General features: G+C 65.9%; 203 protein-coding genes, 8 tRNA genes and 1 riboswitch (2 of these 212 only partly in view). Of the genes, 82 read left to right on the plus strand and 129 right to left on the minus strand.

Features of this window, described 5'->3' with window-relative positions; all coding sequences use genetic code 11:
• Both JQN66_RS09855 and JQN66_RS09860 read left to right on the plus strand, forming a co-directional pair.
• Positions 1–29 carry the 3' end of an ABC transporter permease gene (locus tag JQN66_RS09855; RefSeq protein WP_188946844.1) on the plus strand. The gene continues 733 nt to the left of window position 1, outside the view, so only the last 29 of its 762 coding nucleotides appear in the window; its start codon lies beyond the left edge, outside the window; it ends in the stop codon at positions 27–29.
• A 31-nt stretch (positions 30–60) separates the two neighbouring features.
• Positions 61–1,002 carry a COX15/CtaA family protein gene (locus JQN66_RS09860; RefSeq protein WP_204674654.1) on the plus strand — a complete coding sequence of 314 codons (942 nt, stop codon included), beginning with the start codon at positions 61–63 and terminating at the stop codon, positions 1,000–1,002.
• Positions 1,003–1,076: 74 nt separating this feature from the next.
• On the opposite strand, the gene JQN66_RS09865 is transcribed toward JQN66_RS09860, so the two are convergent.
• From JQN66_RS09865 to JQN66_RS09875, 3 genes are all read right to left on the minus strand, one after another.
• Positions 1,077–2,015, minus strand: a complete 939-nt coding sequence (locus JQN66_RS09865) for an HAAS signaling domain-containing protein (protein WP_204674656.1) — start codon at positions 2,013–2,015, stop codon at positions 1,077–1,079.
• Positions 2,002–2,349 (minus strand): PadR family transcriptional regulator, encoded by a 348-nt coding sequence (locus JQN66_RS09870; protein ID WP_188946841.1) that lies wholly within the window; start codon positions 2,347–2,349, stop codon positions 2,002–2,004. Before JQN66_RS09870 ends, JQN66_RS09865 begins: the two co-directional genes overlap by 14 nt.
• Positions 2,350–2,482: 133 nt before the next feature.
• Positions 2,483–3,436: a heme o synthase gene (locus JQN66_RS09875; RefSeq protein WP_374189838.1), complete on the minus strand. Its 954-nt coding sequence runs from the start codon at positions 3,434–3,436 to the stop codon at positions 2,483–2,485.
• A gap of 839 nt (positions 3,437–4,275) precedes the next feature.
• On the opposite strand from JQN66_RS09875, the gene tkt reads away from it, so the two are divergent.
• From tkt to JQN66_RS09910, 7 genes are all read left to right on the plus strand, one after another.
• Positions 4,276–6,390 (plus strand): transketolase, encoded by a 2,115-nt coding sequence (gene tkt / locus JQN66_RS09880; RefSeq protein ID WP_204674658.1) that lies wholly within the window; start codon positions 4,276–4,278, stop codon positions 6,388–6,390.
• A gap of 18 nt (positions 6,391–6,408) precedes the next feature.
• Positions 6,409–7,512: a transaldolase gene (tal, locus tag JQN66_RS09885; RefSeq protein ID WP_188946839.1), complete on the plus strand. Its 1,104-nt coding sequence runs from the start codon at positions 6,409–6,411 to the stop codon at positions 7,510–7,512.
• Entirely contained in the window at positions 7,513–9,087 is a 1,575-nt protein-coding gene (locus JQN66_RS09890; protein WP_188946838.1) for a glucose-6-phosphate isomerase, read from the plus strand. It abuts the gene before it with no gap.
• Positions 9,088–9,093: 6 nt separating this feature from the next.
• Positions 9,094–10,614 carry a glucose-6-phosphate dehydrogenase gene (gene zwf, locus JQN66_RS09895; protein ID WP_188946837.1) on the plus strand — a complete coding sequence of 507 codons (1,521 nt, stop codon included), beginning with the start codon at positions 9,094–9,096 and terminating at the stop codon, positions 10,612–10,614.
• Complete coding sequence (locus JQN66_RS09900) at positions 10,611–11,552, plus strand: glucose-6-phosphate dehydrogenase assembly protein OpcA (protein ID WP_204674660.1); 942 nt, start codon at positions 10,611–10,613, stop codon at positions 11,550–11,552. The genes zwf and JQN66_RS09900 overlap by 4 nt, the downstream gene beginning before the upstream one ends.
• Complete coding sequence (gene pgl / locus JQN66_RS09905; RefSeq protein ID WP_204674662.1) at positions 11,542–12,282, plus strand: 6-phosphogluconolactonase; 741 nt, start codon at positions 11,542–11,544, stop codon at positions 12,280–12,282. The genes JQN66_RS09900 and pgl overlap by 11 nt, the downstream gene beginning before the upstream one ends.
• A 76-nt stretch (positions 12,283–12,358) precedes the next feature.
• Positions 12,359–13,339, plus strand: a complete 981-nt coding sequence (locus tag JQN66_RS09910; RefSeq protein ID WP_204674664.1) for an FAD-dependent oxidoreductase — start codon at positions 12,359–12,361, stop codon at positions 13,337–13,339.
• Here the strand turns inward: JQN66_RS09910 and JQN66_RS09915 are convergent.
• From JQN66_RS09915 to JQN66_RS09995, 17 genes are all read right to left on the minus strand, one after another.
• On the minus strand, positions 13,336–13,707 hold the full coding sequence (locus tag JQN66_RS09915) for an SdpI family protein (protein WP_204674666.1): 372 nt from the start codon (positions 13,705–13,707) through the stop codon (positions 13,336–13,338). The genes JQN66_RS09910 and JQN66_RS09915 overlap by 4 nt on opposite strands.
• A gap of 8 nt (positions 13,708–13,715) precedes the next feature.
• Positions 13,716–14,003, minus strand: coding sequence for a hypothetical protein (locus JQN66_RS09920; protein ID WP_204674668.1), 288 nt, complete (start codon positions 14,001–14,003; stop codon positions 13,716–13,718).
• A 95-nt stretch (positions 14,004–14,098) separates the two neighbouring features.
• Entirely contained in the window at positions 14,099–14,350 is a 252-nt protein-coding gene (gene secG, locus JQN66_RS09925) for a preprotein translocase subunit SecG (RefSeq protein ID WP_188946831.1), read from the minus strand.
• Between the two features lie 22 nt (positions 14,351–14,372).
• Positions 14,373–15,188 carry a triose-phosphate isomerase gene (gene tpiA / locus JQN66_RS09930; protein WP_204674670.1) on the minus strand — a complete coding sequence of 272 codons (816 nt, stop codon included), beginning with the start codon at positions 15,186–15,188 and terminating at the stop codon, positions 14,373–14,375.
• A 3-nt stretch (positions 15,189–15,191) separates the two neighbouring features.
• Complete coding sequence (locus JQN66_RS09935) at positions 15,192–16,421, minus strand: phosphoglycerate kinase (protein WP_204674672.1); 1,230 nt, start codon at positions 16,419–16,421, stop codon at positions 15,192–15,194.
• Positions 16,422–16,437: 16 nt separating this feature from the next.
• Positions 16,438–17,445, minus strand: coding sequence for a type I glyceraldehyde-3-phosphate dehydrogenase (gene gap / locus JQN66_RS09940; protein ID WP_204674674.1), 1,008 nt, complete (start codon positions 17,443–17,445; stop codon positions 16,438–16,440).
• Between the two features lie 186 nt (positions 17,446–17,631).
• Entirely contained in the window at positions 17,632–18,261 is a 630-nt protein-coding gene (locus JQN66_RS09945) for a superoxide dismutase (protein WP_188946827.1), read from the minus strand.
• Between the two features lie 61 nt (positions 18,262–18,322).
• Positions 18,323–19,303 carry a DNA-binding protein WhiA gene (gene whiA, locus JQN66_RS09950; RefSeq protein ID WP_047119348.1) on the minus strand — a complete coding sequence of 327 codons (981 nt, stop codon included), beginning with the start codon at positions 19,301–19,303 and terminating at the stop codon, positions 18,323–18,325.
• Between the two features lie 28 nt (positions 19,304–19,331).
• Positions 19,332–20,357: a gluconeogenesis factor YvcK family protein gene (locus tag JQN66_RS09955; protein WP_188946826.1), complete on the minus strand. Its 1,026-nt coding sequence runs from the start codon at positions 20,355–20,357 to the stop codon at positions 19,332–19,334.
• A gap of 5 nt (positions 20,358–20,362) precedes the next feature.
• Positions 20,363–21,256 carry an RNase adapter RapZ gene (rapZ, locus tag JQN66_RS09960; protein WP_204674677.1) on the minus strand — a complete coding sequence of 298 codons (894 nt, stop codon included), beginning with the start codon at positions 21,254–21,256 and terminating at the stop codon, positions 20,363–20,365.
• Between the two features lie 9 nt (positions 21,257–21,265).
• Positions 21,266–23,203: an excinuclease ABC subunit UvrC gene (gene uvrC, locus JQN66_RS09965; RefSeq protein WP_204674679.1), complete on the minus strand. Its 1,938-nt coding sequence runs from the start codon at positions 23,201–23,203 to the stop codon at positions 21,266–21,268.
• A 3-nt stretch (positions 23,204–23,206) separates the two neighbouring features.
• On the minus strand, positions 23,207–23,878 hold the full coding sequence (locus JQN66_RS09970; RefSeq protein ID WP_188946823.1) for a lysophospholipid acyltransferase family protein: 672 nt from the start codon (positions 23,876–23,878) through the stop codon (positions 23,207–23,209).
• Complete coding sequence (locus tag JQN66_RS09975; RefSeq protein ID WP_239464207.1) at positions 23,879–24,580, minus strand: HAD hydrolase-like protein; 702 nt, start codon at positions 24,578–24,580, stop codon at positions 23,879–23,881.
• A 108-nt stretch (positions 24,581–24,688) separates the two neighbouring features.
• Complete coding sequence (gene uvrA, locus JQN66_RS09980) at positions 24,689–27,559, minus strand: excinuclease ABC subunit UvrA (protein WP_204674681.1); 2,871 nt, start codon at positions 27,557–27,559, stop codon at positions 24,689–24,691.
• Positions 27,523–28,179, minus strand: coding sequence for a phosphatase PAP2 family protein (locus JQN66_RS09985; protein ID WP_239464208.1), 657 nt, complete (start codon positions 28,177–28,179; stop codon positions 27,523–27,525). The genes uvrA and JQN66_RS09985 overlap by 37 nt, the downstream gene beginning before the upstream one ends.
• Positions 28,180–28,439: 260 nt before the next feature.
• A complete protein-coding gene (locus JQN66_RS09990; RefSeq protein WP_204674685.1) occupies positions 28,440–29,948 on the minus strand; it encodes an outer membrane protein assembly factor BamB family protein in 1,509 nt (502 codons plus the stop codon).
• Positions 29,949–30,058: 110 nt separating this feature from the next.
• Positions 30,059–30,436, minus strand: a complete 378-nt coding sequence (locus tag JQN66_RS09995) for a GntR family transcriptional regulator (RefSeq protein WP_188946819.1) — start codon at positions 30,434–30,436, stop codon at positions 30,059–30,061.
• A gap of 78 nt (positions 30,437–30,514) precedes the next feature.
• Between JQN66_RS09995 and JQN66_RS10000 the strand changes: the two genes are divergently transcribed.
• Positions 30,515–31,168: an MBL fold metallo-hydrolase gene (locus JQN66_RS10000; protein WP_204674687.1), complete on the plus strand. Its 654-nt coding sequence runs from the start codon at positions 30,515–30,517 to the stop codon at positions 31,166–31,168.
• A gap of 18 nt (positions 31,169–31,186) precedes the next feature.
• Here JQN66_RS10000 and JQN66_RS10005 read toward each other — a convergent pair whose 3' ends face one another.
• The 3 genes from JQN66_RS10005 to JQN66_RS18670 all read right to left on the minus strand — a co-directional run bounded on the left by JQN66_RS10005 (position 31,187) and on the right by JQN66_RS18670 (position 32,529).
• Entirely contained in the window at positions 31,187–31,666 is a 480-nt protein-coding gene (locus JQN66_RS10005; protein ID WP_204674689.1) for a GNAT family N-acetyltransferase, read from the minus strand.
• Between the two features lie 71 nt (positions 31,667–31,737).
• On the minus strand, positions 31,738–32,334 hold the full coding sequence (locus JQN66_RS10010) for a class I SAM-dependent methyltransferase (RefSeq protein WP_338029204.1): 597 nt from the start codon (positions 32,332–32,334) through the stop codon (positions 31,738–31,740).
• 33 nt (positions 32,335–32,367) lie between these two features.
• A complete protein-coding gene (locus tag JQN66_RS18670) occupies positions 32,368–32,529 on the minus strand; it encodes a hypothetical protein (protein WP_338029205.1) in 162 nt (53 codons plus the stop codon).
• Between the two features lie 76 nt (positions 32,530–32,605).
• On the opposite strand from JQN66_RS18670, the gene JQN66_RS10015 reads away from it, so the two are divergent.
• The 5 genes from JQN66_RS10015 (at position 32,606) to JQN66_RS10035 (ending at position 38,710) form a co-directional block, all read left to right on the plus strand.
• Entirely contained in the window at positions 32,606–35,140 is a 2,535-nt protein-coding gene (locus JQN66_RS10015) for a DEAD/DEAH box helicase (protein WP_204674691.1), read from the plus strand.
• 84 nt (positions 35,141–35,224) lie between these two features.
• Positions 35,225–35,416, plus strand: a complete 192-nt coding sequence (locus JQN66_RS10020; RefSeq protein ID WP_188946814.1) for a hypothetical protein — start codon at positions 35,225–35,227, stop codon at positions 35,414–35,416.
• Between the two features lie 85 nt (positions 35,417–35,501).
• Positions 35,502–36,584, plus strand: a complete 1,083-nt coding sequence (locus JQN66_RS10025) for a hypothetical protein (RefSeq protein ID WP_204674693.1) — start codon at positions 35,502–35,504, stop codon at positions 36,582–36,584.
• A gap of 149 nt (positions 36,585–36,733) precedes the next feature.
• The gene (locus tag JQN66_RS10030) at positions 36,734–37,606 is read left to right on the plus strand and encodes a hypothetical protein (protein WP_204674695.1); all 873 of its coding nucleotides are present in this window, start codon (positions 36,734–36,736) and stop codon (positions 37,604–37,606) included.
• A 78-nt stretch (positions 37,607–37,684) separates the two neighbouring features.
• A complete protein-coding gene (locus tag JQN66_RS10035) occupies positions 37,685–38,710 on the plus strand; it encodes a M12 family metallopeptidase (protein WP_204674697.1) in 1,026 nt (341 codons plus the stop codon).
• Positions 38,711–38,771: 61 nt separating this feature from the next.
• Here JQN66_RS10035 and JQN66_RS10040 read toward each other — a convergent pair whose 3' ends face one another.
• The 3 genes from JQN66_RS10040 to JQN66_RS10050 all read right to left on the minus strand — a co-directional run bounded on the left by JQN66_RS10040 (position 38,772) and on the right by JQN66_RS10050 (position 41,605).
• Positions 38,772–39,431: a DUF2278 family protein gene (locus tag JQN66_RS10040; RefSeq protein WP_204674699.1), complete on the minus strand. Its 660-nt coding sequence runs from the start codon at positions 39,429–39,431 to the stop codon at positions 38,772–38,774.
• Positions 39,432–39,456: 25 nt separating this feature from the next.
• Positions 39,457–40,611, minus strand: coding sequence for a hypothetical protein (locus JQN66_RS10045; RefSeq protein WP_204674701.1), 1,155 nt, complete (start codon positions 40,609–40,611; stop codon positions 39,457–39,459).
• Between the two features lie 241 nt (positions 40,612–40,852).
• Positions 40,853–41,605: a metal-dependent hydrolase gene (locus JQN66_RS10050; RefSeq protein WP_204674703.1), complete on the minus strand. Its 753-nt coding sequence runs from the start codon at positions 41,603–41,605 to the stop codon at positions 40,853–40,855.
• Positions 41,606–41,667: 62 nt separating this feature from the next.
• Between JQN66_RS10050 and JQN66_RS10055 the strand changes: the two genes are divergently transcribed.
• Positions 41,668–42,159: a GNAT family N-acetyltransferase gene (locus JQN66_RS10055; protein WP_204674705.1), complete on the plus strand. Its 492-nt coding sequence runs from the start codon at positions 41,668–41,670 to the stop codon at positions 42,157–42,159.
• On the plus strand, positions 42,156–43,451 hold the full coding sequence (locus tag JQN66_RS10060; RefSeq protein ID WP_204674707.1) for an alpha/beta fold hydrolase: 1,296 nt from the start codon (positions 42,156–42,158) through the stop codon (positions 43,449–43,451). Before JQN66_RS10055 ends, JQN66_RS10060 begins: the two co-directional genes overlap by 4 nt.
• A gap of 24 nt (positions 43,452–43,475) precedes the next feature.
• Here JQN66_RS10060 and JQN66_RS10065 read toward each other — a convergent pair whose 3' ends face one another.
• The 3 genes from JQN66_RS10065 to uvrB all read right to left on the minus strand — a co-directional run bounded on the left by JQN66_RS10065 (position 43,476) and on the right by uvrB (position 47,475).
• Positions 43,476–43,928 carry a MarR family winged helix-turn-helix transcriptional regulator gene (locus JQN66_RS10065; protein ID WP_204674709.1) on the minus strand — a complete coding sequence of 151 codons (453 nt, stop codon included), beginning with the start codon at positions 43,926–43,928 and terminating at the stop codon, positions 43,476–43,478.
• Positions 43,929–44,034: 106 nt separating this feature from the next.
• The gene (locus JQN66_RS10070) at positions 44,035–45,105 is read right to left on the minus strand and encodes a TerC/Alx family metal homeostasis membrane protein (RefSeq protein ID WP_204674711.1); all 1,071 of its coding nucleotides are present in this window, start codon (positions 45,103–45,105) and stop codon (positions 44,035–44,037) included.
• Between the two features lie 282 nt (positions 45,106–45,387).
• Positions 45,388–47,475 carry an excinuclease ABC subunit UvrB gene (uvrB, locus tag JQN66_RS10075; RefSeq protein WP_204674713.1) on the minus strand — a complete coding sequence of 696 codons (2,088 nt, stop codon included), beginning with the start codon at positions 47,473–47,475 and terminating at the stop codon, positions 45,388–45,390.
• Between the two features lie 159 nt (positions 47,476–47,634).
• Between uvrB and JQN66_RS10080 the strand changes: the two genes are divergently transcribed.
• The 4 genes from JQN66_RS10080 (at position 47,635) to JQN66_RS10095 (ending at position 50,690) form a co-directional block, all read left to right on the plus strand.
• Positions 47,635–48,189, plus strand: coding sequence for a Pvc16 family protein (locus tag JQN66_RS10080; protein ID WP_204674715.1), 555 nt, complete (start codon positions 47,635–47,637; stop codon positions 48,187–48,189).
• Between the two features lie 262 nt (positions 48,190–48,451).
• Positions 48,452–50,167, plus strand: a complete 1,716-nt coding sequence (locus JQN66_RS10085) for a M6 family metalloprotease domain-containing protein (protein ID WP_204674717.1) — start codon at positions 48,452–48,454, stop codon at positions 50,165–50,167.
• A gap of 35 nt (positions 50,168–50,202) precedes the next feature.
• The gene (locus JQN66_RS10090) at positions 50,203–50,415 is read left to right on the plus strand and encodes a hypothetical protein (protein ID WP_188946800.1); all 213 of its coding nucleotides are present in this window, start codon (positions 50,203–50,205) and stop codon (positions 50,413–50,415) included.
• Positions 50,416–50,447: 32 nt separating this feature from the next.
• Positions 50,448–50,690: a hypothetical protein gene (locus JQN66_RS10095; protein WP_204674719.1), complete on the plus strand. Its 243-nt coding sequence runs from the start codon at positions 50,448–50,450 to the stop codon at positions 50,688–50,690.
• 85 nt (positions 50,691–50,775) lie between these two features.
• Here JQN66_RS10095 and JQN66_RS10100 read toward each other — a convergent pair whose 3' ends face one another.
• From JQN66_RS10100 to JQN66_RS10110, 3 genes are all read right to left on the minus strand, one after another.
• Positions 50,776–51,027, minus strand: coding sequence for a hypothetical protein (locus tag JQN66_RS10100; RefSeq protein ID WP_204674721.1), 252 nt, complete (start codon positions 51,025–51,027; stop codon positions 50,776–50,778).
• Complete coding sequence (gene coaE, locus JQN66_RS10105; RefSeq protein ID WP_204674723.1) at positions 51,027–51,617, minus strand: dephospho-CoA kinase; 591 nt, start codon at positions 51,615–51,617, stop codon at positions 51,027–51,029. The genes JQN66_RS10100 and coaE overlap by 1 nt, the downstream gene beginning before the upstream one ends.
• 99 nt (positions 51,618–51,716) lie before the next feature.
• Complete coding sequence (locus tag JQN66_RS10110; RefSeq protein ID WP_204674725.1) at positions 51,717–52,415, minus strand: AfsR/SARP family transcriptional regulator; 699 nt, start codon at positions 52,413–52,415, stop codon at positions 51,717–51,719.
• A gap of 217 nt (positions 52,416–52,632) precedes the next feature.
• Between JQN66_RS10110 and JQN66_RS10115 the strand changes: the two genes are divergently transcribed.
• The 3 genes from JQN66_RS10115 to JQN66_RS10125 all read left to right on the plus strand — a co-directional run bounded on the left by JQN66_RS10115 (position 52,633) and on the right by JQN66_RS10125 (position 56,220).
• Positions 52,633–53,307 (plus strand): IMPACT family protein, encoded by a 675-nt coding sequence (locus tag JQN66_RS10115; protein WP_204674727.1) that lies wholly within the window; start codon positions 52,633–52,635, stop codon positions 53,305–53,307.
• Positions 53,304–54,509 carry a class I SAM-dependent methyltransferase gene (locus JQN66_RS10120; protein ID WP_239463979.1) on the plus strand — a complete coding sequence of 402 codons (1,206 nt, stop codon included), beginning with the start codon at positions 53,304–53,306 and terminating at the stop codon, positions 54,507–54,509. Before JQN66_RS10115 ends, JQN66_RS10120 begins: the two co-directional genes overlap by 4 nt.
• A 70-nt stretch (positions 54,510–54,579) precedes the next feature.
• Positions 54,580–56,220 (plus strand): HNH endonuclease signature motif containing protein, encoded by a 1,641-nt coding sequence (locus JQN66_RS10125; protein WP_204674729.1) that lies wholly within the window; start codon positions 54,580–54,582, stop codon positions 56,218–56,220.
• Positions 56,221–56,305: 85 nt separating this feature from the next.
• Here the strand turns inward: JQN66_RS10125 and JQN66_RS10130 are convergent, their stop codons facing one another.
• The 6 genes from JQN66_RS10130 to polA form a co-directional block, all read right to left on the minus strand.
• Positions 56,306–57,013 (minus strand): PIG-L deacetylase family protein, encoded by a 708-nt coding sequence (locus JQN66_RS10130; protein WP_204674731.1) that lies wholly within the window; start codon positions 57,011–57,013, stop codon positions 56,306–56,308.
• A 33-nt stretch (positions 57,014–57,046) separates the two neighbouring features.
• Complete coding sequence (locus JQN66_RS10135; protein WP_204674733.1) at positions 57,047–58,381, minus strand: hypothetical protein; 1,335 nt, start codon at positions 58,379–58,381, stop codon at positions 57,047–57,049.
• A gap of 269 nt (positions 58,382–58,650) precedes the next feature.
• Positions 58,651–60,120: a 30S ribosomal protein S1 gene (gene rpsA / locus JQN66_RS10140; protein ID WP_047119382.1), complete on the minus strand. Its 1,470-nt coding sequence runs from the start codon at positions 60,118–60,120 to the stop codon at positions 58,651–58,653.
• Between the two features lie 222 nt (positions 60,121–60,342).
• On the minus strand, positions 60,343–61,269 hold the full coding sequence (locus JQN66_RS10145; protein ID WP_204674735.1) for a polysaccharide deacetylase family protein: 927 nt from the start codon (positions 61,267–61,269) through the stop codon (positions 60,343–60,345).
• A gap of 5 nt (positions 61,270–61,274) precedes the next feature.
• On the minus strand, positions 61,275–62,573 hold the full coding sequence (locus tag JQN66_RS10150; RefSeq protein ID WP_204674737.1) for a GNAT family N-acetyltransferase: 1,299 nt from the start codon (positions 62,571–62,573) through the stop codon (positions 61,275–61,277).
• 84 nt (positions 62,574–62,657) lie between these two features.
• Positions 62,658–65,270 (minus strand): DNA polymerase I, encoded by a 2,613-nt coding sequence (gene polA / locus JQN66_RS10155; RefSeq protein WP_239464209.1) that lies wholly within the window; start codon positions 65,268–65,270, stop codon positions 62,658–62,660.
• An 85-nt stretch (positions 65,271–65,355) separates the two neighbouring features.
• On the opposite strand from polA, the gene JQN66_RS10160 reads away from it, so the two are divergent.
• Complete coding sequence (locus JQN66_RS10160; RefSeq protein ID WP_188946788.1) at positions 65,356–65,841, plus strand: hotdog fold thioesterase; 486 nt, start codon at positions 65,356–65,358, stop codon at positions 65,839–65,841.
• A gap of 92 nt (positions 65,842–65,933) precedes the next feature.
• Here the strand turns inward: JQN66_RS10160 and JQN66_RS10165 are convergent, their stop codons facing one another.
• The 4 genes from JQN66_RS10165 to JQN66_RS10180 all read right to left on the minus strand — a co-directional run bounded on the left by JQN66_RS10165 (position 65,934) and on the right by JQN66_RS10180 (position 68,971).
• Entirely contained in the window at positions 65,934–66,479 is a 546-nt protein-coding gene (locus tag JQN66_RS10165) for a dihydrofolate reductase family protein (RefSeq protein ID WP_204674741.1), read from the minus strand.
• Between the two features lie 77 nt (positions 66,480–66,556).
• On the minus strand, positions 66,557–66,796 hold the full coding sequence (locus JQN66_RS10170) for a hypothetical protein (RefSeq protein ID WP_188946786.1): 240 nt from the start codon (positions 66,794–66,796) through the stop codon (positions 66,557–66,559).
• Positions 66,793–68,052 carry an inorganic phosphate transporter gene (locus tag JQN66_RS10175; protein WP_204674743.1) on the minus strand — a complete coding sequence of 420 codons (1,260 nt, stop codon included), beginning with the start codon at positions 68,050–68,052 and terminating at the stop codon, positions 66,793–66,795. Before JQN66_RS10175 ends, JQN66_RS10170 begins: the two co-directional genes overlap by 4 nt.
• A 301-nt stretch (positions 68,053–68,353) precedes the next feature.
• The gene (locus JQN66_RS10180; RefSeq protein WP_204674745.1) at positions 68,354–68,971 is read right to left on the minus strand and encodes an ANTAR domain-containing response regulator; all 618 of its coding nucleotides are present in this window, start codon (positions 68,969–68,971) and stop codon (positions 68,354–68,356) included.
• Between the two features lie 190 nt (positions 68,972–69,161).
• Here JQN66_RS10180 and JQN66_RS10185 point away from each other — a divergent pair.
• A tRNA-Leu gene (locus tag JQN66_RS10185) sits at positions 69,162–69,246 on the plus strand.
• Between the two features lie 166 nt (positions 69,247–69,412).
• Here the strand turns inward: JQN66_RS10185 and pyk are convergent.
• From pyk to hisI, 11 genes are all read right to left on the minus strand, one after another.
• Positions 69,413–70,924: a pyruvate kinase gene (gene pyk, locus JQN66_RS10190; protein WP_204674747.1), complete on the minus strand. Its 1,512-nt coding sequence runs from the start codon at positions 70,922–70,924 to the stop codon at positions 69,413–69,415.
• An 86-nt stretch (positions 70,925–71,010) separates the two neighbouring features.
• Positions 71,011–72,480: a glutamate synthase subunit beta gene (locus JQN66_RS10195; protein WP_204674749.1), complete on the minus strand. Its 1,470-nt coding sequence runs from the start codon at positions 72,478–72,480 to the stop codon at positions 71,011–71,013.
• A complete protein-coding gene (gene gltB, locus JQN66_RS10200; RefSeq protein ID WP_204674751.1) occupies positions 72,473–77,083 on the minus strand; it encodes a glutamate synthase large subunit in 4,611 nt (1,536 codons plus the stop codon). The genes JQN66_RS10195 and gltB overlap by 8 nt, the downstream gene beginning before the upstream one ends.
• A gap of 563 nt (positions 77,084–77,646) precedes the next feature.
• The gene (gene lgt / locus JQN66_RS10205; RefSeq protein WP_204674754.1) at positions 77,647–78,690 is read right to left on the minus strand and encodes a prolipoprotein diacylglyceryl transferase; all 1,044 of its coding nucleotides are present in this window, start codon (positions 78,688–78,690) and stop codon (positions 77,647–77,649) included.
• A gap of 1 nt (position 78,691) precedes the next feature.
• On the minus strand, positions 78,692–79,489 hold the full coding sequence (trpA, locus tag JQN66_RS10210) for a tryptophan synthase subunit alpha (protein ID WP_204674756.1): 798 nt from the start codon (positions 79,487–79,489) through the stop codon (positions 78,692–78,694).
• A complete protein-coding gene (gene trpB / locus JQN66_RS10215; protein ID WP_188946778.1) occupies positions 79,490–80,824 on the minus strand; it encodes a tryptophan synthase subunit beta in 1,335 nt (444 codons plus the stop codon).
• Between the two features lie 114 nt (positions 80,825–80,938).
• Positions 80,939–81,763, minus strand: coding sequence for an indole-3-glycerol phosphate synthase TrpC (trpC, locus tag JQN66_RS10220; RefSeq protein WP_204674758.1), 825 nt, complete (start codon positions 81,761–81,763; stop codon positions 80,939–80,941).
• A 1-nt stretch (position 81,764) separates the two neighbouring features.
• Positions 81,765–82,013 (minus strand): HGxxPAAW family protein, encoded by a 249-nt coding sequence (locus JQN66_RS10225; RefSeq protein WP_188946776.1) that lies wholly within the window; start codon positions 82,011–82,013, stop codon positions 81,765–81,767.
• Positions 82,014–82,160: 147 nt separating this feature from the next.
• Positions 82,161–82,751, minus strand: a complete 591-nt coding sequence (locus JQN66_RS10230; RefSeq protein ID WP_204674760.1) for a Trp biosynthesis-associated membrane protein — start codon at positions 82,749–82,751, stop codon at positions 82,161–82,163.
• A complete protein-coding gene (locus JQN66_RS10235) occupies positions 82,748–84,316 on the minus strand; it encodes an anthranilate synthase component I (protein WP_204674762.1) in 1,569 nt (522 codons plus the stop codon). The genes JQN66_RS10230 and JQN66_RS10235 overlap by 4 nt, the downstream gene beginning before the upstream one ends.
• A 102-nt stretch (positions 84,317–84,418) precedes the next feature.
• A complete protein-coding gene (gene hisI / locus JQN66_RS10240) occupies positions 84,419–84,820 on the minus strand; it encodes a phosphoribosyl-AMP cyclohydrolase (protein ID WP_204674764.1) in 402 nt (133 codons plus the stop codon).
• Between the two features lie 133 nt (positions 84,821–84,953).
• Here hisI and JQN66_RS10245 point away from each other — a divergent pair, with 133 nt between their 5' ends.
• Positions 84,954–85,595, plus strand: coding sequence for a TIGR03085 family metal-binding protein (locus JQN66_RS10245; RefSeq protein WP_239464210.1), 642 nt, complete (start codon positions 84,954–84,956; stop codon positions 85,593–85,595).
• 88 nt (positions 85,596–85,683) lie between these two features.
• Here the strand turns inward: JQN66_RS10245 and hisF are convergent, their stop codons facing one another.
• The 13 genes from hisF to JQN66_RS10310 form a co-directional block, all read right to left on the minus strand.
• On the minus strand, positions 85,684–86,454 hold the full coding sequence (gene hisF / locus JQN66_RS10250) for an imidazole glycerol phosphate synthase subunit HisF (protein ID WP_188946771.1): 771 nt from the start codon (positions 86,452–86,454) through the stop codon (positions 85,684–85,686).
• 27 nt (positions 86,455–86,481) lie between these two features.
• Positions 86,482–87,330 (minus strand): ATP phosphoribosyltransferase, encoded by an 849-nt coding sequence (gene hisG, locus JQN66_RS10255; protein WP_188946770.1) that lies wholly within the window; start codon positions 87,328–87,330, stop codon positions 86,482–86,484.
• A 147-nt stretch (positions 87,331–87,477) separates the two neighbouring features.
• On the minus strand, positions 87,478–87,741 hold the full coding sequence (locus tag JQN66_RS10260; protein ID WP_188946769.1) for a phosphoribosyl-ATP diphosphatase: 264 nt from the start codon (positions 87,739–87,741) through the stop codon (positions 87,478–87,480).
• 109 nt (positions 87,742–87,850) lie between these two features.
• Positions 87,851–88,342 (minus strand): 6,7-dimethyl-8-ribityllumazine synthase, encoded by a 492-nt coding sequence (gene ribH / locus JQN66_RS10265; protein ID WP_204674766.1) that lies wholly within the window; start codon positions 88,340–88,342, stop codon positions 87,851–87,853.
• A gap of 35 nt (positions 88,343–88,377) precedes the next feature.
• Positions 88,378–89,631, minus strand: coding sequence for a 3,4-dihydroxy-2-butanone-4-phosphate synthase (gene ribB / locus JQN66_RS10270; RefSeq protein WP_204674768.1), 1,254 nt, complete (start codon positions 89,629–89,631; stop codon positions 88,378–88,380).
• Entirely contained in the window at positions 89,631–90,257 is a 627-nt protein-coding gene (locus JQN66_RS10275; protein WP_188946766.1) for a riboflavin synthase, read from the minus strand. Before JQN66_RS10275 ends, ribB begins: the two co-directional genes overlap by 1 nt.
• A gap of 93 nt (positions 90,258–90,350) precedes the next feature.
• Complete coding sequence (gene ribD / locus JQN66_RS10280) at positions 90,351–91,391, minus strand: bifunctional diaminohydroxyphosphoribosylaminopyrimidine deaminase/5-amino-6-(5-phosphoribosylamino)uracil reductase RibD (protein WP_204674770.1); 1,041 nt, start codon at positions 91,389–91,391, stop codon at positions 90,351–90,353.
• A gap of 5 nt (positions 91,392–91,396) precedes the next feature.
• A complete protein-coding gene (gene pnuC / locus JQN66_RS10285; protein WP_188946764.1) occupies positions 91,397–92,098 on the minus strand; it encodes a nicotinamide riboside transporter PnuC in 702 nt (233 codons plus the stop codon).
• A gap of 118 nt (positions 92,099–92,216) precedes the next feature.
• Positions 92,217–92,354, minus strand: a riboswitch (FMN riboswitch).
• Positions 92,355–92,395: 41 nt separating this feature from the next.
• A complete protein-coding gene (rpe, locus tag JQN66_RS10290) occupies positions 92,396–93,058 on the minus strand; it encodes a ribulose-phosphate 3-epimerase (protein ID WP_204674772.1) in 663 nt (220 codons plus the stop codon).
• Positions 93,059–93,154: 96 nt separating this feature from the next.
• Positions 93,155–94,717, minus strand: a complete 1,563-nt coding sequence (locus JQN66_RS10295) for an RsmB/NOP family class I SAM-dependent RNA methyltransferase (RefSeq protein ID WP_204674774.1) — start codon at positions 94,715–94,717, stop codon at positions 93,155–93,157.
• Positions 94,714–95,646, minus strand: coding sequence for a methionyl-tRNA formyltransferase (fmt, locus tag JQN66_RS10300; RefSeq protein ID WP_204674776.1), 933 nt, complete (start codon positions 95,644–95,646; stop codon positions 94,714–94,716). Before fmt ends, JQN66_RS10295 begins: the two co-directional genes overlap by 4 nt.
• Positions 95,647–95,649: 3 nt before the next feature.
• Positions 95,650–96,213, minus strand: coding sequence for a peptide deformylase (def, locus tag JQN66_RS10305; protein ID WP_204674778.1), 564 nt, complete (start codon positions 96,211–96,213; stop codon positions 95,650–95,652).
• Positions 96,214–96,315: 102 nt separating this feature from the next.
• Positions 96,316–97,161, minus strand: coding sequence for a cytochrome (locus JQN66_RS10310; RefSeq protein ID WP_204674780.1), 846 nt, complete (start codon positions 97,159–97,161; stop codon positions 96,316–96,318).
• Positions 97,162–97,353: 192 nt separating this feature from the next.
• Between JQN66_RS10310 and JQN66_RS10315 the strand changes: the two genes are divergently transcribed.
• The 8 genes from JQN66_RS10315 to JQN66_RS10350 all read left to right on the plus strand — a co-directional run bounded on the left by JQN66_RS10315 (position 97,354) and on the right by JQN66_RS10350 (position 98,520).
• Positions 97,354–97,426, plus strand: a tRNA-Gly gene (locus JQN66_RS10315).
• Between the two features lie 55 nt (positions 97,427–97,481).
• Positions 97,482–97,552, plus strand: a tRNA-Cys gene (locus JQN66_RS10320).
• A 26-nt stretch (positions 97,553–97,578) separates the two neighbouring features.
• A tRNA-Val gene (locus JQN66_RS10325) sits at positions 97,579–97,650 on the plus strand.
• 46 nt (positions 97,651–97,696) lie between these two features.
• Positions 97,697–97,772: transfer RNA gene (locus tag JQN66_RS10330), tRNA-Gly, on the plus strand.
• A 52-nt stretch (positions 97,773–97,824) separates the two neighbouring features.
• A tRNA-Val gene (locus JQN66_RS10335) sits at positions 97,825–97,896 on the plus strand.
• A gap of 22 nt (positions 97,897–97,918) precedes the next feature.
• Positions 97,919–97,994 (plus strand) — tRNA-Gly (locus JQN66_RS10340).
• 18 nt (positions 97,995–98,012) lie between these two features.
• Positions 98,013–98,088: transfer RNA gene (locus tag JQN66_RS10345), tRNA-Gly, on the plus strand.
• A 213-nt stretch (positions 98,089–98,301) separates the two neighbouring features.
• Complete coding sequence (locus tag JQN66_RS10350; protein ID WP_188946759.1) at positions 98,302–98,520, plus strand: antitoxin; 219 nt, start codon at positions 98,302–98,304, stop codon at positions 98,518–98,520.
• Between the two features lie 161 nt (positions 98,521–98,681).
• Here JQN66_RS10350 and JQN66_RS10355 read toward each other — a convergent pair whose 3' ends face one another.
• Complete coding sequence (locus tag JQN66_RS10355; RefSeq protein ID WP_204674782.1) at positions 98,682–100,034, minus strand: integrase core domain-containing protein; 1,353 nt, start codon at positions 100,032–100,034, stop codon at positions 98,682–98,684.
• A gap of 776 nt (positions 100,035–100,810) precedes the next feature.
• Between JQN66_RS10355 and JQN66_RS10360 the strand changes: the two genes are divergently transcribed.
• The 5 genes from JQN66_RS10360 to JQN66_RS10380 all read left to right on the plus strand — a co-directional run bounded on the left by JQN66_RS10360 (position 100,811) and on the right by JQN66_RS10380 (position 108,014).
• Complete coding sequence (locus JQN66_RS10360; protein WP_204674784.1) at positions 100,811–101,497, plus strand: hypothetical protein; 687 nt, start codon at positions 100,811–100,813, stop codon at positions 101,495–101,497.
• A 644-nt stretch (positions 101,498–102,141) separates the two neighbouring features.
• Entirely contained in the window at positions 102,142–104,649 is a 2,508-nt protein-coding gene (locus tag JQN66_RS10365) for a hypothetical protein (protein WP_204674786.1), read from the plus strand.
• Between the two features lie 112 nt (positions 104,650–104,761).
• Positions 104,762–105,601 (plus strand): DUF5819 family protein, encoded by an 840-nt coding sequence (locus JQN66_RS10370; RefSeq protein ID WP_239463980.1) that lies wholly within the window; start codon positions 104,762–104,764, stop codon positions 105,599–105,601.
• Positions 105,598–106,686 carry an HTTM domain-containing protein gene (locus tag JQN66_RS10375; RefSeq protein WP_204674788.1) on the plus strand — a complete coding sequence of 363 codons (1,089 nt, stop codon included), beginning with the start codon at positions 105,598–105,600 and terminating at the stop codon, positions 106,684–106,686. Before JQN66_RS10370 ends, JQN66_RS10375 begins: the two co-directional genes overlap by 4 nt.
• 137 nt (positions 106,687–106,823) lie before the next feature.
• Positions 106,824–108,014, plus strand: coding sequence for a benzoate/H(+) symporter BenE family transporter (locus JQN66_RS10380; protein WP_204674790.1), 1,191 nt, complete (start codon positions 106,824–106,826; stop codon positions 108,012–108,014).
• Positions 108,015–108,035: 21 nt separating this feature from the next.
• Here JQN66_RS10380 and zapE read toward each other — a convergent pair whose 3' ends face one another.
• A complete protein-coding gene (gene zapE / locus JQN66_RS10385) occupies positions 108,036–109,076 on the minus strand; it encodes a cell division protein ZapE (RefSeq protein ID WP_188946757.1) in 1,041 nt (346 codons plus the stop codon).
• Between the two features lie 209 nt (positions 109,077–109,285).
• Here zapE and JQN66_RS10390 point away from each other — a divergent pair, with 209 nt between their 5' ends.
• From JQN66_RS10390 to ybaK, 3 genes are read left to right on the plus strand one after another with little or no spacing between them, the layout of a single operon-like run.
• Positions 109,286–110,200: a sulfurtransferase gene (locus JQN66_RS10390; RefSeq protein ID WP_204674792.1), complete on the plus strand. Its 915-nt coding sequence runs from the start codon at positions 109,286–109,288 to the stop codon at positions 110,198–110,200.
• Positions 110,197–110,637 carry a SufE family protein gene (locus JQN66_RS10395; protein WP_188946755.1) on the plus strand — a complete coding sequence of 147 codons (441 nt, stop codon included), beginning with the start codon at positions 110,197–110,199 and terminating at the stop codon, positions 110,635–110,637. Before JQN66_RS10390 ends, JQN66_RS10395 begins: the two co-directional genes overlap by 4 nt.
• A 41-nt stretch (positions 110,638–110,678) precedes the next feature.
• Positions 110,679–111,182: a Cys-tRNA(Pro) deacylase gene (gene ybaK, locus JQN66_RS10400; RefSeq protein ID WP_204674794.1), complete on the plus strand. Its 504-nt coding sequence runs from the start codon at positions 110,679–110,681 to the stop codon at positions 111,180–111,182.
• A 21-nt stretch (positions 111,183–111,203) separates the two neighbouring features.
• On the opposite strand, the gene JQN66_RS10405 is transcribed toward ybaK, so the two are convergent.
• The gene (locus JQN66_RS10405; RefSeq protein WP_204674796.1) at positions 111,204–112,427 is read right to left on the minus strand and encodes an alpha/beta hydrolase family protein; all 1,224 of its coding nucleotides are present in this window, start codon (positions 112,425–112,427) and stop codon (positions 111,204–111,206) included.
• 61 nt (positions 112,428–112,488) lie between these two features.
• Between JQN66_RS10405 and msrB the strand changes: the two genes are divergently transcribed.
• From msrB to JQN66_RS10445, 8 genes are all read left to right on the plus strand, one after another.
• Positions 112,489–112,911, plus strand: coding sequence for a peptide-methionine (R)-S-oxide reductase MsrB (msrB, locus tag JQN66_RS10410; RefSeq protein ID WP_047119417.1), 423 nt, complete (start codon positions 112,489–112,491; stop codon positions 112,909–112,911).
• Between the two features lie 148 nt (positions 112,912–113,059).
• Entirely contained in the window at positions 113,060–114,445 is a 1,386-nt protein-coding gene (locus tag JQN66_RS10415; RefSeq protein WP_204674798.1) for a DUF6421 family protein, read from the plus strand.
• A gap of 38 nt (positions 114,446–114,483) precedes the next feature.
• On the plus strand, positions 114,484–115,233 hold the full coding sequence (locus JQN66_RS10420; RefSeq protein WP_239463981.1) for an SDR family NAD(P)-dependent oxidoreductase: 750 nt from the start codon (positions 114,484–114,486) through the stop codon (positions 115,231–115,233).
• A gap of 93 nt (positions 115,234–115,326) precedes the next feature.
• The gene (locus JQN66_RS10425; RefSeq protein WP_204674800.1) at positions 115,327–116,388 is read left to right on the plus strand and encodes a threonine aldolase family protein; all 1,062 of its coding nucleotides are present in this window, start codon (positions 115,327–115,329) and stop codon (positions 116,386–116,388) included.
• A 78-nt stretch (positions 116,389–116,466) separates the two neighbouring features.
• Positions 116,467–117,105: a DUF3000 domain-containing protein gene (locus JQN66_RS10430; protein ID WP_204674802.1), complete on the plus strand. Its 639-nt coding sequence runs from the start codon at positions 116,467–116,469 to the stop codon at positions 117,103–117,105.
• A 38-nt stretch (positions 117,106–117,143) separates the two neighbouring features.
• Positions 117,144–118,391: an HRDC domain-containing protein gene (locus tag JQN66_RS10435; protein WP_204674804.1), complete on the plus strand. Its 1,248-nt coding sequence runs from the start codon at positions 117,144–117,146 to the stop codon at positions 118,389–118,391.
• Positions 118,392–118,681: 290 nt separating this feature from the next.
• Complete coding sequence (locus JQN66_RS10440; protein WP_204677554.1) at positions 118,682–119,890, plus strand: thiolase family protein; 1,209 nt, start codon at positions 118,682–118,684, stop codon at positions 119,888–119,890.
• Positions 119,891–119,902: 12 nt separating this feature from the next.
• On the plus strand, positions 119,903–122,029 hold the full coding sequence (locus JQN66_RS10445) for a 3-hydroxyacyl-CoA dehydrogenase NAD-binding domain-containing protein (RefSeq protein ID WP_204674806.1): 2,127 nt from the start codon (positions 119,903–119,905) through the stop codon (positions 122,027–122,029).
• Positions 122,030–122,146: 117 nt separating this feature from the next.
• Here JQN66_RS10445 and JQN66_RS10450 read toward each other — a convergent pair whose 3' ends face one another.
• Positions 122,147–122,497, minus strand: a complete 351-nt coding sequence (locus tag JQN66_RS10450) for a hypothetical protein (protein WP_204674809.1) — start codon at positions 122,495–122,497, stop codon at positions 122,147–122,149.
• A 113-nt stretch (positions 122,498–122,610) separates the two neighbouring features.
• Here JQN66_RS10450 and JQN66_RS10455 point away from each other — a divergent pair, with 113 nt between their 5' ends.
• A complete protein-coding gene (locus JQN66_RS10455; RefSeq protein ID WP_204674811.1) occupies positions 122,611–123,084 on the plus strand; it encodes a Rieske (2Fe-2S) protein in 474 nt (157 codons plus the stop codon).
• 82 nt (positions 123,085–123,166) lie between these two features.
• On the opposite strand, the gene JQN66_RS10460 is transcribed toward JQN66_RS10455, so the two are convergent.
• Positions 123,167–124,141 carry an aldo/keto reductase gene (locus tag JQN66_RS10460; protein ID WP_204674813.1) on the minus strand — a complete coding sequence of 325 codons (975 nt, stop codon included), beginning with the start codon at positions 124,139–124,141 and terminating at the stop codon, positions 123,167–123,169.
• Between the two features lie 134 nt (positions 124,142–124,275).
• Here JQN66_RS10460 and argG point away from each other — a divergent pair, with 134 nt between their 5' ends.
• Positions 124,276–125,703 carry an argininosuccinate synthase gene (argG, locus tag JQN66_RS10465; protein ID WP_188946743.1) on the plus strand — a complete coding sequence of 476 codons (1,428 nt, stop codon included), beginning with the start codon at positions 124,276–124,278 and terminating at the stop codon, positions 125,701–125,703.
• Between the two features lie 103 nt (positions 125,704–125,806).
• On the opposite strand, the gene JQN66_RS10470 is transcribed toward argG, so the two are convergent.
• From JQN66_RS10470 to dxs, 6 genes are read right to left on the minus strand one after another with little or no spacing between them, the layout of a single operon-like run.
• Positions 125,807–126,112 (minus strand): hypothetical protein, encoded by a 306-nt coding sequence (locus JQN66_RS10470; protein ID WP_204674814.1) that lies wholly within the window; start codon positions 126,110–126,112, stop codon positions 125,807–125,809.
• Positions 126,113–126,114: 2 nt separating this feature from the next.
• The gene (locus JQN66_RS10475; protein WP_188946741.1) at positions 126,115–126,450 is read right to left on the minus strand and encodes a hypothetical protein; all 336 of its coding nucleotides are present in this window, start codon (positions 126,448–126,450) and stop codon (positions 126,115–126,117) included.
• A gap of 6 nt (positions 126,451–126,456) precedes the next feature.
• Complete coding sequence (locus JQN66_RS10480; RefSeq protein WP_204674816.1) at positions 126,457–126,960, minus strand: GNAT family N-acetyltransferase; 504 nt, start codon at positions 126,958–126,960, stop codon at positions 126,457–126,459.
• 12 nt (positions 126,961–126,972) lie between these two features.
• Positions 126,973–127,542, minus strand: a complete 570-nt coding sequence (locus tag JQN66_RS10485; RefSeq protein ID WP_188946739.1) for a hypothetical protein — start codon at positions 127,540–127,542, stop codon at positions 126,973–126,975.
• A 60-nt stretch (positions 127,543–127,602) separates the two neighbouring features.
• Positions 127,603–128,196 carry a DUF402 domain-containing protein gene (locus JQN66_RS10490; protein WP_204674818.1) on the minus strand — a complete coding sequence of 198 codons (594 nt, stop codon included), beginning with the start codon at positions 128,194–128,196 and terminating at the stop codon, positions 127,603–127,605.
• A complete protein-coding gene (gene dxs / locus JQN66_RS10495) occupies positions 128,193–130,160 on the minus strand; it encodes a 1-deoxy-D-xylulose-5-phosphate synthase (RefSeq protein WP_188946737.1) in 1,968 nt (655 codons plus the stop codon). The genes JQN66_RS10490 and dxs overlap by 4 nt, the downstream gene beginning before the upstream one ends.
• Positions 130,161–130,451: 291 nt before the next feature.
• Between dxs and JQN66_RS10500 the strand changes: the two genes are divergently transcribed.
• Genes JQN66_RS10500 through JQN66_RS10530 form a run of 7 tightly spaced genes read left to right on the plus strand, consistent with a single transcriptional unit; the run spans position 130,452 to position 138,991 of the window.
• Positions 130,452–132,914 carry a GMC oxidoreductase gene (locus JQN66_RS10500; RefSeq protein ID WP_204674820.1) on the plus strand — a complete coding sequence of 821 codons (2,463 nt, stop codon included), beginning with the start codon at positions 130,452–130,454 and terminating at the stop codon, positions 132,912–132,914.
• Entirely contained in the window at positions 132,901–134,802 is a 1,902-nt protein-coding gene (locus tag JQN66_RS10505; protein WP_204674822.1) for a hypothetical protein, read from the plus strand. The genes JQN66_RS10500 and JQN66_RS10505 overlap by 14 nt, the downstream gene beginning before the upstream one ends.
• The gene (locus tag JQN66_RS10510; RefSeq protein WP_204674824.1) at positions 134,799–135,851 is read left to right on the plus strand and encodes an alpha/beta hydrolase; all 1,053 of its coding nucleotides are present in this window, start codon (positions 134,799–134,801) and stop codon (positions 135,849–135,851) included. Before JQN66_RS10505 ends, JQN66_RS10510 begins: the two co-directional genes overlap by 4 nt.
• Positions 135,848–136,774: an acetoacetate decarboxylase family protein gene (locus JQN66_RS10515; protein ID WP_204674826.1), complete on the plus strand. Its 927-nt coding sequence runs from the start codon at positions 135,848–135,850 to the stop codon at positions 136,772–136,774. The genes JQN66_RS10510 and JQN66_RS10515 overlap by 4 nt, the downstream gene beginning before the upstream one ends.
• The gene (locus tag JQN66_RS10520) at positions 136,771–137,268 is read left to right on the plus strand and encodes a hypothetical protein (RefSeq protein ID WP_204674828.1); all 498 of its coding nucleotides are present in this window, start codon (positions 136,771–136,773) and stop codon (positions 137,266–137,268) included. Before JQN66_RS10515 ends, JQN66_RS10520 begins: the two co-directional genes overlap by 4 nt.
• Positions 137,265–137,690: a hypothetical protein gene (locus JQN66_RS10525; RefSeq protein WP_204674830.1), complete on the plus strand. Its 426-nt coding sequence runs from the start codon at positions 137,265–137,267 to the stop codon at positions 137,688–137,690. Before JQN66_RS10520 ends, JQN66_RS10525 begins: the two co-directional genes overlap by 4 nt.
• Positions 137,687–138,991, plus strand: a complete 1,305-nt coding sequence (locus tag JQN66_RS10530; protein WP_239463982.1) for a patatin-like phospholipase family protein — start codon at positions 137,687–137,689, stop codon at positions 138,989–138,991. The genes JQN66_RS10525 and JQN66_RS10530 overlap by 4 nt, the downstream gene beginning before the upstream one ends.
• A 53-nt stretch (positions 138,992–139,044) precedes the next feature.
• On the opposite strand, the gene JQN66_RS10535 is transcribed toward JQN66_RS10530, so the two are convergent.
• The 4 genes from JQN66_RS10535 to JQN66_RS10550 form a co-directional block, all read right to left on the minus strand.
• Positions 139,045–139,878 (minus strand): phosphotransferase, encoded by an 834-nt coding sequence (locus tag JQN66_RS10535; RefSeq protein ID WP_204674832.1) that lies wholly within the window; start codon positions 139,876–139,878, stop codon positions 139,045–139,047.
• Between the two features lie 223 nt (positions 139,879–140,101).
• Positions 140,102–142,810 (minus strand): aconitate hydratase AcnA, encoded by a 2,709-nt coding sequence (acnA, locus tag JQN66_RS10540; protein ID WP_239463983.1) that lies wholly within the window; start codon positions 142,808–142,810, stop codon positions 140,102–140,104.
• A gap of 191 nt (positions 142,811–143,001) precedes the next feature.
• Complete coding sequence (locus JQN66_RS10545) at positions 143,002–144,324, minus strand: class I SAM-dependent RNA methyltransferase (protein ID WP_204674836.1); 1,323 nt, start codon at positions 144,322–144,324, stop codon at positions 143,002–143,004.
• A gap of 5 nt (positions 144,325–144,329) precedes the next feature.
• On the minus strand, positions 144,330–146,348 hold the full coding sequence (locus JQN66_RS10550) for an APC family permease (protein WP_204674838.1): 2,019 nt from the start codon (positions 146,346–146,348) through the stop codon (positions 144,330–144,332).
• 145 nt (positions 146,349–146,493) lie between these two features.
• Here JQN66_RS10550 and JQN66_RS10555 point away from each other — a divergent pair, with 145 nt between their 5' ends.
• Positions 146,494–147,171, plus strand: a complete 678-nt coding sequence (locus JQN66_RS10555; protein ID WP_275439007.1) for a potassium channel family protein — start codon at positions 146,494–146,496, stop codon at positions 147,169–147,171.
• Between the two features lie 15 nt (positions 147,172–147,186).
• Entirely contained in the window at positions 147,187–147,852 is a 666-nt protein-coding gene (locus JQN66_RS10560) for a potassium channel family protein (RefSeq protein WP_188946725.1), read from the plus strand.
• 101 nt (positions 147,853–147,953) lie between these two features.
• Here the strand turns inward: JQN66_RS10560 and JQN66_RS10565 are convergent, their stop codons facing one another.
• The 4 genes from JQN66_RS10565 to dut all read right to left on the minus strand — a co-directional run bounded on the left by JQN66_RS10565 (position 147,954) and on the right by dut (position 150,353).
• The gene (locus tag JQN66_RS10565; protein WP_204674840.1) at positions 147,954–148,679 is read right to left on the minus strand and encodes a DUF3159 domain-containing protein; all 726 of its coding nucleotides are present in this window, start codon (positions 148,677–148,679) and stop codon (positions 147,954–147,956) included.
• A 64-nt stretch (positions 148,680–148,743) separates the two neighbouring features.
• On the minus strand, positions 148,744–149,118 hold the full coding sequence (locus tag JQN66_RS10570; RefSeq protein ID WP_204674842.1) for a hypothetical protein: 375 nt from the start codon (positions 149,116–149,118) through the stop codon (positions 148,744–148,746).
• Positions 149,119–149,122: 4 nt separating this feature from the next.
• Positions 149,123–149,857 (minus strand): DUF3710 domain-containing protein, encoded by a 735-nt coding sequence (locus JQN66_RS10575; protein ID WP_204674844.1) that lies wholly within the window; start codon positions 149,855–149,857, stop codon positions 149,123–149,125.
• Positions 149,858–149,894: 37 nt separating this feature from the next.
• Positions 149,895–150,353: a dUTP diphosphatase gene (gene dut, locus JQN66_RS10580; protein ID WP_204674846.1), complete on the minus strand. Its 459-nt coding sequence runs from the start codon at positions 150,351–150,353 to the stop codon at positions 149,895–149,897.
• Positions 150,354–150,492: 139 nt separating this feature from the next.
• Here dut and JQN66_RS10585 point away from each other — a divergent pair, with 139 nt between their 5' ends.
• Positions 150,493–151,023, plus strand: a complete 531-nt coding sequence (locus JQN66_RS10585; RefSeq protein ID WP_204674848.1) for a DUF3093 domain-containing protein — start codon at positions 150,493–150,495, stop codon at positions 151,021–151,023.
• A gap of 112 nt (positions 151,024–151,135) precedes the next feature.
• Complete coding sequence (locus tag JQN66_RS10590) at positions 151,136–152,095, plus strand: IS481 family transposase (RefSeq protein WP_204674850.1); 960 nt, start codon at positions 151,136–151,138, stop codon at positions 152,093–152,095.
• A 112-nt stretch (positions 152,096–152,207) separates the two neighbouring features.
• Here the strand turns inward: JQN66_RS10590 and JQN66_RS10595 are convergent, their stop codons facing one another.
• A complete protein-coding gene (locus JQN66_RS10595; RefSeq protein ID WP_204674852.1) occupies positions 152,208–152,510 on the minus strand; it encodes a DUF4193 family protein in 303 nt (100 codons plus the stop codon).
• Between the two features lie 261 nt (positions 152,511–152,771).
• On the opposite strand from JQN66_RS10595, the gene sepH reads away from it, so the two are divergent.
• Positions 152,772–153,824, plus strand: a complete 1,053-nt coding sequence (sepH, locus tag JQN66_RS10600) for a septation protein SepH (protein WP_204674854.1) — start codon at positions 152,772–152,774, stop codon at positions 153,822–153,824.
• Positions 153,825–153,912: 88 nt separating this feature from the next.
• On the opposite strand, the gene JQN66_RS10605 is transcribed toward sepH, so the two are convergent.
• From JQN66_RS10605 to JQN66_RS10615, 3 genes are read right to left on the minus strand one after another with little or no spacing between them, the layout of a single operon-like run.
• Complete coding sequence (locus JQN66_RS10605) at positions 153,913–155,085, minus strand: alkaline phosphatase family protein (RefSeq protein WP_204674856.1); 1,173 nt, start codon at positions 155,083–155,085, stop codon at positions 153,913–153,915.
• 15 nt (positions 155,086–155,100) lie between these two features.
• Positions 155,101–155,688 (minus strand): DUF5998 family protein, encoded by a 588-nt coding sequence (locus JQN66_RS10610; protein WP_188946716.1) that lies wholly within the window; start codon positions 155,686–155,688, stop codon positions 155,101–155,103.
• Between the two features lie 52 nt (positions 155,689–155,740).
• Positions 155,741–158,401: a bifunctional acetate--CoA ligase family protein/GNAT family N-acetyltransferase gene (locus JQN66_RS10615; RefSeq protein ID WP_188946715.1), complete on the minus strand. Its 2,661-nt coding sequence runs from the start codon at positions 158,399–158,401 to the stop codon at positions 155,741–155,743.
• 99 nt (positions 158,402–158,500) lie between these two features.
• Here JQN66_RS10615 and JQN66_RS10620 point away from each other — a divergent pair, with 99 nt between their 5' ends.
• Positions 158,501–161,095 carry a DNA gyrase/topoisomerase IV subunit A gene (locus tag JQN66_RS10620; RefSeq protein WP_188946714.1) on the plus strand — a complete coding sequence of 865 codons (2,595 nt, stop codon included), beginning with the start codon at positions 158,501–158,503 and terminating at the stop codon, positions 161,093–161,095.
• 160 nt (positions 161,096–161,255) lie between these two features.
• On the opposite strand, the gene cydC is transcribed toward JQN66_RS10620, so the two are convergent.
• Genes cydC through JQN66_RS10635 form a run of 3 tightly spaced genes read right to left on the minus strand, consistent with a single transcriptional unit; the run spans position 161,256 to position 167,284 of the window.
• On the minus strand, positions 161,256–164,594 hold the full coding sequence (gene cydC, locus JQN66_RS10625; protein WP_204674858.1) for a thiol reductant ABC exporter subunit CydC: 3,339 nt from the start codon (positions 164,592–164,594) through the stop codon (positions 161,256–161,258).
• A 36-nt stretch (positions 164,595–164,630) separates the two neighbouring features.
• Complete coding sequence (cydB, locus tag JQN66_RS10630; protein WP_204674860.1) at positions 164,631–165,656, minus strand: cytochrome d ubiquinol oxidase subunit II; 1,026 nt, start codon at positions 165,654–165,656, stop codon at positions 164,631–164,633.
• Between the two features lie 26 nt (positions 165,657–165,682).
• Positions 165,683–167,284, minus strand: coding sequence for a cytochrome ubiquinol oxidase subunit I (locus JQN66_RS10635; RefSeq protein ID WP_204674862.1), 1,602 nt, complete (start codon positions 167,282–167,284; stop codon positions 165,683–165,685).
• 420 nt (positions 167,285–167,704) lie between these two features.
• Here JQN66_RS10635 and JQN66_RS10640 point away from each other — a divergent pair, with 420 nt between their 5' ends.
• On the plus strand, positions 167,705–168,076 hold the full coding sequence (locus JQN66_RS10640) for a BlaI/MecI/CopY family transcriptional regulator (RefSeq protein ID WP_188946710.1): 372 nt from the start codon (positions 167,705–167,707) through the stop codon (positions 168,074–168,076).
• A 23-nt stretch (positions 168,077–168,099) separates the two neighbouring features.
• Positions 168,100–169,065 carry a M56 family metallopeptidase gene (locus JQN66_RS10645; protein WP_204674864.1) on the plus strand — a complete coding sequence of 322 codons (966 nt, stop codon included), beginning with the start codon at positions 168,100–168,102 and terminating at the stop codon, positions 169,063–169,065.
• A gap of 85 nt (positions 169,066–169,150) precedes the next feature.
• Here the strand turns inward: JQN66_RS10645 and JQN66_RS10650 are convergent, their stop codons facing one another.
• A complete protein-coding gene (locus JQN66_RS10650; protein ID WP_204674866.1) occupies positions 169,151–171,259 on the minus strand; it encodes a DNA gyrase/topoisomerase IV subunit B in 2,109 nt (702 codons plus the stop codon).
• A gap of 223 nt (positions 171,260–171,482) precedes the next feature.
• Here JQN66_RS10650 and JQN66_RS10655 point away from each other — a divergent pair, with 223 nt between their 5' ends.
• A complete protein-coding gene (locus tag JQN66_RS10655) occupies positions 171,483–171,707 on the plus strand; it encodes a DUF7455 domain-containing protein (RefSeq protein WP_188946707.1) in 225 nt (74 codons plus the stop codon).
• A gap of 172 nt (positions 171,708–171,879) precedes the next feature.
• Here JQN66_RS10655 and JQN66_RS10660 read toward each other — a convergent pair whose 3' ends face one another.
• From JQN66_RS10660 to JQN66_RS10675, 4 genes are all read right to left on the minus strand, one after another.
• Positions 171,880–173,076 carry an RNA polymerase sigma factor gene (locus JQN66_RS10660; protein ID WP_204674868.1) on the minus strand — a complete coding sequence of 399 codons (1,197 nt, stop codon included), beginning with the start codon at positions 173,074–173,076 and terminating at the stop codon, positions 171,880–171,882.
• Between the two features lie 254 nt (positions 173,077–173,330).
• Positions 173,331–174,434: a DUF4192 domain-containing protein gene (locus tag JQN66_RS10665; protein ID WP_204674870.1), complete on the minus strand. Its 1,104-nt coding sequence runs from the start codon at positions 174,432–174,434 to the stop codon at positions 173,331–173,333.
• A 91-nt stretch (positions 174,435–174,525) separates the two neighbouring features.
• Complete coding sequence (locus tag JQN66_RS10670; RefSeq protein WP_204674872.1) at positions 174,526–175,794, minus strand: MFS transporter; 1,269 nt, start codon at positions 175,792–175,794, stop codon at positions 174,526–174,528.
• Positions 175,791–176,735 (minus strand): proteasome assembly chaperone family protein, encoded by a 945-nt coding sequence (locus JQN66_RS10675; RefSeq protein WP_239463984.1) that lies wholly within the window; start codon positions 176,733–176,735, stop codon positions 175,791–175,793. The genes JQN66_RS10670 and JQN66_RS10675 overlap by 4 nt, the downstream gene beginning before the upstream one ends.
• A gap of 277 nt (positions 176,736–177,012) precedes the next feature.
• On the opposite strand from JQN66_RS10675, the gene JQN66_RS10680 reads away from it, so the two are divergent.
• From JQN66_RS10680 to JQN66_RS10695, 4 genes are all read left to right on the plus strand, one after another.
• The gene (locus JQN66_RS10680; RefSeq protein WP_204674875.1) at positions 177,013–178,527 is read left to right on the plus strand and encodes a leucyl aminopeptidase; all 1,515 of its coding nucleotides are present in this window, start codon (positions 177,013–177,015) and stop codon (positions 178,525–178,527) included.
• Between the two features lie 243 nt (positions 178,528–178,770).
• A complete protein-coding gene (lpdA, locus tag JQN66_RS10685) occupies positions 178,771–180,150 on the plus strand; it encodes a dihydrolipoyl dehydrogenase (RefSeq protein ID WP_204674877.1) in 1,380 nt (459 codons plus the stop codon).
• A 116-nt stretch (positions 180,151–180,266) separates the two neighbouring features.
• Positions 180,267–181,985, plus strand: a complete 1,719-nt coding sequence (gene sucB / locus JQN66_RS10690; RefSeq protein WP_204674879.1) for a 2-oxoglutarate dehydrogenase, E2 component, dihydrolipoamide succinyltransferase — start codon at positions 180,267–180,269, stop codon at positions 181,983–181,985.
• A 114-nt stretch (positions 181,986–182,099) separates the two neighbouring features.
• The gene (locus JQN66_RS10695) at positions 182,100–182,450 is read left to right on the plus strand and encodes a hypothetical protein (protein ID WP_204674881.1); all 351 of its coding nucleotides are present in this window, start codon (positions 182,100–182,102) and stop codon (positions 182,448–182,450) included.
• An 87-nt stretch (positions 182,451–182,537) separates the two neighbouring features.
• On the opposite strand, the gene JQN66_RS10700 is transcribed toward JQN66_RS10695, so the two are convergent.
• Complete coding sequence (locus tag JQN66_RS10700) at positions 182,538–183,911, minus strand: serine/threonine-protein kinase (protein ID WP_204674883.1); 1,374 nt, start codon at positions 183,909–183,911, stop codon at positions 182,538–182,540.
• A 252-nt stretch (positions 183,912–184,163) separates the two neighbouring features.
• On the opposite strand from JQN66_RS10700, the gene lipB reads away from it, so the two are divergent.
• The 3 genes from lipB to JQN66_RS10715 all read left to right on the plus strand — a co-directional run bounded on the left by lipB (position 184,164) and on the right by JQN66_RS10715 (position 186,752).
• The gene (gene lipB, locus JQN66_RS10705) at positions 184,164–184,811 is read left to right on the plus strand and encodes a lipoyl(octanoyl) transferase LipB (RefSeq protein WP_188946698.1); all 648 of its coding nucleotides are present in this window, start codon (positions 184,164–184,166) and stop codon (positions 184,809–184,811) included.
• Positions 184,812–184,844: 33 nt separating this feature from the next.
• Positions 184,845–185,846 carry a lipoyl synthase gene (gene lipA / locus JQN66_RS10710; RefSeq protein WP_188946697.1) on the plus strand — a complete coding sequence of 334 codons (1,002 nt, stop codon included), beginning with the start codon at positions 184,845–184,847 and terminating at the stop codon, positions 185,844–185,846.
• Positions 185,847–186,002: 156 nt separating this feature from the next.
• Entirely contained in the window at positions 186,003–186,752 is a 750-nt protein-coding gene (locus JQN66_RS10715) for a DUF4191 domain-containing protein (RefSeq protein ID WP_053798380.1), read from the plus strand.
• Positions 186,753–186,836: 84 nt separating this feature from the next.
• On the opposite strand, the gene JQN66_RS10720 is transcribed toward JQN66_RS10715, so the two are convergent.
• On the minus strand, positions 186,837–187,199 hold the full coding sequence (locus JQN66_RS10720; protein WP_188946696.1) for an RDD family protein: 363 nt from the start codon (positions 187,197–187,199) through the stop codon (positions 186,837–186,839).
• A 338-nt stretch (positions 187,200–187,537) separates the two neighbouring features.
• On the opposite strand from JQN66_RS10720, the gene glnA (JQN66_RS10725) reads away from it, so the two are divergent.
• Both glnA (JQN66_RS10725) and JQN66_RS10730 read left to right on the plus strand, forming a co-directional pair.
• Positions 187,538–188,962: a type I glutamate--ammonia ligase gene (gene glnA / locus JQN66_RS10725; RefSeq protein WP_188946695.1), complete on the plus strand. Its 1,425-nt coding sequence runs from the start codon at positions 187,538–187,540 to the stop codon at positions 188,960–188,962.
• Between the two features lie 87 nt (positions 188,963–189,049).
• The gene (locus JQN66_RS10730) at positions 189,050–189,415 is read left to right on the plus strand and encodes a hypothetical protein (protein ID WP_204674885.1); all 366 of its coding nucleotides are present in this window, start codon (positions 189,050–189,052) and stop codon (positions 189,413–189,415) included.
• Between the two features lie 11 nt (positions 189,416–189,426).
• Here JQN66_RS10730 and JQN66_RS10735 read toward each other — a convergent pair whose 3' ends face one another.
• From JQN66_RS10735 to glnA (JQN66_RS10750), 4 genes are all read right to left on the minus strand, one after another.
• The gene (locus tag JQN66_RS10735) at positions 189,427–189,894 is read right to left on the minus strand and encodes a nucleoside deaminase (protein WP_204674887.1); all 468 of its coding nucleotides are present in this window, start codon (positions 189,892–189,894) and stop codon (positions 189,427–189,429) included.
• A gap of 160 nt (positions 189,895–190,054) precedes the next feature.
• Positions 190,055–190,549, minus strand: a complete 495-nt coding sequence (locus JQN66_RS10740; RefSeq protein ID WP_239463985.1) for a DUF1990 family protein — start codon at positions 190,547–190,549, stop codon at positions 190,055–190,057.
• 2 nt (positions 190,550–190,551) lie between these two features.
• Positions 190,552–193,578 carry a bifunctional [glutamine synthetase] adenylyltransferase/[glutamine synthetase]-adenylyl-L-tyrosine phosphorylase gene (locus tag JQN66_RS10745; RefSeq protein ID WP_204674889.1) on the minus strand — a complete coding sequence of 1,009 codons (3,027 nt, stop codon included), beginning with the start codon at positions 193,576–193,578 and terminating at the stop codon, positions 190,552–190,554.
• 54 nt (positions 193,579–193,632) lie between these two features.
• Complete coding sequence (gene glnA, locus JQN66_RS10750; protein WP_204674891.1) at positions 193,633–194,973, minus strand: type I glutamate--ammonia ligase; 1,341 nt, start codon at positions 194,971–194,973, stop codon at positions 193,633–193,635.
• Positions 194,974–195,108: 135 nt separating this feature from the next.
• On the opposite strand from glnA (JQN66_RS10750), the gene panB reads away from it, so the two are divergent.
• Positions 195,109–195,945, plus strand: a complete 837-nt coding sequence (gene panB / locus JQN66_RS10755) for a 3-methyl-2-oxobutanoate hydroxymethyltransferase (RefSeq protein WP_204674893.1) — start codon at positions 195,109–195,111, stop codon at positions 195,943–195,945.
• Positions 195,946–196,041: 96 nt separating this feature from the next.
• Here panB and JQN66_RS10760 read toward each other — a convergent pair whose 3' ends face one another.
• On the minus strand, positions 196,042–196,236 hold the full coding sequence (locus JQN66_RS10760) for an SPOR domain-containing protein (RefSeq protein ID WP_188946688.1): 195 nt from the start codon (positions 196,234–196,236) through the stop codon (positions 196,042–196,044).
• Between the two features lie 132 nt (positions 196,237–196,368).
• On the opposite strand from JQN66_RS10760, the gene map reads away from it, so the two are divergent.
• On the plus strand, positions 196,369–197,244 hold the full coding sequence (gene map / locus JQN66_RS10765) for a type I methionyl aminopeptidase (RefSeq protein ID WP_204674895.1): 876 nt from the start codon (positions 196,369–196,371) through the stop codon (positions 197,242–197,244).
• 89 nt (positions 197,245–197,333) lie between these two features.
• Here the strand turns inward: map and nrdR are convergent, their stop codons facing one another.
• From nrdR to dinB, 24 genes are all read right to left on the minus strand, one after another.
• On the minus strand, positions 197,334–197,822 hold the full coding sequence (nrdR, locus tag JQN66_RS10770; RefSeq protein ID WP_047119477.1) for a transcriptional regulator NrdR: 489 nt from the start codon (positions 197,820–197,822) through the stop codon (positions 197,334–197,336).
• 70 nt (positions 197,823–197,892) lie between these two features.
• On the minus strand, positions 197,893–199,257 hold the full coding sequence (gene hisD, locus JQN66_RS10775; protein WP_204674897.1) for a histidinol dehydrogenase: 1,365 nt from the start codon (positions 199,255–199,257) through the stop codon (positions 197,893–197,895).
• 88 nt (positions 199,258–199,345) lie between these two features.
• Positions 199,346–202,855, minus strand: coding sequence for a DNA polymerase III subunit alpha (gene dnaE / locus JQN66_RS10780; protein ID WP_239464213.1), 3,510 nt, complete (start codon positions 202,853–202,855; stop codon positions 199,346–199,348).
• A gap of 181 nt (positions 202,856–203,036) precedes the next feature.
• Entirely contained in the window at positions 203,037–203,984 is a 948-nt protein-coding gene (locus tag JQN66_RS10785; protein ID WP_204674901.1) for an RluA family pseudouridine synthase, read from the minus strand.
• Positions 203,981–204,559 carry a signal peptidase II gene (gene lspA / locus JQN66_RS10790; protein WP_239463986.1) on the minus strand — a complete coding sequence of 193 codons (579 nt, stop codon included), beginning with the start codon at positions 204,557–204,559 and terminating at the stop codon, positions 203,981–203,983. The genes JQN66_RS10785 and lspA overlap by 4 nt, the downstream gene beginning before the upstream one ends.
• Before the next feature lie 108 nt (positions 204,560–204,667).
• Positions 204,668–205,393, minus strand: coding sequence for a DivIVA domain-containing protein (locus JQN66_RS10795; protein WP_188946682.1), 726 nt, complete (start codon positions 205,391–205,393; stop codon positions 204,668–204,670).
• A gap of 228 nt (positions 205,394–205,621) precedes the next feature.
• Positions 205,622–205,918: a YggT family protein gene (locus JQN66_RS10800; RefSeq protein ID WP_204674905.1), complete on the minus strand. Its 297-nt coding sequence runs from the start codon at positions 205,916–205,918 to the stop codon at positions 205,622–205,624.
• Positions 205,919–205,942: 24 nt separating this feature from the next.
• Entirely contained in the window at positions 205,943–206,494 is a 552-nt protein-coding gene (locus JQN66_RS10805; protein WP_188946680.1) for a cell division protein SepF, read from the minus strand.
• Positions 206,495–206,620: 126 nt separating this feature from the next.
• A complete protein-coding gene (locus JQN66_RS10810; protein WP_204674908.1) occupies positions 206,621–207,340 on the minus strand; it encodes a purine nucleoside phosphorylase YfiH/LACC1 family protein in 720 nt (239 codons plus the stop codon).
• Positions 207,341–207,360: 20 nt separating this feature from the next.
• A complete protein-coding gene (ftsZ, locus tag JQN66_RS10815; protein WP_188946678.1) occupies positions 207,361–208,542 on the minus strand; it encodes a cell division protein FtsZ in 1,182 nt (393 codons plus the stop codon).
• 217 nt (positions 208,543–208,759) lie between these two features.
• A complete protein-coding gene (locus JQN66_RS10820) occupies positions 208,760–209,494 on the minus strand; it encodes a cell division protein FtsQ/DivIB (protein WP_204674910.1) in 735 nt (244 codons plus the stop codon).
• 32 nt (positions 209,495–209,526) lie between these two features.
• Positions 209,527–210,924, minus strand: a complete 1,398-nt coding sequence (murC, locus tag JQN66_RS10825; protein WP_204674912.1) for a UDP-N-acetylmuramate--L-alanine ligase — start codon at positions 210,922–210,924, stop codon at positions 209,527–209,529.
• Positions 210,925–210,928: 4 nt separating this feature from the next.
• Complete coding sequence (gene murG / locus JQN66_RS10830; protein ID WP_188946675.1) at positions 210,929–212,050, minus strand: undecaprenyldiphospho-muramoylpentapeptide beta-N-acetylglucosaminyltransferase; 1,122 nt, start codon at positions 212,048–212,050, stop codon at positions 210,929–210,931.
• Between the two features lie 91 nt (positions 212,051–212,141).
• Complete coding sequence (locus tag JQN66_RS10835; protein WP_239463987.1) at positions 212,142–213,428, minus strand: FtsW/RodA/SpoVE family cell cycle protein; 1,287 nt, start codon at positions 213,426–213,428, stop codon at positions 212,142–212,144.
• Positions 213,429–213,483: 55 nt separating this feature from the next.
• Positions 213,484–215,040 carry a UDP-N-acetylmuramoyl-L-alanine--D-glutamate ligase gene (gene murD, locus JQN66_RS10840; RefSeq protein ID WP_204674914.1) on the minus strand — a complete coding sequence of 519 codons (1,557 nt, stop codon included), beginning with the start codon at positions 215,038–215,040 and terminating at the stop codon, positions 213,484–213,486.
• A complete protein-coding gene (mraY, locus tag JQN66_RS10845; protein ID WP_188946673.1) occupies positions 215,022–216,125 on the minus strand; it encodes a phospho-N-acetylmuramoyl-pentapeptide-transferase in 1,104 nt (367 codons plus the stop codon). Before mraY ends, murD begins: the two co-directional genes overlap by 19 nt.
• Positions 216,122–217,579 carry a UDP-N-acetylmuramoyl-tripeptide--D-alanyl-D-alanine ligase gene (locus JQN66_RS10850; RefSeq protein WP_204674916.1) on the minus strand — a complete coding sequence of 486 codons (1,458 nt, stop codon included), beginning with the start codon at positions 217,577–217,579 and terminating at the stop codon, positions 216,122–216,124. Before JQN66_RS10850 ends, mraY begins: the two co-directional genes overlap by 4 nt.
• A 50-nt stretch (positions 217,580–217,629) precedes the next feature.
• Positions 217,630–219,222, minus strand: a complete 1,593-nt coding sequence (locus tag JQN66_RS10855) for a UDP-N-acetylmuramoyl-L-alanyl-D-glutamate--2,6-diaminopimelate ligase (RefSeq protein WP_204674918.1) — start codon at positions 219,220–219,222, stop codon at positions 217,630–217,632.
• On the minus strand, positions 219,216–221,030 hold the full coding sequence (locus tag JQN66_RS10860; RefSeq protein ID WP_229777209.1) for a peptidoglycan D,D-transpeptidase FtsI family protein: 1,815 nt from the start codon (positions 221,028–221,030) through the stop codon (positions 219,216–219,218). The genes JQN66_RS10855 and JQN66_RS10860 overlap by 7 nt, the downstream gene beginning before the upstream one ends.
• 76 nt (positions 221,031–221,106) lie before the next feature.
• Positions 221,107–221,826: a cell division protein FtsL gene (gene ftsL, locus JQN66_RS10865; protein ID WP_204674920.1), complete on the minus strand. Its 720-nt coding sequence runs from the start codon at positions 221,824–221,826 to the stop codon at positions 221,107–221,109.
• Positions 221,827–221,869: 43 nt separating this feature from the next.
• Entirely contained in the window at positions 221,870–222,862 is a 993-nt protein-coding gene (gene rsmH / locus JQN66_RS10870) for a 16S rRNA (cytosine(1402)-N(4))-methyltransferase RsmH (RefSeq protein ID WP_204674922.1), read from the minus strand.
• A gap of 172 nt (positions 222,863–223,034) precedes the next feature.
• Positions 223,035–223,448 (minus strand): division/cell wall cluster transcriptional repressor MraZ, encoded by a 414-nt coding sequence (gene mraZ / locus JQN66_RS10875; protein WP_047119495.1) that lies wholly within the window; start codon positions 223,446–223,448, stop codon positions 223,035–223,037.
• A gap of 490 nt (positions 223,449–223,938) precedes the next feature.
• Positions 223,939–224,322, minus strand: coding sequence for a DUF3040 domain-containing protein (locus JQN66_RS10880; RefSeq protein ID WP_188946668.1), 384 nt, complete (start codon positions 224,320–224,322; stop codon positions 223,939–223,941).
• A gap of 182 nt (positions 224,323–224,504) precedes the next feature.
• Complete coding sequence (dinB, locus tag JQN66_RS10885; RefSeq protein WP_204674924.1) at positions 224,505–225,680, minus strand: DNA polymerase IV; 1,176 nt, start codon at positions 225,678–225,680, stop codon at positions 224,505–224,507.
• Between the two features lie 159 nt (positions 225,681–225,839).
• Here dinB and JQN66_RS10890 point away from each other — a divergent pair, with 159 nt between their 5' ends.
• Positions 225,840–226,946: a polyprenyl synthetase family protein gene (locus JQN66_RS10890; protein WP_204674926.1), complete on the plus strand. Its 1,107-nt coding sequence runs from the start codon at positions 225,840–225,842 to the stop codon at positions 226,944–226,946.
• Positions 226,947–227,042: 96 nt separating this feature from the next.
• Here JQN66_RS10890 and JQN66_RS10895 read toward each other — a convergent pair whose 3' ends face one another.
• Positions 227,043–227,396: an Rv2175c family DNA-binding protein gene (locus JQN66_RS10895; RefSeq protein ID WP_204674928.1), complete on the minus strand. Its 354-nt coding sequence runs from the start codon at positions 227,394–227,396 to the stop codon at positions 227,043–227,045.
• 205 nt (positions 227,397–227,601) lie between these two features.
• On the opposite strand from JQN66_RS10895, the gene JQN66_RS10900 reads away from it, so the two are divergent.
• On the plus strand, positions 227,602–228,921 hold the 5' portion of the coding sequence (locus JQN66_RS10900) for a lytic transglycosylase domain-containing protein (protein ID WP_204674930.1). It continues 417 nt past the right edge of the window; only the first 1,320 of its 1,737 coding nucleotides appear in the window; the start codon lies at positions 227,602–227,604; its stop codon lies beyond the right edge, outside the window.

Here is a 228,921-nt window from a genome sequence, read left to right on the forward strand (position 1 = left end):
CGGCCATCAAGAAGTTCAAATGGAACTAACCACCACACCAAGCCAAAAGGGATGATTTTCATGTCTTCAGACCTAGCCTCCAAGAGCTGGGCCGACAAGCTGCCAACGAAGGTAACCCGCCTCGTTCACGGTCTGGCGATCGCATCATTGATCTCCCAGATTGGCATCATTGTCACCGGTGGCGCAGTACGCCTGACCAAATCCGGCCTGGGCTGCTCGCAGTGGCCGAACTGCGTGCCCGGCTCCATGACCCCGGTTCCCGAGATGGGAATCCACGGCCTGATCGAATTCGGCAACCGCCTGCTGACCTTCGTCCTGCTGGTCATCGCCATCGCTTTTCTGGTTTCGATCTGGAACATGCGCAAGTCCCACACCACCTTGTGCAAGCTGGGTCTGGTGCTGCTGATCGGCATCCCCGGCCAGGGCGTCATCGGCGGCATTACCGTCCTCACCAGCTTGAACCCCTGGGTTGTCTCGCTCCACTTCCTGCTTTCCGCGTCGCTGGTCGCTTTGGCCACCATCCTGGTCAACCGCACCCGCCGCGAACTCAAGCACGACGAGGCACCGGCCACCAGCAAGGCCATTGCGCAGGTCGGCACCCTGGTGCTGCTCCTGGCGAGCATCGCCATCATCATGGGCACCATTGTCACCGGCACCGGGCCTCATGCAGGCGATGCCGATGCACCTCGCCACATGTTCGATCCACGTATCGTCACCCCGTTGCACACCGGCCCGGTGTACCTGCTGATTCTCGCGACTATTGCGTTCATGGTTCTCGCCTACCGCACGACCGGCAACCCGAAGCTCCGCACCGCAGGCTGGTGGATGGTCGTTGCCATCCTGATCCAGGGAGCCATTGGATACATCCAGCACTTGAACGGCCTGCCGGTCGCCTTAGTGCTGCTGCACATGCTCGGGGCGAGCATGCTCATGGTTGCGGCGACGAACGTGTGGGATCGTGCGAGCCTCATGCCGAAGTCTGTGCGCGTCGAACAGGATTAGTTCCGCTCCACACAACGACGGGCGGCCCCCAACTTCTTGTTGGGGGCCGCCCGTCGTTGTGTGGCAGGTATTTCCTACCCCTTTGGCGCAGGCCGCAGCAGCCCTGCAAGCCCTACGAAGAAATAGATCGTCCCGGCGACCCACAGGCCCAGCACCAGCATGCCCATGTCGAAGACCGCAGTCACCAGCAGCAGCGCACCGCAGGCCGTCAAGACCCAGTAGGCGGCGCGCAGGCCCATCATCGCTCCTGCGGCCGCCAGACCAAGGACCACCATGACTGTCACGCCCAGCACCCCGGTCCCCACGGTGCCCGTCACCAAACCAGCGAACAACGCGGCGGCAGGGGCGCCCGCAACCAGCCCGGCCACGATCCGCTGGGCCAAGAACTTGCGGCCCAGGGCCGGCTCCTGCCGGCGGTGGGATATCCCCGCAATCATCCATGCGGCGACGATCAGCGGCAGGAAAAAGATGCCGAGGTTGAAGCCGATGACGAAAGGCAAGGCCGTCACGATCAGGGCAGCAGCCGTGCAGTAAATGCGAGCGGCCCCGGATTTCACGAGCGATCCCGCCGCCACCATGATGCCGGGGAGCAGGAAGACCAGCATCAGTCCGGCACCCCAACGCGTGTTTACGTCGTAGTTGATCGAGCTCGAAAGCAGCCAATCCGGCCAGAACTCATCGATATTCGACGACGGGTAGATCCACGTGTCGACAACTGCGGCCAGCACTCCGGCAGCAAGCGCTACAAGACCCAGAACCCTGAGCTTCGAGCGGCGTTCTACTTCCGCCGCGCCGTCAGCGAAGTCCAACTGGACATCTGCGGCGATGGCTTCAACCGGCCCGAGAGAAGCAATGATCTGCGCATGACTGCGGCCGCGTTCTCTGGCTTCGTCAATATGCTCCGCAAGATCTGCAACCACGGCTTCACGCCGTGCTTGGGGAACGTTTCGCAGCTCCCGGTCAAGTGCCCGAAGATACTTGGCTGCCGCATCCTGGTTTTCAGTCGTGTTCATGTTGTCTCCCGAGTAGTTCGCCTACTTGCCCTGATATTTCATTCCACACCGCATCAAATTGCCGCAGGTGCGACATTCCACGTTCGGTGATTGCGTAGTACTTCCGCCGCCGTCCAGTACTACTTCCCTCCCAACGGGTGGTCACGAGGTCGGCTGACTTCATCCTCGCCAGCAAGGGATACAAGCTTCCCTCGCTGGCCGTCAGGTTGCGATCCACCAGCTCATCAGCCAGTTGAAGACCGTACTTGTCCCCCTGTGCCAGCAGAGCCAGCACACAGTATTCAAGGACGCCCTTGCGGATGTTCGTCGCAATCTTCTCGCCTTGATCTTCCATGGATGGAACTTTACCTTGCATAACAAGACTTGCATAGCAGGATAAGGAGTATTCCGCTGCGACAAGGGTTAAAAGAAACATCCGGCACCGAATCAAGTGATTCAGTGCCGGATGCCAAGATGCGGGAGAAGCCCTAGCCCAGAAGCGGGCTTCCGACGAACGGATCAATGGCCAAGGCCAGGAACACAATCGAAAGGTAGGTGATGGAGATATGGAAGACCTTCATGGCCTTGCGGTTGACCTCGGCAGGCTTGTGGTCGCGCTGAGCCTCGCGGTAGAGCACGTGGCACTCGTAGACGAACCATGCGCCGGCGCCGCCAGCGATCGCCGTATAGACGATCCCTGCGCCGCCCAGTGGCACGAGCAGCAGCGAGCAGACCACAGTGGCCCATGCGTAGAGCACCACCTGGACGGAAACGCGGCGTGCGTTCGCGATGGCGCCCAGCATAGGAACCGAGGCTGCATTGTAGTCGTCGGCGTACTTCATGGAGAGCGGCCAGTAGTGCGGCGGGGTCCACAGGAAGATGACGAGGAACAGGATGACCGCTGGCCATTCAATGGTTTCCTTGACTGCGGCCCACGCAATCAATACCGGCATGCAGCCCGCAATGCCGCCCCAGACAATGTTCTGGGCGGTGCGTCGCTTGAGGATCATGGTGTAGAGAACTACGTACAGCAGGATCGCCGCGAGTCCCAAAGCGGTGGTCAGCGGGTTGGTTCCCACCCAGAGCACCACCAGTGAGGCAATGGCCATGGTCCACGAGAAGATCAGCGCTTCCTTGGGCGTCAGGTCGCCGGTGACCAGCGGACGGCCCTTGGTACGCTTCATGAGCTTGTCCATGTCGCGGTCGATGTAGCAATTGAATGCGCCCGAGGCGCCGGCGGCCATGGCGCCGCCAACAATGGTGGAAACCATGAGCCAGACCGGCGGGAAGCCGCGCTGGGCAAAGATCATGGTTGGAAGCGTGCTCACCAACAGCAACTCGATCACGCGAGGCTTGGTCAGTGCGAGATAGGCACTGGCCTTGCGCTTCAGAAAGTCGCCAGCGGATTCACCAGGCTGGCGCGATGCGCGTGGCACTGACAAGTCGGCGACACTTTGAGTCTTCAATTAAACGCACTCAGTTCTTCAAAGGATACAAGGACAGACACAACCATTCTACGTCGTATAGAAATTGAATGAAACTCCCCCCTATCAGGGATTCGGCCGAAACATGGTGATTTGAGTCAACTTGAGACCTTTGCGCAGGCCGTCAACGCACACGAGCAGCCAGCCGGCAAGTAATGATCGACGAGCACACAGCCCACATGACGGCAACCCAGGTCGGGCGCCGGCGACGCAGCGGATGGAACCGGTCCGCGTCGGCACCCCGTCGTCGCGCGGCGGGAAACCGGCGGCAATCACCCGCGCGCCAGTGCTATTCACGGTGCATGGGCCGCGGCACAAACACTTAGAGATCAACGAACATCCGAGCAGCCCAATCGCAGGAGAACAATACTCAAAATTGGTTGGATCCGTAGCCACAAATTCGAACTTTTGTAGATTGTGAGTTCACACTGCTTGCGCAAAAGACACCATCCACTGCACCGCCCACTCCTGCTGGTCACTGGCCGGGGTTCCGGCCATGTCCCCTCGGATGCGATCCACCCAGTCCGCGCGGCCCGGAGAACCACTCACGAACTATCGGCAACAGGTGCAAAACGGGCCGGCAAACGCAGTGAGTTGCCCGCGGACGCAAATCTTTGGGTGTCATCTTGCTTAACCCGCGCATCAAATGGGTGTTTCGCGATAGAGTTGAACCTGATTGCGCCGTCGCGACCAATGACCCCTTTTAAGCTCGAATACCGGGTACATAGGACCGACGGCGTATTGCGTGTCAGCGGGAGTTATTCTCCCGTCCAAGCCTGAATGGAAGGAACGCCGCAGTGGCGACTGAATCCTTAGTAGAAGAGTTCTCCCTCACCGAGTTGGACCGTAAAGCCATTGACACCACCCGTGTCCTGGCAGCCGATGCTGTTGAAAAAGTTGGCAACGGCCACCCCGGCACCGCCATCAGCTTGGCCCCGGCTGCATATCTGATCTTCCAGAAGCACCTGCGCCACGATCCGAAGGATCCGAACTGGATCGGCCGCGACCGCTTCATCCTTTCCCCCGGCCACACTTCGCTGACCCTGTACCTGCAGCTGTTCCTCTCCGGCTACGGCCTGGAAATGGAAGACATCGCAGCCCTGCGCACCTGGGGCGCCAAGACCCCGGGCCACCCGGAGTTCGGCCACACCGCCGGCGTTGAGATCACCACCGGTCCGCTGGGCCAGGGACTGGCCTCCGCCGTGGGCTTCGCCTACTCGCAGCGCCGCATGCGCGGCCTGCTGGATCCGGAAGCACCAGCCGGAACCAGCCCGTTCGACCACACCATCTACGTCATCGCCTCGGACGGCGACCTGCAGGAAGGCGTCACCTCCGAAGCCTCCTCGCTGGCCGGCCACCAGGAACTGGGCAACCTCGTGGTGATCTACGACGACAACAAGATCTCCATCGAGGACGACACCGACATCGCCTTCACCGAAGACGTCCTGGGCCGCTACGCCGCCTACGGCTGGCACACCCAGCGCGTGGACTGGACCGAGACCGGCGAATACGTTGAAGACGTCGCAGCGCTGGATGCGGCCATCCGCGCCGCCAAGGCCGAGACCGGCCGCCCGTCGATCATCTCGCTGCGCACCATCATCGGCTGGCCATCGCCGACCAAGCAGAACACCGGCGGCATCCACGGTTCCAAGCTCGGCGGCGAAGAAGTCGCCGGCCTGAAGAAGGCGCTGGGCTTCGACACCGAGAAGAACTTCGCCATCGAGGACGAGGTGCTGGCCCACGCGCGCCAGACCCTGTCCCGCGGCGCCGCCGTCCACGAAGCCTGGAACAAGGACTTCGACGCGTGGAAGGCCGCCAACCCGGACAGCGCCGCACTGCTGGAACGCCTGGAGTCGGGCAAGCTGCCCGAGGGCTGGACCGAGAAGCTGCCGGTCTTCGAACCGGGCTCCACCATGGCCACCCGCGCCGCCTCCGGCAAGGTCATCAACGCGATCGCCGACGAGCTGCCCGAACTGTGGGGCGGCTCCGCCGACCTGGCCGGCTCGAACAACACCACCATCGACACCGCCAAGTCCTTCGCCCCCGAGCGCCGCTCGACCGATTCCTGGTCGGCCAGCCCGTACGGACGCGTGCTGCACTTCGGCATCCGCGAGCACGCCGCCGCCTCGATCGTCAACGGCATCGTGCTCTCGTCCCCGACCCGCGCGTTCTCCGGCACCTTCCTGATCTTCTCCGACTACCAGCGCCCGGCCATCCGGCTGGCGGCGCTGATGGGCGTGCCGTCGATCTTCGTGTGGACCCACGACTCCATCGGCCTGGGCGAAGACGGACCGACCCACCAGCCGGTGGAGCAGCTCGCCAGCCTGCGCGCCATCCCGAACTTCGACGTGATCCGCCCGGCGGACGCCAACGAGGTCGCCTACGCCTGGCGCGGCATGCTGGAACTGACCGGCACCCCTTCGGGCATCGTGCTCTCGCGCCAGAACCTGCCGATCTACGACCGTTCGGCTGCCGGCTTCCGTCCGGCCGAAGGCGCCCTGAAGGGCGGCTACATCCTGGCCGAGGCAGTGCGCGACGGCGCAGAGGTAACCCCCGACGTCATCCTGATCGCCACCGGCTCCGAGGTCGAGCTGGCCGTCGAGGCCCGCGAGGAACTCGCTGCCAAGGGCCTTGCCGCGCGTGTCGTCTCGCTGCCGAGCCATGAGTGGTTCGCCAAGCAGGACGCCGCCTACCGCGAAGAGGTGCTGCCCGCCGCGGTCGCCGCCCGCGTCTCGGTCGAGGCCGGCGTAGCCCAGGGCTGGCGCGAACTGGTCGGCGCCCACGGCGAAATCGTCTCGCTGGACCACTTCGGCGCCTCCGCCGACTACAAGAAGCTCTACTCGGAGTTCGGCATCACCACCGCGGCCGTGGTGGCCGCCGCCGAAACCTCCGTCCAGAACGCCTCCAACTAAGGAACTCAAGAACACATCATGAGCAACCCCAACACCCAGGCACTCACCGACGCCGGAGTATCCATTTGGCTCGATGACCTGTCCCGCGAACGGCTCACCAGCGGATCGCTGGCCGCGCTGATCGAAGAGAAGAACGTCGTCGGCGTCACCACCAACCCCGCGATCTTCGCCGCCGCATTGTCCAACGCCGAGGTCTACGGCGACGCCATCGCCGCGCAGCGCCACCGCTCCGTGGAAGACGCGATCACCGAGATCACCAGCGACGACGTCGCCTCCGCCTGCGACCTGTTCAAGGGCATCTACGAGGCCAGCAACGGCTTCGACGGCCGCGTGTCCATCGAGGTGGACCCGCGACTGGCCCACGAGACCGCCCCGACCATCGCGCAGGCCAAGGCGCTGTACGAGCGTGTGGACCGCGAGAACGTGCTGATCAAGATCCCCGCCACCGTGGAAGGCCTGGAAGCCATCAGCGAGACCATCGCCGAGGGCATCAGCGTGAACGTCACCCTGATCTTCTCGCTGGAACGCTACCGCGAGGTCATCAACGCCTACCTGATCGGACTGGAGAAGGCCCACGCCAAGGGGCTGGACCTGTCCAAGATCCATTCCGTCGCCTCCTTCTTCGTCTCCCGCGTGGACACCGAGATCGACAAGCGCCTGGACGCCCTGGGCACCGAGGCCGCCGCCGCGGTCCGCGGCCAGGCCGGCGTGGCCAATGCGCGCCTGGCCTACCAGGTCTTCGAGGAATCCTTCACCTCGGCCCGCTACGAGGTGCTGGCCAACGCCGGCGCCAACGTGCAGCGCCCCCTGTGGGCCTCCACCGGCGTGAAGGACCCGGCCTACCCGTCCACCCTGTACGTCACCGAGCTGGCGGCCCCGCAGACCGTGAACACCATGCCGGAGAAGACCCTGGACGCCACCGCGGCCGAAGCGCAGGTGCGCGGCAACGCGATCGCAGGCAACTACGACGCCGCGAACCGCGTGCTGGACAAGCTCGCGGCCCTGGGCATCGACTACAACGAGGTCGTTGACCTGCTGGAGGTCGAGGGCGTGAAGAAGTTCGAGGACGCCTGGAACGAACTGCTCCAGGATATGTCGGTGGCCCTGAAGGGAGCCAAGTAGATGGAACTGGGTCTGGTCACTTCCGGCGACGCACTGAAGTCGGTCGATGAGCTGCTTCCGCAGCTGATCGAGGCCCGCATCGGCAGCCGCATCGCGGCGCAGGATGCCACCATCTGGGGACCTGCCGCGGAGGCCGAATCGGCCATCCGCCTGGGCTGGGTCAACCCCTTCGACGCCGCGCAGCAGCTGGTCCCTGCCATCCTGGAATTGCGCGGGCAGCTGCAGGCCGAGGGCCTGACCCGCATCGTGCTGTGCGGCATGGGCGGCTCCTCGCTGGCCCCAGAGGTCATCGCCGCGCATGACGAGGTCGACCTGGTCATCTGCGACACCACCGACCCGGCCATGCTGCGCCCAATCCTCGCAACGGACCTGGAGCGCACCGTGGTGGTCGTGGCCTCCAAGTCCGGCTCCACCGTGGAGACCGACTCGCAGCGCCGCGCCTTCACCGCCGCCTTCCAGGCCGCCGGCATCGACCCGGCCACGCGCCTGGTGCTGGTCACCGACCCGGGCTCCCCGATGGACAACCCCGACGGCGTGCGCGCGGTCTTCAACGCCGACCCGAACGTGGGCGGACGCTACTCCGCGCTGACCGCCTTCGGCCTGGTGCCCACCGGCCTGGCCGGTGCGGACATCGAGGCGCTGATCGAGGAGGCCGGCCTGCTGCACGACGTGCTGGCCACCGACGACGAGGACAACCTGGCCTTCCACCTGGGCGCGGCCATGGCCACCGCCGGGCGCGACAAGCTGGTCATCGCCGGCGTGGGCGACGCCCTGCCGGGCTTCGGGGACTGGGCCGAACAGCTCATCGCCGAATCCACCGGCAAGGACTCCAAGGGCGTGCTGCCGGTGGTGGCGCACCCCGGGGCCCCGGAACTGCGTGATCCGGCCGCCGACGTGCTGCCGCTCTACGTCTACGACGAGCTGCCCGAGGAGATCGACGAGGAAGCCACCGCGGTGCATTTCAGCGCCCCGCTGGGCACCAGCTTCATGATCTTCGAGTACGCCACCGCCGTGGCCGGCTACCTGCTGGGCATCAGCCCCTTCGACCAGCCGGACGTGGAGGCCGCCAAGGTCGCCGCCCGTTCGCTGCTCGACGCCCCGGCCGCCTCCGCCCCGGATGCGGTGGACGGCCCGGTCGAGCTGTTCGGCACCTCCGCCGCCACCCTGGCCGGAGCGCTGGACGAGCTGGCCGCCGCGCTGCCGGACAACGGCTACCTGGCGGTGCAGGCCTACCTGGACCGCATCGGGGACTCGGAACTCGAAGGGCTGCGCGACGCGCTGGCCGCCAAGACCGGCCGCCCGGTGACCTTCGGCTGGGGGCCGCGCTTCCTGCACTCCACCGGCCAGTACCACAAGGGCGGACCGGCCCAGGGCGTGTTCCTGCAGCTCACCGCCGACCACCGCGAGGACCTGGAAATTCCCGGCCGCCCCTACAGCTTCGGCGGCCTGATCACCGCCCAGGCCAGCGGCGACGCCGGGGTGCTCTCCGATGAGAAGCACCACCGCCCGGTGTTGCGCGTGAACCTCACCGACCGCGCGGCCGGCATTGCGGCCCTGCTCGAGGCGGCGAAGTAACCGCAAATGAGCAATCCACTACGCGACGCCCGCGACCGGCGGCTTAACCGCATCGCCGGTCCGGGCGCGCTGGTGTTCTTCGGAATCACCGGCGACCTTGCCCGCAAGAAGCTGATGCCGGCGGTCTACGACCTGGCCAGCCGCGGCCTGCTGCCCCCGAACTTCGCCATCGTCGGCTTCGGCCGCCGCGACTGGTCCGAGCAGGACTTCGCGGCCCAGGCCCGCGAATGGATCCTGGCCAGCGCTCGCACCCCGTTCAACGAGACGGTGTTCGCGCAGCTGGCCTCCGGCATGCGCTTCATCTCCGGCGCCTTCGACGACGACGAAGCCTACGAGCAGCTCTCCGCCACCCTGGACGAGCTGGCCGAAACCCGCTCCACCGGGCGCAACCACGCCTTCTACCTCTCCATCCCGCCGAGCTGGTTCGACGTGGTCTGCGAAAAGCTCTCCGAGCACAAGCTGGCCAATGACGCCAACGAAGGCTGGGAACGCGTGGTCATCGAGAAGCCCTTCGGCCACGACCTGGCCAGCGCGCGCGAGCTGAACGAGATCGTCGAATCGGTCTTCCCGCCGGATGCCGTCTTCCGCATCGACCACTACCTGGGCAAGGAGACGGTGCAGAACCTGCTGGCGCTGCGCTTCGGCAACCAGATGTTCGAGCCGCTGTGGAACAACAAGTACGTGGACCACGTGCAGATCACCATGGCCGAGGACATCGGCATCGGCGGCCGCGCGAGCTACTACGACGGGGTGGGCGCGGCCCGCGACGTCATCCAGAACCACCTGCTGCAGCTGCTGGCGCTGACCGCCATGGAGGAGCCCATCAGCTTCGACGCGGACCACCTGCGCAGCGAAAAGGAAAAGGTGCTCGCCGCGGTCAAGCTGCCGCAGGACCTGGGCGCCGCATCCGCGCGCGGCCAGTACACCTCCGGCTGGCAGGGCGGCGAAGAGGTCGTCGGCTTCCTGGACGAGGAGGGCTTCAACCCCAAGTCCAAAACCGAGACCTACGCGGCGATCCGGCTGAACATCAACACCCGCCGCTGGGACGGGGTGCCGTTCTACCTGCGTGCCGGCAAGCGCCTGGGACGCCGCGTCACCGAGATCGCGGTGGTGTTCAAGAAGGCCCCGAACCTGCTGTTCACCGACCACAAGGACGACGAGTTCGGGCAGAACGCGTTCGTGATCCGGGTGCAGCCCGACGAAGGCGCGACCATCCGCTTCTCCTCCAAGGTGCCCGGCACCCAGATGGAGATCCGCGACGTCACCATGGACTTCGGCTACGGCAACGCGTTCACCGAGTCCTCCCCGGAGGCCTACGAGCGGTTGATCCTCGACGTGCTGCTGGGCGAGCCGCCGCTGTTCCCGCGCCACGAAGAAGTCGAGCAGTCCTGGCGCATCCTGGATCCCTTCGAGGAATACTGGGCCGCGCAGCCCGAGCAGCCCGACCCCTACGCCCCGGGATCCTGGGGCCCGGCCAGCAGCGACGAGCTGATGGCCAAGGACGGAAGGACGTGGCGACGCCCATGATGATCGAACTTCCCAACACGACCACCAACAAGGTCGCCAAGAAGCTGCTCTCCTCGCGCCGCACCCACGGCGTGGTGGCCCTCTCCCGGGTGCTGACCCTGGTGGTCATCACCCGCGAGGGTTTCGCGGAGAATGCCATCGAGGCCGCCAACCTGGCCAGCCGCGAGCACCCCTGCCGCATCATCGTGGTGGTGCGCGGCTCCGCGCAGGGCGAGAACCGGCTGGACGTGCAGATCCGCGTGGGCGGCGACGCCGGCGCCTCCGAGGTCATCGTGATGCGCACGCACGGCCCGGACATGGTGGCCGACGAGGCGCTGATCTCCGCGCTGCTGCTGCCCGACGCGCCGATCGTGGCCTGGTGGCCGCACGGCGTGCCGGTCGACCCCGCCGCCACCGCGCTGGGCAAGATCGCGCACCGCCGCATCACCGACTCCGGAGAGATGGAGGACCCCACCGCGGCGCTGTTCAGCCGCGTGGAGACCTACCGCGCCGGCGACACCGACCTGGCCTGGACCCGGCTGACCCTCTGGCGCGCCCAGCTGGCCAGCATCATCGACCTGGTCGGCACCGAGGGCCTGACCGGCATCACGGTGAAGGGTTCGGAGAACTCCCCCTCCACCACGCTGCTGGCCGCCTGGCTGACCATGTGCCTGGACGTGCCGGTGACCATCGCGGCGGACAAATCCACCGCGGGCCTGTCCTCGGTGCGCCTGTCCCGCGAGGGCGGCGACGTGGAGCTGTCCCGCCCCTCCGGACCGGTGGCCCACCTATACCTGCCGGGTTCCGCCCCGCAGCGCATCTCGCTGCCGCGCCGCTCGGTGGCCGAATGCCTGGCCGAGGAGATGCGCCGCCTTGACGCGGACGACGTCTTCGGCGAGGTCATCACCCGCGGCCTGGCCCTGACCAACCTGAGGAGCATCCGTTCCAGTGATCGCTAGACAGATCGTCATCCATGAGGACCTTTCCGCGACCGCGCACGGCATCTCCGCCCGGCTGATCACCTCGATCGCCGACGCGCTGGCCGCCCGCGGCGTGGCGCACGTGGTGCTGACCGGCGGCTCGCTGGGCATCGCCGCGCTGGCCGCCGTGGCCGAAAACCCGGCCCGCGCCAGCGTGGACTGGTCGAAGGTGCACTTCTGGTGGGGCGACGAGCGCTTCGTCGCCGCCGACTCCGCCGACCGCAACGCCGGCCAGGCCGAGGTCCTCTTCGAGGCCCTCGACGCGCTGGGGCTGGACCGCGAGACCGTGCACGCCATGGGCTCCACCGACCAGTACGACTGCGCCGAGGACGCCGCGGCGGCCTACACGCGGCTGCTGGCCGACGAGGCTCCTGAAGGCGCCGCCAACCCGGCGTTCGACGTGCTGATGCTGGGCATGGGCCCGGATTCGCATGTGGCCTCCCTGTTCCCGAACCACACCCGGTCCGATGAACTGGGGGCCATCGCGATCCACGACTCCCCCAAGCCGCCGCCGCACCGCGTGTCGCTGACCATGGGCACCATCAACTCAGCCCGCGAAGTCTGGCTGCTGGTCGCCGGGGCGGAAAAGGCCCCGGCCCTGGCCGCCGCGCAGCACGAGGTCAATGAGGCCTCCGTGCCCGCCAGCGCGGTGCAGGGAACCCAGGCCACCCGCTGGCTCGTGGACCGCGCCGCCGCCACGCTGCTCTGAGCTGCACTGCCCGCCGATGCCGCCAACACCAGATGTTGGCGGCATCGGCCTTTGTTTTTCCCGAAAGGACTCCCCCATGCCCACAGCACCGTTGAGAATCACCGTGATCGGTTCCGGCGTCATCGGCCTGTCAGCGGCCCACGAGCTGGCCGCCGCCGGGCACCAGGTCACCGTCGCCTACGACCAGGATCTCGCCGAGTGCGCCTCCTCGGTCGCGGCCGCCATCTGGTTCCCGTACCACTCGGAGAACTCCCCGGCCGCCGACAAGCTGCTGGCGGATTCGCTGGCCCGCTTCGAGCAGCTGTCCGAGCACCCCGAGACCGGCATCGACCTGCGCCGCGGCTTGAATGTGGACCACCTGCCGGGCGCGGACCGCAGCTGGACCCGCATCGTCGCCGGTACCGCGGAAGCCTCCCGGGAGGATCTGCCGGACGGTGCCCACGCGGGCGTGTGGGCGACGGTGCCGATCATTACCATGAGCACCTACCTGGGTTGGCTGCGCGGCCGGGTCGAGGAGCTGGGCGTGGACTTCGCCAAGGGCACGGTCACGGATCTAGCGCAGCTCAAGGGCGGCGCGGATCTTGTGGTGCTGGCAGCGGGCCTGCGCGGCGGCGAGCTGCTGGGCGACGACGATACCGTCTACCCGATCCGCGGTCAGGTGGTGCGCCTGGCCAACACGAAGAACCTGACGCAGTGGCTGTGCGACGACAACTACCCGGATGGCGTCAGCTACATCATCCCCCGCCGCGAGGACATCATCGTCGGAGGCACCGACACCGCGAACGACTGGAACCGCAAGGTCGAACCGCAGACCTCCATCGACATCCTGGAACGCGCTGCCACGCTGGTGCCGGAGCTGGAAGGACTGGAGGTCCTGGAGCACAAGGTGGGCCTGCGCCCGGCGCGCGAGACCATCCGGTTGGAGCACGTCGCGGGCCACGCGCTGCCGGTGATCGCCGCCTATGGGCACGGCGGTGCCGGCGTCACGCTCTCCTGGGGCACCGCACAGCGGGTCGCAGAGCTGGCTGCACAACTGGCTGGCGAGCCGGCCAGCTAGCGGGCCGGGCCGCCGGCTTCACGGCTGGCGGCGTTGGCCCTGCGTGTCGAGACCAGGATCAGGCAGATGAAGGCCGCATAGCCGACCGCAGTGACGGCAAAGGCCCACCCGGCCAGTTGAAACATGCACAGGGCTGCCGCCGCCGGCAACACGACCCAGCCGATCCTGCCAGCGGCCTTCAGCCAGGGCGCGGCGGCCACGTGGCCGCGGTGCCAGGCGGCATCGCTGCTCATCGTGTGCCTCGTCCTCAGGCCAATCACCCCGTTTCGAGGCAGCCGTCCGTCGGCCATCGCCGGTGCAAGCACCGCCGCAGCCGTCGCCATGATGAGCAGCCCGAACATGAACGGGAGCACGCTGATTAGCTCCATGGGGCTCCCTAGGACTCGCGCGGGCTCCTGCGCCCGAGGATCCAGGCGCCCAGGATCATCGCCATTCCGCCGAAAACCAGCAGGGCGGAGACCGAATTTGCCAGCAGCTGGCCCAGTGCCTGGGCCTGCGACCGGTCCGCCGCGGCGTACGCGGTGCCGGAGGCCGGTGTCCCGCCGTCGACGAACAGCATGGCGAACGCGATGCCGAGCGTCAGCGCGGCGGTGCCGGTGCAGGCCATCAAGCCGAAACTCCGCGAACCTGCCTGCGTTGCCTCGCAGTTTGGTGTGCAGTACATGATGTCCCCCGAGGTTGGTGGTGTTAAAAACCGATGGGCACCTTCCACAAGTCTGCGGATGATGCCCACCGTTTGCACGTCTGGCGCTAGGAGTCCTAGGCCTCGATGTTGAATCTCATCACCAGGGCCAAGCCAATAATGACTGCACCCCAGATCAGGCCAAGGACGATGGTAATGCGGTTCAGGTTTCGCTCAGCGACCCCCGAAGACCCCATCGAGCTGGTCATGCCGCCGCCGAACATGTCGGACATACCGCCACCCTTCCCCTTGTGCAGGAGAATCAGGAGGGTAAGCAAGACACTGGTAATGCCCAGCAGTACCTGCAAAATGATCTTGATAATATCCAAGACGACGGTTCCTTAGTTAGATTCAGTCGGTAACGAGATGATGCTCGAACCGTACAATATTAGCAAATTCTTCGGCGTCGAGGCTGGCTCCGCCAACCAACACGCCGTCGACATCGCGTTCACGCATGATTGCCGCCGCATTCGAGGCCTTGACGCTGCCGCCGTAGAGCAACCGGGTCTTCTGGGCGATGTCCTCGCCGAAGCGCTCGGCCAGTGCCCCGCGGATCGCTGCGCACAGTTCCTGCGCGTCGGCCGGTCCCGCGACCTCGCCGGTGCCGATGGCCCAGACAGGTTCGTAGGCAATGACCAGGTTTTCGGCCTGTTCAGCGCTCACTCCCGCCAGGGACTCATTCAGCTGCGCCAGCGTAAAGGCCACCTGCTCGCCGGCCTTGCGGACTTCCAAGCCCTCTCCCACGCACAACACCGGGGTCAGCTCATGGCGGTAGGCCGCCGCAAGCTTCGAGGCGATGACCTCGTTGGTTTCGTTGTGGTATTCGCGGCGCTCGGAGTGGCCCACCAGCACATAGCTGCAGCCGAGCTTCTTCAGGAACTGGCCGGAGATCTCACCGGTATAGGCCCCCGAATCCTGGGCGGACAAGTCCTGGGCGCCGTACACGACGTCCAGCTTGTCACCCAGGGTCAGGGTCTGCACGCCGCGGATGTCAGTGAATGGCGGGAAGACCGCCACCTCGGCGCGATCGTAATCGTGCTGGTGGTCCTTCAGCGTCCACGCCAGCTTCTGCACCAGAGTGATGCCCTGGACGTGGTCCATGTTCATCTTCCAGTTGCCGGCGATCAGCGGCTGGCGCACAAAGGCGCCGTTTTGCGAAATGGTCATAAATTAGCCTTCCAGTGCGGCAACACCCGGGAGGGTCTTGCCTTCAAGGTACTCCAGGGAGGCGCCGCCGCCGGTGGAGATGTGTCCGAAGTCGTCCTCGGAGAAGCCCAGCGCGCGCACGGCCGCGGCCGAGTCGCCGCCGCCTACCACGCTGAACGCCTCCGAACCGGCCAGTGCCTGCGCGACGGTACGGGTACCCTCCGCGAAGGCAGGGATCTCGAAGACACCCATCGGGCCGTTCCAGAACACGGTATTGGCGCCGGTGATGTAGCTGGCGAACTTCTCCGCGGACTTCGGACCGATGTCCAGGCCCAGGCCGTTGGAGCCGAAGCTAGCTTCCTCGATCTTGTCCGCATCAAGCACCTCGTAGGCCGCGTCGGCGCCGAACTTGTCGGCTACCACGACGTCTACGGGGAGGATGATGTCGCAGACGAGCTTCTCGGCGCGCTGCAGGTACTCCTGGCACACGGCGATCTGGTCTTCCTCAAGCAGCGAGCCGCCGATGTTGTGGCCCTGGGCCTTGAGGAAGGTGAACGCCATGCCGCCGCCGATGAGCAGCTGGTCGGCCTTGCCGATCAGGTTGTCGATGACCGCCAGCTTGTCCGAGACCTTCGAACCGCCCAGCACGACCACGTAGGGGCGCTTGGGTGCTTCGGTCAGGGTCTTGAGGACCTGGACCTCGGTGGCGACCAGGTCGCCCTGGTAGCTCGGCAGCAGCGCGGCGATGTCGTACACCGAAGCGTGCTTGCGGTGCACTGCACCGAAGGCGTCGTTGACGTAGGCTCCGTTTTCGCCGGTCAGCGAGGCCAGTTCCTTGGCCAGCTCGACACGCTCCGCGTCGACCTTGGAGGTCTCGCGGGCGTCGAAGCGGACGTTTTCCAGGACCAGGACCGAACCTTCGGCCAGGCCGGCGGCCGCTTCGCGGGCCGAGGGGCCCACGACGTCGGATGCCACGGTGACGTCGAAGTCGGCCAGTTCGTCCAGGCGGTTGGCTGCCGGGGCGATGGAGTACTTCGGGTCGAACTGGCCCTTCGGACGGCCCAGGTGGGCCATCACGATGACCTTGGCGCCGGCATCGGCCAGCTTGGAAATGACCGGCAGCGAAGCGCGTACACGGCCGTCATCGGTCACGGTGGCTCCGTCGAGCGGTACGTTCAGGTCGCTGCGGACCAGTACGTAGCGTCCGCGGACACCGTTGTCAGCGAGCAAATCGTCGAGAGTGTGTGAAGTCATGTCTCTAGGTTATCGACTAGAGGCTTGAACCCACGAATTCGACAAGGTCGACGAGGCGTGAGGTGTATCCCCACTCGTTGTCGTACCATGCCACAACCTTGACGCTGTTGCCGATCACGGTGGTCAGCCCGGAGTCGAAAATCGCCGAATGCGGGTTCGTCACAATGTCGGTGGACACCAGCGGATCGGTCGAGTACTCGAGGTACTTGGACAGCTTGCCCTCGCTGGCGGCCTTCTCGAAGGCCGCGTTGACCTCTTCCACGGTGGCGGTGCGCGCCAGGTTGACGGTCAGGTCCGTGGCCGAGCCGGTCGGGACCGGGACACGCATGGCGTAGCCGTTGAGCTTGCCCTTCAGCTCCGGAAGCACGACGCCGATGGCCTTGGCGGCACCGGTGGAGGTAGGGATCATGTTCAGCGCTGCGGCGCGGGCACGGCGCGGGTCGCGGTGCGGCGCGTCCTGCAGCCGCTGGTCGGCGGTGTAGGCGTGGATGGTGGTCATCAGGCCGTCGACAATGCCGAATTCATCGTTGAGCACCTTAGCCACCGGGGCCAGGCAGTTGGTGGTGCACGAAGCGTTCGAGATGATGGCGTGGCTGGCCGGATCGTACTTGTCATGGTTGACGCCCATCACGATGGTGATGTCTTCATGCTTGGCGGGGGCCGAAATGATGACCTTCTTGGCGCCGGCTTCGATGTGGTGGCGTGCTTCGTCGGCCTTGGTGAACAGGCCGGTGGACTCGATGACGACGTCCACTTCCAGCTCGCGCCAGGGCAGGTTGCCCGGCTTGCGTTCGGACAGGACCTTGATGCGGCGTTCTCCGACGATGATCTCGTCGCCGTAGACGGATACCGGCTCGCCCAGCGGGCCGAGCACGGAATCGAACTTCACCAGGTGAGCAAGCGAATCGATTGAACCAAGGTCGTTGACGGCGACGATATCGATGTCCGCCTCGTGGGCCAGGACTGCACGCAGGAAGTTGCGTCCGATACGACCGAAACCATTGATTCCAACACGGGTTGTCACGTGACTATCTCCTCTAAATGGGAAAATGATGCCACGACCGCAATCTTACGGAAGTGGCCTACTTTAAAGAGGACACTCCGTTGTGCCGTGCATGCGGATCCCGGCTGCTGCCGGGATCCACCACACACTTGAACATCCTACGCTATTTCAGCGAAGAATGTGAGCTAACTTACCGAATAAGTCAGTTTACTTGCCTGGAACGATCAGCGCAGCGGCGCCGTTGCGGGCAGCCTCGAAGCGAGCCTGGACGTCGGCCCAGTTCACGATGTTCCAGAAGGCCTTGACGTAGTCGGCCTTGACGTTGACGTAGTCCAGGTAGAAGGCGTGCTCCCACATGTCCAGCATCAGCAGCGGGATGGTTGCCACTGGAACGTTGCCCTGCTGATCGTAGAGCTGCTCGATGACCAGCTGGCCGCCGATTGCATCGTATGCCAAGACTGCCCAGCCGGAGCCCTGCAGGCTCATGGCCGATGCGGTGAAGTGACCGCGGAATGCATCGAAGGAGCCGAAGAAGTCGTCGATCGCCGCAGCCAGCTCGCCCTCAGGCTTGTCGCCGCCTTCTGGGGACAGGTTGTTCCAGAAGATCGAGTGGTTGGTGTGGCCGCCGAGGTGGAAGGCCAGATCCTTGGAGAGCTTCGGGATGTTGCCGAACTCGCCCTTTTCGCGAGCCTCAGCCAGCTGCTCCAGTGCCGAGTTGGCACCGGCAACGTAGGTTGCGTGGTGCTTCGAGTGGTGCAGCTCCATGATGCGAGCCGAGATGTTCGGCTCAAGGGCAGCGTAGTCGTACTGCAGTTCTGGCAGCGAATAGACAGCCATGATTCTCCTCAATCTGTTCAATTGGATGAATCTCCGCGGAAAGGATTACCGCGGGGACACTTTACTGTTCCAGTTCGTCTACTGGAACGCTGGACTCGGTGCCGGGTATTCCCAGATCACTGGCTTTTTTATCGGCCATCGCCAAGAGGCGGCGGATCCGGCCGGCAATCGCGTCCTTGGTCATGGGTGGTTCAGCCATGCGGCCGAGCTCATCCAGCGACGCCTGCTTGTGCTCCAGGCGAAGCAGTCCGGCGTAACGCAGGTGCTCGGGCACCTCGTCACCCAGAATCTCGATGGCGCGCTCCACGCGCGCACCGGCGGCCACCGCGGCCTGCGCGCTGCGGCGCAGGTTGGCGTCGTCGAAGTTCGCCAGGCGGTTGGCCGTGGCGCGCACTTCCTTGCGCATCCGGCGCTCTTCCCAGACCATCAGCGCGTCGTGCGCGCCCATGCGGGTCAGCAGCTGCGCAATGGCGTCGCCGTCGCGGATCACAACGCGGTCCACGCCGCGCACCTCGCGGGCCTTGACGGTCAGTCCCAGGCGGCGGGCCGCGCCCACCAAGGCCAGCGCTGCTTCGGGGCCGGGGCAGGTGATTTCCAAAGCGGAGCTGCGTCCTGGTTCGGTCAGCGAACCGTGGGACAGGAACGCCCCGCGCCAGACGGCCTCGGCGTCGGCGGTCGAACCGTTGACGATCACCGACGGCAGCCCGCGCACCGGGCGGCCGCGCTGGTCGAGCAAGCCGGTCTGGCGGGCCAGAACCTCGCCGTCCTTGGAGACGCGAACAATGTACCGGCTGCCCTTGCGGATCCCCGATCCCGACACCATGACGATCTCGGCATCGTGGCCGTACAGCTCGCCAATGGCAATCTTCAAGCGGCGGGCGGTCGCGGCCAGGTCCACTTCAGCTTCGATGACGATTCGCCCGGAGACGATATGCAATCCTCCGCTGAAGCGCAGCATGGTAGAGACTTCGGCCTTGCGGACCGAAGGCTTGCGAATTTCCACCCGCGACAGCTCGTCTTTGACGGAAGCCGTCAATGCCATGAATCAAACTCCCTTACATGGATCCTTTCTAGGACCCGATTGCGGTAAACACCTCGTGATAGGCCGCCGCTAGACGCAACGGGTCGTGCACCGCACGACCGTCAGATACCCCTACTCTACTAAAAAAGGTCCGGGCACCGAGTTTTTGCGCTGCCAGCTCAAATCGTTCCTTGTTGTTCACCAGCGACTCGTCGGCCAGAATGGCGTCGAATTTCACCTCGGGCGCGTAGCGGCTGAGCACTTCCAGATGCGCCGCGGCGTCCAGGCCGGAAGTTTCTGCGGTTTCCAGATCCAGATTCATGGTCAGCAGCCGCTTGGCCGTGGTGCTGGCAATGGCTTGGCGCATGTCGGGAAGCAGCAGGTGCGGCAGCACCGAGGTGTACCAGGAGCCGGGGCCCAGGACCACCCAGTCGGCCAGCTCGATGGCCTCCAGGGCTTCGGCGCAGGCCGGCGCGTCGGGGGGATCAAGGCTCACGTTGGTGACCAATCCCCCATGCCCCGCCTTGGCGATCTTCGCCTGGCCTTCGATGCGGCGGCGCACCAGCGTATCGGTGGCCGGGTCGGCTTCCAGCACCTCCCCGTGGATGGACAGCGGAACCGTGCTCATGGGCAGCACCTGGCCGCGGGCGCCGAGCAGCGCGCCGGCCCAGCGAAGTCCGGCCACCGGGCTCTCCAGCAGCTCCCAGAGCGCCAGGATCAGCAGGTTGCCCACGGCGTGGCCGTTGAGCGGCTCCTCCGCGTTCTCCAGCGACTCGAAGCGGTGCTGCATGACATCGCGCCAGGTGCGTCCCCAGTCATTGTCATCGCACAGGGCGGCCAGCGCCATGCGCAGGTCCCCCGGAGGCAGCACGTCGAAGGAGTTGCGCAGGCGTCCGGAGCTGCCGCCGTCGTCCGCGACGGTGACCACCGCGGTCAGGTCGGTGGACAGCCGGCGCAGCGCGGACAACGACGCGGAGAGCCCGTGGCCGCCGCCCAGGGCGACCACCGACGGGTTGCGGTAGTCGTCGCTGCGGTTCAGGCCCTGGATCGGTATGGGGCCGGTAGCGAATGCCATAACCCCTACTCGCGTCCCAGGTCTCGGTGGCTGACGTTGACGCGGACGTTGGGCAGCTGGGCCAGCCGGCGGCCCAGCTCGATGCTGGTGGCCACCGAGCGGTGCTTGCCGCCGGTGCAGCCCACGGCGATCGTCGCGTAGTGCTTGTTCTCGCGGCGGTAGCCCTCGAACACTGGTTCCAGCGCCTTGAGGTAGTTCTCGATGAACTCCCCCGTTCCGGTCTGCGACAGCACGTAGTCGGAGACTTCCTTGTCGCGGCCGGTTTGCGGGCGCAGTTCAGGCACCCAGTGCGGGTTCGGGATGAAGCGCACGTCCGCCACGTAGTTGGCGTCGGTGGGCAGGCCGTACTTGAAGCCGAAGCTCATCACGTTGATGCGCAGGATGATCGGGCCGGACTCGCTGAACAGCTCGTTGACCGAGCGGGCCAGGTCGTGCACCGACATGGACGAGGAGTCCAGGATGATCTCCGCGGCTTCGCGCAGCTCGCGGGTGATCTCGCGTTCGCGCTGGATGCCGTCGACGATGCGCCCGTCGCCCTGCAGCGGATGCGGGCGCCGGCCCTGCTCGAAGCGGCGCACCAGCACCTCGTCGCTGGCGTCGAGGTAGACCAGGCGGTATTTCACGCCGCTGGAGGTCAGGTTGGCCAGCGCATCGCGGATCTCCGGGAACATGTCCTTGGAGCGCACGTCCATCACCACGGCCATCTTCGGGATGGAGCCCTGGGAACGGCTCATCAGCTCGGTCAACGGCCCCAGCATGGCAGGCGGCAGGTTCTCCACCACATACCAGTCCTGGTCTTCCAGGGCATGGGCGACGGTCGTGCGACCGGCGCCCGACATGCCGGTCACGATCACCAGCTCGGACTCCGGGGGCTTTACGGCTTCATACTCAGCGCTCATACTTCAAGGCTAGTCCAGAATTTCTCCGGTAGTCATGTTTACCGCGCCCGGTGACGTGCCTTGAAGCGAATCGCTGATGGTTTGCGCCAGCTTCGGGCCGACGCCCGGCACTTCGAGCAGCTCTTCCACGCTGGCGGCGCGGATCTTCTTCATGGAGCCGAAGTGCTTGCGCAGCGCCTCCTGCTTGGCCTTGCCCAGCCCCGGCACGGCGTCCAGCTCGGATTCGAGCATCGACTTGCCGCGCTTGGCCCGGTGGAAGGTGATCGCGAAGCGGTGCGCCTCGTCGCGCAGCCGCTGCACCAGGTACAGTGCGGCGGAGGCGCGCGGCAGGATCAGCGGGAACGGGTCGTCCGGGAGCCACAGCTCCTCCAGGCGCTTGGCCAGGCCCACCACGGGGATGTCGTCGATGCCCAGGTCGTCCAGGGCCTTCTGGGCGGCGGCGACCTGCGGCGGGCCGCCGTCGACGATCACCAGCGAGGGCGGGTAGGCGAACTTCTTCACCTCGGCGGCGCCGGGTTCGACCTCGCCGCCGGCGAGCACCAGCGGGTCCACCTTCTCCTTCAGGTAGCGGCTGAAGCGGCGGTGGATCACGTCGTACATGCTGGCGGTATCGTCGCGTGCGGCCTCCCCGGTGATGGAGAACTTGCGGTATTCGCTCTTCTTGGGCAGGCCGTCCTCGAAGACCACCATCGAGGCGACCACGTTGGTGCCCTGGGTGTGCGAGGCGTCGTAGCATTCGATGCGCAGCAGCGCCTGCTCGGCGCCCAGCGCGTCCTGCAGCTCCTGCATGGCCAGCGAACGGGTGGTGATGTCCCCTGCGCGCTTGGACTTGTGCAGGCGCAGCGCCTGTTCGGCGTTTTCCACCACGGTGCCGGCCAGCGCGGCCTTGTCCCCGCGCTGGGCCACGCGCAGCGAGACCCGGGAACCGCGCAGCTCCGAAAGCCAGGTGGAGACCTCCTCGTCGTCCTCGGGCAGGTGCGGGACCAGGATCTCGCGCGGGATGCGGTCGGCGTGGTCGGCGTAGACCTGGGTGAGCAGCTGCTCGACGAATTCGCCCTCGGTGGTGTCGGCGACCTTCTCCACGACCCAGCCGCGCTGGGAGCGGATGCGTCCGTCGCGCACGTGGAACACCTGCACCGCGGCTTCCAGCTCGTCGCCGTGGATGCCGAAGATGTCCGCGTCGGTGTTGTCCGCCAGCACCACGGCGTTGCGCTCGAAGACCTTGTTCAGCGCCGCGATGTCGTCGCGGTAGCGGGCGGCCTGCTCGTATTCGAGCTGGGCTACCGCTTCCTGCATCTTCACGGTCAGCGCCTTGGTGAAGCGGGTGGCCTCCCCGCCCATGAAGGTGCACAGGTCCTCGGCCAGCGCCCGGTGGTCCTCCTCGCTGATCCGCCCCACGCAGGGGGCCGCGCACTTGTCGATGTAGCCCAGCAGGCAGGGCCGGCCCGAGGCCTGCGCACGCTTGAACACCCCGGGGGCGCAGCTGCGCACCGGGAACACGCGCAGCAGCGTGTCAAGGGTTTCGCGGATGGCCTTGGCCGGGTAGAACGGGCCGAAGTACTTCACGCCCTTGCGCTTGTCTCCGCGCATGACCAGGGCGCGCGGGTACTTCTCGTCCATGGTCACGGCCAGGTACGGATAGGTCTTGTCGTCGCGGAAGACGATGTTGAAGCGCGGGTTGTACTCCTTGATCCAGGTGTACTCCAGCTGCAGGGCTTCGAGCTCCGACCCGACCACCGTCCATTCGACGCTCGCGGCGGTGAACACCATCGCGCGGGTCTTGGGCGTGAGCCGCTCGGGCTTCGCGAAATAGGACAGCAGCCGGCTGCGCAGCACCTTGGCCTTGCCCACGTAGACGACCCGGCCGTGCTCGTCGCGGAAGCGGTAGACGCCGGGCCGGGTCGGGATGTCCGAGGTTTTCGGGCGATAGCTGGCGGGATCGGCCATGGCTTACTTCGCGTCCGGCGGCAGCTGGTTGTAGGAGTCCACGCGCTCCTGCCCGGAGAGCTCGGCGATCGCGTCGACGATCCGGTCGGTGGCCAGCCGGCGCTGCGGCAGCGGGTGCTTGCGTCCGAGCTTGTCGAAGTACAGCGGCTGACCGTAGTGGATGTGGAACTTGGCCGGGCGGAAGCCCTTGGTTCCGGCCGGCTGCAGCTTCTCGGTGCCGATCAGCCCGACCGGGACCACCGGCACGCCGGTGGTCAGCGCCAGCCAGCCCACGCCGGTGCGGCCGCGGTACAGCTTGCCGTCGCGCGAGCGGGTGCCTTCGGGGTAGATGCCGATGCCGGAGCCGCCCTCGATGATCTCCACCAGCGAATCCAGGGCCGCCACGGAGGCGGCCTGCTCGCCGCGCTGCACCGGGATGGATCCCACGGACTCGAAGAAGGACTTCATCAGCTTGCCCTTGACGCCGGGGGTGGTGAAGTACTCGGCCTTCGCGAAGAACGCGACATCGCGCGGCGTCAGCGCCTGGATGATCAGCGAGTCGAAGAAGGACAGGTGGTTGGAGGCGACGATGAAGCCGCCCTGTCTGGGCACGTTTTCCAAGCCGGTGACCTCGGCGCGGCAGATGCCGTGGATGATGCCGCGGATCGAGGATCGCGTCATGGTGTAGATGCTCATCTACTGTGCACCTTCCTGCATCGGTTTTTCAAAGTTCAATTCGGCCGCGGCTCGTTCTCCCAGCAGCAGCTGGGCCAGCTCGGCCGCGGTGGCAACGCGGTAGTCGGCGGCGTCGAGCTCGTCGCCCTGGGCGAATCCCCAGCGCACGCCGATGGATGTGACACCATTCGCGCGTGCCGCGTCCAGGTCGTAGTGCCGGTCCCCCACCACCACGCTGCGCGCGGGATCGAGACCAGCATGCTCCAGCGCGGCGGCCACGATGTGCGCCTTGCTCGAACCGTGGGATCCACCCTCGCCGGTGTTCCCGTGCACGGCGTCCAGGCTGCCGTCCAGGTCTTGCGCCGCGATCAGTTCGCGGGCGATCGGCAGAGGCTTGGCCGTGGTCACCGCGGTGTGGATGCCGGCGGCCTGCAAGGCACCCAGCAGCGTCCGCAGACCCGGATAGACCTTGGACTGCCGCATGCCGACCTCGGCGTAGCGGGCCCGGTAGGCGGCGATGATCGAGTCGATGTTCTGCTCGGTGACCCCGTCGAGGGTGCGCAATCCGACCTGCAGCGGCGGGCCGACCAGCGCTTCGATTTTTTCCTCTCCGGGATCCGTCAGTCCATGGGCCACGAGGGCATGGCGGATCCCCGAAGTTATGGAGCCTGCAGGGTCCACAAGGGTCCCGTCCAGATCAAAGAGCACGCTGGCAACCGACATATTCACTAGGACATCATCCCATGAAGCGGACGCGGGTAAACAATCCATAACTGAAATCGAATATACGCGCGCCCGCCGGCCGTATGCGCCGGGCCCGGCGCGATCCGGCTAGAGGATTTCGGCCAGGAACCGACCGGTGTGCGATTCGGCGACCTTCGCGACCTTCTCCGGGGTGCCGGTGGCCATGATGGTGCCGCCGCCGGAGCCGCCCTCCGGGCCCAGGTCGATGACCCAGTCCGCGGACTTGATGACGTCCAGGTTGTGCTCGATGGTCAGCACGGTGTTGCCCTTGTCGACGAGTCCCTGCAGCACCAGCAGCAGCTTGCGGATGTCCTCGAAGTGCAGGCCCGTGGTCGGCTCGTCCAGCACGTAGATGGAGCGGCCGTTGGAGCGCTTCTGCAGCTCCGCGGCCAGCTTCACGCGCTGCGCCTCGCCGCCGGAGAGCGTGGTGGCCGGCTGGCCCAGCCGGACGTAGCCCAGGCCGACGTCCACCAGGGTTTTCAGGTGGCGCGCGATCGGGGTGAAGGCGCTGAAAAATTCGGCCCCCTCGGCGATCGGCATGTCCAGCACGTCGGCGATGTTCTTGCCCTTGTAGAGCACCTGCAGGGTTTCGCGGTTGTAGCGCGCCCCGTGGCAGACCTCGCAGGGCACGTAGACGTCCGGCAGGAAGTTCATCTCGATCTTCAGCGTACCGTCGCCCGAGCAGGCCTCGCAGCGTCCGCCCTTGACGTTGAAGGAGAAGCGGCCCGGCTGGTAGCCGCGCAGCTTGGCCTCGTTGGTCTCCGCGAACAGCTTGCGGATGTTGTCGAAGACGCCGGTGTAGGTGGCCGGGTTGGAGCGCGGGGTGCGGCCGATCGGCGACTGGTCCACGTGGACCACCTTGTCCAGGTGCTCCAGGCCCTGCACGCGGGTGTGCCGGCCGGGGACCTGCTTGGCTCCGTTGAGCTTGTTCGCCAGCACCTTGTAGAGGATGTCGTTGACCAGGGTGGACTTGCCCGAGCCGGACACGCCGGTCACCGCGGTCAGCACGCCCAGCGGGAACTCGACGCTGACGTTTTGCAGGTTGTTCTCGCTCGCGCCCACGACCTTGAGCTTGCGGTCCTTGTCCACCTTGCGGCGCTTGGCAGGGATCTCGATCTGCCGGCGCCCGGAGAGGTAGTCGCCGGTCAGCGAACGGGTGTTTTCCTTCAGCCCCTCCGCTGAGCCGGAGTGCACCACTTCGCCGCCGTGCTCGCCGGCGCCCGGGCCGATGTCAACGATCCAGTCAGCCTCGGCAATGGTGTCCTCGTCGTGCTCCACCACGATCAGGGTGTTGCCCAGCGAGCGCAGATGCAGCAGGGTCTCGATCAGCCGGCGGTTGTCGCGCTGGTGCAGGCCGATGGACGGCTCGTCGAGCACGTAGAGCACACCCACCAGGCCGGAGCCGATCTGGGTGGCCAGGCGGATGCGCTGGGCCTCGCCGCCGGACAGCGTGCCGGCCGCGCGTTCAAGTGTCAGGTATTCCAGGCCCACATCCAGCAGGAACTTCATGCGGGCGCCGATTTCCTTCAGCACCTGCACAGCGATCTTCGCCTCGCGGTTGCTCAGTTCCAGGGTGGTCAGGAACTCGGCGGCGCTGCGCAGGTCCATGGCGGAGACCTCGGCGATGGACTTGCCGCCCACCAGCACCGACAGCGATGCCGCGTTCAGCCGGGCGCCGCCGCAGGTCGGGCACGGGATCTGGCGCATGTACTGCTCGTAGCGGTCGCGCGCATGGTCTGATTCGGTCTCCTGGTGCTTGCGGTGCACGTAGGAGATCACGCCCTCGAAGCCGGTGGAGTACTTGCGCTCGCGGCCGAAGCGGTTCTTGTACTGCACCACGACCTTGTGGTCCTTGCCGTGCAGGATGGACTGGCGGGCGGCGGAGGGCAGGTCCTTCCAGCGGGTGTCCATGGTGAAGCCCAGGTCGTTGCCCAGGCCCTCGATCAGCCGGTTCCAGTACTCGGTGGTGGCCTTGCCCAGCGACCACGGGGCGATCGCGCCGTCGCTCAGCGTCACCTCGTCGTCCGGGACGATCAGGTGCTCGTCGACCTCCAGCTTGGTGCCGATGCCGGAACAGGCGGCGCAGGCGCCGAAGGGGTTGTTGAAGGAGAAGGTGCGCGGCTCGATCTCGTCGATGGCCAGCGGATGCTCGTTCGGGCAGGCGAGGTTCTCGGAGAAGGAGCGGATGCGCTTCGGGTCGTCCTCGTCAAGGTCCACGAAGTCGGCCAGCACGCGGCCGTCGGCGATGCCCAGTGCGGTCTCGATGGAGTCGGTCAGCCGCTGGCGGACCTCCTCCTTCATCGCCAGACGGTCGACGACCACCTCGATGGTGTGCTTGACCTGCTTGGCAAGCTTCGGCGGATCGGTCAGCTGGATGGTCTGCCCGTCCACGCGGGCGCGGGAGAAGCCCTTGGACGAGAGCTCGGCGAACAGGTCCACGAATTCGCCCTTGCGGGCGCGGACCACCGGGGCGAGGATCTGGAATCGGGTGCGTTCGGGCAGCTCCATGAGCTGGTCCACGATCTGCTGCGGGGTCTGCTTGGAGATCGGCTCGCCGCATTCCGGGCAGTGCGGCCGGCCGACGCGCGCCCAGAGCAGGCGCATGTAGTCGTAGACCTCGGTAATGGTGCCGACGGTGGAGCGCGGGTTGCGGCTGGTGGACTTCTGGTCGATGGACACCGCCGGGGACAGGCCCTCGATGAAGTCCACGTCAGGCTTGTCGACCTGGCCCAGAAACATGCGCGCATAGGCAGAGAGCGACTCGACGTAGCGTCGCTGGCCCTCGGCGAAGATGGTGTCGAACGCGAGGGAGGACTTGCCGGAGCCGGACAGGCCGGTGAAGACGATCATCGCGTCGCGCGGCAGATCGATGTCCACGTTCTTCAGGTTGTGCTCACGCGCGCCCTTCACGACCAGGCGCGTCAGATCGGTTTTTTTGCTCTCTGCAGTAATAGCCACGAAGCAATACTAATCGAAAATTGCTTCGAATGAGTGTGAACTCTGACGCAACTCACATGCAATTCGCCGAAGACCCGAAGTTCGACCGGCCGGCGCCGCGCGGTCTCCCCCGCCGGGCGGGCACAGCGCCGGCCTGCCTGTCGCACCCACGGCACCGACGAGGGCAGGACGCGGCGCAGGCGCGGGAGCAGATGGACCGTTGCCAGCACCACCAGCAGGCCCAGGCCCAGGCCGAACAGCACGTCGTGCAGGTAGTGGGCGCCGACGCCCACCCGAGCCGCGGCAATGAGCAGGGCCACGGCGGCCAGGTACCAGCGCAGCCGCACGACGGCCAGGGCGCAGGCGGCCGCGAAAGCCGCCGCAAGCACCGAATGGTTCGAGGGCCAGGACCAGTCACCGGGCGGTGGGCAGGTTTCGGCGAGCGCCACGTGGATGCTCTGGCAGGGCCGCGCCTCGGTGAAGACCAGCTTGAGCGTGCTGCTTGCCGCGTAGGCGAGGAGCACCCCCACTCCGCCCAGCACCAGCCTTGTCAACGCCGCCCGGTCCTTGAACCAGGACCACACGGCCAGCCCGGCCGTGAACAGGACCAGCAGCAGCAACGCCGTATCGGCGAAGAACACCGCCAGCAAGGTGAGGCCGGGGAGGAATCGGCCGCCGCGGTGATCGCGGTGTACAGCTGTTTGCGGACCACGAAGGCCGGCAGGGACGGCGTCATGAGACCCAGTGCGATGAGTACCGGGAGAACAGGCCGCATCGAGGCGGCCCGTACGGATTCTGGAGTCATGAAACGCGATTCTAGGCCCGCTTTCTGGGAGGGCATGCCAGCAAATTTTCGGCCCGCTCCCAGAAAAACCTCCTGTCGCTTTGGCTTCCCGAGGCGCTACTGGCCGGGCATGCGGTACGCGACCATGCCGGTGCGCCCCGGGAGCACCGTGGTCTGCTGCTGGTCCTTGCCGGTGCGCTGGAACTCGGCGAACAGCGGCATCGTCTTCGTGTCCTTTTGCGTGTCGCGTGTACACGGTTGCACACTCTGTTGCACACTCAGGTAGGCCTTCGCCGTGTAGCCGTCAATGCGCCTGACTTCCACCGGTTCGCGATAGCTAGTGCACAATACCGTTTCGCCCAGAATCTGGGACAGTTCGAATTTTTCTCCGGTCGCACTGTCCACGGCGGCGTACCCGGAGGCGAACGGGGCGATGACGTATTTCCGGTCACCGAGGATCGTGTTGTTGGCTTCGGCCAGTTCCAGGGCCTTCTCGTAGTCGGGCAGCTCATGCGCCCAAAGCTCCCTGCCGGTGGCCGCCTCGATTCCGGCGACGTCCCATTCAAGGCCCGTGAGTGCTCCGCGCACGCCCGTGGACGGATGCACCGTGGCCAACGCCTGATGGAATCTGCAGGTGACGAAGGTGCTGCGTGTCTGGGCCGGGCGGGTCTCGATGATTCCGGAGCAGTTCTGGTCCGCGCCGGGCAACGCCCACCGGCGGTGTCCGGTGGCCGGGTCGATCCCGACCATCATGGCGTCCTTGTTCCAGTCCTGCACATAGGCATCGCCCTCGGAGTGGTACTGGTAGTCCATCCGGGAGCCATGGCCGACGAAGATCTGCTGCGGTTCCTCGAACGTGGTCCACTCCCAGCCGTTGTCCGTGGAGTAGTACGAATCGAAGACCTGTTCGTAGGGCACGCTCCACAGGATCTTGCCGTCCCGCGCGTAGCTGAGCATTTCCTCCCCCGGCCCGCGCTGCGACGTCGACGAGAGGCCCTCGCCGACGAATCGGTCGTCCGGATTCTTTTTCGGTGTGGCACGGTCCTCCCCGGTGATCTGCTTCCAGCGGCCCTGCCCCGCGTCGTAGCGCAAATTCACCGGTTCACCGGACTTCGTATCGCCGTCGACGCACCAGGACCCGTCGCATTCACCAGGCCGGGTGGTTCTGAAGTCAATGGCAGCGCTTGCCGAGGCATCCTTCCCGGTGGCAAGGTCGATGACCGCCAGCCGTTCGGTTGTTCCCTTCACTGCTTCGATGAATGCCGCCGTTCGGATTCCGTTAAGCTCTATGACCGGCAGCGTCATCTTCATGCCTCCGGGGTTGTGCCCCATTGATGCCTCGCGCTTCCAGCGCAGCGATCCGTCCGAGAGTTCGCGGGCCACCAGGGTCAGCCCGCCCCCGCGTTCCACATAGGCGATGGCCAAACCGAGCTGCTCCTCAACCTGGATTTCCGAGACCAGGTTCTCCTTGCTGGTCCAGGCAGTGGAGACCGGTTGCGTACCGCGGTCGGGCTCCGGTTGCTCGGGCTGCGCCGGCGGTGCGGTGCATCCGGCCAGCAGGCCGAGCAGCACGCAGGCCGCGACGGCGGCTGGCAGTTTCAAGCGGTTTTCGGTTCGGTGGTTCATGGTGTGCTCCCGAATCTTCCGTTGGGTCGATTCGCACAGCCTATGAGCTGCTGAAAATTTCGTGGACGGTTTTCCACAGGTCTGGCTGCAGTTCTTTGCGCGCCCGGGAATTATTTGGGAAGCGAGCTGAAGGCGGCGCGCAGGTACTTCACCGCGGTCTCTTCGTCCACGGACCACATCTGCGCGATCCGCGCCAGATCCGCGGCGGCGTCGCTGACTTCCTGCTCCCCGCGGTCCTCCGCGGCCTGGACCACCGTTCCGTGCCGGCCTCGGGTCGCCACCGCGCCCTGGAGCTCAAGTTCCTTGTAGACCTTGGCGACCGTGTTCACCGCAAGGCCCAGTGTTCCGGCGAGCGCGCGCACGGACGGCAGCTTGGTTCCCGGGGCGAGCCTGCCTTCGGAGATGGCCGTCAATATCTGCTCGCGGACCTGCTGATAGGGAGCTACCGTCGATTTCGCATCGAGGCTGACAAAATCCAGGTCGGTCATGCAACGCTCCGTTTCATAGATTGGATATCTATTCCGAGCCTATCGTGCGCGCACCGGGTTTCCCCGTAGTCTGGGGATATGAATGAACTTCTTCTCGACGATGTAAGCATCCGCTGGATCTCCGTATCCGAGATGGCCAACAACGTGTACCTGATCACCGAGAAGGCCAGCGGCAAGCAGCTGCTGGTTGACGCGGCCGATGATTTCCCCGCCATTGAAGAGTTGATCTCGGCGGCATCGGACGACGGCCCGAACCCGGAGATCGTTGCCATCGCGACAACCCACCAGCATTGGGACCATGTGCGGGCCTTGGCCGCGGCAGTCGAGAAGTACCCGGTCACCACCTACGCGGGTGCCGACGACATGCAGGGCATCGCGGACGAGTCGGGGGTGAAGATCAGCCATCCGCTCTCCCACGGCGACAAGATCCAGCTGGGCGACGTGGTGATCGAGGCGATCCACCTACGCGGGCACACTCCGGGATCCATCGCCTATGCGCTGGTCGATTCCTCCGGCCAGCCGGTCATCCTCAGCGGCGACAGCCTGTTCCCCGGCGGGGTGGGCAACACGTGGAAGGATCCGCAGCGTTTCAGCTCGCTGATCACCGATGTCGCCGAACGCATCTTCGGCCGCTTCCCCGACCAGACCAAGGTCTTCCCCGGCCATGGCGGCACCACGGATCTGGGCACCGAGCGTCCGCACCTTGATGAGTGGCGCGCACGCGGCTGGTAGCAGCCCAGCGCCGGGCGGCTATCGGGCCGGAGGCAGCTCCTGGTAGTACAGCAGCATGCGCCATGAGCTGTCCGGCTCGCGGTTGGCGAAGCCATGGCGTTCGTAGAAGCGTCGAGCGCCGGTATCGTCCTCGTCCACGTTGATGTGCAGCTCCAGGCTGCCGCGCCGTTGCAGTTCCAGCAGCAGGCAGCGCATGATGGCCGAGCCGAGGCCGCACCCGCGCAATGCTGGTTGCACGTATAGCTCGTCGAGCGCGGCCAGCGGCCCGTCGAAATAGATGGTGGGCCGCAAGGTGACCAGCGCGTGCCCCACGAGGCCGCGCCCGGCGCCGGCGGCAACGGCAAAACACCGATCTCCGGCCAGCATGGCCTCCAAACGCCGTGCGAGCACCGGAACCGGCGGGCACGGCGCATCGAATTCCCGGTTGAAGTCGGCCTGCAGCCGGGCCAGCTCCAGGCTGTGCTCCGGTGCCGCAACGAAGGCGTCGTGCTCGTCCATGCATGCAGTATGCCCCGTCCGGGCCGGCCGGGCCAGAGCCAAAAGCCCCGGGGACGGCAAGGACTCGCATGTCAGCCGAGCTTGCGCCCGATCATGAAGATCCGGCGGAACGGGAAGTTGGTGACCTTGGTGCCGTCCGGGCCGGTGAACGAGGGATAGTGCGCGGAAATCTGCACGCGGTAGTCGTCCTCGAACCTCCGGTAGTCCTCGGCGTCCAGGGCGGCTTTCACCGGCAGCAGCGCGGTGCCGCGCACCCAGTCGAGGATCGGATCCTCGCCGACCATCACCTGGTGGTAGGTCGTTTCCCAGACGTTCGCCTGATACCCGGCCTGCAGCAGCAGGCGCTGGTACTCCTCGGGCTCCCCGACCACGTCGTCATGGCGCAGCACCCCGGACAGCTTCTGCGCCCACGCGGCGCCGTCAGCAACCTGGCGCATCACCGCGTGGGACGGCGAGCCGAAGTTCCCGGGAACCTGGATGGCGACATGGGCCCCGGGCTTCAGCTCATCCAGCCAGCCGGCCAGCAGCTCCCGATGACCGGGCAGCCACTGCAGCATGGCGTTGGAGAACAGCAGGTCCGTGTCCGGCTCCGGATGCCAGTGCAGCGCATCGGCCAGCTCGAATCCCAGATTCGGCTCGTGCTCGCTGCGCGAGGCCTGCCGGATCATTTCGGGAGAGGAGTCCAGCCCGGTGACCTGCGCCTACGGCCAGCGCCGCGCCAGCAGCCGGGTCATGTTCCCCGGGCCGCAGCCCAGGTCCACCACCTTCGAAGGCTCCAGCTGGCCCAGCTGGCCGAGCAGGTCCGTGTAGGGGCGGCCGCGGTAGTCGGCGAATTCGGTGTACTTTCTCGGATCCCACTTCATAATCCAGAGCATATTCGCGCGGCGCGTGATCGCCTAGCGTGTGGTCACAGTTCGCAAAGGATAGGCTTGGAACATCATGTTGCTCACCGATTACCTGCCCGCAGACCCAAACAACGTATCCGACGACGAAATCTACGAGGCCTTCGGCCGCTGGGTGTCCACCCGCGGCATCGATTTGTACCCGGCCCAGGACGAGGCCTCCATGGCCCTGGCCGGCGGCAGCAATGTCATCCTGGCCACCCCGACGGGATCGGGCAAGTCCCTGGTGGCGATCGCAGCGCACTTCTACGCCATGGCCCGCGACCAGATCAGCTTCTACACCGCGCCGATCAAGGCGCTGGTTTCGGAGAAGTTCTTCGATTTGTGCAAGATCTTCGGCGCGGAAAACGTCGGCATGGTCACCGGCGACTCCTCGGTGAACGCCGACGCCCCGATCATCTGCTGCACCGCGGAAATCCTGGCGAACATCGCCCTGCGCGAGGGCTCGCGGGCCGACGTGGGCTGCGTGATCATGGACGAATTCCACTTCTACGCCGACCTGCAGCGCGGCTGGGCCTGGCAGGTGCCGCTGATCGAGCTGCCGCAGGCGCAGTTCCTGCTCATGAGCGCCACCCTGGGCGACGTGAGCCGCTTCGAGAAGGAGCTGGAAGAGCGCACCGGCAAGACCACCGTCACCGTGGCACACACCCAGCGCCCGATCCCGCTGCACTTCTACTACTCCATGGACCCGGTGCAGGAAGCCGTGGAGGAACTGATCAAGACCCAGCAGGTGCCGATCTACATCGTGCACTTCTCCCAGCTGGACGCGATCGACCGGGCCACCGGGCTGATGAGCATCAACGTGGCCACCCGCGAGGAAAAGGACCGCATCTCCGAGCTGATCGCCGGGTTCCGCTTCGCGGCCGGCTTCGGCAAGACGCTGAACCGGCTGGTGCGCCACGGCATCGGCGTGCACCACGCCGGCATGCTGCCCAAGTACCGGCGCCTGGTCGAGCAGCTGGCGCAGGCCGGGCTGCTGAAGGTCATCTGCGGCACCGACACCCTGGGCGTGGGCATCAACGTGCCGATCCGCACCGTGGTGATCACCGCGCTGTCCAAGTTCGACGGCACCCGCACCCGCACCCTGAATGCCCGCGAGTTCCACCAGATCGCCGGGCGCGCCGGACGTGCTGGCTTCGACACCGCCGGCACCGTGCTGGTGCAGGCCCCGGAGCACGCGATCGAGAACCACAAGGCCATGGAAAAGGCCATGAGGAAGCACGGCGAGGGCTCGGCCAAGCTCAAGCAGATCCCCAAGAAGAAGCCGCCGCAGGGCTTCGTGACCTGGGGCGAGAAGACCTTCGAGAAGATCGTGGACGCGCCCCCGGAGACGCTGAAGTCCTCGTTCCAGGTCTCGCACTCGATGCTGCTGAACCTGCTGGAGCGCGAGGACAACGCGTTCGAGGCCGCCGTGCGCCTGCTCACCGAGAACCACGAGACCCCGGCCGCGCAGCGCAAGCTGAAACTGCGCGCCATCGGCATCCTGCGCGAGCTGATCGCCACCGGCGTGGTGGTTCGCCGGCAGGAGCCTGACCAGTACGGCAACTACTACGAGCTGACCGTGCACCTGCAGCAGAACTTCGCGCTGAACCAGCCGCTGTCCCCGTTCGCGCTGGCCGCCCTGGAGCTGCTGGACCCGGATTCGGGAAGCTACGCGCTGGACGTGGTCTCCACCATCGAGGCGACCCTGGAAAAGCCGCGCCAGGTGCTCTCCGGGCAGGAGAAGAAGGCGCGCGGCGAGGCGATCGCCGCGATGAAGGCCGAGGGGATGGACTACGACGCGCGCATGACCGCGCTGGAGGACGTCACCTACCCGATGCCGCTGGCCGACAAGCTGGAAGCCGCGTTCGAGCAGTACCGCGCCGGCGCCCCGTGGCTGGCGGACTTCGAGCTGCAGCCCAAATCCGTGGTGCGCGACATGTACGAGCGCGCCATGGGCTTCTCCGACTTCGTGCAGTACTACCAGCTGGCCCGCTCCGAGGGCGTGCTGCTGCGCTACCTCACCGACGCCTACAAGGCGCTGCGCCAGAGTGTGCCGCAGGATGCGCTGCGCGAGGACCTGGAGGACCTGATCGAGTGGCTGGGCGAGATGATCCGCCAGATCGACTCCTCGCTGCTGGACGAGTGGGAGGAGCTCTCCCGCGGCGAGCTGCACGACGAGTCGCAGGAGATCACCCCGCCGGCCCCGGAAAAGCTCACCGGCAACGTGCGCGCCTTCCGCGTGATGGTCCGCAACGAGATGTTCCGCCGCGTGAAGCTCTTCGCCGACGAGCAGGACAAGGCGCTGGGCGAGCTCGACGAGCACAACGGCTTCGACGCGGACACCTGGGCCGACGCCATGGACGACTACTTCGAGGAGCACGAGGACATCGACGACGGCCCGACCGGGCGCAGCTCCAAGCTGTTCATCGTCAAGGAGCGGCCCGGACGCATCTGGGAGGTCCGGCAGATCTTCGCGGACCCGCAGGAGAACCACGACTGGGGCATCAACGCCACGATCTCGCTGGACGACTCGGACGAGGCCGGCGAGCCGGTGGTCACGGTGACCGCGGTGGGGCGCCTGGACTCCTGACCCCTTCGCACCTGCGTGCCCTCCCGGCCCGCGGCGGCGCCAGCAGCTCTGGCCTTGCCGCGGGCCGTGCCATAGGATGTGGCCATGAACGGTCCGCGGCTGCGCCTGTGCGGCGCCCTGATCCTGTTGCCGACCCTGGTGCTGCTGCTCAGCGGCTGGTCGGTGCTCTTCTCCGCCGAAGGCGCAGTGGCCACCATCGTGCAGTTCTCCCTGCTGGCCGCGGGCCTGGCCCTGGTGTACCGCGGCGAGAATCCCCCGGCCCCAGCCGGCGGGTAATGCTCCGGTAACGCCCCGGCGTCCATCCTTTGTCTGAGCACCGTGCCGAGCCTGCACGGTGCGCGGCACCGCAAAGGAGCACCCCATGGCATTGCTGAGCCTGCAGCCGGCCGAGCAGGCCACGCTGCATTCGCTGCCTCCCACCCTCGACCTGGAGGCCCTGCGCCCGCACCTGGTCAACCTCTCCAACGGGCAGTTCTCCGACGACGGCGCCCTGGTCACCAGCGCCGAGGACGTGGACGCGATCTTCGCCGAGCACCTGCCGCGCTACATGGACCAGCACCAGGGCCCGCTGCGGCTGCTCTTCTGGGCCCACGGCGGGCTGGTCAGCGAGGCGCGCGGCATCATCGGCGCCGCCCGCATGCTGCCGCACTGGCTGGAACACGGCATCTACCCGCTGTTCTTCATCTGGGAGACCGGGCTGCTCGACGCCCTGTGCTCGCTGCTGCCGCGCAGCGGCGCCCGCGAGCTGCAGGAACAACAGCAGGCCCGGGCCCGCAACCTCGTCGAGGACCTCTGGGCCGCCGGGGTCGAGCGGGCCGTGCGCCCGCTGGGCCAGAAGGTCTGGGCGCAGATGAAGGTCGGCGCCGACCAGGCGGTGGCCGTGGACGGCGGGGCCGCCTACGTGGCGCAGCGGCTGGCCGAATTCACCGCCCGGAATCCCGGCGCCGTGCAGGTGCACGCGGCCGGGCATTCGGCCGGCGCGATCTTCCATTCCAGGTTCCTGCCGCTGTACCTGCAGCACGGCTCGGGCACCGGCGTCAGCTCGCTGAACCTGCTGGCCGCGGCCCTGAGCATCGCTGACTTCAACCGGCTGCTGCGACCGCTGGTCGGCACCCCGCAGGGCATCGAGCACCTGCACCTGTTCGGCCTGCACCGGCAGCTGGAAGAAGAAGACAGCGTGCTGTGGCTCTACCCGCGATCGCTGCTCTGCCTGATCAGCGCCGCGCTGGAACCAGAACGCGGCATCGGGCTGCTCGGGCTGGAGCGCTCGGTCGCCGCGGACGCGGACCTGGCCGGTTTCCTGGGCGCCCCAGCGGCGGACGCCACCTGGTCCAAGACCGAGGTCGGCGCCCCCGGGCGCCGCTGCCTGGCCTCCGCCCACGGCACCTTCGACGAGGACCCCGCCACCTTGAACAGCGTCGTCTACCGGGTCGCCTCCGGATGATCCGGACGCGTAACGCAGGGGTAATAACCGGGTAACGACGCCCCGGCTACGCTGGAGCCTCCACGCGGCCGACGTGCCCGAACCCGGGCGGCCGACCCGGTATCCACCGGCGACGGCATGGGCGTTGGCCTCAGCATGAGGGGGAAATCATGGCGGACATCAATGAGGGGACCGATCTGGTCTTCGACCGGCTGCTTGCGGCCCGGCGCGAAGAGGTCGTCGCCCTGCAGAAGGCGCAGGCCGAGCGGCTGGCCGACGTCGAGACGCGCGGGCAGCGCAGCCTGGCCGCGCTGCAGGACTCGCTGCCGGAGTCGCTGGCCTCCTACCTGGGCGGCGATTCCTCCGCGGAGGAGGCGGCGGCGAAGGACATGAAGTCCTGCGCGGCAACGCTGGCCGGGCAGGCGCCGCGCGAATCCACGGCGCTCTCCGCGGTCATGGGCAACGGGCCTTCCGCTGCGGCGGTGGGCTGGCTGACCCCGTACTACGGCACGCTGCACGGGTCCAACGGGGCCATCTCCTGGCAGGGCTACAACCCCGGCAACATCGACGCGTCCTGCTGGGCCAGCGGTGCCGGCTCGGGGCTGTTCGGCACCGGCGCCGGGTCGTTCACGCTGTACATGGACTGGTGGTTCAGCTTCCGCGCCCCGGAGAACCGCAATTACGCGCAGACCATCTACGTCCCGTTCAACGGCTTCTACATCGTGCGGGCGGACGACGGATGGTTCGACTCCAAGGAGGCGAAGGTCAACATCTCGATGACGGCCCGCGGCTACCAGTACAACTACAAGCCGGCCGGCAGCGTGAACGTGCTGTCGACCGGGGATGACAACATCAATGTCAACGACCGTTTCGACGGCTGGCGTACGATGTACTACTCGGACCTGCTCGGTGCGGACCAGGCCTACCTGCTGCTGTCCGTCGCGCTCTACGTCTACGCGCGCGGCGGAGGCTCGAACGCCCAGCTGAACTTCGCCGACGGCAACGCCAACTACCTCGGCGTTCCGCTCGTCTACGTCAGCTAGGCAGACCGCGCGCCGCACCGCCTCCGGCGCGGCGCGCCCCCTCGATACTCCGTGAAACCTGAATCCAGGGAGCAGGATATGAGCAATGAAAACCGGCCGCTGTGCCTGACCAAGCCGATCGTCCAACGCGAGCTTCCTCCCGGCCTGCCGGACCTGCGGATGCGCCTCATACGGGTGCTGTCCAAGGTCTGGGTCAACGAGACCGAGCTGCACTATTTCTTCATCGACGGGCCCGAGGCGCAGCGCGAAGCCGTGCGCAAGGCGTTCGCCGAGTGGAAAGCCCTGCCGCTGGGACTGAAGTTCACCGAGACCACCGACCGCGGCTCCTCGGAAATCCGCATCGCCTTCGACCAGGCCGATGGCTCCTGGTCCTATGTGGGCCGCGACCTGCTGGGCATTCCCGCCACCGAAACCACCATGAATTTCGGCTGGGACCTGACCGACGACTACGGCCACACCACCGCCCTGCACGAGATCGGGCACAGCCTGGGCCTGCCGCACGAGCACCAGAACCCGTTCTCCGGCATCGTGTGGGACGAGGACGCGGTCTACAAGTTCTTCACCGGGTCCCCGAACTTCTGGACCCGGGCGCAGACCGAGCAGAATGTGCTGCACAAGTTCAGCCAGCAGGAGGTGGACGGCTCCCCGTGGGACCCGAACTCCGTCATGGAGTACTGGTTCCCCGCGGGCCTGATCGTGCAGCCTGCCCAGTATTCCGGCGGCCTGGAACCCGCCGGAGGGCTGTCGGACCAGGACAAGGAGTGGGCCAAGAAGTTCTACCCGGCCACCACCGCCGCCGTCACCGAGCTGAAGGCCTTCGAATCCAAGGTGCTGCAGCTGGCGGCCGGGCAGCAGGCGGACTTCGCCATCGTCCCGGAAGCCTCGCAGGACTACACGATCGCCACCTTCGGCAAGTCGGACATGGTGATGGTGCTCTTCGAGGACGACGGCGGCTCGCTGCGCTACCTGGGCGGCGACGACGACAGCGGCACCGGGCTGAACGCCCAGCTGACCACCCGGCTGCTGGCCGGGCGCCGCTACGTGGTGCGGCTGCGTTTGTACTGGGCCGGGGGCAACGGCACCTCCAGCATCATGTACTGGTAGCCGCTCGCGGCCGCGTGCCCCGGACCGCCGGATCCCGGACGGTCCGGGGCATCTTCCTGCCCTAGGCCGGGCGGCCCTGCCCATCGGTCTTAAACGACTGGGTCTGGAACTTGTTCAGGAAGCCCAGCAGCCGCCCGTCGGGCTTGAGCACGATGGTGCCGCCGTCCTGCCAGATCCAGTTCTCCGCGTCGTGCCCGCCGCCTACCGGGTCGCCCTGGTTCTGGTGCACATTGTGCACTCCCAGACCGCTGGAGAAGGGTTCGCCGAACACGAAGAACCGGGCGCCGGCATCGATCACGTTTTCCAGTTCGGTCAGCGCCTGGAACCCGGTGCCGCTCTTCCACGGAGGATTCCAGCGCAGCCAAGCCAGCAGCCGGTTCAGGCAGCTCGAGTAGCGCAGCAGGTGGATGAGGACCGGCGGGTGCAGCACCGCGGCGCGGATGTAGTCCAGCGCCCCGGTGGACGGGTCGGAGGCCAGCGGGTGCCAGCCGTCGGGCAGGGAGGACATCGCCGCGAAGTCCAGCGTGCGCAGCGACACGGTGCGCCACTGGACGCCGTCGGGCATGTTCTTCGGATCCACGTCGATGGCGCACTTGTAGTTGCCTGCCGGCGCGTGGATCACCAGGTTGCCGTGGTAGTAGCGTCCGAAGTCATCGGGCGGGTCGCGGTAGTAGTCGTGCAGGGTCCCGATCAGCACCCCGTACCCGTTGGCCAGTGGCATGTCCTTGTCCTTTCCCCGACGCCGCTCATTCGTTCGGCGCTTCCACCACTTCGCCGACCTGGTCCTGCACGCGCTTGGCCTGCTGGTCGACCATCACGGTGAACAGCTGCTGGGCGGCGCCGAAGATCACCGCCCAGGCCAGGATCTGCGGGGCGCTGTCCAGGTCGGAAAGCCCCGGGAAGAATCCGCCGCGGATCAGCAGCAGCCCGAACACCGCGATCAGCGCCCCGAGCGGCAGCTTCAGCAGGGCCATGGCGATGGCCAGGTTGAACGGTGTCGCGGTGCCGCCGACGCTGCGGAAGGACCCGGCGGCCGTCACCGCCGCCCCGGCCATGCCCACCAGGAGCAGCAGGGAGATGTCGGTGGGACGCACGGTGCCGGCGATGACCTCGTCGCGCCGCTGTTGGCCGGAGGACACCTGGGCGGAGCTCTCGGTGTTCTCCGCGGCGCCGGCCGGCGCCGCGGATTGGCCCGCGGCGTAGGGGCTTTCCCTGGTGGGGCAGACCACGGTGCCCTGGCCCTGCGGGGTGAAGCAGATCGCCAGGTCCGTGGGACGCACCGCGCCCCAGACGGCCAGGCCGGCGGCCAGCACCAGCAGGATCACTGTCCATGCCGTCAACCCGCGGTGGAAGCTGAGCATCCGCGCGTACTCGCGCCGGTAGGACATGTTCGCCGCGGTGCCGGCGTTGATGATCTCCTCGCGCACGTGGCCGGAGGAAACCAGGTCGCGTTTGGCCTGCCCGTTGGAGCCGAGCTTGTCCATGTCGCGCATGAGCTGTTCGAAGCCGATGCGCTGGGGGTCCTTGAGCCGCAGGTGGTTGCGCACGTCGGACTGGATCTTGGGCAGCTTGCCCAGCAGGTAGTCGGTGTCGCCGCGGCGCAGCATCAGGGATTCGGCGGCGTGCACGTGGGCCATGACGCTGCCGATCAGCGTGGTGCCCAGCATCATCTTGAACCTCGGCCGGGTCAGCCGCGCCTGCGCCGCGTCCAGGTGGTGCTTGATGGCCTGGTCCAGCTCGGCCGCGGTCTGCGGCGTGCCGGCGGGGTTCGCCGCGGTTGCCGGCAGCTGGGCGAGATACCGCGCCTCGTCCTGCCACGCGGTGAGGTCCGACACGGCGATCGGGAAACGGCGCTGGGCCATGTTGGCGATGAATTGCGGATGCGCGCCGGTGTTCGGCATGGCCGGTCCCTCGATTGCTGCCCGTGGTTCCACGGAAGGCGAAGCGGTACGAGCCGCCGGCGGCCCCGAACCGCGGGTCACCGGCGGGAAACAAGGAGCCTGCCGGACACGATCGCTGCAGGCCCACGGCGCCCGGGCTGCCGGGGCGATGCGCCGGTTCCCGGGTAGACCCAGTGTCCGCCGGGCCGCATTACACGGGCATTACCGGAATCGATCACCGGCCCGCAGCCGATGCCATGGGTCAGGCGACGATCAGCGCGACACCCACGTAGACGGTGAGCAGGGAGGCCAGGGCCCATTCGGCCGCGGATCCGGTTTCGGCAAGGATCGGTAGCGCGACCCGCCCGTTGGCCTTCCACACGCCGCCGATGACCGGCAGGCGCCGGAACCAGCGCGGGGAACGGATCTTGATCGGCCAGATCAGGTTGCATCCGCCGATGGTCAGCATGTCCCCCAGCACGTGCACCACGACGCCGACGGCGACCGCCACCAGGAACCACTGGTTTTCCGTCGGCGCGTTCATGCCGACGAACGCGCCGGCGGCCAGCGCGATGACCCAGCACAGGGCCGGGGGCATGAATTTCACCGACTTCACGGCGAAGGAGATCAGCAGCACCGCGAACAGCGCCGCGGCCGGGTACACGGTGCCCAGCGCCGCGGTCTGCACCGCCCAGCCGTTGGCCAGCCAGGCCAGCAGGATGAAGAACGCCATGCCGAGGATCGAGTGCGTGCCGTTGCGGTGCCCGCCGGAGACCTTGCCGATGATGCGGGTGAAGATGCTGGAGATGGGCGGCAGCGAACGGGCGATGGTGGCCCCGTGGTGGTCCGCGTCGGGCAGCAGCGCGGCGCCCGCGCACACGATCGCCCCGGCCAGCGTTTCCCACCGGTCCATCTGCAGGGCCCCGAAGCCGAGGTCTACGGAGCCAATGCTCACCGGAGTCGTAATTGCTAGCCATGCGGCTGCGCCGCTCATGGCGTGGTGTCCACCCATCATGGGTTCAACCTTAAGACTGGTCACCGACGAATTGGCGGCACGACGGCGGTAAGCTTGAGCACATGAGCAATGTGCGCGAAGCAACCCCTGCCGACTGCCCGCAGATTCTGGAGCTGATCCACGAACTGGCAGTTTACGAGAAGGAGCCGGACGCGGTCCGCAACACCGTGCAGGACCTGGAAAACCACCTGTTCGGCGCGGACCCCAAGGTCTTCGCCCATGTCGCCGAGGACGACGCCGGCACCGTGATCGGCGTGGCCGTCTGGTACCTGACCTATTCCACCTGGGAGGGCCGCCACGGCATCCACCTGGAGGACCTGTATGTGCGCTCCGCCCGGCGCGGTTCGGGCACCGGCACCGCGCTGCTGCGCACCCTCGCGCAGATTTGCGTGCAACGCGGCTACAAGCGTCTTGAATGGGCGGTGCTGGACTGGAACGAGCCGGCCATCAAGTTCTACGATTCCATCGGCGCCTCCTCCATGGACGGCTGGACCACCCGCCGGCTGGACGGCGCCGAATTAACCGCCCTGGGCACCGAAGGAGCAGCACGATGAGCCACTACCGCGGCATGGACGTCACCGAGCACCGCGTCGAGGTCCCGCTGGACCATATGCGCCCGGCCGGCGAGAAGATCAGCGTGTTCGCCCGCGAGATCAGCACCGATTCCTCGCTGCCGTGGCTGCTGTTCCTGCAGGGCGGGCCGGGCGGAAAATCCCCGCGGCCTGGGTCCCTCTCCGGGTGGCTGGCCGAGGCGGTCAAGCACTTCCGCGTGCTGCTGCTGGACCAGCGCGGCACCGGGCTGTCCACCCCGGCCAACCGCCAGTCCCTGGCCTTGCGCGGCGACTTCGCCGCCCAGGCCCGCTACCTTGAGCATTTCCGCGCGGACTCGATCGTGCGCGATGCCGAGGCGCTGCGCGAGCAGCTGGGCATCGAAAAGTGGAGCACCCTGGGACAGAGCTACGGCGGGTTCTGCACGTTGACCTACCTGTCGCTGTTCCCGCAGTCCCTCGACCGCTGCCTGGTCACCGGCGGGCTGGCTTCGCTGGACGCCGAACCGCGCGAGGTCTACCGGGCGACCTACCAGCGCATGGCAGAGCGCAATGCCGAGTATTTCTCCTGGTACCCGCAGGATTTCGAGGTCCTGGGCAGGATCTACGAGCATGTGCGCCACGGCGGCGACGAAGTGCTGCCCAACGGGCAGCGCGTCACCGTCCCGCTGGTGCAGATGCTGGGCATGTACCTGGGCGGCAACAGCCGGGTGCACCTGCTGCACCACGTGTTCGAGGAAGCGTTCATCGACACCCCCGGCGGCCAGCGGCTGTCCGACACCTTCCTGGATGCGCTGTACACGCAGTCCTCCTTCGCCGCGAACCCCTTGTATGCGCTGATGCACGAAAGCATCTACGCCCAGGGCGCGGCCACGAACTTCGCGGCCGAAGCCGTGCTGCCGGAATTCCCGCAGTTCACCGCGCACGCCAAGACCCCGCTGCTGACCGGGGAGATGATCTTCCGCTGGCACTTCGCCGAGGACCCGGCGCTGCGCCCGCTGGAGGACGTGGCCCGGATCCTGGCCGAGCACGAGCACTTCGGGCCGCTCTACGACGTCGAGGCGCTGGCCTCCAATACCGTGCCGGTGGCCGCGGCGGTCTACCATGACGACGTCTACGTTGATCGCGAGCTGTCGCTGGAAACCGCCTCGCGAGTCAAGGGCCTGCAGGCTTGGGTGACCGAGGACTTCCACCACGATGGGCTGGGCGACGAGGGTCCGGCGATCTTCCGCCGGCTGCTGGCTATGACCAACGGCGAGGACCCGGAAGCCGCCGCGAAGGGCGATTCCGGGTCCTAGGCCTGGCCGGCGCGCCGGGGCCGTTCAGCGATCCAGCTGGGCGGCCAGTTCCTCGCACAGCTTCGCCAGCAGCGGCGCGGCCGTAGCCAGGACCTGCTGGTCGGCATCGGGCAGCGCCTGGATGCCTCCGGCGAGCGCGGTGTAGGCCCGCAGCCGGTAGGCTTCGACCTCTTCCCTGCCCTGCGCGGTCAGTTCGACCAGGCTCGCACGCCCGTCGTTGGGGTCGGGCCGGCGGGACACCATGTGGTCCTGCTCCAGCCGGATGACCAGTCCGGTCATCGTCGGCTGCGCGACACGCTGCTGGAGCGCAAGGTCCCCCACGCGTTGCGCCCCGTCGCGGTCCAAGCCGGAGAGCACTCTCCATGCGGTGACCGATCGCCCCTGCCCTGCGGCATGCCCCAGCAGGCGGGAAAGCGTCCCGGAGGACACCGCGATCCCGGAGGCGGTTTCGGTGGCGGAGGAGGGTGTGGTGCTCATGATGTGTACCCTAGCAGAATGCGTTAATGGTGGATTTCGGACAGCGAAAAGCCCGCCGCCGCGGCCCTTGGCAGGCCGTCGGCGGCGGGCAGTTCACGTGATGAGGCTACTTGCTGCCGTTGGCCTCTGCCGCGGCCTTGGCCGCCGCGGCGATGGCCTCGGCTTCCTCGGCCTTCTCGGCGGCCCGGCGGCCCATCGGGGTCCACAGCGAGAGCACGGTGGCCACGACAATGGCACCAAGGATCACCAGCAGGGAGATGCCCACCGGAATATCCAGCCAGGCGAACTGGTGCAGCGGTTCGCCGCCGTTGATGAACGGCACCTGGTTCTCATACAGGGCGTGGAAGACCAGCTTGACGCCGATGAAGGCCAGGATGAAGCTCAGTGCGTGCTTCAGGAAGACCAGTCGGTTCATCAAGCCGCCGAGCAGGAAGTACAGCTGGCGCAGGCCCATCAGGGCGAAGATGTTGGCGGTGAACACGATGAACGCTGACTGGGTCAGGCCGAAGATCGCGGGAATCGAGTCGAAGGCGAACAGCAGGTCGGTCATGCCGATGGTGATGAACACCAGCACCATCGGGGTGAACAGCTTGTTGCCGTCGACCACGGTGCGCATCTTGTTGCCGTCGAAGTTCTCGGAGATCGGCAGCTTGCTGGTCAGCTTCTTGACCAGGCCGCTTTCCTCGTCCTCGTCGCCCTCGTCCTTGAGCTGGTTCCATGCGGTCCACAGCAGGAAGGCGCCGAAGATGTAGAAGACCCACGACCACTGCTCGATGATGGCCGCGCCGGCCACGATGAAGATCGCGCGCAGGATCAGCGCGATGATGATGCCGAACATCAGCACTTCCTGCTGGTACTTACGCGGTACCGAGAAGCGGGCCATGATGATGATGAACACAAACAGGTTGTCAATGGACAACGCGTATTCGGTGACCCAGCCGGCGTAGAATTCCTGGCCGAGCTGCGGGCCGGCCTGCCACCAGAGCACGCCGCCGAAGACCAGGGCGAGGGCGACGTAGATGCCGACGAAAATGCCCGCTTCCTTCATGGAAGGAATGTGGGGGCGCTTGGTCACATAAAGTAGATCGGCGACGAGCACCGCGCACAGCACGATCAGTGCGATGATTTCAAATTGAAGTGTTAACCCGGAAATGCCCACGGAAGAGCGACCTTTCATTGCAGGGTATGGCTGATAATCGCAAGTCTCTCCGCCGGCCCCACCGCATGATGGCGGTGCGAAATTCGGCTGCTGCGCCCGGCGAATCACCGTTGATTCGCGTGCTGACGTTCACAGCATTTGGGATACTCCCCTACGTCCAATCAACCATTGTAGCCCACAGCAAAATCACAGCCCCAGGCGGAGCATCCTGCACCCGGTCCGATGGCCGGGCGCGTGAAACCCCGTCCCGGCGGGGATTACCGCGGGGACGGGGTGGCATTTCCGCGTACGCCGTGCCGGTCAGGCGTGCCCGGCGGCCTTCATCTGGCGCAATTCCTTCTTCAGCTCGGACACTTCATCGCGCAGCCTCGCGGCCAGCTCGAACTGCAGCTCCGCGGCGGCGGCATGCATCTGCCCGGTCATCTCCTCGATCTGGCCCAGCAGGTCCTCGGCCGGCGCAGCGGCCAGCCCGTCCTTGCGCACGGTCGACGATGCGGAGGTGCGCTTGCCGCCCTTGGCCAGGCGGTTGTTGTTCAGCAGCTCCTGGGTGTCGGCGTCTTCCCGGGCCAGCTGGTCGGTGATGTCAGCGATCTTCTTGCGCAGCGGCGTCGGATCGATGCCGTGCTTCTCGTTGTGCGCCCGCTGGATCTCGCGGCGGCGGTTGGTCTCCTCGATCGCCTGGCCCATCGCGTCGGTGATCTTGTCCGCGTACATGATGACCTGGCCCGACACGTTGCGGGCTGCGCGGCCGATGGTCTGGATCAGCGAGGTCGCCGAACGCAGGAAGCCCTGCTTGTCGGCATCCAGGATCGTCACCAGCGACACCTCGGGCAGGTCCAGGCCCTCGCGCAGCAGGTTGATGCCCACCAGCACGTCGAAGGATCCCATGCGCAATTCGCGCAGCAGCTCGACGCGGCGGATGGTGTCCACGTCAGAGTGCAGGTACTGCACCCGAACCTGGTGCTCGGTGAGGTAGTCGGTGAGGTCTTCGGCCATGCGCTTGGTCAGGGTGGTGACCAGCACGCGTTCGTCGCGGTCCACCCGGGTGCGGATCTCGTCCAGCAGGTCGTCGATCTGCCCCTTGGTGGGCTTGATGATGATTTCCGGGTCGATCAGGCCGGTCGGGCGGATGATCTGCTCCACGAAGCCGTCGGACTTGCCCAGCTCGTACTTGCCCGGGGTCGCGGACAGGTACACCGTCTGGCCGATGCGTTCAAGGAATTCGTCCCACTTCAGCGGGCGGTTGTCCATGGCGGAGGGCAGGCGGAAGCCGTGCTCCACCAGAGTGCGCTTGCGCGACATGTCGCCCTCGTACATGGCACCAATCTGCGGCACAGTCACATGGGACTCGTCGATGACCAGCAGGAAGTCATCCGGGAAGTAGTCCAGCAGGCAGTGCGGGGCGGAGCCGGCCTCGCGGCCGTCGATGTGCCGCGAGTAGTTCTCGATGCCGTTGCAGAAGCCCATCTGCTCCATCATTTCCAGGTCGTAGGTCGTGCGCATGCGCAGCCGCTGGGCCTCGACGAGCTTGTTCTGGCTCTCCAGCTCCTTCAGCCGCGCCGCCAGCTCGTCCTCGATGGTCTTGATCGCCTTGTGCATCCGCTCGGCGCCGGCCACATAGTGGCTGGCCGGGAAGATGTACATCTCGGTTTCCTCGCGGATCACCTCGCCGGTGACCGGGTGCAGCGTGAAGATCGCCTCCACCTCGTCGCCGAAGAACTCGATGCGCACCGCCTGCTCCTCATACATCGGGATGATCTCCACGGTGTCTCCGCGCACCCGGAAGGTGCCGCGGTGGAAGTCCATGTCGTTGCGGGTGTACTGCATGGCGACGAACTGGCGCAGCATCGCGTCGCGGTTCAGTTCCTCGCCCTGGCGCACGGTCACCATCCCGGCCACGTATTCCTCCGGGGTGCCCAGGCCGTAGATGCAGGACACCGTGGCGACCACGATCGTGTCGCGGCGGGTGAGCAGCGAGTTGGTGGCCGAGTGGCGCAGCCGCTCGACCTCCTCGTTGATCGAGGAGTCCTTCTCGATGAAGGTATCGGTCTGCGGCACGTAGGCCTCGGGCTGGTAGTAGTCGTAGTAGGACACGAAGTACTCGACCGCGTTGTTCGGCATCAGCTCGCGGAACTCGTTGGCCAGCTGGGCCGCAAGGGTCTTGTTCTGCACCAGCACCAGTGTGGGGCGCTGCACCTGCTCGACCAGCCAGGCGGTCGTCGCGGACTTGCCGGTGCCGGTCGCGCCGAGCAGCACGATGTCCTTCTCACCGGCCTGGATCCGCTGCGTCAGCTCCGCGATGGCCTGCGGCTGGTCGCCGGCCGGCTCGTATTCGCTGATGACCTCGAAGGGGGCGACAACTCGTTTGATGGGCTGTGCAAGACTCATGACTCTAGCGTACGCCCTCGACCCCGACGCTCACCCCGGCTTCGCTACCCGTGAATTCCCCGACGAGGCACTCCGATCATGCCGCGGTAACGCGCTGGTAATGCTCCACAACGCACCATGGGTGGCCGTACCCTCGGCAGCGAATCCCAGGAGGTCGCCGTGTCGGAGTTCAGCATCATCCACGACGCTTCGTTGCGGCTGCGCCGTTCACTCTTCGACGCGCTGCAGGCAACCGACGGCACCGGTTTCGGGCTCGACGGGGACATCGAACGCATCACGCTGCGCTCCCCCGCAGCCGCGGTGGAACACCCGGCGGTGGCCAGCCTGTATCTCTATCGGTTCGGCATCAATCCCTCGCGACGCCTGCAGGCCAATCCCCCCGAACGCGGGGACTCGCGGCATTTCCGCACTCCGGCGGTCTCACTGAGGCTGCACCTGCTCTTCGCTCCGTTGCTGGATGACGAATCCGCCAACCTGCTGCTCCTGGGCCGCGTGCTGCAGCAGGTGCATGACGAACCGGTCATCACCATGCTCAACGGCCAGCCGGTCGACGACAGCCACCCGGCGGCGGACCTGATGCTGCGCTGCACCCCCGAGGAACTCGAACCGCTGATCCTCACCGGCCTCTGGTCCGCACTGGGCGCCCCGTTGCGGCTCGCCGCCTTTTTCAAGCTTGAAACCATCGCCGTAGCCAACGGACTGCCGTCGCGGTAATGCCGCAGTAACACAGCGGTAATTACCCAACGGCATAGTAGTGACAGCTCGTCCGCCGCCGGAATTTCCGGGGCGGCGCGCCACGGGGTGAACCGGCGCAGTTCTTGCCGACTGCTCCCCCGGACAACGTTGCGCATACCGGGCGCTGGCTTTTCGAAGCTGCCTCCCGCTGTGCCTTGGCGAATCCCGCCTGCCGCCGCTACGCCGCGGACGACGAGGAATCAATCCCACATCACGCCACCCAAGGGAGGAAGGCACCCGAATGCCAGTCCCATTCCAAGGCGAACTATTCACCTTTCAGAACCCCGACGGCTCCGAGTTGACGCTCAAGGGCTGGGGAAACCAGTTCCATGCGGTCTTCGAAACCCTGGACGGCTACACCGTCGTCAAGGGCGAGGACGGCTACTACGAATACGCGCAGCTCGCCGAGAACGGCGAATCGCTGCAGCCCACCGGCGAACGCGTCGACACCGCCGATCCGCAAACCCTTGCCCTGCCGCAGCACCTGCGGGTCACCCGCGAATCCAGCGCCATGCAGGCCCGCGAGGCGCGCGAATCCCTGGGGCCGGTGCCGCGCTGGATGCAACGCCGCATGGGAGCCCAGGCCCAGGCCAAGTCGGCTTCCCCGGAGGCTGCGCCGCCGTCGAATCCGACCACCGGAAATTTCCGGGGGCTGGTGCTGCTCATTGATTTCAGCGACTTCCCGGCCACGATCAGCCGGCAGGAGGTCGACGACTTCTGCAACAAGGCGGGCTACACCGGCTTCGGCAACAACGGATCGGCATTCGACTACTTCCGCGACGTCTCGGACGGCAAGTTGAGCTACAAGAACCTCGTGGCCGCCTACTACCGGGCGGCCCATCCGCGCACCTACTACACGGATCCGGCCATCAGCTACGGCACCCGGGCCCAGGAACTGATCCGCGAGGCGCTGAACTCCCTGGTGGCGTCGGGCTTCGACTTCTCGTCGCTGACCGCAGATGCCGGCGGCTACATCAAGGCGCTGAGCGTCTTCTACGCCGGGGTCCGCTCGAACGCGTGGAGCGAAGGGCTGTGGCCGCACAGCTGGGCGCTGGCCACCCCGTACGTGCTCAGCGCGACGCGCCGCTTCTCCGACTACCAGATCACGGATTTGGGCAACCAGCTCACGCTGCGCACGTTCTGCCACGAGAACGGTCACATGGTGTGCGACTTCCCGGACCTGTACGACTACGACAGCGTCGGGGTCGGCCTGGGCGTCGGGCACTATTCGCTGATGTGCTACGGCGGCAACGACAAGAATCCGACCCAGGTCGACGCCTACCTGAAGCATGCGGCGGGCTGGTCCTCGGCGGCCACTACCATGGCATCCGGGCAGAGCTACACCATCGCGGCCGGACGCAACGAGTTCCTGCTGCATCCGCGCAGCGCCACGGAATACTTCATCGTGGAAAACCGCGAGCAGGCCGGACGGGACGCCTCGCTGCCTGATTCCGGCGTCGCGATCTGGCACGTGGACACCACCGGCAACAACAGCAACCAGGAGATGACCCCGGCCAAGCACTACGAGCTGTCCCTGGAGCAGGCGGACAACCGCTTCGACCTTGAACGGCGGGTGAACTACGGCGACGCCACCGACCTCTACGGGGGTTCGGGCTCCAGCTTCGGCCCTTCCTCGGCGCCGAACAGCAACTGGTGGGACGGTAGCGGCTCGGGACTGGACATCGAGTCCGTCTCCGCCGTCGCCCATTCGATGACGGTGGCCACCAGGAACACCGGCCCGGCCACCCACTACAACATCGCGGTCAACCAGGTCTTCGCCACCGTCAATGCGCAGAACGCGTGGGCGCATGTGGGAACCCTGGGCTGGCGCAAGATCACCACCGGCGCCCCGGACGGCATTACCAACATGCTGGCCCTGCTCGCGCTGGCTCAGGCCAAGGGGCTGAAAGTCACCGTCGTCGCCGACGCCTCGACCATCTCGCAGTGCTACCTGTGAATCCGTCCACGAGCGACACGAAAGAAGGAAGAACCATGTGGACCACCATCAACCAGATCTTCACCTCCAACCATTCGCAGAACGCCTGGGCCCATTTGGCCTCGGACAACGCCTGGCACAAGGTGCTGACCGGAGCAGCCGACGGCGTGACCAACGTCCATCTGCTGCTCTCGGTGGCCAAGGCCACCGGCAAGCAGGTCTATGTCGTCCTGGACGCGGCGAAGAACATCACGCAGGTCTACCTCTAGCCCGACGGACAGAGAAAGGGGTGCAGTCGCACATGAGCAAGGACTACAAGATCAAGATCAGCGTTGCGGGTACCGGCGAGGCGGGGTCCCAGGACGCAGCTGACTCCTCGTCTCCGTCGCCGATGGCGCTGGAGCAGCTGGCAGGCGCTGCCGGAGCGGGAACAACGGGGGCGGCTCCCGAGCCGATGGCCATGGGCCAGATGGCCGCCGGAGGACCGGACGCGGCGCCCGAACCCATGGCGCTGGATGAATTGCCCGATCCGGACGGCTCCTGACCCGGCGCGGTCCTGCCGAAGCGCGGCATCGCGTGGTGCGCGGCCGATCCCAGCGGTCGGCCGCGCAGTGCTGCGCCCGGTTACGCTAGCGCCCGCGCTTCATGCCGTAGCGGATCGAGTTGCGCGCCACGGTGCGGCGGATCATCCCGCCGAACACGCCGACGGTCAGCCAGGTCGCGGCCGCCAGCCCTGCCAGGGCCAGCCAGCCGCTGATGTGCACCACCGGCGGGTAGGGCCCGTCGGAGGCGACGAATTCGCTGCGCCCGCCGAAGCCCAGCCACAGCACCAGCGCGGCGGCGAAGCAGGCAAGCATCGTCCACTTGGCGGTTTTCAGCATCAGCGGCCCAGCTCCTGGCGGTAGAGCTCTTCGACCCGGGCGAGCAGCTGCTCGCGGGTGCCGTCGTTGACGAGCAGGTAGTCGGCGATGTCTGCGCGCTGCTCGTCGGTGGCCTGCGCGGCCATGCGCGCCTCGGCGTCCTGCCGGGTCCAGCCGCGGTCCTCCACCATCCGGCGGATGCGCTCCTCGCGCGGCGCCTGCACGACGATGACCACGTCGTAGGCCGGGGCCTGCCCGGATTCGGCCAGCAGCGGCACGTCCTCTACCACCAGCGCACCGGAGGGCGCGGCTTGGCGCAGACGCGCGGATTCCTCGCGGATCAGCGGGTGCACGATCGCGTTGAGCTTTTCGCGGGCTGCCTCGTCGGAGAACACCAGGGCGCCGAGCGCGGCGCGGTCCAGCGTCCCGTCCTCCTGCAGCATCCGCTCGCCGAAGGTTTCGCGGATCGCCGCCAGCCCGGGGGTGCCCGGTTCGACGACCACCCGCGCCAGCGCGTCGGCGTCGATCAGCACCGCCCCGAGCTGCGCCAATTTCGCCGCCACTACTGATTTACCGGATGCCACCCCACCGGTCAGGCCCACATGCATCATGGGTAACAGCCTAGTATGGCCCCGGCCCGGAGCAGGTTTCCGGCGCACCGCAACCTGCCGTGAGCTCGGGACCGGGCCGGGTGGCTGGGCGCGGTACAGCTAGGCTCCGCGCAGCTGGGTGAGCGTGTGCAGCAGCTCGGGGCTCGGCTCCACCCCGAGCTCGGTCTTCAGCCGCCCGATGAACTGCAGCAGCCCCGCGGTGGCCGAGGCGTTGTTGCCCTGCCCTGATTCGGCGCGGGCACTGAGGCTCGCGGCCGATTCGCGCATCGGGTCGATCCGCAACGCGCTCTGGGCCAGCTGCCAGGCCCGATGCTGCAGCCCCGAATTCAGCAGCTGCGCCGATGCGGCCTCCAACGCGCGCAGCTGCAGCTGGCGCAGCGCCTCCTGTTCCTCGAACAGCCAGGGCTCGTCCCAGTCCGGCAACAGCGCGCGGGTGTTCAGGAAGTTGTCCTCCTGCAGGCTTTCGGCGTCGGGGGACAGCAGCGAGCGCTGCAGCCGATGGCGCAGGGTGTGCAGGTCCACTGACACCGCAGGGTCGATTTCCACCCAGCCGTCGTCGCAGCGGATCACCCCGGGGCACTGATGGTGGATGTGGCACAGGCTCACGCGCAGGCTGTCGGCCGCGCGCATCTCGGTGGTCTCCGGCCAGAGCATCCCGGCCATCCGGCGCCGCGAGACCGGCCCCTGGACCGCCAGCAGGGTCAGCACCCGCTGCTCGCGCAAACGCAATTTGACCGGTTGGCCGTCGGCGATCAGACGCCATCGGTCAAGCAGTTCAATTTCATATGATGCAGCCATCGGCAACTCCCCCAGCAAAGCACAACCAGCCCCAGTAGATGCCCCATGAGGAGAATTTTCCCACTCCCCCGGCACCGGAGTCAATGCCCGGAGTATGGATAAATCAACCTGAATGACCGTAGCGAGGTGCAAACATCGGGTTAAATCGTGCAGTGCGGACTATTGCGGCGGCCGCCCCTCCGGATGCCTTCACGCGCGTCGCGATAAACTGGTGGCAATGAACTCCACCGATTCCCGGGCGTCGGCCTACACCACCCTGAGCCGCGACAGCGTCCACGAGGTCGAGATCAAGCGTTCCCGCTTCATCACCTACCTCTTCAGGGTCGACTCCGAGGCGGCAGCCCGCGACCACATCGCCGCGCTGCGCAAAACGCACTTCGACGCCCGCCACCACTGCAGCGCCTTCATCCTGGGCCCGGACAGGATGGTCCAACGCTCGAACGACGACGGCGAGCCCTCGGGCACCGCCGGCATCCCGATGCTCGAAGCCCTGGCCAAGCGCGACACCGGACGCGGCACCGACCTGTCCGACGTGCTGGCCGTGTGCGTGCGCTACTTCGGCGGCATCAAGCTCGGCGCCGGCGGCCTGGTCCGCGCCTACTCGGATTCCGTCTCCCAGGCCCTGGAGCATTCGACCCTGCACGTGCGCCAGCGCATGCGCATCTTTACGCTCCCAGCCCCGCACGCGCTGGCCGCCCGCTGGGAGAACGAGCTGCGCGCCGCCGGCTACCAGCTCGAACCCAGCGTCTGGGAAGCGGACAACGCGGTGCTGCACATCGGGATCGACGACACCGCGCAGGACGCGGACCAGCTGGCCGCCTTCACCGCCGCCCTGACTTCCGGCGAAGGCCGGCTGCTTCCCTACGACACCAAATGGGTGGACCTTCCATGAGCACCATGAGCGAACCGGCCGGCGCAGGAGCCGGCGCCGAAAACCCCGCCGCCGATCCAGCCGAGGCACTGCTGGCGCAGCTGAGCCGCTGGCCCGACGTGCAGGCGCAGAACCTGTTCGCCGTCGACGCCGCCGACCGGCTGGTGCTGGACACCTGCGCCGGCGCACTGGCCGAACACGGCGCGCCCTGGCCCGAATCCGTCGCCGTGATCGGCGACCACTACGGCGCCCTGGCCCTCGGCGCGCTGGCGCGCGGAGCCGGGCGGGTGCGCGTGTTCACCGATGCGCTGACCTCCCGCCGCGCCATCGAGAACAACCTGGCCGCCCTGGCCCCGCAGTGGTCCGGCCGGGTCGAGTTCGCCGCGCTGGCCGAAGTCGCCCGGGGCGCGGGCCACGTGCTGATGAACCTGCCGCGCGGGCTGGATGTGCTGGCGGAGCAGGCCGACGCGATCGCCGCCGCGGCCGGCCCCGCGGTGCAGGTGTTCGCCGGCGGACGCATCAAGCACATGAACCGCTCGATGAACCAGGTGCTCGCCGAACGCTTCGCCCAGCTCGACGTCTCCCTGGCCCGGCAGAAATCGCGCGTGCTCACCGCCTCCGGGGTGCTGGACAACCGGCCCGCCAGCCGCTATCCGCAGCGCGCCTCCCACCGGGTCAACGGCACCTCCTTCACGCTCGCCGCGGGGGCCGCGACCTTCGGCGCCGCCCGGCTGGATCCGGGCACCCGGCTGCTGCTGGAGCACCTGCCCGACCTCTCCGGCCACCGCACCCTGGTGGACCTGGCCTGCGGCAACGGCTCGATCGGCATCTACGCTGCGCTCACCCACCCGCAGCTGCGCATCGCCGCCTGCGACCATTCCGCCTCCGCCGTCGCCTCCACGCTGGCCGCCGCCCGGGCCAACCACGTCGAGGACCGGATCGACGCGGTGCAGGACTACGCCCTGTCCCGCCTGCCCGAGGCCAGCGCCACGCTGATCACGCTGAACCCGCCGTTCCACATCGGCAACACCGTCACCGCGGACATCGCGTACAAGCTGATCGACGACGCCGCCCGCGTGCTGGCCGACGGCGGCGAGCTGGTCTGCGTGTTCAACTCGCATCTGCGCTACCGCGGCGAACTGGCCCGGCGCATCGGCCCCACCCGCCAGCTGGCCCGCGACAAGACCTTCACCGTCACCGCCTCGACGCGCCGACGGGGCTGATCCCGAAAAAGTTATCCACATTTTCGCCGGCGCTGCACCACCTCCGGCGGCACGCGGGCATGCTGGACCTATGAGCACACCACTGACGCAGGTCCTCGAGGACCTGTCCCGCAGGATGGACCAGCCGGGCCTGGACGCCGGCGACGCGCTGGCCGTCGCCGCGCTCATCCCCACGCTCCTGCGGCGGCTGCGCACCGCGGGCGGGCAGTCCTCCTTTGCCGATCCGCGCTTCGCGCTGGCCCTGGCCGCCTCCGCGGAAGAAACCGCCGACGAGTCAGTGCGCGCCCAGGTCCACGCCGCCCACCTGATCGAAGCGAGCGCCGCCCACGGCCTGTCGGTGCTGGAGCTCGACGCCCTGCGCGAGACCGACCCCGATCTGGCGCTGCCGCCGCAGCTGTGCCAAGGCCGCCCCAGCTTCAACTCCCCGGAGGAGCTCACCGCCGCCTGGCTGGACCTGGACTTCTTCGAGGCACGGCGCCGGCTGGCCGACGCCCACCACGTGATCGCGCAGTTCGACTACCAGCACCAGCAGTACCCGCCGCAATTCACCCGGCTGGCCGCACGGTTCGCGGATCCTGGCCAGCATCCGCGCGAGGTGCTCTCCGCCGCGCGACGGCTGGAAAAGTTCGAGGAACCTGTCCCCGAATTCGCCGCCCCAGCGGCCTGCAGCGCCCAGGACCCCTCCGGGGCGCTGCTGGAGCAGCTGGTTGACGACGCGCTGGACGAGCCGCAATCGACCACGCGCCAGCGGCGGGTGAACAAGATCTTCAAGCAGGCCCGCACCCAGGCCGAAGAGGAAGACCCGGCCGCGCTGGCGGGCCTGTTCCGCCGCGGCACCCGCCGCGGACTGACCCGCATCGAGCTGCTGCTGGACCCGCTGGGAGCCGAGCTGTTCGACTCGATCGTCGCGCAGGCGGACAATCCGCGCACCCAAGCCGGCCAATGCGCGCGCGAAGGACAGGCGAACGTCGTCTTCGGCAGCTTCGGGCGCCAGGAATCCGCCTCCCCCATCCCCGACCACCCTGATTTCGTCACCGACGAGGAAGCCGCAGCCCACACCGAGCCCGACCCGGCCCCCGAGCCGTCCGTGGCGCTGCGCCGGCTCAATGCCCTGCTCGGGTTCCTGCGCATCAATTCGCAACGGCTGCGCAAGCTGGCCGGAACCGATGGACAACTCCCGCCGCCCGAGGCGCAGGCCGCCGACGCGGCATCCGGTGTGGCCACCGTGGCGCCGCAGGTCGTCGTCACCCTGACGCTGGCCGAACTGGAGGAACGCGCCGCAACCCACGGGATCACCCTGCACGGGCACGAGCTGTCCGCCGCGCAGCTGCGCCGGACCTTGGCCGAGGCAAAAATCATCCCGCTGGTGCTCGGCGGCAAGAGCCAGGTCCTGGACATGGGCCGGGCCGTCCGCTTCCACACCGCACCGATGCGCCTGGCGATCACGGTGCGCGATGGCGGCTGCATCGTTCCCGGCTGCACTCGGGACCCCGAGTCCTGCAACATCCACCACATCTGGCTCTGGTCCGAAGGAGGCGTGACCTCCGTGTACTGGGGCGCCATGCTGTGCGAGAAGCACCACCACGACGTGCACGCGGGACTGATCAAGGTGATTGCCGACGGCGGGGTGCCCAAGGTCATCATGCCGCGTTTCATGGATCCCGCGCAGCGTCCGGTGCGCAACACCGTCAACCAGCACCGCGCCGCTTAACCGCGGCCCCGGAGCCGGCGCACCGCCGGTCTCACAGTCCTTCGAACAGGTCGGTCAGCAGCGGTGCGCCGTCCGGGCGCGGCGGTCAGGCGAGCACCGCGGGTTCCCGCCCCACGATCCGCTGCCAGTCGGCGTCCCCGCCGGGATAGGTCAGCACCGGGCGCTGGCTGCGGTGTTCACGCAGTCCGGCGAGGATCCGCTCGGCCACCTGCGTGGTATCCGCTTCGATGTCGATCTTCTCGTCCGGCACCGGCCGCAGCTGGTATTCGACCGCCGGATTGAAACGCGGCAGCCCGCGGCGCATCCGCGAAGCGTTCCAGCGGTGGAAGGTCGATTCCCGCAGCGCCCCGTGGACCAGCCGGCGCAACCCCGGCCCGGGCACCGCCCTGGCCTGGTGGAACGCCGCGTCGACCGCGCGCCCGATAGCGATGTGGTCGCGGTGCCCGGTGATGCCGTCGGGGCCGAAAGTCGCTACGACCTGCGGCCTTTCCTCCAGCAGGATCCGGCGCACCCGCTGCTCCAGTTCCCCGGCATCAACCAGGTGCAGCCGGCCATCGGCATAGTCCAGCCATTCGTGGCGGTCCGGCACCCGGCCGTGGGCCTGCCAGGCGCCCAGGGTGGCCGCCGTGGCCGGGATGCCGTCGGCGATCATCCCCGCGCCCCCGTCGGTCGCGATCACCAGGATGAACCTAAATCCTGGATCGGCTTCGTGCAGGGCGATCGATCCTGCGCACGCATAGGCGTCGTCGTCCGGATGGGCGACGATCACTGCGATCGAATGCGGTTCGTTCATGCAAGCATGATAAATCCGCGCGGGATCTGACCGCTAGGACCTTGCGGCATCCCGTGCAGCCGGCACCCGGGCCACGGAGTCCTCGAAACGCACCCGTTGCCCCGCCACGCGTACCGCATGCCCGCGCAGGCCCACGGACGCCAGATTCAGCCGGTCGATGACCCGGTCCGAGCCGGCATCGGCCGCTTCCGGGAGCAGGGCGTTGCCCTGGGGATCCAACCACCTGATGCTGCGATCGGCACGGCGCAGCGGTTCGCGTGCCGTGGCGGGAAGCAGCTGCGCCCCGGTCTGGAGTCCCCCGCTGAAGAAGCCGCGAACTCCCAGCCGCACCGGCTTGGCACCCCAGCCGTAGAGGCCGGCAATCACCATGCGACCGGTGGCCGAGGATTGCAGCGCCGCGGCGTTCGCGCCGTACACCCATGGTTCCCGGGCGATTTTCAGGAACTGCTCTGGAGCGAGCTCGTTGACGGCGCGGATACCGTGGACCGCGCACTGCTCGGAGGCCAGGATCCAGCCGGGGTACTTGAAATCCTCGGCCTTGCTGTTGGCTTCCGCTGCCGCACAGCTGCACTGAACGGGCTGCAGCTGTGCCGCCGGCAGCGCATTGCCCAGGCCGATGAAGCCCAGCGGCCCGATGTCGGGCGCCACAGGGATCTCCAGCGCCATCAGCGGAACGCTGCGGGATTCGAGCCACTTGAAGAGCCCGACCAGCTGGACCAGGGCCGTCACCCCGAGCCCGACGCCCAGCTCGTAGTAGAGTTCTGCGTCGATCGCGGCGAAGTCCATGTCGGCGCCGGTGAAGAATTGCCAGCCCGCCTTGAGCAGCGGCCACGCCACTATGGCACTAGTCAGGCCCCACATCCAGGGTGGAAGCAGCTGGGTGTAGCGCAGCGGCTGGAGCGCTTCCACGGGTACCTTCACTCTCTCCTGCGCCTGCCGGCGCCAGCTATTGAGCAGCGACGCAAATCTCAGCTGGCCGATCAGGCCGGCGATCGCCAGCAGCCCGAAGTAGCCCATGGCCGCCTGCAGCACCTGTTGCTCGGTTCCCGTCGGTTCCAGCAGCGCATCGAACCAGATGGCGGCCGCCAGTCCGATCCACGCAGCATGCCGGCCGGCGCCGCCAAGCAGCACGATCACGCCGATGAAAAATGAGTAGGTCAGCAGGACCGGGGCCCAGCTGCCGAAGACCAGGGGCTGCGGCGCGAAGCGGATGAGGTAGAACAGCAGTGTTCCCAGCGGGACCCAGGCCCCCACGCTCAGCCAGAGGTCCGGGATGCCGCGTGGCACCTGCGCCCATTGATCCTCGTGCAGCGAACGGAAGGGGATTTCCTTCTGCGCCGGCGACGCGGGCGCGGGCTGATTCTCCATCTGCACTCCAGTACTCCTCGGGACCAGCGAATCGGCCGATGCCGAAGCCGGAAACGTCTTCTGGGTTTAGACTACCGAACTGATCTATTGGAGTGAGTCCACCGCGGGAGCGATCTGTTATCCCCGGATCAGCACTAATGATGACGCGGCACCCGCGCGCCGGAGAAAGACCGCCGGTTAAAAGGCGCAAGGCCCAACCCGATGTGGGTTGGGCCTTGCCGCGCTCGACAAACGCTCTCGTTCATCCCACCGCAGCGGGAGAAGCGAAATTAGTTGCCGGTCAGCTTCTCGCGCAGAGCAGCCAGTGCTTCGTCGGAAGCCAGGGTGCCTGCATCGGTGGCTGGAGCCTCCGACGAGTACGATGCCGGGGCAGCCTCGCCGGCAGCAGCAGGCTCTGCTTCTGCGTCGGCGGTGATTGCGGCAGCAACCTGCTTCTTGTGAGCTTCCCAACGCTCCTGGGCAGCAGCGTACTGTGCTTCCCATGCAGCGCGCTGGGTCTCGAAGCCTTCGAGCCATTCGTTCGACTCTGGGTCGAAGCCCTCTGGGTACTTGTAGTTGCCGGCCTCGTCGTACTCTGCAGCCATGCCGTAGAGTGCTGGGTCGAACTCGGTGCCCTCTGGGTCCACGCCTTCGTTGGCCTGCTTGAGCGACAGCGAGATGCGGCGACGCTCCAGATCGATGTCGATGACCTTGACGAACAGCTCGTCGCCCACGGAGACAACCTGCTCGGCCAGCTCAACGTGGCGTACTGCCAGCTCGGAGATGTGAACCAGGCCTTCGATGCCGTCTTCGACGCGAACGAACGCACCGAATGGAACCAGCTTGGTGACCTTGCCCGGTACAACCTGACCCAGTGCGTGGGTGCGGGCGAAGGTCTGCCATGGATCTTCCTGGGTAGCCTTCAGCGACAGGGAAACGCGCTCGCGGTCCAGATCGACTTCCAGAACCTCGACGGTGACTTCCTGGCCAACCTCGACAACCTCGGATGGGTGGTCGATGTGCTTCCAGGACAGCTCGGAAACGTGTACCAGGCCGTCTACGCCGCCCAGGTCCACGAATGCACCGAAGTTGACGATGGAGGAAACAACGCCCGGACGAACCTGGCCCTTTTCCAGCTTGTTGAGGAAGGTCGAGCGGACCTCGGACTGGGTCTGCTCGAGCCATGCACGGCGGGACAGCACAACGTTGTTGCGGTTCTTGTCCAGCTCGATGATCTTGGCTTCGATTTCCTGGCCGATGTATGGAGCCAGGTCGCGAACGCGACGCATCTCGACCAGCGACGCAGGCAGGAAGCCGCGCAGGCCGATGTCCAGGATGAGGCCACCCTTGACAACCTCGATGACGGTACCGGTAACGACGCCGTCCTCTTCCTTGATCTTTTCGATGTCGCCCCAAGCGCGCTCGTACTGCGCACGCTTCTTGGACAGGATCAGGCGGCCTTCCTTGTCTTCCTTGGTCAGAACCAAGGCCTCGACGTTGTCGCCAACGGTGACAACGTCACCCGGGTCAACGTCGTGCTTGATGGAAAGCTCGCGGGAAGGGATGACACCTTCGGTCTTGTAACCGATGTCGAGCAGAACTTCGTCGTGGTCAACCTTGACGACGGTGCCTTCGACGAGGTCACCATCGTTGAAGTACTTGATGGTGGCGTCGACTGCGGCCAAGAAGTCCTCAGCAGATCCAATGTCGTTGATTGCGACGACTGGTGCGCTGTTGTTCTCGTTCGAGGTGATGGTCATGTAGTAGGGACTCCGATGTGGATAGATTTGATCAGTCGAAACCCCGGAAGTCCCGGAATTTCGAGCGGGTAAAACAATTTGCGGACATGGCATGGCCACGGTGCGCTGTTCAAGTCTACGCTCTGCGCTGAGCCGAGGCAAAGCAGATCGCCCCAACATCGACGGCGCCGCTTTGTGAGGTTCGCTACATTTGCGGTCCTGAACCACGCGGTCGGAGGCCGATCACCAAGCTTGGGACAGCCGCACAAGCTCGACTCCAGCGTCCTGCAGCGTCTTCAACCCCTTGCGCACTCCGGCGGCGGTGCCGGAATCCGGGCGGTTGAAATGGCCGATTCCCACGTCCCCGGCGCGCAGGCCGCCGACCTGCGCAGCGACGACAGAGGCGGCGAAGGTGGCCCCGGCGTCCAAGTTGACGGTGAAGTTCATCGGCACCAGCCCCAGGTCGCGGCACAACTCGGCGCCGATCTGGTCCATGTGAGCGGTGCCGGAGCGGAAGAAGCGCGCATCGAGGCCGAATTCCCCCGCCAGATAGCGCTGGTTGCCCATGATCTCGTCATAGGCCTGGCCCACCGATGCCGTCCCGGGGATCCCGTAGGCCTCCTGACCGGCCACGCCCAACGGGGCATGACTGGTTCCGTGGTTGGCGATCTCGAACAACGGATCGGCGGAGAGGTCCGCGAGCAGGCCCCGGTTGGCCCGAGCCCAGCGCTGGTTGACGAAGAGCGTGGCCGGGGCGTCGGCGTCGCGCAGGGCCTTGATCAGGGCCCGGTCGAACGATGTTCCTCCCGGTCCCCCGCATGCGTCGAAGGACAGCGCCGCGGCCTTGCTCCCGCGGGGCAGCCCGAGCTGGATCCCCGGGACGTCCAGGCCGAACTGGCCCGGCTTCCGGCCTCGGTACTTCGCGACCGCCTCGGCGCGCGTCATAACCGCCGCGGCAGCCGGCGGCGGCGTTGCGGACGGGCTGGCCGCGGGATTCGGCGGCGGCGGGGCGGCAGGCGTCGGGCTCGCCTGGGGTCCGGACGGGGCCTCGGGAGGCGTCGCGCACCCGGTAAGCGCGGCGAAGCCAAGTGTTCCCAGTCCCAGCGCGCCCCGCAGCAGCCCGCGCCGGGTCGGCTCGGCTTGCGCGGCAGGTCGTATCGATGGCGGCATCGGGTCTAGAAATCCGCTTGGCAGTAGGGGGTCCGCGGGCCGGTGAACAGCCGGTCCAGTTCGCCAAGTGCTCCGGTCCGGTGCTCGGCGAGCAGCCCTGCACCCGCCAAATGCGTGGCGCTGCGGGTGCCCAGATAGAGGGTGGCAAGATCCCGGGCGTCGAGGGAAGCCTCGGCCTCGGCCGAATCCGCGCGGCGCACCGTCATCCCTCCGTCGGCGGTTTCCAGCGCCCAGGTGCCTGCGGCGTAGCCCAGCTCGTCGCCCACCTGCAGGACAACACGCGTATCGTGCAGGTAGCGCCGGGCGCCCAACGCGGCGGGCACGTCGAGGATGCGGACCCACAGGTGGTCGCCGCGGTCGGTGAGCTTGTAGTCCCGCGCATTGTTCAGGGCGGTGGGCAGCACGTCGTCCACCGGGGCGCGCCCGCTGACGCGTTCAATCAGGTCGTGGTCGCATAAGTAGGCGAGCAGCTCGCGGCGCGCGGCATCGTTTGCGGTGCACAGTGTTCCGATGGACATCGTGGCCGGGTCCTGCTTCCATCCCTCGAAGGTGTAGGTGAGGAATCCGTCCAGGGTGCCGTCGGCGTCGTAGTGCAGTGCGCCGCGCAGGTTCTCCGGGGGCTTGAGGTTGTTGTAGCTTTCCCAGCGGCCGGTGGCCCGGCCCAGGTCGAAGGCGCTGTGGCTCACCGAGCCGAGGGTGGCGAGGTGGTGCGCGCGGTAGAGCTGTTCCACCTGTTCGGCCATGGCGGCCGGGTCCACTGCCTGCACGGTGCCGGCCGCGGGGGCGCGGAACTGCGCGCCCTGCCCGGCGGCCAGCTCGAAGCGGCAGCGTTCGGCGGCCACCCCGAAGCCGAAGCGGCCGTAGATGGTGGCCTCGGAGGCGGTCAGCACCGCCACCGGGATGCCTTCGGCCGCGGCGCGGTCCAGATGCGTGGTGATCATGGAACGCAGGATGCCGCGGCGGCGGTGGGTCGGGCTGACGGTGACCGAGGTGATCTCGTGCACGTCCACCGGTTCCGGGCCGCCGACGTTCAGCGTGCCGGCGAAATACGAGTAGGTGCCCACGGGGTCCGTTGCGTGCAGGCTCGGCGCCATGGCGGTGCGGTCGAACGCGACGATCGACTGCAGCCCGTCCTGCACATCGAGCTCCGCCAGGATCTTGCGCCCCTCGGCATCCGCGCTGGCCTCGTGGAAGCCGCGGGTGATGGCGCGTTCCAGCCTCAGCCAGGATTCCGTGGGCTGCCCGTCCACGAGTCCCGGCGCGATGAATTCAAGTCTGATCCCCTGCGGGGTGGGCGAGTTCATGGGTCGGGCCTTTCATCGATGGGCGGTGGGAGGAAGTGCTGCGCCGCCGGGCCGCACCGGCGAGGGTACGGCCCGGCGGGGCGGCTAGTGCGCCGCCTCGTGCCAGGTGGCGCCGACGCCCGGCTGGACGTCCAGCGGAACGAGCAGGTCCGCGGCGCGGCCCATTTCCAGGGTCACCAGCTCGCGCACCGCGTCCAGCTCGCCGGGGGCGATCTCCAGCACGAGTTCATCGTGCACCTGCAGCAGCATCCGCGAAGCGTATCCGCCGGCGGCCAGCCCGTCGGCGATCTTGAGCATCGCGACCTTGACCAGGTCCGCGGCCGAGCCCTGGATCGGGGCGTTCAGCGCGGCGCGCTCGGCGATGTCGCGCAGGCGCCGGTCGGAGCTGTTCAGCTCCGGCAGGTAGCGGCGGCGGCCGAAGATCGTCTCGGTGTAACCGTCCTTTCGGGCCTGCTCGACGACCGAGCGCAGGTAGGTGCGCACGGCGCCGAAGCGGTCGAAGTAGTCCTTCATGAGCTTGCGCGCCTCGTCCACGCCGATCTTCAGCTGCTTGGACAGCCCGAAGCTGCTCAGCCCGTAGGCCAGGCCGTAGCTCATCGCCTTCACCTTGGAGCGCATCTCGGAGGTGACCTCGGCCGGCTCCACGTTGAACACGCGCGAGCCGACATAGCGGTGCAGGTCCTCGCCGTTGCGATAGGCCTCGATCAGGCCCTCGTCGCCCGACAGGTGCGCCATGATACGCATTTCGATCTGCGAGTAGTCCACGGTCAGCAGGGTTTCGTAGCCCTTTCCGACCACGAACACGTCGCGGATCCGCCGGCCCTCCTCCGAACGCACCGGGATGTTCTGCAGGTTCGGGTTCAGGCTGGACAGGCGGCCGGTGGCCGCAACGGTCTGCGCGTAGGTGGTGTGGATGCGCCCGTCAGGGTGCACCGCCTTGAGCAGCCCGTCCACGGTCTGGCGCAGCTTGATCGCGTCGCGGTAGGCCATTAGCGCGATGAGGAACGGATGCCCGGTCTTGACCAGCAGGTCCGACAGCGACTCGGCGTCGGTGGTGTAGCCGGTCTTGATCTTCTTGGTGCGCGGCAGGTCCAGCTCCTCGAACAGCACCACCTGCAGCTGCTTGGGGCTGGAGAGGTTGACCTCGTGGCCGATGGCGGCGAACGCCTCGTTGGTCGACTGGTCCACCTGGGCGGTGAAATGCGCGCGCAGCTCATCGAGGCGTTCGCGGTTCACTGCGACGCCGGCGCGTTCCATGGCGAAGAGCACCGGAATCAGCGGCAGCTCCATGTCACGGGCCAGCTTGTCCGCGTGCTTCTCCACCAGCTTGGCGTCCAGGAAGGCGGACAAATCGAAGATTGCCTGCGCCTGGGCCAGGGTCGGTTCGGCCAGCTCCCCGGCCAGCCCCAGATCGAGTTCGCCCTTCTTCGCCTGGTAAACCGGCACCTGGTATTTCATGTGGTACTGCACCAGGTCGACCAGTTCGTGGCTGCGCCGGTCCGGCTGGATCAGGTACGCGCTGATCAGGGTGTCGTCGGCGATCCCCGCGACTTCCAGCCCGCGATCGGCCAGCAGATGCATGGCGGCCTTCGCATCGTGGAAAACCTTCGGAGCATCGGCGTCCGCCAAGAAGTCCGCCAGCACTGCTTCGGTCGCCTGGTCCAGGGCCGAAAGCTCCACCCAGGCGGCCTCGTTGCCGCGGAACAGCCCCAGGCCGACGGCCTCGCCGTTCGCGACGCCGGGCTGGATGGCGATCGGGGCGCCGTCGCCGGCGGCCAGGAAGGCCGCCAGGGACTGCTCGTCGTCGGTGATGACGCGGGCGAATTCGGCGACCTCCGGGGCGGTCTCCTCCTCCTGCGCCGCGAACAGGTCGAACAGGCGCTTGCGCAGGGTGTTGAATTCCAGCGCGTCGAACAGGTTCTCGATCTCTTCGCGGTTCGGCGCCACCAGCTCCATCTCGTCCAGGGTCACCGGCAGGTCCAGGTCGTGGCGCAGCTGGTTCAGGCGGCGGTTGCGGGTCACGTTGTCCACGTGGGCGCGCAGCGACTCGCCGACCTTGCCCTTGATCTCTTCGGCGTGTTCGAGAATGCCTGCCAGGTCGCCGTACTGGTTGATCCACTTGGCAGCGGTCTTCGGGCCCACGCCGGGCACCCCGGGAAGGTTGTCGGCCGATTCGCCGACCAGTGCCGCCAGATCGGAGTAGCGTTCGGGGCGCACGAAGTACTTGGCCTCGACAGCATCGGCATCCATCAGCGGAATATCGCTGATGCCCTTTTTCGGGTACAAGACCAAGGTCTTGTCGGTGATCAGCTGGAAGGCGTCGCGGTCGCCGGAAACCACCAGCACCCTGAAGCCGGCCTTCTCGCCGCGGGTGGACAGGGTGGCCAGGATGTCGTCGGCCTCGAACGGGTCCAGGCTGATGCTCGGAATGTTCATCGCCTGCATGACCTGCTGGATCAGCTCGATCTGCCCGTAGAACTCTTCCGGCGTCTTGTTGCGTCCGCCCTTGTACTCGCTGTATTCCTGCACGCGGAAGGTCGGGGTGTCCAGGTCGAAGGCCACCGCGACGTGGGTCGGCTTCTGCTGGCGGATCATTGTCAGCAGCATCGAGACGAAGCCGTGCACGGCGTTGGTGTGCTGACCGGTGCTCGTGGCGAAGTTCTCCGCCGGCAGCGCATAGAACGCGCGGAATGCCATGGAGTGTCCGTCGATGATCAGCAGTCTGTTGTCCGACGTGGGCGTCGGTTTGGTAGTTTCGCTCACACCTGAAAGCCTAGTTGGCATGAGCGACAATTTCACTTCCCAACCCGCGCAATCTTCAGCACACCCATTTGCGGAGCAGCTTTCCTCCCACGGCGTCCCCGAGGGCATGTGGCCCTTCCTGTCGGACCACGGGGTGGGCACCTTGGTCCAGAAGCTGGGCATCGTCTTCACCGACTTCGCGGTCGACCGGCTCTGCGCCACCATGCCGGTGCAGGGCAATACCCAGGTGAGGGGCATCCTGCACGGCGGCGCCTCGGCCGCGCTGGCCGAAACCCTGGGTTCCTTCGCCGCCGCGCTGCACGGGGCCGGCAAGGCCAACCCGGTGGGCGTGGACTTGAACATCACGCACCACCGCGCCGGGCGCGCCGGACTGGTCAGCGCCGTCTGCACGCCGCTGCACCTGGGCCGGCGCAGCACCACCCACGAAATCGTGATCAGCGACGAAGACGGCAAGCGCGTGGCTACCGCCCGCATCACCAACATGCTGCTGCCAGTCGAGCCCTAGCTCCCGCCCCTGCATGAAGTCGAAGCGCCCGTCCCGGCTGGAGCCGGGACGGGCGCTTTCTTGCAGTGAGCCGTCGGCTGGCGGGCGGTCAATCAGCCGATCGCGTAGCGCGAGGCGAAGACGTTGCCGCCCAGCTCCTTGAGCTCCAGCCCATCCAGTTCCATGCTCACGCCGCGGCCGAAGATGTTCGCTCCGTCCCCCAGCAGCACCGGCACGGTGATCAGCAGCAGCTCGTCGAGCATGCCGGCCTCCACGAAGCCGCCGGCCAGATCCGCGCCTCCGACCACCCAGACGTCGCCCACCGAGGCGCTGCGCGCAATATCGCGGCTCCAGAAGCCGAGCTCGCCGCGGATGAAGGTCAAATCGGCCCCGGGCACGGTCGGCAGCTCGTGGTGCGTGAAGACCCACACCGGCTTGTCCCCGTAGATCCATTCCAGCTTGCCCTCGGCCACGTCGCGGGCGATGTTCTCGTAGGTTTTGCCGCCGATCACCACCGCGCCGATGCCGGCGAAGAATTCGTCGAAGTGCTCCCGAACCCCGGCCAGCTTGGTGAACGGTTGGAGCCAATGCGCATCCCCTGCGCGATCTGCGATGAAACCGTCGATGGAGGCACCCACGTAGTACTTGAAGCTTGTCATGGCTCTAGTCTATGGGTGCCTCCATCGAAGGCAATATTCAGTTGTCCGCCGGTTCCCGGCAGGTCAGGCCGGTGGGCCTAGGAGACCCCCAGGATTGCCTCGCTCAGCTGCGGCACGATCAGCACAACGCCGAAAGCGACGATCAGCCCGCACAGCGTGAAGCAGGCGTAGGCACCGGACTTATGCAGGCCCGACTTGGCGCCCTCGTCCTTGGCCACGGCCAGCAGGCGCACGCCCAGGGAATACGCGCCCACGATCAGCAGGGCCGCAGCCCACGTAACGACGGCAACGATCAGAAATGCTGTCCAGTCGATCATGCGTTGTCAACCTTTTCTTCTTCGGCTTCCTCGCGTTCAGCCTTGGCGCGCAGGGCCTGCTGCTTGGCTTTGGCTTCCGCCTTGGCCTTCGCGCGGCGTTCCTTCTTGCTCAGGATGTTCACCGCTGCACCGGAGTTGTCGATATCCGACAGCGCGGTTTCATGGGTGTGCGGGTTCTTGCGGGACAGCACCCAGATGGCCAGCATTGCGGCCAGCCCGGCTGCTGCGACGATAACCACGCCGATGGTCCCCGCATGCGTGATCCACGCCGCCAGACCGCCGACGATGGCGGCGGCCGGCAGGGTGAACAGCCAGCCCAGGGCGATGCGCCCGGCGGTGCCCCAGCGGACTTCCGCACCCTTGCGGCCCAGACCCGAACCGATCACCCATCCGGAGGCGACCTGGGTGGTCGACAGCGCGAAGCCCAGGTGCGAGGAGGTCAGGATCGCCGATGCGGTGGACATCTCGGCGGCGAAGCCCTGTGCAGGCTTCACGTCGGTCAGGCCGGAACCCATGGTCTGGATGATGCGCCAGCCGCCGGTGTAGGTACCCAGCGCGATCGCAAACGCACAGGCCGCGACAACCCAGAAATGCACCGGCGAGCCGGCGTCCTGCAGGCCCGAGGCGACCAGCGTCAGGGTGATAACACCCATGGTCTTCTGCGCATCGTTGGTACCGTGCGACAGTGCCACCAGCGAGGAGGAGAAGAGCTGTCCGTAGCGGAAACCTCCGCGCTTGGGCGAGGTCCCCGACTGGCGCTTGGTGATCGCGTAGGCCAGCTTGGTGCACAGGTATGCGGAGATACCGGCGATCAGCGGGGCCACGATGGCCGGCAGCAGCACCTTGGAGAGCAGCACGCCGTAGTTCACGGCGCCGAATCCGGCACCGACGATCGCCGCGCCCACCAGGCCGCCGAACAACGCGTGGGAGGAGCTGGATGGCAGTCCCAGCAGCCACGTCAGCAGGTTCCAGATCACCGCACCCATCAGGCCGGCGAAAATCATGGCCGGGCCGATGGCGACGCCCGTGGTGGGGTCCTCGTTGATGATGCCGCCGGAGATCGTCTTGGCGACTTCCGTGGAAAGGAACGCGCCGACGAGGTTCAAAACTGCGGCGAGGGCAACTGCTTTTTTGGGCGAGATTGCCCCGGTTGCGATTGGGGTGGCCATCGCATTGGCCGTGTCATGGAAACCATTGGTGAAGTCGAAAAACAACGCCAAGGCAATGACCAGGACGACGATAAGCGTCAAATCCATTGAATACCAGCCTGAGGGGTCGAACGGCAAGGAAAATTACGTGGACCGCGGACGATCCGTGTTGCGAGTTGGAGGGCGCGCCAAACCAAGGGTCAGCGCGTAATTTCAATCTTATGCCCATGAAATGGTTCGTCAACATGTCCACCATGGCAACACAAGGTTAACGGAAGGTGAACAACCTGCAACTTCCTGCGCAAACACCGGCAACGCAGATTCCGCGCACCGCGGCTGAAATAAAAAATGTGCGTCAAACCACAGGTGGTCTGACGCACATTTCAGCGCAATAGCGGCACTACGCCGGTTACTTCACCTGATCGATGACGGTTTCGGCGACCTGTCGCATGCTCAAACGACGGTCCATCGAGGTCTTCTGGATCCAGCGGAAGGCCTCGGGCTCACTCAAGCCCATCTTGGTGATCAGCAAGCTCTTGGCCCGGTCCACCAGCTTGCGGGTCTCGAACTGCTCGGCCAAGCTGGAGACTTCGTCCTCCAGCGCACGCAGTTCGTCGTTGCGGGAGATCGCGATTTCAATCGCCGGGGTCAGGTCGGCCGGGGTGAACGGCTTGACCACGTACGCCATGGCGCCGGCTTCGCGGGCACGCTCCACGAGCTCTTTCTGGCTGAATGCGGTCAGCAGGACCACCGGGGCGATACGTTCCTTCACAATGGCCTCGGCAGCGGTAATGCCGTCCATGACCGGCATCTTCACATCCATCAACACCAGATCCGGCTTCAGCTCGCGGGCCTGCTCCAGTGCGCTTTGGCCGTTGTCGACCTCGGCGACGACGTCGTAGCCTTCGGAACGCAGAATTTCGACGATATCCAGGCGAATCAGCGTCTCGTCTTCGGCCACGATCACGCGGCGCGGCGAGTTGCTCGGCTCGGAGGGGATTCGGGTAATTTCTGGTAGCTCGCTCATTCGGCGCCGTCCTTCGTCTTAAGAATTCCTGCCATCATGATCGGCAGATTTCGGTGGTTCCAGTACTTGAAGCCCCGTTGCCTCAGTGTCACTTCCAAGCCTACTGGCTTGCACTGAAATCACGGCGGAAATCGCCCATGAACTCAATTAGGAAATCACTGAACCCTCAAGTAGGATATTCTTTGTGCTCGCCCAAGTGGCGGAATCGGTAGACGCGCCGCACTCAAAATGCGGTATCGAAAGATGTGTGGGTTCGAGTCCCACCTTGGGCACCAATACAAACCGCTGGCCGCAGTTATCCAACTGCGGCCAGCGGTTTTTTCACGTTTCGCGCCGCCCCGCACGACCTCCCCGGCGGCACCCGGCCGAGCACGGCAAAGGACCCGCCCGCACCACGATAAACGTGGCGCAAACGGGTCCTGCGGGCCGGCGTCCGCCTGGTTACAGCGACTTGGGCACGGAAACGTTTTCCGGATCCCACGGGCCGACCGTTTCGCGGGCGGGCATCGGCTTGCCGTTGACCAGCTGGCCTGCGTCGGCCAGGTCACCGACCTTGTGCACGCGCAGCGAGTTGGTCGATCCGGCCTGTCCCGGAGGGGAACCGGCGGCGATGCAGACGATGTCGTTCGGCTCGGCCAGCCCCTCGGAGAGCAGTGCCTCGTCGACCTGCGCGGTCATCTTGTCGGTGTGGTCCGCGTAGGCGACCAGTCGCGCCTGGACACCCCACATCAGGGTCATGATGTTGTAGGTCTGCTGCAGCGGGGTGAACGCCAGCACCGGCTTCTTCGGGCGCAGGCGCGACAGGCGCCGGGCCGAGTCGCCGGACTGGGTGAACGCCACGATGTACTTCGCATCGAGCTGGTCGGCGATCTCCACCGCAGCGCGGGTGATCGCCCCTCCACGGGTCTTGGGCTTGGAGCCCAGGCGCGGGATGCGGTCCAGGCCGTGCTCCTCGGTGGAGGCGATGATGCGGGACATGGTCTCCACGGTCTCCACCGGGTAGGCGCCCACCGAGGTCTCCCCCGAGAGCATGACCGCGTCGGCGCCGTCGAGCACCGCGTTGGCGCAGTCCGAGGCCTCGGCGCGCGTCGGGGTAGGCGACTCGATCATGGATTCGAGCACCTGGGTGGCGACGATGACCGGCTTCGCCCAGCGGCGGGCCAGCTCCACGGCGCGCTTCTGCACCACCGGCACGTCCTCCAGCGGCAGTTCCACGCCCAGATCGCCGCGGGCGACCATGATGGCGTCGAAGGAATTGACGATCTCCTCCAGCGCGGCAACGGCCTGCGGCTTCTCGATCTTGGCGATGACCGGCACGCGGCGGCCTTCTTCGTCCATGATCTCGTGCACGCGCTCGATGTCGCTGGCGTTGCGCACGAAGGACAACGCGACCATGTCGATGCCGGCGCGCAGCGCCCAACGCAGGTCGTCCTCGTCCTTCTCGCTCAGCGCCGGCACGTTGACCGCCACCCCTGGCAGGTTGATGCCCTTGTTGTTGGACACCTCGCCGCCGACAACCACCTCGGAGCGCACCTCGGTGTCGGTGACCTCGATGGCCCTGAGCTTCACCTTGCCGTCGTTGACCAGCAGGAAATCGCCCACCTGGACATCGGTGGGCAGGCCCTTGAAGGTGGTGCCGCACAGGTTGCGGGTGCCTTCGACCTCCTCGATGGTGATGGTGAATTCCTCGCCCGGTTCCAGGATGTACTTCGCGTTGTCCTTGAAGCGGCCCAGCCGGATCTTCGGGCCCTGCAGGTCGGCGAAGACGCCGACCGCGCGGCCGACCTCAGCGGCCGCATTGCGCACGTTCGCCAGGGACTGCGCGTGCATGGAGTGGTCCCCGTGGCTCATGTTCAAGCGGGCCACGTCGACGCCCGCCTTCAGTACCGCTACGGTGTTTTCATAGCTCGCCAGGGAAGGGCCCCAGGTAGCAACAATCTTTGCGCGTCTCATTCCGTCAGCCATATGCCTTTCATGTAAACCGTAGGCAAAATGCGGCCCACCCCGGGTGGGGTGTGCCGCATTCAAGCCTGTGACTCTCAAATGATGCTGATGGCCCTATCGGTTGGAGCTACGGGCGCGGGAAGCGTGGTCGAGCCCATGAGGTACTTGTCCACCGAGGCTGCGCAGGCGCGCCCCTCGGCGATTGCCCACACGATCAGCGACTGTCCCCGTCCGGAGTCCCCGGCGGCGAACACCCCATCGGTGTTCGTCATGTAGTAGCCATCTCGGGCGACGTTGCCCCGGTTGTCGAATTCGGTACTGACCTGTTCGACCAACCCGGAATCTTCCGGACCGGTGAACCCGAGGGCAAGCAAAACCAGATCCGCCTTGATGACGCGTTCGGTTCCGGGCTTCGGGAGGCGCTTGCCAGCAACAAATTCTGTCTCTGCCACTGTAACACCGATCACGGCGTTCTGCTTGCTGCCCTCGCCGGCCACGAAGTCCACGGTCGAGGCCAGGTAGCTGCGCGTCCCGCCTTCCTCATGCGAGGACTGCACCTCGAAGAGCACCGGCATCATAGGCCACGGGTGGTTCTCGCTGCGTTCGGTGCCGGGCTGCTTGCCGATCGCCAGCGTGGTGACGCTGGCCGCCCCCTGGCGCAGCGCGGTGCCGATGCAGTCCGACCCGGTGTCTCCGCCGCCCAGCACGACCACGTGCTTGCCCTTGGCATCGATGCTGCGCTCGGGCTTCAGGCCTGCCACCACGCGGTTGTTCTCGACGAGGAATTCCATCGCGTGGTGCACCCCGTCCAGCTCGCGGCCGGGCACGGGCAGTTCGCGCGGAACGGTGGCACCGGTGGCGACGATGACGGCGTCGTAGTCGCGGCGCAGCTGCTGCCAGGTGATGTCCCTGCCGATCTCGATGCCGGTGCGGAAAATCGTGCCTTCCGCGCGCATCTGCTCCAGGCGGCGGTCGACGACGTGCTTCTCCAGCTTGAAGTCCGGGATGCCGAAGCGCAGCAGCCCGCCGATCGCCTCGTCGCGCTCGTAGACCGCCACGGTGTGCCCGGCGCGGGTCAGCTGCTGGGCGGCGGCCAGGCCGGCCGGGCCGGAGCCGACGATCGCCACGCGGAACTCGGTGTGGCGCGCCGGCGGGGCCGGGGTGAACTCCCCCGCGTCCATCAGGTGCTCGGCCAGCTCGGCCTCGACCTGCTTGATGGTCACCGCCGGCTGGTTGATGCCCAGCACGCAGGAAGCCTCGCAGGGGGCCGGGCACAGCTTCCCGGTGAGCTCCGGGAAGTTGTTGGTGCTCAGCAGCCGGGCGGCGGCGTCGTCCATCCGGTCCTTGTAGACCAGGTCGTTGAACTCCGGGATCAGGTTGCCCAGCGGGCAGCCGTTGTGGCAGAACGGCACGCCGCAGTCCATGCAGCGCCCGGCCTGGGACTTCAGGGTGCCGGCCGCCTGGCGTTCGGTCACCTCCCGGTAGTCCATGAGCCGGATCGGCACCGGCCGCTTGGGCTGGGTGACGCGTTCGGTCACCGTCAAGAATCCGCGTGGATCAGCCACGGGTCACCTCCAGGATTTTGGTCCAGACGTCCGGCGAGTCCGGGTTGTCCCCGGCCGCGAGGGCGTCGCTTCGCAGTTGCTGCACGGCGGCGAAGCCGCGCGGGATGATGCTGGTAAAGCGGGTGCGGGTGCGTTCCCAGTCCAGCACCAGGCGCTGGGCCAGCGGCGAGGCGGTCAGCGCGATGTGCTCGGTGAGCAGCGCGTAGACCGCCTCCGCTTCCGCGTCGTCCAGCGGCCGGATCAGCAGGTCGCCATCGGCGGCGGCCAGCGGATTCAAGGTGGCCGCATCGAAGTCCAGCACCCAGGCGGTGCCTCCGGAGAAGCCGGCGCCGAAGTTGCGCCCGGTCTCCCCCAGCACCAGCACGGTGCCGCCGGTCATGTACTCGCAGCCGTGCTCGCCGATGCCCTCCACGACCAGGGTGGCCCCGGAGTTGCGCACCGCGAAGCGTTCGCCCACGCAGCCGTTGATGAACAGCTGCCCGCTGGTGGCGCCGTAGCCCACCACGTTGCCGGCGATGACCTGCTCCTCAGGGGCGGATTCGGTGCGCTGCGGCGGATGGATCGCGATCCGCCCGCCCGACAGGCCCTTGCCGACGTAGTCGTTCGCGTCGCCGGAGAGGGACAGGGTGATGCCGGCGGGCAGGAACGCGCCCAGCGACTGGCCGGCGCGGCCGGCGAGGTTCACCTTGATGGTGTCCGCATCCAGCTCGTCCAGCCCGAAGGTCTTGGTCACGTGGTGGCCCAGCAGGGTGCCCACCGAGCGGTCGGTGTTCGCGATCTGCGCCTCGATGGCCACCGGCAGCCGGTCCGCCAGCGCCGGCTGGGCGGCGGCCAGCAGCTGCTGGTCCAGGTGCGACTGGAGCCCGTGGTCCTGGAAGGTCCGGCGGCTGCGGGCAGCCAGCGGCACGTCGGGCACGTGGGTGATCGCATCCAGCGCCAGGCCGGCGACCTTCCGGTGCGCATCCAGCTGGTCCCGGTCGACCTTCAGCAGCTCGACGCGGCCGACGACCTCGGCCAGTGTGCGGGCCCCGAGGCTGGCGAGCAGTTCGCGCACCTCCTGGGCCAGGAACTCGAAGAAGTTCACCACGAACTCGGCCTTGCCGGAGAAGCGCTCGCGCAGCACCGGGTTCTGCGTGGCCACGCCCACCGGACAGGTGTCCAGGTGGCACACGCGCATCATGATGCAGCCCGAGACCACCAGCGGGGCGGTGGCGAAACCGAACTCCTCGGCCCCCAGCAGGGCGCCGACGAGCACGTCGCGCCCGGTCTTCAGCTGGCCGTCGACCTGCACTGTCACGCGGTCGCGCAGCCCGTTGAGGATCAGCGTCTGCTGCGCCTCGGCCAGGCCCAGCTCCCACGGGGTGCCGGCGTGCTTGAGCGAGTTGATCGGCGAGGCGCCGGTGCCGCCGTCGTGCCCGGAGACCAGCACCACGTCGGCCTTGGCCTTGGCCACGCCGGCCGCGACGGTGCCGATGCCGGACTCGGAGACCAGCTTCACGTGCACGCGCGCGGAGGGGTTGGCGCACTTGGCGTCGTGGATCAGCTGGGCCAGGTCCTCGATCGAGTAGATGTCGTGGTGCGGCGGCGGGGAGATCAGCCCGACGCCCGGGGTGGAATGCCGGGTCTTGGCGATCCACGGGTACAGCTTCTGGCTCATCAGCTGGCCGCCCTCGCCGGGCTTGGCGCCCTGGGCCATCTTGATCTGGATGTCGTCCGCGTTGGTCAGGTACAGGCTGGTCACGCCGAAGCGTCCGGAGGCGATCTGCTTGACCGCGCTGCGGCGCTGCGGGTCCAGCAGCCGCTCGGGGTCCTCGCCGCCCTCGCCGGTGTTGGACTTCGCGCCCAGCCGGTTCATCGCGATGGCCAGGGTCTCGTGCGCCTCGGCGGAGATCGAGCCGTAGCTCATCGCGCCGGTGGCGAACCGCTTGACGATCTCGGAGACCGGCTCGACCTCGTCGATGTCGATCGGGGTGATGCCGGCGGTGTCGAATTGAAGCAGCCCGCGCAGGGTCTTCAGCTCCGCGGCCTGGTCGTCGACGGCCTTGGTGTACTCCTTGAACACGTCGTAGCGGCGGGTCCGGGTGGAGTGCTGCAGCCGGAAGACGGTTTCCGGGTTGAACAGGTGCGGCGGGCCTTCGCGGCGCCACTGGTATTCACCCCCGGTTTCCAGCTCGGCAGGCTGCGCGCCGCCGGCGATCTGCGGGTAGGCGCGGGCGTGCCGGGCGGCGGCCTCGGCGGCCACCACGTCCAGCTCGATGCCCGAGAGCTTGGTGGCGGTGCCGGTGAAGTACTGGTCCACCACGCGCTGGGACAGGCCGAGGGCCTCGAAGGTCTGCGCCCCGCAATAGGAGGAGACCGTGGAGATGCCCATCTTGCTCATGATCTTCAGCAGCCCCTTGCCCAGGGCCTTGATCAGGTTGGCGCCGGCCTTGGCCGGGCCCACGCCGGGCAGCTCGCCGTTGTCGGCCATCTGCTCCACGGACTCCAGGGCCAGGTAGGGGTTGATGGCGCTGGCGCCGTAGCCGACCAGCGCCGCGATGTGGTGCACCTCGCGGGCGTCGCCTGACTCGATGATCAGCGACACGCGGGTGCGCATCGAGCTCTTGAGCAGGTGGTGGTGCACCGCGGAAGTGAGCAGCAGCGACGGGATCGGCGCCCAGGCGGCCGAGGAGTCGCGGTCCGAGAGCACGATGTAGCGCACCCCGCGGTTCACCGCGGCCGAAACCTTCTCGCAGATTTCCTGCAGCCGGGCGCGCAGCTCGGATTCGCCGCCGGTGGGGCGGTAGAGCCCGCGCACCTTCAGCGAGTACTTGGCACCGGCTTCATCGCGCAGGTTCACGATCTTGGCCAGCTGGTCGTTGGAGAGCACCGGGTAGTCCAGCGCCAGGTGGGTCTGCGGGACGCGGTCCAGCGCCAGCAGGTTGCCGTCGGGCCCGATCGAGGTGCCCAGGGAGGTGACCAGCTCCTCGCGGATGGCGTCCAGCGGCGGGTTCGTGACCTGCGCGAAGGACTGGGTGAAGTAGTCGAACAGCAGGCGCGGGCGGTCCGCCAGCGCGGCGATCGGGGTGTCGGTGCCCATGGCGGCCAGCGGCTCGGCGCCGTTGGCGGCCATCGGGGCCAGGATGACGCGCAGTTCCTCGGTGGTGTAGCCGAAGGTCAGCTGGCGCAGCAGCACGGAGGCCGAATTGTGGCGCACGTGCTCCAGGTCCGGGAAGTCGTCCAGCGACTTCAGGTTCTGCGCCACCCACTCGCGCCACGGCTTGGCGGCGGCGACCTGCGCCTTGATCTCGGCGTCCTGCACGATGCGCCCGGCGTCCAGGTCGATGGCGAACATCTTGCCCGGTGCGACGCGGCCCTTGGCCAGGATGTGTTCCTCGGCGACGTCGATCACGCCGACCTCGCTGGCCAGCACCACCAGGTCGTCGTCGGTGACCCACCAGCGGGCCGGGCGCAGCCCGTTGCGGTCGAGCACCGCGCCGGCCATCGTGCCGTCGGTGAAGCACACGGCGGCCGGGCCGTCCCACGGCTCGATCAGCATCGAGTGGTACTGGTAGAAGGCGCGCAGGTCCGCGTCCATGGCTGCGTCGTTCTCCCACGGCTGCGGGATCATCATCATGATCGCCTCGGCGACATTGCGCCCGGAGAGCATGAGCATCTCGGCGACCTCGTCGAAGGAGGCGGAGTCCGAGGCGCCGGCGGTGCAGATCGGGAACAGTTCCTCGGGCACTTCGCCGAGCAGCTCGGAGGACAGCGTGGCCTGGCGGGCGCGCATCCAGTTGCGGTTGCCCTTGACCGTGTTGATCTCGCCGTTGTGCGCGATGGTGCGGAAGGGCTGGGCCAGCGGCCAGGAGGGGAAGGTGTTGGTGGAGAAGCGCGAATGCACGATCGCGCAGCGGCTGGCGAACCCGGGATCGGACAGGTCCGGGTAGAACGGCTCCAGCTGAGCGGTGGAGACCATGCCCTTGTAGACGATGCTCTGCGAGGAGAACGAGGCGAAGTAGACGCCTGACTTGTTGTGCGCGCGGCGGCGGATGCGCCAGGCGGCGGCGTCGAGCTCGCGCGCGGCGGCGCCGCTGCGGGCGGCGACGAAGAATTGGGTGATGTGCGGCATCACGGCGCGGGCCGAGGCGCCCAGCACGGAGGCGTCCACCGGCACGTCGCGCCAGCCGAGCACGGTGAGGTTTTCCTCGTCGGCGAGGGCTTCGAGCTCCTCGCGGGCCAGCTGCAGTTCGGCGGCCTCGGCGGGCAGGAAGCCCATGCCGACGGCGTAGGACCCGGGGGCCGGGAGGGCGAAGTCGGCGACGCTGCGCAGGAAGGCGTCGGGCAGGTGGAGCAGGATGCCGGCGCCGTCGCCGGTGCCTTCGTCGGCGCCGATCGCGCCGCGGTGCTCCAGGCGGCGCAGGGCGGTCAGCGCGTGGGAGACGATTTCGTGGGACGCGGAGTTCTTCAGCGATGCGATCATCGCCAGGCCGCAGGCGTCCTTCTCTGCGGCGGGGTCGTACAGGCCTTGCGCGGGGGGCACGGCGGAGAATCGGGTGTAGGGCGAGGGGCGTCCCCCGCCAAAATCTGGCGAGGCGTTCAACTGGACTCCGGTCATGCTCATGAGCGTGCCTTTCTATGGTTCAAGCAGGAAAGGCGGTCCGGCTGGCGACAATTCGCTGCGCGGCATCAATGCTCGGTGCTGTGCTCCATCGGCTGCCGGCCACCTGTGTTTCGTCATCGTGCCCAAACACATCGAACTGGTAGCGCCGGTGGGCTCTACGGTCGAGGTTTCGAGGGACGAACGGTTCCCACCTCGTTGTGGTTCACGCACCGCCGGGTCTCCGCGGGGTGGGGAGGCTTCCGGTGCGGCGCGTGGAATTCAGACTACGCACCGTTTGTTTCTTTCGAGCGCACGGTTGTGTTTCCGAAATGTTAAAAGCGCCTAGGACTTTCCGCAATGCCGGAGGGCGACGGCAGGCGGGCGCGCAGCCCGCACCGCTGATTGCGCCGGTTCCAGGGGGCCGGAATGTTTCAGGCATGTTGCGGGCGAGACCCGGCAGTGATCTCCGGCGCGGCAAATATGTCGTTCGGAATCGGTTTTTTGACGTCCCCCTGCGGCGCGGCCGGGCTGGGACGGAACAGGGGACCATCCTGGTGGATGGTCCCCTGTGCGGCGTCGTGCGGCTAGTCCTCCGACCCGCCCTCGGAGCTGGCCGTGCCGGATGGCTCCGTGCCGGAAGCTTCGGTGCCGGATGGTTCGGTGCCGGAAGGCTTCGCGAGGCCCTCGGCCCCGTCGGCCTTCGCCTCGCGCCCCGCTGGCGCAAGCTCCGGTTCGCGGCCCGGAAGGAAGATCGAGTCCTGGTGCTGCGGGCGCAGTTTGGCCAGCACGTAGACCAGCGCGACGGTGCCCAGCACGATCAAGCCGATGGCCAGCCACTGGTGGATGCGCAGGGACAGCGGGCCGATGGTGATGATTTCGGCCGGATCCAGGCGCAGCGACTCGGTGAAGGTGCGGCCGATGCCGTACCAGATCACGTAGCACCAGAACAGTGCGCCGCGGCGCAGCTGAAACTTGCGGTCCAGCCCGATCAGCACGAAGAAGCCCAGCAGGTTCCAGACCGATTCATACAGGAACGTCGGGTGGAACAGCGTGTCCGCCGGCAGCCCGGCCGGGAAGTTGTGGTTGCCCGGGTCGATCTCCAGGCCCCAGGGAAGGGTGGTCGGGGCGCCGAAGAGCTCCTGGTTGAACCAGTTGCCCCAGCGTCCGGCCATCTGCGCGAGCAGCACGCCCGGGGCGGCGGCGTCGGCGAAGGCAGAGAGCCTGACCCCGGCCCGCCGGCAGCCGATCAGCGCGCCGACCGCGCCGAGCGAGATCGCTCCCATGATGCCCAGCCCGCCCAGCCACAGCTGGGGTATTTCAGCCCAGTGGGCTTGCTGCCCGCCCAGGCCGAAGTAGTACCCCGGGTCGGTGATCAACACGTGGTAAAGCCGCCCGCCGACGATGCCGAAGGGGATCGCCCAGATGACGATGTCCCAAAGCATGTCCGAGTTGCCGCCGCGCGCGGTCAGCCGGCGGTTGGTCACCCACAGGGCCAGCAGGATGCCCGCCAGGATGCACAGCGCGTAGGCGTGGATGGTCAGCGGGCCGATGGAGAACTTGGAGAACTCCGCCGGCGGCGACGGGATGGAGGCCGGCAGGGCCAGGGCAAGCTGTGCGGGCAGGTTCATCCTAGGCGTGCTCCTTGGCGGCGGCGCCGCTCAGCTCGGCGGCCAGGGCTCCCACCGCGGCCACTCCCCCGTCGCGCAGCGCGGCGACCAGGGCGGTGCCCACGATGACCCCGTCCGCGTAGGCGCCGATCTCCTGCACGTGCTCGCGCTTGGAGACACCCAGTCCCACGCAGGCGTTTTCCGCTCCGGCTTCATGGGCGGCGTCCACCACCGCCTGCGCGGCGGAGGACACCTCCGAGCGGGCCCCGGTCACGCCCATCAGCGAAACGCAGTAGATGAAGCCCGAGGAGGCGTCGACGGTGCGCTGCACACGCTGTTCGGTGGAGGACGGGGCGATCAGGAACACGCGTTCCAGATCGTGCTTCTCGCTGGCCTCGATCCACTCGCCGGCTTCCTCCGGCACCAGGTCGGGGGTGATCAGCCCGGAGCCGCCGGCCTGCGCGAAGCGGCGGGCGAACTCGTCCACGCCCATGCGCAGCACCGGGTTCCAGTAGGTCATGACCATCACGGCGGCGTCGGTGCGCGAGGTGATGCCACGCACGATCTCGAACACGTCGGCCACGCGGAAGCCGTTCGCCAGGGCCTGCACGGTGGCGGCCTGGATGACCTCGCCGTCCATCACGGGGTCGGAGTACGGAATGCCGATCTCGATGATGTCCACGCCGTTCTCGGCCAGCGCGACGGCCGCCTCGATGCTGGTGGGCACGTCCGGGAAGCCCGCAGGCAGGTAGCCGATCAGTGCCGGGCGGCCCTCGGCGCGGGCCGCGGCGATCTTCTGGGCGCTGGTTACCCGGGTCATCTACTTCTCCTCGCTGTCCGCTGCGGAGCGCTCGGCGGCCGCCGCGGCGCCGCTGATCTCCGCGTCTGCGTCTTTTTCGTCGATCATGTTGAACCAGGCGGCGGCGGTGCCCACGTCCTTGTCCCCGCGGCCGGAGAGGTTCACGATGATGATGGTCTCTTCCGGGGCGGCGCCGTCGGCGATCATCCTCTGCGCCAGCCGGATGGTGCCGGCCAGCGCGTGGGAGGACTCGATCGCCGGCAGGATGCCCTCGGTGCGGCACAGCGCCTTGAACGCGTCCATCGCCTCGGTGTCGGTGACCGGTTCGTAGTTCACGCGGCCGATGTCGGCCAGGAACGCGTGCTCGGGGCCGACGCCCGGGTAGTCCAGGCCGGCGGAGATCGAGTGCGACTCGATGGTCTGCCCGTCGTCGTCCTGCATCAGGTAGCTCTTCGCGCCGTGTAGCACGCCGGGGCGGCCCAGGGTGATGGTCGCGGCGTGGCGGTCGGTGTCCACGCCGTCGCCCCCGGCCTCGAAGCCGTACAACGCCACGTCCTTGTCATCCAGGAAACCGTGGAAGATGCCGATGGCGTTCGAGCCGCCGCCGATGCACGCGGTGACCGCGTCGGGCAGGCGTCCGGCCTGCGCGAGGATCTGCTCGCGGGCCTCCTCGCCGATGACCTCGTGGAAATAGCGGACCATCGCCGGGAACGGCGCCCCGCCGGCGGCGGTGCCCAGCAGGTAGTGCGTGGTTTCCACGTTGGCGACCCAGTCGCGCAGCGCTTCGTTGATCGCGTCCTTCAGCGTCTGGGAGCCGACGGTCACCGGGATGACGGTGGCGCCCAGCAGGCGCATCCGGGCGACGTTCAGCGCCTGCCGGCGGCAGTCCTCCGCGCCCATGTAGACCACGCATTCCAGGCCCATCAGGGCGGCGGCGGTCGCCGAGGCGACGCCGTGCTGGCCAGCCCCGGTCTCCGCGATGATGCGGGTCTTGCCCATGCGCTTGGCCAGCAGCGCCTGGCCCAGCACGTTGTTGATCTTGTGGCTTCCGGTGTGGTTCAAGTCCTCGCGCTTGAGGAAGATGCGCACCCCGCCGCAGAACTGCTCCGAGAAGCGCTTGGCCTCGGTCAGCAGCGAGGGGCGCCCGGAGTAGTTGGTGTTCAGGTCGCGCACCTGGGCGACGAACTCGGGGTCGTTCTTGGCCGCTTCGAAGGTCTCGTTCAGCTCGTCCATCGCGGCCATGAGGGATTCTGGCATCCATCGTCCGCCGTAGGCACCGAAGTACGGGCCGCTGGCGTGCTTTAGCGACTGCTGGTCGATCGAGTCGGCGTGCTCGGAGTGCTCCGGTGTGCTCATCGATTCCCTCTTTCCTTCAACGAAACGTCAATCGTGGTAGATTTCGTGCCCCGCCGGAAGCTTCCTGCGGGGCACGATCAGTTTGGTGGGCTGCACCTAGGCGGGTCAACCGCCTCAGCGCTGCGGCTTGGCCGCGGTTCCTGCCTGGATGAACTCCCGCACCGAGGTGCGCGGGTCGGCGTGCTTGACCAGCGCCTCGCCGACCAGGATCGCGTCGGCGCCGTCCGCGGCGTATTGGCGCACCTGCACGGTGGACTCCACGCCGGATTCGGCGACGATGACCGCGCCGACCGGCAGCAGGTGGGCGAGCTTGCCGAAGTTCGCCGGATCCACATCCAGCGTCTTCAGGTTGCGCACGTTCACGCCGATGATCTTCGCGCCGACGGCGACCGCACGTGCGATCTCCTCCTCGGTGTGGGTCTCCACCAGGGCGTTCATTCCCAAGTCATGGGTCAATTCTAGAAAAGTTCGCAGCGTCTGGTCATCCAGCGCCGCAACAATGAGCAACACGAGGTCGGCGCCGTGGGCGCGGGCCTCGTAGATCTGGTACTCGTCGACCGTGAAGTCCTTGCGCAGCACCGGGATGCGCACCGCGGAGCGCACGGCGTCCAGGTCCTCCAGCGAGCCGCCGAAGCGACGGGCTTCGGTCAGCACGGAGATCACCGAGGCGCCGCCGGCCTCGTACTCGGCGGCCAGCACTGCCGGCTCCGGGATCTCGGCCAGCGCGCCCTTGGACGGGGACTTGCGCTTGACCTCGGCGATCACCCGCAGCGTGGTGTCGCGCTGCGCGGGGTCGGCATGGCCGCCCAGCGCGGCGTAGGCGTCGAGCGCGGCAGGCGCCTGCGCCGCGCGGCGCTTGACAGCCTCAAGGCTCTGAAGCGCGCGACGGGCGCCCAGGTCTTCCTGGACGCCCGCGATGATGTCATCAAGAACAGTCAATTTAGTGAGCTGCTCCGCTGCGCGAACCGCCCACTCCGAAGCCGGCGGCCTTCAGCACGCCGCCGAGGACCAGGCCTAGGACGACGACGCCCATGGAAACCCAGAAGAAGGTCCAGTTCAGGTTTGCGAAGGCGATGCCGCCGGCAATGGCGCCGACCATCATGGTCAGGACGCAAGCCCAGGCAGCGACGGAGTTGCCGTGGCCGATCTGCTCGGTGTATACCGGATCGATGTCGGTTTTCTGCGACATTGCTCGATGTCTCCTTGGTAGTTGTGGTGCGTGTGCGCGCCCGGTTCCGGGACCCGCACGGTGATCTGCTGGTTCCATTCTGCCATCTGAATTCGCTTCAGGCCTATTCCTGCCGCGAACGTGTCGGGCAGGTGGCCGGAATCACGCTCAGCGGCGATCCGCGGTGGGGTCCTCGCCGTCCGAAAGCTGTTCCCAGCTGGAGATGTTCCGCGAGGAAGCATCCTTGGGTTCGACCGCGGTTTTCCCGGCCGAACGGGAGTACTTGTCCGCCTTGACCGCCCAGCTTCGGGCGAAGACCAGCACGAGCACCGCCTGCACGGCGATCAGCGCGCCGCCGGCGACGGCCACTGCCGGCCAGGCGCTCACCGAATACTGCGCGGCGTTCTGCGCCAGCCCGGTCGCGGTGGACACCGCGGTGAAGGCCGCGGCCTGCGGGTCGGCCAGCGTAGCCGCGCCGGCGGCGATGATCGCGATGCCGGCCAGCAGGCAGATGGCCGCGATGATGTAGCGGGAGATCTTGCCGGCGATCAGCAGCGCCAGCGATCCGGCCAGCACCGCGATGGACAGCGCGGTGGTGGCGGCCGCCGCGGAGGCTCCGTCGACCACGATCTGCGGGATCTGCACGGTGCCGGAGGCCACGTCGACGGTGATCCAGGTGCGGGTGGCGGACCACAGCACGATCACGGCGCCCAGCGCGCCGAGGAAGGCCAGGTTGCGGGCGGTCAGTGTCTGCTTCACTTGCTCTCATCCGATTCGGTGGTGGTGTGCGCGGCGCGCATGGACTGCGCGGCCCACACGGCTCGCAGCGGCGCGGCCGCCTTGTTCACGGTTTCCAGGGCCTCGTCGGCGAACTTGGAGTCGTTCACGATGCCGCCGCCGGCCTGCACGTAGGCGCGGCCGTTCTTGAGCAGCGCGGAGCGGATGGCGATGGCCATGTCCATGTCCCCGGCGAAGTCCAGGTAGCCCACCACGCCGCCGTAGATGCCGCGGCGGTAGGGCTCGTACTGGTCGAGCAGCTGCAGGGCGCGCGGCTTCGGCGCCCCGGAAAGGGTGCCGGCGGGGAAGGTCGCGGCGAGCACGTCGTACGCGTCCACGTCCTCACGCGCCTTGCCCACGACGTTGGAGACCAAGTGCATGATGTGGCTGAAGCGCTCGACCTCCATGAACTGGGTGACCTCCACGCTGCCGGCCTGGCAGACCCGCGAAAGGTCGTTGCGCGAGAGGTCCACCAGCATCAGGTGCTCGGCGCGTTCCTTCTGGTCGTTGACCAGCGACTTCTCATGCAGCTGGTCTTCCTCGTAGTTCGCCCCGCGCGGCCGGGAGCCGGCGATCGGGTGGGTGACGACGTGGCCGTCGTTGACGGTGACCAGCGCTTCCGGGGAAGAGCCGACGATCTGGAACGGCTCGCCGTGCTCGTTGACGAAGTTGAACAGGTACATGTAGGGGCTGGGGTTGGTGGCGCGCAGCACCCGGTAGACATCCAGCGCGTCGGCCCGGGTCTCCAGCTCGAAGCGGCGGGAGACCACGATCTGGAAGACCTCCCCGTCCACGATGGCCGTCTTGGACTTGGCCAGCGCCTGCAGGTACTCGTTTTCAGCCCAGGAATGCGTGACCGAATCCATCAGCTGCTCGCGGGGCACGTCGGTGCCGGTCAGCACGGCGGCCGCGCCCTGCACCGGGACGGCCAGCTGGTCGAGCATGGCCTGCAGGCGCGCGACGGCGGCGTCGTAGGCCGCCTCGGCGCGCTCATCGCTGTCATCGAAGTTGATGGCGTTGGCGATCAGCGTCACGGTGCCCTCGGTGGCGTCGTGCACCGCCATGTCCCCGACCAGGTTCATGCTCAGCTCGGGCAGGTCCAGGTCGTCCGCCGGCGGGTTGGGCAGCTTCTCCCAGTGGCGCACGCAGTCCCAGCCGATGAAGCCGACCATGCCGCCGGTCAGCGGTGGCATGCCGGGGATCGGCGCGGTGTGCAGGGCACGCACGGTGTCGCGCAGTACCTCGACGCCGACGCCGCCGGAGGGCAGGCCGGCCGGGGCGGTGCCCTGCCAGTAGGCCTCGCCGCTGCGGGTGCTCAGGGTGGCCGGCGAGTTCACGCCGATGAAGGAGTAGCGGCTCCAGACGCCGCCGGCGGCGGCCGACTCCATCAGGAACGTGCCCGGGCGGCCGCCGGCCAGGGTGCGGTACAGGCCGATCGGGGTCAGCGAGTCGGCCAGCACCGACAGGGTGACCGGGATGACGCGGCGGGTGGCCGCCATGGCGAGGAATGCCTCGCGGGTGGGTGAAATGGTGCCGAGGGTTTTCATCTGTTTCTTCTTCTAGGCGCTGGTCGATGCTCTGGTCGTCCGGCCCGTGCGCGGGCCTTGGTGCGGGCGATGCCTGGTCAGTGCGGACGGTTCCGGGGCGGCCTAGGCCGGGCGGTGGCCGACGACTGCCGGCAGCTCGCGTCCCGTGAAGCAGGATTCGGTGCCGGTGTGGCAGGCCGCGCCCACCTGGTCGACCTGCAGCAGCAGCGCATCGCCGTCGCAGTCCAGCGCCGCGGACTTCAGGAACTGGAAGTGTCCGGAGGTATCGCCCTTGCGCCAGTACTCCTGGCGGGAGCGGGAGAAGAAGGTCACCCGGCCGGTGGACAGCGTGCGGCGCAGGGCCTCGTCGTCCATCCAGCCGAGCATGAGCACCCTGCCGGTGTCGTGCTGCTGCACGATCGCGGCGAACAGGCCGTTGGCATCGCGCTTGAGACGCCGCGCAATCGCAGGGTCGAGTTCCGGGAATTCGGGGTCCGGCCGCGGACCCCCATGAGAAGTAGCCATCCCCTACAGCATACTGGGTGCACGCCCGATTGCGCGCCCCGTGACCTGCGGCCGACGGCCTCCTGGCCCCGGGTCCCGACACCCGAGTCGTGTTGCGCGCACGGCGCGGCGAAGCGTGCTAGTTTCAGAGGTGATGCACTTAGTTCACGCTTCCCGATTGGCATTGGCCGAGACGCTGCTGGCAGCAGGTCCCACCGCCGAAACCCTGTGCGCCGGCTGGCAGACCCGCCACCTGGCCGCGCACCTCGTCCTGCGCGAGAATTCGCTGCTCTCCGCCGGCACGCTCTTCAAGCCGCTGTCCGGGAAACTGGAGGAGAAGCTGCGGCAGACCGCCGACGAGGCGCAGTCCCCCGAACGCTACGCCGCGCTGGTGCGCCGCTTCCGCTCGGGACCGGCGAAGTACTCGCCGTTCTCCATCGACAAGGTGGACCAGGCCGCGAACCTGAGCGAATACTTCGTCCATACCGAGGACGTGCGCCGCGCCCGCGGGCAGTGGGCGCCGCGCGTGCTGGACAAGGAGTACACCGAGCTGCTCTGGCAGTCGCTGACCCGGATGTCCCGGCTGCTGTTCCGCAAGGCCCCGGTCGGCATCATCCTCACCCGCCCGGACGGCCAGCGCCACGTGGCCAAGAAGGCCCGCAACGCGGTGTCGATCAGCGGCCCGGTCGCCGAGCTCATGCTCTACGCCTTCGGGCGCACCGACCACTGCCTGGTGACCTTCGAGGGCGGGGACACCGCGCTGGACATCATCAAAAGCTACAGGCCATCGCTCTAGCGTCCGGGGCCGACGCGATCCCGCGGACCTGATACCAACGCAAAAGGTGCCGGCCCCCGAGGGGGCCGGCACCTTTGCGTGGACGCCGCTAGCGGACCGGGTAGCCGGCCTCGCGGATCTGCTGCTTGACGCGGGCGATCATGTCGGTCGGGCCGAAGTGGAAGATCGAGGCCGCGAGCACCGCGTCGGCCCCGGCCTCGATGGCCGGCGGGAAGTCCTCCGGGCGCCCGGCGCCGCCGGAGGCGATCAGCGGGACGCTGACCTCCTTGCGCACGGCGCGGATCATCTCCAGGTCGAACCCGTCCTTGGTGCCGTCGGCGTCGATGGAGTTCAGCAGGATCTCACCCACGCCGCGCTCGGCGGCTTCCTTGGCCCAGGCCACCGCGCACATCCCGGTGCCCTGGCGGCCGCCGTGGGTGGTCACCTCGAACCCGGAGGCGATCGCCGGGTCGGTGGTGCGGCGCGCATCCAGCGACAGCACCAGCACCTGCGAGCCGAAGCGCTCGGTGATCTCGTTGATGACCTCGGGCCGGGAAACCGCGGCGGTGTTGATCGACGCCTTGTCCGCGCCGTTGCGCAGCAGCCGGTCGACGTCTTCCACGGCGCGCACGCCGCCGCCGACGGTCAGCGGGATGAAGACCTCCTCGGCGGTCTGGCGGACCACCTCGTAGGTGGTCTCGCGGTCCGAGCTGGAGGCGGTGACGTCCAGGAAGGTCAGTTCGTCGGCGCCGGCCAGGTTGTAGCGGCGGGCGAGCTCCACCGGGTCCCCGGCGTCGCGCAGGCCTTCGAAGTTCACGCCCTTGACCACGCGCCCGGCATCGACGTCGAGGCAGGGAATCACTCGAATTGCAACACTCATCGCGTTGTGCTCCTTGGGTGGGGCCGGCTAGATGCGGCAGGCGTGGATCTGGCTGACCAGGATGGCGCGGGCGCCCACGTCGTACAGCTCGTCCATGATGTTGTTGGTCTGCGACTTCTTGACCATGGCGCGCACCGCGCACCAGTCGGAGTTCGCCAGGTCGGAAACGGTCGGCGATTCCAGGCCGGGGGTCAGCGCGCAGGCCTGTTCCACCAGGTCGCGGCGCACGTCGTAGTCCAGCATCACGTACTGGCGGGCGACGAGCACGCCGCTCAGGCGGCGGGTGAGCACGTCCAGCCCGGCGGGCTGGTGGCCGATGCGGCCGATCAGCACGGCCTCGGAGGCCAGCAGGGTCTCGCCGAAGATCTCCATGCCGGCGGCCTTGATGGTGTTGCCGGTTTCCACGACATCGGCGATCGCGTCGGCCACGCCCAGGCGGACCGAGGATTCCACGGCGCCGTCCAGGCGGACGACGGAGGCCTGGATGCCCGACTTTTCCAGATAGTGGCGCAGCAGCACGTCGTAGCTGGTGGCGATGCGCTTGCCGTTCAGCTGGCTGGCCTCGGTATAGGCGCCGACCGGAGCGGCGAAGCGGAAGGCCGATTTGCCGATGCCCAGCGGGATCAGCTCTTCGACGTCGTCGTCGACATCCGCGTCCAGGTACAGGTCGCGGCCGGTGATGCCGACGTCCAGGATGCCGCGGCCGACGTAGACGGCGATGTCGCGGGGACGCAGGTAGAAGAATTCAACGTTATTGTCCTCGTCGACCATGACCAGTTCGCGGGAATCGCGGCGCTGGAGGTAGCCGGCCTCCTTGAACATGGTGGAGGCGATGTCGGACAGGGCACCCTTGTTGGGCAGGGCTACGCGGAGCATGGAGTGACTCTTTTCGGGAGTGTGGCGCTGCGGCGTGGTGCCAAAAACAAGCGCCAAGGAGTGGTTTCGTTGGCCGTTGTTACTGCCGCCGTGCGTTGGCGCGGCGCGGATCGCTGAAAAAGGATCCGCGCCGCGGCCGCGCGACGGCTAGAGATGCTTGTAAACGTCGGCCAGGGACAGTCCCTTGGCGATCATGAGAACCTGCACATGGTAGAGCAGCTGCGAAATTTCCTCGGCGGTTTCCTGGTCCGATTCGTACTCTGCGGCCATCCAGACTTCGGCGGCCTCCTCGACGATTTTCTTGCCGATGCCGTGGACACCGGAGTCGAGTTCGGTGACGGTACGAGAGCCTTCCGGGCGGGTTTGGGCCTTGAGCGACAGTTCGCTGAAGAGCTCGTCAAAAGTTTTCACATCCACCAGTCTAGCGTTTCCCGCCTGCCGGGCCGAACTCGGGGCATGCTTTGTGACGGCATGGGACCGGGTCCGGCGCCGGCAGCGCGGCGGTGCGCTGGAGGCCTGCTCAGGCCAGCGCGGCGACGGTCATGACCGCCGCGCTGTAGGCCTCGTAGCCCTTGTCTTCGCTGGAGTTCTCCAGTCCCGCGCGGTCCAGCCCCTGCTGCTCGGTGTCGCAGGTCAGCACGCCGAAACCGATCGGCGTCTTGGTGTCCACGCTCACATTGGTTAAGCCGTTGGTCGCGGCAAGGCAGACGTAGTCGAAGTGCGGGGTGCCGCCGCGGATGACCACGCCCAGCGCGATCACCGCGTCGTAGTCCCGGGCCAGTGTGGCGGCGGCGACCGGCAGCTCGAAGGTGCCCGGGACGCGGATCAGCGTGGTGGCCTCCGCCAGCCCGGCGTCCTTGGCGGCGCGTTGGGCGCCGTCGATCAGCCCGTTCATGATGACCTCGTGCCAGCTGGCCGCGACAATGGCGACCTTCAGCTGGGAGAAGGCGTCGCCGGCGGCCAGCGTCTTCAGTTCCTCGGCGACGTTGGTCGGCGCTCCGTGTTTGCTCATGGTGATGTGTCCTTTGCTTGTGTCGGTGGCGGCGCTCAGGCGCCGTGGTAGGCCTGGGCCTGGGCTTCGTCCTGCGCAGAGTCCTGCGGCAGGCCCAGCTGGTGGCCGAAGCGGGCCTGTTTGGTCCGCAGGTAGGCCTCGTTCTCGCGGCGCGGCGGCACCAGGCTAGGCACCAGCTCGGTGACCTGGATGCCGGCCTCGATGAGCTTGTCCCGCTTGTCCGGGTTGTTGCTCAGCAGCCGGATGGAATGCAGGCCCAGCTTGGCCAGGATCGCGGCGACCGCGAAGTACTCGCGCGCGTCGGCCGGGAAGCCCAGGTGCAGGTTCGCATCCAGCGTGTCCAGCCCGTGCTCCTGCAGCGCGTAGGCGCGCAGCTTGTTGACCAGGCCGATGCCGCGGCCCTCGTGGCCGCGGATGTAGACCACGTGCCCGCCCTCGGCGGCGATGCGGGCCATGGCGGCGTGCAGCTGCTCGCCGCAGTCGCAGCGGTAGGAACCCAGCACGTCGCCGGTGAGGCATTCGGAGTGGATGCGCACCAGGTTGCCGGGGTCGGACCCCTCGGGGCCCGGATGGCTGAGCACCAGGTGCTCGTGCCCCTCGACGAGCGCGGCGCGGGCGGTGAAGTCGCCGAAGGCCGTGGGCAGCGCGACCGGGTCGGTCAGCTCGATCCGGTCGTTGATGCGGCGCCAGCGGGCCAGGTCGTCGATGGTGATCAGCGGCAGGCTGTGTTCCGCGGCGAAGACGCGCAGCGCGTCAAGCCGCATCATCTCGCCGTTGTCGTGGGTGATTTCACCGATCACTCCGACCGGGGACAGTCCGGCGGCGCGGCACAGGTCCACCGCGGCTTCGGTGTGGCCGCGGCGTTCGAGCACTCCCCCCGCGGCGGCGCGCAGCGGGAAGATGTGCCCGGGGCGGACCAGCTGCTCCGCGGTGGTCTCCGGGTCGGCCAGCAGCCGGCTGGTCAGCGCGCGGTCCGCTGCCGAGATGCCGGTGCTGATGCCGCTGGCCGCGTCGCAGCTGACGGTGAAGGCAGTGCCCTTGGAGTCCTGGTTGATGCCGACCATCGGGGCCAGGCGCAGCGCGTCGGCGCGGGCGGCGTCCAGCGGCACGCAGATCACCCCGGAGGTGTACCGGACGGTAAAGGCCATGAGCTGCGCGGTGGCGTGCTCGGCGGCAAAGATGATGTCGCCCTCGTTCTCGCGGTCTTCGTCGTCGACGACCACCACGGCGCGGCCGGCGGCCAGCGCGGCCAGGGCGGCGGGAATTGAGTCAAAGGATGCGGCAGCCATTAGTTTCGACCTCCAAAGGCGTTCAGGCGGGCGACGTACTTGGCCAGGACGTCGACCTCGATGTTGATGCGGTCCCCGACCCGGCGGGATCCCATGGTGGTTTCGGCCAGGGTGATGGGGATGATGCCCACCTCCACCCAGTGCCCGCCGGCCGGGGCGTCGGCCGGGGAAACGGCGGTGAGCGTCAGCGAGATGCCATCCAGCGCGATCGAGCCCTTTTCCGCGGTCAGCGGGGCGTACGCGTCGGGCACCGAGATGCGGAAGGTGGTCCACTGGCCGTGGTCCTCGCGGGCCAGCACGGAGCCGACGGCATCGACGTGGCCCTGCACGACGTGCCCGTCCAGCCGGGCCCCGGCCGGGGTGCAGCGTTCCAGGTTGACGGTGGAGCCTTCGGCCAGCTGGCCGGTGGTGGTGCGCTCCAGCGTTTCGCCCATGACGTCGACGCTGAGCGTGTCCCCGTCCAGCGCGGTGGCGGTCAGGCAGACGCCGTTCACGGCCAGCGAGCCGCCCAGGCCCAGGTCCTGCGTATGGCCCGGGGCCTTCAGGGTAAGGACCGCGAGGCCCTTGCCTGGGTCGGTGGTGATGCCGGTGACGGTGCCGGTTCCGGTGACGATTCCGGTGAACATGGTGGGTGGTTTCCTTCTCAGAAGTTGGCGGATCCGCGGGTTTTCGGGTACGGCGAGGCCGCCGCCGGTGCGCGGAAGGTGAGGCGGGGGTGTTTAGTGCTGCGGCAGCGGTTCCAGGTGCAGCATGATGTCGGGGCCGAGCCGGGCGAGCGTTTCGCCGCTGTAGGCGTCGATCCGGTAGGCTCGCGCGTCACCCAGGGTGCGGGTGCCGGAGAGGTTCACCGAGCAGTCCCCGGCGCCGATGATGATCGGCGCCTGGTAGCAGTAGATCTCGTCCGCCAGGTCGGCGGCGATGAAGGCCGAGGCGATGGTTGCCCCGCCCTCGACCAGCAGGTGCCCGTAGCCCAGTTCGCCGGCGCGGGCGATCAGTTCGCGCACGTCGCGCGTGCGCACCTGTTCCCAGTGCTCGTCGAAGGCCAGGGCCAGGGTGCCGGGCAGTTCGCGGGTGCCCATGACCAGCCGGTGCGGCTGGCGCGGCAGCGCGGTGCCGTCGGCGGCGCGGGCGTTCAGCCGGGGATCGTCGTGCACCACGGTGTTGGTGCCGACCACGATCGCGTCCACCCGGGCGCGCAGCGAGTGCGCGTGCGCCCGGGACTGTGCGGAGGTGATCCACTGGCTGGTGCCGTCCGGGGCGTTGATGCGCCCGTCCAGCGACTGCGCGGTCTTCACGGTGATGAACGGGCGGCCCTGCTCCTTGGCGCGGATCCAGCGGTGGTTCAGCTCGCGGATCGCGGAGATTTCGCGCGCCCGGCTGACCGCGACGCCGGCGGCGGCCAGGTAGCGCGCTCCCCCGCTGGCGTCGGTGTCGTCGCCCAGCGCGTAGTGCACCGCGCCGATGCCGGCCTCGGCGATGGCCGCCGCGCAGGGACCGGTGCGCCCGGTGTGGTTGCACGGTTCAAGGGTGACGACCATGGTCAGCCGTGCGGCGCGCTCGCGGGAGATCCTGCCCAGCCGGCGCAGCGCGTCGATTTCAGCGTGCGGGGTGCCGGCGCCCTGGTGGTAGCCGGTGGCGATCAGCGAACCGTGCTCGTCGAGGATGCACGCGCCGACCAGCGGGTTGGCGCCGCGGTGGCCCCGGCGGGCGGTTTCCAGCGCGGTTTCCAGCGCCGCATCCAGCTGCTGTTCGGTGGCCATCGCGGTTACCGCTTGCCCTGGAGGGTCGGGTCGGGCAGCTCGGTTTCCACCGCTGGCTTGTCGCCCTTCTTGGCCCGGGCCCAGACGAAGAAGCCGATCAGCGTGAACGCGCCGTAGAACAGGTACATGAATGCGCTGGCGTAGTAGCCGGCGGAGAACAGCAGCGGCACGCCGACCGCGTCGACCGCGACCCAGATCAGCCAGAACTCAACCCAGCCCTTGGCCATGCCGAAGGTCGCCAGCAGGGAGCCGACGAAGGTCCATGCATCGGCCCACACCGGCTCGTAGGAGCCCAGGATGCGGAACAGCGGGGTCAGCGCGATGGTGCCCAGCACCAGCGTGACGGCCAAGCCCAGGCGGACCTTGTTCGAGGCCCATGCGGGGGTGACTGCGCTGCCGCTGCCGTCGCGGGCCTGCTTCCAGCGGTACCAGCCGAAGACGGAGACCGCGATGAACATGATCTGGCGCCCTGCCTGGCCCCAGAGGTTCGCGGCGTAGTCGGTGTCGAACAGGCTGCCCAGGAACACGGTCAGCAGCAGCAGGTTGCCGACGATGCCGACCGGCCAGGCCCAGACCTTGCGGCGCATGCCGCCCACGGCGCTGGCCAGCCCGAAGATGTTGCCGACGACCTCGCGCACCAGCAGCGCCGAGGAACCAACCGCAATTTGTGAATTAAAAGCTTCAATGAGCCACCGCAGGAAATCCATCTTTCCACCCTTCTCGAAGCGGCGGCTCCGGGGGTGTGCATTTGATGGACCTGCGGCGTAGGCCGGAGAATACGGCTCCGCTCAGGGAGCCGCCGGCAATACCGCAAGGCAAATCAAATTCGTGCTTCTCCCATCCAGACTTTAACTGTCGGTACCGGAATTCCACCGGCTCAACCGCTTCCTCGGCTTGTGGCTTTGGATGCGGGTCGCGGACTATCACCGCCGGTTCGGACTTTCACCGACCCCGGAGCACGTATTTACGTTTACATTCGTTATTGTTGCATACTTTGTGGCGCTTCAGTGCGCGCCGAGGGCAAGATTGCGTAATACGTCGATTTCCACCGACGGCTCGGGCGAGGCGTACACCGCGGAGCCGGCGACGAACACGTCGGCCCCCGCTTCCGCGGCGCGCAGGATGGTGTCGCGCGAGACCCCTCCGTCGACCTGCAGGGCGATGGGCCGGCCCGAGCCGTCGATGGCGGCGCGGGCGCGGCGGATCTTGGGCAGCACCAGGTCCAGGAACTTCTGGCCGCCGAAGCCCGGTTCGACCGTCATCAGCAGCAGCATGTCCAGCTCGCCGAGCATGTCCAGGTAGGGCTCGATGCCGGTGGCCGGGCGCAGCGCCATGGCGGCCTTGGATCCGGCGGCGCGCAGCTCGCGGGCCAGCCGGATCGGCGCGGCGGCGGCTTCCGCGTGGAAGGTCACCGAGTCCACGCCCAGCTGCGCGTATTCCGGAGCCCAGCGGTCGGCATCCTCGATCATCAGGTGCACGTCGATGGGCAGCTCGCTGACCTTGTGCAGCGCCTCGACCACGGGCTTTCCCAGGGTCAGGTTGGGCACGAAGTGGTTGTCCATGACGTCCACGTGCACGCCGTCTGCGGTGTGGATGCGCGTCAGTTCGCGCTGCAGGTTGGCGAAGTCGGCGGAGAGGATCGAGGGGTGGATGCGCGCGGTGCTCAACGGGGGCTCCTTGGGTTCTGGCAGGGGCGGAAAGGTTCTTGATGCAATACTGCCAGCGTCCGGGCGGACGCTGGCAGTTGGTGACGCGGCGCGGTGCTATTCGGTCGGGGCGACCTTGGTCAGCAGCGCCATGAACATCGCGTCGGTGCCGTGCAGGTGCGGCCAGAGCTGGGCGGTGGAGCCCTCGCCCAGCGGGTGTCCGGCGGCCGGCGCGTCCTCGTACATCACCTTGGCGACCTCGGCGCCGGTGTCCAGCAGCTTGGCCTGTCCGGTGCGCTTGAGGAAGTCCTCCACCACCAGGCGGGTTTCGGCCTGGTGCGGCGAGCAGGTGACGAAGCCGACGACCCCGCCCACGCGCACGGCGTTGAAGGCGGCGTCCAGCAGTTCGCCCTGCAGGGCGGTGAGCTCCGGGATGTCGCGGGGGGCCTTGCGCCACCGCGATTCCGGGCGGCGGCGCAGCGCGCCCAGGCCGGAGCAGGGGGCGTCGACCATGATGCGGTCGTAGTCGCCGGCGTAGTCTTCCCCGCCATAGGCGCGGCCGTCCAGCTCGGTGACCATCCAGTAGTCGCGGGGCACCGCGTCCATGGAGTTCTCCACCAGCCGGGCGCGGTGCGCGGTGGGCTCGTTGGCGGTCAGCCGGGCGTCGCGCTGCACGGCCAGCGCGCCGAGCAGCGCCGCCTTGCCGCCGGGCCCCGCGCACAGATCCAGCCAGTAGCGGTCATCGCCATCGGCCGGGAGCTGCACGTTGGCCAGGGCACGGGCCATGACCTGGCTTCCGGCGTCCTGTACGCGCACGGTGCCTTCACGCACCCCGGGGACCCGGGCCACGTCGCCGTGCTTGTAGGTGGCGGAGCCCTCCAGCAGGGTTCCCGGCTCCGCGCCGTTCTCCATCGCGCCGGCCAGGCCCCCGAGGCCCGGCAGGGCCACCAGGTTGACCACCGGGGCGGCGTTGTCGGCCTGCAGCAACGCGGACAGTTCCCCGGGGTCGCGGCCGTGGGCGATCAGCGCGCCACGCAGCGCCCGAACAATCCACTCCGGGTGCGAATGCTCGATGGCCAGCTTCGCGGAGTCGTTCTCCGCGCCGGCCGTCAGCTGGGCGACCCACGCCGCGGGCTCCTGTTCGCTCACGCGGCGCAGCACCGCGTTGATCAGCCCCGACGGGCCCGCGCCGATCTGCGCGCGGGCCAGCGAGACGGTCTCGTCCAGCGCAGCGTGCTTGGGCACGCGCATGGCCATCAGCTGGTGGGCGCCCAAGCGCAGCGCATCAAGAACCGCCGGGTCCAGCTCGGACAGCGGCCGGTCGACCAGCGTGGTCAGGATCGCGTCGTACAACCCCTGTCCGCGCAACGCGCCGTAGGCCAGTTCGGTGGCGAAGCCGGCGTCGCGGCGGTCCAGCTGGTATTCGCGGATCAGCTTGGGCAGCACCAGGTTGGCATAGGCGTCGGCGCCTGAAACCTCGCGCAGGGTCTTGAAGGCGACCAAGCGGGCCGGGTCCGCGTTGCGCTTGCGCTGGCCGGGGGCGGCCTGCGAGTACTGGCGCGGGCGTCCGCCCTGGCCGCGGTTGCGGGTGCGGCCGGACTCGCTGCGGCGCTGGCCGTCGCCCTGGTCCATGCTCCGGCGATCCCCGCGGGAATCCCCGCGCTGTTCATTGGCGCTCATGCGAAGCTCACTTCCGTTCCCTGGGCCAGCATGCCGCGGGCCCAGTCTGAGGCGTTCATCATCTTCTTGCCCGGGGGCTGGATTTGAGTTGGTTCAAGGGCCCACGTGGCGGTGCCGATGAGCACGGTGGGCTGTTTGCCCGGTACGATGCGCAGTTCGCCGGAGGCCAAGTCGGTGACGTCGCGGCGTTCGCGCAACGGACCGAACTTGTAGCGCTGCTCCCCCACGGCGCTCCAGGCGCCGGGGAACGGGGTGGTGCCGTGGGCTCTGCGGCGGATTTCGGTGGCCGGACGGCTGAAGTCCAGCTGGGCATCCACGTCGGTGATCTTCGGTGCGTAGGTGTGCGATCCGGCCTGGGGAACCGCGACGGCCCGGCCGGCATCCAGCGCCTGCAAGGTCTGCACCAGCAGCATCGAGCCCGACTCGCTGAGCCGTTCGAGCATGACGCCTGCGGTATCCAGCTCGTTGACCACCTCGGTCACCTGGCCGAAGACCGGGCCGGTGTCCAGCCCGGTTTCCAGCTGGAAGGTCACCGCGCCGGTGATGTCGTCGCCGTGGATAATCGAGTGCTGCACCGGCGCGGCGCCGCGCCAGTTCGGCAACAGTGAAAAGTGCAGGTTGATCCACCCGTGGCGCGGGACGGACAGTGCCGCTTCCGGAACCAGCCCGCCGAAGGCAACGATCGCTGCGGCGTCCAGGTTCAGCGCCTGCAACTGCTCGGTAACGTCTTCGGTGATCTTGGAGGCCTTGATGAGCGGCAGGCCCAGTTCCTCGGCGCGGGCGGCGACCGGCGAAGGGGTGAGCACGCGTTTGCGGCCCAGCGGCGCATCGGGACGGGTGAGCACGGCGGCGATATCGAATCCGGCCGCATGCAGATGATTCAGCGAGGCGACCGCGACCTGCGGGGTTCCGGCGAAAAGTATGCGCATGGACTACTTCCCCAATCCCGCGCCGAAGCTGGAGCCCAGCGACCCGGAGCGCTTGGCGACGGTCCGGCTGGCGGTCTGCGAGTAATCGGTGGCGCGAAGCTTGCGCCACGCCGCCTTTTTCTCCTCCGCCGGCAGCCGGTCCAGGAAGAGGATCCCGTCCAAGTGGTCAGTTTCGTGCTGCACGCAGCGCGAGAGCATGCCTTCGCCCTCGAGCACCAGCGGGTTGCCGTGCTTGTCGAAGCCGGTGGCACGTACATGGCGGCGGCGCGGAACGGGGGCGGCGATGCCGGGGATGGACAGGCAGCCCTCAACCTGGTCATCCTGGTAGTCCTCGCTCAGCTCGAGCACGGGGTTGATGATGTGCCCACGCTCTTCGCCGATCTGGTAGGTGAACACGCGCAGCGATACACCCACCTGCGGCGCGGCCAGGCCGGCACCGTCGACGTTTTCCATGGTCTGGTCCATGTCCTCGACCAGCTTTTGGATTTCCGGGCCGAACTCGGTCACCTCCTGCGCTGGGGTGCGAAGGACTGGATCACCGATGATCCGAATTCCCAAAATTGCCATAGTGCTTCCGACTACCTTCTGTTGATTTCAGCGGATCGCCCGGTCCGGCCGCAGTTCTACCGCGGGAACCCAAGCCCATCCAGTCTACGCGGTCGGCACCGGCTACTGCTGAGGTGGTGGAGTGATTTCCACCAGCGTGGCCCGGGACCGGGCGATCTTGAAGGCGGCTTCCCAGTTGCGCCGCAGTGCATAGAACTTGGCCCAATAGTTGGGCATGGCCTCGGGAGGAGCCATAAAGGTCCGACTCCCGGTGGGGCCGAGCGCCACCGCGAGCAGCATGGTGTCCGAACCGTAGGGCCAGGGCTCCCATTGACCGGACTCCGCGTCGGCAACCTGCTCCTCTGCCTTGCAGGCTGCGGCGAGCTGCATGATCACCTTGTCATCGGGCCGTTTCACGAAGCCATCGCGGTCGCTGGTCTTGGTCTTGTAGTCAACCAGGCACTCCCTTCCTCCGATCCTCGCGACCAGGTCGATGGTGCCGGCGTAACCGATGCTTTGGTTCCATACGGTCACCTCCGCCGCCACAGGCTCTACCCGGTAGTCCCGCCACCAGTATTCGAAGTGCTCGGCGTAGTCCTGTTCACCGTGCGACTGCAGCAGCTGGCGCGCTGAGTCCACTTCATGGGGCTGGCCAAGCTCCGCCAGCGCCCACTGCTCTGCGTAATTGTGCACGCGGTCTCCCCGGGCGGCTGCCGCATCGCGGTATATCTCTGCCGCGGAGGCGGAATCGCGCACGAGCGATCTCATCCGGCCAGGTTCGGAGATCGACGAGGCAAGCCGTGCATCCTCGGACAAAGACTTGGCGGCCATATAGCCCGCCCAACCGGTGAGGTCGACATGGTCCATACCAATGATTGTCGTAATCGATGGAACCGTTGCCTCGCCGCCGACTCGTCGGCTGTACATGCGGCCGAGATCGGTCTGAATCGCTAATTTCGGTGACGTCATATACACGATGATTGCACCGCAGGTGGACACTTCACCCCTAGTCGCTGCACGTTTAGGAATTATTCCGCGTATTTCCGGGGGTTTTGAGCTTTGTGAACCAGATCTCAGCACTTCGATTTGGAAGCTTGGGAAAACTCGTATAGAGTTTTTACTCGTTGGAAAGAACGAAAACGTTCCGAAAACAACCCTTTTGCGGACATAGCTCAGCTGGTAGAGCGCAACCTTGCCAAGGTTGAGGTCGCGAGTTCGAACCTCGTTGTCCGCTCGCAAAAAGATGCACCGACTACGTAAAAAATAGTCACCTGGCTTCGGCCGGATTTGGTGGGGTGGCCGAGAGGCGAGGCAGCGGCCTGCAAAGCCGTATACGCGGGTTCGAATCCCGTCCCCACCTCGCAATGAAGATTGCACATCTTTTTTGCGCGATTGGCGCAGCGGTAGCGCGCTTCCCTGACACGGAAGAGGTCACTGGTTCGATCCCAGTATCGCGCACGGAACTCGTAGTCCACCAGGCTACGAATTTCATAACTAAATATATGCGGTCATAGCTCAGCTGGTAGAGCGCAACCTTGCCAAGGTTGAGGTCGCGAGTTCGAACCTCGTTGACCGCTCCAAGAATTCATCGGTAAAATGATGATTCTGTCGGGATTCTTAACCGAATCTTCGGCGCGATTGGCGCAGCGGTAGCGCGCTTCCCTGACACGGAAGAGGTCACTGGTTCGATCCCAGTATCGCGCACTGGATACATGTATGTATCCATGCGGTCATAGCTCAGCTGGTAGAGCGCAACCTTGCCAAGGTTGAGGTCGCGAGTTCGAACCTCGTTGACCGCTCCATAACTTCATACAAATCCTGCGGTCATAGCTCAGCTGGTAGAGCGCAACCTTGCCAAGGTTGAGGTCGCGAGTTCGAACCTCGTTGACCGCTCCAAATAACTCGGGACCCACACTTCGGTGTGGGTCCCAAGTTTCTTTATCAGCGAAAACTGCTATTAGTTTACTACTCAGCCGTGACTTTCGCCGCTCCTTCGCAACTCGGAAACATACATGTTCATTGTGCGCGCTACCCAACATGGATGTTGCATCCTATGATGGACCCAAGAGTTGAGGGCAAGAGGCCCTCCGTGTTGAAGGGAGGTGTCCATTGGCAGGTTTTAACGAGCTAAAGGGCAAGGTCGAAGGACTGGCACACAAAGCCGGAGAATTCGCGAGCCAGAACTCTGACAAGATTTCAGACGGCATCGACAAGGCCGGGGACTTCATCGACAGCAAAACCGGCGGCAAGTATGCCGACAAGGTCGATGGCGTCCAGGATGGAGCTAAGAACTTCCTGGGCAACCTCGGAAACAAGGATCAGGCTTAACGTCCAGTCGATAGATCTTTGGCCTTCCCCTAGGCACGTAGGAAAGCGCCACCCCAAGCGGGTGGCGCTTTTCTATTTAATCCTGTGATGTCTCGACACATGGGTAACAGTTCTGTATCACCACATCGGTAACACTTGATGTATCGAGACATCGGTAACAGTCACTCCACGTCAGGCATGTTCTGGAACTTCGCCTTCGCGTGCTGCAGGCTCAAATACGTCACCCCCTCGGGGAAGGGGAAACCGTATTTCGCGATCAGCTCGCCATCCATCGAGACCACCATCAACTCCGCCTGCTTCCAGAGGACCTCCACCTTCGTTGAGCGCAGCAGCTTGCCCAGATAGAGCTGGACGCCGGCCACCCGCAAGCACCGGTTCTTGTTCACCCTCATCAGCTGGCTACCGGCAGGTTCCATGCGCTCGGCCCGTAGCGTGGCGCTGAGCTTCACTGGTTCCGGGCTCGCCGCCGCGTCCTTGCCCGCGTCCGGGCCCGCGCCCTCCGGCAGGGCGGCGAAGGCAGCTGCTGCACTGGTGGGGGCAGGTGTGGTGCTCAGCTTCACCCACTCACCCGGCGCCAACGGCTCGGCCACCGCAGTGGCATCCCACGCCTCCTGCGGCGTGCACCGGTCCTCCAAGGACTGATGCCCGCGTTGGGTGTTGTACGCCTGGTCAAAGACATCGATCTGCGCTTGCAGCTCGGCCAGATTCTTGGCGAATGGCTGCTTCTTCAGCCACGTGAACAAGGTCGAATGGAACCGCTCGTTCTTCCCCTGCGTCGTGGGCTTGAACGGTTTACCGGTGATCGTGGCAACGCCCAGACTGTTGGCGTAGGCGACCAGCTCACTGGTCATGCCCCGACGAATCGGATTCAGCGCATCCCCGTTGTCGCTGAGCAACCGCTGCGGCATACCGCGGGCGGCGACGCCCGCCCGGAAGACCTTCACCGCGTCCGCGCCGTTCTCCGTCTTGGCGACCAAGGACGCCACGGCCAGGGGGGAGTGGTCGTCAATAAGCTGGAAGATCACGCATTTGCGTCCGCCTTCCAACACATACTCGGTGGCGTCCAACTGCCAGCAGGCGTTGGGCATCGGATAGCGGAACGACCGAAACGAGGACCGGGGGCGTTTCTGCGGGGCCGGGGTGATCAGACCGCGCTCGCGGAAGATCCTAGCCAACACGGCGACCGACGGGGCTTGCATGCCGAGCTTGAGCATCTTGTCGTGCACGCTGATCGGCCCGTGATCCCACCCGGAATCCTCCAAGGTCTTACGCATGGCCACGGCCTGATCCTTGAGTGTTTCACTAGTGGTATTCGGTGAGGATTTCGGCCGGCGGGAGCGCGGTTCCAACGCGGCGGCTTGCCCTTCGGTGCGGGCCCGTTTCAGGATGTGGTAGAAGGTTTTGCGGCTGATGTCGTGTTCGGTGCAGAACGCGGTGACAGCGCCTCTGGGTGCGTCCTCTGGCCATCGGGCGATGGCAAGGCGTATTGTCGGGTCGACTGGATCATTTTTCACGAATACCAGTCCACCAGCCCGCCCCTTTGGCCTTGTGCCGTGGGGCGGGCTGTGTGGTTTTGCCGGGGTTAAAGATCCGGGTGAAGTGTTACCACTTTAATCGTGGAAGTGTCACCGATGTCCTGATACAGAACTGTCACCGAAGTCCCGATAGAAAACATTTTCTATTTAATCCATCCCACAAACAGTGAAGCCAGATGAATACACAAAGCGGCGGGTCTCAACCCGAGCGCCACTATGAATAGAAGCTCAAATACGTGTGCACAAGAATATGCATACGACGTCGATTTTTGACCGCCTCCCTCCCCCATCCGCTCTAGACGAGTCAGGCAGGAGCCGGACAAACCCACGGGTTCGGGCACCCTTTGCCACAATCAATCTATGATGTATTAGGCGCCGAGCTAGTAAGGTAAAGATGCACCCGGCTTTCCGCATCCAGACCACAAAAGGCCCAAATTCCTCCAAAACGGGCCATAGCTCCTGATTATTACGCCCGCCCGACAGGAGCATCAGATTTCGCGACAAGCGACCAATAACGTGAATGGCATCACACACCAGACCCGCACGAGTTCAAATATCGATCACGGATGGCCGTTTGTAAACAAATTTACACAATGGGAACTGTAAAAAAATCCCCTGTGAAACCCGGAGTTTACCTTTGGTTCATTTAGATCAGTAGAATTGCTAGGCGTGTCCGAAAATCGAATCTTGGATTCGTTGATCACGGCCAGCGGCAGGAAACGTCATCCTGCCGTCCCCTTATTCTCAGGAAGATAATGACCTTCGAGGATCAAAAAGCTTCAAGGGCAGCTGTCGCTCCCAAAGCTCGCAAATCAATTAGCAAAAATGTTTCAATCGGAGCGGCGATTGCCGTGGCCACGATTCTGGGTACCACCCCAGTTCATGCATCACCGCTAGCGCCAGCCGTCACCGCATCCGCACTGAGCACGGAGGTAAGCACTTCGGCTGTAAAGCCGGAAGTAATCCCCGCGGATGGAATCGCTTCCGGCGAAATCAAGACGTCTGGCGACCTGCAAAGCGTAAAGACTGGAAAGTACACAATTTCCGGTCACGCTTGGCTCAGCACCACAGGCTCGCCGAGTACCACTCAGAACGGCCTCGAAGCTGTGCCAAGCGGTACCAAGGTCTATGCGCAGTGGAAGGATTCCGACGGATCTATTTCTCCGATTTACTCTGCTGCAACGCATGACACAGTTACGGGTGAGCAAGGCGGACCGGGAACCTATGCGTTCAAATTCCCCAGCTGGACCGATTCAACTGGGAAGCATCACTATTTCACAGCATCCAGAAAACAGGAATACAAGCTATGGGTCGAGCCTCTTAAGAATCCCGACACCGGTGGTGAGCTCACCATGCTCCGGATTGCCGATGGTTTCTTCCCCGGACGATTCGTAGATACGGGTACTCGGGATGGCAGTCTGGGCGCAGTAACCGTCCAGTGAACGAATGTTCAGCGGACCGGAATCTACCTGTACGAAACGCCTCAAGAGCACATGCGGGCAGGGCAGATCACCGTTGATGAAAACGGACCGCTAAAGTATCCAGCGACCACTCTCGAAGAGAAATACTCGGTCTCAGGGACTGTTTGGTTGGAAACCGGTGCCGGCGACCGAAGCAACTCAGCGTCCGGACCGAACCTCAACACGGTCTTGGGCGATGTGCCTGCCGCTGGCTATAACGTGTACGTCTCCATGTTGACGCGAGAAGGTGCAGCGGCCAACGAGAAGATTCTGAAACTTCCCGAGACGGAGCAAGCGGCAGCCAGCAAGGACATGTTGGAAAAAAACCCGCACTATATTGCCAAGACCGTCCAAGCCAAGACCGACGCAAACGGCGATTACACTGCTCGAATTGGCGAAGGCTTCTTCGACTATGAGCATATGTACACTGGATCGAGTCTCCTGAGGGCGAAATCCTCTCCAGCTATAGTTCGTCCGTATATCCGGTATTCACCAAGTACAACTCGAATACTTTATGGACCCCGCAAGCTGCTCCCGCGATCAACCTTGCCTCGTACAACATTTTCAACCGGAACCACGCTGTCATCGACTACAGCAACGCGAAGCTCAACATCGTCAATTACGACATGTCTACCAACATCGCGAGCCCAGGAAGTACTGCGAAACTCGCGCTCAGCGGTGATCTGACTGCGTTGCAGAACAAGATCGTATGGACCAATTCGGCAGGTAAAACAGTCCACGAATGCCTCGGAATTAGTGGTGTCGAGGATATTGCGTCCTGTACATTCACCGTTCCCAATGAGCTGGACAAGTACGAAATATACACAGCTACACTTTGGGCAGCTGACAACCCAGTTGCTTCAGACTCGTTTGCCGCCGATCCGACATGGAATGGAAACGCCTCGGCGTCCGCCGGAGCCAGCGTCAACGCCGACAGCAAATCCAACGCAGCAGCCCAGGTCGCAGCCCAAGCCGCCGCACTCAGCGATGCCACCAGCAACGCCAGCGCAGCCGCCGACGCCACGGCCAACGCCGCAGCCCAGGCCGCCGCCACCGCCGAAGCTTCCAAGGACGCGTCCACCGACGCCACCACCGAAGCCAACGCCGCAGCCAGCGCAGCAGCAACCGCCGCCGCGAACTCGGACGCAGACAGCAACACCGCAGCCAACGCCTCGGCCGCGAAGGACGCCAACGCCGCCGCAGCCTCCCAGGCCGCAGCCACCGCCGACGCATCCTCCAACGCCTCGGCCAACGCAGCAGCAGACGCCACCAAGGACGCCAACGCCAACGCCTCGGCGACCGCCGGAGCCAACGCAGCAGCAGAAGCTAACGCAGCAGCAGACGCCACCAAGGACGCCAACGCCAACGCCTCGGCGTCCGCCGGAGCCAGCGTCAACGCCGACAGCAAATCCAACGCAGCAGCCCAGGTCGCAGCCCAAGCCGCCGCACTCAGCGATGCCACCAGCAACGCCAGCGCAGCCGCCGACGCCACGGCCAACGCCGCAGCCCAGGCCGCCGCCACCGCCGAAGCTTCCAAGGACGCGTCCACCGACGCCACCACCGAAGCCAACGCCGCAGCCAGCGCAGCAGCAACCGCCGCCGCGAACTCGGACGCAGACAGCAACACCGCAGCCAACGCCTCGGCCGCGAAGGACGCCAACGCCGCCGCAGCCTCCCAGGCCGCAGCCACCGCCGACGCATCCTCCAACGCCTCGGCCAACGCAGCAGCAGACGCCACCAAGGACGCCAACGCCAACGCCTCGGCGACCGCCGGAGCCAACGCAGCAGCAGAAGCTAACGCAGCAGCAGACGCCAAGGACGCCAACGCCAACGCCTCGGCGTCCGCCGGAGCCAGCGTCAACGCCGACAGCAAATCCAACGCAGCAGCCCAGGTCGCAGCCCAAGCCGCCGCACTCAGCGATGCCACCAGCAACGCCAGCGCAGCCGCCGACGCCACGGCCAACGCCGCAGCCCAGGCCGCCGCCACCGCCGAAGCTTCCAAGGACGCGTCCACCGACGCCACCACCGAAGCCAACGCCGCAGCCAGCGCAGCAGCAACCGCCGCCGCGAACTCGGACGCAGACAGCAACACCGCAGCCAACGCCTCGGCCGCGAAGGACGCCAACGCCGCCGCAGCCTCCCAGGCCGCAGCCACCGCCGACGCATCCTCCAACGCCTCGGCCAACGCAGCAGCAGACGCCACCAAGGACGCCAACGCCAACGCCTCGGCGTCCGCCGGAGCCAGCGTCAACGCCGACAGCAAATCCAACGCAGCAGCCCAGGTCGCAGCCCAAGCCGCCGCACTCAGCGATGCCACCAGCAACGCCAGCGCAGCCGCCGACGCCACGGCCAACGCCGCAGCCCAGGCCGCCGCCACCGCCGAAGCTTCCAAGGACGCGTCCACCGACGCCACCACCGAAGCCAACGCCGCAGCCAGCGCAGCAGCAACCGCCGCCGCGAACTCGGACGCAGACAGCAACACCGCAGCCAACGCCTCGGCCGCGAAGGACACCAACGCCGCCGCAGCCTCCCAGGCCGCAGCCACCGCCGACGCATCCTCCAACGCCTCGGCCAACGCAGCAGCAGACGCCACCAAGGACGCCAACGCCAACGCAGCAGCAGAAGCTAACGCAGAAGCAGAAGCCGATGCCAACGCCTCGGCGACCGCCGGAGCCAACGCAGCAGCAGAAGCTAACGCAGACGACAAGTCCAACCCCAACGCAGCAGCAGAAGCTAACGCAGCAGCCGAAGCCGATGCCAACGCCTCGGCGACCGCCGGAGCCAACGCAGAAGCCGAAGCGGATACCAACGCAGACGACAAGTCCAACGCCAACGCAGAAGCAGAAGCTAACGCAGAAGCAGAAGCGGATGCCAACGCCTCGTCGGCAGCCGGAGCCAACGCAGAAGCTGAAGCCAACACTGATGCCGAAGCAGATGCCAGCGCTGATGCCGAAGCAGAAGCAACAGGTGATTCGAAAGCCGCTGACAACGGAAGCAATGATTCGCAGTCTGATAGCGATGCACTAGCAGATACCGGTCTGACGACTGAAGTTCTGTTGGCCGCTGTCGCAGGCGTCGCATTGATTGCCGGAGGAATCATCGCACTCGTAGTTTCCCGCCGTCGCCGCGCATAGGAATCGCGAGTAAAACCACCCGTTGACTATTAAGTCAGCACTGTCTTAGCGGTCTGGTCATTCATGGCTGGACCGCTAAGGCAATCCCTGCATTTATTTAGGAGTCGGCTCAATGAGTCAACAGACCGCGGGCGATCTCATGAAAGACAATTTCCCGGGTGAAGCCGAGAACTCAGCCCCAACCGTCGATCAAGAACCTCGGAAACGTTCCAAACTAGTACTTCGCCTCGTGACTGTGACGGCAGTATTGTTCACCGCATGGCATGTATTCGCGTCGTTTCTTTGGATCTCCCCACCATCAGAATTACGCAAGGTCGTGCCTGGCAACGCCTTGTCGGAATATATGCTGCCGATGTTTGGTCAGTCGTGGAGCGTATTCGCACCGGAACCCATCAATGGCGACAATCGGATGCTAGTGCGCGCGGTCGTTCTCGAAGGCGGCGAAGAGCGTATGACGGAATGGGTAAACGTAACAGACGTCGAATCCCAACTCATCTCACGAAAGGTTTTCCCTGCAAGGGCCGGAAACCAAAGCATAGACTTGGCTTCTGCATATAGAGCAAGTTATGCGAATCTCACTCCTGAGCAACAAGACCTCGTGAACCTGAACTTCTTCGAAGGCGAGAATTGGCATGTAAGGGTTACCGAATCCTTATATGAACTTTCGGACAATGAGCCAGCCATCATTGACTACATCAACAGCGAGTTCCGTTCGGTACGTTATTCGACGCAAGTCGCCAAAGCTATGTGGGGAGACAATGTCTTGCGCGTTCAGTTTCAAATGGAACGGCAAAACGTTATCCCATTTGCAGAACGCAATAACCCCGATGCTGTTCGTCCACCAGTTCAGCTAACACCGACAGGGTGGCGTGGGCTTCAATCCTCCACCGGGCAATCCGAGGAAGACTTTGCCAACACCTTTATGCGCCTCTACGAGAATCTGCAGCCATGAAAATAGTTGATTTTATCCCCCGTGCTGTTCGTTTCGCGTTCCTTGTTGCCAAAAAGGGGTTGACACTTTTCCAAAACACCGCCGGGCGACTGCTGGCCTACGGTGAAAACTGGCTTCTTGATTCGAAGAAGGCCATTCACGGTCTAGCGGTTACACGCATTGCTTTCGGAATCGTCGGAATCGGCATCTTACTTAGCAACTGGTCAACGCGGCTCTACGGCATGGGACCCGGCTCGATGTGGAACGGGGAATGGGCAGCCCCCGGCAGCGAATTCCCCTCGATGTGGATCTTCAGCATGTTCCGTACCGTCATGCCGAACGCTGGACTGTATACGCTGATGTACATCGTCTTGTTCATTCTGGCTGTGCTGGTGACGCTGGGGTGGCGATTCAAGCTCGTCTTGCCTGTCTACTTCGTCTTGTGGGTCAGCTTCATCGAGTCGCAAGACCAGCTCGGAGACCAAGGCGACAATATGTATCGCATCGCACTGTTCTTCCTCCTCTTCGCCGACGCCACCCAGGTGTGGTCCCTCGACTCTCGTCGACGAACGAAACTAGCTGGAACTTATACTGGTCCAGTTCTATGGCAGTTGTGGAAAGGGCGCACTCTTTTTGCAAGTGCGCCAGCATACTCAAACCTGTTCCACAACTTGGTACTGGTTGCATTGACCGCGCAGGTTTGCTTCGTCTACGCATCCGGGGCCCTCTATAAGGCTGGAGGTACCCCGTGGCAAGACGGCACCGCCGTCTACGCCCCATTGCAAACGGTTCAGTTCGGCACCTGGCCGGAACTCTCAACCCTGATCACGAGCGCAGGCTGGATGGTCGCCGTTGCGACGCTTGGTTCCGTGATCCTGCAGATGCTATTCCCGATGATGCTGCTGACCCATCCAACCCGGGTGGTCGCCCTGATCGGAATTCTCGCATTCCACCTTGGCATTGCTGTTGCCATGGGACTTCCCTGGTTCTCGCTCACCCTGGTTGCCATCGACTTCATATTCATTACGGAAAAGTCGTGGGCCAAAGTCATAAACACCGCCAAATCATTGTGGTCTTCGGCTTCACCCAGCATGCAACGCTTGTGACGACATATTTCTAGCCCACTATTGCCGAGACTATTCAGGGTACTGCCGCTTGCGCGGCGGTACCCTGCCTGTTTAATCCCACGTCATTGTTGCGGTCCTATTTACCCTGTTTCCCGCAGACGGGCTAGAAATAGCATATGCCTTCCAATACCGCACCCTCGCGTGAGTCGTTCAAAGTCCCGATCATCGCGGGATTCATCACCACCATGGTCGGTTTCACTTCGTCCTTTGCCGTCGTCATCACGGGGTTGCTGCAGGCGGGCGCGAGTCCCGCGCAGGCTTCCTCCGGCCTGCTCGCGCTGACCTTCCTGGTAGGCGCTGCTTCCCTGGTATTGTCCCTGAAGCACCGCCTGCCATTGACGATTGCGTGGTCCACACCGGGGGCGGCCCTGCTGGCAAGCCTGGCTCCGGGCAGTTTCACTTTCGCCGAATCCGTCGGCGCATTCATCGTCAGCGGAGTGCTGATCATGCTCACCGGGCTCGTCCCGGCGCTGCACCGGCTGCTGACCTCGATCCCGGTGCCTATCGCGCAGGGAATGCTGGCTGGGGTGCTGATTCCGCTGTGTCTGAAGCCGTTCACTGCGTTGGGCAGCATCCCGGTGGCGGCGGTGCTGATCCTGGCGGTGTTCCTGGCGGGGCTGCGTTTCCTGCCGCGCTACGCGGTGGCCTTGAGCATGCTCAGCGCCGTGGGCTACGGCCTCTTCTCGATCGGCCGTTCGCAGGCCTGGTCGCAAATCCAGGTGTTGCCGACGCTTGAATTCGTGGCTCCGGAATTTTCGTGGCAGGCGGTGGCGAGCATCAGCCTGCCGCTGTTCATCGTGACCATGGCTTCGCAAAACATCCCGGGTGTTGCCGTGATGTCATCCTTCGGGTTTGCCACCCCATGGCGTTCGAGCATGCTGTCCACCGGCTTCGGCAGCGCGGCGGGCGCATTCTTCGGCGGCCATGCGATCAACCTGGCAGCGATTTCCGCAGCCCTGTCGGCGGGCGAGGCCGGCGGCAAGGATCCCGGGCAGCGATGGAAGGCCTCGGCCTCCTCCGGGGTGTTCTACCTGCTGTTCGCGCTGGGGTCGGCGCTGGTCGCCTCCCTGGCAACGCTCTCCCCCGCCGGGCTGTTCGAAGCCGCCGCGGGACTGGCCCTGCTGGCGACCCTGGCGAACGCAATGCTCGGGGCCATGAAGGAACCGCGCTGGCAGCTCAGCGCCTTGGCCACGATGCTCGTCGCCGCGGCGAATGTGACGCTGTTCGGTATCGGCGGGGCCTTCTGGGCGCTGGTAATCGGGCTGTTAACGCACATCATCGCCGAGCAGGTCGCTGCCCGGCGATGATCTGGAAGTGGATGGCGCGGCTTAGAGCGCCGACTCGCCGATCTGGCCTTCGCGGGCCAGCGCGGTCAGGCGGGAGACGGCGCGGAAGTACTTCTTCTGGTATCCGCCGGCCATCATTTCCGGGGTGAACAGCTCGCTGAACGGCTTGCCCGAGGCAACGATCGGCACATCCTTGTCGTAGAGGCGGTCGGCGAGCACCACGAAGCGCAGGGCGATGGCCTGGTCGGTGATGGTGTCGACGTTGTGCAGCACCAGCGCGTCGGTTTCCGAGAGCAGCTGGCGGTAGCGCGAGGGGTGGACCTTTGACAGGTGGGCGACGAGGTCGGCGAAGTTGTCCACGGCCAGCGTCTTGTCCGGGTAGCGCTGTGCGGCGAAGGCTTCGATGTCGGCATCGTCCAGCGGCTGCGGCGCCTCGGGCAGGCCGCGGTGGCGGAAGTCCTCGCCCTCGACGCGGTGCACGTCGAACTGCTCGGAAAGGGTCTTGATTTCGCGCTGGAAGTCCACGGCGGCGAAGCGGCCCTCGCCCAGCGCGCCGGGCAGGGTGTTGGAGGTCGCGGCCAGCTTCACGCCGGCATCGGACAGCTCGCGCATCAGTCGGGACATCAGCACGGTGTCCCCCGGATCGTCCAGCTCGAATTCGTCGATGCAGACCAGCGAGTACTGGCTGAGCACGTCGACGGTCTGGCGGAAGGACAGCGCGCCGACCAGGTTGGTGTATTCGACGAAAGTGCCGAAGGCCTTGCGCCCCGGGGCCGCGTGCCACAAGGAGGCGAGCAGGTGGGTCTTGCCCACGCCGAAGCCGCCATCGAGGTAGATGCCGTTCTTGCTCTCCTTCTTCTTGCCGAACAGCTTGCCGAAGAAGGACCCCGAGGAGGACTTGCCTACCGACTCGGCGAAGGAGGTGAGCTTGTGGACGGCCTCGGTCTGCGAAGGCTGGTTGGGGTCCGGGCGGTAGGTATTGAAGGACACCTCACCGAAGCGGTATGACGGATGGAATCCGGCGAGCAGCTCGTCGATCGACAGCTGCGGGATGGTTTCGCTCAGGTGGGTGATCGTCGCCATGGGCTTCGTGGATCCTTCGGTTGAATGCGGTGATGTGCGGGCGCTCCGTGCGCAGCCCATCGGCCAGTTTACCTTGAATGACCCGGATAAACGGTGAAATGCCGCACCCCGCACGGTGCCATTGCGCTCGGAGCACTAGGCTAGGAGCAGAGCAAGCGATCGGCGGGGGCCTCCCGCCGCCCCGATACCGTCAAGGAACGTGATAGAAAATGCCTTTGCCCGTTGAGTCCAACGAGAAGTATGCAGCGTATGCCCATCCGGAACGGCTGGTCTCCACGCAGTGGGTCGCGGACAACCTGGGCGCCGAGAACCTGGTGGTGCTGGAGTCCGACGAGGACATCCTGCTGTACTCCACCGGGCATGTTCCGGGCGCGCTGAAAATCGACTGGCATACCGAGCTGAACGACGAGGTCACCCGCGACTACGTCGACGGCGAGGGTTTCGCCGCGCTGATGCAGGCCAAGGGCATCAGCCGCGAGAGCACCGTGGTGATCTACGGCGACAAGTCGAACTGGTGGGCGGCCTACGCGCTGTGGGTCTTCACCCTGTTCGGACACGAGGACGTGCGCCTGATGGATGGCGGACGCGACAAGTGGATCGCCGAGGGCCGCGAGCTGAGCACGCAGAAGCCGGCGGTCGCGCCGTCGCAGTACCCGGTGATCGAGCGTTCGGACGAGGCCATCCGCGCCTTCCTGCCGCAGGTGCTGGAGCACCTGGGCAACCCGCTGATCGACGTGCGCTCCGCCGAGGAGTACACCGGTGAGCGCACCCACATGCCGAACTACCCGGAAGAGGGCGCGCTGCGCGGCGGCCACATCCCGAGCGCCGCCTCGGTGCCGTGGGCCCGCGCCGCCGCCGAGGACGGAACCTTCCGCTCCCGCGAAGAGCTCGAAGCGATCTACCTGGACGAGGCCGGGCTGAAGCCAGGCGACGACGTGGTGGCCTACTGCCGCATCGGCGAACGCTCCAGCCACACCTGGTTCGTGCTCAAGCACCTTTTGGGCTTCGAGTCCGTGCGCAACTACGACGGCTCGTGGACCGAGTGGGGCAACGCCGTGGGCGTGCCGATCGTCCGCGGCGCCGAGCAGGGCGAGGTTCCAGCGAAGCGCGGGGTGCGCGCATGAGCACGATTCCCGCAGAACTGACCGAAATCATCGAGGAGTTCACCGAGGTGCCCGAGGCCGACCGCCTGGAGCTGCTGCTGGAATACTCCCGCGAGCTGCCCGAGCTGCCCGCGCGCCTGGCCGAGCACCCGGAGCTGTTCGAGCAGGTCGTCGAATGCCAGTCGCCGCTGTTCCTGGTGGTGGAGGTGTCCGACGCGGACGCGCATCCGGTGAGCCTGTTCTTCTCCGCTCCGCCGGAAGCGCCGACCACCCGCGGGTTCGCCTCGGTGCTGGCCGCCGGGCTGGACGGAAAGGACGCCGCCGCGATCCTGGCGGTGCCCGACGACATGCCGCAGCAGCTGGGCCTGACCCGCGCGCTCTCGCCGCTGCGCATGCGCGGCATGACCGCCATGCTGGGCCGCATCAAGCGCCAGATCGCAGAACAGCTCGCCGCCTAGGCGCGGCGCGCGCCACACCGCGAAGGAAGGTTCAAACGCCCGTGGGCAAGAAGAAACATGCGGCCTCCACCCCGGCCACCGCGGCCCTGGATGCCGCCGGGATCAGCTATGTGGCGCACAGCTACACGCACAGCGACGCGGCGGAGAGCTACGGCGGCGAGGCGGCCGAGCAGCTGGGGGTGCCCGGCGCCCGGGTGTTCAAGACGCTCATGGTCGCCGCCGGCGCCACCGCGGCCCAGGACCTGGCCGTCGCGGTGGTGCCGGTGGACAGCATGCTGGATTTGAAGGCGGTCGGCGCGGCGCTGGGCACCAAGAAGGTGCAGATGGCCGACAAGGCCGCCGCCCAGCGGCGCAGCGGCTACGTGCTGGGCGGAATCTCGCCCTTCGGGCAGCGCCAGCACTCGAGCACCGTGATCGATCAGAGCGCCCTGGAATTCGACACGGTGTTCATCTCCGGCGGGCGCCGCGGCTTCAGCCTGGAGATCGCTCCGCGCGATGCCGCGCGAGCCACCGGAGCCATCTGGGCGCCGATCGCCGCCAGCTAGGTGATCAGCCGCGGCGGTCGGCTACCTCTTCGTATTCGCGTCAATGCGCGCGGCGAGGAAGTCGCTGACCGTTTGCGCGAACCCCTGTGGATCCACGTTCGGCTCCCTGGTGTGGCCGGCAAGGGTGAAGGTCTTCAGGCTGACCAGGTCCGGGCGCAGCGCCGCCAGCTTCAGGCTCGGCCCGTTGGGCACGAACTGGTCGTCCCTGCTGTGCATGAGCAGGATCGGGTGGGACAGCTCGTCGGCGCGGTCCACCCAGTTCAGCCGCTTCAGGTTCACCGGTGCGGCCTGCCCGGTGATCCAGCGCCCGGCCTCGTTGGACAGCAGCCACTGGCCGAACCGCCCGACCGACTGCGGGATCTTGTTCGCCCGCGCCTGGTGGGAGAGCACGTCGACCCAGTTGATCACCGGCCCCACCAGCATCAGCGAATCCACCCGGTCGGCCAGGTCCGAGCGGTCGGCCATCTGCAGGCTGATCGCCCCGCCCATGGACCAGCCCAGCAGGATAACCTGCCGGGCGCCGCGCGAGGTCGCGAAGTGGACCGCGGCTTCGACATCCAGCCATTCGGTGTCGCCCAGCCCGTAGCGCCCGTCGGGGGCGGTCGGCGCCAGCCCGTCGTTGCGGTAGCTCATCAAGAGGGTGCTCACCCCGGCCTGGGCCAGGGCCGGCAGCGCGCGGATCGATTCGGTGCGGCGCGCGCCGCGGCCATGCACCCCGATCACCCAGACGTCCTTGTTGCTGGTCCCGGGCACCAGCCAGGCTGGCCCGTCGCCCACGTCGAGGCTGACTGCCACGTCTTCGGCCTCGAAGCCCAGGTCCGAGGGGTGCTCGTACATCGCCCCGGAGAGGTAGCCGCGTTTGACCCCGTCCAGGCTGCCTCGGTAAATCTGCTCGATCTGCCGGGCCACGATCCGCGGCTTGCCTGCGACATCCTGCGGTGCCGACAGCCGCACCGCGCAGGCGTCGAATTCGGACAGGAAGGTGCAGCCGCCAGGCTCGGCGGTTTCCGCGTCGCGGGCCAGATGCATCCACAGCCTGCCCTGAGCGTCGGTGGTGATTTCGCGGATGACCGCGTTCGAGGCGCGCCGCTCCTCCGGGGTGACCACCCGCCGGGCGAAGTATCCGGCCAACGCGGACACGCTGGCGGCCACCAGCGAACCGGCCGCGATGCCCAGCCCCGCACCGATCAGGGTCGCGGGAACTGTCTTGCGTGGTTCGAGCTTGTCGACGATTTTCCGAGCCATGTTTTCATCTTTGCAGATGGCGTGTTGGGAATCATCACGCCCCGGAGGTAGTTTCCTAAGTATGAACGAAAACCAGAACACCGAAGACCGGAACCCCGCCGAGATCGATTGGCGCCAGGTTCTCTCCCCCGAAGAATTCCACGTCCTGCGACAGGCCGGCACCGAACGCCCGTTCACCGGCGAATACTGGGACACGACGACCGAGGGCGTGTATTCCTGCCGTGCCTGCGGCTCCGAACTGTTCGCCAGCACCACCAAGTTCGACGCCGGCTGCGGCTGGCCCTCGTTCTTCGCACCGCTGGCCGAAGACCGCGTCCGCTACATCACCGACGAGTCGATGGGGATGAAGCGCGTGGAGGTGCGCTGCGCCAACTGTGATTCGCACATGGGCCACGTGTTCGAGGGCGAGGGCTTCGGAACCCCGACCGACCTGCGGTACTGCATGAATTCGCTGAGCTTGAAGCTGCGCGAAACGCAGGGCTAAACAGTGCTCAGCGTGAAGCGACGCAAGTCACCCCAAGAATAAGCATTGCTTATTCACCGAGGAGTCAGGATTACTTTTCCTTTCGATGGGCGTAGCGTTCTAGTTAAGCAACTGAACGCTGCCCTACCGAAGAAGAAGGTGTATCTCAATGACCCAGATTTCCGCAGAACCACGGCCAACCAGCCCCTCCGACGCCCGCCGCATCGCCGAGTCCGACGCATGGCTTGGACTCAAGGCCGCCGCCACTGAATTCCAGGGTCTGCAGCTCAAGGACGGCTCCGTGGCCGAGCCCGAGCAGCGCGTCCGCGCCGGCGAGCTGGTCGACACGATCGTCGACTCCATCCAGACTCTGCGCGGCTTCTTCGCGCACGAGGCCGACTACCTGGACAAGCTCGTCGCAGACCTGAGGCGCTGGGCCGAGCAGGGCTTCGGCGTGCCGGACTTCCTCGATTCGCTTATGGAATTCCAGCCGCAGACCCAGCGCGTGGACGGGCTGATGCACCTGGTGCTCTTCCCGATGTACACCCAGAACGGATCCACCAACCGCCACCTCGAAGCGGTGCTGGTCCAGGTGATCTGGCCCGAGTTCATTTCGCAGCTCGAGGCCGGCGAGTACTCGAACAAGCTGTTCGTGCCGCTGCGCTTCATCGACTTCACCGCCGGCTACGACACCAACTCCGCGGTGCTCTTCCCGGAGTCGGTCGCGATCCGCGAGACCCCGTCGTTCACCTGGGGCGCGATCTTCCAGGACCGCGAGGCCGCGCGCTTCCGCAAGGTGCTCAAGGCCGCCGCGCAGATCACCAACCTCGAACTGCCGGACGACGCCGCGGCGCTGCTCGAAGACCAGCAGCTGGCCGAAGAGGCGTTCATCATGTGGGACCTGATCCACGACCGCACCCACATGCGCGGGGACCTGCCCTTCGACCCGTTCATGATCAAGCAGCGCATGCCATTCTTCTTGTACTCGCTCGAGGAGCTGCGCTGCGACTTGACCGCGTTCCGCGAATGCATGAAGATCGCCGCCGATCCGAAGGCGGACGACAAGACCGCGAAGATGGCCAAGCTGGTGCAATACGCGGTGATCTTCGACCGGATCTTCCGCTTCGCGATTACCGGTTCGCGCGTGCGCAACTACGACGGCCTGGGCGGCCAGCTGCTGTTCGCCTGGATGCACCAGCACCACGTGCTGCACTGGACCGACACCAAGCTGCGCATCGACTGGGCCGAGGTGCCCGCGGTGGTCGCCGCGCTGGGCGACTCGATCGACGAGCTGTACTGGAAGTCCATCGACCGCCCGAAGCTGGCCCACTGGCTTGCCGCCTACGAGCTGGTGTCCGCCACCGTCACCCCGCACCCGGCCTCGGTCTGGGCCAAGGGCCCTCAGGCGCTGCCGCTGAACGCGCCGCTGCGCGAGATCACCGACCAGGTGATGGACGACGAGTTCCCGCTGTCCATGTTCTACGAGGCGCTGTCCAAGAAGATGACCGCGGTCATCGAGTCCACTCGCGGCATGACCGGCGCTGACCGCATCTAGTCGGCCCTTTTCAGGCCCGCTTGATTTAGGCTAGGTACGTGAGCGAACAAACATTGGACCAGAAGCAGCAAGGCCGCAAGGCCCCGGTGGTTCTCATCGCCGGGGCCACCTCGGCATCCGGCATCGCCTGCGCGAAAGCGCTGATGGAGGCGGGAGCCAAGGTGCTGGCCATCGGCAGCGATGCGGATCGGCTGGTGGAGCGCATGCCGCGCGGCGTGCTGCGCTACCAGTGCGATCTTGCCTACCACCCGGCGGTCGAGCACCTGCGCGACACCATCCACAACCAGCACGGCCCGATCGACGTGCTGCTGCACCTGGTCGGCGGCTGGCGCGGCGGCAAGTCGATCGCCGGGCAGAGCGACGAGGACTGGGACTTCCTGCACGAGTCCGTCATGACCACGCTGCGCAATACCAGCCGCGTGTTCGTCGAGGACCTGGTGGCCTCCGAGGCCGGGCGGCTGGCGATCGTCAGCTCCGAATCGGTGGTCAACCCGACCCCGTCCAACGCGAACTACGGCGCCGTCAAGGCCGCCGCGGAGCACTGGGTCAACGCCGTGGCACGGCTGTTCAGCAAGCAGGCGCCGCAGGCCTCGGCCTTCAGCTGGGTGGTCAAGGCGCTCAGCGACAAGCCGGCGGACCAGGCGCCCGAGGGGCACACCCCGGTCGAGTTCCTGGCCAAGGCCGCGGTGGACGCGTTGCGGCCCGAGGCCGCGAAGCTCAACGGCACCCGCGTCGCGCTGCCCAAGGCCGGCGCGAAGGACCGGCCCGCGGCGGCGCCCAAGGCCTAGCCGGCACGCGGCCCGGCGCACCCCGCCGTCCGCCGCATCCACAGTTTTCCCGGCCCACCGGCCGGCCCCGACATGCAAAGGACCTCCCCCACCATGACCTTCAGCCACGACACGGCACTGCGCGGATTCGCCTCGGACAACTACTCCGGGGTGCACCCGCGGATCCTGGCGGCCATCGAACGTGCCAACGGCGGGCACCAGATCTCCTACGGCGAGGACCAGTACACCGAACAGCTCGATGTCCTGGCCCGGCGGCTGTTCGGCGAGCAGGCAGCGATCTTCCCGGTGTTCAACGGCACCGGCGCCAACGTGACGGCGCTGCAGTCGCTGCTGCCGCGCTGGGGTGCTGTCATCTGCGCCTCCAGCGCGCACATCAACGTGGACGAGAACGGCGCCCCGGAACGCGTGGGCGGCTTCAAGCTGCTGCAGGTGGACACCGAGGACGGCAAGCTGACCCCGGAGCTGATCGACCAGCAAGCCTGGGGCTGGGGCGACGAGCATCGCGCGCAGCCGCTGGCCGTGTCGATCACCCAGGCCACCGAGCTGGGCACCCTGTACACCCCCGACGAGATCAAGGCCATCACCGCGCACGCGCACCAGCTGGGCATGAAGGTGCATCTGGACGGCTCGCGGCTGTCCAACGCCGCCGCCTCGCTGGGCGTCGAGCTGCGCGAACTGACCACCGACGCCGGGGTGGACATCGTCTCCCTGGGCGGCACCAAAAACGGCATGCTGCTGGGCGAGGGCATCCTGACCCTGCGCAGCGAGCTGGCCGCGGACATGAAGTACCTGCGCAAGATGAACATGCAGCTGGGCAGCAAGATGCGTTTCATCTCCGCGCAGCTGATCGAGCTCTACGGCACCGGGCTGTGGCGCGAGCTGGCCGGGCATTCGAACGCGATGGCCGCGAAGCTGGCCGCCGCGGTGCAGCGCATCGACGGCGTGGACCTGGTCTACCCGACCCAGGCCAACGGCGTGTTCGCGCAGCTGCCCACCGAGGTCAGCGACGAGCTGCGCCAGCACTTCCGCTTCTACGACTGGGACCGCGCCGCCGGCCAGGTGCGCTGGATGTGCTCCTTCGACACCACCGAGGCCGACGTTGACGCCTTCACCGCGAAGCTCGGGCAGCTGATGGGCCAGTTCGCCGCCGCCTAGCCGCGAACCCCCAGTTGGCCCCAGGCCGCCCGGCGCGCCGTACCGCACCAGCGGTGCGGCGCGTTTTAGACTCTGACTGTGACCAATGAACGCACTGCCGCCGCCGTCTCGTCGGCCTTCGCCAAGGCCTTGGACGAGTTGTCCCGCGCCACGGTGCGCAAGGAGCTTCAGTTCACCGAGATCCCGGCCCCCGGACGCCTCGCGCCCTTCGCCCTGGCCCTGAGCGGCGACGTGCTGGAGCACGCCGGCCCCAGCCACGGCCGCCTCGGCAAGGAAATGGGCCGGACCCCGTTCCTGCAGCCGGCCGAGCAGCTGGCCACCGGGCGCTTCATCCTGCTCTACGACCCGGCCGGGCAGCAGTTGTGGAACGGGAAGTTCCGCATCGTCACCTACATCCGCGCACGGCTCGAAAACGACATGGGGCAGGACTCCATGCTCGCCTCGGTCGCGTGGAGCTGGCTGGAGGACGCCTTGTGCGAACGCGGCGCGGCCTACCATTCGGCCGGCGGCACCGCCACGCGCGTCATCTCCGAATCCTTCGGCAACATGGCCGGGGAGCAGGACCACATCGACATCGAGCTGCGTGCCTCGTGGTCCCCGGAGTCCGAGGACCTGGGGGTGCACCTGAGCGCCTGGGCGGACATGGTGTGCACCTTCGCGGGACTGCCCCCGCTGCCCGAAGGCGTGCAGCAGCTGCCGCGCCGCCGCCTGAGCTAGGCACGAACTTCCCGCCGCGGTCTTAGAATGGAATAACCATGAGCAATTCCCAGCCGACCGCACCATTACCCGCTTCCGACGAATCGCAGCCCCCTGCGCCGCCGCTGATCCCGCTCACCGCGCCGCGCGACGGCGTCCCCGAGGTCATCAATACCCCGCCCGCGCTGCGCCGGGCAGTGCGCGCCCTGCGCGAGGGCACCGGGGACCTGGCGGTGGACACCGAACGCGCCAGCGGCTTCCGCTACGGCCAGCGCGCGTTCCTGGTGCAGATCCGCCGCGAGGGCGCCGGCACCTGGCTGATCGACCCGGAAACCCTGGACAACCTGGCGCCGCTGGTGGAATTCGCCAACGAGCTGCCCTGGATCCTGCACGCCGCCACCCAGGACCTGCCCTGCCTGAACGAGCTGGGCATGGCGCCAACCTCGCTGTTCGACACCGAACTGGCCGGCCGGCTGGCCGGCTTCCCGCGCGTTTCGCTGGGCACCATGGTCGCCGAGCTGCTGGGCCTGCAGCTGGCCAAGGAGCACTCGGCCGTGGACTGGTCCACCCGCCCGCTGCCCGAGTCCTGGCTGACCTACGCGGCGCTGGACGTCGAGGTGCTCGAAGAACTGCGCCAGGAGATCACCGGGGTGCTCGAGGAGCAGGGCAAGCTGGAGTTCGCGCGCCAGGAGTTCGACTTCGAGCTGATCCCGCCGCAGCCCACCGAGGTGGCCGAACCGTGGCGCAAGCTCTCGGGCATCCACAAGATCAAGAGCAAGCGGAACCTGGCCGTGGCCCGCGAGCTGTGGCTCTCGCGCGAATCGCTGGCCAAGAGCCGCGACGTCGCCCCGGGCAGACTGCTGCCCGACCGGGCCATCATGGCCGCGATCGAACACCGCGCCAACTCGGTGCCGGCGCTGCTGCAGATCCCCGGTTTCCACGGGCGCAGCGTCAAGCGCGACGCCCCGCGCTGGCTGGATGCGGTGCAGCGCGGGCGCAGCACCCGCGACCTGCCCGAGCTGCGCACGGACAAGGCAGGGCTGCCCAACCCGCGCGCCTGGACCGAGAAAAATCCGAAGGCGGCCGACCGGCTCGCCAGCGCCAAGCTGGTGATGACCGAGGTCAGCGAGGCATGGGACATCCCCGCCGAGAACCTGCTGACCCCCAAGTACCTGCGCGAGCTGTGCTGGACTCCCCCGGCGGTCATTTCCGAGGGATCGGTCGACGAATCCCTGGGCGCCATGGGCGCCCGCCCGTGGCAGCGCGAGCTGCTGGCCGACAAGCTGGCCGCCGCACTGAAGGCCTAGCCCCACCCGGCCTGCTGGCCAACCACCGGACCCGCTGCCGCATGCAGCACCTGCCGCCGAGCCGTCGGCGCGGGTGCCGCATGCGGCTTTTGCGTGCCTTCCGCCCCCCCCCCAGCGGGGCCCACTGAGCGGGAACGCCACTTGCGCTAAAAGTTACTCATGAGTAACGTATGGTGCAGGTCACTGTGACGGTGGCCACTGCCGGATCCCCTCCGGCAGGCAGAAGCTACCCCGCAAGGAGCCCGCCGGTGAGTGCCAACACCACGACCGAGCACGAGAACGTGCACAGAATGCTCGCAGACCGCGATGTCGTCTTCGTCGACGGGGTCCGCACCCCGTTCGGCCGCGCCGGCGAGAAGGGCATCTACCACGGCACCCGCGCCGACGACCTGGCAGTGAAGGCCGTGCGCGGCCTGCTGGAGCGCAACCCGCAGGTGCCGGCGGAGAAGATCGACGAGGTCGCGCTGGCCGCCACCACGCAGACCGGCGACCAGGGCCTGACCATCGGGCGCACCGTGGCGCTGCTCTCCGGCATCCCGCAGTCGGTGCCCGGCTACGCGATCGACCGCATGTGCGCCGGCGCGATGACCGCGGTGACCTCCACCGCCGGCGGCATCAGCCTCGGCGCCTATGACCTGGTCATCGCCGGCGGCGTCGAGCACATGGGCAACCACCCGATGGGCGCCGGAGCCGACCCGAACCCGCGGTTCGTGTCCGAGCGCATCGTGGACCCGCAGGCGCTGAACATGGGCAACACCGCCGAGAACCTGCACGACCGCTTCCCCGCGATCACCAGGGAACGCGCCGACCGCTACGCCGTGGCCTCGCAGGCCAAGCTCGCCGCCGCCTATGAGAATCGGCAGATCCAGCCGGATCTGGTGTCCGTGGCCGCCAAGCGGCCGGGCGAAGGCTGGGCAGTGCACAGCGTGGACGAGCCGCCGCGCCCGGGAACCACCATGGAATCGCTGAGCGGGCTGCGCACCCCCTTCCGCGCCCACGGCCGGGTCACCGCCGGCAACGCGGCAGGCCTGAACGACGGCGCCACCGCCGCGCTGCTGGCCAGCGGCCAGGCCGTGCGCGAGCTGGGACTGACCCCGAAGATGCGCCTGGTCTCCTTCGCCTTCGCCGGCGTCGCCCCGGACGTGATGGGCTACGGCCCGGTCCCGGCCACCGAGAAGGCGCTGGCCAAGGCTGGCCTGGGCATCGAGGACATCGGGCTGTTCGAGATCAACGAGGCCTTCGCCGTGCAGGTGCTCTCCTTCCTGGACTACTACGGCATCGACCAGGACGACCCACGGGTGAACCGCTACGGCGGCGCCATCGCCGTCGGCCACCCGCTGGCCTCCTCCGGCGTGCGGCTGATGACCCAGCTGGCCCGCCAGTTCGCCGAGGACCACTCGGTGCGCTACGGGATCACGACCATGTGCATCGGCCTGGGCATGGGCGGCACAGTGATCTGGGAGAACCCGAACCACCCCGACTTCGGCAGCAAGGCTTAAAGGAGCAGAACCATGACCGCCACAACTTCGCAGGACTTCTCGGCCATCGCCGAGCTCATGCACGATGAAACCGTAACCCACTCGCTGGTCTCCGACGTCGCCCTGCCCAGCGGCAAGGTGCTGGCCCTGCTGACCCTGGACAACGGGCTGGACCACCGCAAGCCGACCACGCTGGGCCCCAACGGGCTGATCGAGCTGCGCGCCGCGCTGGAAACCCAGGCCGAGCGCGCCAAGGCCGGGGAGATCCACGCGCTGGCCATCACCGGCAAGCCGCACTTCCTGATCGCCGGCGCGGACTTGTCCGCGGTCACCCGGCTTTCCTCGCCGGGACAAGGCAGCGCCATGGCCGCCCTGGGGCACCACGCCTACGACCTGCTCGCCGACCTGGGCGTGCCGACCTTCGCCTTCGTCAACGGCCTGGCCCTGGGCGGCGGCATGGAGATCGCGCTGGCCTGCACCTACCGCACCGTCAGCACCGCCGCCGGCGCGCTGGGCCTGCCCGAGGCGTTCCTCGGGCTGATCCCGGGCTGGGCCGGCGTCTACCGCCTGCCGCGACTGGTGGGGCCGGAGAACGCGCTGAAGGTCATGATCGAGAACCCGCTGAGCAACAACAAGACGCTCTCCGGCCCGGCCGCCTACAAGATGGGTGTGGCCGACGCCCTGTTCGAGCCGGCGGACTTCATCGAGCATTCGGTCGCGTTCGTCGACGGCGTGCTCAGCGGAGGGATCGAGGTGCAGCGCCCCAACGCGGTGGACCCGCGCGATCCCGAGGTGGCCCGCCGCTGGCTGGAAGCCGCCGACGCCGCGCAGGCATTCGTCGACGCGAAGCTGCACGGCGCGGCCCCGGCGCCGTCCAAGGTGCTGGAGGTCTTCCGCCGCGGAATGACCCTGACCCAGCCCGAATCGGCGCAGCTGGAAATCCAGGCGCTGACCGAGCTGATGGGCAGCGCGCAGTTCCAGAACACCGTCTACGCCTTCTTCGACCTGGTGCAGAAGCGCGGCAAGCGCCCGGCCGGCGCACCAGATCCCAAGCTGGCGCGCCCGGTGACCAAGGTCGGCATCGTCGGGGCCGGCCTGATGGCCAGCCAGCTGGCGCTGCTGTTCGTGCGCCGGCTGAACGTGCCGGTGGTCATCACCGACCTGGACCAGTCGCGCATCGACAAGGGCCTGGGCTACATCCACGGCGAGATCGACAAGCTGCACGCCAAGGGCCGGATGAGCCAGGACGCGGTCAACCGCGCCAAGGCGCTGGTCTCCGGATCGGTCTCCAAGGAGGCGTTCGCCGACGCGGACTTCGTCATCGAGGCAGTCTTCGAAGAGCTGGCCGTGAAGAAGCAGGTCTTCGCCGAGGTCGAGGCCGTGGTCTCCCCCGAGTGCGTGATGGCCACCAACACCTCCTCGCTCTCGGTCACCGAGATGGGCCGGGACCTGTTGCATCCCGAACGCCTGGTGGGCTTCCACTTCTTCAACCCGGTCGCCCTCATGCCGCTGCTGGAGATCGCCGCCACCGAGTGGACCAGCGACAGCGCGCTGTCCACCGCGTTCGTGCTGGGCAAGGAGCTGAAGAAGACCACCGTACTCACCCAGGATGCGGCGGCCTTCGTGGTCAACCGCGTGCTGCTGCGCCTGCTCAGCGAGGTCCAGGCAGCCTTCGACGAAGGCACCGACGCCGCGACCGCTGACAACGCCCTGTCCGGAATGGGCTTGCCGATGACCCCGTTCACCTTGCTATCGATGGTCGGCCTGCCGGTGGCGCAGCATGTCACCGAATCGCTGCACGCTGCCTTCGGCGACCGCTTCGCGGTGTCGCAGAACCTGCAGAAGCTGATCGACGCGAAAGTCACCTCACTGTGGGTCACCGACGAGCACGGCAGCCAGGTGCTGAACCCGGCCGCCGCGCAGGTCATCACGCAGGGCAGCGCCCCGTCGACCGGGCAGCAGATCCTCACCCGCGTCCAGGACGCGCTGGCCCAGGAGATCGGCCTGCTGCTCTCCGAGGGCGTGGTGGCGCAGGCCGCGGACGTGGATCTGTGCATGATCACCGGCGCGGGGTGGCCGATGCACCTGGGCGGCATCACCCCGTACCTCGATCAGGTTGGCGCCTCCGAACGCGTCAACGGCAAGAAGTTCAACAACTAGTCGGCAGCGGTTCTCGGGCTCCGCACAGGGTGGCCCGAGAACCTTAGAGCGGCACCTGCATCGTGCTGGTGCCGCTCGAAAATTCAACCGCGGTGGTTCACCGCCGCCAGGCCGGCGTCATGAATCCGATGGTTTGCGCTGTTCCACCGGCAGTTCGGTCAGCGGCGTCATCGCAGAAAGACTGCTGTCGGTAAAAGCCGTGGACGCGCCCTGATCCGCCGAGCCCGTCATGAGGCTCTGGTAAGTTTGCCCTGCCGAAGCCACAGGACCGAACGCGTCATGGGCCCGATGAAACGCCTTGGAAAATATGCGCACCATGAGCGCGATGGCGAATAGTCCAATGCATCCCCAGTAGACCCAAGCTCCAAGTCCGGCACAAGGCGAGTCTTCAGGCTGGACGATGATGAAGATCAATCCGGACAGCACCGCAAGAACAGCTACCGACCAAAAAATCTTTGTGATGCGCATGACGGCGCCTCCTTCCCCGGTTCTTGAAGCATAGCCCGGCAAAGCGCGCCAAAGGCAAGGATCGCCGTTTTGATCTCCACGGTGGCACAGATTGATCTGGGATAATGTAGCCCATGACTGACTTTGCCAAACCAGCCCGCCGCACGTTCATGTGCGCCTCTGCCGCCATTGGTTCGGCAGCCCTGCTGACCGCCTGCGGCAACGGAGAATCAGCCGTTGAAACCCCGGAGGCCAAATCCATCCCGGAGCCGAGCGGTGAAGGCCAGGTGCTGATGCCTGTCTCGGATCTGCCGGTCGGCTCGCGCGCCTCGGCGCCGGCCCAGTACCCCGACGGCACCGCGACCGCGGTCATGGTGTTCCGCCCGGATGAAAAGACCGTGCTGGCCTACTCGAACAAGTGCACCCACCAGGGCTGCGCGCTGACGCCGAAGTCGCAGGACGAGAACTTCTACTGCGCCTGCCACGGGTCGAAGTTCAAACCGGAAGACGGCACCGTGGTGGCCGGCCCGGCCAAGGCGGCCCTGCCGCGCTACGCCGCGGAGATCAAGGACAAGAACATCGTCGTCTACGTCACCGCCGACGCCTAGGACTACGCTGCCTGCGGCTTGAGGCACCATGCGGCGCAACCCCCGCTACGGGGTTTGCGCCGCATGCCGCGTTAAGCGCCGTCTAGAACGGGGCAATCGGCTCCGGGGCCGGGAAGATCTCGTCCAGCTCCGCGCGCTCGGCCGGCGTCGGGACCCAGCTGACAGCCTGCGCGTTGGCCGCGATCTGCTCGGGACGGGTGGCTCCGGCGATGACCGAGGCGACCGGCTGCTGCGCGGCCAGCCAGGAGAAGGCGAGCTGGATCTCGGTGAGCCCGCGCGCGGCGGCGAAGTCAGCGAACTTCTGCAGCTGCTCGAAGTTGCTGGATTCCACCAGGTGCTGCCGCGAATGCGTCAAGCGGCTGCCCTCGGGTGCATGGCCCTTGGAGTACTTGCCGGTGAGCAGCCCGTTGGCCAGCGGGAAGTAGGGCAGCACGCCGAGCCCGAATTCCCTTGCGGCCGGAAGCACTTCCAGTTCCGCACGGCGGTCGATCATGTTGTAGTGGTTCTGCGCGGAGATGAAACGTTCGGTCCCCAATTCCCGGGCGACGTACTCGGCCTGCGCGATCTGCCATCCGGAACGGTTGGAGTGCCCGATGTAGCGGACCTTGCCGCCGGCCACCAGGTCGTCCAACGCCCGCAGGGTTTCCTCGATCGGGGTGTTCGGATCCGGGGTATGGAACTGGAGCAGGTCAATGTAGTCGGTGCCCAGGCGCTTCAGCGAGGCCTCGACGGCTTTGACGACATAGCGGCGCGACCCTCGCGCCGAGAAGTCCGGACCGTTGACCCCGCGCATGTCCATGCCGAACTTGGTGGCGAGGATGATGTCCTCGCGGGCGCCGCCCAGCGCAGCACCAAGCCGGATTTCGGACAGGCCCGGCTCGCGGCCGTAGGTGTCGGCCACGTCGAACAGCGTAATGCCGGCCTCCAGCGCGGCATGGACGACCGCATCGGTCCCCTGCTGGGACTCGGTGGCGGTGCCGGAGCGCCCCAGGTTGTTGCAGCCCAGACCGACGACCGAAACGCTCAGGCCACTGCGGCCAAGTTGGCGGAATTCCATGGACACCTCTTCACTTCATAGTTGTGTTCCGCTTCACTGCAGCGGCTTATACCCATAGGCTATCTGGTAGGTTCCCGCGCGCGGCATTCAGTCTCAATTCACTACAATGCATATTTATCCATTAGGATGGAAACATGTCTAAAGTTCTTACCAATCTCCCCGTAGGCGAGCGCGTCGGTATCGCGTTCTCCGGTGGCCTCGACACCTCCGTTGCCGTCGCCTGGATGCGCCACAACGGCGCCATCCCGTACACCTACACCGGCGATCTCGGCCAGTACGACGAGCCGGACATCGACGCAGTTCCGGGCCGCGCCCTGGAGTACGGCGCCGAAGCCTCGCGCCTGGTCGACTGCAAGCCGGGTCTGGTCGAGGAGGGCTTCGCGGCCCTCGCCTGCGGCGCGTTCCACATCCGCTCGGGCGGAAAGTCGTACTTCAACACGACCCCGCTGGGCCGCGTGGTCACCGGCACCCTGCTGGTGCGCGCCATGCGCGAGGACGGCGTGGACGTCTGGGGCGATGGTTCGACCTACAAGGGCAACGACATCGAGCGCTTCTACCGCTACGGCCTGATGGCCAACCCGAAGCTGCGCATCTACAAGCCGTGGCTCGACCCGCAGTTCGTCGCCGAACTGGGCGGCCGCCAGGAGATGAGCGAGTGGATGGTCGCCCACGGCTTCCCGTACCGCGACTCGGCCGAGAAGGCCTACTCCACCGATGCCAACATCTGGGGCGCCACCCACGAGGCGAAGACCCTGGAGCTGCTGAACAGCTCGATCGAGAACGTCGAGCCGATCATGGGCGTCAAGTACTGGGACGAAAGCGTCGAGATCGCTTCGGAAGATGTTTCCGTGACCTTCTCCGCCGGCCGCCCGGTCGCCATCAACGGCAAGGAATTCGTCGACCCGGTCGCCCTGGTCAACGAGGCGAACATCATCGGCGGACGCCACGGCCTAGGCATGAGCGACCAGATCGAGAACCGCATCATCGAAGCCAAGTCCCGCGGCATCTACGAGGCTCCGGGCATGGCGCTGCTGTTCATCGCCTACGAGCGCCTGGTCAACGCGATCCACAACGAAGACACCGTGGCCAGCTACCACAACGAAGGCCGCCGCCTGGGCCGCCTGATGTACGAAGGCCGCTGGCTTGACCCGCAGGCCCTGATGCTGCGCGAGTCGCTGCAGCGCTGGGTCGGCTCGGCCATCACCGGCACCGTCACCATCCGTCTGCGCCGCGGCGACGACTACACCATCGTCGACACCACCGGCGAGAACCTGAGCTACCACCCGGACAAGCTGTCCATGGAGCGCGTGGGCGACGCCGCCTTCGGTCCGGTGGACCGCATCGGCCAGCTGACCATGCGCAACCTGGACATCGCCGATTCCCGCGGCCGCCTGGAACAGTACGCAGCCATGGGCCTGGTCGGCGGCACCACCGCCAAGCTCGTGGGCTCGCTGGAGGCCGGCGGAGCCGACGCCATCGTGGACGCCACCCCGGCGGACAGCGACGAGCTGGCCACCGACCGCGTGAACGAGCTGGCTGCCTTTGATTCCGGCACCGACTAGGCTCCTGCGCTGAGTCATTAGACGACGAAGGCCCGGGCGGATGCTTCCTTGACTGGAAGCAACCGCCCGGGCCTTTTTGCCGCCTGGGTCTGCGGGCGCCGGCCTAGGCGACAAGCCCGTTGAGCGTAGCCAGGGACTGCAGCGCCATGATGAAGCCGACCAGCGACAGGAACCTGAGGGATCCATGCAGCACCGCTCCGAGCCGGGTTTGCTTCGACGGGAGCTTCACCGCCTCGTCCGTCAGCCAGGTCACCAGTGTGATCACGGTGCCGATCAGGGCGATCTGCTCCTCGGGCAGCGACATCGTCTTGGCCAGCACGAGCCCCGCGGCGAAACCGATCAGCACCTGGGCGGCCGGCCACAGCAGGGATTTCAGCGTGCGCCTGCGCCTGTCCTGTTCGACGGGCACGGCTACGCCTCGATCAGCTGCAGCAGCGGGCTGACCGCAATGGTGAAGCCGACCAGCGAGACGATGCGCAGGATCAGCCGGATCCGGGCGCCGGTCCTGGTGTTCGGTTCGGGCAGATGGAAGCCCTGTTCGACGATCCAGGCGGCGATCACCACAATCACGCCGGCCAGCGCCAGCTGGGCATGGCCGATGCCGGAGAACAGCGAGGTGATGCCGATGCCGATGATGACGCCCACGCAGGCCTGGAACACCAGGTGCAGCGGCACCCGCGTGGCACCCATGTGCACCGGCTTGCGCTTGGCGCCGGGGTTCTCGTCCCGGTCTTCTTGAGGAATCATGTGTCCTTACTTCTGCTCGTCGTTGTCCGCGCCGTCGCGGGGCGCGAATTCTTCCAGTGGCCGGCACAGCAGCAGGCCCGCTCCCCCGGTGAACTCCACCGTGCCGAAGCTTGCGGCCCGCGCCCGGACGGTGAACCCCAGGCGGCGCTGCAACGCCAGCGAGGCGCTATTTCGCGTGTTCACCACGCACCAGGCGGCATCCGCCCGCTGCGCCACCCAGCGCAGCCGGGCCAGGCCCAACGCCGTGGCCACGCCGCGGCGCCGCCAGCGGCGGTCGACCTCGACCCCGCCCAGGTAGTAGCCCGCCGGGGCCACCGGATCCTGCGGATCCCACCACTGCGCCTTGGCCCAGCCGACCAGGCGCCCGTTCTCCGACGTGGCGCCCAGCAGGCAGCCGCCGGGCGCGAAGCGCTCCGGTGCACTGCGCCGCCCCAGGCTTCGGGACAGTTCGCGCACGGTCGGGTAATCTGCCGGTTCCAGTGGCTGGATGCTGAACGCCGGCGTCGGCATGGGTTGCGGCGCCTAGTCGAGGCTGAACGGCTTGGGCGGCATCGGGTAGGCCATGCGCGCCTTGTCCAGGCCGTCGTACGGCGCGGTGGCGATGACCATCTTGGTGAAGTCCAGCTTCGCTTCGCGGATGCAGACCTTGACGGCGTTGACCGCGAGCTTCGGGGCCGGGGTGAGGATGCGGATGTTCAGCTTGCGGTTGCCGAAGTCGCTGGATTCCACGGTGCCCAGTCCGCGCCAGGCCAGGTGGCCGGTCAGCGCTTCGGTGGCCTTGTTCTGCAGGTACTTGTCGCGCGCGGTGCCCTCGGCGGTCTTCAGCGCGTACTGCACGATGACCCAGGACTGCTCCTCGTCGGCGAGCTCCTTGTAGTCCTCGGCGGCGCAGGCCGCGACGAAGCCGGCGAACAGCTCGTCGGCGCGGTCGGCGGTGACGTCCTGCACCTGGCTGGTCTGCGACATGTGGCCTACCGGTCCGTGGTTGATCACGAACTGGCCCAGCTCGTCGTCCTCGAACTGCTGGAACCACGCTTCGCGGAACTGCAGTTCGTTCTTCTCGTTCATCCGGTATGTGCGAATGATTGCCATCGGTCTCCCCCAGGGGTTGGTGTCTCGGTGTCTTGCATGGTTTCGGTGCGTCGGGCCGGCTCAGCCGACGCGCTGCAGGGTGCGGGCCCGCTCCAGCCAGTGCCGCCGGTGCTCCGCGGTGAACGGCGCCGCATCCGCGCGCACGGCGTCAAGCAGCCTGCGGCTTTCAGCGCGGATCGAGCGTTGCAATGCCTCGGGATAGCCCATTTCCAGCCGGTGCTGCTCGAACTCGTCCTCGTCGTCCAGGAAGGTGCCGCGGCTGTGCGAGCGGATCACGTCCAGGTCCAGGTCGATGGAGTTCACTTCCCAGGCGCCGCGCTTCATCTGCTGCCAGCCAATGCCGCCGGCCAGGTCGATGTAGACGTCGAAATCCTCATCCGGGTCGTCGTACAGCGTGGCGATCCACTGTCCCTCGGACGGGAAAAGGCACAGCGCGTCGCAGGCGGCCAGGTGCGCGGTGCCCGGCCGGGAGACCAGCGAGCCGGCGGGCTGGTGGACCCAGTGGCCGTAGTCGTCGCTCCCCAGGTAGAAACCGGGCACCACCCAATGCGGGCTGGCGTCGTACTTCCAGGCGCGCGCCACCACCAGTGCTCCGACGGCAACGGCCTGGGGGTTGCGCGGCAGGTGCTCGGGGCAACCGGGCTTGGCGCTCACAGCTTGGGGATCTGTCCGGTGGGCAGGTCCTGGCCGGGCAGCGGTCGGGCGAAAGGGACCTTGGTGCCCAGCACCTGGGCCAGCGTATCGCGGGCGACCTGCTGGGCGGTCAGCCCCACGCGCTCCAGCACTTCGGCGCGGGTGCCGTGGGCCAGGAACTTGGTGGGCAGGCCGACCTCGTTCAGCGCGGTGTCCACCCCGGCGGCGCGCATTTCGGTGCGCAGGCGCGAGCCCACGCCGCCAGCGCGCACCCCGTCCTCGATGCAGACCACGATGCGGTGGCGGGCGGCCAGCGAAATCACGGAGGACGGCATGGGCAGCACCCAGCGCGGGTCGACCACCGTCACCGAGACGCCCTGGCTGTTCAGCCGCGCGGCCACGTCCAGGGACAGCTCGCTCATCGCGCCCACGGAGATGATCAGCACGTCGGGCGCGGCGCGGTCGCCCAGCCGGGCCAGCACGTCCACGCCGTCGGGCAGCCGGTCGATGGCCTCGACTTCCTCGCCCACCGAGCCCTTGGAAAAGCGGACCACGCTCGGGGCGTCGTTGATGTCCATGGCTTCGCGCAGTTCCTCGCGCAGGCGGGTGGCGTCGCGCGGTGCGGCCAGATGCAGGTTCGGGATGATCTGGGTCAGCGCCATGTCCCACATGCCGTGGTGGCTGGCTCCGTCCGGGCCGGTGACGCCGGCGCGGTCCAGCACGATGGTGACCCCGGCCTTGTGCAGCGCGACGTCCATCAGCAGCTGGTCGAAGGCGCGGTTCAGGAAGGTGGCGTAGACGCACACCACCGGGTGCAACCCGCCGAAGGCCAGGCCGGCGGCGGTGGTCATGGCATGCTGCTCGGCGATGCCGACGTCCAGCACGCGGTCCGGGTGGGCGTCGGACATCTTCTTCAGCCCCACCGGCAGCAGCATGGCCCCGGTGATCGCCACGACGTCCTCGCGCTCGTCGGCGATCTTGGCGATCTCGTCGCCGAAGACGCTGGTCCAGCTCTGCGCGCTGGGCTTGGCGACCGGGGCGCCGGTGGCCGGGTCGATGACGCCCACGGCATGGAACTGGTCCGCCTCGTCGGCCAGGGCCGGCGCGTAGCCGTGGCCCTTTTCGGTGAGCGCATGCACCAGCACGGGGCCGCCGTACTGCTTGGCCTGCTGGAGTGCTTCCTCCACGGCGGCGAGGTTGTGGCCGTCGATCGGGCCGATGTACTTCAGGCCCAGGTCCTCGAAGAGTCCCTGCGGGGCCCACCAGTCCTTGATGCCCTTCTTGGTGGCGTGCAGCGACTTGTAGGTGAAGTTGCCGACCGGGCCGGAATCCTTCAGCCTGCCCTTGAGCTTGTCCATGGCGGTTTCATACGCCGGGTGGGTACGGACCTTGTCCAGCTGCTGGCGCAGGCCCGCGAGCTGGTCGGCCAGACCGCCGATGGTCGGGGCGTAGGAGCGTCCGTTGTCGTTGACCACGATCACGGCCTTGCGCTCCTTGTCCGCGGCGATGTTGTTCACCGCTTCCCAGACCATGCCGCCGGTCAGCGCGCCGTCGCCCACCAGGCCCACCGCGTAGCTTTCGGTGCGGCCGGTCAGCTTGTTGGCCCGGGAGATGCCGTCGATCCAGGACAGCGAGGACGAGGCGTGGGAGGACTCGACGATGTCGTGCTCGGATTCGCCGCGGTCGGGGTATCCGGACAGGCCTCCCTGCTGGCGCAGCGTTTGGAAATTCTGGCGTCCGGTCAGCAGCTTGTGCACGTAGGACTGGTGGCCGGTGTCGAACACGATGGAGTCGGTCGGGGAATCGAACACGCGGTGCATGGCGATGGTCAGTTCCACCACACCGAGGTTCGGGCCCAGGTGGCCGCCGGTGCGGGCGACGTTGTCGATGAGGAAGGCGCGGATCTCCTGCGCCAGCTGGGTGAGCTGATCCAGGGTAAGCGCCCGCAGGTCGCTTGGTTTCTTTATGGTCTCGAGTAAAGACACAGTCATCCCCTTCACATTTCTGCCCGTGCGGGCACCGCAAGTCCGTGCGAAACAACTAGTCTATCGCGCACTTGACTGCTCCCATTATCCGCCACCTTTTGGGCTGAAACCAATTTTTCGATGATGATGTTGGCTACGCCCAGTTCGACCGCGGTCACGACGACGGAAAAGAAACTAGAAGCTGTCGAGTTTCCCTCTTTCCACACTCGTCCGGCGTAGGTAAGATGAGCCTAATTCTGGACACGAGGCTATCCACCTCGCGAATCTGCTAGGTCTTCCCAGGAGGGGGACATGGGGGAAATTCGTGCCGGCCGGGTGCCGACGGAATATGTAGATGCAGTTGTGGTCGGTTCGGGGTTCGGCGGTTCGGTGGCGACCTACCGCCTGGCCGAGGCCGGCAAGCAAGTGGTCCTGATGGAACGCGGCCGATCCTACGGGCCCGGCGATTTCGCCCGCTCCCCGGCGGAATTGGCCACCGCCTTTTGGGATCCGAGCGAAAAACTCTACGGGCTGTTCGACGCCTGGACACTGCGCGGCCTGGAGGGGCTGGTCTCCAGCGGCCTGGGCGGCGGCTCGCTGATCTACGCGAACGTGCTGCTGCGCAAGGACGAGAAGTGGTTCGTCAACGAATCCCCGCTGCCCGGCGGCGGCTATGAATCCTGGCCCATCGGGTACCGGGACCTGGAGCAGCACTACCAGCGCGTCGAGGACATGATCGGCGTGAACCGCTACCCCTACCCTGACACCGCCAAGACCAACGCCTTCGAGCAGGCCGCCCGGGCCGGCGGCCACACGGTGTTCCGTCCGCCGCTGGCGGTGAGCTTCTCCACCGATGCAAGCTCCCCCGCCCAGCCGGGCAGGATGCTGCCGCTGGCGGATTACGGCAACATCCACGGCAAGCCCCGCACCACCTGCACGCTGTGCGGCGAATGCGATCTGGGCTGCAACTCGGGGGCCAAGAACACCCTGGACCACAACTACCTTTCCGCGGCGGCGGCAACCGGCAACGCCGATCTCCGCACGCTGCACGAGGTGCGCGGCTTCTCCCGCGAGACCGACGGCAGCTGGCTGGTGCGCTACGTCGTCCACGACCCGCAGCACCCCGCCGCCACCGGAGACCTGCCCGAACGGCTGATCCGCTGCGCCAAGCTGCTGCTGGCCGCCGGCACCTTTGGCACCAGCTACCTGCTGCTGCGCAACCGGATGACCCTGCCCGGGATCAGCCCGGCGCTGGGCACCCGATTCAGCAGCAACGGAGACCTGCTGGGGCTGCTGTTCAACGCCAGCGAACAGGTGGAGGGCCGCACGATCCCGCGCCGGCTCTACGGCAACCACGGCCCGGTCATCACCAGCACCGTGCGGGTCGCGGACGCAGCGGACGGCAACGGGGCCACCGGACGCGGCTACTACCTGCAGGACGCCGGCTACCCGGCATTCTTCAACTGGCTCATGGAGCTCTCGCAGTTCCGCCAGGCCCTGCCGCGCGCCGGCAAGGTGGCAGCGAAGATCATCGAGAACCGGCTGTTCCAGCAGAACCGCAGCAGCATCTCCGCCGACCTGGCCATGGCGCTGGGCCCGGGGAGCTTCTCCAGCACCGCGCTGCCGCTGCTGGGCATGGGCCGGGATGTGCCCGACGGGCGCATATACCTGCGCGAGGGCCGCCTGGCCGCGGACTGGACGCTGTCCACATCACAGGAGTACTTCGAATCCGTGCGCGGCACCATGCGCGGCATCGGCGACCAGCTGGGCGCCGCCTTCAAGGACAACCCGCTGTGGAAGGCCCAGCGCGTGGTCACGGTGCATCCGCTGGGCGGGGCGCCGATCGGCGCGAACGACAGGGTCGGGGTCTGCGACCCGTGGTCCGCGGTGTACGGCCAGCCGGGCCTGTACGTGGTGGACGGCGCCGCCATGCCGGGTCCGGTCGGCCCGAATCCGTCGCTGACCATCGCCGCGATGGCGGACCGGGCCTGCGAGCACCTGCTCGACCAGCAGTGGGCCTCCCCTGGCGCCGCGGCCGGGGCATCCCCCGCCGACGCAGCTGCCGAGGACACCGCCACGGACGCGCAGGATCCGGCCGGGCTCTTGAATCCCCGGGCCACCTCGGTGGCGTTCACGGAGACCATGCGCGGGCACGTCACCCTGGGTGTGGGCGAACCGAAATCCGGCCTGGAGCAGGCGTCGCTGCGCCATGAGCGGATGATGTTCACCCTGACCATCACCGCCAAGGACATCGAGCGCTTCACCGACGACCCACGCCACCCGGCGAGCGCCGAGGGCTTCCTCGACGCGGACGTGCTGGGCGGGCATTGCCCGGTGCTGCGCGGCTGGTTCAACCTGTTTGTGCCCGACGGGCAACAGCGCCGGCTGATGCTGTACCGGCTGCACATCCAGTCCCCCGGCGGGCGGAAGCTGACCATGGTGGGGTTCAAGGACATCCAGGACGGGCCGGGCCTCGACCTCTGGCCGGACACCACGACGCTGTTCGTGCAGCTGCTGGACGGACACGTCTTCCCGCCGCCTCCGGAACTGCCCGCGGCCTCCGGGTTGCTGGCCTCCGAGGACCCGGCGGTGCTGGGATCCGGCGTCCTGTACATCGAGCCGTTGGACTTCGCACGCCAGCTCACGACCTTCAGGGCGCAGGGGCCGCGCAAACTCCAGGCGCTGTCGGCCTTCGGAGGGCTATTCCTCGGGTCGCTGTACCGCAGCTACCTTGCACCGCGCCGCTCCGGGAAGCCTGATCATGAACCAGCATGAGTTGGCGCAGTTCGAGCATGAACTGGGGTTCCGCCCCCGGCCGGCGGTGCGCTGGCTGTCCCCGCCCGAGCTGCTGCGCACCGGCATCCAGTCATTGGCCGCCCACGTCTTCCTGGGGTTCATGGACAACCGGGAAACGCAGAGCATCTTTCCGCAGCGGGCCCTGGACTTGGGCGGCTTCCCGCCGCAGGAGCAGGGCCGCTGGATCGACTTCATCGCTGACCTGGGCGACGGCTTCGACGCGACCTACACCATGGCCTGGGCGCTGGCCCAGCCCGAGCTGCAGGTCCAGGCCGCGGATCCCGGCCGGCCGCAGGTGGCGTTGCCCAAGTCGCAGCTGCTGGTCATGGGCGGTGACGAGGTCTACCCCGCGGCGTCCGAACGCGCCTACGAGGACCGGCTGGTGCGCCCCTACCGGGCCGCGTCGCTCCCGGGGCCGCCGGCCGCGCTGCTGGCGCTGCCCGGAAACCACGACTGGTACGACGGGCTGACGGCCTTCGAACGCATCTTCTGCCAGCAGGCGAAGATCGGCGGGTGGCAGACCCTGCAGTCCCGCGGCTACTTCGCCGCGCGGCTGACGAACCTGGAAGCCAACACCGTGCAGAAGACCTGGTGGCTGGTGGCGCTGGACAGCGAACTGGGCAGCTACATCGACCGGCCGCAGCTGCAGTACTTCGAGGCGGAGGTGACGCGGCACCTGAAGCCGGGCGACGCGATCATCCTGTGCGCTTCCTCCCCCACCTGGGAGGCCACCGGGACGCTGCCGGACGGCGACCCGAACGCGAACAACGCGCTGCGCTACTTCGAGAACCACTACCTGTTGCGGCGGACGGATCCGGCGACCGGGGAATCGACGCCCACCGGGGCGCAGATCCGGGTGCGGCTGACTGGGGACAAGCACCACTACGCGCGCTACGCCCAGCTGCATGAGCAGGCAGGGCCGGAAGACCCGCGGCGCGAGCAGCTGCTGACCTGCGGGCTGGGCGGGGCCTACCTTTCGGGGGCCCGGCACCTGTCGCCCGAGCTGCTACTGCCGCCCACCGGTTCGCGGGAGATGGTGAATCCGGCCGAGCGCCAGCGCTATGCGCTGGCCGACACCGTATACCCGACGCCCGCGCAGGAGCGGGCGCTGCACTGGCAGCTGGCCAACCCGTTCAGCCAATTTTTCCTGCCCTGGCGCAACCCGTGGTTCAGCACCGGGCTGGGTGTGGTGCATCTGGGCTGCTTCATGTTTTTGTGCACCATTTTCTCCGGGATCACCGGCGATTCGTATCCCGAGGCGCTGGGTTCGGGCGACTGGGTCCACGCCGTGGGCATTGTGGTGTTCCTGTTCGTGGTGCCGCTGCTGGTGGCCCTGCTGCTGTGGCTGGCGCGCAACGCCCGGGGACTGGTCAAGGCCGGGCCCGGGGACTCCGGGAGATCCAGCCCGCTGGTGCAGCCGCTGCTCCTTGTCGGGGTGCAGCTGCTGCTGGCGTCGGGCATCTTCACGGGGCTCATCGCCCTGCCCTGGCAGCGGAGCTGGAGCGCCGGGTGGATCACCGTGCTGCTGGCCGCGGTCTACGCCACGGTGCTGGGCGCGGCCGCCGGCACGATGGCCTTCGCCCTGCATTTGATGTTCGCCCCGCCCGGGGCGGTGGGCCGGCTGAAGATGACGGCGCTGGCCTATGAGGAAGGCAAGGGGTTCTTGCGGATGCACCTGCGCGAGGACGGCACCCTGGTGATCTATCCGGTGATTGCCGACACCGTCGTCCACGACTGGGAGACCGGGCCCAGCACCCGGAACCAGATGCGCCCGGTGCCCGCCGGCGGGCTGCCGCAGCTGCGCCTGCTGGAGGATCCGATCATTGTGAGCATCAACGGCTTCAGCACCCCGGGAGGTGTCCAATGACCACAGTGCAGACAACCCGCGCCGATCATGCGACCGAGGTGGTGCAGTTTTCGGCCGACGACGGGCTGCCGCTGACACTCATCCACGTATCCTCGCGCCGTTGCCCGGACGCCCCGCGCGGGCCGGTGCTGCTGGTGCACGGGGCCGGGGTGCGCGCCGAGCTGTTCCGTCCGCCGATCGCCCGCACCCTGGTGGACGCCCTGCTGGACGAGGGCTGGGACGTGTGGATGCTGAACTGGCGCGCGTCCATCGACCTGCCGCCGGTGGCCTGGACGCTGGATGACGCGGCAGTGTTCGACCATCCGGCGGCGGTGCGCGAGGTGCTGGCGCGCACCGGGGCGGAGTCGCTGGCGGCGTTCGTGCACTGCCAGGGATCGACCTCCTTCACCATCGCGGCCGTGGCCGGGCTGCTGCCGCAGGTGAGCACCATCGTCTCCAATGCCTCCTCGCTGTTCGTGGACGTCCCGTGGGTGTCCCGCCAGAAGATCACCCACCTGCTGCCGCTGCTGGGCGGGTTCACCCCGATGCTCTCCCCGCGCTGGGGCTACAAGTCCCAGGGGTATTTCTCGCGTATCGTGCGTTCAGGGGTGAAGCTGACCCACCACGAATGCGACAACACCGTCTGCCGGCTGGTGTCCTTCACCTACGGGGCAGGGCACCCGGCCCTGTGGTCCCACGCGAACCTGGATGACGCCACCCACCGCTGGATCGTCGGGGAGTTCGCCGGTGCCCCGCTGTCCTTCTTCCGCCAGATGGCCGACAGCGTCAAGGCAGGATACCTGGTGCCCACCGGGAAGCGCAGCCAGCTTCCCGCTTCGCTGGTGGACGGGCCGCCGCGCACCGAGGCGCGGTTCTCCTTCATCGCCGGCGCGGACAACCGCTGCTTCCTGCCGCAGGGGCAGCGGCGCACCTACGAGTTCTTCGACCACTACGCCCCCGGGAAGCATTCGCTGCACGTGATTCCCGGCTACGGGCATCTGGACCTTATTTTCGGCAGGGACGCCTGGCGCGACACCTATCCTCTGATCCTTCAGGAGCTTGCATCATGAATCTGCTACCCCCGCTGCGCTCGGCGCTGCGCCTGCTGCCCTCCGCGCTGCCGGCTCGCCAGCGGCAGCTGTCCGGGCAGAAGGCCACCGTGGACGGCATCAGCTACCTGCTGCCGGTGAACTCCGAGCCCTCGCCGGTCCTGATGACCGCGTTCCCCGTCGACGCCAAAGCGGCCGCGCGGCTGATCCCCGGCGAGGAGCTGCATCCGTTCCGCCTGCCGGGAGGGAAATCGCTGCTGATGGTCACCGTGATCAACTACCTGGCCACGGATATCGGCGCCTACATCGAGTACTCGCTGGCCCTGGCGGTCACCCGCGGCATGCGTCCGGCGCCGCCGCTGCTGCCCATGCTGTTCCAGAAAACCCTGAACCTGGGGCAGTACGTGGTGGATTTGCCGGTGAGCACGGAGATCTCGGTCAAGGGCGGCAAGGGCATCTGGGGCATGCCAAAGCACCAGGCCAGCCTCGACTTCAAGGTGACGGACCAGACGGTGTCCAGCGCCTACGAGCTGGACGGGGTGAAGGGCGCGCTGGTGGAGATCGACCGCCCGGCGCCCACCGCGCTGCCGATCAAGGTCGGTGCGGTGAACTACTGCTCGTTCCGCGGCATGCTCTACAAGTCGAGCATCTATTTCCAGGGCACCGCCGACGTGTCGATCGGCCGGCAGGCCAAGGCGCGGCTGGAGTTCGGGGACCTGCCGCAGGTGGCAGGGCTGGCCGGGTTGGATTTCGACCCGCAGCCGGTGTTCACCCTGTATATTCCCGATTCGCACGGGGTGCTGGATGACCACTACGAGGCATGGTTCCAGTACGGCCGTGACCGCGCCCCCTACGGCGGGGATGGCATGGATTCGGTGGTCGGGCTGGGGCTGGGCGAAGAATGGCCCGACCCTCCGCAACGGGACCAAAGCCGAGTCCAATGAGCGCGGCACTGGCCTGGACCGCGCTGGTTTCGGCACTGGTCACCGTCTTTGGGGCATCGTTGTATCTCGGATTCATGACGGTGGCGCAGTTCTTCCTGCGTCCGGTATTTCTCGGCTTGCGGCTCGATGAGCTGTCGACGGTCTTCGCTGTGCCCATCACGGCGATCACCCGTTTCCTGGGGATCATGTTCCTCCCCTTGCTGGTCGCCCCGTTGGTCCAGATGTGGCTGGGCCGCACCCACGTGTGGGCGCTGGCCTTCGCCATCGCCACCGCCGCGGCATACATGTTCCTGGCCTTGTGGTATGCGCTGTCCATGCGTCCGGTCAACCAGCAGCTGCTGACCGGTGCGGTGACCGACGAGTCCGAACTGCGCGCAAAGATGCGCCAGTGGGTCTCGCGCAACTGGGCGAGATTCTACGCAGCATTGGTTTACTGGGCGGCCGCGGTCGGTTATCTGCTGACGGGCCATGAATTATGGGAGGCACTGCCATGAAACGCACATCAGTTAAATCCTGTTCCGGCTCGCTGCTGGATCGCGCGGCGCTTGGCATCGGTGCTGTCACCGTGGTGTCCGGGGCAAGCCAGGCAGCAGCTCCGGGGCTCGTGCTGAGACTCGTCGGGGCGGAGAATTCGCCGGCGACCCGCCAGCTGTTCGGGACGGTCGGGATGTTCATGACGGTCACCGGCGGGCTGTTGACCCACTCGATGCTCTGCCGCCAGTCGATGCGCCTGGCGCTGTTCTGGTCGGTGCTGCAGAAGGCCGGCGCGGTCGGCGCGGTCACGAGCGGGGTGCGCCGCGGTGTTTTCGCCCGCCGGGCGCTGGCCGTCGCCGCGTTCGACCTGCTCTCGGCCGCGGTGCTGGCCGCCGGCCTAGGCGCGAAGATGCTCCCGAAGTATGAACGGACGCAGCGGTGAAACGCTCGCTGGTCCTGGCCGGCGGCGGCATGCGCGTCGCCTGGCAGGCTGGCGTGCTCAAGGCCCTCGAGGAAGCGGGCCTGGAATTCACCCATGTGGACGGGACCTCCGGCGGAATCCTGAACACCGCCATGATGCTGTCCGGGCAGGATGCAGACCAGATGATGAAGCATTGGGCCTCGGTGAAGGTCTCCCATTTCTCCTCGCCGCTGCCGCTGCGCGACTACCTGCGGGGGCCGTGGAACCTGCCGGCGCTTTCCGGCCCCGAAGCCATGGTGACGAAGCTCTTCCCCTCCATGGGGGTGGATGTGGAGGCCATCCGGAAAAGCAAAATTCCCGGGACGTTCAACATCGCCAACTTCACCGAAAAGCGAAGCATCGCGGTCTCATCCAAAGACGTGGACCCGCAGCTGCTGGCGGCGGGCATGAGCTTGCCGATTTTCACCGCCCCGCTGCATCGCGACGGGGCCACCTGGACCGATGCGGCGTGGATCCGGGATGCGAATATCACCGCTACGCTGGATCATGGCGCTAGGGAAATCTGGTTGGTCTGGTGCGTGGGCAACTCCCCGTACTGGGGCAACGGCCCGCTGGAACAGTACGTGCACATGATCGAAATGAGCGCCACCGGCGGGCTGCTGGCCGATTTCGAGCAGGCCAAGGCCGCTGGACGTGAATTCGTCCTGCATGTCGTCAAACCGGAGCACCCGCTGCCGCTGGACCCTGTCTTCTATCTGGGGCGGATCAGCGCGTCCACGCTGATGTCCATGGGCTACCGGGACGCGGTCGCCTATCTTGAGCGGTCTCGGCCGGAAGGGGTTCACGCCGATTACCGATGCACCGCCATGACCGATGGGCCCGTTGGCGTCAGCTGGAACGAACAGCTGTCCGGGCATGGGTTCGGGGTGCAGCTGACCGTGTGGCTGCCGCTGGATGATATGCAGCCCGGAACCGTGACCGGGTTTATCACCGGGCGGCGCGGGAAGCCTCCGATCCCCTTGGCCGCCGGCGGCGTCGTGCGCACCGCCACCGCGTGGGAATACCGGGCACGGGCCAGGATCGATGGCAGCTGGGTTCCGCTGGTCATCCGGCGGGACGTTCCCGCAGGGCGGTCGATCTTCGAGCAGCTCCCGCGGGCTGCAGCGGAGCTCGGCACCCGGCGTGCGAAGCTGCGGATGGGACTGCTCGGACGGATCCGCATGCTCATCTCGCTGGAGCCCTTCGGCGCCCACGGACTTCGGCACCGGATCTTCGCTGTCCGGGACACCCTGAAGATGCTGCGCACCGCGCGTTCCGAATAAGGCTGCCGGCACCGTGGATCACCGGCGGGTGGCCGATGCCGGCCTGGCGGTCTTCAGCACCCGGCAAGCTGCAAGGCCCGGCCGAGCATGCGCTGGCCCTGGGCTTCGAAGTCCTCGGCGCCGAGGCGGTAGGCATAGACGACCGTGCCGATAGCCTCATGCAGGCATTCGATCGGCCAGCTGCGTGCCTGTCGCGGGTCGCCGCCGTAGCCCTGCAGGAAAGCCATTTCAAGCTCGGGGCGCCCCAGCCATTGCTGGTTGGCCAGGCGCACCAGGTCGGTGGACGGTGCACGGTAGTCGAAACGGCCGAAATCGATGACCTTCAAGTTTCCATGGTCGCTCAACCAGTTGCGCGGCTGCCAGTCGCCGTGGGTTGGAACCAGCCGGACCGGCCGCGGCCGGTAGGCCCGCAGGGCCTCGTAGGCCCGGCGTTCGTTCTCCGGTTCGATCCGGTGCCCTTGTCCCAGCCGCTTCAGGCTCACGGCCAGCAGCTTCGATTCGTATTCTGCGTCGAGCCACCCCGTGCCCTGGTGCAGGGTTCGCAGGGCGTGTCCAGCCTGGCGGTGGAATTCCGGGTCCAGTTCCCGTGCGGTGTGCTCGCTGAGGCGTCCGGGAAGATATTCGAGGATCATGAGCCTGGCCCGGGAATCGGCGAAACGCAGCGCAGCGCCGAACCCCGACTCGACCAGTGCCGCCGTCGGCCCGCTGTGGGCGACAAGTTCCCGCTCGAAATGATGGTTCACGGCTCCGGCGCTTTTGAGGATGTAGTCGCTTCCGGGGGTACGCAGGTGCAGGACCAGGGTATCGGTCTCATGCCAGGAGAGGTCCGCGACCACGGTGCAGTCAGGCAGCCAGCGTTCGACCGCATCGAGTTGCGCTGAATCCAAGAATTGATCAAGAAGGAGTTTTCGAGTCCTCATCTCGCGCATCGCTGCTTTCACCATGGCAGGGCTGGTTGGCGGACCGGGCGTATCCGGGCAGCTGCTCGCTGCCCGAACATTCTTGCACGTTTAACACCGTGAGACCCAAGGCCGGGGCCTTGGGTCTCACGGTGTTCCGGGTTGCGGAACTACCTAGGGTTCACGTCGATCAAGGATCGAAGCGGGATCCTTAGTTGGCGGCTGCGATCTGGCGCAACACGTACTGCAGGATGCCACCGTTGCGGTAGTAGTCTGCTTCACCCGGGGTGTCGATACGCAGGACTGCGTCGAACTCGACGACCTTGCCGTCTTCAGCGGTTGCGGTGACCTTCAAGGTCTTCGGGGTGACACCGTTGTTCAGTTCGGTGACGCCGGAGACTGCGAAGGTTTCGGTGCCGGTCAGACCCAGCGAGTCAGCCGACTCGCCTTCTGGGAACTGGAGCGGCAGAACGCCCATGCCGATCAGGTTCGAGCGGTGGATGCGCTCGAAGGACTCGGTGATGACAGCCTTGACGCCCAGCAGTGCGGTGCCCTTGGCGGCCCAGTCACGCGAGGAGCCCGAACCGTATTCCTTGCCGCCCAGGACGACCAGCGGAGTGCCGGCGGCCTTGTAGTTCTCTGCAGCGTCGTACACGTACGACTGCGGAGCACCTTCCTGGGTGAAGTCGCGGGTGAAGCCACCCTCGACGCCGTCCAGCAGCTGGTTCTTGATGCGGATGTTCGCGAAGGTACCGCGGATCATGACTTCGTGGTTGCCACGGCGCGAGCCGTAGGAGTTGAAGTCCTTGCGATCCACGCCGTTCTCGATCAGGTAGCGACCAGCCGGGGTCTCCGACTTGAAGGAACCTGCAGGCGAGATGTGGTCGGTGGTGACCGAATCGCCCAGCTTCAACAGCACGCGGGCGCCGTCGATGTCCTGGACAGGCTGCGGCTCGGCGGTCATGCCGTCGAAGTACGGTGCCTTGCGGGCATAGGTCGACTTCTCGTCCCATGCGAAGGTCGAACCCTCAGGGGTGTCCAGTGCCTTCCAGCGGGCGTCGCCCTCGAAGACTCCCTCGTAGCCCTTGGCGAACATCTCCTTGTCGATCGACGAGTCGATGATCTGCTGGACCTCGACCGGCGATGGCCAGATGTCCTTCAGGAAGACGTCGTTGCCCTCGGTGTCCTTGCCCAGCGAATCGGTCTCGAAGTCGAAGTCCATGGTGCCGGCCAGGGCGTAGGCGATGACCAGTGGCGGGGAAGCCAGGTAGTTCATCTTCACGTCCGGGTTGATGCGGCCTTCGAAGTTGCGGTTGCCCGATAGCACTGCGGTGGCGGCGAGGTCGTTGGCCTGGATGGCCTCGGAGATCTCGGCATCCAGCGGACCGGAGTTGCCGATGCAGGTGGCGCAGCCGTAGCCGACCACGAAGAAGCCGAGCTTCTCCAGGTATGGCAGCAGGCCGGAAGCCTCGTAGTACTCGGTGACGACCTTCGAGCCCGGGGCGACCGAAGTCTTGACCCATGGCTTGGAGGACAGGCCCTTCTCGGCGGCGTTGCGAGCCAGCACTGCTGCTGCAAGCATCACCGAAGGGTTGGAGGTGTTGGTGCACGAGGTGATCGATGCGATCGAGACCAGGCCGTGGTCCAGGGTGAACTGGGTTCCATCTTCCTTGGTGACCTCGACGGCGACCGATGGGCGGCCTGCGCCCTGGGTGTCCTCGGTGTCCGACACGTAGTTGTGCAGGTCCTTGCGGAACTGCTCCTTCGAGCTCGACAGCTCGATGCGGTCCTGCGGACGCTTCGGGCCGGCGATCGATGGAACCACGGTGGACAGGTCCAGTTCCATGTACTCCGAGAAACGGATCTCGCGGCTTGGATCGTGCCACATGCCCTGTTCCTTGGCGTAAGCCTCGACCAGTGCGATGTTCTCCTCGCTGCGGCCGGTCAGGCGCAGGTAGTCCAGGGTGACATCGTCGATCGGGAACATGGCTGCGGTCGAACCGAACTCAGGGGACATGTTGCCGATGGTTGCACGGTTGGCCAGCGGCACTGCTGCCACGCCTTCACCGTAGAACTCGACGAACTTGCCCACAACACCGTGCTTGCGCAGCATTTCGGTGATGGTCAGCACCACGTCGGTGGCGGTCGCGCCGGCCGGGATCTCGCCCGAGAGCTTGAAGCCGACAACACGCGGGATCAGCATGGAGACAGGCTGGCCGAGCATCGCTGCCTCAGCCTCGATGCCGCCAACGCCCCAGCCCAGCACGCCCAGGCCGTTGACCATGGTGGTGTGCGAGTCGGTGCCGACGCAGGTGTCCGGGTAGGCACGCAGTACGCCGTCGACCTCGCGGGTCATGATGGTGCGAGCCAGGTACTCGATGTTGACCTGGTGCACGATGCCGGTGCCCGGTGGGACGACCTTGAAGTCGTCAAACGCGGTCTGGCCCCAGCGCAGGAACTGGTAACGCTCCCCGTTGCGCTGGTACTCGATCTCCATGTTGCGCTCGACGGCGCCTTCGAAACCGAAGGTGTCGATCTGCACCGAGTGGTCGATGACCATTTCGGCAGGAGCCAGTGGGTTCACACGGGTTGGGTCGCCGCCCAGTTCCTTGACGGCCTCGCGCATGGTGGCAAGGTCGACAACACATGGAACGCCGGTGAAGTCCTGCATGATCACACGGGCCGGGGTGAACTGGATTTCGGTGTTCGGCTGCGCCGAAGCATCCCACTGTCCCAGCGCCTTGACGTGCTCGCTGGTAACGTTCGCACCATCTTCGGTGCGAAGCAGGTTCTCCAGAAGAACCTTAAGGCTGTAGGGAAGGCTTTCTGAGCCTTCGACCGTATTCAGTCGGTAAATTTCGTATTCGGTTCCATTGACGTCAAGTACGCCCTTGGCACCGAAGCTGTCCACATTGCTCACGTGGGACTCCTCTCGCCAGACACTCATTCTGTTGCACGCACACACTCGCATTCCAGTTAGGAGTTCCTAACTGAGATTCTCATGCTTGTATCGTTGCAGAGCTAAAAACAGTCTATCGCCAACTAGGACAAAAAGAATGAACAGGGATAATTTTCCGCCAAATTCGTGTCCAAACGGCAATATTCGCCGGTCTAACGGCGTACAAAGAGCCCGATCGACTCCATGTGGTGGGTGTGCGGGTACAAATCGTGAATCTCCATGTGTGCTAATTCGTAGCCACGGGAGGTCAACCGAGCGGTATCCCGGGCGAAAGATGCCGGGTCGCAGGAGACGTAACAAATGCGCGAAACACCACTGGAACCCAATTCGGCGGCCACCTGCTTGTCGATTCCGGCCCGCGGCGGGTCGAGCACGACCGCATCGAGCTGGGCGTCGCGGGCGACCTGGCGCAGCACGCGTTCCACGCGGCCGCGGATGACGCTGGCCTGGCGCAGCTCGCGCAGGTTCTTCTTGGCATCGGCGTAGGTGCCCGGCGCGCCCTCGATGGAGAACACGCGCCCCTCGGGACCCACGGCCTTCGCCAGCGGCAGCGAGAACAGGCCCGCCCCGGCGTACAGGTCCGCGATCTGCTCGCCGCGCGCCGGTTCGGTCAGTTCCAGGACCCGTTCGCTCAGCACGGTGGCCGCGGCGCGGTGCACCTGCCAGAAGCCCTCGCCGGTGATGCGGAAGCCCTCCCCCAGCACTGACTCCTGCAGCCAGCTGCGCCCGGCCAGCGCCTGCAGCTCGCCGCGGCCGTCGGCGGCCGAGCCGCCCTGCTGGCTGAAGGCCGCCACGTTCACGCCCTCGGGGAACTGGCGGGCCGCCTTGCGGGCCGCGCCGGGGCGGGACTCGGCCAGCAGGATCAGTACGTTGGCGTCGTCCGCGCTGGAGACCGCGGCCTCCACTCGCTCGATACCGCTGAAGTCCATCGCATACAGTCCGGTACGCTCGATGGCCGGGTGGGCCAGCGGCATGGAGTCGATGGCGGTGAGCGTATTGCTGCGGAAACCGCTCATGGCCAGCTTGCCGTCGGCGTCCACCGAGTAGGACATGCGGGTGCGCCAGCCCAGGCCGTCGTCCTGCCCGGCCACCGGCTGCACGGCCGGGAAGTTGTAGTCCTCGGCCTTCAGGCCGCCCAGCCGGGTCAGCTGCTCGGCGGCCACCGCGGCCTTCAGCTCGCGCTGGTGCTCCAGGGTGATGTGGCCGAATTCGGCGCCGCCCACCGGGTCGCGGCGGCGCAGCGCGTCGGCCGCGGCCCAGAAATGCGGGACGCGGTGCTCGCTGGCCTCCTGCACCTCCACGACGTCGGCACGCCAGAACTTGGCGTTCTCGCCGCTCTCGGTCAGCCGGACGGTGACCAGTTCGCCGGGGATGCCGTGGCGGACGAAGATGACCCGCCCCTCGTGGCGGGCCACGGTATGTCCGCCGTGGGCGATGGCGCCCAGGCGCAGGGTCAGGGTGGGTGATTCGGTCACGGGATTTAGTCCTTCGGCAGGGGTTTGGGTTCGCGGTGGGCCGAGGATTCCTCGGTCGGCCCGCCGCCCAGGGCGTTCTTGGCGCTCAGCAGGCGCCAGGGCACGGAGGCGATCAGCACCCCGGGCTCGTAGTGCAGCCGGTTCTTCACCCGCAGGGCGGTCTGGTTGTGCACCAGTTGCTCCCACCAGTGGCCGACCACGTATTCGGGAATGTAGACCACGATCAGATCACGCGGGGACTCGCGCTTGATCGAGCGAATGTGCTCGATCAGCGCCCCGGGGATGTCGCGGTAGGGCGATGCCAGCGCCGTGATCGGCACCGGGATGCGCAGCCGCTCCCAGTCCTGCAGGGTGCGCTCGGTCTTCTGCGGCTCCACGTCGACGATGATCGCTTCGAGCTTCGAGGGGCGGCTGGCCCGGGCGAAGGCCAGGGCGCGCAGCACCGGTTTGCGCAGCGTGGAGACCAGCACCAGGGCGTGCACGCGCGCCGGCAGCGCGGTGGCCTGGCCTCCGTCCTCGATGGACAGTTCGGCATCCACCTGCTGGTAGTGGCGGTGCAGCGAGTTCATCACGAACATCAGCAGCACGATACCCAGCACCGCGATCCAGGCGCCGTGCACGAAGCGGGTGGCCAGCACGATCAGCAGCACCAGCCCGGAGAGCACCAGGCCCACCAGGTTCAGCAGGCGCTGGCGCTTTTTCGCGGCGCGGATGCGCCGGTCCGCGACCGGGACCAGTTCGCGGTTCCAGTGCTTGAGCATGCCCAGCTGGCTCAGCGTGAAGGAGACGAACACTCCCACCACGTACAACTGGATCAGGATCGTGACATCGCCCTGGAACACCAGGACCAGCAGCACCGCGGCGACGCCCAGGGACAGGATGCCGTTGGAGAAGCCCAGCCGGTCACCGCGCGTGCGCAGCTGGCGGGGCAGGTAGCCGTCGGTGGCCAGGTGGCTGGCCAGCGACGGGAAGGAGTTGAAGGCCTGGTTGCCGGCCAGCAGCAGCACCAGGATGGTCAGCACCGAGACGACCACGGTGCCCAGCATGAAGTCGCCGAACACCGCCTGCGCCAGCTGGCCGAGCACCGGCACCTGGACATAGTCCGCGGAGACCGGCAGCCCGTCCAGCATCAGGGACTTCTGGGGGTCGGCGACGACCTTGATGCCGCTGGCCCGCGCCAGCATCAGCGTGCCCAGGGTCAGCACCCCGGAGAGCAGTCCGACCACCAGCAGGATGCGCCCGGCGTTGCGGGCGCGCGGCTTGGCCAGGTACTGGACGTTGGAGATCGGCACCTCGATGCCGGTCAGCACCGCGGAACCGGTGGAGAAGGCGCGCAGGATCAGCAGCGCGCCCACCACGCCGTGCAGCCCGTTGGAGAACTGCTCCTCGGGCACGATGGTGAACTCGGCACTGGGCGCCAGGCCCAGATTGCCGGTGGCCGCCAGCAGCCCGCCGATCGCGATCAGCGCCAGCATGCCGAAGACGAACAGGTACACCGGCACCGCCAGCGCCCAGCGGCTCTGGCCGCGCCCGCGCAGGTTCGCCACCACCAGGAAAACCACGATGCCCGCCGCGACCAGGCCGCGGTGCTCCCCCAGCACCGGGATCAGCCCGCTGAGGTACTGGGCGGCCGAGGAACTGGAGACCGCGACGGTGAGCACGAAGTCCACCAGCAGGGCCGCGGCCACGGCGGTGCCCGGCCGGGCGCCGAGGTTCGTGCGCACGATCTCGTAGTCGCCGCCGCCGGAGGGGTAGGCCTTGATGGACTGCCGGTAGGACAGCACCAGCACCACGAGCACCACCAGCACGGCCACGCCCACCGCCGGGGAGAGCATGGTCGCCGCGACGCCGGCCATGGCCAGGGTCAGCAGGATTTCGTCCGGGGCGTAGGCCAGCGAGGACAGGGCGCTGGAGGAGAAAACCGGCAGCGCAATTTTCGGTGGGAGCGGCTTCTTTTTCAGCTGTTCGGTGCTGAAGGGCCGGCCCACGAGGATCCGTTTCAGACCATCAAATAAAGCAGGCACGAGACAACGTTATCGCAGGCTCCGCGCGGCATGCCGACTTCATTGGGCTCAACGCGGCGCCGATCAGCGCTATTGTTGCATTCGTGGCACCAGCAGCGGTGCCGCGACGATGTTCATCCTGATGCTGGACCCCGAGGAGTTTTTGGTGGCGCACTTTGTGATCATGGGCTGCGGCCGAGTGGGTGTGGCGTTGGCCCATACGCTGGATTCCGCCGGGCATTCGGTGGCGGTCATCGACCAGAACCCGGAGGCCTTCCGCCGGCTCAGCGACGAGTTCTCCGGCAGCAAGGTCACCGGCCTGGGCTTCGACAAGGACACCTTGGAGCAGGCGAAGATCGACGAGGCCTACGCCTTCGCGGCGGTCTCCAGCGGTGATAATTCCAACATTCTGGCCACCCGCGTCGCCCGCGAAACCTACCACGTGCCGCATGTGGTCGCCCGCATCTACGACCCGGGCCGCGCCGAGATCTATCAGCGGCTGGGCATCCCCACGGTCGCCGCGGTGCGCTGGAGCACCGACCAGGTGCTGCGCCGCATCCTGCCGGACTACTCGATGCGCGGGGACTTCCGCGAGCCCTCGGGCCGCCTGGTGCTGACCGAGGTGGCGCTGCACCGCGAATGGTACGGCCGCCTGGTCAAGGACCTGGAGGCCGCCGCCGGGGTGCGCGTGGCCTACCTGACCCGCTTCGGCGAGGGGACCATCCCGGAAGGCCGCACCCGGCTGCAGGGCGGGGACCTGATCCACGTCATGATGCACCTGGACCGCAGCCAGGAAGTGGAAAAGATCCTGGCCAGCGCCCCCAAGCCCGCCCCTGCAGACTAAGCGAAAGGCCGAAGAATGAAGGTTATGATCGCCGGAGCCGGCTCGGTCGGGTCCTCCATCGCCCGCGAGCTGGTGGCCAACCACCACGAGGTGCTGCTCGTGGACCTCAAGGCGGAAATGCGGCAGCGCGCCGACCTCGAAGGGGTCAAATGGCTGATCGGCGACGCCTGCGAGCTCGCCGTGCTGCAGCGCCTGCAGCTGGAGGACTACGACGTGGTCGTCTCCGCCACGGGCGACGACAAGGTCAACCTGGTGGTTTCGCTGCTGGCCAAGAGCGAGTTCGGGGTGCGCCGCACCGTGGGCCGCGTGAACAATCCCAAGAACGAGTGGATGTTCGACGACGCCTGGGGCGTGGACGTCGCGGTGAGCACCCCGCGGCTGATGACCGCGCTGGTCGAGGAGGCCGTGGAGGTCGGCGACCTGGTGCGCCTGCTCACGCTGAAGGCCGGCGAGGTCTACCTGGTGGAGTTCACCGTGCCGCATGATTCGGGCATGATCGGGCGCACCATCGGGCGCGTGCCGTGGCCGGAGGAAACCACGCTCATGGCCGTGGTGCGCGACAAGACCCCGTTCCCGCCCAGCGACGACGATGTCATCGAGGGCGGCGACGAAATCTTCTTCATCACCACCCCGCAGGCCGAACCGCTGCTACGCCGCGTGCTGCAGGCGGCCACCCGGTAGCCGGCGCCGCCTCGGAAAAGGAAAACCCCGCCCATCCCGCAACGGGATGGGCGGGGTTTTCGCCGTGCGCGGCCGCTGGGAGCGGAAACACGACGGCAGTACTAGGAGGCCAGGTCCTCGGGCGTCGGGGCGTGCCCGGCGGTGGCCGGGCGCGAGACCAGCCAGGCGAACCAAAGGCCGGCCGCGTACAGCGGCACCCCCATCAGCGCGCGGGCGATGCCCAGCGAAACCACCTGGTCGGTGAAGTACATCGGCAGCTGCACGGCCAGGCGCAGCGCGAATACCGCGCAGATGATCCAGGTGGCGATGCCGTAGCGGCGCAGCCGGTCCGGCTGCTGGCGCCAGGCCACGCCCTCGTTGCGGATGAAGCCGAAGAGCAGGCCGATCAGCGGCCACTTCACGAAGATCGATACCATCAGGGCCAGCAGGTAGCCGCCGCTGATCAGGAAGCCGGGAACGTAGTAGTCCCGGGCGTCGCCCGAGGTGCGGGCCACCAGCGCGCAGATCAGGATGCCGATCAGGCCGCTGGCAGACTGCACCAGCGTCGACTTGTTCAGCAGGCGCAGCACCATGAAGACCACACCCAGCGCGATCGAGGACAGCAGCGCCCAGGACAGCTGGTTGCCCAGCGCGTAGACCAGCACGAACACGAAGCCCGGCACCACGGTTTCCAGGATGCCGCGCACCCCGCCCACGGTGGAGAGCACGTCGATGCCGCCGTCGGCGTTCTGCGCGACCTTGGCGTTCGCGCCGATCGCCTCGGCCAGGCTCGGCTTCTTCTCCGGCTCCGGCTCCGGCTGCTGGCCGGTCGGTGGGTTTTCGTTCACGGTGTTCTCGCTTCCGCCCGGTGGGGCTGGTCCGGCAGGCGCTGCGGCCGGTGGCGTTCTTCGTTCACCCTCGGGGAACGGGAACGATGACGTAGCGCGGATTGTAAATGGTGGGGATCTGGTCGACGGGCGCGACCATCCCCGCGTAGCGGACCTTCACCCCGGGTTTGATGCCCGGAACGTTCTTCTGGCCCATGAACCTCAGCCGCACGTGCGGCGCGGTTCCGCGGCGCGGCGCCCCGCTGCCCAGCCGGTCGACCACCACCGCGGTCAGCAGCGGCGCCGCGTTGGGCGCCGAATAGCTGACCGACTGGATGTAACCGGTGTGCTCCACCCTCCCCTTGGCCGGCAGCTGCTCCAGCGACTGCAGCCGGGTGAAGGTGCGGGCCGCCTGCGTGCCGTCGAGCTGCGGGGTGACCGGCTTGGATTCGAGGGGCACCAGGCTAGCCGATCTGGGTGATTTCCGGTCCGCGTTCCGGACGCTGCGCCGCCGCGTCCGGGTTTCCGGCTTCGACCTGCGCCTCGGCGTCCGGGCGGGTCTGGGCGTTGTGCGGGACGTTCAGCGGGAGCAGTTCCTGCGGAGGCAGCGGCTTGTCGCCGCGGTTCACCACGATGCTGCGCAGCAGGTCGTCGATGGCCTGGGAGGCTTCCTCGTCGCCGATGGCGGCGCCCCCGATGACGGCGCGCAGGAACCAGCGCGGCCCGTCGATGCCCACGAAGCGCAACGCGACGTGGCCTGCGCGGCCGTCGGGCAGCTGCTGCGGCACCTGAGCCAGCAGCTCCTGGCCGTATTCGCCGTCGCGCTGGTAGATCTCGCCGTTCTGGCTGGCGATGTCCTCGCGGATCTTGTCGCTGATCCCGGGCCACAGCGAAGTGGACTTGGACGCGGAGAACGCCATCAGCTGGACGCGGGACTCGGCCAGCTCCAGGGAGACCGCGATGACGCGCTGGTTGGACTGTTCGACGTCCATGCGCACCTTCAGCCCGGCAACCGGCTTGACCAGGATGGAGCCGAAGTCCAGGTAGTCGTCGGTGTTCTCGATGTCCGCGAAGTCGAACGGGCCGTTGAGCGTCGGCTTCTTGGCAGGCTGCTGCTCGGCCGGGGCCGCGCCCTCGACGGCGCCGGCCGCCTGCTCGGCTGCTGGCTCGGCTTTAGACTTCTTGCGCTTGAAAATCATGATGTCCTTAGAGAGTTTCGCTTGGCACCAAGCGTACCTAGTTGGCGCTGAATCCACCGGTCGAGCCGAAGCCGCCGGTTCCCCGGGCCGAATCCTCCAGGGAGTCGACCTGGACGAAGACCGCCTGCTCGACCTTCTGGATCACCAGCTGGGCGATGCGGTCGCCGCGGGAGATTTCAAAGGCCTGGTCCTTGTCGGTATTCAACAGGGTGACCATGATCTCACCACGATATCCGGCGTCGACGGTCCCCGGGGCGTTGACGATGGTGATGCCGTGCTTGGTGGCCAGGCCGCTGCGCGGATGCACCAGTCCGACGTATCCGTGCGGCAGCGCCAAGGCGATTCCGGTCGGCACCAGGGCGCGCTGTCCCGGTTCGAGCACCAAAGACGTGCGTGCATGCAGGTCAGCACCCGCATCCGAAGGATGGGCATAGCTTGGAACGGGTAGTTCGCTATCGAGCATCTTGATGGAGATTGAGATCGTAGGCTCGCTCATCGTGGTTTGGTCATCCCCCGGAACTCTGGAAAGTTGTAGCTGGTCTGCGTTTACCTGCACAACTCTATCGCGCCCGGCCGGACCGCGGACCACATCCGGCAGTTCGGCGTCCCCCGAAAGATTGCCTAGACTAGGACTCATGAGTAATAGCAGCCCAGAGGCTTCCAACGTCCTGTTTCGCGAAAAGATCTGGCCATCGTTCGGATCATGGATGTGGCCGCTGCTGATTGCCCTCACCGCTGGCATCGCCGTGGCACCGATCAACATCGCTGCCGGCTACGCCACCGGCATCATCGTCATGCTGGCCCTGGCTGTCATCATGCTCCTTCGCGTGCCGGTCATCGAGGTCACCGGACAGACCGTCACCGTCGGCCGCGCGACCATTGAACGCCGCTACATCGGGCAGGTCATCGGCTACCGCGGTGAAGAGGCCTTCAAGCAGCGCGGGCAGAAGCTGCACGGCCTGGCCTTCATGCTGCTGCGCGGCTACCTCGACGCGGTGGTCCGCATGGAAGTCACCGATGAACGCGACGCCACCCCCTACTGGCTGGCTTCGACCCGCCGCCCCGAAGAGCTCACCGCAGCGCTGGGCGGGATCATGTACGAATTCACCGACGAAGGCCGGCAGGCGGACGCCGCGGCGGACGAGGATCATCCCCGGGAGACCTAGGTGTAATGCCCACATAGGTTAAGAACACACGGCGTGGCACAGTGACAAAGAGAAGACCCCTGAGTGAAGTGGTGTTTGCGACAACATTCACGACAACCCAGAGGTCTTCTCCATGTCCCATCCTAACGCCACCCTCACCCCCAAAGGCCGCACCCTGCTCGCCCGCTGCATCGTCGAGGACGGCTGGTCCCTGCGCCGTGCCGCTGAACGCTTCCAAGTCTCCGTCGGCACCGCCAACCGCTGGGCCACCCGCTACCGCGAGCACGGCGCAGCAGGCATGCACGACCGCTCCAGCCAGCCACACACCAGCCCGCACCGCACCTGCACCCGCACCGAACGACGGATCATCGCCCTGCGCGTGAACCGCCGCTGGGGACCGGCCCGCATCGGCTACCACCTGGGCATCCACCCTTCCACCGTGCACAAGGTCCTCTCCCGGTACGGGTGCTCCCGCCTGTCCTTCCAGGACCGGGCTACCGGCCGGTGCATCCGCCGCTACGAGCACAAGGCGCCCGGGGACATGATCCACGTGGACATCAAGAAACTCGGGCGGATCCCCGACGGCGGCGGCCACCAGGTCCTGGGCCGGGCGGCCGGGAAGCGGAACAAAACCCGGACCGCCGCCAACAGGAGGCCTGGCTACGCTTACCTGCACAACGCGGTGGATGACCACTCGCGCCTGGCCTATACCGAGATCCTGAAAGATGAGAAGAAGGAAACCGCGGCCGGGTTCTGGGAACGGGCCAACGCCTACTTCGCCTCGCTGGGCATCACGGTGCGTCAGGTGCTCACCGATAACGGGGCGTGTTACCGGTCCCACGCGTTCAGGGACGCGCTGGGGGCAGCGGTGAAGCACCGGCGCACGCGCCCGTATCGGCCGCAGACCAACGGCAAGGTGGAGCGGTTCAACCGGACGATGCTGGAGGAATGGGCGTATGCCAGGTCGTACCGCACGGAGGCTGAGCGGGTTGCCGCGTTCCAGGGGTGGTTAGACTATTACAACTACCGTCGAGGACATACTGCACTGAAGGGTCTGGCGCCGGCTGATCGTGTTCTCAACCTCTGTGGGTAATACACCTAGGCTTCCCCGCAACGCATCGAACCCCGGAACCCGCCGCAAGGCGGGGTCCGGGGTGCTTTTGCGCGCTCCGGGATGGCGGCACGCAGGCAGGAGGCGGGGCCGCTCAGCCTTCGCATTCGGCGCAGAACTTCTGCCCGCCCGCTTCGCGCACCAGCTGGGTGCGGTGGCGCACCATGAAGCAGGATGCGCAGGTGAACTCGTCGGCCTGCTCCGGCACGATGTCGATGCTGGCCTCTTCGGACTGGGCTTCTCCCCCGGGCAGGATGAACAGCTCGGCCAGCTCGGATTCCGATTCATCGATCAAGTTCGCCATTGCCGCGGTTTTCCCGGCTTTGAGCGCGGCAATTTCCCGGGCCCGCGCCTTCTCGGCTTCGGCCAGGTGGACGGCGGCAGACTGTGTGGCCATGGTGATTGTCAGCTCTTTCCTGCAGGCGATGAAGTGGACGTCAATCCGCGGAAGGGAATTTCATTCCGGCATAGAAGTATAACGTCCGAAGGCCCCGGAAACTGCCCGCGTTCGGCGGGCTATGCCCACGGCGGAAGCCCGAACGCAACTTTCTGCGTGAACTTGTCGACTAATCTTGCGCCACGCCCCGCCCGGTGGTAGGAAAATCGGGCGACAAGTGGCAAAGTTTTACACAGTAAATGAACCGTGTGGAGGGTAGTAATGCGTCAGCTGAGACTGGTAGGAATTCATGAAAATGGTTCCAGTCTGCAGGTCAGCAGCGACGACGGGATGAGCTTCGAGCTGCCCGTTGACGATGCCCTGCGCAGTGCCATGGCCGAAATCGCTCGTTCCAGGGCGCCGCGCAACCGTGATGAATCCTCGGTGCACACCCCCAGGGAGATCCAGGCCCGCGTGCGCGCGGGTGCTTCTGCCTACGATCTGTCGCTGGAGTGGGACGTTCCCGTCGAGTCGATCGTCAAGTACGAAGGGCCGGTGCTGGCCGAGCGCGAGCACATCGCCGAGCTGGCCCGCCGCGTGGAGGTTTCCGGGCCACAGACTGATGCAGAGTACCGCGAAGTCTTCGGAGAGGAGCCCGCAGATCTGGGCTCCATGGTCGCCCACCGCTTGCACCAGCTGAATATCAATCCGCTCACGGCCCGCTGGAACTCGTGGAAGGATCCCGAGGGACAGTGGATCGTCACCGTTGAATTCGATTCGCCGCTGCAGGCCGACAATGTCGAGAAACTGGACAATGCGCTGCCGCAGCCGGACAATGTGGCCCGCTGGTCCTTCGCCCCGGCCCGCAAGACCTTGAGCAACCTGAACCGCTGGGCCCAGACCCTCAGCGAACAGGTCGCCCCGGAGTACTTCCGCCCGGTCTCGGCCATCTCGCAGGTCGAGGAACCCGCGGCTCCGGCCGCCCCGGAACCGGATGAGACCGAAGAGCTGGTATCCCTGCTCAACGCCCGCCGCGGCCAGCGTCCCAAGGACCAGGATCCGGAGCGCGAGGCCCGCTACAACGAGATCATCGAGCGGGGCATGAGCAAGTACGACGCCGAGGAGGACGAGTCGCTGCCGCACCTGCCGCAGGGCATCTCTCCGCGCACCTCGCAGCTGGTGGTCGTCACCGACGCAGACAAGTCCTCCGGTTCGGCCCCGAAGCCTGCCGAGGAGCCTTCCGAGGACGGCGCCGGACGCAAGGCCAAGCGGTCTTCCGTACCCAGCTGGGACGACATCATGTTCGGCAAGCGCAAAAAGGATACCGACTCCTAGGTCCGCACCCGCCCCGCACTGAATACCAGAAACCCGGGAGCAGCCAGCTGGCTGCTCCCGGGTTTCTTGCGTGCGGCTACCCCGCCAGCTAGGCGGTGCGGTGCACGAACAGCGGGACGAAACGCTCGGCCGCGGTGAGCGAGCCGTGCTGCCCCACCATCTCGAAGGCCATCGGCTTGACCCGGCGCCCGTCGTAGAACGCGATGGCTTCGGCGGCCAGGATCATCAGGTCACCCAGGCGCGGCAGGAATTCGGGACGGACCGGTCCGAAATACCCGAGCTCCACGGCCTCCTCGCGGCTGAGGATCCAGGCCTTGGACCCGTAGGCGCGCTGCCAGGCCTCGCGGACCTTGGCCCGCTGGGCCGCATCCGTGCCGGCGGCGAAGGTCAGCTGCACCCCGCGCGGCTCGCCGCTGGTCAGCTCCACGGCCTCGATGAGTTCGGGCTGCAGGCTGTAGTCGATGCGCTGCGATGCTGGCACGTCGACCATCCCGTGGTCGCCGGTGATCAGCACGGTGGTCTGCTCCGGCAGGCGCGAGACGAGGTTCTTGATGACGTAGTCCAGCTCTTCGAGCGTATCGCGCCACTGCGGGGAATCGACGCCGAACTTGTGCCCGGCCTTGTCCAGCTCGTTGAAGTAGGTGTAGACCAGCGCGTTGCGCTGCGCCGCGAACACCTCCGCGGTGGCGCGGGCCCGGGCCGCCGGCTGGCGCGCGGCGACGAACTTCGGGCCGCGCAGCGCCGCTCGGGTCAGCGCCGAGTTGGAGAATTGGTCGATGGACACCGTTGCGGCGTGGATGCCGTGTGCCGCGGCCTTTTCGAAGACCGTGGGCAACGGCTGCCAGGCCACGGGGTCCAGGTCGCCGGGCCACCCGCCGAGCTGGTTGACCACGCGGCGCCGGGCGGGGTCGACGACGTCGTAGCCGAGCATCCCGTGCTGGCCGGGAGCCAGTCCGATGGAGAGGCTGGACAGCGAGGTCGCGGTGGTGGAGGGAAAACCGGTGCCCAGCTTCTGCGCGCGCTCGAACAGCGGACGCAGGAACGGCGCGTGTCCGAGGTGCGATTTCAGCTGGTTCCAGCCCAGGCCGTCGACCATGATCACGGCGACGCGCTTGGTGGGTTCCAGGCCCAGCGGATTCGAGTAACCCGGGATGCCCAGTGCGTGGGCCGCCGAAGGCAGGATTTCCGACAGGGTGGCTGCGCCGTAGGCCGGCGCTGCGGGAAGTTTCTGGGCGGGGACAGGCAGGGAGGAGTCAGTCACGTTGGCTTGGCGTCCCTAGGCGATCGTCGCCAGGCGCAGGCGTACCGCGAATTCGCGGGCCTTGTCCACCGCACGCTGGCCGTCGGCCTCGGAACTCACGCGCAGCACCAGGTCCTCGGGCTGGGAAGTGCCGTTCAGGCCGTGGTCGGCTTCGCACTGCGGGTCGGCGCACTCGGCCGGAGCCAGGTCGATGCGCTTGGTGCCGTCCCAGGACATGCCGAAGGTCAGCTCGCGCACCAGATCGCCGCTGCTGTAATGCTGCGGCTGGTGGTAGACGTAGCTGGTCGCCACCGACTCGATGCGGGCCAGGCTGATCATTTCCACCGACACCTGGGCCATCACGTCGTGGCCGTGGTCGTCCAGCTGCTGGTCGTCGACGTGCACGATGAACAGCACTTTCTCGCTGCGCACCATGACGGTGATGTGGCGGTGGACCTCGGTGTGGTCGAAATGGGTCTCCAGATGCAGGAAGTGGTCCACTACCGGCAAGTCCAGCATTGCTTCGGCCAGCACGTCCTGGACCATTTGCGGGTAGAAGCCCGCGCGGACCAGGTCATGCTGGAGGTCGGCACCGGCAGTCGTCGAATAGGTTGCAGAGCTCATGATCCAATTCTACCCAGTGCGCCGCCGTGTTTCAGGTTTCGTGTCCTGCCGCTCAGCCGCGCAGCGCCCGGCGGATGCTGTCGGTGCGCCGTTCGGCATTCCCGATGCGCAGCTTGACCCCCAGCACGCTGAGCGAATCGGCGGACACGGACACCGGGGCGAACTGCGCGATGGTGACTTCCGGATGGTTGTCCTTGAACAGCGAGACGCGGGTGATGAAGTCCCGCAGCGCGTCCAGGTCCACCGCGGGCAGCCCCTGGTAGCCGAAGAGCCGGGCGCTGCTGCGCGGCCGGTGCATCAGCAGCGTCAGATCCGTGGCGGAGAACGGCGCGACGCCGTGCGCCCAGTCGTCGAGCAGGTTCACCGCGTCCCCGCTGAGCCCGAAGGAGACCACCGGGCCCAGCAGCGGGTCCTCCATGGCTTTCACGACGCAGGCCTGCCCGGCCGAGGCCATGGACTGCACCTCCAGGGAGTCGACGCCGTACTGCCGCATCAGCTCGCTCATGTGGGTGAAGTCCGCGCGCAGGGTCTCGGCGTCCGGGATGTTCAGGCGCACCCCGCCCAGGTCCAGGCGCTGGCGCAGGTCCGGGTCGTTGGCCTTGAGCGCCACCGGCCAGCCCAGCGACTTCGCTGCGTCGACGGCCTCCTGCGCGGTATGCACCACCTGGGACGGAAAGATGTTGATGCCGTAGAAGCCCAGCAGCTTCGTGGTCTGCTCGGTGCTCAGCTTGCGCAGCTCGGTGCCCGGGATCCCGGCGGAGAGCTGGTGCAGGTAGTCCGCGGCGCCTTCCACGTCCAGCCCCTCGGGTTCGACCAGCGGCTCGAAGGGGATGTCGAGCCATTGGCGGTAGCCGTAGGCCTTGCCCAGCGCCCCGACGGCGGAGGTCGGCGAGGTGTAGACCGGCACCCCGTGGTGCACTCCCCCAGCGATCTTGCGGTCGATCTGCCCGGGCAGCACAGTGATCACCGGCTTGGGCTGGGTGGAGAATTCACGGAGCACCTCCAGCACAGCTTCGGTGGAAATGCCCGAATAGGACAGGTGGGCGAGGATCACCGCGTGCACCTCGGGATTCGCGACCAACTCCGCTACCCGTTCGCGCAGCTTGGGCAGCACCCGCGACTGGCCCAGCGTGTAGTCCAGTTCCCGGTGGTCGGCGGTGGCCTTCAGCTTGCATGCTTCGGCGACGTCGCAGACCACCTCGGCCAGGGTCAGCGAGTTGGAGAGCACGGCAACGTTTGGACCGGCCGGAGCCTTGTAGACCGAAAGCAGGCCCGCCACGTCCATGAGCTCTTCCACGGACTGCACGCGGATGACCCCGGACTGGCGCAGCATCGCGTTCAGGGCGCCGGGCGGGGCCTGGCCCACGCGGACCGAATGCCCCGGCGGAAGGCGGCGGCCCAGCAGGTCGGACTTGGCGACGATGACCGGCTTGCTGCGGGCCAGGCGCCGGGCGATGCGCGCGAACTTGCGCGGGTTGCCGAAGGATTCCAGGTGCATGGCGACGAGGTCGGTGCGCGGATCGTCCTCGAAATACTGCATGGCGTCGTTGCCGGAGACGTCGGCGCGCAGCCCCGAGGAGATGGAGCTGCTCACGCCCACCCCGTGCTGCACGCTGACCCCCTGGAGGATCGCTCCCATGGAGGCGGACTGGCTGAAAAGGCCCACGTTGCCGGCGGTGGGCTGCACCGTGGTTCCGGTGACGGTCATGCGCACCTCGGGGTCCGTGTTGACCAGGCCCAGCGACGCCGGCCCGACCACGCGCATGCCGTTGGCGCGCGCCAGCGACACCAGTTCGCGCTGTGCCGCCAGCCCATCGGCGTTCTCGTAGCCCGCGGTCATCAGCACCAGTCCCTTGACCCCGTGGGCGCCGCAGTCCTCGATGACGCCGGTCACCTGGTCGCGCGGCACGCAGACCACCGCGAGGTCCACCGGGCCCGGGATCTCGGACACCTTGCCGTAGGCCAGGTGCCCGCCGACTTCCAGCGCGGCATCGTTCACCGCGTAGGTGGCTCCGGTGTAGCCGCCCTCGACCAGGCGGTCCAGGACCCGGTGCCCCAGCTTGCCCCAGGTGCGGCTGGCGCCGACCACCGCAATGGACTGCGGGGCCAGCATGGCGGCCACGGAGCTGGCCTCGGCGCGGTGCTCGCGCGCCTCGGTCACTTCACGGGAGCGTTCGGTCGGGTTGATCGGGAATTCGAGCATGACCACGCCGTCTTCGAAGTGGCGGGCCACCGCGTAGCCGGCGTCGGAGAAGACCGTGAGCATCTTGCGGTTCTCCGGCAGCACCTCGGCGGTGAAGCGGGTGATGTCGTTCTCCCGGGCCGCCGCGGCAAGGTGCTCCAGCAGGATCGAGCCGATGCCGGTGCCCTGGTAGGCGTCGGACACGTTGAATGCGACTTCCGCCTCGGTGGGGTCGTCGAGCCGGTCGTAGCGGCCCACGCCGATGATGTTGCTGCCGCGGAAAACGGTAAAGGCGACGCGATTCACATGGTCGACATTCGTGAAGCGCTCGAGCTCTTTCGCGGTCAGCGAGGACTTGTACGTAAAATAGCGTAGGTAAACCGAGGTTTCGGATTGCTTATGATGCATGTCCTGCAAACCCTGCGCGTCAGCCGGGGTTATCGGCCGAAGATGTGCTGTGGTGCCGTCTCGAAGCACCACGTCTGCTTCCCAATGGGCCGGATATGCCACCGAAAGTTTACGATCCACCATAGGCTTAGGATAGTCGCGACTTCGACATTGTGCCCAGTAGGAACACGATCAGCCGGCGACTTAAGCGAAAAGTTATGCAGATGAAGGAATTACAGGGTCATGGCTCGAAAGAAGTCTGAAGATCTCCCCGCGGATTTCGTGGAGAACATTGTCGACATCGATGTCACCAGCGAAATGGAATCTTCGTTCCTGGAGTACGCCTACTCCGTCATCTATTCGCGTGCGCTGCCCGATGCCCGCGACGGCCTGAAGCCGGTGCAGCGGCGCATCCTGTTCCAGATGGCGCAGATGGGACTGCGCCCGGAGAAGGGCCACGTGAAGTCGGCCCGCGTGGTCGGCGAGGTGATGGGCAAGCTGCACCCGCACGGCGACACCGCCATCTACGACGCGATGGTGCGCCTGTCCCAGGACTTCGCGCTGCGCCTGCCGCTGATTGACGGCCACGGCAATTTCGGTTCGCTGGACGACGGCCCGGCGGCCGCCCGCTACACCGAGGCCCGGCTGGCGGCCTCCGCGGTGGCCATGACGGCGAACCTGGACGAGGATGTGGTCAACTTCGTCCCGAACTACGACAACCAGTTCATGCAGCCAGAAGTGCTCCCGGCCGCCTTCCCGAACCTCTTGGTCAATGGCACCACCGGCATTGCCGTGGGCATGGCCACGAACATGGCCCCGCACAACCTGGGCGAGGTCGTCGCGGCGGCCCAGCACCTGCTGGTGGAGCCCGATGCCACCGTCGAGGACCTGATGAAGTTCGTGCCGGGCCCGGACCTGCCCTCCGGCGGCACGATCGTGGGGCTCGACGGCGTCCATGACGCCTACCGCACCGGCCGCGGCCTGTTCCGCACCCGCGCCACCGTGGCCCTGGAAAAGGTCTCCGCCCGCAAGTCCGCACTCGTGGTCACCGAGCTGCCCTACGGCGTGGGCCCGGAAAAGATCATCGAGAAGATCAAGGACGGGGTGAACAACAAGAAGATCTCCGGCGTCTCCGACGTCGTGGACCTGACCGACCGCCACAACGGCCTGAAGCTGGTCATCGAGCTGAAGAACGGCTTCAACCCGAACGCGGTGCTCGCCAGCCTCTACAAGCACACCCCGCTGGAGGACTCCTTCGGCATCAACAACGTGGCGCTGGTCAACGGGCAGCCGCAGACCCTGGGCCTGCGCGAACTGCTGACCGTCTACGTGGACCACCGCGTGGACGTGGTGCGCCGCCGCACCGCCTTCCGCCTGGCCAAGCGCGAGGACCGCCTGCACCTGGTCGAGGGCCTGCTGATCGCGATCGTGGACATCGACGACGTCATCGCCATCATCCGCTCCTCCGAACAGACGGCCGAGGCGCGCGAGCGGCTCATGACGGTCTTCGACCTCTCCGAGCCCCAGGCGAACCACATCCTTGAGCTGCGCCTGCGCCAGCTGACCAAGTACTCCCGGCTGGAGCTGGAGACCGAGGCCGAGCAGCTGCGCAAGGAGATCGAAGAGCTGCGCGCCATCCTGGACTCCGATGCGCTGCTGCGCGAGCTGGTCTCCAGCGAACTGGACGAGATGGCGCAGACCTTCGGCACCCCGCGCCGCACCAAGCTCTCCAAGAGCGCCCAGCTGCAGCCGCTGAAGGGCACCGCACTGCCGGAGGCCGTCGGCTCGGGCAAGAAAGCCACCTTGGCCATGGAAGTAGCCGACAGCCCCTGCTGGGTGCTGCTCTCGGCCACCGGCCAGATCGCCCGCACCCATGACCGCGCCGCACTGGACTTCTCCGCGGCCCGCATCAAGCACGACGTGCTGCTCTCCCAGGTCGCGTCCACCGCGCGCGGCGAGATCGGCGCCCTGACCTCCACCGGCCGGATGATCCGCATCTCGCTGATCGACGTGCCGGTGCTGCCGGAAATGCACGGCTTCCCGCAGCTAGCCCAGGGGGTGGCCGTGGCCGACTTCCTGAAGCTACCCAAGGGCGAGCAGGCGGTGGCGCTGCTGCCGTTGAACAAGGTCGTCGCCATCGGCACCGAGCTGGGTGTGGTCAAGCGGGTGACCCCGGACTACCCGCTGAACCGCGACGAGTTCGAGGCCATCACCCTCAAGGACGGGGACACGGTGGTGGCCGCGGCCCCGGCCGAGGACGAGGACGAGCTGGTGTTCCTGACCCGCCAGGCGCAGCTGCTGCGCTTCGGCGCTTCCGCCGTGCGCGCCCAGGGCCGCACCGGCCGCGGCATGGCCGGCATCAAGCTCGGCGCCGAGGACAAGGTCATCTACTTCGGGGTGGTCCGTGCCGGAGCCGAGGATGCGGTGGTGGCGACCATCGCCGCCGGCTCCCAGACCCTGCCGGGCACCTCCGGCCAGTCGGTGAAGCTGACCGAGTTCAGCGAGTTCCCCGCCAAGGGCCGCGCCACGGCCGGCGTGCGCGCCCACCGCTTCGTCAAGGGCGAGGACTACCTGGTCCTGGGTTATGCCGGGCACGGTCCGGCCCGCGCCAGCTCCGCGGCCGGCGTGGTGCGTGCCCTGCCGACCGAGTTCGGCAAGCGCGACGGCTCGGGCGCCCCGTTGGCGCAGAGCATCAACATCCTGGGCGGTTCACTGAACCTGGGCACCGTTGCGGCGCCGGCCTCATCCCCGCTGCCTCCGGCGGCGCCGTCGACCCGTCCGTCGGTGCAGCCGGGCGAGGACACCTTGCCCTTCGATGACGGCGGGGTCGTGCTCTAGCAGTTCCTGCCGGCCATCGGCAGATGGCAGCGGACAAGCCCGGGACCGGTTCTGCATGAACCGGTCCCGGGCTTGTCTGCGTTCGGCCTGCGGCCGGCGGTGCGCCGTGTCAGGCGGTGCGCCGTGTCAGGCGGTGCGCCGTGTCAGGCGGTGCGCCGTGTCAGGCGGCGGGGGCCAGCTTGGCCTGCAGCCGGATCCTGCCCTCGCAGTCGCCGGCCAGCTGCTCATCGTGGGTGATCAGCACGACGGTGCGTCCTTCAAGCGCAGCGCGCAGGGTCTGCATCAGTTCGACGGATTCGTCCTGGCCCAGGTGCGCGGTGGGCTCGTCCAGCAGGATCACCTGGTGCCCGCCCACCAGGGCGCGGGCGACGGCGAGCTTGCAGCGCTGGCCGCCGGAAAGCCGGTGGCCGCCGGTGCCGATGCGGGTATCCAGGCCCTCGGGCTGGGCGGCAAGCCAGCCGCCCAGTCCGACCTGCTCCAGCACGTCCCGCAGCTGCGCGTCGGATACCTGCGCCTCGTCGGCGGCGCCCAGCAGCAGGTTGCGGCGCAGCGTGGAGTCGAACAGGTGCGCCTCCTGCGGGCACCATGCCACCGAGTCCGGGTTCGCTGCGGCGAAGGGGTGCACCCGCCCATCGGCGTCCAGCGCGGCCAGGCGCCCGCCCTCCAGCGGCAGCGCCCCGAGCAACGCGGTGAGCACCGTGGATTTGCCCGAACCGGACGGTCCGGTCAGCGCGGTCCACTGGCCAGGCTCGATGCGGGCGGTCAGCTGCTCGACGACCGGGGCTTGCGGGCCGTAGCCCAGCGACACGTCCTCCAGCACGAAACCGCATACCGCCGGGGCCCCGGCCGGGGAGTTCTCGCGCAGGCCGGCCTGCGCCGCCTCCCCGCCGCCCACGCCCCGGGAACCGAGGGCCGTGGTCAGTTCCTTCAGGGCCCGGCCCTGCTGCACCGCAGCCAGCGCCGCGGTGGCGGATTCACCCAGGGCCAGGGCCAGGAGCACGGCGAGCGCCGTGAAGGAGGCCGAGCTGGTGGACAGCCCCGCGCAGGCGATGGCCAGTGCGCCGCTGAGCAGGGCGCCCAGGGCCGGTGCCAGGCCCTGGCCGAGCGCGTGGCGCCGGGCGGCCGCGGTGTTTTCCGATTCCTCGCGGGAAAGCTTTTCCAGCGCCCGGGTCAGCGACCCGTAGGCGCGCAGCGAGCCCTGGTTGCGCAGGATGCCCAGCACGCTCTGGTTCACGGACAGCCGGTGGGCCAGCTGGCGGGCCAGGTGCAGGCCCTCGACCCGGCGCACGAGCCAGCGGCCCGGGAATGCCAGCAGCAGCCCGGCGGCCAGCGCGGCGGCTCCGAAGACGGGCTGAAGGTAGAACAGCACGGCGATGCCGGCGGTCCAGACCGCGACGGCCTGGATCGGGGGAAACAGCACGCGGGCCAGCAGGTCGCGCAGTTCGTCGACCTCGGCCAGCAGGAAGCGCAGCACCACCGAGGAACGGCTGACCAGTCCCCAGCGGGCGGGGTTGGCGACCATGGAGGTCCAGATCTTCTCGCGCAGCGCCCCGGCATAGGCGAGCACCGCGTCGTGGATGGCCAGCTGTTCCAGGTAGCGGAAGGCGGCGCGGCCGATGCCCAGGGTGCGGACCATGACGAAGGCGACGGTCAGGTGCAAGATGGCCGGCTGGTAGCTGGATTCGACGATCAGCCAGCCGCTCAGCGCGGACAGGGCCACGGCGCACAGGACGCCGATGGTGCCATAGACTGCGGCCTTGCGGGCTGAGGAGTAGCCGGAGAACAGTTCGCGCAGCGGGTTGAAGCGCGGCGCGGCCCCGGCCGGGGCTGCTGCGGCGGCGGCGGCCGCCGGCGGGTCCGCGGGCTCCGGGTGCGTCGGGGCCGGGGCGGGATGGGAGGCCTGCGGCGCGCCGGATTCCAGCTTGTGCGCGGGCTCGTCCGCCAGCAGCGGGTCGTGGCTGGCCACCAGCACCGCGGTGCCCTCCGGAAGCTCGGCCAGCAGCTGGCGCACGGCGGCGGCGTTGGCTGCATCGAGGTGTGCGGTGGGTTCGTCGGCCAGCAGCAGGCGGCATTCGGGCACGCTGTGCAGGCGCAGCAGGGCGCGCAGCACCTCCAGCCGGCGCAGTTCGCCCGGCGAGTATTCTGCGATCTGCCGGGGCAGCATGGAGTCCAGCTCCAGCCGGGCGGAGAACTCGGCGGCGAGGCGCTCGTCGGCGTCCGGGACGTCCTGGGCCAGCTGGGCGGTGCCGGTGGCGGCGTTGAACTGCGGGTGCTGGCTGATGACGGCCAGCTGGCTGCCCGCGTAGACCTGTCCGCCGACCCGGTCCGCGTCGAAGCTGTTGTCGCTGGTGCAGGCCTCGGCGATCAGGCGCAGCACGGTGGTCTTGCCGGTGCCGCTGGCAGTGGACAGCAGCTTGCGCTGACCCGGCATCAGGGTGAGGTCCAGGTGCTCGTGCACCGGTTCGCCGGCGCGGTAGCCGATGGACACGTCGCGCAGTTCCAGCAGGCTGCCCGGGGTCACGGGGACCAGGGAGAGGATCTGGTGGTTGTCCTGTTCCGCGGTAATGGCCCGGTAGCGCTGGTAGGAGGCCAGCCCGTCGTCGGCGGCGTGGTAGGCGGAGCCGACCTCGCGCAGCGCGGAGAACAGCTCCGGGGCCAGGATCAGGATGACCAGGCCCGGGGCTAGTTCCATGTTGCCGCCGACCAGGCGCACGCCGATCATCACGGCCAGCACGGCCACCGAGAGGGTGGAGATCAGTTCCAGCCAGAAGCTGGAGAGGAAAACGGTTTTGAGGTTGGCCATCGTGGCCTGGCGGTATCTCTCGCTGACGGCGGCGATGGCGTTGCCGTGGCGGCGGGCGCGGCCCAGGCCCAGCAGGGCGGGCAGGCCCTGGGCCAGCTCGTACATCTGGTGGGCCAGCGCGTCGAGCTTGGACTGCGAGGCGGCCAGGGTGTCCTGGGTGTGCAGCCCGATCAGGGCCATGAAGACCGGGACCAGCGGGATGGTCAGCAGCAGCACTACCGCGCTGATCCAGTCCAGGGACAGGATGTAGATGCCCAGCAGCGCCGGGAGCACCATGGCGCCGATGAGCGCCGGAATGAATTTGGTGAAGTAGTCATCGAGCTTGTCGATGCCGTGGCTTGCAAGGGTTGCGGTGACCGGAACGGAGTGCTCGGCCGAGTCGGCCGGGACGATGCCCGGCCGGCTCGCCGCGGTGTGCACCAGCGTGGCACGCATCCGCTCCTTGGCCCCCAGCCCCATGCGCCGCGCCCCGGTGTTCAGCCCCCACACCCCTGCGGCCCGGCCCAGCACGCCGGCGGCGGCCAGGATCAGCAGCTGCGGGCTGTTGCCGAGGCCGGAAGCCATGTTCGCGATCCACTGGCCCAGCCCGTAGGCGGTGAGCACCAGTCCCAGGGTCTTGAGCACCGAGAACACGGTGAGGATCACGATCTGGCGCGGAGCGATCAGCTCACGGGGCAGGAAGCGCGGTGTGCGCATGGGGTGCGTTCCTTTCGGTCGCCGCGGTGGGGCGTGCTACTTGACGATCGGTTCCGGGTGGTGCGCCTCGGGGATGTGCTCCTCCTTGACGCGCTTGCGGAAGACCCAGTAGCTCCAGGACTGGTAGGCCAGGACCAGCGGGACGCCGAAGGCGGCGACGATGCTCATCAGCTTCAGCGTGTAGGGCGAGCTGGAAGCGTTGTAGATCGTCAGGTTGAACGCCGGGTCCAGGGTGGAGGGCAGCACGACGGGGAACACCGCGGTGAAGATCGCGGCCACGCCGGTGGCGAGCATCAGGCCCAGGGCGATGAAGGAAACCCCTTCACGCCCGGCGCGGGCGGTGGCGATGCTGACGACCAGGGCCAGCGCCGCGACGGCGAGCAGGGCCCATCCGACGGCCGAGTCGTTCTCCAGCAGCACGATCAGCACCCAGGCCACCAGCGGCAGCACGGCCAGCGGCAGCCAGCGGGTGAACAGCGTGCCGGCGCGTTCGCGGACCGGACCGTCGGTCTTCAACCGGACGAAGGCCAGCGCGTGGATCCAGCAGAAGGCCACGACGGCCACGCCGCCGAGCACCGCGTACCAGGTGAGCCACGCGAAGGGTCCGCCCACGCGGTCGCCGTTCTCGTTCAGCGGCAGCCCCAGGGTGGTCAGCGCCAGCATGGCGCCCACGCCGAAGGCCGCAACCAGCGACCCGTAGCCCAAGGCGGCATCCCACAGCTTCAGCGAGCGGGCGGTCTTGGCCTTGCCGCGGTACTCGATGGATACGGCGCGGAAGATCAGCGCCACGAGCACGAGGGTCAGCGGGATGTACAGCGCCGAGAACAGCGAGGCGTACCAGTGCGGGAAGGCGGCGAAGGTCGCGCCGCCGGCGGTGAGCAGCCAGACTTCGTTGCCGTCCCAGACCGGGCCGATGGTGTTCAGCAGGACGCGCTTGCGCTTCTCGGTGTTTCGTCCCAGGCCGATGAGCATTCCCACGCCCAGGTCGAACCCTTCAAGGAACAGGTAGCCGCACCAGAGCACAGCGATGAGGATGAACCAGAGTGCTGGTAGCCAATCCATGGTGTTTCTCCTTTGTTCGGTGCGGACTAGTAGGCGAAGGCGAGTACGTCGCCGTCGTCGTTCTTGTCATGGCCCGAACCGTCGGGATTCTTGGTATCCGGTGTCTCATTCAGCTCCGGCATGGCCGCTCCGATGCCGCCGCGGATGTACCGGGTGAGCAGCACCAGCTCGACCACCAGCAGCACGCCGTAGACCAGCGTCAGGGTGATCAGCGAGAAGAGCATCTCCCCCGCGCTGACCGTCGGCGAGACCGAGGCCGCCGTATACATGAACACCTGGTCGATTCCGCCCATCTGGGGGTTCGGCGCCACGGTGAACGGCTGGCGTCCCATCTCGGTGAAGATCCAGCCGGCGGAGTTCGCGCCGAACGGAGCCGCGATGCTCAAAAGCGCCAGGCGCGAAAGCCATTTGCTCTGCGGGACGGTGCCCTTGCGGGTCAGCCACAGGGCCAGCGCCGCGGTCACTGCGGACAGCCCGCCCAGGGTGATCATCAGTCGGAATCCCCAGTAGGTGACCTCCATGACGGGCAGGTAGTTGATCTCCTGGCCGGCGTACGGGCCGAAGTTCGGATCTTCCGGGTAGTACTTGCCGTACTTTTCCTGGTATTCCGGAATCAGCGTATTCACGCCCTTGACCTCGGTGGTGAAGTCGCCATTGGCCAGGAAGGACAGCAGGCCCGGCAGCTCGAAGGTCGCCACGATGTCATCGCAGTTGGTTGAACCCGCTGTGGTGATGTCGCCCAGGGTCAGCACCGAGAAGCCGGTGCCGTCGTGGCAGGCAGCTTCCGCGGAGGCCATCTTCATCGGCTGCTGCTCGAACATGAGCTTGGCCTGTTCGTGGCCGGTCAGCGCGACGCCGAGGAACGAGACCAAGGCGACGACGGCGCCGATACGCAGCGACTTGATCCAGACCTGGTAGTCCGTCTTGTCGCGGTTCTTGCCCTTGCTCAGGTCTTCTCCCACGACAACCCGCCCCTGGGCGTCGACGGAATCAATGCCTTCCTTGCGGCGGCGGTAGAGGTGGAACCAGGAGATGCCCAGCAGGAATCCGCCGGCAACGGCGAACGCGCCGAAGAGCGTGTGCGGGAAGGTGATCAGTGCGGTGTTGTTGGTGAAGACCGCCCAGGCGTCGGTCATCACGGCCTTGCCGTCGATGATTTCGGCACCGACTGGATGCTGCATCCATGAGTTGGCGACGAGGATGAAGTAGGCGGAGAGCAGCGAGGCGAGTGCGGCACACCAGATCGTTGCCAGGTGGGCCAGCTTGGGAAGCTTCTTCCAGCCGAAGATCCACAGGCCGAGGAAAGTTGACTCAACAAAGAACGCCAGCAGGGCTTCCATGGCCAGCGGGGCGCCGAACACGTCTCCGACGTATCGGCTGTATTCACTCCAGGCCATGCCGAATTGGAATTCCTGGACAATGCCGGTGGCGACGCCCATGATGAAGTTGATCAGGAACAGCTTGCCCCAGAACTTGGTCATGCGCAGCCACTGTTCATTGCCGGTGCGGTACCAGACTGTCTGGAGCACCGCCACGGTCATGCCCAGGCCCAGCGTCAAGGGCACCATCAAGAAGTGGTAGACGGTTGTAATGCCAAATTGCCACCGGGCAATCTCTAATGCATCCATCGGGTCCTCTGTATATATGTCGCGAGTTGACTTGGCCGCCAACTTCTACGCTTGGTAGAAATTGGCTCACACGATCACCTTAGATCAATTTCGACAACTTGTAGAAATCGCGTTGACTGCGTCACTTGCACGAGCGGCAATCCTGAGAATCAGCTCCGAAAATTGACGTTCGGGCGATTCTAAACCCGCAAACCGTTTCACGTCTACGGAAATTAAATTTCCCAAGTCAACGAAAAGGTAACCACCGGGACTGCACCCCATGCTCCACGATTCGGAAACAGTGTGCTCACGAACCTCTTTTACGACACGTAGAAATATTGGTCAATTGTCGCTACAATGAGATTTCCAAGCACCAGATTTCACGTCATTACGACGGGGACCCTGATGCGTCAGCAACTAAAGCAAGTGAGGTACTACCTAGTGGCCAGCCTTGGCGATCTGGAACGCTCCGTCATGGACCTGCTGTGGGACTCCGCAGAACCACTCACCGCAAATGATCTTCGCGATAATCTTGCGGCACTTGGTACCGATGCAAAGGAACTCGCAGTTACCACGGTGCTCACCGTGTTGGCACGACTGGAGAAGAAGGGCCTCGTGCTACGTGAACGTACCACCAGGCCTCACCGTTATACGGCGTCCTCGACCCGCGAGGACCACACTGTGGGACTGCTCAACGATGCTCTGGGGACCGCCCAGGATCGCGAAGCCGTCCTTGCCCGCTTTATCGGCGGCATTTCAGCAGATGAAGCAGCATCCCTTCGTGCTATCTTGGACACTGTAAAGTCCGCCTAATTTACACGAACTTCGGGGACTGAGTGCTTCTCACCTCATATTTTCTAGCGGCGTTGGCTATCGCATTGGCGTGGCCAACGCCGTTGGCGTTGTCCAAGGCAAAATGGACCTCCCGAGCTCCGGTGCAGGCCGTCCTGCTCTGGCAGGCCATTGCACTGGGCGGCGGCCTGTCCATGATCGGTTCCATGCTGGTCTGGGGCTTGGCGCCCCTGGGCAACGACCTGATTTCCGCACTGATTGCCGGATGGCGCCTGATCACCGGTGATCCCGATGTCGTCTACCCGGGCATCGTGCATCTATTTGCGCTGAGCACGGCCCTGCTCTTCGGCTTCCACCTGGTTCTCACGCTGGCCCGCGCCGCGTGGCGCACCACCAGGCAGCGCGCCAAGCACCGGCAGCTTCTTCGACTGCTGAGCAACCCTTCGGATACCCGTCCCAATACCCTCGTACTGGACCACGACATGCCGGTCGCCTACTGCGTGCCGGGAATCGCCCAGTCCGTCACCGTGCTGTCGCGCGGGCTGCTCACCAAGCTCTCCCCCGAGGAACAAGCCGCCGTGATCGCTCACGAAAGCTCGCATCTGGACCAACGCCACGACCTGCTGATCCTGGCGTTCACGGCCTGGAACGAGGCGCTGCCCTGGCTGCCGACCTCCCGGCTGTCCCTGGACGCGGTGCGGCAGCTGATCGAGATGCTGGCCGACGACAAGGCACTGGAGCAGGTCAGCCGCCAGACACTGCTCAAGGCCATCGTCACCGTCGCGGCGGCCGCCGCTCCCGAGGCCTCCGGAGCTGCCGGCGCAGGTTCCTCCAATGCCCAGCAGGTCGGGATGCCTGGCGGCGAAGTATCCTCCCGGCGCCTGCAGCGACTGCTCACGCCGGAGGAATCGCTGGCCAAACCGCAGCGCGGCGTGGTCTTGGCCTGCACCGTGCTTCTCATGGTGTGCCCGACCGTCCTGCTGATCGCTCCGCGCCTCCTGGCCTGGTAGCCGCCTGCACCGCCAAGAAAAGAAAGTCCGCCGCCACCGGCCCGCACGGCGCGGACTGGGGGCGGCGGACCTTTTTCCACCGGTGCTATACGTCGATGCGTTCGCGCTCCAGGTCATCGGCTCCTGCAATGATGAAGCTCTTGCGCGGGGCGACGTCCGAACCCATCAACAGGTCGAAGATCTCCTCGGCCGCCTGGGCATGCTCGATTTTCACGCGTCGCAGCATGCGGTGGCGCGGATCCATGGTGGTTTCGGCCAATTGGTCTGCGTCCATCTCGCCCAGGCCCTTGTAGCGCTGGATCGGTTCCTTGTAGCGCCGGCCCTCGGCCTCGATCTTCGCCAGCAATCGCTGCATCTCGGCTTCCGAATAGGTGTACACCACTTCGTTCTGCTTCGACCCGGGGTTGATGATCTCAATGCGGTGCAGCGGCGGCACCGCCGCGTACACGCGCCCGTGCTCGATCATCGGCCGCATGTAGCGGTAGAACAAGGTCAGCAGCAGGGTGCGGATGTGCGCGCCGTCGACGTCGGCATCGGTCATCAGGATGATCTTGCCATAGCGCGCCTGCTCGATGTCGAAGCTGCGCCCCGAGCCTGCGCCGATCACCTGGATCATCGCCGCGCATTCGGCGTTCGAGAGCATGTCGGAGACCGAGGCCTTCTGCACATTCAGGATCTTGCCGCGGATCGGCAGCAGCGCCTGGAACTCGCTGGAGCGGGCCAGCCGGGCGGTGCCCAAGGCGCTGTCACCCTCGACGATGAACAGTTCGGAACGGCCGACTTCCTTGCTGCGGCAGTCCAGCAGCTTGGTCGGCAGCGAGGAGGATTCCAGCGCGGTCTTGCGCCGCTGGGTTTCCTTGTGCATGCGGGCCGAGACGCGGGATTTCATCTCGTTGACGACCTTCTCCATCAAGGAGTTGGCCTCGGCCTTTTCATTGCGCTTGCTGGAGCCCAGGCGCTCGTCCATCGCCTTTTCCAAGACCTTGGAAACCACCTGGCGCACCTGCGGCGTGCCGAGAATTTCCTTGGTCTGCCCCTCGAACTGCGGCTCGGCCAGGCGCACGGTGAGCACCGCCGTCATGCCGGCCAGGACGTCGTCCTTCTCCAGCTTGTCCTTCTGGCCGAACTTCAGCTTGCGGGCGTTGGCTTCGACGTTCTTGCGGAACGATTTCAGCATCGCCTGCTCGAAACCGGTGGTGTGGGTTCCGCCCTTGGGGGTGGCGATGATGTTGACGAAACTGCGCAGCGTGGTGTCGTAGCCGATTCCCCAACGCAGGGCAACATCGACCTCGCACACGCGCTGTACGTCCTGGATATGGCTGCGGCCGTTCTCGTCGATCACCGGGACCTTCTCGTGGAACGAACCGCTGCCGTGGAAGCGCCAGATGTCGGTCACCGGAGAGTCGCTGCTCAGGAAGTCGACAAACTCGCTGATGCCACCGTCATGCTGGAAGATCTCTTCGTGCGGCCCCTCGGCTCCTGGCGTATCAGGCAGGCCGCGTTCGTCGCGCAGGGTGATGCGCAGGCCGGGCACCAAAAATGAGGTTTGGCGCGCCCGGTCTTGCAGGTCCGTGTAGGAGAATTTTGCGTCCGGGGTGAAGATGTAGTTGTCCGCCCAGTAGCGAATGCGCGTACCCGTGACACCGCGCTTGGCCTTGCCGATAATTTCCGGAGGGGTGGCCTTCTTGTGCGGGGTGAATTCCGCATCGAACTTCTTGCGGCCCTTGTCCGCGAAGGATCCGGGCTCGCCACGGCGGAACTGCATTGCGTAGGTCTTGCCACCGCGGTCCACCTCTACGTCAAGCCGGGAGGACAGCGCGTTGACCACCGATGCGCCCACGCCGTGCAGGCCGCCGGAAGCGCTGTAGGATCCGCCGCCGAACTTGCCGCCGGCATGCAGCTTGGTGAAGACGACCTCAAGCCCGCTCAATCCGGTTTTTGGCTCAACGTCTACCGGAATGCCTCGGCCATCGTCCTGGACCTCGACCGACCCGTCGCTGTGCAGGATCACGTTGATCGATTGGCCGAAACCACCCAGGGCCTCGTCAACCGAGTTGTCGATGATCTCCCACAGGCAGTGCATCAGGCCTCGGGAGTCGGTGGAGCCGATGTACATACCCGGTCGCTTGCGCACGGCTTCAAGTCCCTCAAGAACCGAGAGGTGGCGAGCGTTGTAATTTTCGGATGAGGCCACTGGGCTGCTGTCTCCTACTGACACGAGAAAAGAACTACTTCTCTTCCCATTCTAATCGTTACTTTGTTCGAATCCGTGGCATTTGACGGCAATCCGGGCGCTGGCGGAACTATGAGAGGTTATCCACACTCGCTACGCGGTGAGCGAAAGCGCGGCTCTTTGGGGATAAAGTCGGGGGCAAAGCTGGTTGTATAGAGTAACCATCTATTTAGGGAGGCTGGCGATGACTACTACAACTCCTAGTCGTGAACTCAACGCCCTCGACCGGTGCGACCGCTGCGGTGCACAGGCCTACGTACGGGCCGTGCTAGCTTCTACCGGCGGCGAGCTGCTTTTCTGCGCTCACCATGCACGGGACGTGGAACCAAAACTACGCCCACAGACTTCGCTGTGGCACGACGAGTCCTCGCGACTCTACGAAAAGCCGAAGGTCGACATCAACGACTGATAGTGCCCGATCCCTCAAGGGACGCACCGCAGGCGGACTCATCATCGATGGGGCCGCCTGCGGTTTTTTGCGCCGTCCGGCCATTCCATGCCGGCCGCACCTGGCTCCGTGATTATACAGGGAAGCCGGCCCAACCCTTGCGGATTGGACCGGCCCCCGGTGCAACTACGGCTTAGTCGAGGTAGTCACGAAGTACCTGCGAGCGCGACGGGTGGCGCAGCTTCGACATGGTCTTCGACTCGATCTGGCGGATACGCTCACGCGTCACGCCGTAGACCTTGCCGATTTCGTCCAGGGTCTTTGGCTGTCCATCGGTCAGCCCGAAACGCATGGCGACAACGCCGGCCTCGCGCTCCGACAAGGTGTCGAGCACCGAGTGCAGCTGTTCCTGCAGCAGGGTGAAGGACACCGCATCTGCCGGCACGACGGCCTCGGAGTCTTCGATCAGGTCGCCGAACTCGGAATCTCCGTCTTCACCCAACGGGGTGTGCAGCGAAATCGGTTCGCGGCCGTACTTCTGGACCTCGACTACCTTTTCAGGAGTCATGTCCAGTTCCTTGGCGAGCTCCTCCGGAGTGGGTTCGCGGCCCAGGTCCTGCAGCATCTGCCGCTGGACACGGGCAAGCTTGTTGATGACCTCAACCATGTGCACAGGGATACGGATGGTACGCGCCTGGTCGGCCATGGCGCGGGTAATCGCCTGGCGGATCCACCAGGTCGCGTAGGTCGAGAACTTGAAGCCCTTGGTGTAGTCGAACTTCTCGACGGCGCGAATCAGGCCCAGGTTGCCTTCCTGGATCAGGTCCAGGAACAGCATGCCGCGGCCGGTGTAACGCTTGGCCAGCGAGACGACCAGGCGGAGGTTGGCCTCCAGCAGGTGGTTCTTGGCGATCTTGCCGTCGTGGATGATCTGCTCGTAATCCCAGCGCAGTCGCTGGTCGATGGCGCCATCGTCGTGATCGAGCTTGTCCTGGGCGAACAGGCCAGCTTCGATTCGCAGAGCGAGATCGACTTCCTGTTCGGCGTTCAGCAGGGCAACCTTGCCGATCTGCTTCAGGTAATCCTTGACCGGGTCGGCGGTGGCGCCGGCAACCATGACCTGCTGCTGCGGGGCATCGTCGTCGGTAGTCGAGAGCGTAAAGCCCTTGGACTCTTCCTCCGGCTTTTCAGGGGCCTTAGCTTCGGCATCGTCGTCGAGTTCCTCGACCTCAGCGGCGGCTTCGGTCTGCTCTGCGGAGTCGGCTGCTGCCTTCTTGGTACGGGCCTTGGTAGCGCGCTTCTTCGCTACCGGCTTTGATACCGATTCCTCGGCGACCTCGACCTCAGCTTCGGTTGCCTTGCGATTAGCGTTCGTCTCAGAAGATGACACGAATAACCTTTCTAACGATGCGTTCCGGATGCACCTGCCGGTAACACCACTATGACCCTGTCAAGTCCGATAGCGATTCGTACACGACGAATCACCGTAAGTTGGCACGTACTTTACAACGCACCAGCTCCGCCGAATGTTCCCAAAATCATGGACTTTGAGGCAAAGGCGCTTTCGAACCTAACCGGGTCTGTTGAACCATTATCCATGAATTGATGCCCAGACACCACTTGAAGGGTTCAGCGTGCATCGTGTCAGGCGAAATGGGCTCTCCAAGCCCGCAGCTGGTCGGTCGCCCAATGCGGCATCATGCCCTGGTTGAGCATCTCCTTCAACAGCTTCGCCAAATTGTAGTCCGGGCATTCGCGAAGCACTTGGTCAAGCAGGGTCATGGCCAGCGATCCCCGGCCCTTGGCCCATTCGATCCAGCCGAGCACGCACATCAACGCGTAACGCTGGTTGTTCTCCGCGACGCCCAGCAGATCGCGGGCCAAGCTCCACAGCCGCTCGGTCCGCTGCCAGTCAGGGCTTCGCCATCCCTTGCCCAGCAGGAATTGCCCCAGCTCCGGCACTTCCTCCCCCTGTTCCCGCTCGGACAGCTTCAGCAGAACGCCTTTGGTTTCCGCATAGCTGGTACCGGCCAGATAGGGAAGGATGTCGCGGACAACTTTCCAATACAAGGAACCGATCAGCTCTGCCGCGCGCTTGGGGTCCTCGTGAATTTCCCGTGAGGCGATCTCCGAAGGCAGCTCCAGCAGCTTCGCCCAGCAGGCGATGCCTTCAAGAGAATTCATGCTGAACACAGCTGCCAGTTCCCGGACGATCTCCGCATTGGGCCACTGGGCCATACCGCACCCGTCCCAGGGCTTTTCCAGCGGCGCCGATCCGGCCAGCACCATCGACAAGTGGTTCTCGTTGCCGCGGGTCTCCGGTCGCGGCAACCAGACGTTGACATCAGCCGTGCTGTAGTCCCAGATGCAGCTGTCGCCCACGCACCAGGCATGGCGCAGGTCGACACCCCGGTGCCGCAGCCGGGAGTTGAGTTTCGTGTGCATCTGCCAATAAGGGATCTCCGTGTCGGCGCCGAGGCTGGATGGCGCGTAAACCACTGCGACAACACTTTGCACCTCGGGCATGCGGCGCAGGAGGTTTGCCACCTGGAGCACCCAGGCATTCAGTTCCTCTTCAGGCTGCATATTCGGCAGGTCGACACGCAGAGTTGCTTCAAGCCGGCGATCCTGGACCAGCAGGAGCACCACCGATTCAATGGGATGGAATCCCAGGGCATGCGGGATGTAGGCCAGGATGTCTTCGATATCTGCGAGGGACAGCGGTTGGCGTTCGGGTGTAGTAGTCATGAAGCCACGGTGAGGCACCGGGGCCGTATCCCTTCGCAATGCCTCGCGAACTGTGGAGAACGCCCCTGACCCGCTGGCGCGAACTGCGGAATTAGCCGTTGTCGGCCAGGAACCGCTTGGCCTTTCCCCGTTCGATCAGCATGAAGGACACTCCGATGACCACCATGACGAACTGGAAGGACAGCGCGATGCGGAACGCCGGGAGGTTGTAGAGCTCACCAGTTGAGCCACCCGCCTTGTAGGCCCAGTCCATGATGAACCCGATGACGTAGATCGTGATGAAGGCACCGATAAATCCGCCGGTGTTCACCACACCCGTTGCGGTTCCCTGCAGGTGCGGCGGGTTGAATGTTCTGGCGAAGTCGAAGCCGATCACCGAAGCCGGACCGCCGGCGGCAACGGACACCATGAGGATGATCAGCACCCATATCGGAGCCTGGCCCGGCCAGAGCAGGACGACAGCCCACATGATGACCATCCAGGCGACGATGCCCAGCGCGAAGAAGGACCGCTTGTCGGCATGCCGAGAGGTCAATGCCCCCAATAGCGGGCCGACCAGCACCGCAACCACGACGAACACCGACATCAGGCTCGAAGCCAGGGCGCTGTCGATCCCCTGGCCCTGGACAAGGAATGGATAACCCCAGGTCATCATGAACGTATTGATCATGAAAGCGGTGCTGAAATGGGTCCAGAATCCGAGCCTGGTGCCGGGCTGGCGAAGGGCCGCGGCGAGGCGCGAGCCTTGGTGCGCTCCGACGCCCTGCTTGGCGTGGGTCCAGTTGTCGCCGTTGCGAACAAAGGCGATGGTGGTGATCAGCGTCGCGAAGGCGAGGGCGGAGAGCACCGAGAATGCGGGGGTCCATCCCCGGGCCACAAGAATCATGTGGAACGGGAAAATGCTGATCAGCTGACCGAGCTGGCCGAAAGTGCCGGTCAGCTGGGTCAAGATGGGGATCCGCGACCCGGAGAACCACAGCGGCAACAGCTTCAGCACCGAGACGAAGACCATGGCATCGCCCATACCCACCATGACGCGGCCGGCAAGGCCCATGGGGACGTTGGTTGAAATGGCGAGGAAGGCCTGCCCGGCCGTCATCAGCGCCGCGCCGGTGGTAATCAGGATGCGCGGACCGAACCGGTCCAGAAGCAGTCCGACGGGGACTTGGGCACCTGCGTAGACGACCAGCTGGACCACCGAAAAGGTGGCCATGATCTGGGCATTGGCGTTGAAGCGTTCGGTGGCTTCAAGTCCGGCCACACCGAAACTGGTGCGCTGGGCAATAGCTGAAACGTAGGTGAGAATTGCAAAACCGTAGACGAGCCACGATCTTTTCGAGTTCAGGCGGGAAGTGCTCACTGTTCCGATTCACCCGGGAACGGGCCATTCTCGGAATTGTTCAGCCAATCCTGGGTGTCTTCGATATTCGCCAGGAAGTCTTCAACCCTGGTGCCCAGTTCCTCGGCATCGGGCATGTCTTCACCCTCGTCGAGCAGCAGTGAACGGCGCTCATGCTCATGGGCGTGCGCGTCGAATCGCTGCTCGAAACCGTCAACCATCTGGCGCACGTCGGTGCTGCTTTCCAGTTGTTCGGCCAGTTGCGTGTCGATCAGCCGGCCCGCTTCGCGGAGGTTATCGGTCGGCAAGGCCAATTTCAGCGCCGCGCCGACATGTTCCAAAGCGGCCACAGCCACCGCGGGGTATTCGGATTCGGCGAGGTAGTGCGGGGTGTGCAGCGAATAGCCGACCACGTCGCGACCGGCGTCGTTGAGCCGGATCTCCATCAGCGAGGTGAGCCCCGCCGGGGATTCCACGGTCGGGCTCCAGGTCGAGATGTTTTCGATCAGGTCCTTGCGGTTGCCGTGCGCGGTGACCCCGACCGGGCGGGTGTGCGGTACCGGCATCGGCAAGGACGCGGTGCTGACCACAAGATTGATATTGAAGGCCTCGATGAAGCCGAGCAGCTCGGCAACCAGACGGTCCCACTTCAGGTCGGGTTCCACTCCGGTCAGCAGCCAGAACTTGCGATCGAGCTCATCGGTCATGAGATAGATCTCCAAACGCGGGGTCTGGTAGCCGGCGAAATGGTCGCCGAGAAAGGTCACTCGCGGACGCTGGGAGGTGTAGGCCACCAGTTCATCGGCGTCGAAAGTCGCGAACAGCTCGGAGTCCAGGCGGCCGAACAGCTCGTTGGCGACCTGCGAGTGGGTATGGCCCGCGTCGGACATTCCGCGCAGCGCCACATACATGCCCAGGCCCTGAAGTCGGGCGTCGTCCACCTCGGACGCGACCAACGTCATCAACGGTTCCCTGGACATCTCCACCCCTCTACTGACCACACTGGAAAAAATCTCTGCACCGCCGCGATGCTCCTGGCACACGGCAACCGGACACAGCTCAATGATCAATCCTAGCGCGTGCCGGCTTTCGCTCGCTGTGAAGTATGGCACGCCGCTGCCGGACCTCGGATAACATCGTCTATGGGAGATACGCAGCCCACCGGCATCACCGTTTCCGGCATTGAACTCTGGGCTGTCTCGTCCTTAGACCCTACAAAGGCATAGAAGGAATGATTTTGTGATCAACTCCAGTGATCTCACACTGACTGCCATCGGCACCGACATCAAGCGCAAGAGCGCCGATACCCTGGTGCTGGGCGTGATGAAGAACGGCGACAAGGTATCCATTGCCGCGTCCCCGTTCTCCGCCGACGTCACCACCGAACTTGAGACGTCGCTGACCCTGATCGGCGTCGGCGGCAAGGCCGACGAAGTAACCTTGCTGCCAGGTGTCGAAGAGACCAAGGCGAAGGTCTTGCTGTTCATCGGCCTGGGCGTCAAGGAACTGGCCGAGCTGGACGCCGAGACCCTGCGCCGCGCCGCCGGTTCCGCCGCCCGCCAGATGTCCAACGCCAAGAGCGCGATCTTCGCGCTGCCGGCCGACACCACCGAACGCGTCGCCGCGATCGCCGAAGGCGTCGCCCTGGGCGCGTACCGCTATGAGAATCTGCGCACCGCCGCCAACGACAAGCCGGTGCTCGCCGAGGCCATGATCGCCACCGATGCCGCAACCTCAAAGGACCTGCCGGAGGCCCTCAAGCGCGCCGCGATCCTGGGCCGCGCCGTGCGCGCAACCCGCGACCTGATCAACACCCCGCCGAACCTGCTCTACCCGGAGTCCTTCGCGGCGGCCGTCAAGGAATACTCCAAGCCGCTGCCGCTGAAGGTCACGATCTTCGATGAGAAGCGCCTGACCAAGGAAGGCTTCGGCGGACTGATGGGCGTCGGCGGCGGCTCGGCCCGCCAGCCGCGCATGGTCAAGGTGGAGTACGCCCCGGCCAAGGCGGAAAAGCACCTGGCCCTGATCGGCAAGGGCATCACCTTCGACACCGGCGGCATCTCGCTGAAGCCGCCGGCAGGCATGCACGCGATGAAGTCGGACATGTCCGGCGCCGCCGCGATGTTCCAGACCGTGGCGGCCGTCGCGGAGCTGGGCCTGAACCTGAAGGTCACCGCCTGGCTGTGCCTGGCCGAGAACATGCCGGGCGGAGCTTCGACCCGCCCGGGCGATGTGATCACCATGTTCGGCGGCAAAACCGTCGAGGTGCTGAACACCGATGCCGAAGGCCGCCTGGTGATGGCCGACGGACTGGCCGCGGCCAGCGAGGAAAAGCCCGACGTGATGATCGACATGGCTACCCTGACCGGCGCGCAGATGCTGGCACTGGGCCTGCGCACCGCCGGCATCATGGGCAACGAACAGGTCCGTGACGAGCTGGTCGCCGCTTCCGACGAAGCCGGCGAGCTCGCCTGGGCCATGCCGCTGCCGGAGGAGCTGCGCCCGAGCATCGACTCGCAGGTTGCCGACCTGGCCAACATCGGCGAGCGGATGGGCGGCATGATGACCGCCGCCGTCTTCCTGGAGGAGTTCGTCGGAGAGGTTGACGGGGTCAAGATCCCATGGGCCCACATCGACTTCGCCGGCCCGGCCTTCAACGAAGGCAAGGCCTGGGGCTACACCCCGAAGAACGGCACCGGCTCCCAGGTCCGCACCCTGGTTGCCTACGCCGAGAAGCTGGCCGGCACCCGCTAGGACAATTCGTGGCGCATGGAATTTCACCGTTTCATGCGCCACGGCCCGTTCAGGGCAACGAGACATACCCTACTTTTGGGCGCGCGAAGGTGACTGCAGCGCGCCGACGGTACTAAGGTAAGTTTTGAAACATCACCGCGGATTGCTGGCGCGCGCCTAACCAGTGCAAACCATCGATCTGCTACCCGATCCCCAGGCCGACCAAAGTCGGCCTCACTTAGCTAATAACGAGGGAGCGTTCACGTGGCCGATTCGGCAGCAACGCAAGAATTTGATGTCCTCATCCTCGGCGGTGGATCCGCTGGATACTCGGCAGCCTTGCGCGCCATCCAGCTGGGCTACACCGTCGGTCTGATCGAAAAGGAGAAGCTGGGCGGCACCTGCCTGCACACCGGCTGCATCCCGACCAAGGCTTACCTGCACGCCGCAGAACTCGCCGAGAACGCACGTGAGGGCGCCAAGTACGGCATCAACTCCTCGCTGCAGTCGATCGACCTGGCCGGCGTGCGCACCTACAAGGACGGCATTGTCGCCGGCAAGCACAAGGGTTTGCAGGGCTTGCTGAAGATGAAGAAGGTCAACGTTATCACCGGTAACGGCCGCCTCGTCTCGCAGGATTCCATCGACGTCGATGGCACCGTCTACAAGGGCAAGTACATCGTTCTCGCCACCGGCTCGGAGTCCAAGACCTTCGGCCTGGAAATCGGCGGCCGCGTCCTGACCAGCACCGAAGCGCTGAACATGGAAGACCTGCCGAAGAGCGCCATCGTCCTGGGCGGCGGCGTCATCGGCGTCGAGTTCGCCTCGGTGTGGAAGTCCTTCGGCGTGGACGTCACCATCGTCGAGGGCCTGCCGTCGCTGGTCCCGAACGAGGATCCCGCCATCATCAAGAACCTGGAGCGCGCGTTCAAGAAGCGCGGCATCAAGTTCAACACCGGTGTCTTCTTCGAAAAGGTCGAGCAGGACGCCAACGGCGTCAAGGTCTCCCTGGCCGACGGCAAGACCCTGGAAGCCGAGATCGTCCTGGTGGCCGTTGGCCGCGGTCCAGTCACCGCGAACCTGGGCTACGAGGAGCAGGGCATCACCATCGATCGCGGCTTCGTGATCACCGATGAGCGGCTGCACACCGGCGTGGGCAACATCTACGCCATCGGCGACATCGTCCCGGGAGTCCAGCTGGCACACCGCGGCTACCAGCACGGCCGCTTCGTGGCAGAGGAAATCGCGGGCCAGAAGCCGACCATCATCGAGGACATCAACATCCCGAAGGTGACCTTCTGCGAGCCTGAGATCGCCTCCGTCGGCTACTCCGAGCCGGCGGCCAAGGAGAAGTTCGGCGCCGACGCGATCGAGACCACCGAGTACAACCTGGCCGGCAACGGCAAGTCCTCGATCCTGGGCACCGGCGGCATCATCAAGATGGTCCGCGTCAAGAACGGCCCAATCGTCGGCGTGCACGGCATCGGCGGCCGCATCGGCGAGCAGATCGGCGAAGCACAGCTGATCGTGAACTGGGAAGCCTACCCGGAAGACGTCGCACAGCTGATCCACGCGCACCCGACCCAGAACGAAGCCCTGGGCGAAGCTGCAATGGCTCTGGCCGGAGCTCCTCTGCACGGCTAATAGTGCATCAAGCCATGCGGGCGGCGCAGTGTTCTGCCGTGCCGCCCGCATGCACTAGGCTCGGAGGCAACGCCTCCTACAAAATTCAAGCTTTATAAACGAGGAGATACGGGAAGATGTCTGAAACCGTAAACCTGCCCGCACTGGGTGAAAGTGTTACCGAAGGTACGGTAACCCGCTGGCTGAAGCAGGTCGGCGACCGCGTAGAGGTTGACGAGCCGTTGGTGGAAGTTTCCACCGACAAGGTTGACACCGAGGTTCCTTCACCAGTGGCCGGCGTCATCGAGGAAATTTTCGTGGCCGAGGACGAGGAAGCCGAAGTCGGCGCTCCTCTGGTCCGCATCGGCGACGGTTCGGGTGCCGGCGAGTCCGCCGCCCCAGCCGCGCCAGCTGCCGAGGAAGCCCCTGCCGCCCCGGAAAAAGAGGAAGCCCCGGCACCGGCCGCCGAAGCTGCTCCTGCAGCTTCTGCAGCTCCTGCCGCTGGCGCAGCCTCCGGCACCGAGGTTACCCTGCCAGCACTGGGCGAATCGGTCACCGAAGGTACCGTCACCCGCTGGCTGAAGGAAGTCGGTGAGGAAGTCTCCGTCGACGAGCCGCTGCTGGAAGTTTCCACCGACAAGGTTGACACCGAGGTTCCGTCCCCGGTGGCCGGCACCCTGCTGGAAATCCGTGTTCCGGAAGACGAGACCGCCGAGGTCGGCGCCGTCCTGGCCGTCATCGGTTCCGCCGACGCCGCCCCGGCAGCGCCAGCCGCTCCGTCAGCGCCAGCTCCGGCTGCGAAGGAAGAAGCTCCAGCCGCGCCGGCTCCGGCCGCGAAGGAAGAAGCACCTGCTCCTGCCGCACCAGCTCCTGCCGCTACGCCGGCTCCGGCTCCAGCCGCGCCAGCAGCTCCGGCCGCCGAGTCCAATGATTCGGGTTATGTCACCCCACTGGTTCGCCGCCTGGCCAACCAGCACGGCATCGACATCGCCTCGGTCAAGGGCACCGGCGTTGGCGGACGCATCCGCAAGCAGGACGTGCTTGACGCAGTTGCCGCCAAGGAAGCTGCTGCTCCGGCCGCTGCCGCTCCTGTCGCCGCCAAGCCGGCCGCTCCGGCTGTCGAGGCTTCGAGCCTGCGCGGCACCACCGAGAAGGCCCCGCGCATCCGCCAGGTCATCGCCCGCCGCATGCGCGAATCGCTGGATGTCTCGACTCAGCTGACCCAGGTCCACGAGATCGACATGACCCGCATCGTGAAGCTGCGCGGCACGGCCAAGAGCAACTTCAAGGCAGTCAACGGCGTCAACCTGACGTACCTTCCGTTCATCGCCAAGGCTGTTGCCGAAGCGCTGAAGGCCCACCCGAAGCTGAACGCCGAGTACAACGAAGAGACTCAGCAGATCACCTACCACAATGCCGAGCACTTGGCATTCGCGGTGGACACCGACAAGGGCCTGCTGGTTCCCGTGGTAGCCAACGCAGGCGATCTGAACCTTGCTGGCCTGGCCAACAAGATCGCTGACGTCGCTGCCCGTACCCGCAGCAACAAGATCGGTCCGGATGAGCTGTCCGGCGGCACCTTCTCGATCACCAACATCGGTTCGGTTGGCGCACTGTTCGACACCCCGATCATCAACCAGCCACAGGTTGCCATCCTCGGCACCGGTGCAATCGTCAAGCGCCCAATGGTCGTCACCGACGCCGAGGGCAACGATTCGATTGCCATCCGCCACATGATGTACCTGTGCCTGACCTACGATCACCGTCTGGTTGACGGCGCCGACGCCGGTCGCTTCCTGCAGACCGTCAAGGCACGTCTTGAAGGCGGCGCATTCGAGGGCGATCTGGGTCTGTAAGACTCGAACGCTTCAGCGCTTCTAGCAAGGGGAAGTTTTCCCGTCGGTTCGCCGGCGGTGGAAGCTTCCCCTTGGCGTTTCTACAATGCGTCGAACCTCGACTAGTCTAGAGATATGACTTTTGCAATCTCTATCCTCGTTTTCCTGCACATCCTGGGTGCGGCGGCGATCTTCGGCGGCTGGCTGGCCAATTTCAAGACCCCCACCGTCAACGTCTGGCAGTGGTACGGAGCGCTGCTGCAGCTGGTCACCGGCCTGGCTCTGGTAGGCATCTACGAAGCACAGGACGCTGAACTGAACCACATCAAGATCGGCGTGAAGGTTGTTATCGCCCTGGGCATCGCCGTAGCCGCATTCATCGGCCGCAAGAAGGTCAAGGCGGGCCAGGAAGTGTCCACCGGCATTGCCCACGCAGTTGGCGGACTGGCGCTGATCAATATCGCCGTCGCCGTGCTCTGGAGCTAATTGCGCGACAGGCGGCTGCCGCCGCCTATCGGCCGTTCTCCCGGATTTCAGGGGAGGACGGCCGTTCTCATTTTAACCGGGCTCCGTTCATTCGCCGCGGCTGAGTACTGGTCCGAGAAGCCACCGGTCGTCAACGAGCACCACCTCGACCTGGATTCGTTCCGGGTCGCCTGCGGCCACCTGGTGCCGCGTCTCGCCGGCGGCATCCACGTAGGCATAGGCGCTGTGCGTCGAGCGGGCGTTGAGGATGACAGTGTCCGCGGCGCCGCGCGCCTGGACCGAGACATCCTCCAGGCTCGTGGCAAGGCCCTTGAATCTCAAGCGCAGCTTGCTCATCGCTTCCAGGGTTTCCCGGTCTCGTTCCAATTGTTCCGAGTCCTCGACGTAGATTTCTTGCAGGGCGGAGGAATCACCGGAGTTCATGGCCTGGTCCCGCGCTGCCGAGAGGGCCAGGAAACTTGCAATAACCGTATCGGCTTCAAAGGCGCAGGCCGGCAGCTCCCCGACGTCCAGGATGCGGCACCTTTCCCCCTCGCCAGCTTCCGCCGCCTGCGCCACCGGATCCGGCAAGTGGCCGGGCATCAGATGCCGCACCCCGAACAAGCTGGCAGCAATCGCGATGACGCTGAGCGCCAGCGCCGCAACAATTTTCGCACCGCCGGGTGTTCGAAGCAGGCGATGCCCCTGCCAGCTGCCGCCGCTCCCGTCCTCGACCACGGTGGACTTCCGCGCACTGCGAGGTGCAACGGCGCGACGGTGTTTCGATCGTATCCGCAGGTCCGGGTGGATCGTATCCATCAACTGGCTGGTGTCGCTGTCAATGAAGCCCTCCCAGTGGATCGGCTCGGCCGGCATGCTGGAGAACAAGGTCCTGGCGAATTGGTCGGCGGTGGGGCGTTGCTGCGGATTGCCGTCCAGCGAGTCGGCCAAGAGCTCCTGGATGATCTCGGGCACACCGGGGAATTGGACCCTCACTGGGGGCCGGAAATGCGGCTCCGCTGGCGGTTCGCCATCAAGCAGGTACCAGAGGCAGCTTCCCAGGGCGAAGACATCCTGGGCGCCAAGTTCCTCCTCCCCCTGTCCAGCGAGCACCTCGGGTGCGATGAATCCAGGTGTCCCGGCGATCTCGGCCGCATCCTGGCTCAGCGTCGATTCCTGGAAATCGATGATCTTGGGCATGCCTTGCGCGGTGAGCATGATATTCGAGGGGGAAATATCCCCGTGCCGCATTCCTGCCGCATGCAGTCCTGCGATCGTCTGGGCAATGGGGGCCAGCGCCGTGATGCATTCGGCGAGGCTGAAGGTCGAGCGCCGGGTGACCAGCGCGGCCAAGCTGCCGCCGGGGCAGTACTCCATCAGCAGCCCGTCGCCCAGCTGGGTGCTGAGCATGCCGTAAAAATCGACGACATATTTCCCCGCAGCGTTGACATTGCCCAGCCGCTGCGCAGCCACATTTTCCATAGTCAGACTAAGTTTCAGCACCATGTACTGCTGGTCAGATTCCCGCCGAATGAGCCAGACTCTGCAAGGTGACTTGGTGCTTAAGGGCTTCACCGTCATGTACCCGGGACACGTCGGCCATGCCAGCAGATTCGTTGATTCATCCATGACTCCGTTCTACCGAAAATTCCCGAATTGCAAATTCGTTATCCACATGTACAGCGGACGGTGGAGAATTAGCGACCGCCGGTTCAACGGCGTAGGGTAACCTCCATGGCGATCGAATTCGAAAGAGTCGGACTCGGCACAGAATATATTCCGTACATGCAGGCCTGGGACTACCAGATCCAGCTGCATGATGCGGTGGCCGCGGACGAACAAACCCCAAAAGTCCTCTTCCTCGAACATGCAGCCGTGTATACGGCTGGCAAACGGACTGAACCCGAAGATCTTCCCCTCGACGGCACCCCCGTTGTGGATGTGGATCGCGGCGGTAAACTCACCTGGCATGGCCCAGGCCAACTCATTGGCTATCCCATCGTTAAGCTGCGCAAGATCAGCGCGATACGGCTGTACGTGGAAACCCTCGAGCAAGCGTTGATCAACGTCGTCGACGAGTACGGCATCCCCACCGTGCAGGTGAAGGGACGCTCCGGAGTGTGGGTTCCAGGCGCGGAGGGCGAGCAGGACCGGAAGATCGCTGCCATCGGCATTCGAATCAACCACGGCGTGACCATGCACGGCTTCGCCTTGAACTGTTCGAACGACCTCAGCGCCTACGATCAAATCATCCCGTGCGGCATCACGGATGCCGGAGTCACCACGATTTCCAGGGAACTGGGCCGCGAGATCTCCCCCAGCGACGTCGTCGATCGTGTCGAGCAGGAGCTTGAGCGCCTTCTCACCCCTCAAGTTGTCTAGACAACCACTCCCTTCCTTAAGAAAGAGCAGTCAATGAGCATCGAGCCAGAAGGCCGTCGACTCCTGCGCGTCGAAAAGCGCAACGCCGCCGTTCCCGTGGAGCGCAAGCCCGAGTGGATCAAGGCAAAACTCAACATCGGCCCCGAATACGTGGGGCTGAAGAATCTGGTGCAGTCCGAGGGGCTGCACACCGTCTGCGAAGAAGCCGGCTGCCCGAACATCTTCGAGTGCTGGGAAGACCGCGAGGCCTCGTTCCTCATCGGTGGTTCCGAGTGCACCCGCCGTTGCGACTTCTGCCAGATCGACACCGGCAAGCCGGCCGCGCTCGACCGTTCCGAGCCGTTCAAGGTCGCCATGAGCGTGAAGAAGATGGACCTGCGTTACGCCACCGTCACCGGCGTAGCCCGCGACGACCTCGAAGACGAAGGTGTCTGGCTGTACGCAGAAACCGTGCGCCGCATCCACCAGTTCAACGAGAACACCGGCGTGGAGCTGTTGATCCCGGATTTCTCCGGGAAGCCGGAGAACCTGGATGCGATCTGCGACTCCGCGCCCGAGGTCTTCGCGCACAACGTGGAAACCGTTCCGCGTATTTTCAAACGCATCCGCCCGGCGTTCCGCTACGAACGTTCCCTCGGAGTCATCACCCATGGCCACCAGCGTGGCATGATCACCAAGTCGAACCTGATCCTGGGCATGGGAGAAACCCGCGAGGAGATCTCTGAAGCCATGCGCGACCTGCATGAGGCCGGTTGCGATCTGCTGACCATTACCCAGTATCTGCGCCCGACCGAGCGCCACCTGCCGGTGGACCGCTGGGTGAAACCGCAGGAATTCCTGGAGCTGCAGCAGGAAGCTGAAGAGCTCGGCTTCGCCGGAGTCATGTCCGGACCACTGGTCCGTTCTTCCTACCGGGCCGGGCGCCTATGGGCCGGGGCCATGCGCAAGAAGGGCCGAGAAATCCCCGCGGCGCTCGCACACATCGAATCCTCCGGGGACACCCGCCAGGAAGCCGCTTCGCTGATCGGCGGTTAAGCGGCACAGCCGGCTTTGTCCCGGCCCGACGCGCTCCAGCCCTGGGGCGCATCGGGCCGGGACATTGTGCGTTTGATCTCCCCGCAGCCCCTCCGGACCGGCAATTTCCCGCACCGGATTAGATCTCATAGATTCATCGCGTAGAATTGAGGCACTATGGCCAAAAACTCCGACAACGACGCTGCCTCGCAATCAAAGCGTGGGCTTTTTTCGCGTAAACCAAAAGCTGAGAAGCAGAACAAAGAGCCCGGTCGCCTAAAGCAGATCGGCCAGGTCTTCCAGATGACCCGCCGCCACGACCCCATGGTCGTCTGGTGGATGGCTCTGGCCGCCCTGGGCATCATCGCCGTGGGCCTGGTCATCGGCTTGCTGATCCGCAACTGGGTCACCATGCTGATCATCTCGATCCCGCTGGCCCTGCTTGCCGCTATGTACATCATGTCCCGCCGTGCCGAGAAGGCCGCCTTCTCGCAACTGGTCGGACGACCGGGTGCCGTCGGCGCAGCGATGAGTGTACTGCGTCGCGGTTGGATCCTTAAAGAGGAACCGGTTGCCTACAACCGCCACCAGGACCTGGTGTTCATGGCCATCGGCCGCGCCGGCGTGGTGCTGGTTTCCGAAGGCCCCAAGTCGCGCGTGCGCGAATTGGTGATCTCCGAACGCAAGCGTGTTGGCCGCGTCCTGCCGAACGTCCCAATCCACGTGATCAACGCCGGACAGGATGAAGACCAGGTTGCCTTGGAAGACATCGCCAAGAAGATGAAGAAGCTTCCGAAGTCGATCACCAAGCTGGAGGTCAGCGCAGTTGAGAAGCGCCTCAGCACCCTGACTGCGAATCGTCTGCCGATTCCAAAGGGCATCGACCCGAACCGCGTTCGACCGAACCGCCGCGCAACGCGAGGCTAGAACCGGATAAAAAAGAAACCGCATCTTCGGATGCGGTTTCTTTTTTGTTATGGATCAGTGCAGGGCCGGCGGAGCCTGCGGTAGCTAGCGGATATTGACCAAGATGCTCTTGGCCAGGCGGTCGTGCAGTCCACGCTGGTCCTTGTCGGCAATCAGCACCGGGATGAACAGGCACAGCAGCACCGATCGAATCAGCCCCTGCAGCGGTTTGACCGCGGTGCCGTCCATCGACTGGACCTGCATTCTGAAGACCCGGTGGCCGATGGTATGACCTGTGATGCCCACGCCGATAATCTGGCCCAGACCGAACAGCACCAGCGTCGCCCAGTCGTTGAGGTCGAAAAGCCACCAGCTGAGCAGCATTGACAGTCCCCAGTCGATGCAGATTGCCCCAAGCCTGCGCGGCAGGCGCCCAATCGAACCGGGGCCCTTTTCCGGACGGCCCATGTGCTCCCCCGGCCAATGCTGGGAATTAAGCTGGGGCGGGCCTTCGAGCCACGAACTAAAGTCTTTACGTTCCACCCTTCTAGTCTATCCGCGCACCCGGTGTAAACATCTTTTGCTGATTTTCCGCAGGCTTCAGATTATTAAGCTCTTGCTTTCCGCCTGATCAGAGTCCTACGACACGCCCGGACTTCCTGTTTGTAACGCGGACGAAACAATAGAGACACCAATAAGAAACGGATACTAGGTAAGGTTAACGGGTAAGCAAGAGAACAGCTCAGATCACTTCACATGATCGTTCCGTTTACCAAAACCAAATCTCACCAGGGAGTAACCTGCACATGTTTAAGAGTCCAGAAGAAGCTTTGGCCTACATCACCGAAGAGGACGTCAGGTTCGTTGACATTCGCTTCACCGATCTGCCAGGCGTCCAGCAGCACTTCAATGTGCCGGCCAAGTCCGTCGATGCAGACTTCTTCGTCAACGGCCAGCTGTTCGACGGATCCTCGATCCGCGGCTTCGCTGGAATCTCCGAATCCGACATGCAGCTGATCCCAGACGTCACCACCGCGTTCATCGATCCGTTCCGCATCGAGAAGACCCTGGCCTTCAACTTCTCGATCATCAACCCGCGCACCGGCGAGCCGTACCACCGCGACCCGCGCGGCGTGGCCGAGCGTGCCGAGGCCTACCTGGAATCGACCGGCATCGCCGACACCGCATTCTTCGCTCCCGAAGCTGAATTCTTCATCTTCGAAGACGTCCGCTACGAATCCAAGCCGCAGGGTTCCTTCTACAAGATCGACTCGGACGAAGCCCCGTGGAACACCGGTCGCAAGGAAGAAGGCGGAAACCAGGGCTACAAGACCCCGTTCAAGGGCGGCTACTTCCCTGTTTCGCCAACCGACAAGCAGGCTGACCTGCGTGACGCCATCTGCATCGAGCTGGACAATGCCGGCCTCGAAGTCGAGCGCAGCCACCACGAGGTCGGCGCAGCCGGCCAGGCCGAAATCAACTACAAGTTCAACACCATGGTGCACGCAGCCGATGAACTGATGCTGTTCAAGTACATCGTGAAGAACGTGGCCGATGCCTGGGGCAAGTCCGCAACCTTCATGCCGAAGCCGGTCTTCGGAGACAACGGCTCGGGCATGCACGTGCACCAGTCGCTGTGGAGCAACGGCGATCCGCTGTTCTACGACGAGAAGGGCTACGCCGGCCTCTCCGACACCGCCCGCTGGTACATCGGCGGCCTGCTCAAGCACGCAGACGCCGTGCTGGCCTTCACCAACCCAACGGTGAACTCCTACCGCCGCCTGGTCAAGGGCTACGAAGCTCCGGTCAACATGGTTTACTCGCAGGGCAACCGCTCGGCCGGCATCCGTATCCCGATCACCGGCTCGAACCCGAAGGCCAAGCGCATCGAGTTCCGCGCACCGGATGCTTCCTCGAACCCGTACCTGGCGTTCGCGGCACAGCTGATGGCTGGCCTGGACGGCATCAAGAACCGCATCGAACCTGCCGACCCGATCGACAAGGACCTCTACGAGCTTCCTGCCGAAGAGGCCAAGGACATCCAGCGCGCTCCTGAATCCCTCGAAGAGGCACTCAAGGCTCTGGAAGCCGACCACGAGTTCCTGCTCGAAGGCGGCGTGTTCACCGAAGACCTGATCCAGACCTGGGTCGAGTACAAGCGCGAATACGAGCTCAAGCCACTGAGCCTGCGCCCGAACCCCTACGAGTTCGAGCTGTACTACGGCTGCTAATCACCGCCCCGCGGGGTGACAGCACAACGCCGGGTTCCACCAACAGGTGGAACCCGGCGTTGTTTTGTCCCGAGGTAGGCTGGCGTCATGGACATTTCAACCTGGGTCAGCGTACAGCGCGACGACGCAGAAACCGTGGGCTATCTCGACCCTGCGGATCCCGACTACACCCTGGTGACCCCGCGCAACGTCCTGGGCCACGCTGTAGCCGACGCCTGCGGGTATCTGGACGGCGAACAGCTGCTGCTGGAGCGCGGCATCAGCGAGGTGATGACCGCCTGGGTGCTGGATTCCGGCTCCCGCGATGCCACCGAGCTGCTGACCATACTGGAGGTCTCGCCACACGGCATCGTGCTGGCCAATGCGCTGCAGACCAAGGCCCTGCAGCCCACCGAACGCATCCACGTGCCTTGGCCGGATGTGCAGCACCGACTGGCGCCAGGCCGGCCCTGAAACAACGACGGCTAGTATTCCTGCTTGTCCTCCTTGGCAGTCCATGCCTCGAACGCCGCCAGGGCCGAGGCCAGCTCGACCTTGGTGAACGGGATGCGCCGTTCGCTCATTGGCAGCTCCAGCTCGGTGTAGATGAAATCGTCGTCGAAACCGATGTTCGCCGCATCCTGCCGGTCGTTGGCATAGTAGACGTGCTTGAATCGCGCCCAGTAGATGGCGCCGAGGCACATGGGGCACGGCTCGCAGCTGGTGTAGAGCTCGCACTGGGACAGGTCGAAGGTTCCCAGCGCCTGTCCTGCTTTGCGGATCACGTTGACCTCTGCGTGGGCCGTCGGATCGGAATCATGCACCACGGTGTTGTAGCCGGCGGCAATGACCTTGCCGTCCAGTACCACGACCGCCCCGAACGGGCCGCTGTCGTTGCTCTCCAGCGCCAGCACCGATTGGTCGACCGCTGCCTGCATTAGCTGTGGATCCATGTCCTGCTCCCCCTCAAACGATCGGCGTTGCCGGGCAATCCGGGGACGCCGAACCGAAAATTTTGCACTGCGTGCCCAGCCTATCCCCTGATCAGGCGCGGGTGCGAGGGTCTGCAGTAAATTCATGGTGTTGCCGCCGTCGCGCTGGTGCAGATGGCGTTCAGGACCTGCGCTGGCGCAGCGCCCGCAGGTAGCGCCACCGGGTGAGCTTCTGCGCGCCCAGCAGCAGCCAGAAGACCGAACGCCAGACCCCACGGTCCGAGGCGGCTGTGAGCGATCGGATTTCCAGGAACACCGAGGGCCCCAGCCGGCGCAGGATGAAGGCTTCCTCCCCGGAGACCGGATGCCCGGGCAGCGTGCGATAGGCGAACCCCACCACGTCGTCGGCTTCAACGACATCCACCACCTCGACGGGTTCGTGGATCGACGCCGGTCCCACCGGGACGATGATCTGCGGCCTGGCCCCGCTGCGGACCTTATCCTGCGGGCTGATGCGGAATCCGCTGCGGGTCTTCACTTCCCAGCGCAAAAGCGCTGCCGCCGACTGCTCCCAGAATGCGTCGCCCGAGCCCAGGTAGGTTTGGCGCCGCCACGCCCGGTAGCCGCCGGGCGCCGGGTTCCAGTGCTCCTCGCGAATCCGTGTCCGGGTCGTCAAGGCTAGTCTTCGAAGCCGTAGAACAGCTGCTCGAACAGCGCCCGGGAGTGCCGGGTGGCGCGCAGGTAGTCTTCCTCGAGCTCCATGCCGGTATTCGGCTCGTAGCCGCACCAGCGGGCCACTGCTTCCATGTCCCTGGCGGAGCTGGGCAGTACGTCGCTGGAGCGCCCCGAGGTGATGATCTCGGCGGACCGGATGCGGGTAGCCAGGCGCCAGGCCATGTCCAGCACCTCCGCCTGCTCCTCGGTGATGATTTCCAGGGCGGCGAGCTGGTCCAGCGCGATGAGCGTGGACGGCGTGCGCAGCTCCTGGTGCTTCCAGGCGTAGCGCAGCTGGTAGAACTGCACCAGCCATTCGACGTCGGACAGCGAGCCCCGGCCGAGTTTCAGGTGCCGGTTCGGATCCGCCCCGCGCGGCAGCCGCTCGGCCTCCACCCGGGCCTTGATCTTGCGGATCTCCTTGATCTCCGCCTCGTCCAGGCCGCGGCCGTAGCGGATCGGCTCGATCAGCTCCATGAAGTCCTGGCCCAGCTGCTCGTCGCCGGCGAACGGGCGGGCGCGTTGCAGCGCCTGCCGCTCCCAGACTTCGACCCAGCGCTCATAGTAGGCGGCATAGGAATCGAAGGAGCGCACCAGCGCGCCCTGGCGGCCCTCGGGGCGCAGATCGGAGTCGATCTTGAGCTTGACCTCGGCAGGGATGGCCGGTTTCAGCGGCTTCGAGCTCCACGACATCAGTTCGGTGACCACGCGGGAGGCCTGTTCCTGGGCCTGCTGTTCGGTCGCGCCCTGGACCGGGCGCTGGACGTAGAGCACGTCCGCGTCGGACCCGTAGCCGATCTCCTGCCCGCCCTGGCGGCCCATGGCGATCACGGCGATGCGAGTGTGTTCCCCGTGCGCGACCTGGTCGGCGGCCAGCAGCACGCGCAGGATCCCGTCGATCATGACTCCGTCGATGTCCGACAGGGCCTGGCCCACCTGGTCCACCTTCAGCAGGCCCGCGCCATCGGCGAGTGCGACGCGCAGGATCTCGCGGCGGCGTACGAGCCGGATCTGCCGGATGGCCGCCTCGGGCGCCTTAGTGCGCTGGATGATGGAGGTGTTCTGCTGCTCAAGGCTTTCGCGGCTCAGCGGCATCAGCGAGCTGTCGGTACCCAGCCAGGCTGCTGCGGCCGGTTCGTTGGCCAGCAGGTCGGTGAGGAAGCGGGTATTGGACAGCAGGTGGCTCAGCCGCTCGGCGGCGGCGTTGGTGTCGCGCAGCATGCCCAGGAACCAATGGGTCTTGCCCAGCGACTCGCTGAGCCGGCGGAACCCGAGCAGCCCGGCATCCGGGTCGACGCCGCGGGCGAACCAGTCCAGCAGCACCGGCAGCAGCTGGCGCTGCAGGGCCGCCCGCCGGGAGACTCCCCCGGTCAGCGCCTCGATATGGCGCATCGCGGCCTTCGGATCCAGGTAGCCCAGGGCGCGCAGCCGGGCTTGCGCCGATTCCGCGGTGAGCCGGACATCGTCCGCTGAAAGGTTGGAGCTGCTGACCAGCAGCGGGCGATAGAAGATGCGCTCATGCAGCGAACGCACCAGCCGCTTGGTTTCGTTCCAGCGGCGTAGCAGCTTGTCTGGGCTGGTGGCCTGCAGGTCCCCGGCTCCGCGAATAGCCCTGGCCAGCACGCGCTGGGCGTTTTCGTTGCGCGGCATCAGATGGGTGCGGCGCAGCTGGCTGAGTTGGATACGGTGCTCCAGCAGGCGCAGGAAGCGGTAGGAGCCGTCGAAGTTGGTGGCGTCCTCGCGGCCGATGTAGCCGGTCTCGCTCATCGCGTGGATGGCCAGGGTGGTGGTGGGCACCTGGATGGAGGGTTCCACCCGGCCGTGGACCAGCTGCAGCAGCTGCACGGTGAATTCAACGTCGCGCAGCCCGCCCGGGCCCAGCTTGATCTGCCAGGGCACGTCGTCCTTGGAGATGTTGTCGCTGACCCTCCGGCGCATGGCCTGCACGGATTCAACGAAGCCGTCGCGTTCGGAACTGGACCAGACCATGGGCGAGACCATGCGTTCGTAGGCCGCGCCCAGGTCCTTGTCTCCGGCGATGGCGCGGGCCTTGAGCAGCGCCTGGAACTCCCAGGAGTGTGCCCAGCGGCGGTAGTACGCTTCGTGCGAGGACAGCGTGCGGGTCAGCGCCCCGTCCTTGCCTTCGGGGCGCAGGTTGGCGTCCACTTCCCACAGCATCGGTTCGGGGCCCGGTACCATCAGCGCGCGGGCGGCATTGCCGCACAGCACCGTGGCGATGGCGCCGGCCAGGTCTTCTTCGATGCCCGGAAGCGAGCCATGCACGTAGATCACGTCCACGTCGGAGATGTAGTTCAGTTCGCGCGCGCCGCATTTGCCCATGCCGATGACCGACAGCTTCACCTGGTCGACCTGCTCCGGGGTGTACTGCTCCCCCGCTTCGGCGCGGGCAATGGCCAGCGCCCCTTCCAGGGCGGCCGCGGCCATGTCGGCCAGTTCGGCGGCGACCTGCGGCATGACCCACTGCGGCTGGGCCGAGCCCAGGTCGCGATAGGCCAGCGAGAGCAGCGCCAGCCGGTAGCTGACGCGCAGCTTCTGCCGTGCCTCGGCCCCGGTGCAGGAGGCGACCCAGTGGCCGTTCGGCGTCTGCATGGCGCCCACCGAGTCGAGCATGTCGCTGCGCAGCTGGTCGGCGGGTACGCCGGTGAACCCGGTGGACGGCGCCTGCGCCACGATCTGCAGCGCGTCCTCGCAGCGGATCAGGAATTCGCCCAGTGCCGAGGAACTGCCCAGCAGCCGGATCAGCGCCTGGCAGCTTTCGGCCTGCAGGAAGATCTTCGCCGCCTGCGGGTGGCGGTCCACCAGCCGCAAGGCCAGCAGCAGGGCCTGGTCGGGGTCCGGCGCATGCGCCATCATCTTCACGATCAGCTCCGGGTCCAAGGCGGACAGCTCCTTGGAATCAAGGAACTTCTTGGCCCGTTCAATGTCGGAGAACCCGGCGTTGATCAGGGATCGCGAGGAAATTTCTGTCATGGCGTGAACGTCGGCTCCTGACTGTGTGACGCGCGGCTGCGCGCCGGGATCCGCTTAGAGGATCCCCAGATATTTATCCAGCTCGTACGGGGTGATGATCTGTCGGTACTCTTCCCATTCGGCGCGCTTGTTGGCCAGGAACGAGTTGAACACCTGCTCGCCGAGGATCTCCGGCATGAGCTCGGATTCCTCCATGGCGCGCAGCGCGTCATGCAAGCTGCCCGGCAGCGGCACGTGGCCCGAGGCCCGGCGCTCGGCGGTGGACAGGCTCCAGACGTCGTCCTCGGTCGGATCCTCCAGCTCGTAGCCATCGCGGATGCCCTTCAGGCCGGCGCCCAGCAGGCAGGCGTAGGCAAGGTACGGGTTGGCGGCCGAGTCGATGCCCCGGTACTCCACGCGGGCGCTCTGGCCCTTGCCCGGCTTGTACAGCGGCACGCGCACCAGGGCGGAGCGGTTGTTGTGCCCCCACGAGCGGTGGCTCGGGGCTTCTCCCCCGCCCCACAGCCGCTTGTAGGAGTTGACGAACTGGTTGGTGATCGCCGTCATTTCCGGCGCATGGTGCAGGATGCCGGCGATAAACGACCGGGCGACATCGGAAAGCTGGTACTCGCGGCCGGCTTCGAAGAACGCGTTGACGTCGCCTTCGAACAGCGAGAAGTGGGTGTGCATCCCGCTGCCCGGATGCTCGGCGAACGGCTTGGGCATGAAGGTGGCGTGGATGCCCTTCTGCATGGCCATTTCCTTGATGACGGTGCGGAAGGTCATGATGTTGTCCGCGGTCTGCAGGGCGTCAGCGTAACGGAGGTCGATTTCGTTCTGGCCGGGGCCGGTCTCATGGTGGGAGAACTCCACCGAAATGCCCAAGGCTTCCAGCGTGGTGACCGAGGCGCGGCGGAAGTCCTGTCCGACGCCGTCCGGCACGTGGTCGAAGTACCCGCCGTTGTCGATCGGCTGCGGACGGCCTTCGGCGTCCAGCTCGGAGTTCTTCAGCAGGTAGAACTCGATCTCCGGGTGGGTGTAGCAGGTGAAGCCCATGTTCGCCGCTTCATTGAGCTGGCGCTTGAGCACCTGGCGGGGGTCGGCGTTCGACGGCTGGCCTTCGGGGGTGAGAATGTCGCAGAACATGCGCGAGGTCGGCTCGACCTCTCCGCGCCAGGGAAGCAGCTGGAAGGTTGCCGGATCAGGTTGCAGCAGCATGTCGGATTCGGAGATCCGGGACAGCCCGTCGATTGACGATCCGTCGAAGCCGAGACCCTCTTCAAAGGCGTCTTCGACTTCTGCGGGTGCCAGCGCAACAGACTTCAGTGAACCAACCACATCGGTAAACCACATGCGCACAAATCGAACGTCACGTTCTTCAATGGTGCGCAGCACGAATTCCTGCTGACGATCCATATTCCACCGCCTTGTAAATGCTAGAGTCCGGTGCCCATCAGGCCCGTAGTTATGTTGACCTGTTGCAAGACTATAACGTTTCGACCTCGTTAGCTGTGCAAGCACCGCCTGCGCCAAGTGCGATAAAGTCGTTTCATGCCTCAACCATACGTAGCGAACCCTGAAAAAGGCCCGTCCCGCATCCGGGTTCATCATCTGCAGCAAGCCAAGGAACAGGGCGAAAAATTCGCCATGTTAACCGCATATGACGTCATGATGGCCGAGATTTTCGATGAAGCGGGAATCGAGATCCTGCTTGTGGGTGATTCCGCCGCCAATACCGTCATCGGATACGAATCCACGCTGCCCATCAGCATTGACGAAATGATCATCTTCACCAAGGCCGTCGCCAACGGAAGCAAGCGCGCCATGGTTGTCGCCGACCTCCCGTTCGGCAGCTACGAGCAGTCCCCGGCCCAGGCCGTGGAAACCGCCGTCCGGTTGATGAAGGAGGGACATGCGCACGCAGTGAAGATGGAAGGCACCGCCGCCTACGCCGACCACGTGCGCGCCATGGTCTTGGCCGGGGTCCCGGTCATCGGGCATGTGGGATTCACCCCGCAGTCCGAGCACGCCCTGGGCGGCTACCGCATCCAGGGCCGCGGCGACGCCGTGGAGAGCATGAAACTCGATGCACTGGCCCTGCAGGATGCCGGAGCCTTCTGCATCCTGATGGAAATGGTCCCGAGTCCTGCCGCCAAGCTGATCGACGAGGCGTTGGCGGTGCCGACGATCGGCATCGGCGCCGGGGCATCGACGACCGGGCAGGTGCTGGTCTGGCAGGACATGCTGGGATTGGGCGGCCGCCGCACCCCGAAGTTCGTCAAGAAGTACGCGGACCTGCGCACGATCGTCTCCGGTGCGGTCAGCGCCTACCACCAGGACGTGCTGGCCGGGACCTTCCCGTCGGCCGAGTACGAGTTCGACAAATAGCAGCCGGCTGGCAGCAGCCATGGCAACAAACAAACCGGTGCGCGCACCCCTGCAGGGGTGCACGCACCGGTTTTTTCATGCGCGGAGGCGGGCCGCCTATTCGTCGTCTTCGTCTGCCGCGTCCCAGGCCTCATTGCGCGCCTGCACTTTTTCCAGTGCAGTGCGGGCTTCGGCCTCGCTGTCGTAGGGGCCGAGCAGCTGGGACCAGTCCGACTGCGCGCCCTTCTCGATGGTCTTCGTGTTCACGTTGTACCAGTACTGCCCCTCGCCAGGGGTGCCTTCTGAGCTCATCGCCCGCTCCTTCAGGTGGATTGAAGTCTGCCTACCTCAACGCTAGCGCACCGCGAGGGATTTCAGTGTGAAATGCGTTGTGCCCTGAGCTCATCCACGAAACCGGGGCCAGCCGGGCGATAGAATATGTGCATGGCTACTGTTGCAACTGCACCAATCGGAAATCTCACCGCGGGCGTGGTCTCCCCACAGCTCCCGGTACCCAAGCACATTGAACGTCCGGAGTACGTGGGCAAGCTCGAACCTGCCAAGAACACCGCTTCCGAGGTCAAGAGCCCCGAGGTCATCGAGCGCATCCGGATTGCCTCGCGCATTGCAGCCCAGGCGCTGGCCGAGGTCGGCAAGGCCTGCCAGCCAGGCACCACCACCGATGAACTGGACCGCATCGGCCACGAGTTCCTCCTGGACCACAACGCCTACCCCTCCACCCTGGGCTACCGCGGCTTCCCGAAATCCCTGTGCACCTCGCTGAATGAAGTGATCTGCCACGGCATCCCGGACTCCACCGTCCTGCAGGACGGGGACATCATCAACATCGACATCACCGCCTTCATCGGCGGGGTGCATGGTGACAACAATGCGACCTTCCTGGTGGGCGACGTGGACGAGGAATCCCGCCTGCTGGTCGAACGCACCGAGAACTCGCTCAAGCGCGCCATCAAGGCGGTCATGCCGGGCCGCGAGATCAACGTCATCGGGCGCACCATCGAAAGCTACGCCAAGCGCTTCGGCTACGGCGTGGTCCGCGACTTCACCGGCCACGGCGTGGGAGAGGCCTTCCACTCGGGTTTGATCATCCCCCACTACGATGCCGCCCCCGGATACAACACGCTGATCGAGGCGGGCATGGTCTTCACCATCGAGCCGATGCTCACCCTGGGCACCGTGGAATGGGACATGTGGAGCGACGACTGGACCGTCACCACCCGCGACAAGAAGCGCACCGCCCAGTTCGAGCACACCCTGCTGGTCACCGACTCGGGCGCAGAGATCCTGACCCTGCCCTAAGGCCCGCGCCGCAGCGGCGCCAAAAACAGCGAAGGCGTTGGCCGGCCCCGGAAGGGGCCGGCCAACGCCTTCTGGCGTATCCCGAAGGATCAGTCTGCAGTCAGCGGACGCTGGGTCCCCTGCGGGGCCTTGCCTCGCTGTTCGCGCAGCTTCTCCATGGCCGCCTCGAAATCCTGCAGCGACTGGAAATTGTGGTAGACGCTGGCAAAACGCAGGTAAGCCACCTCGTCCAGGCGCGAGAGCGGGTCCAGGATTGCCAGGCCCACTTGGTGGGCCGGGATCTCCGCGGCGCCGGAGGTGCGCACGGCCTCCTCGACTTCCTGGGCCAGGATCGCCAGATCGTGATCCGTGACCGGCCGGCCCTGGCAGGCCTTGCGCACGCCGTTGATCACCTTGTTGCGGGAGAACGGCTCGACCGCTCCGGATTGCTTCAAGACGCTCAGGCTCGCGGTCTCGATCGTGGTGAAACGCCGCGAGCACGCGGTGCACTGGCGGCGCCGACGGATGGAGACGCCATCATCGGCAACTCGGCTATCGACCACACGCGAATCGGGGTTGCGGCAATAAGGGCAGTTCATGGCACCTCCAACTCATTGCTAAATCGGGATTCCAGACGGCATAACGCCCGGAATCCTCACATGTCATGTATTAGTTTAGCGCTTTGTGCGCATTTCGCACCGCGACCGCGTCGCCGTGGGCCGGAAGATCCTCCGCATTGGCCAAATTGATGACGTGCGCGGCGACGTCGCCCAGCGCCGACTTGTCATAGCTGATGACCTGGACGGCCTTCAGGAAGGTGTTCACGTTGAGCCCCGAGGCATGCAGCGCGGTGCCGCTGGTCGGCAGCACGTGGTTGGATCCAGCGCAGTAGTCGCCCAGCGATACCGGGGCGTAGTCGCCCACGAAAATCGCTCCGGCGGCGGTGATGCGGGCGGCGTCCTGCGCGGCGTTGGCGGTCATGATTTCCAGGTGCTCGGCCGCGTAGGCGTTGCAGACCTCAACCCCCTGGTCCAGGTCCTTGACCAGGATGATCGCGGATTGGCTCCCGGTCAGCGCCTGGCGGACGCGTTCGCTGTGCTTGGTGGCGGCGACCTGGACGTCGAGCTCGCCGCGCACGGCCTGAGCCAGCGCCGGCGAATCGGTCACCAGCACCGCGGCGGCGTTGGCGTCGTGCTCGGCCTGGGAGATCATGTCGGCGGCCACGAAGTCGGCCTTGGCGGTGCCGTCGGCCAGGATCGCGATCTCGGTGGGGCCGGCCTCGGCATCGATGCCTACCACGCCCTTGACCAGGCGCTTGGCGGTGGCAACGAAGACGTTGCCGGGGCCGGAGATCACGTCGACCGGCTCGATGCCGCCGCGTGCATCATCGGGCATGTCCACGCCGTAGGCGAAGGCCGCCACGGCCTGGGCGCCGCCCATGGCGTGCACCTCTTCGATGCCCAGCAGCTTCGCGGCGGCCAGGATGGTCGGGTGCGGCAGTCCTCCGAATTCCTTCTGCGGAGGGCTGGCCAGGGCCAGGGACTGCACGCCCGCGGCCTGGGCCGGGACGGCGTTCATGATGACGGAGGACGGGTAGACCGCCAGCCCGCCCGGGACGTAGAGGCCCACCCGGCGCACCGGCACCCAGCGCTGGGTGACCGTTCCGCCATTGCTGTAGTCCACCACGGCATCGGAGGGCACCTGCGCGGCGGCGAAGCGCCGGGCGCGCGAGATCGATTCCTCCAGCGCCTGGCGGACCTTCGGATCCAGGTCGGCCAGCGCCTTGTCCAGTTCGGCTTGGGGAACGCGTGTATGGTCCAGTTCCACCTGGTCGAATCGCCGGGCCAGGTCCCTGAGCGTGGCCATGCCATGGGAGCGTACGTCGTCGATGATCTGCTGCACGGTTTCGGCGGCGGTCTGCGAGTTCACGGCAGGGCGCGGCAGGTTGGCCTTGAGCTGGGCGTAGCTGAAGTCCTCGGTACGCCAGTCGAGGGTTGCGAGTTCGGAAAAGACGGATACTGGATTGGAAGTCACGAACCCATTTTAACGCCGATGACCGGGCGCGGCACCCATTGGTTACCTCGCCCGGTCATCTGCTGTTGCGCGCCGGCGTGCCGGAGGGCTACACGTCCAGGCAGTTGGGGCCGAGCAGAACCTTCAGGTCGCCGAACAGCGCGGGGTTCGGGTTCACCCGGAAGTTCATGCCCAGGCGCATCAGCGAGGTGCCGCGGCTGCCGGTGAGCTTCACCCGGACCTCGGTATTGCCGCTGTGGGTGCGCAGCACGTCGCCGAGCTTCTGCACCAGGGATTCGGTGGCCTTGTGGGTCGGAATGCCGATGACCACCGGGCCGCCGTTGGCGTCCTCGGACAGCTCGGGGATCATCATCTCCTGGGCGTTCAGGGTGATGGATCCGTCGTCGCGGCGCTGCACGCGCCCCTTGATGACCACGATCAGGTCATCGGCCAGCACCTCGGCGATCGGCTGGTAGGCCTGCCCGAAGAACATGACTTCCATGGAGCCCGAAAGGTCCTCCACCTCGCAGCGCGCATACGGGTTGCCGCTCTTCTTGGCGATGCGCCGCTGCAGGCCGGAGATCATGCCCGCTATGGAGATGATGTGGCCGTCCTGCGGCCCGTCGTCGGAGAGTACGTGGGTCACGGACATGTCCGCGTACTGTTCCAGCGCTGAGCCCAGGCCCTGGAGCGGGTGATCGGAGACGTAGAGTCCGAGCATGTCGCGCTCGTAGGCCAGTTTTTCCTTCTTGTCCCAGTCCGGCAGGTCCGGGACCGCGACGGTCATGGCGTCCGACGCTTCGGAGGGATCCAGCGCGCTGAACAGGTCGAACTGGTTGGCCGCCTCGTTGCGCTTGAGCTGGATGACCGAGTCCACGGCTTCTTCGTGGATGGCAACGAGCGCACGGCGCGGGTGGCCCATGGAGTCGAAGGCGCCGGCCTTGATCAGGGATTCGATGGTGCGCTTGTTGCAGACCACCGCCGGGACCTTGTTCAAGAAGTCGCTGAAGTCGGTGTAGGCGCCCTTTTCCTTGCGTGCCTGCACCATGCCGTCCACGACGTTGGAGCCGACGTTGCGGATCGCGCCCATGCCGAAGCGGATGTCCTTGCCCACTGGGGTGAAGGTCAAGGCCGATTCGTTGACGTCCGGCGGCAGCACGGTGATGCCCAGGTGGCGGCACTCGTTCAGGTACAGCGCCAGCTTGTCCTTGTCATCGCCCACCGAGGTCAGCAGCGCGGCCATGTATTCGGCCGTGTAGTGCTCCTTGAGGTACGCGGTCCAGTAGGACACCACGCCGTAGGCCGCAGAGTGGGCCTTGTTGAACGCATAGTCGGAGAAGGGCAGCAGGATGTCCCACAGGGCCTGCACGGCCTCCATTGTGAAGCCGTTGTCGGTCATGCCCTTCGAGAAGCCGGCGAACTGCTTGTCCAGTTCCGACTTCTTTTTCTTGCCCATGGCACGGCGCAGGATGTCTGCCTGCCCCAGCGAGAAGCCGGCCAGCTTCTGCGCGATGGACATGACCTGCTCTTGGTACACGATCAAGCCGAAGGTGCCGCCCAGGATTTCCCGCAGCGGTTCTTCAAGCGTCGGGTGGATGGGAGTTTCTTCCTGCAGCTTGTTTTTGCGCAGCGCGTAGTTGGTGTGCGAGTTGGCGCCCATGGGGCCCGGGCGGTACAGCGCGAGCACCGCGGAAATGTCTTCGAAGTTGTCCGGGCGCATCATCTTCAGCAGCGAGCGCATCGGACCGCCATCGAGCTGGAACACTCCCAGGGTGTCGCCGCGGGCCAGCAGCTGGTAGGTGGACGCATCGTCCAGGGGCAGGGTCTCCAGGTCGAGGTCCACCCCCTTGTTGGCCTTCACGTTCGCCAGCGCGTCGGAGATGATGGTGAGGTTTCGCAGGCCGAGGAAGTCCATCTTGATCAGCCCCAGGCCTTCACAGGTCGGGTAGTCGAACTGCGTGATGACCTGGCCGTCCTGGATGCGCCGCATGATCGGGACAACATCGATGATCGGATCCGAGCTCATGATCACGCCGGCGGCGTGCACACCCCACTGGCGCTTCAGGCCTTCCAGGCCCTTGGCGGTTTCGAAGACTCGTTTGGCTTCGGGGTCGTTGGCCACGAGGTTGCGGAAGTCCCCGGCCTCTGAGTAGCGCTTGGAGTCCGGGTTCTCGATGTCGTTGAGCGGGATGTCCTTGGCCATCACCGCAGGCGGCAGCGCCTTGGTGAGGGACTCGCCCATGGAGAAGGGGTAGCCCAGCACGCGCGAGGAGTCCTTCAGCGCCTGCTTGGTCTTGATGGACCCGTAGGTCACGATCATGGATACGCGTTCATCGCCGTACTTCTCGGTCACGTATTTGATGACTTCCGAGCGGCGGCGATCATCGAAGTCGACGTCGAAGTCGGGCATGGAAACGCGTTCCGGGTTCAGGAAGCGCTCGAAGATCAGGCCATGGACCAGTGGGTCGAGGTCGGTGATGCGCATGGCGTAGGCGACCATGGAGCCTGCACCGGAACCGCGTCCCGGGCCGACGCGGATGCCGTGGTCCTTGGACCAGTTGATGAAGTCCGCCACGACCAGGAAGTAGCCGGGGAAGCCCATCTTGATGATGACGTCGAGTTCAAAATCCGCCTGCTTGCGCGAAGCCTCAGGGATCCCGTTGGGGTAGCGGTAGTGCAGGCCCTTGTCGACTTCCTTGATCAGCCAGCTGGTCTCGTCCTCGCCGGGCGGGCAGGGGAACTTCGGCATGTAGTTGGCGTTGGTGTCGAAGGTCAGATCCACGCGGTCCGCGATTTCCAGCGTGTTGTCGCACGCCTCCGGGAATTCCTTGAACAGCTCGCGCATTTCGCGCGCGCTCTTCAGGTAGTAGCCGGTGCCGCTGAAAGCGAAGCGGCTGCCGCCCTGGTCATAGGTCGGCTCATCCAGCGTGGAACCGGAGTTGATGGCCAGCAGCGCTTCGTGGGCCTTCGCGTCGGACTCGTGGGTGTAGTGCAGGTCGTTGGTGGCGACCAGGGGAATGGCCAGTTCCTTGGCCAGGCGCAGCAGGTCCTTGGTGATGCGGCGTTCGATCTCCAGACCGTGGTCCATGATCTCGCAGAAGTAGTTGCCCTTGCCGAACAGGTCCTGGAATTCGGCGGCCGCGGCCTTGGCGGCGTCGTACTGGCCCAGACGGAGCTTGGTCTGCACCTCGCCCGAGGGGCAGCCGGTGGTGGCGATCAGGCCCTCGTGGTGGTCGCTGAGCAGCTCGCGGTCCCAGCGCGGGTACTTGCCGAAGACGGAGTCCAGCGAGGCGCGCGAGGAGCCCTTGAAGAGGTTGTCCATGCCCGTGTTGTTGTATGACAGCAAGGTCATGTGGTTGTAGAGGCCGCCGCCCGAAACGTCGTCGCCTTTCTGGCGCTCCTCGGTACGCCACTTGACACGCGTCTTGTCGGTGCGGTGGGTGCCGGGGGTGACATAGGCTTCCACGCCGATGATCGGCTTGATGCCTGCACCGGTAGCCTGGCGCCAAAAGTCGAAGGCTCCGAAGAGGTAGCCATGGTCGGTGATGGCCATGGCCTCCATGCCCTGGCGGTTGGCCTCGGCGAAGAGTTCGCCTAGTCTGGCCGCCCCGTCCAGCATGGAGTATTCGGTGTGTGTATGAAGATGGACGAATCCGTCACGTGTCGCGCTCACCAATCCAGTCTAGCGACAGCCGGCGCGGAAGTCTTCGACCCCGAACCAGGTGTGGGAAGAGATACAGCCGCCGGGAAAATATTCCAGGCGGCTGCAGCCCTGCCATGAGCGCGGGGTTCTCCTGCTGCTAGTAAGTCCCCTCGCGCAGGAGCTCCAGGGCTCCGGACAAGTCCGAGGGGTATTCGCTTTCGTATTCCATCCACTGCCCGGTCACGGGGTGCTCGAATCCAAGTCGCTTGGCGTGCAGCCACTGCCTGGTCAGGCCCAGCGCCGCCCCCAGCTTCGGGTCGGCCCCGTAGGTCTGGTCTCCGGCGCAGGGGTGCCCGAACGCGGAGAAATGCACACGGATCTGGTGGGTGCGCCCGGTTTCCAGATGCACCTCTACCAGGCTGGCGCGGCCGAAGGCCTCGATGACCTTGTAATGGGTGACCGAGTTGCGTCCGCCATCGAGGACGGCAAACTTCCAATCGTGGCCCGGATGCCTGCCGATGGGTGCGTCGATAGTCCCCTCCAGCGGATCGGGCAGGCCTTGGACGACCGCATGGTAGATCTTCTTCGGCGTACGCTCCTTGAAGGCGCGCTTCAGGGCGCTGTAGGCGCGTTCGGACTTCGCGACCACCATCAGGCCGCTGGTGCCCACGTCGAGACGGTGCACGATGCCCTGGCGCTCGGAAGCACCGGAGGTCGAGATCGTGTAGCCCTCGGCCATCAGTGCGCCGACGACGGTGGGGCCGACCCAGCCCGGCGACGGGTGGGCCGCGACGCCCACCGGCTTGTCGATCACGACATAGTCGTCATCGTCGGCGATGATCTTCAGATCTTCCACGGCTTCTACCCTGATTTCCAGCGGGTCGGCCTGGGCCGGTATGGACACCGACAGCTGATCCCCCGCTTTGAGCTTTAGTGACTTGGCAATAGTTTTCCCGTTGACCTTCACGTGGGAGTCCTTGCACAGGCTCGAGGCCAGGGTGCGCGGGATCTGCAGAACGCGAGCCAGGTACGCGTCCAGCCGGGAGCCGGCGTCGGCATCCTGAACCGACAGCTCGTGGTGCGCTGCGTCTACGGCGGGGGTCATGCCGCAGGCTTCTGCGGATCGTCGCCGTCGCCTGCGGATTCCCCGTCCTTGGGCTTGTCCCCGATGGTGCCGTCCAGGTTGATGCCGCGGATGAGCATGTATGCGACCACGATCATGGAGCAGACGATGAACGAATCGGCGACGTTGAAGATCGCGAAGTTCGTCACAGAGAACATGTCCACCACGTGGCCGAAGCCGAAGGCCGGTTCGCGGAACAGCCGGTCGCCCAAGTTTCCGAGCACCCCGCCCAGCAGGCAGCCGAGCACGATCGCCCAGCTGCGGATCTTGACCCGTCGGAACAGCAGGTAGGTGACGACCACGGCGACGGTGGCCTGAAGGATGGTGAACACGACGGTGAAGTTCTCGCCCATGGAGAAGGCGGCACCCGGGTTGAGGATGTAGTGGATATCGAAGAACCCGGGAATCACCTCAAAAGACTCGCCCAGCTTCATATTGTTTTCGACCCAGAGCTTCACACCCTGGTCAAGGAGCAGGGCAATCAGGGCGATGATCAAGCCGAGTCCGGTGTAGCGTTTGGCCTTTGCGGCGGCGCTGCCCGCTTGTGGTTCACTCACGGTGTTACCCATTAATTCCTTTTAAACGTCATCGGTGGTGCCGGACAGAATCCGGGCACCACCGATGATCTTACTTTATGGCCAGTTCATGCGTTGAACTGCAAGCAGTTAGTTGGCCTTGCCTGCTGCGCCATCGATCGAACCCTGCGACTCGAGGTCGCGCAGCTGTCCTTCGATGTAGGTCTTCAGGCGAGCACGGTAGTCGCGCTCGAAGCCACGCAGCTGCTCAAGCTTGCGCTCGAGGACAGACTTCTGCTGCTCCAGGGCAGACAGGGTCTTGCGGCTCTTCTCTTCGGCCGAGGTGACCAGGGAGTTTGCCTCGGTCTTGGCGTCGGAGATGATCTTGTCGCGCTGCTCAACACCTGATGCGACGTATTCGTCGTGCAGGCGCTGGGCCATGGCCAGAACGTTGGCAGCCGATTCGGCGGAAGGAGCGACGGCCGGCGCTGCAACTGGAGCTGCTTCGACCTTCTTCTCCGCAGGCTTGGCGGCAGGAGCCGCTTCGACCTTCTTCTCCTCTGCCGGCTTGGCAGCTGGGGCCGGAGTAGCCTTGGCTTCTTCGGCAGGCTTGGCTTCAGCCTTCTTTTCCTCTGCCGGCTTGGCAGCCGGAGCAGCGGAAACTGGGGCCGGAACAGACTGTTCCTTGGCTACAACGTTCGCGTCTTCGCCAAGTTCGCTCAGACGGCGGCGGAGAGTTTCGTTTTCACCGGTTAGGCGACGCAGCTCCACCACGATCTCGTCGAGGAAGTCATCTACCTCGTCCTGGTCGTAGCCTTCACGGAACTTGGTCGGCTGAAAGCGCTTATTGACTACGTCTTCTGGCGTCAAAGCCATTGGGTCACCTCAATGCTGGGATCATTTTCGCAAGGCCTTAGATTGGCCCTGCGAAACACTTACCGTTCTTCAGTGTCGCGACCGGTGAAGTCGGAGCACTATTTCCTAAAGGATATAACGATTTGGACACTAAACACGAAATCGGGTCTTCACCCGAGTCTCTTTTTCTTTGAATCTACCTTGTAAGCGCTGAGCCTACAATCCTTTTGCTGAAGGAGAAACTCCTACTCAAATACCTGTGCTCGCCCCCAGATTGCCGATGATTACCTTCGCGATCATGACGACGATAAAGAAGATCAAAAAAGACAGGTCAAGGCGGATTCCACCCAGATCCAGCGGCTTGATCTTCCCTCGAAGCCACCGCAGCGGCGGGTCCGTGATCGACACGACGACCGACGCAACGACCAGCGCGATGCCCTTGGGACGCCAGTGGCGGGCAAAGTTTTCAGTTATGTCCAGCACAATTCGCATCAGAAGCAGAATTTGCAGGATCGCCAATGCGAGATAAATAATCCCGAACACCATTTTTGTGCGCTCGCTCCTGGCGTCTTAGCTCTGGTTGAAGAAGGTAGCCTGGGCTTCGGACTGCTTGCGGTCCTCACCCAACACCTCAACGGTGGACGGCGAGAGCAAGAACACCTTGTTGGTGACTCGCTCGATCGATCCGTGCAGCGCGAAAACGAGGCCGGCGGAGAAGTCCACCAAACGCTTGGCGTCGGTTTCACCCATGTCGGTGACGTTCATAATCACCGGAATGCCGTCACGGAAGTTCTCACCGATGATTTTGGCATCGTTGTAAGAACGAGGGTGCACGGTTGTAATCTGACGCAATTCGGAATCCTCATCCCTCACTGAAGGGGCACGCTTGATGGGGGTCACCGGTGCACGGTATTCGGCATCCGGTTCTGTGGCAATTGGTTGCGGAGCGGCAGCGCGAACGACTGGCTGCGGGCGCGGGGATTCAGCGGGACGCTTCGGAGCAGGGTCTTCGACGACGCGCACCTGAGGCTTCGGCTCTGACTTCTCTACCACAGCCTCTTCGTGCTCGACGGCGTCCGCCAAGCCGAGATAGACCATTGCCTTGCGCAGTCCGTCAGCCACGATAATTCTCCTAGTTTGTCCCGTTCATGCACCCCATGCATGATTCCGCTACTTCGACGCTACCGCACAGAATTCAGGTAGCAATGTTCATTCTTGATTTTCTCACCGGTGTGTCGCACACGGGTGTTACCCGCGCCAAACGAGTCCCGCCAGACGGCCCGACTCAGTAGATCTGCGGTATGAAAAAAATCGCTCGTCTTCCAAAGTGCAGACTCCGCAGAGACGGACGTGGACATCCAACAGCTCAAGCTCCCGGGCCGCGGAGGCCGGAAGATCCAGGGCGTCGGTTCCCCAGGAGGTCTTGCTGCGGATGCCGGGTCGCTGCCGTTCCGATTCCTCGGCCATCTGCAGCGGCACTTCGTAGCAGTTGCCGCAGATGGAAGGGCCGATGACCGCTTCGATCTGCACCGCTCCGTGGGATCGCAGCTGCTGCACCGTCTTGGAGAGTATTCCGTCGAGCAGCCCTCGGCGTCCGGCGTGGGTCGCGGCGGTGAGGCTGCTGCCGGTCTCCGGGTTGCGCCCCACGAAAAGCACCGGCAGGCAGTCGGCGACCATGACGGCCAGCGGTTCAAGGCCCGTGGGGTCGATCAGCCCATCGCAGGTCGGCGCCTCCGGTTCACTCCGCGAGGTGCGTTGTGCACCGTCGACGGCATGGATCCGCGCGGAATGGACCTGATTCATGAAATTCAGGGAAAAACGACGAACCCCGATCGAGTCCTCCAGCCTGGCCCGATTCTCCGCCACGCGGCGGGGATCGTCGTTCACGTGCAGGGCGAGGTTTCCCTCGGCCTGAGATGTGAAGGCCAGCTGAATACTCGGATCGAGGTTCGACGCGAAATGTAGCACTGCTCAGCTTCCTGCTGTTCTTACTTCAGGAAGTCCGGGACATCCAGGTCATCGTTGGAGCCGTTGAGGTCCGAGTCGACAACGTCTGGCAGGTCCTGGAAAGGGTTCTGCTCGGCGGCAGGCTTCTCTACAGGCACCGGCGCGGCCGGCGGAACGACGGCTGGAGCAGCAGGAGCGACAGGTGCAGCTGGCTCTGCTGCACGGCTGACGGCTGGCCTGGATGCGGCCGGTGCGGACATCGGCTTGCTGGTCACGTCCGGCTCGTCGAAGCCTGCGGCGATCACGGTCACGCGCGCTTCATCTCCCAGGGCATCGTCGATGACGGCGCCGAAGATGATGTTCGCTTCCGGGTGGGCGACTTCCTGGACAAGGCGCGCGGCTTCGTTGATCTCGAACAGGCCGAGATCCGAGCCGCCCTGGATGGACAGCAGCACGCCGTGCGCACCGTCGATGGAGGCTTCCAGCAGCGGCGAGGCGATGGCCAATTCGGCCGCCTTGACCGCGCGGTCCTCGCCACGGGCCGAACCAATGCCCATGAGCGCAGAGCCTGCGCCCTGCATGACGGACTTGACGTCGGCGAAGTCGAGGTTGATCAGGCCCGAGGTGGTGATCAGGTCGGTAATGCCCTGGACACCGGAGAGCAGGACCTGGTCGGCCTGGCGGAAGGCATCCAGAACCGACACGTTGCGATCCGAGATGGACAGCAACCGGTCGTTTGGAATAACAATCAGCGTGTCGACTTCGTCGCGCAGCGCCTCGATGCCGGACTCCGCCGAGTTGGCGCGGCGGCGTCCTTCGAAGGTGAATGGACGGGTGACCACACCGATGGTCAGCGCGCCCAGGGAGCGTGCGATGCGGGCAACGACGGGAGCGCCACCGGTACCGGTGCCGCCGCCTTCGCCAGCGGTGACGAAGACCATGTCGGCGCCGCGCAGGACGTCTTCGATCTCCTCGACGTGGTCCTCGGCTGCCTGACGGCCGACCTCTGGGTTGGCGCCTGCGCCCAGTCCGCGAGTCAGTTCACGTCCAACATCCAACTTGACGTCGGCATCGCTCATGAGCAGAGCTTGAGCGTCGGTATTGATGGCGATGAATTCAACGCCCTTCAAACCGACTTCGATCATACGATTGACTGCGTTTACACCGCCACCGCCGATTCCGACGACTTTAATGACCGCGAGGTAGTTCTGTGGAGCTGCCACGTCCCGCTTCCCTTGTTAGATGTGCTACATGAATCCGACCCAAACCGAAACCTTCACCCTTAGCCTGAAGGTTAGGTTTCTGTCAAGCGATCGTTATTAAGAACGCTATGAGTCGTATGGTCTTTGTGCAACGACCGCCGAGGCGTGTCGCTACTTCAAAACTATCTTTCCAGAATTTCGGCTGAGAATGTTCATCCCGCGCCCAAGCCTGACGTACTTAATAGGTCACCGGATTTTCCGGGTTGGAGACGTCGATGGTCTTCTTCGCCTCCGCGCTGTCCTTGGAGTTATTCAGGAAAATCTGTGTGACTTGATTTTTCAACGCGGCGTTGTCCCCGTTGCCCCAAATCAGTGTACGCTTCTGCGGCAGGGCAAGCTCCATGAATCCCGCTTCAGTCAACGAGGCGGTGGAAACCTGTTCCAGCACCTTGGCATCCACACCGCTGAGAATCGAGGTCAGCAGCTTGAACTGCTCGGGATCCTTGGTCGCGTCCGAGGCCTTGATCTTCGGCAGCTTGGTCTTGTCCTTGGCACCGAGCTTCTTCAGCTTGCCTCCGGTGTCGGAAACCAGATAGTTGGTTTTGCCGTCCACCAGGATCGCCACGGGCACTTCCTCATGGATTTCAACCACCAGGGTGTCCGGCATCTGGGCCCGAACCACGATGCTGTCGATCGCCGGCTGCTCGCCGAGCAACTCTTCGACCTTGGCCTCGGAGATCCGCGGCAGCGGAGTGCCTTCCAGGGGAGCCAACGACTCCAGCAGCTGCTTTTCACTCAACAGCTTGGTCCCGGTCACCTCGATCTTCTTGGCGGCCAGCACCGGGGAGAAACTCAGCACCAACACCACGACCAGGCTGAGCACCACGATGGCGGCGCCGCCGATGAGCATGATCTTGCGCCGTCTCTTCTCCGGACTGGGCGGAAGTTCAACGACCTTGGCTTTTTCGTCCATGGATTCCTCGGATTGCGTTCGTCGAGCGGTTCTCAGGACAGCGCGTCGAGCAGCTGGCCGGCGAGATAGGTGACGTCGCCGGCTCCCACGGTCATGATCACATCGCCGGGCTCGGCGTTTTCCACCACATGGGCCACGGCCGCCTCCGGCGTGAACACGTGGGCAGGCACTTCGACGCGTTCGGCGATCAGCTCGCTGTTCACACCCTCGATGGGCTCCTCGCGCGCCGGGTAGATCTCGAGCAGGGTTACGGTGTCAGCGAGCGAGAGCGCGCTGGCGAACTGGCGGTAGAACTCCTTGGTGCGGGAGAACAGGTGCGGCTGGAAGAGCACGTGCAGCTTGCCCTCCCCTGCCATTACGCGGCCGGCCTTCAGCGCGGCGGTGACCTCGGTGGGGTGGTGCGCGTAGTCGTCGTACACCCGGACGCCGTCGGCTTCGCCCTTGAATTCGAAGCGGCGGGCAGCGCCGCTGAAGCCGGCCAGGGCTTCGAGCGCGTCGTCCACGTCCACCCCGGCGTCGATGCCCACCGAGAGGGCGGCGGCGGCGTTGAGCAGGTTGTGCTGGCCCGGCACCGCGAGATCCAGGATGTGCTCCTGGCCGCTGCCCCATTCGATGGTGGCGGCGAACCGGCCGTTGTCCAGGGCGCGCGCATCGCCCAGACGGCGGTCCGCGTGGTCGGAGAAGCCGTAGGTCTGCACGCGCAGGTCGCCGCGGCTCTGGCGCATCTTGTGCGCAAGCTCATTGGCTCCGGGGTCGTCGGCGCAGCAGATCAGCAGCCCGTCTTCCGGCAGCAGCTGGGCGAAATCGACGAAGGCCTGGTGCACCGCCTCGGCGGTGCCGTAGTGGTCCAGATGGTCGGCCTCGACGTTGGTCACGATAATGACGTCCGGGCGGTAGTTCAGGAACGACGCATCGGATTCGTCGGCCTCGGCCACGAAGTAGCCGCCGTTGCCCAGTTCCGCGTTGGTGCCCAGGCTCGGGATGTTGGCGCCCACCGCGAAGCTCGGCGCGGCGCCGACGGTCTTGAGCATGTGGGCGGTCAGCGAGGTGGTGGTGGTCTTGCCGTGCGTTCCGGCAATGGCCACGACGCGGTCATGCCCGCGCATGGTTGCTTCCAGCCCCTCGGAACGGTGCAGGATGCGCAGGCCGCGGCGCACAGCCTCGTCGTATTCGGGGTTGCCCGGCTTGATGATCGAGGAGATCACCACGGTGTCCGCGTCGCCGAGGTGCTCCGGCGCGTAGCCGACATGGATGCGCGCCCCGCGTTCGCGCAGCCCGTCCATGACCGGCAGGTCCTTGGCGTCGGATCCCGAAACGGTCAGCCCGTAGTCCAGCATGAGCCTGGCTACGGCGGAGACGCCGACACCGCCGACGCCCATGAGGTGTACCTTGCCCAATTCGGCCTTGAGTTCGTCGGCTCGCTTCGACATGTTTCTAGCCTTCCTGTCCCGAGTGGACCCGGGATGAAACTTCGGTGATGATCTTCCGTGCCATGATCTGCGCGGCGTCGCGCCGTCCCAGTGAGGAGGCGGCCTGCGACATCTGCTCCAGTTTATGCTGATCGCCCAGCAAGGGGATGACCTGCTCGGCGATATAGCCGGCGGAGAAGTCCTTGTCGTCGACCAGCAGCGCGCCGCCAGCCTGGACGAGTTCGCGGGCGTTGAGCTTCTGCTCGCCGTTGCCGATGGGCAGCGGGACCAGCACCGAGGGGGTGCCGGCCACTTCGAGTTCGCAGACGGTTCCGGCGCCCGAGCGGCAGACCATCAGATCCGCCGCGGCGTAGGCGTAGTCCATGCGGTCCACGTATTCGACCTGCGTGTAGCCCTCGTGGGCCAGCAACGCTCCGGTGGCGTCGGTGAGCTGCTTGCCGCGCCCGGTGATGTGCACGGTGCGGATGCCGGCGGCGTTCAGCTGCTGGAGGCTCTGGGCGACGGCATTGTTCAGGCTCAGCGCACCCGAGGAGCCGCCGGTGACCAGCAGCACCGGGCGGTCGTCGGTCAGCCCGAAGTGGGCCCGGGCCTCCTCGCGCAGGGCGGCTCGGTCCATGGTGGCCACGTTGGAGCGCATCGGCATGCCGACCTGTTCCTCGCCGGGCAGCCCGGTGCCGGCGAAGGTGGTGCCCACGGCGGCGGCGTGCTTGGCGCCGAGCTTGTTGGCCATGCCGGCCTTCGAGTTCGCTTCGTGCACGAAGATCGGGACGCCCAGCTTCTTGGCGGCCAGGTAGGCCGGGGTGCAGACGTAGCCGCCCACCCCCAGCAGCGCCTGCGCGTTGCTTTGGCGCAGCACCGCCTTGGCCTGGTTCACGGCCTTGGCGAAACGGAAGGGGAACTTCAGCAGATCCAGGTTGATGCTGCGCGGCATCGGCGCCTTGGGGATCAGTTCCAGCGGGTAGCCGGCTTCCGGCACCAGTCGGGTTTCCAGTCCCCCGGGCGAACCCAGCGCGGTGATCTGGGCGGCGGGGTTGTCCTGCTTCACCGCGTCGGCGATGGCCAGCATGGGCGAAATGTGCCCGGCCGTGCCGCCGCCGGCAACTACCAGTCGAATCGGTTCGCTCATGGTGCTGGTTTACTCCTTGGGTTCGTCGGCAGCGGGTGCCGGAGTTCGGTCGGTGGTTCGCGCGGCGGGATCCGGACGCCGGGCGACGGGTTCAGTCCTTGGGCTTGGTCGTCGGCTTCGCGGTAGGCAGGACGGCGACCAGCTGGTCCTTCTTCTGCTGCCGTGCCGAGGAAAGCACGAAGCCCATGGCCAGCATGACCGCGAGCATCGCCGAACCGCCGGAGGAGATGAAGGGCAGCGGCACGCCGATGACCGGCAGCACGCCGGTGACGGTGCCCAGGTTCACGAAGGTCTGGCCGATGATCCAGGACATCAGGCAGCCCATGAGCACGCGGGTGTAGAGGTCGCTGGCGCGCATGGCGATGCGGTACATGGCCAGGGCGAGGATGGCGAACAGCGCGAGCACGAAGATCACGCCGATGAAGCCGAATTCCTCGCCGAGGATGGAGAAGATGAAGTCGTTCTGCGCTTCGGGAACATAGGACCACTTCATCCGGGACTGGCCGGGACCGACCCCGAACCATCCCCCCGAAGCGAAGGCGTGCATACCCATGTTCGACTGGTAGCACTGGTCTCCGCTGCCGCAGTCGATGCCCAGCCACGCCTTGATGCGTCCGCGGCGGTTGGCCGAGGACATCACGGCGACGGACAGCAGCACGAACCCGGCGGCGCCCAGGCCCAGCAGCCATTTCATGCGCAGGCCGCCCAGGAACATCGCGGTGGCCAGGATCATGATGAGTACCAGGGCGGTGCCCACGTCCTTGCCGAGCATGACCAGGAAAAGGATGGCGACGCCGACCGGAGCCAGGATCGGGATCACCAGATGCTTGACGTCGCTCAGCAGGTGCTGCTGCTTCTTCTCCAGCATGAAGGCGGAGAACACCGCCAGCGCGAGCTTGGCGAATTCGCTGGGCTGCAGGCCGATGGTGGAGGTGATCTTGATCCAGTTGCGGTTGCCGAGGACTTCATGGCCCAGCGGGGTGAACGCGACAAGGCCCAGCAGGATCACTGCCGCCCACACCGCCGGCCACGCAAGGCGTTTCAGCTTGGACGGGTGGATGAACTGCATGACCAGCATGCAGACGATGCCGACCCCCGCGAAAAGCGCCTGGGACAAGGCCACGGTGAAACCGTTGCGGCCCGCCGCGATCGCCTCGACCGAGGCGGAGGACTGCACCATGATGACGCCGAACACCGACAGGAAGATGGAGGTTACCAGTACCAGCCAGTAGTCGGTGGAGGCCAGGCGTGCGCTGGCCTTTTCGACCCCGCTGAAGATCCCGCCCTGCGGGCGCAGGCCGGGCTTCTTGCCGGAGGCAGCGGCCTTCCCGGTCTCGGCCTTGGCGCCCTGCGGCTGCTTGCGCTCCTTGGTCACCACCAATGCCCCCGTCTGTTGTTGCTTTCCGGCCCGCGCCGGATTCTCTTGCGTGCTGTTAGTCGTTGGAGTTCTGATCCGTGGAATCACTATCCATCAGATCACTGACCGCGCTGATAAAGGCGTTGCCACGCTGGGCATAGGAGCTGAACTGGTCCATGGACGCGGCGGCCGGAGCCATCAGCACGGTGTCGCCCGGCTGGGCCAGCTTCCCCGCGGTGTACACCGCGCGCGTCATGACCTGGGCCCCGCTGGGCAGGGTGCCGGTTTCGGCGTGCACCGCGGCGGTGATGTCGATGACCTCGACCTCCGGAGCGTGCTCGGCCAGCGCTTCGCGCAGGCCCTGGATGTCCGTGCCGATCAGCAGCACGGTGCGCAGCCGGGCCGCGTGCTTGGCCACCAGCGTGTTGTAGTCCACGCCCTTGGACAGGCCGCCGGCGATCCAGACGACCTTGGTGAAGGCCGCCAGCGAGGCATCGGCTGCGTGCGGGTTGGTGGCCTTGGAGTCGTTGATCCACAGGATATCGCCACGGCGGGCGACGGCCTGGATGCGGTGCGCGCCGGCGTCGAAGCCACTCAGCCCGCGGTTCACTGCTTCCGGCTGAACGCCGAAGGCGCGGGTCAGCGCCGCGGCGGCCGCGGCGTTGGCAGCGGTGTGGCGCGGGACGATCTCCCCGATGTCCTTCAGCGCGATCAACTCCACCGCGTTGGTGCGGCGGTCCTCGATGAAGGCGCGGTCCACCAGCAGGTCCTCGACCACGCCGACCATGGACACCGCCGGGGTGTTGGTGGTGAAGCCGATGGCGCGGCAGCCCTCGATGACCTCCGCGTTCTCAACCATGTCCAGGGTGACTTCGTCGGCGGCGTTGAAGATCGCGGCGGTCTGCGTGCGCTCGTAGATCTTGGCCTTGTCGGCCTTGTAGTTCTCGAACCCGTCATGCCAGTCCACGTGGTCTTCGGCGATGTTCAGCACCACGGAGGCGACCGGGGAAATGCTGTGGGTGTAGTGCAGCTGGAAGCTGGACAGCTCCACGGCGAAGGCGTCGTAGTCGACCGGCTCGCGCACGGCGTCCAAGATCGGGGTGCCGACGTTGCCCACGGCGATGGCCTTCAGGCCGGCGGCCTGGAGGATCGCCTCGGTCATGCCCACGGTGGTGGTTTTGCCGTTGGTGCCGGTGATGGCCAGCCACTTCGGCGCGGTGCGTCCCTCGCGGTTCTGCACGCGCCAGGCCAGCTCGATGTCGCTCCAGACCGGGATGCCGGCCTCGGCGGCTTCGGCGATGACCGGGTGGCGCGGGTTCCAGCCCGGCGAGGCGAGCACCAGCTGCGGCTGCTGATCGTTCACCTGCGGGAGGTGCTTGACGTGCTCGGACCCCAGCAGCACCTGGTGGGCGCCGACGATCATCAGGGTTTCCCCGCGCTGCCGGTTCAGCTCGTCGTCGCGCCCGTCCAGGACGGTCACGACCGCGCCGAGCTCAATCAGCGTGTCGGCGGCGGAGAAGCCGGACAGGCCCAGGCCCGCCACGACCACGCGCAGGCCCTTCCAGTTCGAATCCCAGCTGGTTAGTTCGGCCAGATCGGCATTGGCGTTTGCGCTCACAGTGCGACAACCCATTCGGAGTAGAAGATGCCCAGACCCGCGGCCACGAACAGGCCTGCCAGGATCCAGAAGCGGATGACGACGTTTTCCTCGGACCAGCCCGACAGTTCGAAGTGGTGCTGCAGCGGAGCCATCTTGAAGACGCGCTTGCCGCCGGAGAGCTTGAAGTAGCCCACCTGGATGATGACCGACAGCGAGATGACCACGAACAGGCCGGCGATGACAACCAGCAGCAGCTGGGTGCGGGAGAGGATGGCGAAGGCAGCCACGGCGCCGCCGATGGCCAGCGAGCCGGTGTCGCCCATGAAGATCTTGGCAGGCTTGGCGTTGAACCACAGGAAGCCGATCAGCGCACCGGAGAGGATGGCGCCGAGCATGGCCAGGTCCTGCGGGTCGCGCACCGAATAGCACACGTCCAGCGCGTTCACGTTGCTGCAGGCCTGGTTCTGCTGCCAGATGCCCATCAGCGTGTAGGCCCCGAAAACCATGATGGAGGCGCCGGTGGCCAGGCCGTCCAGGCCGTCGGTGAGGTTCACGCCGTTGGTGGTGCCGGTGACGATCAGGTTCGACCAGAGCACGAACAGGATCAGGCCGAGCATCGGGCCGGCGAAGGCCAGGTCGATGTTGGTGTCGCGCAGGAAGGAAATCGCGGTGGATGCGGGGGTCAGCCCGTCGGCATTGGGGTACTGCAGCGCCAGCACGGCGAAGCTGATGCCCACCACGGCCTGCAGCACGATCTTCTGCCAGGCCCGCAGGCCCAGGGAACGCTTCTTGAAGATCTTGATGAAGTCGTCCAGGAAGCCCACCAGCCCCATGCCGCCGAACAGCAGCAGCACCAGCAGGCCGCTGGCGGTGATGCCGGCGCTGGCCCGACCCATCATGCCCAGGATGGCGTGGGTCAGGAAGTAGGCGATGAACACCGCGAGCACGAAGACCACGCCGCCCATGGTGGGCGTTCCGGACTTCACCGCGTGGGACATCGGCCCGTCGTCGCGGACCACCTGGCCGTACTGCTTCTTGGTGAGCAGCTTGATGTACAGCGGCATGAACACCACGGTCAAGAGCAGCGCAATGCCCGCTCCTACGATTAATGCGATCATGCGTTCTCGCCTTCCTTCACGAATGCTGCAATGTCATCACCCAGGTGGCGCAGTCCGGCGCCGTGGGAGGACTTGAACAAGACGATGTCCCCCGGCTCCAGCTGCTCCTGCAGCAGGGTGCGGGCCTCGTCCACGTTTTCCACGAAGAACGCCTCGTCGCCCCAGCTGCCTTCCAGCACCGCGGAGTTGTAGGCGGCCTTCGCGCCGCGGCCGACGACCACGAGCTTCTTGATGTTCATCCGCACCGCCATCCGGCCCAGCAGGTCGTGCTGGTGGATGGACTCCTCGCCCAGCTCCAGCATTTCCCCGAGCACCGCCCAGGTGCGCCGTGCCGGGGCGTTGTCGCCCGGCAGGCCCAGCTCGGCCAGTGTCACCAGCGCCGCGCGCATGGATTCCGGGTTCGCGTTGTAGGCGTCGTTGATGATGCTCACGCCGTCCGCGCGCTCGATGCGCTCCATGCGCCAGCGGCTGCCGGCCGTGCGGCCGTGCAGCACGCGGGCAATCAGTTCGGGGTCGATGCCCAGGGCGCAGGCGGCGTTGGCCGCAGCCAGGATGTTCGACACGTGGTGGCGGCCGAGCAGGCCGGAGGTGATGCGTCGGGAATACCCGTCGGGGAACTGCAGGGTCAGTTCCGGCTGGCCCTGGGAGTTGACTTCCACGTCGGTCGCCCACACCCCTGCGCCCTCCACCGGGTTGCCCCCGGTGCCGAAGAAGCGCACCGCTCCCCCGGAACGCGAGGCCATGCGCGCCACGCGCGGGTCCTCGGCGTTCAGGATGGCGATCCCGTCGGCGTCCAGCGCCTCGACCAGTTCGCCCTTGGCCTTCTCGATGTTCTCCACGCCGCCGAACTCGCCGGCATGCGCGGTGCCCACGCACAGCACCACGCCGATCTTCGGGTGGACCATGTCGGTGAGGTAGGTCAGGTGCCCGATGCCGGTGGCGCCCATCTCGATCACGAAGTACTTGGTGTCCTCGGTGGCGTTGAAGACGGTCAGCGGGACACCGACCTCGCCGTTGTAGGAGCCGATCGGAGACACGGTCGGGGCGACCTCGGAGAGGATGGCCGCCAAGAGGTCCTTGGTGGTGGTTTTGCCGGCCGAGCCGGTGATCCCCACGACCACCGCGTCGTTCTTCTGCTTTAGGTAAGCGACGATGTGCGCCGCGATCTTGCCCATGGCTTCCACGGCATCCGGGACGATGACCGCCGGGTGCTCGCGGCGCTGCTCGTCGAGGGTGACGCGTTCAGCCAGCGCCAGCACCGCCCCGGAGGACAGTGCGGCGTCGATGAAGGCGTGGCCGTCGGAGAATTCTCCGGGCTTGGCTACAAATAGCGAGCCTTGTACGACATCGCGGGAATCGGTGGTCGCCGAGGTCACCACCGTGTCGGGGGCGGCGGTATTCGTCGCTTTCCCTCCGGTGATGCTCAGCAGGTCGGTCAAAGACAGTTCAATCATGGCATTAAGGACTTTACACTCGGGCGATGACGTTGATGGACAGGGGCGTGCTAGGCAATGGTCACAAAACCATGAAGTTTCAGGGCATTGGCCAGTTCCACCCGGTCGTCGAGCTCCACGTCCATTCCCGCGACGTCTTGGCTGACTTCGTGTCCTCGGCCGGCCACGAGGATCGCGTCGTTGACACCCGCCAAACTCACAGCAAACTCCACGGCTTTGGCGCGTGGCGCGATGTTGTGCAGCTGAACTTCGGGACGCTCGGCCTGGATGGCGCGGGCGGCTCCGGCGGCCACCTGCTCGCGGATCGGGGCAGGATCCTCCCCGTGCGGGTCGTCGTCGGTGACGATCACGATGTCCGCGTGGCGTGCAGCCACCGCGCCCATGTCCGGGCGCTTGGTGGTGTCGCGGTCGCCGGTGGCGCCGAAAACGATGATGCGCCGTCCTCCGGGGCCGGGGCGCACCGAATCCAGGGCCTTGGCCAGCGCGTCCGAATTGTGTGCGAAGTCCACCACCGCCACCGGCGACTCGCCGACCACCTGCATGCGCCCCGGCACCGCAACCGACAGCGGGTCGCTGGCGTCCAGCGCCTGCTGCAGCCTGGCCAGCGGCACGCCGCCGGCCAGCACCATCAGTGCGGCCAGCGCAGCGTTGGCGACGTTGAACATGCCAGGAAGCCCGGTGCGGGTTTCCAGGGTGCGACCGTCGCGGTGGGTGATGCGGAAACTGTGCCCCAGTCCCGAGTGCCGCAAGTCCTCCACGCGCCAGTCGGCGCCCGGGTGCGCGGGGTCCAGGCTCAGCGACTCGGTCGGAACCAGCGCGCGGTCGGCCAGCTGCTGGCCGTACTCGTCGTCGACCAGCACCACGGCTCGCTCGCTGCGCTCGGGGGTGAACAGCTGGGCCTTGGTCTCGAAGTAGTCCTGCATGGTGCCATGCAGGTCCAGGTGGTCCTGGGTGAGGTTGGTGTAGCCGGCGACGGCGAAGGACAGCGCGTCGACCCGTCCGTAGCTCAGCGAGTGGCTGGAGACTTCCATGGCCACCGCGGCGACCTGCTGTTCGGACATGCGGGCCAGCACCCCGTGCAGCTGGGTGGATTCCGGGGTGGTGAGTACGCTGGGGATGATCTGTCCGCGGGCTGACATCTCGATGGTGCCGACCAGCCCGGTTTCGGTGCCCAGCGCCTCAAGAATGGAGCGGATCATGAAGGTGGTGGTGGTCTTGCCGTTGGTGCCGGTCACGCCGAACAGCTCCGGGCAGCGGGTCGCGGTGCCGTAGATGCGCTGGGCCGCGGCGGCGGCGATGGATCGCACGTTCGAGACGGATGCCACCGGCAGCTCGAAGTCCGCGGGAAGATGGGCCAGGCCCTGGGCGTCGGTGATCAGCGCCAGTGCCCCGTTGGCCACCGCGGTGGCGGCGAATTCCGCCCCATGGCGGCGCGCGCCGGAGATCGCGAGGAAAACGTCCCCGGGCTGCACCACCTGCGGGTTCAGGCTGACACCTCGAATCAACGGGTTCGCGGCCGGGTTCAGCGCACCGCGCAGGGCGCCGACCGCCGTGCACAGTTGCTCGAAGCTGGTTTCCGCCACGGAGTGCGGACGCAAATGCTGTTCCAGCGCGCGCGGCGTGCCGGGTTCCTGGACTACCAAGGTTTCTTTTGTTCCTCACCTACAAAGACGTTATACGCCTCTGAATCGCTTGTGCTCGGGGGCACGTTGTACGTATTCAACGTATGGCTCATCACTTCGGTGAACGTATCCGCCACCGAGAAGTTCCGCCAGTTGCCCTGCGGCCGGTACATCGTGGCTACAACCACGTACTGCGGGTCGTCCAGCGGGGCGACGCCCGCGAAGGAGTACGTGTAGCCGTCGTAGCCCTTTGCACTGGCGGCCTGGCCGGTACCTGACTTACCGCCAACGCGGTAGCCCGGTATCTTCATTTTAGTACCGGTTCCCGACTCAACGACCGATTCCATGAGTTTGAGCATCTCGGATGCTGTTGAATCCTTCACAACCCGGGTTTCCTTGCGCTCGGCCGGCTCGGAGATGGATCCGTCCTCGTTGCGGTACCCGTCGATCAGGCTCGGCTGGATGCGCACGCCGCCGTTGGCCAGCGTCTGGAAAATCGACGCGGTGTGCAACGCGGTCTGCGAGTAGCCCTGGCCGAACATCGTGGTGTATTGCTGGCGGCGGTCCCAGGTTTCCGGGGCGGCCAGCTGGCCGGCGCTGGCGCCGTTCAGTCCGACGTCGATGGGGGTTCCCAGGCCGAAGGCGCGCATGTAGTCGTAGCGGGTCTGCTTGCTGACGGTATTGCCGACCATCACCGTGCCGGTGTTGTAGGAGCGGGCGAAGATGCCGGCCGCCGTCATGTCGTAGGTGGCGTGGGGTAGCGAGTCGTTGATGGTCTCCTTGGTGAACGTCTTCTTGTTCGGGACCGTGAATTCGTCCAGCGGCTTGACCTTGCCCTGGTCGATGGCCGCGGCGAAGATCGCCGCCTTGCCCGTGGAGCCCGGCTCGAAGGCGCGGGTGATGGAGACCGAGCGGCGGAATTCCGGTTCGGTGGCGCCCGGGTTGTTCGGGTCGAGTTCGGCCGAGTCGCCGATGGCCAGCAGCTTGCCGGTCTTGACCTCCTGCACGATGACGGTGGCCCACTCCGCATTGAACTGCTTCTGCTTGGCCTCCGCCGCGCGCTGGGCGACGTACTGGATGTCGTTGTCGATGCTGAGCATCACGTCCTGGCCGTTGACGGCCGGAGTCTCTTCCAGCTCGGTGGTCGGGATGCGCACGCCGTCGGCGCTGACCTCGAACTTGCGTTTGCCGGCGCTGCCGGCGAGATGCTCTTCTTGGCTGAGTTCCAGGCCTTCGGCGCCGACAACGCCCTTTTGGTCTTCGGAGTTGCGCACGAAGCCCAGCAGCGGACCGGCGATGACGCCCTGCGGGTACTGGCGTTCGCTGCGCAGCACCGAGTTCAGCCGCGGAATGCCGATTTCCATGACCTCGTTGCGGACCTCGGGGGTCACGCTCTTGGCGATCATGACGTAGCCCTTGGGCTTCGCGCCCTCCTGCGGGCGGATGGCCTTGGTCAGCTCGTCGACGTCCTGGTCGAGGACCACGGAGAGCTCCTTGATTGCCTGTTCCCAGGAAATGCGTTCGCGCGCGTTGGAGCCGTCCCGCACCTTGCGCCGGATGGTGTCCTTCTGGTCGCGCTGGTCCACAACAAGGTCGTAGCGGTCCACGGACACGGCGAGGATGTTGCCGTTCTTGTCCAGGATGGATCCGCGGGTGGGCGCGATGATCTCCTCGCGGTTGCGGGTGTCGGCCGCTTCCTTGGCCGCGGCCGCGGGATTGATGCCCTGCACCCAGAAGAGCCGACCGGCAATAATCACCAACAGCAAAATGGACAGCAGCAATACGAAGCGCATGCGCTTCTTCGCGGTGTCAGCGACGGTCGAACTCACGGTGAACCCAACTTTCCTTCATCGTGGATTTTTGACAGCCAACACGCCGCCCTGTCTCAAGCTTAGGAATCGAAACTTAGTCCGTCGGGGATTTCATGGTCGGCGCCGGAATCGTGCCGCCGTTGAGCTCGCTCTCGGTGAACACCGGGCGTCCGTCGTCCCCGACCTTGCGCTCGACCGTTTCAGTTTTGGTCCCAGCAGCAGCTGCCTGCTCGGGCTTTTCGGAAGCCTGCTTGCCAACCGTGGTTTCGGGCGCCGTGGACTTCGGCTTCTCCTCGGCCGCCTTGGCCTTCTTGCTGCCGTTGATGCTCTCGCCGGGCAGCGGCAGGGTGTCGTAATTCGTGGCGTTCTTGTCGCCCTTGACCGCTTCTTCAGCGGGCTGGGTGATCTTTCCCTCAGAGAGGTCGATCAGTCCGGGGGCACCCGGTGCAACGAGCCCGAGGTCGGCGGCCTTCCGGGCCAGTGCCTGCGGAGCAGAGAGCGACTGGGCGTCCTTGAGCAGCGTCTGGTTCTCCTGGGAGAGTGCACGCTCCTGGTTGCGCAGGGAGACGATGTCGTACTGACGCTGGGCCACGGACGTGTTCATCAAGACCAGGGTCACAACGACGGCGACGAACAGCATCACCATGGCCACCGACGTGACCACCATGGAGCGCTTGTTCGTCTCGTTGATCCGTGGAACCAACGAGAGAGTCACGCGTTGCGGCGTGTCGACGAACTTGAGATCGCTAGCGGAAACGGGCTCGGGGCGCACGGCGCGGGCAGTACTGCCGTCAACGACTGGCTGGGCAGTCATGGCTACGTTCTTTTGCACTCGGCGCTGGGCTCGTTGGCTCATACTAGCTCCTCTTAAGAACTCGTTCCACAGCCCGCAGGCGGGCTGAGGCGGCACGTGGATTTTCGGCGATTTCCGCTTCGCTGGGCTTTTCGGTCCCCTTGGTCAGGACCTTGAACTCAGGCTTGTGTTCCTCAAGCTCTACCGGGAAACCCGGAGGGGCCGAGGAAGTCGATCCCTGGACGAAGTGTCGTTTGGTGATCTTGTCTTCCAGCGAGTGGTAGCTCATGACCACCACTCTGCCTCCGACGTTCAGGGAGCTCATGGCAGCCGGTATGGCTCGCTCCAAAACGTCCAGTTCTTCGTTGACCGCAATACGCAGCGCCTGGAAGGTCCGTTTGGCAGGATGTCCGTGGTTGCGGGCCGCCGCAGCGGGGACAACTGTTCGGATGACCTCCACCAGCTGGGCGGTGGTTGTGATTCGGTCCTTGGCGCGTGCTTCGACAATTGCTGTCGAGATTCGACCGGCGAATTTCTCTTCGCCCCACTGGCGGATAATGCGCAGCAGTTCGTTTCGTTCAAGGTCGTTGACCAGGTCCTCGGCGGTCGGCCCGACTGAGGTATCCATGCGCATGTCCAGAGGAGCATCGTAGGAGTAGGCAAAACCGCGTTCGCGCTCATCAAGCTGGAGCGAGGAGACGCCGAGGTCGAACAGGACGCCGTCGACGCCCGGGAAACCGAGATCGGACACGACATCCGCGATTTCGTCGTAGACCGCGTGCACCAGGTCGATACGGTCCTGGAAGGGCCGCAGGCGAGCACCGGCCAGCTCATGCGCCTGCTCGTCACGGTCCAGGCCGATCAAGTGGAGGTTCTCGAACCGCTGGAGTATGGCCTCCGAATGACCACCCATGCCCAGGGTGCAGTCGACGACGATTGCCCGACGCCCTTCTGCATTGGCTCGTTCAATACCCGGAGCCAGCAGATTGACGCAACGATCCAGAAGTACCGGAACATGTCGTTCTGATGCTGGTCGTTGGGAATCCTGATTCGTCACTGCGCCCCCTTTCGCGTTCAAATCGGTGCTGAGATCAGATCCCCCTCCAACCGTTGACGGCGAGTCTTTCTGGCTCCGGGGAAGTGAAGCCAGAAGTTTTCGCCTTCAAGGTGGCTGGAGATCTCATCCCAGCTGCTTGGTTGACCTGATGGGCCGTCCTCCAAAAGGAGGGCTAATCCTCATCGGTCTCGGAAAATACTTCTTCCTGTTCCTGCAGGTACTGCTGCCATGCGGCGGAATCCCAGATTTCAATGCGATTACCCGCACCAATCACCGTTACCTCGCGGTCGAGGCCGCCATAAGTGCGAAGCACCTGCGGGATTGTGACTCGCCCCTGCTTGTCGGGAACTTCGTCAGATGCACCGGAGAGAAACACGCGGGCATAGTCCCTGGCCTTGCGAGACGTCAGGGAAGCCTGAGCTAGTTGCTCGTGTTGCTTCTCGAACTCTCGTTGGCTGAAGACGTAGATGCAGCGTTCCTGTCCCCGGGTCAAGACCAGCCCATAAGCTAACTCGTCACGGTATTTGGCAGGCAGAATCAGGCGCCCCTTTTCGTCGAGTCGCGGCGTGTAAGTTCCAAGGAACATGCACACCGCCTTTCTCCGCGAAGTGGTCAGAATCCCCGATTCCCTCTACTGCACTCCACTTTACTCCACAACCCTCCACTGTCAACGCAGCAAACAGGGTTTGCCGAAGGTTTAGACATAAAAAATAGCGTATTTCCGCGTATTCAGAGAAGAAAACGCGGTGGAGGTGCATGGGGCCTCTGGAACGCGAATTGGCGAAGGAGACCTGGCAAAGCGCCGAAAATGCCCGGGAATTCGGGATTTGGGCCCTTAGTGGTGGAATGTGGAGGGCGCTGGGGAGGGAAGTGGGGCCGGCGTTCCAGACCCTAAATTCGTTCCCTAGGAAGTTGGTGGGAATCGAGGATCCAGCCCATTGCCGCGAGTTGCCTCAACGGCGTGCTTGGTTCCCGCTGCACCGAGGTACCCGCTGTGCGCGGGCTGGGATTGAAAAGCGGCATTAAAAAAACAAAGAGGTGCAACCCTAGGGTTACACCTCTGTATACGATCGTCTCTAGCCGTCGGACTGGTCCCGCTTACGCTGGTTCCACTTCTCTTCAAGGCCGCTCATGAACTGAGAATTGCTCTTCGCATTCGATCCTGCGCGGGGCTTGGCACCCGGGCCGATTTTTCCTGCTGCCGACTTCTTCAACGCCAACATGACTCCACCGAACATCACCGCGAAACCAATGACACCAACAATGATGACCTGCTGGGAGATTCCGAAAATCAAACCGGCCAGTCCGAGAATGACCAAGAGGATGCCCAGCGCGATGTTGCGGGTTGAAAGCCGCCCCGTGCTTGATGGGGCTTTCATGTTGGAGGCAAAGCGACGGTCTTCGTGCAGCTGCTTTTCCAACTGCTCCAACAGACGCTGCTCGTGTTCCGATAGCGGCATCGCCTTCTCCTTCCAATGACTTTCAGACGGTCATGCACCGTCTATTGGTTCCAACGCTTCATGCCCGGAAAAAGTTCCCAGTCATAGTTCGAACCTACTTCAAGGATAGTCTCTTTTGTCTCCACCCTGCTAGTTGATCTTCACCACTGTTAACTTAGGCATAGGTAGGGAAAACACGTCCTTTACTCCTTAGGGCGCAGAAAACGGGCAGGACCAGTCGACGACTTCGGGAATTTCTGGCTTATCAGATCCGCGATCCGCTCGGCTTCCCGAGTTTTTTCGTCCTTGGGGTCCAGGCTCAGCTGGATCCCCTGCGCCGAGTCTTCGAGCCGTTCGGCCTTGACTCCGAGCAGCCGGATGGGCTGGGCTAACGGCCACAGATTCCGAAACAGGCTGATTGCCTCTGAGCTGATTGCCGACGACGAATCCGTCGCGGCGGCAAGGGTCTTGGAACGGTTGATCCCGCTGAAGTCCTGATACTTCAGCTTGATCCCCACACCGCGTGCCACCTTCTCCTGGGCTCGCAACCGCTGACCCACCCGGTGCCCGAGGCGCAGCAGCTCTCGTTCCAGGACGTCCTTGTCCCGGATATCGGTAGAAAAGGTATGTTCAGCCGATAGGCTCTTTTCCTCACGCACTGGCTGCACAGGACGGTTGTCTATGCCATGGGACAGCAGGCATAGTGCGCGGCCATGCTCGCCAAATCTCTGCACCAACCTCGACTCGGGTTCGGCCGCGAGCTGTGCCACCGTATCGATGCCCAAGGCATGAAGCTGCTCGGCAGTTCGTTTCCCCACGCCCCACATCTTGGTGACAGGCAGCTGATGCAGAAATTCCAAGGTGCGCTCCGGCGCAACCACGGTCATCCCGTTCGGCTTGGCATAGGTCGAGGCCAATTTCGCCACGAACTTGTTTCGGGCGATGCCAACACTGGCAGGCAACCCGAACTCGTTCTGGATGTGCGCCCTGATCTTCTGGCCAATGGCGACCGGTCCTCCGAGCATTCTCATGCTCCCGGTGACATCCAGGAAAGCCTCGTCGACGCTGACTTGTTCCACCTGCGGAGTAACCGTGTGGAGGTAGGCCATGATCCGCTCGGAGATCGCGCTGTATTTCCCGTGAACCGGCTCGACGATGTTCGCTTCGGGCATCAGGGCAATCGCCTGGCTCATCGGCATAGCCGAATGCACTCCCCTGGCCCGGCAGTCATAGGAGGCCGAGAGGACGACGCTGCGTCCGCCGGGGAAACCGACAATGACAGGTTCGCCGACGAGCTCGGGATGGTCGATCAGTTCCACGGAGACGAAAAAGGCATCCATATCCACGTGCAGGATCGCGCGATGCTCCTTGTCATTCATGACAGCTATATTAGTGCGCGCTCCCGACAGTGTGCTGGCAACCGAGCGACACGGCACTTCGCCTGCACCTGCCGAGACATATCCGGAAAAAATCCCCTATGGATTCCCGGTAGAGTTGATCCTAGCCATCTGCCCCTTCACGCGGAGAATTGATTTTGCATGTCGTTGCCTGAAACCGTCTCGCCCTTTGAGGCTGAAGTCCGAGAGCTGAGCCGGAGCTTTACGGACGCCGTTGCCACAAAGCTTGAAGACTTCCTTTCCGCCAAAAACGATGAAGTCTCGTCAATTACCACCAGTGCGGCGGAAATCGTCAACGCGATCCGGACCTTGACGCAGGGCGGCAAGCGGCTTCGCCCGTTGTTCGCGTACTGGGGCTTTTTGGGCGCTGGCGGCCCCAAGGATTCCGCAGATGTGATTCAGCTGGGCGCCGCGCTTGAGCTTTTCCAGGCAGCGGCATTGATCCATGATGACATCATCGACAATTCCGATACCCGTCGAGGACGCCCAAGCGTCCACAAGCATTTCGAGGCGCAGCATCAGTCGCTGGGCTTGTCCGGAAGCGCGGCGAACTACGGAATGGCTAGCGCCATCCTGACCGGCGATTTGTGCCTCTCCTTGAGCGAAGAGCTTTTTGCATCGATTCCCGGGGTCGACGCCGCAACACGCACCATCTTCAACCGCATGCGCACCCAGGTCATGGCCGGGCAATATCTCGATGTGCTCGAAGAGTCCGCCGGCCCCGCCTACGATCCGGCCGAAGCCGTAAAGCGCGCGCGCACCATCGTCCGCTACAAGTCGGCGAAGTATTCCACCGAGAACCCCGTTCTTCTCGGCGGCGCGCTTGCTCGGGGGAATGAAAGCCTGCTTGAGAGCTACAGCGCCTTCGCCCTGCCCTTGGGCGAGGCCTTCCAGCTTCGTGACGATGTCTTGGGCGTTTTCGGCGATCCCGAGATCACCGGCAAGCCTGCTGGTGACGACCTCCGCGAAGGAAAACGAACCGAACTCATCGCCCACGCGTTGCTGCTGACTTCTCCGGAAGAGCGGGACTTCATCCAGAACAGGCTCGGTGCTCCGGACCTCTCGGATGCCGAAGTGCAAAAGCTCAGCGAAATCCTGCAGGCCAGCGGCGCGTTGCAAGAAACCGAACGTAGCATCAGCGAACTGACCTCGCAGTCGCTACGGGCGTTGGACGCGATCGAGGCTCACTGCCTCGCACTGGCCGGAATGAAATTCCTCAGCGACGCGGTGACCAAGCGCAGCAAGTAGGCTTGCGGAACATCACGCATACATAACAATAGGTCTCGACTTTCCTTCCAAATGGAGGAACGTCGAGACCTATTGTTTATCTTAAACGGTGTCGCTCTACCAGGCCAGCGACTGCGCGCGACGGCGAATCTCGGTCTTACGGCCCGAGCGCAGCGCGTTCATTGGGGTTCCCGGAAGCGATTCGTCCTCGGTGAAGAGCCACTTGATGCTCTCTTCGTCAGAGTAGCCCGAGTCCTTGAGCACGGACAGCGTGCCCTTAAGGCTGTCGACCACCGCACCATCCTGAAGGAATTCTGCAGGAACCGAACGAACCTTGCGCTCGCCAATGCGCAGTGCCACAACTTCACGCTCGTCAAGCATGCGGTGCACTCGGCGAATATCAATGTCTAATTCTTCGGCCAGATCGGGCAGGGTCAGCCACTGGCCAACGAGTTCTTGAATTTCATTCACCCCTTAAGGTTCCCATAAATTGCGATTCACCGCAGAAACTTTGTTCAAACCAGTCACAGCTGTTTCCATGCGTCACACAAGTAGTGTAAATTTTCATGTATCACTTTGATAACAATTGCAACACAAACAACTCCTGAAGCAGCCGGTTCAGGTGCCCTTGTGACTGTTCGCGATTATCGCAACCGTACAAATGAGGAATGACTCTATGCCCCACAAAGCGAACCATGTCTCCACGCATGCGCTAGGTGTTGTCGCAGGTGCAGCGATCCCCGCTGCTGTCATCGGCAGCCTCGCCTTGGCCCCGGCTGCTTATGCAGCGCCTGCGGTATCGGTAAACACCCCAGGCTCGGCCGCAAAGTCGGTAACACCCGAAAACATCAAGATCGCCGAAGATCAGATCAAGGCACACCTGATTGCTTCCCGTGTTCCTTCCCTAGGTTTGCCAGCCAAGGCCAGCACCAAGGAGATCCAGATCCCGGCCGGCGCCAGCCTGTCCAGCATTGCGGTGGAGTACAAAACCACCGTTGCCAAGCTGAAGGACCTGAACAACCTCAAGAGCGACTTCATCGTTGCAGGCAAGACGTTGAAGGTCCCGGGCCACGGTTCGCCGTCAAAGTCTTCGAAGGCTTCAAGTTCTTCGGCTTCTTCGGCAACCGGCAGCTACACCGTCAAGTCCGGCGATACTCTTAGTGCCATTGCGGCCAAGCACAAGATGGGCCTGGCCGATCTGCTGAAGAAGAACGATATCTCCTCCAGCACCAAAATCTTCCCGGGCGACAAGATCAAGGTCAACGGCGGATCGACCGGCAGCTCCGGCAAGGGCTCTTCGTCGGGCAAGTCCTCCTCGAACAGCTCCGGATCCGCCAGCTACACCGTGCAAGCCGGTGACACCTTGGGCGGAATTGCCATCAAGCACAACATGAGCCTGTCGGCGCTCTTGAGCAAGAACGGCATCTCGGCCAGCAAGCCGATCTTCCCCGGTGACAAGCTCACCATCAACGGCTCCTCGAAGTCCTCCAGTTCCTCGGGCAAGTCCTCGTCGTCCTCGAAGACTTCCGGCGGCGCAAGCTACACCGTGACGTCCGGAGACACCCTCAGCGGCATCGCGGCCAAGAACGGCATGAAGCTGGGCACCCTGTTGAGCTTGAATGGAATTTCTGCTTCCAAGCCCATTTTCCCGGGCGACAAGATCAAGGTTTCGGGCAGCGCTTCATCGTCCTCGACTTCTACGTCGTCCTCCTCGTCCAAGCCGTCGGCGGGCTCTTCCAAGGCTTCGAGCTACTCGGTGAAGTCCGGAGACACACTCGGCGGCATTGCGGCCCAGCACGGCATGAAGCTCTCGGATCTGCTGGACAAGAACCCGCAGCTGAGCACCTCGACCCCGCTGCAGATCGGCGACAAGGTCAAGATCAGCGGATCTTCGGTATCCTCGACGTCGACCGGCGGCTCCAAGAAGAAGATCGGCAACACCTTCCTCGGTCGCACCTATGCCGACCATGTGGTCAGCAGCGCGAACGAGAACAAG

Source organism: Glutamicibacter protophormiae, from assembly GCF_016894325.1.
Lineage (GTDB): Bacteria > Actinomycetota > Actinomycetes > Actinomycetales > Micrococcaceae > Glutamicibacter > Glutamicibacter protophormiae.

What these genes read in the sequence shown, in the direction of transcription:
- JQN66_RS09860 (WP_204674654.1), top strand. Translation starts at nt 61, where the DNA reads ATGTCTTCAGACCTAGCCTCCAAGAGCTGGGCCGACAAGCTGCCAACG.
- JQN66_RS09865 (WP_204674656.1), bottom strand. Translation starts at nt 2,015, where the DNA reads ATGAACACGACTGAAAACCAGGATGCGGCAGCCAAGTATCTTCGGGCA.
- JQN66_RS09870 (WP_188946841.1), bottom strand. Translation starts at nt 2,349, where the DNA reads ATGGAAGATCAAGGCGAGAAGATTGCGACGAACATCCGCAAGGGCGTC.
- tal (WP_188946839.1), top strand. Translation starts at nt 6,409, where the DNA reads ATGAGCAACCCCAACACCCAGGCACTCACCGACGCCGGAGTATCCATT.
- JQN66_RS09890 (WP_188946838.1), top strand. Translation starts at nt 7,513, where the DNA reads ATGGAACTGGGTCTGGTCACTTCCGGCGACGCACTGAAGTCGGTCGAT.
- zwf (WP_188946837.1), top strand. Translation starts at nt 9,094, where the DNA reads ATGAGCAATCCACTACGCGACGCCCGCGACCGGCGGCTTAACCGCATC.
- JQN66_RS09900 (WP_204674660.1), top strand. Translation starts at nt 10,611, where the DNA reads ATGATGATCGAACTTCCCAACACGACCACCAACAAGGTCGCCAAGAAG.
- JQN66_RS09910 (WP_204674664.1), top strand. Translation starts at nt 12,359, where the DNA reads ATGCCCACAGCACCGTTGAGAATCACCGTGATCGGTTCCGGCGTCATC.
- JQN66_RS09915 (WP_204674666.1), bottom strand. Translation starts at nt 13,707, where the DNA reads ATGGAGCTAATCAGCGTGCTCCCGTTCATGTTCGGGCTGCTCATCATG.
- JQN66_RS09920 (WP_204674668.1), bottom strand. Translation starts at nt 14,003, where the DNA reads ATGTACTGCACACCAAACTGCGAGGCAACGCAGGCAGGTTCGCGGAGT.
- tpiA (WP_204674670.1), bottom strand. Translation starts at nt 15,188, where the DNA reads ATGACCATTTCGCAAAACGGCGCCTTTGTGCGCCAGCCGCTGATCGCC.
- JQN66_RS09935 (WP_204674672.1), bottom strand. Translation starts at nt 16,421, where the DNA reads ATGACTTCACACACTCTCGACGATTTGCTCGCTGACAACGGTGTCCGC.
- JQN66_RS09945 (WP_188946827.1), bottom strand. Translation starts at nt 18,261, where the DNA reads ATGGCTGTCTATTCGCTGCCAGAACTGCAGTACGACTACGCTGCCCTT.
- whiA (WP_047119348.1), bottom strand. Translation starts at nt 19,303, where the DNA reads ATGGCATTGACGGCTTCCGTCAAAGACGAGCTGTCGCGGGTGGAAATT.
- JQN66_RS09955 (WP_188946826.1), bottom strand. Translation starts at nt 20,357, where the DNA reads ATGGCATTCGCTACCGGCCCCATACCGATCCAGGGCCTGAACCGCAGC.
- rapZ (WP_204674677.1), bottom strand. Translation starts at nt 21,256, where the DNA reads ATGAGCGCTGAGTATGAAGCCGTAAAGCCCCCGGAGTCCGAGCTGGTG.
- uvrC (WP_204674679.1), bottom strand. Translation starts at nt 23,203, where the DNA reads ATGGCCGATCCCGCCAGCTATCGCCCGAAAACCTCGGACATCCCGACC.
- JQN66_RS09970 (WP_188946823.1), bottom strand. Translation starts at nt 23,878, where the DNA reads ATGAGCATCTACACCATGACGCGATCCTCGATCCGCGGCATCATCCAC.
- JQN66_RS09975 (WP_239464207.1), bottom strand. Translation starts at nt 24,580, where the DNA reads ATGTCGGTTGCCAGCGTGCTCTTTGATCTGGACGGGACCCTTGTGGAC.
- JQN66_RS09990 (WP_204674685.1), bottom strand. Translation starts at nt 29,948, where the DNA reads ATGAACCACCGAACCGAAAACCGCTTGAAACTGCCAGCCGCCGTCGCG.
- JQN66_RS09995 (WP_188946819.1), bottom strand. Translation starts at nt 30,436, where the DNA reads ATGACCGACCTGGATTTTGTCAGCCTCGATGCGAAATCGACGGTAGCT.
- JQN66_RS10000 (WP_204674687.1), top strand. Translation starts at nt 30,515, where the DNA reads ATGAATGAACTTCTTCTCGACGATGTAAGCATCCGCTGGATCTCCGTA.
- JQN66_RS10005 (WP_204674689.1), bottom strand. Translation starts at nt 31,666, where the DNA reads ATGGACGAGCACGACGCCTTCGTTGCGGCACCGGAGCACAGCCTGGAG.
- JQN66_RS10010 (WP_338029204.1), bottom strand. Translation starts at nt 32,334, where the DNA reads ATGATCCGGCAGGCCTCGCGCAGCGAGCACGAGCCGAATCTGGGATTC.
- JQN66_RS18670 (WP_338029205.1), bottom strand. Translation starts at nt 32,529, where the DNA reads ATGAAGTGGGATCCGAGAAAGTACACCGAATTCGCCGACTACCGCGGC.
- JQN66_RS10015 (WP_204674691.1), top strand. Translation starts at nt 32,606, where the DNA reads ATGTTGCTCACCGATTACCTGCCCGCAGACCCAAACAACGTATCCGAC.
- JQN66_RS10020 (WP_188946814.1), top strand. Translation starts at nt 35,225, where the DNA reads ATGAACGGTCCGCGGCTGCGCCTGTGCGGCGCCCTGATCCTGTTGCCG.
- JQN66_RS10025 (WP_204674693.1), top strand. Translation starts at nt 35,502, where the DNA reads ATGGCATTGCTGAGCCTGCAGCCGGCCGAGCAGGCCACGCTGCATTCG.
- JQN66_RS10030 (WP_204674695.1), top strand. Translation starts at nt 36,734, where the DNA reads ATGGCGGACATCAATGAGGGGACCGATCTGGTCTTCGACCGGCTGCTT.
- JQN66_RS10035 (WP_204674697.1), top strand. Translation starts at nt 37,685, where the DNA reads ATGAGCAATGAAAACCGGCCGCTGTGCCTGACCAAGCCGATCGTCCAA.
- JQN66_RS10040 (WP_204674699.1), bottom strand. Translation starts at nt 39,431, where the DNA reads ATGCCACTGGCCAACGGGTACGGGGTGCTGATCGGGACCCTGCACGAC.
- JQN66_RS10045 (WP_204674701.1), bottom strand. Translation starts at nt 40,611, where the DNA reads ATGCCGAACACCGGCGCGCATCCGCAATTCATCGCCAACATGGCCCAG.
- JQN66_RS10050 (WP_204674703.1), bottom strand. Translation starts at nt 41,605, where the DNA reads ATGATGGGTGGACACCACGCCATGAGCGGCGCAGCCGCATGGCTAGCA.
- JQN66_RS10055 (WP_204674705.1), top strand. Translation starts at nt 41,668, where the DNA reads ATGAGCAATGTGCGCGAAGCAACCCCTGCCGACTGCCCGCAGATTCTG.
- JQN66_RS10060 (WP_204674707.1), top strand. Translation starts at nt 42,156, where the DNA reads ATGAGCCACTACCGCGGCATGGACGTCACCGAGCACCGCGTCGAGGTC.
- JQN66_RS10065 (WP_204674709.1), bottom strand. Translation starts at nt 43,928, where the DNA reads ATGAGCACCACACCCTCCTCCGCCACCGAAACCGCCTCCGGGATCGCG.
- JQN66_RS10070 (WP_204674711.1), bottom strand. Translation starts at nt 45,105, where the DNA reads ATGAAAGGTCGCTCTTCCGTGGGCATTTCCGGGTTAACACTTCAATTT.
- uvrB (WP_204674713.1), bottom strand. Translation starts at nt 47,475, where the DNA reads ATGAGTCTTGCACAGCCCATCAAACGAGTTGTCGCCCCCTTCGAGGTC.
- JQN66_RS10085 (WP_204674717.1), top strand. Translation starts at nt 48,452, where the DNA reads ATGCCAGTCCCATTCCAAGGCGAACTATTCACCTTTCAGAACCCCGAC.
- JQN66_RS10090 (WP_188946800.1), top strand. Translation starts at nt 50,203, where the DNA reads ATGTGGACCACCATCAACCAGATCTTCACCTCCAACCATTCGCAGAAC.
- JQN66_RS10095 (WP_204674719.1), top strand. Translation starts at nt 50,448, where the DNA reads ATGAGCAAGGACTACAAGATCAAGATCAGCGTTGCGGGTACCGGCGAG.
- JQN66_RS10100 (WP_204674721.1), bottom strand. Translation starts at nt 51,027, where the DNA reads ATGCTGAAAACCGCCAAGTGGACGATGCTTGCCTGCTTCGCCGCCGCG.
- coaE (WP_204674723.1), bottom strand. Translation starts at nt 51,617, where the DNA reads ATGATGCATGTGGGCCTGACCGGTGGGGTGGCATCCGGTAAATCAGTA.
- JQN66_RS10110 (WP_204674725.1), bottom strand. Translation starts at nt 52,415, where the DNA reads ATGGCTGCATCATATGAAATTGAACTGCTTGACCGATGGCGTCTGATC.
- JQN66_RS10115 (WP_204674727.1), top strand. Translation starts at nt 52,633, where the DNA reads ATGAACTCCACCGATTCCCGGGCGTCGGCCTACACCACCCTGAGCCGC.
- JQN66_RS10120 (WP_239463979.1), top strand. Translation starts at nt 53,304, where the DNA reads ATGAGCACCATGAGCGAACCGGCCGGCGCAGGAGCCGGCGCCGAAAAC.
- JQN66_RS10125 (WP_204674729.1), top strand. Translation starts at nt 54,580, where the DNA reads ATGAGCACACCACTGACGCAGGTCCTCGAGGACCTGTCCCGCAGGATG.
- JQN66_RS10130 (WP_204674731.1), bottom strand. Translation starts at nt 57,013, where the DNA reads ATGAACGAACCGCATTCGATCGCAGTGATCGTCGCCCATCCGGACGAC.
- JQN66_RS10135 (WP_204674733.1), bottom strand. Translation starts at nt 58,381, where the DNA reads ATGGAGAATCAGCCCGCGCCCGCGTCGCCGGCGCAGAAGGAAATCCCC.
- rpsA (WP_047119382.1), bottom strand. Translation starts at nt 60,120, where the DNA reads ATGACCATCACCTCGAACGAGAACAACAGCGCACCAGTCGTCGCAATC.
- JQN66_RS10145 (WP_204674735.1), bottom strand. Translation starts at nt 61,269, where the DNA reads ATGCCGCCATCGATACGACCTGCCGCGCAAGCCGAGCCGACCCGGCGC.
- JQN66_RS10150 (WP_204674737.1), bottom strand. Translation starts at nt 62,573, where the DNA reads ATGAACTCGCCCACCCCGCAGGGGATCAGACTTGAATTCATCGCGCCG.
- polA (WP_239464209.1), bottom strand. Translation starts at nt 65,270, where the DNA reads ATGGCATTCCGCGCGTTCTATGCGCTGCCGGCGGAGAACTTCGCCACG.
- JQN66_RS10160 (WP_188946788.1), top strand. Translation starts at nt 65,356, where the DNA reads ATGAGCGACAATTTCACTTCCCAACCCGCGCAATCTTCAGCACACCCA.
- JQN66_RS10165 (WP_204674741.1), bottom strand. Translation starts at nt 66,479, where the DNA reads ATGACAAGCTTCAAGTACTACGTGGGTGCCTCCATCGACGGTTTCATC.
- JQN66_RS10170 (WP_188946786.1), bottom strand. Translation starts at nt 66,796, where the DNA reads ATGATCGACTGGACAGCATTTCTGATCGTTGCCGTCGTTACGTGGGCT.
- JQN66_RS10175 (WP_204674743.1), bottom strand. Translation starts at nt 68,052, where the DNA reads ATGGATTTGACGCTTATCGTCGTCCTGGTCATTGCCTTGGCGTTGTTT.
- JQN66_RS10180 (WP_204674745.1), bottom strand. Translation starts at nt 68,971, where the DNA reads ATGAGCGAGCTACCAGAAATTACCCGAATCCCCTCCGAGCCGAGCAAC.
- pyk (WP_204674747.1), bottom strand. Translation starts at nt 70,924, where the DNA reads ATGAGACGCGCAAAGATTGTTGCTACCTGGGGCCCTTCCCTGGCGAGC.
- gltB (WP_204674751.1), bottom strand. Translation starts at nt 77,083, where the DNA reads ATGAGCATGACCGGAGTCCAGTTGAACGCCTCGCCAGATTTTGGCGGG.
- lgt (WP_204674754.1), bottom strand. Translation starts at nt 78,690, where the DNA reads ATGAACCTGCCCGCACAGCTTGCCCTGGCCCTGCCGGCCTCCATCCCG.
- trpA (WP_204674756.1), bottom strand. Translation starts at nt 79,489, where the DNA reads ATGACCCGGGTAACCAGCGCCCAGAAGATCGCCGCGGCCCGCGCCGAG.
- trpB (WP_188946778.1), bottom strand. Translation starts at nt 80,824, where the DNA reads ATGAGCACACCGGAGCACTCCGAGCACGCCGACTCGATCGACCAGCAG.
- JQN66_RS10225 (WP_188946776.1), bottom strand. Translation starts at nt 82,013, where the DNA reads ATGTCGCAGAAAACCGACATCGATCCGGTATACACCGAGCAGATCGGC.
- JQN66_RS10235 (WP_204674762.1), bottom strand. Translation starts at nt 84,316, where the DNA reads ATGAAAACCCTCGGCACCATTTCACCCACCCGCGAGGCATTCCTCGCC.
- hisI (WP_204674764.1), bottom strand. Translation starts at nt 84,820, where the DNA reads ATGGCTACTTCTCATGGGGGTCCGCGGCCGGACCCCGAATTCCCGGAA.
- JQN66_RS10245 (WP_239464210.1), top strand. Translation starts at nt 84,954, where the DNA reads ATGCACTTAGTTCACGCTTCCCGATTGGCATTGGCCGAGACGCTGCTG.
- hisF (WP_188946771.1), bottom strand. Translation starts at nt 86,454, where the DNA reads ATGAGTGTTGCAATTCGAGTGATTCCCTGCCTCGACGTCGATGCCGGG.
- hisG (WP_188946770.1), bottom strand. Translation starts at nt 87,330, where the DNA reads ATGCTCCGCGTAGCCCTGCCCAACAAGGGTGCCCTGTCCGACATCGCC.
- ribH (WP_204674766.1), bottom strand. Translation starts at nt 88,342, where the DNA reads ATGAGCAAACACGGAGCGCCGACCAACGTCGCCGAGGAACTGAAGACG.
- ribB (WP_204674768.1), bottom strand. Translation starts at nt 89,631, where the DNA reads ATGGCTGCCGCATCCTTTGACTCAATTCCCGCCGCCCTGGCCGCGCTG.
- JQN66_RS10275 (WP_188946766.1), bottom strand. Translation starts at nt 90,257, where the DNA reads ATGTTCACCGGAATCGTCACCGGAACCGGCACCGTCACCGGCATCACC.
- ribD (WP_204674770.1), bottom strand. Translation starts at nt 91,391, where the DNA reads ATGGCCACCGAACAGCAGCTGGATGCGGCGCTGGAAACCGCGCTGGAA.
- pnuC (WP_188946764.1), bottom strand. Translation starts at nt 92,098, where the DNA reads ATGGATTTCCTGCGGTGGCTCATTGAAGCTTTTAATTCACAAATTGCG.
- JQN66_RS10295 (WP_204674774.1), bottom strand. Translation starts at nt 94,717, where the DNA reads ATGAGCGCCAATGAACAGCGCGGGGATTCCCGCGGGGATCGCCGGAGC.
- fmt (WP_204674776.1), bottom strand. Translation starts at nt 95,646, where the DNA reads ATGCGCATACTTTTCGCCGGAACCCCGCAGGTCGCGGTCGCCTCGCTG.
- def (WP_204674778.1), bottom strand. Translation starts at nt 96,213, where the DNA reads ATGGCAATTTTGGGAATTCGGATCATCGGTGATCCAGTCCTTCGCACC.
- JQN66_RS10310 (WP_204674780.1), bottom strand. Translation starts at nt 97,161, where the DNA reads ATGACGTCACCGAAATTAGCGATTCAGACCGATCTCGGCCGCATGTAC.
- JQN66_RS10360 (WP_204674784.1), top strand. Translation starts at nt 100,811, where the DNA reads ATGACCTTCGAGGATCAAAAAGCTTCAAGGGCAGCTGTCGCTCCCAAA.
- JQN66_RS10365 (WP_204674786.1), top strand. Translation starts at nt 102,142, where the DNA reads ATGTCTACCAACATCGCGAGCCCAGGAAGTACTGCGAAACTCGCGCTC.
- JQN66_RS10370 (WP_239463980.1), top strand. Translation starts at nt 104,762, where the DNA reads ATGAGTCAACAGACCGCGGGCGATCTCATGAAAGACAATTTCCCGGGT.
- JQN66_RS10375 (WP_204674788.1), top strand. Translation starts at nt 105,598, where the DNA reads ATGAAAATAGTTGATTTTATCCCCCGTGCTGTTCGTTTCGCGTTCCTT.
- JQN66_RS10380 (WP_204674790.1), top strand. Translation starts at nt 106,824, where the DNA reads ATGCCTTCCAATACCGCACCCTCGCGTGAGTCGTTCAAAGTCCCGATC.
- zapE (WP_188946757.1), bottom strand. Translation starts at nt 109,076, where the DNA reads ATGGCGACGATCACCCACCTGAGCGAAACCATCCCGCAGCTGTCGATC.
- JQN66_RS10390 (WP_204674792.1), top strand. Translation starts at nt 109,286, where the DNA reads ATGCCTTTGCCCGTTGAGTCCAACGAGAAGTATGCAGCGTATGCCCAT.
- JQN66_RS10395 (WP_188946755.1), top strand. Translation starts at nt 110,197, where the DNA reads ATGAGCACGATTCCCGCAGAACTGACCGAAATCATCGAGGAGTTCACC.
- JQN66_RS10405 (WP_204674796.1), bottom strand. Translation starts at nt 112,427, where the DNA reads ATGGCTCGGAAAATCGTCGACAAGCTCGAACCACGCAAGACAGTTCCC.
- msrB (WP_047119417.1), top strand. Translation starts at nt 112,489, where the DNA reads ATGAACGAAAACCAGAACACCGAAGACCGGAACCCCGCCGAGATCGAT.
- JQN66_RS10415 (WP_204674798.1), top strand. Translation starts at nt 113,060, where the DNA reads ATGACCCAGATTTCCGCAGAACCACGGCCAACCAGCCCCTCCGACGCC.
- JQN66_RS10425 (WP_204674800.1), top strand. Translation starts at nt 115,327, where the DNA reads ATGACCTTCAGCCACGACACGGCACTGCGCGGATTCGCCTCGGACAAC.
- JQN66_RS10435 (WP_204674804.1), top strand. Translation starts at nt 117,144, where the DNA reads ATGAGCAATTCCCAGCCGACCGCACCATTACCCGCTTCCGACGAATCG.
- JQN66_RS10440 (WP_204677554.1), top strand. Translation starts at nt 118,682, where the DNA reads ATGCTCGCAGACCGCGATGTCGTCTTCGTCGACGGGGTCCGCACCCCG.
- JQN66_RS10445 (WP_204674806.1), top strand. Translation starts at nt 119,903, where the DNA reads ATGACCGCCACAACTTCGCAGGACTTCTCGGCCATCGCCGAGCTCATG.
- JQN66_RS10450 (WP_204674809.1), bottom strand. Translation starts at nt 122,497, where the DNA reads ATGCGCATCACAAAGATTTTTTGGTCGGTAGCTGTTCTTGCGGTGCTG.
- JQN66_RS10455 (WP_204674811.1), top strand. Translation starts at nt 122,611, where the DNA reads ATGACTGACTTTGCCAAACCAGCCCGCCGCACGTTCATGTGCGCCTCT.
- JQN66_RS10460 (WP_204674813.1), bottom strand. Translation starts at nt 124,141, where the DNA reads ATGGAATTCCGCCAACTTGGCCGCAGTGGCCTGAGCGTTTCGGTCGTC.
- argG (WP_188946743.1), top strand. Translation starts at nt 124,276, where the DNA reads ATGTCTAAAGTTCTTACCAATCTCCCCGTAGGCGAGCGCGTCGGTATC.
- JQN66_RS10475 (WP_188946741.1), bottom strand. Translation starts at nt 126,450, where the DNA reads ATGATTCCTCAAGAAGACCGGGACGAGAACCCCGGCGCCAAGCGCAAG.
- JQN66_RS10480 (WP_204674816.1), bottom strand. Translation starts at nt 126,960, where the DNA reads ATGCCGACGCCGGCGTTCAGCATCCAGCCACTGGAACCGGCAGATTAC.
- JQN66_RS10485 (WP_188946739.1), bottom strand. Translation starts at nt 127,542, where the DNA reads ATGGCAATCATTCGCACATACCGGATGAACGAGAAGAACGAACTGCAG.
- JQN66_RS10500 (WP_204674820.1), top strand. Translation starts at nt 130,452, where the DNA reads ATGGGGGAAATTCGTGCCGGCCGGGTGCCGACGGAATATGTAGATGCA.
- JQN66_RS10505 (WP_204674822.1), top strand. Translation starts at nt 132,901, where the DNA reads ATGAACCAGCATGAGTTGGCGCAGTTCGAGCATGAACTGGGGTTCCGC.
- JQN66_RS10510 (WP_204674824.1), top strand. Translation starts at nt 134,799, where the DNA reads ATGACCACAGTGCAGACAACCCGCGCCGATCATGCGACCGAGGTGGTG.
- JQN66_RS10515 (WP_204674826.1), top strand. Translation starts at nt 135,848, where the DNA reads ATGAATCTGCTACCCCCGCTGCGCTCGGCGCTGCGCCTGCTGCCCTCC.
- JQN66_RS10520 (WP_204674828.1), top strand. Translation starts at nt 136,771, where the DNA reads ATGAGCGCGGCACTGGCCTGGACCGCGCTGGTTTCGGCACTGGTCACC.
- JQN66_RS10525 (WP_204674830.1), top strand. Translation starts at nt 137,265, where the DNA reads ATGAAACGCACATCAGTTAAATCCTGTTCCGGCTCGCTGCTGGATCGC.
- JQN66_RS10560 (WP_188946725.1), top strand. Translation starts at nt 147,187, where the DNA reads ATGAAGGTTATGATCGCCGGAGCCGGCTCGGTCGGGTCCTCCATCGCC.
- JQN66_RS10575 (WP_204674844.1), bottom strand. Translation starts at nt 149,857, where the DNA reads ATGATTTTCAAGCGCAAGAAGTCTAAAGCCGAGCCAGCAGCCGAGCAG.
- dut (WP_204674846.1), bottom strand. Translation starts at nt 150,353, where the DNA reads ATGAGCGAGCCTACGATCTCAATCTCCATCAAGATGCTCGATAGCGAA.
- JQN66_RS10585 (WP_204674848.1), top strand. Translation starts at nt 150,493, where the DNA reads ATGAGTAATAGCAGCCCAGAGGCTTCCAACGTCCTGTTTCGCGAAAAG.
- JQN66_RS10590 (WP_204674850.1), top strand. Translation starts at nt 151,136, where the DNA reads ATGTCCCATCCTAACGCCACCCTCACCCCCAAAGGCCGCACCCTGCTC.
- JQN66_RS10595 (WP_204674852.1), bottom strand. Translation starts at nt 152,510, where the DNA reads ATGGCCACACAGTCTGCCGCCGTCCACCTGGCCGAAGCCGAGAAGGCG.
- sepH (WP_204674854.1), top strand. Translation starts at nt 152,772, where the DNA reads ATGCGTCAGCTGAGACTGGTAGGAATTCATGAAAATGGTTCCAGTCTG.
- JQN66_RS10610 (WP_188946716.1), bottom strand. Translation starts at nt 155,688, where the DNA reads ATGAGCTCTGCAACCTATTCGACGACTGCCGGTGCCGACCTCCAGCAT.
- JQN66_RS10615 (WP_188946715.1), bottom strand. Translation starts at nt 158,401, where the DNA reads ATGGTGGATCGTAAACTTTCGGTGGCATATCCGGCCCATTGGGAAGCA.
- JQN66_RS10620 (WP_188946714.1), top strand. Translation starts at nt 158,501, where the DNA reads ATGGCTCGAAAGAAGTCTGAAGATCTCCCCGCGGATTTCGTGGAGAAC.
- cydC (WP_204674858.1), bottom strand. Translation starts at nt 164,594, where the DNA reads ATGCGCACACCGCGCTTCCTGCCCCGTGAGCTGATCGCTCCGCGCCAG.
- cydB (WP_204674860.1), bottom strand. Translation starts at nt 165,656, where the DNA reads ATGGATTGGCTACCAGCACTCTGGTTCATCCTCATCGCTGTGCTCTGG.
- JQN66_RS10635 (WP_204674862.1), bottom strand. Translation starts at nt 167,284, where the DNA reads ATGGATGCATTAGAGATTGCCCGGTGGCAATTTGGCATTACAACCGTC.
- JQN66_RS10655 (WP_188946707.1), top strand. Translation starts at nt 171,483, where the DNA reads ATGACTACTACAACTCCTAGTCGTGAACTCAACGCCCTCGACCGGTGC.
- JQN66_RS10665 (WP_204674870.1), bottom strand. Translation starts at nt 174,434, where the DNA reads ATGACTACTACACCCGAACGCCAACCGCTGTCCCTCGCAGATATCGAA.
- JQN66_RS10675 (WP_239463984.1), bottom strand. Translation starts at nt 176,735, where the DNA reads ATGACGTTGGTCGCGTCCGAGGTGGACGACGCCCGACTTCAGGGCCTG.
- sucB (WP_204674879.1), top strand. Translation starts at nt 180,267, where the DNA reads ATGTCTGAAACCGTAAACCTGCCCGCACTGGGTGAAAGTGTTACCGAA.
- JQN66_RS10695 (WP_204674881.1), top strand. Translation starts at nt 182,100, where the DNA reads ATGACTTTTGCAATCTCTATCCTCGTTTTCCTGCACATCCTGGGTGCG.
- JQN66_RS10700 (WP_204674883.1), bottom strand. Translation starts at nt 183,911, where the DNA reads ATGGAAAATGTGGCTGCGCAGCGGCTGGGCAATGTCAACGCTGCGGGG.
- lipB (WP_188946698.1), top strand. Translation starts at nt 184,164, where the DNA reads ATGGCGATCGAATTCGAAAGAGTCGGACTCGGCACAGAATATATTCCG.
- lipA (WP_188946697.1), top strand. Translation starts at nt 184,845, where the DNA reads ATGAGCATCGAGCCAGAAGGCCGTCGACTCCTGCGCGTCGAAAAGCGC.
- JQN66_RS10715 (WP_053798380.1), top strand. Translation starts at nt 186,003, where the DNA reads ATGGCCAAAAACTCCGACAACGACGCTGCCTCGCAATCAAAGCGTGGG.
- JQN66_RS10720 (WP_188946696.1), bottom strand. Translation starts at nt 187,199, where the DNA reads ATGGGCCGTCCGGAAAAGGGCCCCGGTTCGATTGGGCGCCTGCCGCGC.
- glnA (WP_188946695.1), top strand. Translation starts at nt 187,538, where the DNA reads ATGTTTAAGAGTCCAGAAGAAGCTTTGGCCTACATCACCGAAGAGGAC.
- JQN66_RS10730 (WP_204674885.1), top strand. Translation starts at nt 189,050, where the DNA reads ATGGACATTTCAACCTGGGTCAGCGTACAGCGCGACGACGCAGAAACC.
- JQN66_RS10735 (WP_204674887.1), bottom strand. Translation starts at nt 189,894, where the DNA reads ATGGATCCACAGCTAATGCAGGCAGCGGTCGACCAATCGGTGCTGGCG.
- JQN66_RS10745 (WP_204674889.1), bottom strand. Translation starts at nt 193,578, where the DNA reads ATGACAGAAATTTCCTCGCGATCCCTGATCAACGCCGGGTTCTCCGAC.
- glnA (WP_204674891.1), bottom strand. Translation starts at nt 194,973, where the DNA reads ATGGATCGTCAGCAGGAATTCGTGCTGCGCACCATTGAAGAACGTGAC.
- panB (WP_204674893.1), top strand. Translation starts at nt 195,109, where the DNA reads ATGCCTCAACCATACGTAGCGAACCCTGAAAAAGGCCCGTCCCGCATC.
- JQN66_RS10760 (WP_188946688.1), bottom strand. Translation starts at nt 196,236, where the DNA reads ATGAGCTCAGAAGGCACCCCTGGCGAGGGGCAGTACTGGTACAACGTG.
- map (WP_204674895.1), top strand. Translation starts at nt 196,369, where the DNA reads ATGGCTACTGTTGCAACTGCACCAATCGGAAATCTCACCGCGGGCGTG.
- nrdR (WP_047119477.1), bottom strand. Translation starts at nt 197,822, where the DNA reads ATGAACTGCCCTTATTGCCGCAACCCCGATTCGCGTGTGGTCGATAGC.
- dnaE (WP_239464213.1), bottom strand. Translation starts at nt 202,855, where the DNA reads ATGCTGGACGGGGCGGCCAGACTAGGCGAACTCTTCGCCGAGGCCAAC.
- JQN66_RS10785 (WP_204674901.1), bottom strand. Translation starts at nt 203,984, where the DNA reads ATGACCCCCGCCGTAGACGCAGCGCACCACGAGCTGTCGGTTCAGGAT.
- JQN66_RS10795 (WP_188946682.1), bottom strand. Translation starts at nt 205,393, where the DNA reads ATGGCTTTGACGCCAGAAGACGTAGTCAATAAGCGCTTTCAGCCGACC.
- JQN66_RS10800 (WP_204674905.1), bottom strand. Translation starts at nt 205,918, where the DNA reads ATGGTGTTCGGGATTATTTATCTCGCATTGGCGATCCTGCAAATTCTG.
- JQN66_RS10820 (WP_204674910.1), bottom strand. Translation starts at nt 209,494, where the DNA reads ATGGACGAAAAAGCCAAGGTCGTTGAACTTCCGCCCAGTCCGGAGAAG.
- murC (WP_204674912.1), bottom strand. Translation starts at nt 210,924, where the DNA reads ATGTCGAAGCGAGCCGACGAACTCAAGGCCGAATTGGGCAAGGTACAC.
- murG (WP_188946675.1), bottom strand. Translation starts at nt 212,050, where the DNA reads ATGAGCGAACCGATTCGACTGGTAGTTGCCGGCGGCGGCACGGCCGGG.
- murD (WP_204674914.1), bottom strand. Translation starts at nt 215,040, where the DNA reads ATGGGTTGTCGCACTGTGAGCGCAAACGCCAATGCCGATCTGGCCGAA.
- mraY (WP_188946673.1), bottom strand. Translation starts at nt 216,125, where the DNA reads ATGATCGCATTAATCGTAGGAGCGGGCATTGCGCTGCTCTTGACCGTG.
- JQN66_RS10850 (WP_204674916.1), bottom strand. Translation starts at nt 217,579, where the DNA reads ATGATTGAACTGTCTTTGACCGACCTGCTGAGCATCACCGGAGGGAAA.
- ftsL (WP_204674920.1), bottom strand. Translation starts at nt 221,826, where the DNA reads ATGACTGCCCAGCCAGTCGTTGACGGCAGTACTGCCCGCGCCGTGCGC.
- mraZ (WP_047119495.1), bottom strand. Translation starts at nt 223,448, where the DNA reads ATGTTCCTTGGAACTTACACGCCGCGACTCGACGAAAAGGGGCGCCTG.
- JQN66_RS10880 (WP_188946668.1), bottom strand. Translation starts at nt 224,322, where the DNA reads ATGCCGCTATCGGAACACGAGCAGCGTCTGTTGGAGCAGTTGGAAAAG.
- dinB (WP_204674924.1), bottom strand. Translation starts at nt 225,680, where the DNA reads ATGAATGACAAGGAGCATCGCGCGATCCTGCACGTGGATATGGATGCC.
- JQN66_RS10890 (WP_204674926.1), top strand. Translation starts at nt 225,840, where the DNA reads ATGTCGTTGCCTGAAACCGTCTCGCCCTTTGAGGCTGAAGTCCGAGAG.